This is a genomic window from Stenotrophomonas sp. Iso1 (assembly GCF_027497995.1).
Classification (GTDB): domain Bacteria; phylum Pseudomonadota; class Gammaproteobacteria; order Xanthomonadales; family Xanthomonadaceae; genus Stenotrophomonas.
Map to the genome: position 1 here is coordinate 460,257 of NZ_JAODBT010000002.1, position 230,686 is coordinate 690,942.

Annotated in this window: 194 protein-coding genes, 14 tRNA genes, 1 other RNA gene and 1 pseudogene (2 of these 210 only partly in view); 131 read left to right on the forward strand and 79 right to left on the reverse strand. The window is 61.1% G+C overall.

Annotation, left to right across the window (positions count from 1 at the left end; genetic code table 11):
• Nucleotides 1-790, reverse strand: partial view of a LysR family transcriptional regulator gene (locus PAN08_RS10995; protein ID WP_269791553.1) — the 5' portion only. Its footprint begins 101 nt before the window's first position; only the first 790 of its 891 coding nucleotides appear in the window; it begins with the start codon at nt 788-790; the stop codon falls past the left edge of the window.
• A gap of 94 nt (nt 791-884) precedes the next feature.
• On the opposite strand from PAN08_RS10995, the gene trpB reads away from it, so the two are divergent.
• From trpB to PAN08_RS11265, 54 genes are all read left to right on the forward strand, one after another.
• Nucleotides 885-2,102: a tryptophan synthase subunit beta gene (gene trpB, locus PAN08_RS11000; protein WP_269791554.1), complete on the forward strand. Its 1,218-nt coding sequence runs from the start codon at nt 885-887 to the stop codon at nt 2,100-2,102.
• A complete protein-coding gene (locus PAN08_RS11005; RefSeq protein ID WP_269791555.1) occupies nt 2,099-2,725 on the forward strand; it encodes a hypothetical protein in 627 nt (208 codons plus the stop codon). Before trpB ends, PAN08_RS11005 begins: the two co-directional genes overlap by 4 nt.
• A 7-nt stretch (nt 2,726-2,732) precedes the next feature.
• Nucleotides 2,733-3,536 carry a tryptophan synthase subunit alpha gene (trpA, locus tag PAN08_RS11010; protein ID WP_269791556.1) on the forward strand — a complete coding sequence of 268 codons (804 nt, stop codon included), beginning with the start codon at nt 2,733-2,735 and terminating at the stop codon, nt 3,534-3,536.
• Nucleotides 3,537-3,999: 463 nt separating this feature from the next.
• Nucleotides 4,000-4,881: an acetyl-CoA carboxylase, carboxyltransferase subunit beta gene (gene accD / locus PAN08_RS11015; RefSeq protein WP_269791557.1), complete on the forward strand. Its 882-nt coding sequence runs from the start codon at nt 4,000-4,002 to the stop codon at nt 4,879-4,881.
• Complete coding sequence (gene glmM / locus PAN08_RS11020) at nt 4,881-6,236, forward strand: phosphoglucosamine mutase (protein WP_269791558.1); 1,356 nt, start codon at nt 4,881-4,883, stop codon at nt 6,234-6,236. Before accD ends, glmM begins: the two co-directional genes overlap by 1 nt.
• A gap of 70 nt (nt 6,237-6,306) precedes the next feature.
• Nucleotides 6,307-7,245 (forward strand): 2-oxoglutarate and iron-dependent oxygenase domain-containing protein, encoded by a 939-nt coding sequence (locus tag PAN08_RS11025; protein WP_269791559.1) that lies wholly within the window; start codon nt 6,307-6,309, stop codon nt 7,243-7,245.
• Nucleotides 7,246-7,413: 168 nt separating this feature from the next.
• Nucleotides 7,414-8,169 (forward strand): triose-phosphate isomerase, encoded by a 756-nt coding sequence (gene tpiA / locus PAN08_RS11030; protein ID WP_269791560.1) that lies wholly within the window; start codon nt 7,414-7,416, stop codon nt 8,167-8,169.
• 27 nt (nt 8,170-8,196) lie between these two features.
• On the forward strand, nt 8,197-8,628 hold the full coding sequence (secG, locus tag PAN08_RS11035; protein ID WP_269791561.1) for a preprotein translocase subunit SecG: 432 nt from the start codon (nt 8,197-8,199) through the stop codon (nt 8,626-8,628).
• A 48-nt stretch (nt 8,629-8,676) separates the two neighbouring features.
• Nucleotides 8,677-8,761: transfer RNA gene (locus tag PAN08_RS11040), tRNA-Leu, on the forward strand.
• A gap of 111 nt (nt 8,762-8,872) precedes the next feature.
• Nucleotides 8,873-9,229 (forward strand): NADH-quinone oxidoreductase subunit A, encoded by a 357-nt coding sequence (locus tag PAN08_RS11045; RefSeq protein ID WP_057633772.1) that lies wholly within the window; start codon nt 8,873-8,875, stop codon nt 9,227-9,229.
• Nucleotides 9,220-9,774: an NADH-quinone oxidoreductase subunit B gene (locus PAN08_RS11050; RefSeq protein WP_269791562.1), complete on the forward strand. Its 555-nt coding sequence runs from the start codon at nt 9,220-9,222 to the stop codon at nt 9,772-9,774. The genes PAN08_RS11045 and PAN08_RS11050 overlap by 10 nt, the downstream gene beginning before the upstream one ends.
• 33 nt (nt 9,775-9,807) lie before the next feature.
• Entirely contained in the window at nt 9,808-10,560 is a 753-nt protein-coding gene (locus tag PAN08_RS11055) for an NADH-quinone oxidoreductase subunit C (RefSeq protein WP_269791563.1), read from the forward strand.
• 89 nt (nt 10,561-10,649) lie between these two features.
• Entirely contained in the window at nt 10,650-11,879 is a 1,230-nt protein-coding gene (locus tag PAN08_RS11060; protein ID WP_269791906.1) for an NADH-quinone oxidoreductase subunit D, read from the forward strand.
• 91 nt (nt 11,880-11,970) lie between these two features.
• Nucleotides 11,971-12,498, forward strand: a complete 528-nt coding sequence (nuoE, locus tag PAN08_RS11065; RefSeq protein WP_269791564.1) for an NADH-quinone oxidoreductase subunit NuoE — start codon at nt 11,971-11,973, stop codon at nt 12,496-12,498.
• A 3-nt stretch (nt 12,499-12,501) separates the two neighbouring features.
• Entirely contained in the window at nt 12,502-13,839 is a 1,338-nt protein-coding gene (gene nuoF, locus PAN08_RS11070) for an NADH-quinone oxidoreductase subunit NuoF (protein ID WP_269791565.1), read from the forward strand.
• Nucleotides 13,836-16,082, forward strand: a complete 2,247-nt coding sequence (gene nuoG / locus PAN08_RS11075) for an NADH-quinone oxidoreductase subunit NuoG (RefSeq protein WP_269791566.1) — start codon at nt 13,836-13,838, stop codon at nt 16,080-16,082. Before nuoF ends, nuoG begins: the two co-directional genes overlap by 4 nt.
• Complete coding sequence (gene nuoH, locus PAN08_RS11080; protein WP_269791567.1) at nt 16,079-17,173, forward strand: NADH-quinone oxidoreductase subunit NuoH; 1,095 nt, start codon at nt 16,079-16,081, stop codon at nt 17,171-17,173. The genes nuoG and nuoH overlap by 4 nt, the downstream gene beginning before the upstream one ends.
• A 3-nt stretch (nt 17,174-17,176) precedes the next feature.
• Nucleotides 17,177-17,665: an NADH-quinone oxidoreductase subunit NuoI gene (nuoI, locus tag PAN08_RS11085; protein WP_057633763.1), complete on the forward strand. Its 489-nt coding sequence runs from the start codon at nt 17,177-17,179 to the stop codon at nt 17,663-17,665.
• A gap of 9 nt (nt 17,666-17,674) precedes the next feature.
• On the forward strand, nt 17,675-18,328 hold the full coding sequence (locus PAN08_RS11090) for an NADH-quinone oxidoreductase subunit J (RefSeq protein WP_269791568.1): 654 nt from the start codon (nt 17,675-17,677) through the stop codon (nt 18,326-18,328).
• A complete protein-coding gene (gene nuoK, locus PAN08_RS11095; protein WP_057633757.1) occupies nt 18,325-18,630 on the forward strand; it encodes an NADH-quinone oxidoreductase subunit NuoK in 306 nt (101 codons plus the stop codon). Before PAN08_RS11090 ends, nuoK begins: the two co-directional genes overlap by 4 nt.
• Nucleotides 18,631-18,636: 6 nt before the next feature.
• Nucleotides 18,637-20,742 (forward strand): NADH-quinone oxidoreductase subunit L, encoded by a 2,106-nt coding sequence (gene nuoL / locus PAN08_RS11100; protein WP_269791569.1) that lies wholly within the window; start codon nt 18,637-18,639, stop codon nt 20,740-20,742.
• Nucleotides 20,743-20,761: 19 nt separating this feature from the next.
• Entirely contained in the window at nt 20,762-22,273 is a 1,512-nt protein-coding gene (locus PAN08_RS11105) for an NADH-quinone oxidoreductase subunit M (protein WP_269791570.1), read from the forward strand.
• Between the two features lie 36 nt (nt 22,274-22,309).
• Entirely contained in the window at nt 22,310-23,770 is a 1,461-nt protein-coding gene (nuoN, locus tag PAN08_RS11110; RefSeq protein WP_269791571.1) for an NADH-quinone oxidoreductase subunit NuoN, read from the forward strand.
• 200 nt (nt 23,771-23,970) lie between these two features.
• Nucleotides 23,971-24,047 (forward strand) — tRNA-Met (locus tag PAN08_RS11115).
• A 201-nt stretch (nt 24,048-24,248) separates the two neighbouring features.
• Nucleotides 24,249-24,839, forward strand: coding sequence for a ribosome maturation factor RimP (gene rimP / locus PAN08_RS11120; RefSeq protein WP_269791572.1), 591 nt, complete (start codon nt 24,249-24,251; stop codon nt 24,837-24,839).
• Nucleotides 24,840-24,843: 4 nt separating this feature from the next.
• On the forward strand, nt 24,844-26,355 hold the full coding sequence (gene nusA / locus PAN08_RS11125; RefSeq protein ID WP_269791573.1) for a transcription termination factor NusA: 1,512 nt from the start codon (nt 24,844-24,846) through the stop codon (nt 26,353-26,355).
• Nucleotides 26,356-26,450: 95 nt separating this feature from the next.
• Nucleotides 26,451-29,102, forward strand: coding sequence for a translation initiation factor IF-2 (gene infB / locus PAN08_RS11130; protein ID WP_269791574.1), 2,652 nt, complete (start codon nt 26,451-26,453; stop codon nt 29,100-29,102).
• A 75-nt stretch (nt 29,103-29,177) separates the two neighbouring features.
• Entirely contained in the window at nt 29,178-29,555 is a 378-nt protein-coding gene (rbfA, locus tag PAN08_RS11135; RefSeq protein WP_269791575.1) for a 30S ribosome-binding factor RbfA, read from the forward strand.
• Nucleotides 29,556-29,670: 115 nt separating this feature from the next.
• Nucleotides 29,671-30,582: a tRNA pseudouridine(55) synthase TruB gene (gene truB / locus PAN08_RS11140; RefSeq protein ID WP_269791576.1), complete on the forward strand. Its 912-nt coding sequence runs from the start codon at nt 29,671-29,673 to the stop codon at nt 30,580-30,582.
• Nucleotides 30,583-30,757: 175 nt separating this feature from the next.
• Nucleotides 30,758-31,018 (forward strand): 30S ribosomal protein S15, encoded by a 261-nt coding sequence (rpsO, locus tag PAN08_RS11145; protein WP_057633743.1) that lies wholly within the window; start codon nt 30,758-30,760, stop codon nt 31,016-31,018.
• A gap of 147 nt (nt 31,019-31,165) precedes the next feature.
• Nucleotides 31,166-33,274, forward strand: a complete 2,109-nt coding sequence (pnp, locus tag PAN08_RS11150) for a polyribonucleotide nucleotidyltransferase (RefSeq protein ID WP_269791577.1) — start codon at nt 31,166-31,168, stop codon at nt 33,272-33,274.
• Between the two features lie 286 nt (nt 33,275-33,560).
• Nucleotides 33,561-36,086 carry a DNA internalization-related competence protein ComEC/Rec2 gene (locus PAN08_RS11155; protein ID WP_269791578.1) on the forward strand — a complete coding sequence of 842 codons (2,526 nt, stop codon included), beginning with the start codon at nt 33,561-33,563 and terminating at the stop codon, nt 36,084-36,086.
• Nucleotides 35,980-36,645, forward strand: a complete 666-nt coding sequence (locus tag PAN08_RS11160) for a MotA/TolQ/ExbB proton channel family protein (protein ID WP_269791579.1) — start codon at nt 35,980-35,982, stop codon at nt 36,643-36,645. The genes PAN08_RS11155 and PAN08_RS11160 overlap by 107 nt, the downstream gene beginning before the upstream one ends.
• A 6-nt stretch (nt 36,646-36,651) precedes the next feature.
• On the forward strand, nt 36,652-37,074 hold the full coding sequence (locus PAN08_RS11165; RefSeq protein WP_269791580.1) for a biopolymer transporter ExbD: 423 nt from the start codon (nt 36,652-36,654) through the stop codon (nt 37,072-37,074).
• Complete coding sequence (msbA, locus tag PAN08_RS11170; protein ID WP_269791581.1) at nt 37,071-38,819, forward strand: lipid A export permease/ATP-binding protein MsbA; 1,749 nt, start codon at nt 37,071-37,073, stop codon at nt 38,817-38,819. The genes PAN08_RS11165 and msbA overlap by 4 nt, the downstream gene beginning before the upstream one ends.
• Nucleotides 38,819-39,841: a tetraacyldisaccharide 4'-kinase gene (gene lpxK, locus PAN08_RS11175; RefSeq protein ID WP_269791582.1), complete on the forward strand. Its 1,023-nt coding sequence runs from the start codon at nt 38,819-38,821 to the stop codon at nt 39,839-39,841. Before msbA ends, lpxK begins: the two co-directional genes overlap by 1 nt.
• 69 nt (nt 39,842-39,910) lie before the next feature.
• On the forward strand, nt 39,911-40,675 hold the full coding sequence (gene kdsB / locus PAN08_RS11180) for a 3-deoxy-manno-octulosonate cytidylyltransferase (protein ID WP_269791907.1): 765 nt from the start codon (nt 39,911-39,913) through the stop codon (nt 40,673-40,675).
• Nucleotides 40,672-41,160 carry a low molecular weight protein-tyrosine-phosphatase gene (locus tag PAN08_RS11185; RefSeq protein WP_269791583.1) on the forward strand — a complete coding sequence of 163 codons (489 nt, stop codon included), beginning with the start codon at nt 40,672-40,674 and terminating at the stop codon, nt 41,158-41,160. Before kdsB ends, PAN08_RS11185 begins: the two co-directional genes overlap by 4 nt.
• On the forward strand, nt 41,157-42,572 hold the full coding sequence (locus tag PAN08_RS11190; protein WP_269791584.1) for a hypothetical protein: 1,416 nt from the start codon (nt 41,157-41,159) through the stop codon (nt 42,570-42,572). The genes PAN08_RS11185 and PAN08_RS11190 overlap by 4 nt, the downstream gene beginning before the upstream one ends.
• On the forward strand, nt 42,569-44,416 hold the full coding sequence (gene uvrC / locus PAN08_RS11195) for an excinuclease ABC subunit UvrC (RefSeq protein ID WP_269791585.1): 1,848 nt from the start codon (nt 42,569-42,571) through the stop codon (nt 44,414-44,416). The genes PAN08_RS11190 and uvrC overlap by 4 nt, the downstream gene beginning before the upstream one ends.
• A gap of 7 nt (nt 44,417-44,423) precedes the next feature.
• A complete protein-coding gene (pgsA, locus tag PAN08_RS11200; protein WP_269791586.1) occupies nt 44,424-45,038 on the forward strand; it encodes a CDP-diacylglycerol--glycerol-3-phosphate 3-phosphatidyltransferase in 615 nt (204 codons plus the stop codon).
• 48 nt (nt 45,039-45,086) lie between these two features.
• Nucleotides 45,087-45,162: transfer RNA gene (locus PAN08_RS11205), tRNA-Gly, on the forward strand.
• Nucleotides 45,163-45,189: 27 nt separating this feature from the next.
• Nucleotides 45,190-45,265: transfer RNA gene (locus tag PAN08_RS11210), tRNA-Gly, on the forward strand.
• A gap of 178 nt (nt 45,266-45,443) precedes the next feature.
• A tRNA-Gly gene (locus PAN08_RS11215) sits at nt 45,444-45,519 on the forward strand.
• A gap of 77 nt (nt 45,520-45,596) precedes the next feature.
• Nucleotides 45,597-45,670 (forward strand) — tRNA-Cys (locus PAN08_RS11220).
• Nucleotides 45,671-45,976: 306 nt separating this feature from the next.
• The gene (gene thrS, locus PAN08_RS11225) at nt 45,977-47,881 is read left to right on the forward strand and encodes a threonine--tRNA ligase (protein ID WP_269791587.1); all 1,905 of its coding nucleotides are present in this window, start codon (nt 45,977-45,979) and stop codon (nt 47,879-47,881) included.
• 64 nt (nt 47,882-47,945) lie between these two features.
• Nucleotides 47,946-48,470, forward strand: coding sequence for a translation initiation factor IF-3 (gene infC / locus PAN08_RS11230; RefSeq protein WP_332809981.1), 525 nt, complete (start codon nt 47,946-47,948; stop codon nt 48,468-48,470).
• A 287-nt stretch (nt 48,471-48,757) separates the two neighbouring features.
• Nucleotides 48,758-48,955 carry a 50S ribosomal protein L35 gene (rpmI, locus tag PAN08_RS11235; protein ID WP_002811096.1) on the forward strand — a complete coding sequence of 66 codons (198 nt, stop codon included), beginning with the start codon at nt 48,758-48,760 and terminating at the stop codon, nt 48,953-48,955.
• A gap of 10 nt (nt 48,956-48,965) precedes the next feature.
• Complete coding sequence (gene rplT, locus PAN08_RS11240) at nt 48,966-49,325, forward strand: 50S ribosomal protein L20 (protein WP_057633722.1); 360 nt, start codon at nt 48,966-48,968, stop codon at nt 49,323-49,325.
• 200 nt (nt 49,326-49,525) lie between these two features.
• The gene (gene pheS / locus PAN08_RS11245; protein WP_269791588.1) at nt 49,526-50,521 is read left to right on the forward strand and encodes a phenylalanine--tRNA ligase subunit alpha; all 996 of its coding nucleotides are present in this window, start codon (nt 49,526-49,528) and stop codon (nt 50,519-50,521) included.
• 86 nt (nt 50,522-50,607) lie between these two features.
• Complete coding sequence (pheT, locus tag PAN08_RS11250) at nt 50,608-52,989, forward strand: phenylalanine--tRNA ligase subunit beta (protein ID WP_269791589.1); 2,382 nt, start codon at nt 50,608-50,610, stop codon at nt 52,987-52,989.
• Nucleotides 52,990-53,010: 21 nt separating this feature from the next.
• Nucleotides 53,011-53,310 carry an integration host factor subunit alpha gene (locus PAN08_RS11255; protein WP_054657702.1) on the forward strand — a complete coding sequence of 100 codons (300 nt, stop codon included), beginning with the start codon at nt 53,011-53,013 and terminating at the stop codon, nt 53,308-53,310.
• On the forward strand, nt 53,291-53,647 hold the full coding sequence (locus PAN08_RS11260; protein ID WP_057633715.1) for a MerR family transcriptional regulator: 357 nt from the start codon (nt 53,291-53,293) through the stop codon (nt 53,645-53,647). The genes PAN08_RS11255 and PAN08_RS11260 overlap by 20 nt, the downstream gene beginning before the upstream one ends.
• Nucleotides 53,648-53,708: 61 nt before the next feature.
• A tRNA-Pro gene (locus tag PAN08_RS11265) sits at nt 53,709-53,785 on the forward strand.
• Nucleotides 53,786-53,856: 71 nt separating this feature from the next.
• Here PAN08_RS11265 and PAN08_RS11270 read toward each other — a convergent pair.
• Together PAN08_RS11270 and PAN08_RS11275 are read right to left on the reverse strand one after the other, a co-directional pair.
• Nucleotides 53,857-54,105: a tyrosine-type recombinase/integrase gene (locus PAN08_RS11270; protein WP_269791590.1), complete on the reverse strand. Its 249-nt coding sequence runs from the start codon at nt 54,103-54,105 to the stop codon at nt 53,857-53,859.
• A gap of 541 nt (nt 54,106-54,646) precedes the next feature.
• A complete protein-coding gene (locus PAN08_RS11275; RefSeq protein ID WP_269791591.1) occupies nt 54,647-55,618 on the reverse strand; it encodes a hypothetical protein in 972 nt (323 codons plus the stop codon).
• 879 nt (nt 55,619-56,497) lie between these two features.
• On the opposite strand from PAN08_RS11275, the gene PAN08_RS11280 reads away from it, so the two are divergent.
• Complete coding sequence (locus PAN08_RS11280; RefSeq protein ID WP_269791592.1) at nt 56,498-57,070, forward strand: DUF333 domain-containing protein; 573 nt, start codon at nt 56,498-56,500, stop codon at nt 57,068-57,070.
• A gap of 209 nt (nt 57,071-57,279) precedes the next feature.
• Here the strand turns inward: PAN08_RS11280 and PAN08_RS11285 are convergent, their stop codons facing one another.
• The 6 genes from PAN08_RS11285 to PAN08_RS11310 all read right to left on the reverse strand — a co-directional run bounded on the left by PAN08_RS11285 (nt 57,280) and on the right by PAN08_RS11310 (nt 62,992).
• Nucleotides 57,280-58,179 carry a DMT family transporter gene (locus PAN08_RS11285; RefSeq protein ID WP_269791593.1) on the reverse strand — a complete coding sequence of 300 codons (900 nt, stop codon included), beginning with the start codon at nt 58,177-58,179 and terminating at the stop codon, nt 57,280-57,282.
• A 23-nt stretch (nt 58,180-58,202) separates the two neighbouring features.
• The gene (murB, locus tag PAN08_RS11290) at nt 58,203-59,249 is read right to left on the reverse strand and encodes a UDP-N-acetylmuramate dehydrogenase (protein WP_269791594.1); all 1,047 of its coding nucleotides are present in this window, start codon (nt 59,247-59,249) and stop codon (nt 58,203-58,205) included.
• Nucleotides 59,246-60,301 carry a quinone-dependent dihydroorotate dehydrogenase gene (locus PAN08_RS11295; RefSeq protein ID WP_269791595.1) on the reverse strand — a complete coding sequence of 352 codons (1,056 nt, stop codon included), beginning with the start codon at nt 60,299-60,301 and terminating at the stop codon, nt 59,246-59,248. The genes murB and PAN08_RS11295 overlap by 4 nt, the downstream gene beginning before the upstream one ends.
• A 4-nt stretch (nt 60,302-60,305) precedes the next feature.
• The gene (locus PAN08_RS11300) at nt 60,306-61,076 is read right to left on the reverse strand and encodes a class I SAM-dependent methyltransferase (RefSeq protein WP_269791596.1); all 771 of its coding nucleotides are present in this window, start codon (nt 61,074-61,076) and stop codon (nt 60,306-60,308) included.
• 7 nt (nt 61,077-61,083) lie between these two features.
• Nucleotides 61,084-61,371 (reverse strand): DUF4190 domain-containing protein, encoded by a 288-nt coding sequence (locus PAN08_RS11305; RefSeq protein WP_269791597.1) that lies wholly within the window; start codon nt 61,369-61,371, stop codon nt 61,084-61,086.
• Between the two features lie 88 nt (nt 61,372-61,459).
• Nucleotides 61,460-62,992 carry an aldehyde dehydrogenase family protein gene (locus PAN08_RS11310; protein ID WP_269791598.1) on the reverse strand — a complete coding sequence of 511 codons (1,533 nt, stop codon included), beginning with the start codon at nt 62,990-62,992 and terminating at the stop codon, nt 61,460-61,462.
• 259 nt (nt 62,993-63,251) lie between these two features.
• On the opposite strand from PAN08_RS11310, the gene kdsA reads away from it, so the two are divergent.
• A complete protein-coding gene (gene kdsA / locus PAN08_RS11315; RefSeq protein ID WP_269791599.1) occupies nt 63,252-64,097 on the forward strand; it encodes a 3-deoxy-8-phosphooctulonate synthase in 846 nt (281 codons plus the stop codon).
• Between the two features lie 255 nt (nt 64,098-64,352).
• Here the strand turns inward: kdsA and galE are convergent, their stop codons facing one another.
• The 8 genes from galE to PAN08_RS11355 all read right to left on the reverse strand — a co-directional run bounded on the left by galE (nt 64,353) and on the right by PAN08_RS11355 (nt 73,881).
• Nucleotides 64,353-65,348: a UDP-glucose 4-epimerase GalE gene (gene galE, locus PAN08_RS11320; protein WP_269791600.1), complete on the reverse strand. Its 996-nt coding sequence runs from the start codon at nt 65,346-65,348 to the stop codon at nt 64,353-64,355.
• Nucleotides 65,349-65,424: 76 nt separating this feature from the next.
• Nucleotides 65,425-66,387: an acyltransferase family protein gene (locus PAN08_RS11325; protein WP_269791601.1), complete on the reverse strand. Its 963-nt coding sequence runs from the start codon at nt 66,385-66,387 to the stop codon at nt 65,425-65,427.
• The gene (locus tag PAN08_RS11330; protein ID WP_269791602.1) at nt 66,368-67,546 is read right to left on the reverse strand and encodes a glycosyltransferase family 4 protein; all 1,179 of its coding nucleotides are present in this window, start codon (nt 67,544-67,546) and stop codon (nt 66,368-66,370) included. The genes PAN08_RS11325 and PAN08_RS11330 overlap by 20 nt, the downstream gene beginning before the upstream one ends.
• Nucleotides 67,533-68,588: an O-antigen ligase family protein gene (locus PAN08_RS11335; RefSeq protein WP_269791603.1), complete on the reverse strand. Its 1,056-nt coding sequence runs from the start codon at nt 68,586-68,588 to the stop codon at nt 67,533-67,535. The genes PAN08_RS11330 and PAN08_RS11335 overlap by 14 nt, the downstream gene beginning before the upstream one ends.
• Before the next feature lie 221 nt (nt 68,589-68,809).
• Nucleotides 68,810-70,069: a hypothetical protein gene (locus PAN08_RS11340; protein WP_269791604.1), complete on the reverse strand. Its 1,260-nt coding sequence runs from the start codon at nt 70,067-70,069 to the stop codon at nt 68,810-68,812.
• Nucleotides 70,069-71,088 (reverse strand): glycosyltransferase, encoded by a 1,020-nt coding sequence (locus tag PAN08_RS11345; RefSeq protein WP_269791605.1) that lies wholly within the window; start codon nt 71,086-71,088, stop codon nt 70,069-70,071. The genes PAN08_RS11340 and PAN08_RS11345 overlap by 1 nt, the downstream gene beginning before the upstream one ends.
• 153 nt (nt 71,089-71,241) lie before the next feature.
• The gene (locus tag PAN08_RS11350; RefSeq protein WP_269791909.1) at nt 71,242-72,408 is read right to left on the reverse strand and encodes a nucleotide sugar dehydrogenase; all 1,167 of its coding nucleotides are present in this window, start codon (nt 72,406-72,408) and stop codon (nt 71,242-71,244) included.
• Nucleotides 72,409-72,459: 51 nt separating this feature from the next.
• On the reverse strand, nt 72,460-73,881 hold the full coding sequence (locus tag PAN08_RS11355) for an undecaprenyl-phosphate glucose phosphotransferase (protein ID WP_269791606.1): 1,422 nt from the start codon (nt 73,879-73,881) through the stop codon (nt 72,460-72,462).
• 274 nt (nt 73,882-74,155) lie between these two features.
• Here PAN08_RS11355 and PAN08_RS11360 point away from each other — a divergent pair, with 274 nt between their 5' ends.
• Nucleotides 74,156-74,593 carry a low molecular weight protein-tyrosine-phosphatase gene (locus tag PAN08_RS11360; protein WP_269791910.1) on the forward strand — a complete coding sequence of 146 codons (438 nt, stop codon included), beginning with the start codon at nt 74,156-74,158 and terminating at the stop codon, nt 74,591-74,593.
• 37 nt (nt 74,594-74,630) lie between these two features.
• On the forward strand, nt 74,631-76,859 hold the full coding sequence (locus tag PAN08_RS11365) for a polysaccharide biosynthesis tyrosine autokinase (RefSeq protein WP_269791607.1): 2,229 nt from the start codon (nt 74,631-74,633) through the stop codon (nt 76,857-76,859).
• Nucleotides 76,860-76,949: 90 nt separating this feature from the next.
• Here PAN08_RS11365 and PAN08_RS11370 read toward each other — a convergent pair whose 3' ends face one another.
• From PAN08_RS11370 to PAN08_RS11390, 5 genes are all read right to left on the reverse strand, one after another.
• Nucleotides 76,950-79,085, reverse strand: a complete 2,136-nt coding sequence (locus PAN08_RS11370; protein WP_269791608.1) for a YjbH domain-containing protein — start codon at nt 79,083-79,085, stop codon at nt 76,950-76,952.
• A 2-nt stretch (nt 79,086-79,087) separates the two neighbouring features.
• Complete coding sequence (locus PAN08_RS11375; protein ID WP_332840102.1) at nt 79,088-79,660, reverse strand: capsule biosynthesis GfcC family protein; 573 nt, start codon at nt 79,658-79,660, stop codon at nt 79,088-79,090.
• A gap of 176 nt (nt 79,661-79,836) precedes the next feature.
• Nucleotides 79,837-80,475, reverse strand: coding sequence for a YjbF family lipoprotein (locus tag PAN08_RS11380; RefSeq protein ID WP_269791609.1), 639 nt, complete (start codon nt 80,473-80,475; stop codon nt 79,837-79,839).
• A 54-nt stretch (nt 80,476-80,529) separates the two neighbouring features.
• On the reverse strand, nt 80,530-81,636 hold the full coding sequence (locus PAN08_RS11385) for a polysaccharide biosynthesis/export family protein (RefSeq protein WP_269791610.1): 1,107 nt from the start codon (nt 81,634-81,636) through the stop codon (nt 80,530-80,532).
• Between the two features lie 87 nt (nt 81,637-81,723).
• Complete coding sequence (locus PAN08_RS11390) at nt 81,724-82,227, reverse strand: hypothetical protein (protein WP_269791611.1); 504 nt, start codon at nt 82,225-82,227, stop codon at nt 81,724-81,726.
• A gap of 370 nt (nt 82,228-82,597) precedes the next feature.
• On the opposite strand from PAN08_RS11390, the gene PAN08_RS11395 reads away from it, so the two are divergent.
• The 6 genes from PAN08_RS11395 (at nt 82,598) to thrC (ending at nt 89,826) form a co-directional block, all read left to right on the forward strand.
• A tRNA-Arg gene (locus PAN08_RS11395) sits at nt 82,598-82,674 on the forward strand.
• Between the two features lie 142 nt (nt 82,675-82,816).
• Nucleotides 82,817-83,548: an AraC family transcriptional regulator gene (locus PAN08_RS11400; RefSeq protein ID WP_269791612.1), complete on the forward strand. Its 732-nt coding sequence runs from the start codon at nt 82,817-82,819 to the stop codon at nt 83,546-83,548.
• Nucleotides 83,549-83,580: 32 nt separating this feature from the next.
• Nucleotides 83,581-84,525, forward strand: coding sequence for a DMT family transporter (locus PAN08_RS11405; protein WP_269791613.1), 945 nt, complete (start codon nt 83,581-83,583; stop codon nt 84,523-84,525).
• A gap of 489 nt (nt 84,526-85,014) precedes the next feature.
• A complete protein-coding gene (thrA, locus tag PAN08_RS11410) occupies nt 85,015-87,510 on the forward strand; it encodes a bifunctional aspartate kinase/homoserine dehydrogenase I (RefSeq protein WP_269791614.1) in 2,496 nt (831 codons plus the stop codon).
• 8 nt (nt 87,511-87,518) lie between these two features.
• On the forward strand, nt 87,519-88,457 hold the full coding sequence (locus PAN08_RS11415) for a homoserine kinase (protein WP_269791615.1): 939 nt from the start codon (nt 87,519-87,521) through the stop codon (nt 88,455-88,457).
• 67 nt (nt 88,458-88,524) lie between these two features.
• The gene (gene thrC / locus PAN08_RS11420; protein WP_269791616.1) at nt 88,525-89,826 is read left to right on the forward strand and encodes a threonine synthase; all 1,302 of its coding nucleotides are present in this window, start codon (nt 88,525-88,527) and stop codon (nt 89,824-89,826) included.
• 365 nt (nt 89,827-90,191) lie between these two features.
• Here the strand turns inward: thrC and PAN08_RS11425 are convergent, their stop codons facing one another.
• Complete coding sequence (locus PAN08_RS11425; protein ID WP_269791617.1) at nt 90,192-90,950, reverse strand: helix-turn-helix domain-containing protein; 759 nt, start codon at nt 90,948-90,950, stop codon at nt 90,192-90,194.
• Nucleotides 90,951-91,061: 111 nt separating this feature from the next.
• Between PAN08_RS11425 and hisS the strand changes: the two genes are divergently transcribed.
• The 11 genes from hisS (at nt 91,062) to PAN08_RS11480 (ending at nt 101,867) form a co-directional block, all read left to right on the forward strand.
• Nucleotides 91,062-92,468 (forward strand): histidine--tRNA ligase, encoded by a 1,407-nt coding sequence (hisS, locus tag PAN08_RS11430; RefSeq protein ID WP_269791618.1) that lies wholly within the window; start codon nt 91,062-91,064, stop codon nt 92,466-92,468.
• A gap of 192 nt (nt 92,469-92,660) precedes the next feature.
• Nucleotides 92,661-92,987: a YerC/YecD family TrpR-related protein gene (locus PAN08_RS11435; RefSeq protein WP_269791619.1), complete on the forward strand. Its 327-nt coding sequence runs from the start codon at nt 92,661-92,663 to the stop codon at nt 92,985-92,987.
• A 9-nt stretch (nt 92,988-92,996) separates the two neighbouring features.
• Entirely contained in the window at nt 92,997-93,908 is a 912-nt protein-coding gene (gene hisG / locus PAN08_RS11440) for an ATP phosphoribosyltransferase (protein WP_269791620.1), read from the forward strand.
• Nucleotides 93,905-95,200 carry a histidinol dehydrogenase gene (hisD, locus tag PAN08_RS11445; protein WP_269791621.1) on the forward strand — a complete coding sequence of 432 codons (1,296 nt, stop codon included), beginning with the start codon at nt 93,905-93,907 and terminating at the stop codon, nt 95,198-95,200. The genes hisG and hisD overlap by 4 nt, the downstream gene beginning before the upstream one ends.
• Nucleotides 95,197-96,279 carry a histidinol-phosphate transaminase gene (gene hisC / locus PAN08_RS11450; RefSeq protein WP_269791622.1) on the forward strand — a complete coding sequence of 361 codons (1,083 nt, stop codon included), beginning with the start codon at nt 95,197-95,199 and terminating at the stop codon, nt 96,277-96,279. The genes hisD and hisC overlap by 4 nt, the downstream gene beginning before the upstream one ends.
• Nucleotides 96,276-97,349 carry a bifunctional histidinol-phosphatase/imidazoleglycerol-phosphate dehydratase HisB gene (hisB, locus tag PAN08_RS11455; protein WP_269791623.1) on the forward strand — a complete coding sequence of 358 codons (1,074 nt, stop codon included), beginning with the start codon at nt 96,276-96,278 and terminating at the stop codon, nt 97,347-97,349. The genes hisC and hisB overlap by 4 nt, the downstream gene beginning before the upstream one ends.
• On the forward strand, nt 97,346-97,948 hold the full coding sequence (gene hisH / locus PAN08_RS11460) for an imidazole glycerol phosphate synthase subunit HisH (RefSeq protein ID WP_269791624.1): 603 nt from the start codon (nt 97,346-97,348) through the stop codon (nt 97,946-97,948). Before hisB ends, hisH begins: the two co-directional genes overlap by 4 nt.
• Complete coding sequence (gene hisA, locus PAN08_RS11465; RefSeq protein ID WP_269791625.1) at nt 97,945-98,679, forward strand: 1-(5-phosphoribosyl)-5-[(5-phosphoribosylamino)methylideneamino]imidazole-4-carboxamide isomerase; 735 nt, start codon at nt 97,945-97,947, stop codon at nt 98,677-98,679. Before hisH ends, hisA begins: the two co-directional genes overlap by 4 nt.
• Nucleotides 98,673-99,449 (forward strand): imidazole glycerol phosphate synthase subunit HisF, encoded by a 777-nt coding sequence (gene hisF / locus PAN08_RS11470; RefSeq protein WP_269791626.1) that lies wholly within the window; start codon nt 98,673-98,675, stop codon nt 99,447-99,449. Before hisA ends, hisF begins: the two co-directional genes overlap by 7 nt.
• Nucleotides 99,439-100,077, forward strand: a complete 639-nt coding sequence (gene hisIE, locus PAN08_RS11475; RefSeq protein WP_269791627.1) for a bifunctional phosphoribosyl-AMP cyclohydrolase/phosphoribosyl-ATP diphosphatase HisIE — start codon at nt 99,439-99,441, stop codon at nt 100,075-100,077. Before hisF ends, hisIE begins: the two co-directional genes overlap by 11 nt.
• Nucleotides 100,078-100,340: 263 nt before the next feature.
• A complete protein-coding gene (locus tag PAN08_RS11480) occupies nt 100,341-101,867 on the forward strand; it encodes a calcineurin-like phosphoesterase C-terminal domain-containing protein (protein WP_269791628.1) in 1,527 nt (508 codons plus the stop codon).
• Between the two features lie 107 nt (nt 101,868-101,974).
• On the opposite strand, the gene PAN08_RS11485 is transcribed toward PAN08_RS11480, so the two are convergent.
• Together PAN08_RS11485 and PAN08_RS11490 are read right to left on the reverse strand one after the other, a co-directional pair.
• The gene (locus PAN08_RS11485) at nt 101,975-102,967 is read right to left on the reverse strand and encodes a C13 family peptidase (protein ID WP_269791629.1); all 993 of its coding nucleotides are present in this window, start codon (nt 102,965-102,967) and stop codon (nt 101,975-101,977) included.
• A gap of 107 nt (nt 102,968-103,074) precedes the next feature.
• The gene (locus PAN08_RS11490) at nt 103,075-103,470 is read right to left on the reverse strand and encodes a hypothetical protein (protein WP_269791630.1); all 396 of its coding nucleotides are present in this window, start codon (nt 103,468-103,470) and stop codon (nt 103,075-103,077) included.
• A gap of 221 nt (nt 103,471-103,691) precedes the next feature.
• On the opposite strand from PAN08_RS11490, the gene PAN08_RS11495 reads away from it, so the two are divergent.
• From PAN08_RS11495 to PAN08_RS11510, 4 genes are all read left to right on the forward strand, one after another.
• Nucleotides 103,692-103,767, forward strand: a tRNA-Ala gene (locus PAN08_RS11495).
• A gap of 54 nt (nt 103,768-103,821) precedes the next feature.
• Nucleotides 103,822-103,897: transfer RNA gene (locus tag PAN08_RS11500), tRNA-Glu, on the forward strand.
• A 130-nt stretch (nt 103,898-104,027) separates the two neighbouring features.
• A tRNA-Ala gene (locus tag PAN08_RS11505) sits at nt 104,028-104,103 on the forward strand.
• Nucleotides 104,104-104,154: 51 nt separating this feature from the next.
• Nucleotides 104,155-104,230, forward strand: a tRNA-Glu gene (locus tag PAN08_RS11510).
• 361 nt (nt 104,231-104,591) lie between these two features.
• On the opposite strand, the gene PAN08_RS11515 is transcribed toward PAN08_RS11510, so the two are convergent.
• The 3 genes from PAN08_RS11515 to PAN08_RS11525 all read right to left on the reverse strand — a co-directional run bounded on the left by PAN08_RS11515 (nt 104,592) and on the right by PAN08_RS11525 (nt 109,024).
• Nucleotides 104,592-105,800: an acetyl-CoA C-acyltransferase gene (locus PAN08_RS11515; RefSeq protein ID WP_269791631.1), complete on the reverse strand. Its 1,209-nt coding sequence runs from the start codon at nt 105,798-105,800 to the stop codon at nt 104,592-104,594.
• Nucleotides 105,801-105,963: 163 nt separating this feature from the next.
• Nucleotides 105,964-108,336: a 3-hydroxyacyl-CoA dehydrogenase/enoyl-CoA hydratase family protein gene (locus PAN08_RS11520; RefSeq protein ID WP_269791632.1), complete on the reverse strand. Its 2,373-nt coding sequence runs from the start codon at nt 108,334-108,336 to the stop codon at nt 105,964-105,966.
• Nucleotides 108,337-108,370: 34 nt separating this feature from the next.
• Nucleotides 108,371-109,024, reverse strand: a complete 654-nt coding sequence (locus PAN08_RS11525) for a TetR/AcrR family transcriptional regulator (protein ID WP_269791633.1) — start codon at nt 109,022-109,024, stop codon at nt 108,371-108,373.
• 209 nt (nt 109,025-109,233) lie between these two features.
• Between PAN08_RS11525 and ndk the strand changes: the two genes are divergently transcribed.
• Genes ndk through der form a run of 7 tightly spaced genes read left to right on the forward strand, consistent with a single transcriptional unit; the run spans nt 109,234 to nt 115,841 of the window.
• On the forward strand, nt 109,234-109,659 hold the full coding sequence (gene ndk, locus PAN08_RS11530) for a nucleoside-diphosphate kinase (RefSeq protein WP_057628193.1): 426 nt from the start codon (nt 109,234-109,236) through the stop codon (nt 109,657-109,659).
• Nucleotides 109,660-109,684: 25 nt separating this feature from the next.
• Nucleotides 109,685-110,890 (forward strand): 23S rRNA (adenine(2503)-C(2))-methyltransferase RlmN, encoded by a 1,206-nt coding sequence (rlmN, locus tag PAN08_RS11535; protein WP_269791912.1) that lies wholly within the window; start codon nt 109,685-109,687, stop codon nt 110,888-110,890.
• Entirely contained in the window at nt 110,877-111,680 is an 804-nt protein-coding gene (gene pilW, locus PAN08_RS11540; protein WP_269791634.1) for a type IV pilus biogenesis/stability protein PilW, read from the forward strand. The genes rlmN and pilW overlap by 14 nt, the downstream gene beginning before the upstream one ends.
• Before the next feature lie 6 nt (nt 111,681-111,686).
• A complete protein-coding gene (locus PAN08_RS11545; RefSeq protein WP_269791635.1) occupies nt 111,687-112,535 on the forward strand; it encodes a RodZ domain-containing protein in 849 nt (282 codons plus the stop codon).
• Nucleotides 112,536-112,590: 55 nt separating this feature from the next.
• Nucleotides 112,591-113,232, forward strand: a complete 642-nt coding sequence (locus PAN08_RS11550; RefSeq protein ID WP_269791636.1) for a tetratricopeptide repeat protein — start codon at nt 112,591-112,593, stop codon at nt 113,230-113,232.
• Nucleotides 113,232-114,428, forward strand: a complete 1,197-nt coding sequence (gene bamB, locus PAN08_RS11555) for an outer membrane protein assembly factor BamB (RefSeq protein ID WP_269791637.1) — start codon at nt 113,232-113,234, stop codon at nt 114,426-114,428. Before PAN08_RS11550 ends, bamB begins: the two co-directional genes overlap by 1 nt.
• A gap of 12 nt (nt 114,429-114,440) precedes the next feature.
• Nucleotides 114,441-115,841 carry a ribosome biogenesis GTPase Der gene (gene der, locus PAN08_RS11560; RefSeq protein WP_269791638.1) on the forward strand — a complete coding sequence of 467 codons (1,401 nt, stop codon included), beginning with the start codon at nt 114,441-114,443 and terminating at the stop codon, nt 115,839-115,841.
• A 150-nt stretch (nt 115,842-115,991) separates the two neighbouring features.
• Here the strand turns inward: der and PAN08_RS11565 are convergent, their stop codons facing one another.
• Nucleotides 115,992-116,120, reverse strand: a complete 129-nt coding sequence (locus tag PAN08_RS11565; RefSeq protein ID WP_269791639.1) for a hypothetical protein — start codon at nt 116,118-116,120, stop codon at nt 115,992-115,994.
• A gap of 21 nt (nt 116,121-116,141) precedes the next feature.
• Here PAN08_RS11565 and moeB point away from each other — a divergent pair, with 21 nt between their 5' ends.
• The 8 genes from moeB to PAN08_RS11605 all read left to right on the forward strand — a co-directional run bounded on the left by moeB (nt 116,142) and on the right by PAN08_RS11605 (nt 126,198).
• Nucleotides 116,142-117,281, forward strand: a complete 1,140-nt coding sequence (gene moeB / locus PAN08_RS11570) for a molybdopterin-synthase adenylyltransferase MoeB (RefSeq protein ID WP_269791640.1) — start codon at nt 116,142-116,144, stop codon at nt 117,279-117,281.
• 101 nt (nt 117,282-117,382) lie between these two features.
• Entirely contained in the window at nt 117,383-119,227 is a 1,845-nt protein-coding gene (locus tag PAN08_RS11575) for a monovalent cation:proton antiporter-2 (CPA2) family protein (protein WP_269791641.1), read from the forward strand.
• 86 nt (nt 119,228-119,313) lie between these two features.
• A complete protein-coding gene (gene folD, locus PAN08_RS11580) occupies nt 119,314-120,198 on the forward strand; it encodes a bifunctional methylenetetrahydrofolate dehydrogenase/methenyltetrahydrofolate cyclohydrolase FolD (RefSeq protein ID WP_269791642.1) in 885 nt (294 codons plus the stop codon).
• Nucleotides 120,199-120,463: 265 nt separating this feature from the next.
• Nucleotides 120,464-121,921 (forward strand): IMP dehydrogenase, encoded by a 1,458-nt coding sequence (gene guaB, locus PAN08_RS11585; RefSeq protein ID WP_269791643.1) that lies wholly within the window; start codon nt 120,464-120,466, stop codon nt 121,919-121,921.
• A 13-nt stretch (nt 121,922-121,934) separates the two neighbouring features.
• Nucleotides 121,935-122,552: a hypothetical protein gene (locus PAN08_RS11590; protein WP_269791644.1), complete on the forward strand. Its 618-nt coding sequence runs from the start codon at nt 121,935-121,937 to the stop codon at nt 122,550-122,552.
• Nucleotides 122,536-124,101 carry a glutamine-hydrolyzing GMP synthase gene (gene guaA, locus PAN08_RS11595; RefSeq protein WP_269791645.1) on the forward strand — a complete coding sequence of 522 codons (1,566 nt, stop codon included), beginning with the start codon at nt 122,536-122,538 and terminating at the stop codon, nt 124,099-124,101. Before PAN08_RS11590 ends, guaA begins: the two co-directional genes overlap by 17 nt.
• Nucleotides 124,102-124,340: 239 nt before the next feature.
• On the forward strand, nt 124,341-124,943 hold the full coding sequence (locus PAN08_RS11600; protein ID WP_269791646.1) for a TetR/AcrR family transcriptional regulator: 603 nt from the start codon (nt 124,341-124,343) through the stop codon (nt 124,941-124,943).
• 82 nt (nt 124,944-125,025) lie between these two features.
• Nucleotides 125,026-126,198 carry an MFS transporter gene (locus PAN08_RS11605; protein ID WP_269791647.1) on the forward strand — a complete coding sequence of 391 codons (1,173 nt, stop codon included), beginning with the start codon at nt 125,026-125,028 and terminating at the stop codon, nt 126,196-126,198.
• Between the two features lie 337 nt (nt 126,199-126,535).
• On the opposite strand, the gene dxs is transcribed toward PAN08_RS11605, so the two are convergent.
• From dxs to PAN08_RS11625, 4 genes are all read right to left on the reverse strand, one after another.
• Nucleotides 126,536-128,443: a 1-deoxy-D-xylulose-5-phosphate synthase gene (dxs, locus tag PAN08_RS11610; protein WP_269791648.1), complete on the reverse strand. Its 1,908-nt coding sequence runs from the start codon at nt 128,441-128,443 to the stop codon at nt 126,536-126,538.
• 187 nt (nt 128,444-128,630) lie between these two features.
• Nucleotides 128,631-129,296 carry an HNH endonuclease gene (locus PAN08_RS11615; RefSeq protein ID WP_269791649.1) on the reverse strand — a complete coding sequence of 222 codons (666 nt, stop codon included), beginning with the start codon at nt 129,294-129,296 and terminating at the stop codon, nt 128,631-128,633.
• Nucleotides 129,297-129,547: 251 nt separating this feature from the next.
• Nucleotides 129,548-131,338 carry an acyl-CoA dehydrogenase C-terminal domain-containing protein gene (locus PAN08_RS11620; RefSeq protein ID WP_269791650.1) on the reverse strand — a complete coding sequence of 597 codons (1,791 nt, stop codon included), beginning with the start codon at nt 131,336-131,338 and terminating at the stop codon, nt 129,548-129,550.
• 40 nt (nt 131,339-131,378) lie between these two features.
• On the reverse strand, nt 131,379-131,855 hold the full coding sequence (locus PAN08_RS11625) for an LEA type 2 family protein (RefSeq protein WP_269791651.1): 477 nt from the start codon (nt 131,853-131,855) through the stop codon (nt 131,379-131,381).
• 191 nt (nt 131,856-132,046) lie between these two features.
• Between PAN08_RS11625 and PAN08_RS11630 the strand changes: the two genes are divergently transcribed.
• The 8 genes from PAN08_RS11630 to PAN08_RS11665 all read left to right on the forward strand — a co-directional run bounded on the left by PAN08_RS11630 (nt 132,047) and on the right by PAN08_RS11665 (nt 144,346).
• The gene (locus PAN08_RS11630) at nt 132,047-135,403 is read left to right on the forward strand and encodes a TonB-dependent receptor (protein ID WP_269791652.1); all 3,357 of its coding nucleotides are present in this window, start codon (nt 132,047-132,049) and stop codon (nt 135,401-135,403) included.
• A gap of 61 nt (nt 135,404-135,464) precedes the next feature.
• Nucleotides 135,465-136,052: an RNA polymerase sigma factor gene (locus tag PAN08_RS11635; protein WP_269791653.1), complete on the forward strand. Its 588-nt coding sequence runs from the start codon at nt 135,465-135,467 to the stop codon at nt 136,050-136,052.
• The gene (locus PAN08_RS11640; protein ID WP_269791654.1) at nt 136,036-137,043 is read left to right on the forward strand and encodes a FecR domain-containing protein; all 1,008 of its coding nucleotides are present in this window, start codon (nt 136,036-136,038) and stop codon (nt 137,041-137,043) included. Before PAN08_RS11635 ends, PAN08_RS11640 begins: the two co-directional genes overlap by 17 nt.
• A 14-nt stretch (nt 137,044-137,057) precedes the next feature.
• On the forward strand, nt 137,058-138,872 hold the full coding sequence (locus PAN08_RS11645; RefSeq protein WP_269791655.1) for an amidohydrolase family protein: 1,815 nt from the start codon (nt 137,058-137,060) through the stop codon (nt 138,870-138,872).
• A gap of 17 nt (nt 138,873-138,889) precedes the next feature.
• Entirely contained in the window at nt 138,890-140,335 is a 1,446-nt protein-coding gene (locus PAN08_RS11650) for an amidohydrolase (protein ID WP_269791656.1), read from the forward strand.
• Nucleotides 140,336-140,851: 516 nt separating this feature from the next.
• Nucleotides 140,852-142,027: a serine hydrolase domain-containing protein gene (locus tag PAN08_RS11655; protein ID WP_269791657.1), complete on the forward strand. Its 1,176-nt coding sequence runs from the start codon at nt 140,852-140,854 to the stop codon at nt 142,025-142,027.
• A 379-nt stretch (nt 142,028-142,406) separates the two neighbouring features.
• Nucleotides 142,407-143,660, forward strand: a complete 1,254-nt coding sequence (locus PAN08_RS11660; RefSeq protein WP_269791658.1) for a DNA cytosine methyltransferase — start codon at nt 142,407-142,409, stop codon at nt 143,658-143,660.
• Nucleotides 143,609-144,346 (forward strand): GIY-YIG nuclease family protein, encoded by a 738-nt coding sequence (locus PAN08_RS11665; protein WP_269791659.1) that lies wholly within the window; start codon nt 143,609-143,611, stop codon nt 144,344-144,346. Before PAN08_RS11660 ends, PAN08_RS11665 begins: the two co-directional genes overlap by 52 nt.
• Nucleotides 144,347-145,177: 831 nt before the next feature.
• Here the strand turns inward: PAN08_RS11665 and PAN08_RS11670 are convergent.
• Complete coding sequence (locus PAN08_RS11670; protein ID WP_269791660.1) at nt 145,178-149,563, reverse strand: RHS repeat-associated core domain-containing protein; 4,386 nt, start codon at nt 149,561-149,563, stop codon at nt 145,178-145,180.
• Between the two features lie 474 nt (nt 149,564-150,037).
• Nucleotides 150,038-150,376 carry a hypothetical protein gene (locus PAN08_RS11675; RefSeq protein WP_269791661.1) on the reverse strand — a complete coding sequence of 113 codons (339 nt, stop codon included), beginning with the start codon at nt 150,374-150,376 and terminating at the stop codon, nt 150,038-150,040.
• Between the two features lie 732 nt (nt 150,377-151,108).
• On the opposite strand from PAN08_RS11675, the gene PAN08_RS11680 reads away from it, so the two are divergent.
• Entirely contained in the window at nt 151,109-152,725 is a 1,617-nt protein-coding gene (locus PAN08_RS11680) for a TIGR04141 family sporadically distributed protein (protein WP_269791662.1), read from the forward strand.
• Between the two features lie 1,288 nt (nt 152,726-154,013).
• On the opposite strand, the gene PAN08_RS11685 is transcribed toward PAN08_RS11680, so the two are convergent.
• Both PAN08_RS11685 and PAN08_RS11690 read right to left on the reverse strand, forming a co-directional pair.
• Entirely contained in the window at nt 154,014-154,574 is a 561-nt protein-coding gene (locus tag PAN08_RS11685; RefSeq protein ID WP_269791663.1) for a hypothetical protein, read from the reverse strand.
• 53 nt (nt 154,575-154,627) lie between these two features.
• The gene (locus PAN08_RS11690) at nt 154,628-155,149 is read right to left on the reverse strand and encodes a hypothetical protein (RefSeq protein WP_269791664.1); all 522 of its coding nucleotides are present in this window, start codon (nt 155,147-155,149) and stop codon (nt 154,628-154,630) included.
• A gap of 173 nt (nt 155,150-155,322) precedes the next feature.
• Here PAN08_RS11690 and PAN08_RS11695 point away from each other — a divergent pair, with 173 nt between their 5' ends.
• The gene (locus tag PAN08_RS11695) at nt 155,323-155,664 is read left to right on the forward strand and encodes a helix-turn-helix transcriptional regulator (protein WP_269791665.1); all 342 of its coding nucleotides are present in this window, start codon (nt 155,323-155,325) and stop codon (nt 155,662-155,664) included.
• Nucleotides 155,665-155,667: 3 nt separating this feature from the next.
• Here PAN08_RS11695 and PAN08_RS11700 read toward each other — a convergent pair whose 3' ends face one another.
• On the reverse strand, nt 155,668-156,885 hold the full coding sequence (locus PAN08_RS11700; RefSeq protein WP_269791666.1) for a site-specific integrase: 1,218 nt from the start codon (nt 156,883-156,885) through the stop codon (nt 155,668-155,670).
• A gap of 284 nt (nt 156,886-157,169) precedes the next feature.
• Between PAN08_RS11700 and PAN08_RS11705 the strand changes: the two genes are divergently transcribed.
• The 3 genes from PAN08_RS11705 (at nt 157,170) to PAN08_RS11715 (ending at nt 158,252) form a co-directional block, all read left to right on the forward strand.
• Nucleotides 157,170-157,245: transfer RNA gene (locus tag PAN08_RS11705), tRNA-Ala, on the forward strand.
• Between the two features lie 245 nt (nt 157,246-157,490).
• A tRNA-Phe gene (locus PAN08_RS11710) sits at nt 157,491-157,566 on the forward strand.
• A 329-nt stretch (nt 157,567-157,895) separates the two neighbouring features.
• Nucleotides 157,896-158,252 carry a YkgJ family cysteine cluster protein gene (locus tag PAN08_RS11715; protein WP_269791913.1) on the forward strand — a complete coding sequence of 119 codons (357 nt, stop codon included), beginning with the start codon at nt 157,896-157,898 and terminating at the stop codon, nt 158,250-158,252.
• A 294-nt stretch (nt 158,253-158,546) separates the two neighbouring features.
• Here the strand turns inward: PAN08_RS11715 and ssrA are convergent.
• Nucleotides 158,547-158,900: a transfer-messenger RNA gene (gene ssrA / locus PAN08_RS11720) on the reverse strand.
• 216 nt (nt 158,901-159,116) lie between these two features.
• On the opposite strand from ssrA, the gene PAN08_RS11725 reads away from it, so the two are divergent.
• The 3 genes from PAN08_RS11725 to PAN08_RS11735 all read left to right on the forward strand — a co-directional run bounded on the left by PAN08_RS11725 (nt 159,117) and on the right by PAN08_RS11735 (nt 161,567).
• Nucleotides 159,117-159,815, forward strand: a complete 699-nt coding sequence (locus PAN08_RS11725; protein ID WP_269791667.1) for a hypothetical protein — start codon at nt 159,117-159,119, stop codon at nt 159,813-159,815.
• Nucleotides 159,778-160,848, forward strand: a complete 1,071-nt coding sequence (locus PAN08_RS11730) for an XRE family transcriptional regulator (RefSeq protein ID WP_269791668.1) — start codon at nt 159,778-159,780, stop codon at nt 160,846-160,848. The genes PAN08_RS11725 and PAN08_RS11730 overlap by 38 nt, the downstream gene beginning before the upstream one ends.
• Nucleotides 160,849-161,000: 152 nt before the next feature.
• A complete protein-coding gene (locus PAN08_RS11735) occupies nt 161,001-161,567 on the forward strand; it encodes a hypothetical protein (RefSeq protein WP_269791669.1) in 567 nt (188 codons plus the stop codon).
• Nucleotides 161,568-161,609: 42 nt separating this feature from the next.
• Here the strand turns inward: PAN08_RS11735 and PAN08_RS11740 are convergent, their stop codons facing one another.
• Entirely contained in the window at nt 161,610-162,776 is a 1,167-nt protein-coding gene (locus tag PAN08_RS11740) for a site-specific integrase (RefSeq protein ID WP_269791670.1), read from the reverse strand.
• Between the two features lie 238 nt (nt 162,777-163,014).
• Nucleotides 163,015-163,269 (reverse strand): hypothetical protein, encoded by a 255-nt coding sequence (locus PAN08_RS11745; protein WP_269791671.1) that lies wholly within the window; start codon nt 163,267-163,269, stop codon nt 163,015-163,017.
• Nucleotides 163,270-163,389: 120 nt separating this feature from the next.
• Between PAN08_RS11745 and PAN08_RS11750 the strand changes: the two genes are divergently transcribed.
• Entirely contained in the window at nt 163,390-164,628 is a 1,239-nt protein-coding gene (locus PAN08_RS11750; protein ID WP_269791672.1) for a PLxRFG domain-containing protein, read from the forward strand.
• Between the two features lie 63 nt (nt 164,629-164,691).
• Nucleotides 164,692-165,087, forward strand: coding sequence for a hypothetical protein (locus tag PAN08_RS11755; protein WP_269791673.1), 396 nt, complete (start codon nt 164,692-164,694; stop codon nt 165,085-165,087).
• Between the two features lie 689 nt (nt 165,088-165,776).
• Here PAN08_RS11755 and PAN08_RS11760 read toward each other — a convergent pair.
• Nucleotides 165,777-166,526, reverse strand: a complete 750-nt coding sequence (locus PAN08_RS11760) for a hypothetical protein (RefSeq protein WP_269791674.1) — start codon at nt 166,524-166,526, stop codon at nt 165,777-165,779.
• A gap of 289 nt (nt 166,527-166,815) precedes the next feature.
• A complete protein-coding gene (locus tag PAN08_RS11765; RefSeq protein WP_269791675.1) occupies nt 166,816-167,109 on the reverse strand; it encodes a hypothetical protein in 294 nt (97 codons plus the stop codon).
• A gap of 179 nt (nt 167,110-167,288) precedes the next feature.
• Here PAN08_RS11765 and PAN08_RS11770 point away from each other — a divergent pair, with 179 nt between their 5' ends.
• Nucleotides 167,289-167,750, forward strand: a complete 462-nt coding sequence (locus PAN08_RS11770) for a hypothetical protein (protein ID WP_269791676.1) — start codon at nt 167,289-167,291, stop codon at nt 167,748-167,750.
• Between the two features lie 69 nt (nt 167,751-167,819).
• Here PAN08_RS11770 and chrA read toward each other — a convergent pair whose 3' ends face one another.
• The 3 genes from chrA to PAN08_RS11785 form a co-directional block, all read right to left on the reverse strand.
• The gene (gene chrA, locus PAN08_RS11775; protein WP_269791914.1) at nt 167,820-168,986 is read right to left on the reverse strand and encodes a chromate efflux transporter; all 1,167 of its coding nucleotides are present in this window, start codon (nt 168,984-168,986) and stop codon (nt 167,820-167,822) included.
• A gap of 554 nt (nt 168,987-169,540) precedes the next feature.
• Entirely contained in the window at nt 169,541-170,326 is a 786-nt protein-coding gene (locus tag PAN08_RS11780; protein WP_269791677.1) for a hypothetical protein, read from the reverse strand.
• Between the two features lie 308 nt (nt 170,327-170,634).
• On the reverse strand, nt 170,635-171,237 hold the full coding sequence (locus tag PAN08_RS11785) for a hypothetical protein (RefSeq protein ID WP_269791678.1): 603 nt from the start codon (nt 171,235-171,237) through the stop codon (nt 170,635-170,637).
• Between the two features lie 584 nt (nt 171,238-171,821).
• On the opposite strand from PAN08_RS11785, the gene PAN08_RS11790 reads away from it, so the two are divergent.
• Nucleotides 171,822-172,316, forward strand: coding sequence for a hypothetical protein (locus PAN08_RS11790; protein ID WP_269791679.1), 495 nt, complete (start codon nt 171,822-171,824; stop codon nt 172,314-172,316).
• Nucleotides 172,317-172,358: 42 nt separating this feature from the next.
• Here the strand turns inward: PAN08_RS11790 and PAN08_RS11795 are convergent, their stop codons facing one another.
• Entirely contained in the window at nt 172,359-172,802 is a 444-nt protein-coding gene (locus tag PAN08_RS11795; protein WP_269791680.1) for a GNAT family N-acetyltransferase, read from the reverse strand.
• Nucleotides 172,802-173,305 carry an SsrA-binding protein SmpB gene (smpB, locus tag PAN08_RS11800; protein WP_269791681.1) on the reverse strand — a complete coding sequence of 168 codons (504 nt, stop codon included), beginning with the start codon at nt 173,303-173,305 and terminating at the stop codon, nt 172,802-172,804. The genes PAN08_RS11795 and smpB overlap by 1 nt, the downstream gene beginning before the upstream one ends.
• 51 nt (nt 173,306-173,356) lie before the next feature.
• Here smpB and PAN08_RS11805 point away from each other — a divergent pair, with 51 nt between their 5' ends.
• Nucleotides 173,357-173,785: a type II toxin-antitoxin system RatA family toxin gene (locus PAN08_RS11805; protein ID WP_269791682.1), complete on the forward strand. Its 429-nt coding sequence runs from the start codon at nt 173,357-173,359 to the stop codon at nt 173,783-173,785.
• A gap of 2 nt (nt 173,786-173,787) precedes the next feature.
• Complete coding sequence (locus tag PAN08_RS11810) at nt 173,788-174,045, forward strand: RnfH family protein (protein WP_269791683.1); 258 nt, start codon at nt 173,788-173,790, stop codon at nt 174,043-174,045.
• A gap of 21 nt (nt 174,046-174,066) precedes the next feature.
• Here PAN08_RS11810 and bamE read toward each other — a convergent pair whose 3' ends face one another.
• Complete coding sequence (bamE, locus tag PAN08_RS11815; RefSeq protein ID WP_057636039.1) at nt 174,067-174,462, reverse strand: outer membrane protein assembly factor BamE; 396 nt, start codon at nt 174,460-174,462, stop codon at nt 174,067-174,069.
• Nucleotides 174,463-174,567: 105 nt separating this feature from the next.
• Here bamE and fur point away from each other — a divergent pair, with 105 nt between their 5' ends.
• Nucleotides 174,568-174,975, forward strand: a complete 408-nt coding sequence (gene fur / locus PAN08_RS11820) for a ferric iron uptake transcriptional regulator (protein WP_269791915.1) — start codon at nt 174,568-174,570, stop codon at nt 174,973-174,975.
• A 182-nt stretch (nt 174,976-175,157) separates the two neighbouring features.
• Here fur and recN read toward each other — a convergent pair whose 3' ends face one another.
• Complete coding sequence (gene recN, locus PAN08_RS11825; protein ID WP_269791684.1) at nt 175,158-176,822, reverse strand: DNA repair protein RecN; 1,665 nt, start codon at nt 176,820-176,822, stop codon at nt 175,158-175,160.
• 183 nt (nt 176,823-177,005) lie between these two features.
• Between recN and grpE the strand changes: the two genes are divergently transcribed.
• The 5 genes from grpE (at nt 177,006) to PAN08_RS11850 (ending at nt 183,102) form a co-directional block, all read left to right on the forward strand.
• On the forward strand, nt 177,006-177,521 hold the full coding sequence (grpE, locus tag PAN08_RS11830) for a nucleotide exchange factor GrpE (RefSeq protein WP_269791685.1): 516 nt from the start codon (nt 177,006-177,008) through the stop codon (nt 177,519-177,521).
• 141 nt (nt 177,522-177,662) lie between these two features.
• Nucleotides 177,663-179,585, forward strand: coding sequence for a molecular chaperone DnaK (gene dnaK, locus PAN08_RS11835; RefSeq protein ID WP_269791686.1), 1,923 nt, complete (start codon nt 177,663-177,665; stop codon nt 179,583-179,585).
• A 167-nt stretch (nt 179,586-179,752) separates the two neighbouring features.
• On the forward strand, nt 179,753-180,883 hold the full coding sequence (dnaJ, locus tag PAN08_RS11840) for a molecular chaperone DnaJ (RefSeq protein ID WP_269791687.1): 1,131 nt from the start codon (nt 179,753-179,755) through the stop codon (nt 180,881-180,883).
• A 186-nt stretch (nt 180,884-181,069) separates the two neighbouring features.
• Nucleotides 181,070-181,978: a pyridoxal kinase gene (gene pdxY, locus PAN08_RS11845; RefSeq protein WP_269791688.1), complete on the forward strand. Its 909-nt coding sequence runs from the start codon at nt 181,070-181,072 to the stop codon at nt 181,976-181,978.
• Nucleotides 181,975-183,102, forward strand: coding sequence for a prephenate dehydrogenase (locus tag PAN08_RS11850; protein ID WP_269791689.1), 1,128 nt, complete (start codon nt 181,975-181,977; stop codon nt 183,100-183,102). The genes pdxY and PAN08_RS11850 overlap by 4 nt, the downstream gene beginning before the upstream one ends.
• 440 nt (nt 183,103-183,542) lie before the next feature.
• Here the strand turns inward: PAN08_RS11850 and PAN08_RS11855 are convergent, their stop codons facing one another.
• The 5 genes from PAN08_RS11855 to PAN08_RS11875 form a co-directional block, all read right to left on the reverse strand.
• The gene (locus PAN08_RS11855; RefSeq protein ID WP_269791690.1) at nt 183,543-183,743 is read right to left on the reverse strand and encodes a hypothetical protein; all 201 of its coding nucleotides are present in this window, start codon (nt 183,741-183,743) and stop codon (nt 183,543-183,545) included.
• Between the two features lie 94 nt (nt 183,744-183,837).
• The gene (locus tag PAN08_RS11860) at nt 183,838-185,613 is read right to left on the reverse strand and encodes an ABC transporter transmembrane domain-containing protein (protein ID WP_269791691.1); all 1,776 of its coding nucleotides are present in this window, start codon (nt 185,611-185,613) and stop codon (nt 183,838-183,840) included.
• Nucleotides 185,606-186,202 (reverse strand): YigZ family protein, encoded by a 597-nt coding sequence (locus tag PAN08_RS11865; RefSeq protein ID WP_269791692.1) that lies wholly within the window; start codon nt 186,200-186,202, stop codon nt 185,606-185,608. Before PAN08_RS11865 ends, PAN08_RS11860 begins: the two co-directional genes overlap by 8 nt.
• A 247-nt stretch (nt 186,203-186,449) precedes the next feature.
• Nucleotides 186,450-187,412, reverse strand: coding sequence for a hypothetical protein (locus tag PAN08_RS11870; protein WP_269791693.1), 963 nt, complete (start codon nt 187,410-187,412; stop codon nt 186,450-186,452).
• Nucleotides 187,409-187,966 (reverse strand): RNA polymerase sigma factor, encoded by a 558-nt coding sequence (locus PAN08_RS11875; RefSeq protein WP_269791694.1) that lies wholly within the window; start codon nt 187,964-187,966, stop codon nt 187,409-187,411. The genes PAN08_RS11870 and PAN08_RS11875 overlap by 4 nt, the downstream gene beginning before the upstream one ends.
• Nucleotides 187,967-188,254: 288 nt before the next feature.
• Here PAN08_RS11875 and PAN08_RS11880 point away from each other — a divergent pair, with 288 nt between their 5' ends.
• Nucleotides 188,255-191,047 (forward strand): EAL domain-containing protein, encoded by a 2,793-nt coding sequence (locus PAN08_RS11880; RefSeq protein ID WP_269791695.1) that lies wholly within the window; start codon nt 188,255-188,257, stop codon nt 191,045-191,047.
• A gap of 190 nt (nt 191,048-191,237) precedes the next feature.
• Here PAN08_RS11880 and PAN08_RS11885 read toward each other — a convergent pair whose 3' ends face one another.
• The 7 genes from PAN08_RS11885 to purB form a co-directional block, all read right to left on the reverse strand.
• Nucleotides 191,238-191,831 (reverse strand): TIGR00730 family Rossman fold protein, encoded by a 594-nt coding sequence (locus tag PAN08_RS11885; protein WP_269791696.1) that lies wholly within the window; start codon nt 191,829-191,831, stop codon nt 191,238-191,240.
• Between the two features lie 123 nt (nt 191,832-191,954).
• Nucleotides 191,955-193,388 (reverse strand): dihydrolipoyl dehydrogenase, encoded by a 1,434-nt coding sequence (lpdA, locus tag PAN08_RS11890; RefSeq protein WP_269791697.1) that lies wholly within the window; start codon nt 193,386-193,388, stop codon nt 191,955-191,957.
• 128 nt (nt 193,389-193,516) lie between these two features.
• Nucleotides 193,517-194,719: a dihydrolipoyllysine-residue succinyltransferase gene (gene sucB / locus PAN08_RS11895; protein WP_269791698.1), complete on the reverse strand. Its 1,203-nt coding sequence runs from the start codon at nt 194,717-194,719 to the stop codon at nt 193,517-193,519.
• A gap of 42 nt (nt 194,720-194,761) precedes the next feature.
• Nucleotides 194,762-197,593, reverse strand: coding sequence for a 2-oxoglutarate dehydrogenase E1 component (locus tag PAN08_RS11900; RefSeq protein ID WP_269791699.1), 2,832 nt, complete (start codon nt 197,591-197,593; stop codon nt 194,762-194,764).
• Between the two features lie 175 nt (nt 197,594-197,768).
• Entirely contained in the window at nt 197,769-198,674 is a 906-nt protein-coding gene (locus PAN08_RS11905) for a GNAT family N-acetyltransferase (protein WP_269791700.1), read from the reverse strand.
• On the reverse strand, nt 198,671-200,143 hold the full coding sequence (locus tag PAN08_RS11910; protein WP_269791701.1) for a cupin domain-containing protein: 1,473 nt from the start codon (nt 200,141-200,143) through the stop codon (nt 198,671-198,673). The genes PAN08_RS11905 and PAN08_RS11910 overlap by 4 nt, the downstream gene beginning before the upstream one ends.
• A gap of 201 nt (nt 200,144-200,344) precedes the next feature.
• Nucleotides 200,345-201,712, reverse strand: coding sequence for an adenylosuccinate lyase (gene purB / locus PAN08_RS11915; protein WP_269791702.1), 1,368 nt, complete (start codon nt 201,710-201,712; stop codon nt 200,345-200,347).
• 203 nt (nt 201,713-201,915) lie between these two features.
• Here purB and PAN08_RS11920 point away from each other — a divergent pair, with 203 nt between their 5' ends.
• Nucleotides 201,916-203,325, forward strand: coding sequence for a class II fumarate hydratase (locus tag PAN08_RS11920; protein ID WP_269791703.1), 1,410 nt, complete (start codon nt 201,916-201,918; stop codon nt 203,323-203,325).
• Between the two features lie 342 nt (nt 203,326-203,667).
• Here PAN08_RS11920 and PAN08_RS11925 read toward each other — a convergent pair whose 3' ends face one another.
• From PAN08_RS11925 to PAN08_RS11960, 8 genes are all read right to left on the reverse strand, one after another.
• On the reverse strand, nt 203,668-204,105 hold the full coding sequence (locus PAN08_RS11925; RefSeq protein ID WP_269791704.1) for a hypothetical protein: 438 nt from the start codon (nt 204,103-204,105) through the stop codon (nt 203,668-203,670).
• Nucleotides 204,106-204,201: 96 nt separating this feature from the next.
• Entirely contained in the window at nt 204,202-204,786 is a 585-nt protein-coding gene (locus PAN08_RS11930) for a DUF2884 family protein (protein ID WP_269791705.1), read from the reverse strand.
• A 29-nt stretch (nt 204,787-204,815) separates the two neighbouring features.
• Nucleotides 204,816-205,472: a hypothetical protein gene (locus tag PAN08_RS11935; protein ID WP_269791706.1), complete on the reverse strand. Its 657-nt coding sequence runs from the start codon at nt 205,470-205,472 to the stop codon at nt 204,816-204,818.
• Nucleotides 205,473-205,508: 36 nt separating this feature from the next.
• A complete protein-coding gene (locus PAN08_RS11940; RefSeq protein WP_269791707.1) occupies nt 205,509-206,339 on the reverse strand; it encodes a DUF4097 family beta strand repeat-containing protein in 831 nt (276 codons plus the stop codon).
• 28 nt (nt 206,340-206,367) lie between these two features.
• Nucleotides 206,368-207,381 carry a hypothetical protein gene (locus PAN08_RS11945; RefSeq protein WP_269791708.1) on the reverse strand — a complete coding sequence of 338 codons (1,014 nt, stop codon included), beginning with the start codon at nt 207,379-207,381 and terminating at the stop codon, nt 206,368-206,370.
• On the reverse strand, nt 207,378-208,250 hold the full coding sequence (locus tag PAN08_RS11950; protein WP_269791709.1) for an ABC transporter ATP-binding protein: 873 nt from the start codon (nt 208,248-208,250) through the stop codon (nt 207,378-207,380). The genes PAN08_RS11945 and PAN08_RS11950 overlap by 4 nt, the downstream gene beginning before the upstream one ends.
• Nucleotides 208,247-208,609 (reverse strand): GntR family transcriptional regulator, encoded by a 363-nt coding sequence (locus PAN08_RS11955; protein WP_057635283.1) that lies wholly within the window; start codon nt 208,607-208,609, stop codon nt 208,247-208,249. Before PAN08_RS11955 ends, PAN08_RS11950 begins: the two co-directional genes overlap by 4 nt.
• 3 nt (nt 208,610-208,612) lie before the next feature.
• Nucleotides 208,613-208,858 (reverse strand): hypothetical protein, encoded by a 246-nt coding sequence (locus tag PAN08_RS11960; RefSeq protein WP_269791710.1) that lies wholly within the window; start codon nt 208,856-208,858, stop codon nt 208,613-208,615.
• A 157-nt stretch (nt 208,859-209,015) separates the two neighbouring features.
• Here PAN08_RS11960 and PAN08_RS11965 point away from each other — a divergent pair, with 157 nt between their 5' ends.
• From PAN08_RS11965 to PAN08_RS11985, 5 genes are all read left to right on the forward strand, one after another.
• A complete protein-coding gene (locus PAN08_RS11965) occupies nt 209,016-209,555 on the forward strand; it encodes a glutathione peroxidase (RefSeq protein WP_269791916.1) in 540 nt (179 codons plus the stop codon).
• Between the two features lie 84 nt (nt 209,556-209,639).
• Nucleotides 209,640-210,620, forward strand: coding sequence for an FKBP-type peptidyl-prolyl cis-trans isomerase (locus tag PAN08_RS11970; RefSeq protein WP_269791711.1), 981 nt, complete (start codon nt 209,640-209,642; stop codon nt 210,618-210,620).
• A 21-nt stretch (nt 210,621-210,641) separates the two neighbouring features.
• Nucleotides 210,642-211,991 carry a UDP-glucose/GDP-mannose dehydrogenase family protein gene (locus PAN08_RS11975; protein ID WP_269791712.1) on the forward strand — a complete coding sequence of 450 codons (1,350 nt, stop codon included), beginning with the start codon at nt 210,642-210,644 and terminating at the stop codon, nt 211,989-211,991.
• Nucleotides 211,984-212,226: a SlyX family protein gene (locus tag PAN08_RS11980; RefSeq protein WP_269791713.1), complete on the forward strand. Its 243-nt coding sequence runs from the start codon at nt 211,984-211,986 to the stop codon at nt 212,224-212,226. The genes PAN08_RS11975 and PAN08_RS11980 overlap by 8 nt, the downstream gene beginning before the upstream one ends.
• A 19-nt stretch (nt 212,227-212,245) precedes the next feature.
• Entirely contained in the window at nt 212,246-212,917 is a 672-nt protein-coding gene (locus PAN08_RS11985; RefSeq protein WP_269791714.1) for a DUF2058 family protein, read from the forward strand.
• Nucleotides 212,918-212,980: 63 nt separating this feature from the next.
• On the opposite strand, the gene PAN08_RS11990 is transcribed toward PAN08_RS11985, so the two are convergent.
• The 6 genes from PAN08_RS11990 to PAN08_RS12015 are packed head-to-tail and all read right to left on the reverse strand — an operon-like array spanning nt 212,981 to nt 220,293.
• Nucleotides 212,981-214,162, reverse strand: a complete 1,182-nt coding sequence (locus PAN08_RS11990; protein WP_269791715.1) for an MFS transporter — start codon at nt 214,160-214,162, stop codon at nt 212,981-212,983.
• A gap of 4 nt (nt 214,163-214,166) precedes the next feature.
• Nucleotides 214,167-214,850, reverse strand: coding sequence for a hypothetical protein (locus PAN08_RS11995; protein ID WP_269791716.1), 684 nt, complete (start codon nt 214,848-214,850; stop codon nt 214,167-214,169).
• A 42-nt stretch (nt 214,851-214,892) separates the two neighbouring features.
• On the reverse strand, nt 214,893-217,634 hold the full coding sequence (gene metH, locus PAN08_RS12000; RefSeq protein WP_269791917.1) for a methionine synthase: 2,742 nt from the start codon (nt 217,632-217,634) through the stop codon (nt 214,893-214,895).
• Nucleotides 217,635-217,648: 14 nt separating this feature from the next.
• Nucleotides 217,649-218,251 (reverse strand): short chain dehydrogenase, encoded by a 603-nt coding sequence (locus tag PAN08_RS12005; RefSeq protein WP_269791717.1) that lies wholly within the window; start codon nt 218,249-218,251, stop codon nt 217,649-217,651.
• 10 nt (nt 218,252-218,261) lie between these two features.
• Nucleotides 218,262-219,341 carry a homocysteine S-methyltransferase family protein gene (locus PAN08_RS12010; protein ID WP_269791718.1) on the reverse strand — a complete coding sequence of 360 codons (1,080 nt, stop codon included), beginning with the start codon at nt 219,339-219,341 and terminating at the stop codon, nt 218,262-218,264.
• Between the two features lie 22 nt (nt 219,342-219,363).
• Nucleotides 219,364-220,293, reverse strand: coding sequence for a metalloregulator ArsR/SmtB family transcription factor (locus PAN08_RS12015; RefSeq protein ID WP_269791719.1), 930 nt, complete (start codon nt 220,291-220,293; stop codon nt 219,364-219,366).
• Between the two features lie 126 nt (nt 220,294-220,419).
• Here PAN08_RS12015 and PAN08_RS12020 point away from each other — a divergent pair, with 126 nt between their 5' ends.
• Nucleotides 220,420-221,568, forward strand: coding sequence for an acyl-CoA dehydrogenase family protein (locus PAN08_RS12020; RefSeq protein ID WP_269791720.1), 1,149 nt, complete (start codon nt 220,420-220,422; stop codon nt 221,566-221,568).
• Between the two features lie 200 nt (nt 221,569-221,768).
• On the opposite strand, the gene PAN08_RS12025 is transcribed toward PAN08_RS12020, so the two are convergent.
• The 3 genes and pseudogenes from PAN08_RS12025 to PAN08_RS12035 all read right to left on the reverse strand — a co-directional run bounded on the left by PAN08_RS12025 (nt 221,769) and on the right by PAN08_RS12035 (nt 226,699).
• On the reverse strand, nt 221,769-224,933 hold the full coding sequence (locus tag PAN08_RS12025) for an efflux RND transporter permease subunit (RefSeq protein ID WP_269791721.1): 3,165 nt from the start codon (nt 224,931-224,933) through the stop codon (nt 221,769-221,771).
• Nucleotides 224,934-224,999: 66 nt separating this feature from the next.
• Nucleotides 225,000-226,124: pseudogene (locus tag PAN08_RS12030) on the reverse strand (efflux RND transporter periplasmic adaptor subunit); the annotation flags it as partial.
• A complete protein-coding gene (locus PAN08_RS12035; protein ID WP_269791918.1) occupies nt 226,124-226,699 on the reverse strand; it encodes a TetR/AcrR family transcriptional regulator C-terminal domain-containing protein in 576 nt (191 codons plus the stop codon). The gene PAN08_RS12035 and the pseudogene PAN08_RS12030, both read right to left, overlap by 1 nt.
• Before the next feature lie 419 nt (nt 226,700-227,118).
• On the opposite strand from PAN08_RS12035, the gene PAN08_RS12040 reads away from it, so the two are divergent.
• A protein-coding gene (locus tag PAN08_RS12040; RefSeq protein ID WP_269791722.1) for an NAD-glutamate dehydrogenase domain-containing protein crosses the window boundary here: on the forward strand, nt 227,119-230,686 show its 5' portion. It continues 1,418 nt past the right edge of the window; only the first 3,568 of its 4,986 coding nucleotides appear in the window; the start codon lies at nt 227,119-227,121; its stop codon lies beyond the right edge, outside the window.

The following is a 230,686-nucleotide window of genomic DNA, read 5'->3' on the forward strand; positions in this document are numbered from 1 at the left end:
ACCCCCATGGCGCGATCAAACGCCCATTGACCAAGTCATCGGCCACCAGTGGCTCCGGTGCGATGGCAATACCGAGCCCCGCCACAGCAGCTTCCAACTGGTAGTACAGATGTTCGAAACCGGTGCCGTAACGCAGGCGCTCGCTGTCGATACCGTTCAGCGTCGCCCACGTCGGCCACGCCTGTGGGCGCGAGTGGGTATGCAGTAATTCGTGTGACAACAGCGCTTCGATCGGCTGATGCACAAGTAGATTTGCGCCAGGGATCGACGGGCTGAATACCGGGCCGATGCGCTCTGGTGCGAGCGTATGTACATTCCAGCCTGCCGGCCACGGCGCTTGGCCCAGCAGCAGGGCGGCGTCCAGGCCGTCCAGGTGGGGAGCGAAGTCGCCATCCTGTGCGGCCAGATGCAGGGTCAATCCGGGTAGGTCGCGCTGCAGATTCTGCAGGCGCGGGATCATCCATCGCGCGAGCAGGCTACCGGGGCATCCCAGGACAAAGGCATCACCGCGCTGCGGGCGACGCAATGCGGTGATGCAATCGCGCAGCTGCGAGAACGCCCCCGATGTTGCCTCCAACAGACGATTGCCGGCGGCTGTCGGGCGGATACCGCGACCGTCGCGCTCGAACAAGGCGAGCCCCAGTTCTTCCTCCAATGCGCGCAGCTGGCGGCTTACCGCGCCGTGGGTGACATGCAGCTCGGCCGCTGCCCGGCTCACGCTGCGCAGGCGTGCCGCGGCTTCAAAAGCGCGCAGGGCATTGAGTGAGGGTAGAGGGTGGCTGGTTTTCATGTGAGTTTTTCTAACATATGACCGCCAAATTATAGATTTTTATGTCATTAAGACTGCGTTAGAGTGCATGCCTGTTCCTCGTAACGCTGATGCCATGACTGATCCGTCAATCTCCGATTTTCATGCTTTCCCCGATGCCCGTGGACATTTCGGCCGCTATGGCGGCAGTTTCGTAGCGGAGACGCTGGTCGGACCGTTGCAGGAGCTGGCTGCCGCCTACGACGTAGCGCGGGTAGATCCGTCCTTCATTGCGGCCTACGACAAGGACCTGAAGCACTACGTCGGCCGGCCCAGCCCGATCTACCACGCCGAACGCCTGAGCAAGGACGTGGGCGGTGCGCAGATCCTGCTCAAGCGCGAGGACCTGAACCACACCGGCGCGCACAAGGTGAACAACACCATCGGCCAGGCGTTGCTGGCTAGTCGGATGGGCAAGACCCGCATCATTGCCGAGACCGGTGCCGGTCAGCATGGCGTGGCCACCGCCACGGTAGCCGCACGGCTGGGCATCGAATGCGTGGTGTACATGGGCGCCACCGATATCGAGCGGCAGAAAATCAACGTTTACCGCATGAAGCTGCTCGGTGCGACGGTAGTGCCGGTAACCAGCGGCTCGGCCACGCTCAAGGATGCGCTCAATGAAGCGATGCGCGACTGGGTGACCAATGTGCGCGACACCTTCTACATCATCGGTACCGTGGCTGGCCCGGATCCGTATCCGCGGATGGTGCGTGATTTCAACGCAATTGTTGGGCGCGAAGCGCGCGCGCAGATGCTGGAAGACTACGGCCGTTTGCCCGATGCCATCACCGCCTGCGTTGGCGGCGGGTCCAATGCCATTGGCCTGTTCCATGCCTTCCTCAACGACCGTGATGTGAAGATATACGGCGCCGAAGCGGCAGGTGATGGCATCCACACGGGTCGCCATGCCGCTTCCATTTCGGCCGGTCGCCCGGGCGTGCTGCACGGCAACCGCACCTATGTGCTTTGCGATGATGATGGGCAGATCACCGAAACCCACTCGATTTCCGCTGGCCTGGATTACCCCGGGGTTGGCCCGGAGCATGCATTCCTGTCCGATACCGGTCGAGCCGAGTACGTCGGCATCACCGACGAAGAGGCGCTGGCCGCGTTCCATCGCCTGACCCGCATCGAAGGCATCCTGCCGGCGCTGGAATCCAGCCACGCGGTGGCGCATGCCATCAAGTTGGCGCGCGAGTTGCCCAAGGATGCGCTGGTGCTGTGCAACCTGTCCGGCCGTGGTGACAAAGACGTGCACACCATCGCTGCACGCGAAGGGCTGGTGCTATGAGCGGCTCGATCATGCGGGGAGCGTTGCTGTGCGTGGTGGCCACGTTGGCTGCCTGTAAGCCTGCCGAGCAGGAGGTCGTGCCGGCCGATGCGTCTGCCTCGGAAGTGGCACCGGTAGCGCCGACCGCCGCACCGACTGCGGCCGCACCATCCGACCTTGGGCAACTGGGCGAACTACGCATCAACGCGCCGTTCGGCAAGGCGCCCGCAGACAAGGCATTTGTCTCTGCGGGAATGCGCGAGTTGATGGAAGGTGATTGCGAGTACTACGACGGCGGCACCTTGCCCAAGGGGGTGTCGATGATGGTGATTGCCGACAAGATCGCCCGCTTTGAAGTGGACGTGGCCGACGATCCCAGCATTCAGGTGGATATGGCCCCCGTCGATGCTCCTGCATTGCCCTATGGGTTGTGGGTGGGCATGACTGCCATTGAGGCCAAGCGGCGCCTTCCGGCCGGCGTGGTGACCAGCCCGCATGCCTACGCCTCGCCCGATGGCGACTACCTGACCTGGACCGACAAGACCAAGTCGTTGGCCCTGCGTCTGGAAACACTCAATGGGTTGGTGACCTCGATCTACTGGGGTCAGCCCGAAGCAGTTGAACTGATTGAAGGATGTGCCTGAGATGCCTATGACCCGAATCGATGAGTGTTTCGCCCGTCTGCGGGCCTCAGGCCGCAAGGCACTGATTCCCTTCATTACGGCGGGCGATCCGTCGTTGGAAGCCACCGTGCCGGTCATGCATGCCCTCGTTGAGGCCGGCGCCGATGTGATCGAGCTGGGGGTGCCGTTTTCTGACCCGATGGCTGACGGCCCCACCATCCAGCGCAGCTCCGAGCACGCGTTGGCCCGAGGCGCGAGCCTGCGCTACATATTCGACAGCGTGGCGGCGTTCCGTCAGCGCGATGCGAGCACCCCGGTGGTGCTGATGGGTTACCTCAATCCCGTCGAAATCCGTGGCGCTGCCAATTTCGCCAAAGAGGCCATCGCCGCCGGTGTGGATGGCGTGCTGCTGGTGGATTTGCCTCCGGAAGAAGCCGAAGAGACCCGGGCTGCGTTCACTGCTGCTGGCTTGGCGTTGATTTTGCTGGCTTCCCCGACCAGTAGCGATGCGCGTCTCGACCTGCTTTGCGATGCTGCACAAGGCTATCTCTATTACGTCAGCTTTGCGGGCGTCACCGGCGCCTCCGAGCGGCTGGACAGTGTTGCGGCGGGTGACCGCTTGCGTCTGTTGCGTAGCCGCTCCAATGCACCGGTGGTTGCCGGTTTTGGCATCAAGGATGCGGCCAGCGCTGCTGCCATGGCGGTGGATGCTGATGGTGTAGTGGTCGGCAGTGCCTTGGTCTCGGCTATCGCCGAAGCAGCGGATCCGGCCGCCGCCGCCGAGGCTGCCAGCCGCTTCCTCAAACCGCTGCGCGAGGCATTGGGTAGCTGAAGCACCCGCGTGAAAGGCGGCCAGTGGCGAAGCTGGCCCGCCTGGATCTCCTTCTCCCAGTGGGTGGGGGAGGGCGCGCTAAGCGCCGGATAAGGCGATAGTCCCGTGCACTACGTCGGCCTACAACGTCCAGCAAACACGTAGTTCTGGGTACTTGCGAACAGGGTTCAGGCAGCTCTCGTACCTGTCGAGACACGCGCTTTCCGGGTGCGTGCGCCTGCCCGGCTTGGGGAGAATCCCGGGCACGCCGCCGGCAGTACGTTTGCGGCTGGGCCTGAAGGCTTCTCATCCTGGTGGCAGGCGGAGGGGCCGGGCGGGACTTCCGGCGGCCATCGCTCCCGCCCAAACGTACGCAGCAGTAGGGATTCAGGCATCTCGTGGATGCGCCGTGGTCGCAGGGGTGAGCTAGACTGTCGCCCCTGTCGCGGCCTTTGGGCCGCCCTGAATGGAACCATCATTCCGCATGAGTTGGCTCAGCAAGTTGATGCCGTCTGGCATCCGCACCGACAACACGCCGTCCAAGAAGCGCAGCGTCCCAGAAGGCCTTTGGGAAAAATGCAGCAGCTGCGGCGCGGCCCTGTACCGCCCCGAATTGGAAGAAAACCTCGAGGTCTGCCCCAAGTGCGGGCATCACATGGCCATTCGCGCACGCGCGCGTCTGGCTGCGCTCTTTGACGCTGACAGCACCACCGAAATCGCCGCCCGTCTCGGGCCGACCGACGTGCTCAAGTTCAAGGATCAGAAAAAGTACGGCGAGCGCATCAAGGCCAGCCAGAAGAACACTGGCGAGTACGACGCGCTGATCGCCATGCGCGGCCTGATGAAGGGGCGTCCGCTGGTGGCGTCTTCGTTCGACTTCGCCTTCATGGGCGGCTCGATGGGTTCGGTGGTGGGCGAGCGCTTCGCGCTTGCTGCTGAAGCAGCGCTGGAAATGGGGGCGCCCTATGTGTGCTTCTCCGCGAGTGGCGGCGCGCGCATGCAGGAAGGTCTGTTCTCGCTGATGCAGATGGCCAAGACCTCGGCCGCGCTAGCCAAGCTGCGCGAAGCTGGCCTGCCGTACATCTCGGTGCTGACCCATCCGACCACCGGTGGCGTTTCGGCCTCGTTTGCGATGCTGGGCGATATCAACATCGCTGAGCCGCAGGCGCTGATCGGCTTCGCTGGCCCGCGCGTGATCGAGCAGACCGTTCGCGAAAAGCTGCCGGAAGGCTTCCAGCGCTCGGAGTTCCTGCTGGAGCACGGCGCCATCGACCAGATCTGTGATCGTCGCGAAATGCGCGATCGCCTGGCTGATCTGTTGGCGATGATGATGCGCCAGCCGCAGCACGAAGAGGTCGTTGTCTGATGGGTGTGCGCAAGTATTTTGGTACCGACGGCATTCGCGGCCGGGTCGGGCAGGGGGTTATTTCCGCCGATTTCGTGATGCGTCTGGGCAATGCGCTCGGCCGCGTGCTGGCCGAGCGCAATGGCCATCAGCCAACCGTGGTGATTGGCAAGGACACGCGCATCTCCGGCTATATGTTCGAATCGGCACTGGAAGCGGGCTTGGTCGCCGCCGGCGCCAACGTGCAGTTGATCGGGCCGATACCGACGCCGGCCGTGGCATTCCTGGCGCATACATTGGGCGCCGATGCGGGCATCGTCATCAGTGCCTCGCACAATCCGCATCACGACAACGGCATCAAGTTCTTCTCCAGTGAGGGCGAGAAGCTCGACGATGCCACCGAGTTGGCGTTGGAAGCCGCGTTGGACCAGCCGTTCGCCACGGTGGAATCCGAGCACCTCGGCAAGGCAGTGCGCGCCCGTGACGCTGTTGGCCGTTACATCGAATTCTGCAAGGCGAGCGTGCCGCGCGATTTCTATCTGCGCGGCCTCAAGGTCGTGCTCGATTGCGCACATGGCGCCACGTATCACGTTGCTCCGCTGCTGTTTCGCGAGATGGGCGCTGAGGTGATTGCCATTGGTGCCGAGCCGAATGGCATCAACATCAATGATGGCGTGGGCTCGATGCATATCGACAACCTGTCGCGCAAAGTCGTCGAAACCGGCGCCCACATGGGTATCGCTTTCGATGGCGACGGCGACCGCGTGCTGATGGTCGACAACACCGGCGCAGCCGTGGACGGCGATGGCCTGCTCTACATCCTGGCAAAGGCATGGCAAGCCAATGGCCGCCTGCGTGGCCCGGTGGTCGGCACGTTGATGACCAACTACGGGCTGGAGCAAGCGCTGGAGCGCCTGGGTATTCCGTTTATTCGCTCCAATGTCGGTGACCGTTACGTGCACCAGGCGCTGGTCGAGGGCAATGGGACGCTGGGCGGCGAAGCCTCGGGTCACATTCTGTGCCTGGACCGCGCCACCACTGGCGACGCCATCGTCAGTGCGCTGCAGGTGCTCGAAGTGCTGGGCCGGGCAGATATCAGCCTGCATCAGGCCATGGCCGGGCTGTCCGCGGTGCCGCAGAAGACCATCAATGTGCGACTGGAATCGGGCGCGCGTGAAGTGGTCAAGAGTGGTCCGGTGCAGGCCGCTTTGGTAGCGGCGCAGGCAGCGGTGGCCGGGCGGGGCAGGGCATTCCTGCGTCCTTCGGGTACCGAACCGGTGGTGCGGGTCACGGTTGAGGCTGACGAGGCCGGGCTGATGACGTCCACGCTTGAGGCTCTGGCTGATGCGGTGCGTTCGGCTGCCGCACAGGTTTGAGTAGGGTCATGGTGTTTCCTCGGGGTGCCGGTTCCAATGTCGGCGCCTCGTTACCTTTTGGAGTAGTTCAATGAGTTCCCGCATTCCCACCCTCGACATCACCCGCTTTGAGAGTGATCGGGAGGCCTTCGTCGCCGAGCTTGGTGCTGCCTACCGGCAGTGGGGCTTTGCCGGCATTCGCAACCACGGCATCTCCCAGTCCGACATTGACGCCGCCTATGGCGTGTTCAAGGCGTTCTTTGCACTGCCGGAAGAGGTGAAGAAGCAGTACCACGTCGCTGGCGGTGGTGGCGCGCGCGGCTACACGCCGTTCGGTGTGGAAACCGCCAAGGGCTCCAAGCACTTCGATCTGAAAGAGTTCTGGCACATCGGCCGGGAGATTCCTGACGACTCCAAGTACCGCGAGGTGATGCCGCCGAACCTGTGGCCGAACGAAGTGCCGGGTTTCCATGAGCACGGTTACACGCTGTACCAGAAGCTCGACGCGCTGGGTTCGCGCGTGCTGTCGGCGCTGGCGTTGCATATCGGCTTGCCGGAGCAGTATTTCGCCGACAAGACGAACAACGGCAACTCGATCCTGCGGCCGATCCACTACCCGCCGATCACCACTGACGACATCCCCAATGTCCGCGCTGGTGCCCATGGCGACATCAACTTCATCACCCTGCTGGTTGGCGCTAGCGCCGCTGGCCTGGAAGTGCAGTCGCATGAAGGTGAGTGGGTGCCGTTCACCTCGGATGCGGACACCATCGTGGTCAATATCGGCGACATGCTGCAGCGCCTGACCAATCACGTGTACCCGTCCACCATCCATCGCGTGGTCAATCCCCCGGGTGATCTGGCGCGCAAGCCGCGTTATTCGGTGCCGTTTTTCCTGCACCCGAACCCGGACTTCCTGATCGACGTGCTGCCTTCGTGCATCACGCCGGAAAACCCGAGTCGCTATCCGGAGGCGATCACCGCCCACGGCTTCCTTGAAGAGCGCCTGCGCGAAATCAAGCTGAAGTAAGCGCCGCCCGCCTGCCGGTAGTAGTCGGCCGGGATGTAAATGACGCCGCCGCGGCCTTTGGTCCGGCGGCGTTTTTGCGTTTTGTCCTGTGATGTCCGTCGATTGTCCTGCTGGTGTCGCTATTTCAGCTATCCTTCGCCCACATTTTCTATAGGGAGTGGCTCCTGAATGCGCCGCAAGATCGTTGCTGGTAACTGGAAGCTGCATGGCAGCCGTCAATTCGCCGCCGAACTGGTGGGGCAGGTGGCAGCCGGGCTGCCGTTGGAGGGAGTGGAGTTGGTGATCCTGCCGCCGCTGCCGTATCTGGGTGATCTGGCGGAGGACTTCGAGGAGACCTCGCTGGCTTTTGGCGCGCAGGATGTCAGCTGCAATGAGAAGGGTGCGTACACCGGTGAGGTGTCGGCGGCGATGCTGGTGGAGGTCGGTGCGGCTTACGGTTTGGTAGGCCATTCCGAGCGGCGCCAGTATCACCACGAAAGCAGTGAGTTGGTGGCGCGGAAGTTTGTTGCGGCCATTCACGCCGGCCTGGTGCCAGTCTTGTGTGTTGGTGAGACGCTGGAGCAGCGCGAGGCAGGCCAGACCGAGCAGGTGATCGCTTCACAGCTGACGCCGGTGCTGGAGCTGGCAGGGGTCGAGGCCTTCGCCAAGGCTGTGGTGGCCTATGAGCCGGTCTGGGCGATTGGTACGGGCCGGACTGCCAGTCCGGAGCAGGTGCAGGCGGTGCATGCGTTCATTCGTGGCGTAGTCGCTGAGCGCGATGTTAGAATCGCTGATTCGTTGTCGCTCCTCTATGGCGGCAGCGTCAAGCCCGACAATGCAGCAGAGCTGTTCTCACAGCCTGACGTGGATGGCGGGCTGGTAGGTGGCGCTTCACTGGTGGCGGCTGATTTTCTGGCCATCGCAAGGGCAGCCGCCGGTCGCTAACTGGAATTGTCCGGGACGGATTTCAAAATGCTGATGTTGATCCTCAATGTGGTCTATGTGCTGGTGGCGATCTCGATGATCGCGCTGATCCTGATGCAGCGTGGCTCTGGTGCCGCTGCGGGCTCCGGCTTTGGTGCCGGTGCCTCGGGTACAGTGTTCGGTGCGCGTGGCGCATCCAACTTCCTGTCCAAGTCCACCAAGTGGCTGGCCGTGGTGTTCTTCGGCATCAGTCTGTTCATGGCGTGGTACGCCACTCACGGTGCTCGCCCGACGGGCGAAAACCTGGGTGTGATGTCGCAGGTTGCCACTCCGGTGGTCGCTCCGGCGGTGCCGGCAGGTGAGCTGCAGGCTGCGCCGTCGGCAGCTGCTGTGGGCGAAGTGCCGCAGGCAACTGCCCCGGCGGAAAATATTCCCTCGGGAAATGAAGAAAAGCCCGTCGAAAGCTCACATAAAGACTGAAGACGGTTACAATACGCGGCGCACTGCAGACCAGTAGTGCTGACGTAGGCCCAGGTGGCGGAATTGGTAGACGCACTACCTTGAGGTGGTAGCGACGAGAGTCGTAGGGGTTCGAGTCCCCTCTTGGGCACCATAGTTTGTAAGCGGGTTCGCGGGTGCAGTAGCACCCGTGGTGGCAAGTCCCGTCAATCCCCCATGCCCGGTCACCGTCAGGTGTTCAGGGCAGAGGCAAGAGAGAATCGCTGTGCTGGCCGAATATTTGCCGTCCCTGCTGTTTCTGATCGTCGCCACCGGCATCGGCGTGACGCTGATGCTCATCGGTCGGTTCCTCGCTCCCCGTTCGCCGGACAACGAGAAACTCTCCGCATACGAGTGTGGCTTCGAGGCGTTCGAAAACGCGCGCATGAAGTTCGACGTGCGTTACTACCTGATCGCCATCCAGTTCATTGTCTTTGACCTGGAAATCATCTTCATCGTGCCTTGGACTCAGGTCTTCATGGAGCTGGGTGCCCGTTCGTTGGTCACCATGGGTCTGTTCGTGGGCATGTTGTTCCTCGGCTTTATCTACGTGTGGAAGAAGGGAGCGCTGGAATGGGAGTGATTCAGACTCTCGACGGCCTGATGAACAATCCGACCCCGGAAGGGCGGGTTGATGACATTCTCCGTCCCGAAGGCGACAACCCTCTGCTCGAGAAGGGCTATGTGACCACCAGCGTTGACGCACTGTTGAACTGGGCACGTACCGGCTCGATGTGGCCCATGACCTTCGGTCTGGCCTGCTGCGCGGTGGAAATGATGCACGCCGGTGCGGCGCGCCTGGATCTTGACCGCTACGGTGTGGTGTTCCGCCCGTCGCCGCGTCAGTCCGACGTGATGATCGTTGCTGGCACGCTGGTCAATAAAATGGCCCCGGCGTTGCGCAAGGTTTACGACCAGATGCCTGACCCGAAATGGGTCATCTCGATGGGCAGTTGTGCCAATGGTGGCGGCTATTACCACTACTCCTATGCAGTGGTGCGTGGCTGTGATCGTGTGGTGCCGGTGGACATTTATGTCCCAGGCTGCCCGCCGACTGCCGAGGCGCTGGTGTACGGCATTCTTCAGCTACAGAAGAAGATCTGGCGCACCCAGACCATCGCCCGCTGATCCCCTTTTCAAATCAAGAGCACGCCAGCCCCCATGGCCCAGCAAGCATCTTCACTCATTGACCGACTTCGCGCGCGTTTCGCCGGTGCGCAGGTCTCTGTGGTTGAACCGCGCGGCGAAGTGACGCTGGAGGTTCCGTCGGCTGATTGGCATGGAGTCGCTTTGGCGCTGCGTGACGAATTCGGCTTCGAGCACGCTACCGACCTGTGTGGTGTCGATTACCTCGGCTACGGCAGCGACGAGTGGGATACCTCCGATGTCTCTGCGCACGGCTTCAGTCGTGGCGTGGAAGGCACCGGTGCAGGCCGTTTCGCCTGGGGTGAATTCCCCAGTCACGAAACCGCCGATGGCGCCCAGTTCGACGCAATGCCCAAGCAGCGCTTCGCGGTCGTTGTCCAGCTGCGCTCCTATCAGCACAACCAGGCGCTGCGCATCCGTTGCTTCGCTCCGGCTGAGGCGCTGCCGGTGGTTGCTTCGCTGGTTGATGTCTGGCCGGGTCTGAACTGGTTCGAGCGCGAAGCGTTCGACCTGTATGGCGTGATCTTTGAAGGTCACCCGGATCTGCGTCGCATCCTGACCGACTACGGTTTCGTGGGCCATCCGTTCCGCAAGGATTTCCCGCTGATCGGCAACGTCGAAGTGCGTTACGACGAAGAAAAGAAGCGTGTGGTGTACGAGCCGGTGACTTCGGTCGAGCCGCGTGTCGGCGTACCGCGCGTGATCCGCGATGACGCTCGCTTCCAGACAGCGGAAGGCGAGCGCGCGCAGACGGAGGCAAGCAAGTGAGCGCGGCAGCAAACAAAGAATTCCATCAGGCCTCGCAGGCCTTTGCCAGTAATCCCGCCGAATCCCGGCAGGAGATCCGCAACTACACGATGAACTTCGGCCCGCAGCATCCGGCCGCGCATGGTGTGTTGCGCCTGATTCTGGAAATGGATGGCGAAACCATCGTTCGTGCCGATCCGCATATTGGCTTGCTGCATCGCGCGACCGAGAAGTTGGCCGAATCCAAGCCGTACAACCAGTCGATCGGTTACATGGATCGCCTGGATTACTGCTCGATGATGTGCAACGAGCATGCTTACGTACGCGCTATCGAAACCCTGGTGGGAGTCGAAGCGCCGGAGCGTGCGCAGTACATTCGCACGATGTTCGACGAAGTCACGCGCGTCCTGAATCACTTGATGTGGCTGGGCTCCAACGGGCTCGATCTGGGTGCGATGGCGGTGATGCTTTACGCCTTCCGCGAACGCGAAGAGCTGATGGACTGCTACGAAGCCGTTTCCGGCGCACGTATGCATGCCGCGTACTACCGTCCGGGCGGCGTCTATCGCGACCTGCCGGACACGATGCCGAAGTACAAGGAATCGCGTTGGCACAAGGGCAATGCGCTGAAGCGTCTGAACGCTTCGCGTGAAGGCTCGCTGCTCGACTTCCTGGAGAACTTCACCAATGAGTTCCCCTCGCGCGTTGACGAATACGAGACCCTGCTGACCGATAACCGTATCTGGAAGCAGCGTACGGTCGGTATCGGTGTGATCACGCCGGAGCATGCGCTGGCTTGGGGCATGACCGGTGTGATGCTGCGCGGTTCGGGCATTGCCTGGGATCTGCGCAAGAAGCAGCCGTACGCCAAATACGATGCGGTCGACTTCGATATCCCGCTGGGCACCAATGGTGACTGCTACGACCGTTACCTGGTCCGCGTTGCCGAAATGCGTGAATCCAATCGCATCATCAAGCAGTGCGTGCAGTGGCTGAAGGCCAACCCCGGCCCGGTGATGGTCAAGAACTTCAAGGTCGCTCCTCCCGCGCGTGCGGAGATGAAGGACGACATGGAAGCGTTGATTCACCACTTCAAGCTGTTCAGCGAAGGCTATTGCGTCCCGGCTGGTGAAACCTATGCCGCAGTGGAAGCGCCCAAGGGCGAGTTCGGCTGCTACCTGGTTTCCGACGGTGCCAACAAGCCGTTCCGTGCGCATCTGCGTGCACCGGGCTTTGCTCACCTGTCCTCGATCGATTCGATCGTGCGCGGCCATATGCTGGCTGACGTGGTGGCGATGATCGGTACCTACGATCTCGTGTTTGGTGAGGTCGACCGGTAATGCCGGCTAACAACACAACGTCCGTTGCCTGCGCGGCTTGTCTGCTGCGGGCATCGGTTCTTCATGATCTGGTATTCGTTGAGGTCGGCCGATGAAGGCGACAGGTAATTTCGAGGCGGCGCGTGACGTCGACCCGGTGGTGGTGTTGAGCGACAAGACTCGTGCTCATATTGATCACTGGCTGGCCAAGTTCCCACCGGAGCGCAAGCGTTCGGCGGTGCTGCAGGGTCTGCACGCGGCACAGGAGCAGAACCAAGGCTGGCTTAGCGATGAGCTGATTGCTGCCGTGGCCAAGTACCTGGACCTGCCGTTTGTGTGGGCCTACGAGGTCGCTACCTTCTACTCGATGTTCGAGACCGAGAAGGTCGGCCGCAACAACGTCGCCATCTGCACCAATATCAGCTGCTGGCTCAACGGCGCCGACGATATCGTCCGCCATTGCGAAAAGAAGCTGGGTATCAAGCACGGTGAATCCACTGCTGATGGCCGCGTCTACCTCAAGCGTGAGGAAGAGTGCCTGGCAGGTTGTGCTGGCGCACCGATGATGGTCATCAACGGTCACTACCATGAGCGCCTGACGCTGGACCAGGTCGACGCGCTGCTGGACGGGCTGGAGTAAGACATGGCACACCACGAATCAAAGGGCCCGGTCGGACCGGCGCCGCTTCCGCATAACGTGGTTTACACCACGTTGCATTACGACACTCCGTGGTCGTACGAAAACTATCTGAAGACCGGTGGCTACGCCGCGCTGCGCAAGATTCTCGAAGAGAAGATTTCGCCGGCCGACGTCATCGAGATGGTCAAGCAATCCGGCCTGCGCGGTCGCGGCGGTGCGGGTTTCCCGACCGGCCTGAAGTGGTCCTTCATGCCGAAGGGTGACATGCAGAAGTACATCCTCTGCAACTCGGATGAATCCGAGCCCGGCACCTGCAAGGACCGGGATATCCTACGTTACAACCCGCACTCGGTCGTGGAGGGCATGGCTATTGCCTGCTACGCGACCGGTTCCACCGTGGGTTACAACTACCTGCGCGGCGAGTTCCATCACGAGCCGTTCGAGCATTTCGAGCAGGCCTTGGCTGATGCCTACAAGCACGGCTGGCTGGGCAAGAACGTGCTGGGCAGCGGTGCGGATATCGATATCTATGGTGCGTTGGGCGCTGGCGCCTACATCTGCGGCGAAGAAACCGCGTTGATGGAGTCGCTGGAAGGCAAGAAGGGTCAGCCGCGTTACAAGCCGCCGTTCCCGGCGAATTTCGGCCTGTACGGCAAGCCGTCGACGATCAACAACACCGAAACCTACGGCTCGGTGCCGGCGATCATCCGCAACGGCCCGGAATGGTTCAAGAACCTGAGCCTGACCAATAACGGTGGTCCGAAGTGCTTCTCGGTCTCCGGCTGCGTGCAGGCCGGCGGCAACTTCGAAGTGCCATTGGGCACCACCTTCGACGCACTGCTGGAAATGGCCGGTGGCCTGCGTCCGGGTCGTACGTTGAAAGCGGCCATCCCGGGTGGCGTATCGATGCCGGTATTGACGGCCGAGCAGCTCGCGGGTTTGCCGATGGATTACGACACCATCCGTGCACTGGGCTCGGGCCTGGGGTCGGGTGCCATCGTGGTGTTGGATGACAGCGTGTGCTGCGTGAAGTTCGCTTGCCGCATCAGCCAGTTCTTCCACAAGGAATCCTGCGGTCAGTGCACCCCGTGCCGTGAAGGTACCGGCTGGATGCACCGCGTGCTGGAGCGCATCGTTGCCGGTCAGGCCACGATGGAAGACCTGCACCAGCTCAAGACGGTGGCCGGCCAGATTGAAGGCCACACCATCTGCGCATTCGGTGAAGCGGCCGCATGGCCGATCCAGGGTTTCCTGCGCCAGTTCTGGGATGAATTCGAGTACTACATCGTCAACGGTCATTCGATGGTTGACGGCAAGAAGGTGGAGGCTGCTGCCGCATGAGCGCGCAACCGGTAAATCCCAATGTGACGCCAGTCGTGCCGGAAGGGCACGTCGCCATCGAGATCGATGGTCAGGCGTTGGTCGTGCCCAAGGGCTCGATGATCATCCAGGCCGCTGACAAGGCAGGCATTCCGATCCCGCGCTTCTGCTACCACGAGAAGCTGCCGATCGCGGCCAACTGCCGCATGTGCCTGGTCGACGTTGAAAAGTCGCCCAAGCCGTCGCCGGCCTGCGCCACGCCGGTCATGGATGGCATGAAGATCCAGACCCGCAATGAAAAGGCGCTCAAGTACCAGCGTTCGGTGATGGAGTTCCTGCTCATCAACCACCCGCTGGATTGCCCGATTTGCGATCAGGGTGGCGAGTGCGAATTGCAGGACGTTTCGCTGGGCTATGGCCGTTCGGTCAGCCGCTTCAACGAGCGTAAGCGCGTTGTGGTCGACGAGGACATGGGGCCACTGGTCGCCACCGAAATGACCCGCTGCATCCAGTGCACGCGTTGCGTTCGCTTCACCGCTGAAGTGGCGGGCACCTATGAACTGGGTGGTATGTACCGCGGTGAGAACCTGCAGATTGGCACTTACGACGGCAAGCCGCTGACCACTGAGCTGTCCGGCAACGTCATCGACGTGTGCCCGGTTGGCGCGCTGACCAACAAGGTGTTCCAGTTCAAGGCACGCCCGTGGGAGCTGACCGCTCGCGAATCGCTGGGTTACCACGACGCGATGGGTTCGAACCTGTTCCTGCACGTGCGTCGCGGCGAAGTGCTGCGCGCGGTGCCGCGTGACAACGAGCTGGTCAACGAATGCTGGCTGTCCGACCGCGACCGTTACTCGCATCAGGGTCTGTACGCGGCAGACCGCGCGACCAAGCCGATGCAGAAGGTCAATGGTGAGTGGAAGGAAGTAAGTTGGGCTGAAGGCTTGGCCGCTGCCCGCGAGATTCTTGAAGCCAACCGTGGCGATGACCTCGGCGTGCTGGTGCACCCGTCCACCTCGAACGAGGAGGGCGCACTGCTGTCGCGTCTGGCGGCTGCTCTGGGTTCCAACAATATCGACCACCGCATCAACAACCGCGACTTCTCTGATGCGCCGGTTGCTGAAGTGTTTGGTACCTCGCTGGCCGAGATCGAAACCGCTGACCGCATTGTGGTGCTGGGTAGCAATATCCGCCACGAGCTGCCGCTGCTGCACGCCCGTCTGCGCAAGGCGCAAACGGCGAATGGCGCGCAGATCTTCGCGGTCAACCCGGTTGATTTCGACTTCGCATTTAAGTTGACTGGCAAGCAGATCGTTGCGCCGTCGCGCTTCGTCGAAGCGCTGAGCAATGCACAACTAGTGGACGCGGTGAAGGGTGGCAGCAAGACCGTCATCATCGTCGGCGCCATTGCTGAGAATCATCCGCAGGCTGCGGCGATCCGTTCGGCTGCCAGCGCGTTTGCAGCTGCGACCGGCGCAAAGCTGTGTCGCATTCCTCAGGGTGCCAATGCAGTGGGTCTGTCACGCGCAGGCGTGCTGCCGGCCGGCAAGGACGTCAACGCAATGCTGGCGCAGCCACGCAAGGCTTACGTGCTGTATGGCATCGAACCGGGTCTGGACTTCGCCGATACCGCAACCGCCCGCAAGACGCTGTCCGGTTCCAAGGTTGTCGCGTTCAGCCAGTTCGCCTGCACTTCGACCCGCGATGTGGCTGACGTGATCCTGCCGATTGGCGCGCTGCCGGAAGTCGACGCGACGCTGACCAATCTCGATGGTCGTGAGCAGACCACCCGCGCCGGCGGCAAGTTGCAAGGCGAGGCCCGCGAGGGTTGGCGTGTGCTGCGTGCTTTGGGCGGCGATATGCAGCTGGCTGGCTTCGGTTTTACCGATCTGGCAGGCCTGCGCGCTGGTTTGCAGCCCATCACGGTGAAAGTTGCCGCTTCGGCCCAGCCGCAGCTGGCAGGCGAGGGCCTGGAAGTGGCTTCGACCCCGGCGATCTACCGTACCGACGCTGTGGTGCGTCGTGCGCAGGCGCTGCAGTCGCACCCGCTGAACAACGATCCGCGCATCGTGCTCAACAATGAAGACGCCGTGCGTCTGCAGCTGAGTGAAGGCCAGATGGCCAAGGTCGGTACCGATGCCGGTCGCGCTACTTTGTCGGTAGTGGTCGATGCGCGCGTCGCGGCCGGTACGGTTTGGATTGAATCGGGCCACGGCGCAACCGCGCCGCTGGGTGCCGCTCGGGTAACGGTGGTGGCTGCATGAACGAGTTGCTGTTGAACGCGGTCGACCCGCTGCACCAGTGGTTCCTCTCGCTGGGCGATATCGGCATCGTGCTGTGGACGGTGCTGAAAATTCTGACCATCGCCATGCCGGTGATCATTTCCGTTGCGTTCTACGTGTTGTGGGAGCGCAAGTTGATTGGCTGGATGCACGTCCGTCACGGGCCGATGTATGTCGGTCTGGGTGGTCTGCTGCAGGCATTTGCCGACGTCACCAAGCTGCTGTTCAAGGAAATCATTGCTCCGGCCAGCGCGCACAAGGCGATGTACATCATCGCGCCGCTGATCGTGCTGGCACCGTCGTTCGCGGCGTGGGCGGTGGTTCCGTTTGACTACAAGCTGGTGCTGTCCAACGCCAACGTCGGCCTGCTGTACCTGCTGGCGATGACGTCGCTGGGTGTGTATGGCGTGATCCTGGCCGGTTGGGCGTCCAACTCCAAGTACGCTTTCCTTGGTGCGATGCGTTCTGCCGCGCAGGTGGTCAGCTACGAAATCGCGATGGGTTTTGCTCTGGTCGGTGTGATGATCGCCGCCGGCAGCTTGAACCTGACCGACATCGTGCTGGCGCAGCAGGGTAGTTCGGGGCTGTTTGATTGGTTCTTCCTGCCGCTGTTCCCATTGTTCATCGTGTACTGGGTCTCCGGTGTCGCCGAAACCAATCGTGCACCGTTCGACGTGGTGGAAGGTGAGTCGGAAATCGTGGCCGGCCACATGGTGGAGTACTCCGGCGGTGCGTTCGCACTGTTCTTCCTGGCTGAGTACGCCAACATGATCCTGGTCAGCTTCTTGATTGCGATCTTCTTCATGGGCGGCTGGCTGAGCCCGCTCCAGGGTTGGGTCAATGGCGATGTGTCGCCGTGGATCAACTGGATCTGGACCGGTGGCTGGCCGTGGTTGCTGCTCAAGGTGCTGTTCTTTGCCAGTGCATACATCTGGTTCCGTGCCAGCTTCCCGCGCTTCCGTTACGACCAGATCATGCGTCTGGGCTGGAAGGTATTCATCCCGTTGACCATTTTCTGGATCGCGGTGACGGCACTGATGGTGTTTTACGGCGTGATCCAGAAGGGCGTTTGATTCATGAATAAGATCACCCACTATTTCAAAAGCCTGCTGCTCCTGGAGTTGCTAGGTGGCTTGTGGCTGACGCTGAAGTACGCGTTCAAGCCGAAGTACACCGTGCTGTATCCGATGGAGAAGTTCCCGCAGTCGCCGCGTTTCCGTGGCCTGCACGCCCTGCGCCGTTATCCCAACGGTGAAGAACGCTGCATTGCCTGCAAGCTATGCGAAGCGGTGTGCCCGGCACTGGCCATCACCATCGACTCGGCCAAGCGCGAAGACGGTACTCGCCGTACCACGCGTTACGAGATTGATCTGTTCAAGTGCATCTTCTGCGGCTTCTGTGAAGAAAGCTGCCCGGTGGACTCGATCGTCGAGACCCACATTCTTGAGTATCACTTCGAGAAGCGTGGCGAGAACATCATCACCAAGCCGCAGCTGCTGGCCATTGGCGACCGGCTTGAAGCCGAAATCGCCGAGCGCCGCGCCGCCGACGCTGCCTTCCGCTGAGGTCTTGAGATGGATTGGGTAAATATTGCTTTCTGGTTCTTCTCGGTCATCGCGGGCATTTCTGCCGCGTCCGTGATCAGTGTGCGCAACCCGGTGTACGCCGTGTTGTGTCTGATCCTGACCTTCTTTTCGGTGGCCTGCGTGTGGCTGCTGGTGGGGGCCGAGTTCCTGGGCGTCACGCTGGTGCTGGTGTACGTCGGTGCCGTGATGGTGTTGTTCCTGTTCGTGGTGATGATGCTGGACATCGACACCAGCGACCTGCGTGAGGGCTGGGTGCGTTACCTGCCGGTCGGCCTGGTGGTCGCGGTGGTGATGCTGGTGCAGATGCTGACCCTGATCGGTATCAAGGCCCGCACCGCGCCGTTCCCGGTAGACAACGCTGCCGCGATCGCGGCTGACACCTCTAACGTCACCTGGCTGGCGCGTAGCCTGTTCACTGAATACCTGCTGCCGTTCGAGTTCGCGGCCGTGATCCTGACCGTCGCCGTGGTGGCAGCTGTGATGCTGACCCTGCGTCGTCGACAGGGTCTGAAGACGCAGAACCCGACCGAACAGACCATGGTCAAGGCAAAAGACCGCCTGCGCATCGTCAAGATGGCCGCCGAGAAACCGGTGGTGCAGTCGGAAACGCATAACGATGGTGGCGAGGAGGCCAAGCCATGATTTCTTTGGGCCATATGCTCGCGTTGGGCGCGGTGATGTTCTGCATCTCCGTTGCCGGCATCTTCCTTAATCGGAAGAACATCATCGTGCTGTTGATGTCGATCGAACTGATGCTGCTATCGGTGAACATCAACTTCATAGCCTTCTCGCGTCAGCTCGGCGATACCGCCGGACAGCTGTTCGTGTTCTTCATCCTGACCGTGGCCGCAGCGGAAGCTGCTATTGGCCTTGCGATCCTGGTGACCTTGTTCCGCACCCGCCACACCATCAACGTGGGCGAAGTCGATTCGTTGAAGGGCTGATCCGAGATGGAAATCACTCTCTCCCAGAGTCTGTTGATCGTAGCGGTGCTTGCACCGTTGCTCGGCAGCATCATCGCCGGCCTCTTCGGACGCCAGGTCGGGCGCAAGGGCGCCCAGTACGTCACCATCCTTGGTGTGGTTGTCAGCTTTGCGCTTTCTGCGTACACGCTGTACCAACTGCTGTGGGGTGGGGCACAACCGTTTAACGAAAATCTCTACACCTTCTTCGAGGTCGGTCAGTATTCGGCCCACGTCGGCTTCATGATCGACCGCATGACGGCGATGATGATGGTGGTGGTGACCTTCGTGTCGCTGCTGGTACACATCTACTCCATCGGCTACATGTCCGAGGATGACGGTTACCAGCGCTTCTTCAGCTACATCTCGTTGTTCACCTTCTCCATGCTCACGCTGGTGATGAGCAACAACTTCCTGCAGTTGTTCTTCGGCTGGGAAGCGGTGGGCTTGGTGTCTTACCTGTTGATCGGTTTCTACTTCAAGAAGCCCAGCGCCATCTTCGCCAACATGAAGGCCTTTCTAGTCAATCGCGTCGGCGACCTGGGCTTCCTGCTGGGTATCGGCGGCATCCTGTGGGCTTTCGGCTCGCTGGATTACGCCACCGTGTTCGCCAACGCCCACAGCGTGTTGGGTTCGGACGCGACCGGCCATGCCATGGTGCAGCTGATCGGCGATCACCAGTGGAGCATCGCCACCGTCATCTGCATCTGCCTGTTCATCGGTGCGATGGGCAAGTCGGCACAGGTGCCATTGCATGTGTGGCTGCCGGACTCGATGGAAGGCCCGACCCCGATCTCGGCACTGATCCACGCCGCGACGATGGTGACCGCCGGTATCTTCATGGTCACCCGCATGTCGCCGCTGTTCGAGCTGTCGCAGGCGTCGCTGAATTTCATCCTGTTCATTGGTGCCACCACAGCCTTCTTCACCGGCCTGATCGGCATCGTGCAGAGCGATATCAAGCGCGTGGTGGCTTACTCGACGCTGTCCCAGCTGGGCTACATGACCGTTGCACTGGGTGTGTCAGCTTACTCGGGTGCCGTGTTTCACCTGATGACCCACGCCTTCTTCAAGGCGCTGCTGTTCCTCGGTGCCGGCTCGGTGATCATCGGCATGCACCACGAACAGAACATGTTGAAGATGGGCGGACTGCGCAAGTACATGCCGATTACCCACATCACCATGTGGATCGGTACGCTGGCCCTGGTAGGCACGCCGTTCTTCTCGGGTTTCTACTCGAAGGACACCATCATCGAAGCTGCCGCGCATCACGCGCACGCACCTGACGCCAGCTGGGTCGCCACTTACGGTTACTGGGCTGTGTTGGGGGGCGTTATCGTCACCAGCTTCTACAGCTTCCGCCTGCTGTTCCTGACCTTCTTCGGCAAGGAGCGCTTCCGTGATGCGCATGATGACCACGGTCATCACGGCCACGATGACCACCACGGTCATGGTGCGCATGAGCCACACGAGTCGCCGTGGGTTGTGACGGTGCCGTTGATCCTGCTGGCCATTCCGTCGGTGTTGATCGGCTTCTTCACCATCGGTCCGATGCTGTTCGGTACCGGTTGGGATGGTCACGCTGTTGCAGCGGGCGTGCCGGGGCAGACCCTGTCGTTCTTTACCGGCATCGTGGATTTCTACGATCCGGCGCGTAACACCATTGCTGCCGTGGGTGCCGAGTTCTGGCACGGTTCGGTGAAGTACGCAGTGCATGGCATGACCATGCCGGCGTTCTGGCTGACAGTTGCAGGTTTCGTGCTGGCCTGGGCGTTCTACGTCTGGAAGCCGGAGCTGGCAGGCAAGGCCCGCAAAACTCTGGCGCCGGTGGTTTCGGTGCTGGAAAACAAGTACGGCTTCGACAAGCTCTGGATCGACGGCTTTGCCGGCGGCGGTGTGCAGCTCGGCAAGGCCGCCCGTGCCGTGGACAGCACGGTCGTTGACGGTGTGGTGGTCAATGGCACGGCCCGCGTGGTCGAGCTGGCTGCCAACCTGCTGCGCCGCACCCAATCCGGTTTCCTCTACCACTACGCTTTCGTGATGATCATCGGCCTGATTGCCCTGTTGGGCCTGCTGATGCATTTCTGGCGTTGACTTGTACGGAATAGAAGACGTGTCGAACTGGCCACTACTTAGTATTCTCATTTGGCTGCCGATCCTCGGCGGTGCATTGATCCTCGCCTTGCGCAACGCCCAGGCCGCCCGTTGGGCGTCCCTGGCGGTGGCATTGCTCACCTTCCTGTTGAGTCTCGGTCTACTCAGCGGCTACGACCGCAGTGCGGCCGACATCATGCAGTTTGTCGAGCAGCATCCGTGGATCCCGGCCTTCGGTATCGGCTACAACCTGGCCGTTGATGGCATCGCCATCGCCCTGATCCTGCTGACCACGCTGATCGGCGTGCTCGCATTGATCGGTGCCTGGGGCGTGGTCGATAAGCGCGTCAATCAGTACGTTGCCGCCTTCCTGGTTCTGGAAGGCGTCACGGTCGGCATTTTTGCTGCGACCGACGCGATGCTGTTTTACGTGTTCTTTGAAGCCATGCTGATCCCGATGTTCCTGATCATCGGTGTCTGGGGCGGTCCGCGTCGTATCTATGCGGCGATGAAGTTCTTCCTGTACACCTTCCTCGGCTCGGTGTTGATGCTGGTGGCGCTGGTCTACCTGTACATGAAGGGCGGCAGCTTTCAGCTGGCCGACCTGTATCAGCTCCAGCTGTCGGCTAAGGAACAGACTTGGATATTTTTCGCATTCCTGATCGCCTTCGCAGTCAAGGTGCCGATGTTCCCGGTGCACACCTGGCTGCCGGACGCACACGTTGAGGCGCCGACCGCCGGTTCGGTGATTCTGGCGGCCATCGCGCTGAAGATTGGTGGTTACGGCTTCCTGCGCTTCAACCTGCCGATCGTTCCCGATGCTAGCCACGAGTGGGCTTGGCTGGTGATTGCGTTGTCGCTGGTGGCGGTGATCTACGTTGGCCTGGTTGCTATGGTCCAGGACGACATGAAAAAGCTGATTGCTTATTCGTCGGTCGCACACATGGGCTTTGTCACTCTCGGTACCTTCACCGCACTGTGGCTGGTCCGCGAAGCCGGCAACGCCGACGCTGCGCGTCTGGGCCTGCAGGGCGCGATGGTGCAGATGATTTCGCACGGTTTCGTGTCTGGCGCCATGTTCTCCTGCGTCGGTGTGCTGTACGACCGCATGCACAGTCGCCGTATCGCCGATTACGGCGGCGTGGCCAACGTGATGCCGTGGTTTGCTGCCTTCGCACTGCTGTTCTTCATGGCCAACTCGGGTCTGCCGGGTACCAGTGGTTTCGTCGGCGAGTTCATGATCGTGCTGGCTGCATTCCAGTGGAATCCGCTGGTTGCACTGGGCGCGGCCACCACGCTGATCATCAGCGCGGCGTATTCGCTGTGGCTGTACAAGCGCGTGTTCTTTGGTGAGGTGGGCAATGCCCATGTTGCCGAGCTGAAGGACATGAATGGTCGTGAGTGGTTGGTGTTGGGTGTGTTCGCCGTCGGTACGCTGGCGCTGGGCCTGTATCCCAAGCCGCTGACTGACCTGATGGAGCCGTCCATCGCCAAGCTGGCGATGCAGATCGCATCGAGCAAGCTGCTGTAAGCGGCCCGTCGAGAGTATTGATTCCAGGATTTGATGATGACCACGCCGACGCTTCTGCCGTTGACCACTGCTGACCTCCCGCCGTTGCTGCCAGAAATGGTGGTGATCGGTGGTGCCTTCGCCCTGCTGATCCTTGATCTGTTCATCAGCGATCGACACAAGGTCTGGACCCATTTCATCTCGGTAGCCATCCTCGCTGTCGCCTTTGTGATGCTGCTTGGCGGCGTGGGCGGGCAGGGCGAGGTGTTCCACGGCATGTTCATCCGTGACAACGCCGCCGACATCATGAAGACGGTGGTCGTGCTGGTTAGCGGTTTGAGCCTTGTCTATGGCTGGAGCTACCTGCGCGAGCGCAATCTGTTCCAGGGAGAGATCCCGGTACTGATCCTGTTTGCCACCGCCGGCATGATGATTCTGGTGTCGGCAGGCAGCCTGTTGATGGTCTACCTCGGTTTGGAACTGCTGGCGCTATGCTCCTATGCGCTGGTTGCCAGCAATCGTGAGAACAAGCTGGCCGCAGAAGCCGGTATGAAGTACATCGTGCTGGGTTCGTTGGCTTCGGGCCTGCTGCTGTATGGCATGTCGCTGATCTACGGTGCTACGGGTTCTCTGCATCTGGATGTGATTCACGCGGCCATCGCCCATTCCGATGAACGACTGCTGCTGTTGACCGGTGCCGTGTTCATGATTGCCGGTGTGGCCTTCAAGCTGGGCGCTGCGCCGTTCCATATGTGGCTGCCGGACGTGTATCAAGGTGCTCCGGCACCGATCGCATTGTTCATCAGCTCGGCACCGAAGCTGGCTGCTTTCGGCATGGCTTACCGTCTGTTGGAAGTTGGCGTTGGCCCGCTGTCGACCGAACTGCAGTATGTGTTGGCCGGTCTGGCGGCACTGTCGTTGATCATCGGTAACCTGATGGCCATTGCGCAGACCAACCTCAAGCGCATGCTGGCGTATTCGACCGTTTCGCACATCGGCTTCCTGCTGATGGGCATTGCCGGTGGTGGCGAGCAGGGCTATTCGGCCGCGATGTTTTACGCGGTGGCTTACGCCATCATGTCGACCGCAGCATTCGGGGCGATCATCGCCTTGTCGCGTGCCGGCTTTGAAGCGGAGAACATTGAAGACTTCAAGGGTCTCAATGCCCGCAGCCCTTGGATGGCAGGCCTGGTGCTGTGCATCATGGCGTCCCTAGCGGGTATCCCGCCGTTCCTGGGCTTCTGGACCAAGTTGTCGGTGCTGGGCGCAGCGATCAACGGCGGACTGCTGTGGCTGGCCCTGTTGGGTGTGCTTTGTGCGGTGATCGGTTGCTTCTATTACCTGCGCGTCATCAAGGTCATGTACTTCGATGAGCCGGTGGGAGAGCCACTGCCACGCAACAATGACCGCATCCTCGGTATCGTGCTGGGCGTGAATTCCATTGTGCTGCTGGTGCTGCCGCTGGGTTTGGGGCCGATTCTCGAGTGGATGCGCAATGCTTTTGCACATTTGTCATAAAAAACGATACAAACTCTCGTGAATCGTGTAATATTCATCTCCTGAGTTGACGACGGCGCCGGTTCACCGGCGAGGTCGGAACCACTGAAAGGTGGTTCACCCGGAAGAGGTTTTCCGGTGATTTCTCCCGAAATGGGGAAATCGGTGAAGTAAATAAAGCTTGCAGTTTTCGCTTACTTACTTCACAATTCCGCTTCTGCTGCGGGGTGGAGCAGTCTGGCAGCTCGTCGGGCTCATAACCCGAAGGTCGCAGGTTCAAATCCTGCCCCCGCTACCAGCTTCGGCCTTTATCATCAGTCATGCTGATAAAGGCCAGAGTCTGGGCTCGCAAGAACGTTTGCTTCCGTTCTTGTAACCGGAATCCAGATCACCGGATTCATGCCGGACAAAGGGCCCTGATGGGCCCTTTGTTGTTTCCGCAATACGGAAAGTCCCGACTGGGTAACGCCGGTCCTCATTTATCGAAACAAGGCAGGCTGTGAGCGACAAAGCTACTGAAATCGCGAATCTGCTGGGCCCCACCGTGGAAGCGCTGGGGCTCGATTTGTTGGGTGCCGAATATTTGCCGGCGCCCGGCGGCGCCACGCTGCGCCTTTATATTGATGTGCCGCTGGCCGAACAGCCTGAGCGCATGGTCAATGTTGACGACTGCGAGCGGGTGAGCCGCGAAGTGTCGGCGCAGCTGGATGTGGAAGATCCGATCAGCGGTAATTACACGCTGGAAGTTTCTTCCCCGGGTGTGGATCGCCCGCTGTTCACGCTGGAGCATTTCGAGCAGCACCTGGGCCAGTCGGCCAAGGTGGCCTTGAAGCTGCCGCAGGAGAATCGCCGCCGTCTGCAGGGTGAGATCGCCGAAGTGGACCTCGCCAAGGGCAGTGTGACGTTTGTTGTTGATGGGAAGCCATTCGTGGCTTCATTCGACAATATCGACAAGGCTCGCATTATTCCGGACTGGGCTGCTTTGGGCCTTGCTCCGACCAAACCGACTGGCCCGGCACCCAAACAGGGTGACAAGGCCAAGAATAAATCCAACAACGAAACGGCGGCCAAAAAGCCGCGCGCGGAGTGAGCCGATGAGCAAGGAACTGTTGCTGGTAGTTGACGCAGTCGCCAACGAAAAAGGCGTGCCGCGTGAAGTGATCTTTGATGCGATCGAAGCGGCACTCGCCTCTGCGGCGAAGAAGCGCTATCCCGATCAGGACGTGCTTGCGCGCGTGTCGATCAACCAGAAAGACGGTCATTACGAAACTTTCCGTCGCTGGGAAGTGGTCGCCGATGACGTGGTGATGGAATCGCCGGATCGTCAGATCCGCATGATGGATGCGATCGACGAAGCCGACGGTGTCGAGCTGGGCGATTACATCGAAGAGCAGATCGAAAATCCGGATTTCGGCCGCATCGCCGCACAGGCCGCCAAGCAGGTGATCGTGCAGCGTGTGCGTGAAGCCGAGCGTCAGCAGGTTGTCGACGCGTGGAAGGATCGCGTGGGCGAGCTGGTGACCGGTGTCGTCAAGCGCGCTGAGCGCGGCAACATTTATGTAGACCTCGGTGGCAACGCCGAAGCATTCATTCCGAAAGACAAAGGCATTCCGCGCGACGTACTGCGCGCCGGTGACCGCGTGCGCGGTTACCTGGCCGAAGTTCGGTCGGAACCGCGTGGGCCGCAGCTGTTCATCAGCCGTGCCGCGCCGGAATTCATGATCGAACTGTTCAAGCTTGAGGTGCCGGAAGTCGGCCAGGGCCTGGTCGAGATCAAGGCCTGTGCACGTGACCCGGGCGACCGCGCCAAGATCGCCGTGCTGGCTCACGACACCCGCACTGATCCCATTGGCGCCTGCATTGGTATGCGTGGTTCGCGTGTCCAGGCCGTGTCCAATGAGCTCAATGGTGAGCGCGTGGATATCGTGCTGTGGAACGAGAGCCCGGCCAATTTCGTCATCAATGCGATGGCGCCGGCCGAAGTGCAGTCGATCATTGTTGATGAAGACCGTCACTCGATGGATCTGGCCGTGGCGGAAGACCGTCTGGCGCAGGCCATCGGCAAGGGCGGCCAGAACGTGCGTCTGGCCAGCCGCCTGACCGGTTGGCAGCTGAATGTGATGACGCAGGATCAGGTCACGGCAAAGTCCGAGGCTGAACAGACCATTGCCCGCCAGTTGTTCATGGACAAGCTGGAAGTGGACGAGGAAATCGCAGGCATCCTGGTGACCGAAGGTTTCGGCACTGTGGAAGAAATTGCCTACGTGCCGGTCGGTGAGTTGCTGGCGGTGGAGGGCTTTGACGAAGATATCGTTGAAGAACTGCGCGCTCGTGCTCGCGATGCGCTGCTGAATGAAGCGCTGGCGGTGGAGGAGGTGGCTGAGAATGGCTTGCCGTCCGACGACCTGCTGGCATTGAAGGGCATGGATGAAGCAACTGCGTATGTACTGGCCGGTCACGGCGTGCGTACGAGCGAGGATCTGTCGGATCTGGCTGCCGACGAGGTTCTGGAGTTCGGCATCGAGGGTATGGATCTTGAACGCGCCGCGGCGCTGGTCCTGGCAGCCCGCGCCGAGGAGATCGCCCGCCTGGAGCGTGGCGAATGAGCCAGCGATGAACATTGCCCTGAGCCGTTCAGGGCGTAGACTCCGCGCTGCCTTCGTCTGTCTCGAGGGGGCGCCAACAAGATCATAGGATCCGAATGTCGCAGCAAACCACCATCCGCAAGCTCGCCGAACTGGTAAACACGCCGGTCGAGAAACTGCTGGAACAGCTGGCTCAGGCCGGCATGAAATTCAGCGGTCCCGATCAGATCGTGACCAGTACCGAGAAAGTGAAGCTGCTGGGTTTCCTTCGCCGTTCCCACGGCAAGGAAGAGCAGCCCGCCGACGAGGCTGAGGCCGCGCCGAAAAAAATCACCTTGGCGCGTCGCAAGCACCAGGAAGTGACGGTCAATGCTGGTCGCAGCAAGACCACGGTCAATGTCGAAGTGCGCCAGAAGCGTACCTACGTCAAGCCGGAGGGTGGCAAGGCTGCGATGACGCCGGACGAAGAGCGCGCAGACATCCTGCGCAAGCTCGAAGAATCCCGTCAGCGCAATCTGGACGAGCAGCGCATGCTGGCCGAGAAGGACCGTGCGCGCGATGAGGAAATCGTCGCTCGCCAGAAGGCGGTCGAAGATGCCGAACGTCAGCGCGAAGAAGCCGAGCGCAAGGCTGCTGAAGATGCCGTCAAGGCTGCCGAGGCTGCCAAGGCCCCTCCTGTCAAGCAGGAAGCGGCAGCAGCGCCGGCCAAGAGCGCACGTCCTGCGCCTGGCGCGGCACGTGCTCCCACGTCGGCACCCGCTCCGGCGCGTGATGACCGTGGCGGCGCGAATGCCAAGCCCGGCAACAAGTCGCGTTCCGATGGTGATGGTGGCAACCGTTTCGGTGGTCAGCTGCACCTGTCGGCATCCGACCGTGCGCGCCGTGGCAACAGCAACAACAATAATTCCCGTGGTCGTCCAGGTGCGCGTGCACCGCAGGGCCGCCGCGGCAATGATCAGTCGCGTGGCAGCAGTGGCAGCCATGGCTTTGAACGTCCGACGGCACCGGTGGTGCGCGAGATCGCCATTGGCGAGACCGTCACCGTCGCCGATCTGGCCCAGAAGCTGGCCCTGAAGGGCGGCGAAGTGGTCAAGGCGCTGTTCAAGATGGGCGTGATGGCAACCATCACCCAGTCCATCGACCATGACACCGCCGTGCTGGTGACCGAAGAACTCGGCCACAAGGCGGTGCGTGCCGGTAACAACGACGCTGAAGATGCGCTGTTGGCCATCAATGATGTGGACCAGAGCGATGCCATTGCGCGTCCGCCGGTGGTCACCATCATGGGCCACGTCGATCACGGCAAGACCTCGCTGCTGGATTACATCCGCCGCACCAAGGTCGCCACTGGCGAAGCCGGCGGCATTACCCAGCACATCGGTGCGTATCACGTTGAAACGCCGAAGGGCGTGATCAGCTTCCTGGATACCCCGGGCCATGCCGCGTTCACCTCGATGCGTGCCCGTGGCGCGCAGCTGACCGACGTCGTGGTGGTGGTAGTTGCCGCTGACGATGGCGTGATGCCGCAGACCAAGGAAGCCATCAAGCACGCTCGCGCCGCCAACGCGCCGATCGTGGTTGCGATCAACAAGATGGATAAGTCCTCGGCCGACCCGATGCGGGTCAAGAACGAGCTGCTCGCCGAGCAGGTCGTTGCCGAAGACTTTGGTGGTGACACGCAGATGGTGGAAATCTCCGCCAAGACCGGTGCGGGCATCGACAACCTGCTGGATGCGATTTCGATCCAGGCGGAGTTGCTTGAACTGAAGGCCGTGTCTGAAGGCCGCGCCTCCGGTGTGGTCATCGAATCCTCGCTGGACAAGGGCCGTGGCCCGGTCGCAACGGTGCTGGTGCAGCAGGGCATGCTCAAGAAGGGCGATTACCTGGTGTGCGGCATTCAGTACGGCCGCGTGCGTGCCCTGTTCGACGAAGCCGGTCGTCAGGTGGCTGAAGCTGGCCCGTCGATTCCGGTGCAGGTGCTGGGTCTGTCCGGCGTGCCGGAAGCTGGCGATGACTTTGTTGTCGTTGAAGACGAGCGTCTGGCCAAGGACGTTGCACAGGTACGCGAAACCAAGCGTCGCGAATCGCGCCTGGTGGCCACTGCGGGCAGCCGCATGGAAGACATCATGGCGCAGCTGGGCAAGGGCGAAGGCCAGCAGGTGTTGAACCTGTTGATCAAGGCCGACGTCCAGGGTTCGGTGCAGGCACTGAGCCAGTCGCTGGTTGGCTTGTCCAACGACGACATCCGCATCAACGTGATCCACTCCGGCGTGGGCGGTATCACCGAGTCGGACGCCAATTCGGCAGTTGCTTCCAAGGCGACCGTGATCGGCTTCAACGTGCGTGCGGACGCTTCGGCACGCCGCATCATTGAATCCAACGGTGTGGACCTGCGTTACTTCTCGATCATCTATGACGTGATCGACCAGGTGAAGCAGGTGGCTTCCGGTCTGCTGGGTGTGGAGATCCGCGAAGAGATCATCGGTATCGCCGAGGTCCGCGACGTCTTCCGCAGCTCGAAGTTCGGCGCTGTGGCGGGCTGCATGATCGTGGAAGGCGTGGTTAAGCGGAACAAGCCGATCCGCGTGCTGCGCGACAGCGTGGTGGTGTTCGAGGGCGAGCTGGAATCGCTGCGCCGCTTCAAGGAAAACGTGGAAGAGGTTCGCAACGGTACCGAGTGCGGTATCGGCGTGAAGGCCTACAACGACGTGAAGCCGGGCGACCAGATCGAGTGCTTCGAGCGTATCGAAGTGCCGCGCACCCTGTAATTGCAGTATCGGCCGGTCCGCATAGCGCGGGCCGGCCTTGCTTTATCAACGCAACAATCAAGTGAGCTAGACAACGTGCCGAAGACTTTCCACCGTACTGACCGTGTTTCCGCGCAGATCCGCCGTGATCTGGGCACGCTGGTGCATGCCGCCGTGCGTGAGCATGGGCTGCCCTCGGTCAGCGTGTCGGACGTGGAAGTCACCCGTGACATGGCCCACGCCAAGATATTCGTTACCGCATTGATGCCGGAGCGTTCGGCTGAGGCGATGAAGGGCCTGCGCGAGATTGCGTATGAGCTGCGCATGTCGCTGGCGAAGGCGATGAAGCTTCGTCATGTGCCGGAGCTGCATTTCCATTACGACGATTCGGTGGACCGCGGTGAGCGCATCGACAACCTGCTGCGCGATCTGATCCCGCCGCCGGAAACGAAGCCTGACTCCGACGAAGAATAAAAGCAGCAGCCCGCAAGGGCTGTTGTCATATCTGGCCTGTGCTCAATGCTTCAGGTTGTTTTCCAGTTTCCGCCGGGCGTGAAGTTGTCCCGAGCCGGCCCGAGAATGGTGTTTCATGCGCCCCCGTATTCAATTTCGCCGTTTGGACGGCATTGTTCTGCTCGACAAGCCTGCGGGTATGAGCTCCAACACCGCATTGCAGGTGGCCCGTCGTTTGTTCCGTGCGGAAAAGGGCGGCCATACCGGCAGCCTGGATCCTCTGGCAACTGGTTTGTTGCCGCTGTGTTTCGGCGAGGCGACCAAAATCGCCGGCTTGCTGCTTGGTTCGGGCAAGGCATATGACGCGGAAATTGCGCTGGGCAGAACCACAGACACCGATGACGCCGATGGCATCGTGCTACGTGAACGTGATGTGCCGGCGATCAGTCGTGAGCAGTTGCAAGCGGCCTTGGCGGGTTTGACAGGCCGCATCCTGCAGCGGGCGCCGATCTATTCGGCACTCAAGCAAGGGGGCGAGCCGCTATATGTGAAGGCGCGCCGCGGCGAGGCCATCGAGGCGCCGGAGCGTGAGGTGCATGTTCAGGACATCGAAATCCTGGCCCACGAGGACGAGCGCTTGTCGCTGCGTGTGACGTGCGGGTCGGGTACCTACATCCGCAGCATCGCCCGCGACCTTGGCGAGGTGCTGGGCTGCGGAGCGCACATCACCGCGCTGCGTCGCCTGTGGGTGGAGCCTTTCATGACGCCGCACATGATCGGCCTGGATGCCCTGCGCGAAGTGGCCGAGCGTGGTGATGAAGCGGCCCTGCTGGAATGGCTGTTGCCGATCAGTGAAGGGCTGAGGAATTTTGGCCGGGTGGAGCTGGATCCGGGCCAGGCGATCCGTTTCTGTCTGGGCCAGCGCTTGCGGAATCCCGAGTGGCCGGAAGGATTGGTTGGTGTCTACGGCCTGGACGGCCTGCCGCTGGGCCTGGGGCAGGTTGAGGCGGACGGGCGGCTGAGCCCGCAGCGTCGCTTCAATCTCTGAACGGGCAAGCGTCTAATACCATCCGCGCCTTGTGGCAAATGGTTGAGGTCGTTACAATTTTGCGGCCCTTGAACGGGCACCGTCCTGCCGTCGGCAGGCGGTTACTTTTAAAACGGCGAGCTGCGCGGTGCGTCATTGCACGTTCCTGCCGGCCACGCATCCATGAGAAAAAACAATGTCGATCGACACCCAGAAAGTTATTGAAGACAACGCACGCGGCACCAACGACACCGGTTCCCCGGAAGTCCAGGTGGCCCTGCTGACCGCCCGCATTGAACTGCTGAGCGGCCACTTCAAGGAACACAAGAAGGATCACCACAGCCGCCGCGGCCTGCTCCAGATGGTCAACCGTCGTCGTAGCCTGCTCGACTACCTGAAGAAAAAGGATGTCGTGCGCTACAAGGCACTGATCGAAAAGCTCGGCCTGCGCCGCTAATCGAGATACCGCCGCGGCGCAGCGATGCGCCGCGGCTTTGTTTTTACAGTTTCAAATCGTAGTAAGAGCGGCCGGAACCGCCCGGCCACCCGGTAGCGGCATGGGTCGTTGCCGGTCCATCTGAAGAAAGCATTCCAAGGAACTCCCGTGGCAAAAATCACCAAAACCTTCCAGTACGGCAAACACACCGTCACGCTTGAAACCGGCGAAGTCGCCCGTCAGGCCGGCGGCGCTGTCATCGTCAAGATGGACGACACCGTGTTGCTGGTCACTGCCGTCGCCGCCAAGAGCGCGCGCGAAGGCCAGGACTTCTTCCCGCTGACCGTTGATTATCAGGAGAGGTTCTACGCCGGTGGCCGTATCCCGGGTGGCTTCTTCAAGCGCGAAGGCCGTGCGACCGAGAAGGAAACGCTGATCTCGCGTCTGATCGATCGTCCGATCCGCCCGCTGTTCCCGGAAGACTACAAGAACGAAGTGCAGATCATCGCCACGGTGATGTCGATGAACCCGGACGTGGACGGCGATATCGCCGCGCTGATCGGTGCGTCGGCCGCCCTGTCGCTGGCCGGCACCCCGTTCAAGGGCCCGATCGCTGCTGCCAAGGTGGGTTACAAGGACGGTGAGTACATCCTCAACCCGACCGTGTCGGAGCTGAAGGAATCGCAGCTGGAGCTGGTGGTTGCTGGTACCGCCAATGCCGTGCTGATGGTGGAATCCGAAGCCGCGCTGCTGTCCGAAGAAGTGATGCTGGGTGCAGTGACCTTTGGTCACCGCGAAATGCAGAAGGTCATCAACATCATCAATGAGATGACCGTTGAAGCTGGCACCAAGCCGAGCGACTGGGTTGCTCCGGCCAAGAACACCGCGCTGATCGGCGCACTGCAGGAAGCCGTCGGCGGCAAGCTCGGCGAAGCCTTCCAGGTGCGTGACAAGCTGCAGCGTCGTGACGCCATCTCGGCGATCAAGAAGGACACGGTTGAAGCCCTGGCTGGCCGCGTTGCCGCTGAAGGCTGGAACCCGGCTGAAGTGTCGAAGGAATTCGGCGAGCTGGAATACAGCACCATGCGTAACTCGGTGTTGGACACCAAGGTCCGCATCGACGGTCGTGCGCTGGACACCGTTCGCCCGATCGCCGTGAAGACCGGCGTGCTGCCGCGTACCCACGGTTCCTCGCTGTTCACCCGCGGTGAAACGCAGGCCATCGTGACCATCACCCTGGGCACTGCCCGTGATGGTCAGGTGATCGATGCGGTCGCTGGTGAGTACAAGGAAAACTTCCTGTTCCATTACAACTTCCCCCCCTATTCGGTGGGTGAGTGCGGCCGCATGATGGGCCCGAAGCGTCGCGAAATCGGCCACGGCCGTCTCGCCAAGCGCGGCGTGCTGGCAGTGATGCCGTCGCTGGAAGCCTTCCCGTACACCATCCGTGTTGTGTCGGAAATCACCGAGTCGAACGGTTCTTCGTCGATGGCCTCGGTCTGCGGTTCGTCGCTGGCTCTGATGGACGCCGGCGTGCCGGTCAAGTCGCCGGTTGCCGGTATCGCCATGGGTCTGGTCAAGGAAGGCGAGCGTTTCGTCGTCCTGTCCGACATCCTGGGTGATGAAGATCACCTGGGCGACATGGACTTCAAGGTTGCCGGTACTTCTGAGGGCATCTCCGCCCTGCAGATGGACATCAAGATCGAAGGCATCACCGAAGAGATCATGAAGCAGGCACTGCAGCAGGCCAAGGCTGGCCGTCTGCACATCCTGGGCGAAATGGCTCACGGCCTGACCGCACCGCGTTCGGAGCTGTCCGATTACGCGCCGCGTCTGCTGACCATCAAGATCCACCCGGACAAGATCCGCGAAGTGATCGGTAAGGGTGGTTCGACCATCCAGGCCATCACCAAGGAAACCGGCACCCAGATCGATATCCAGGACGACGGCACCATCACCATCGCCTCGGTGAACAATGCCGCTGCGCAGGCCGCCAAGGCCCGCATCGAGCAGATCACCTCGGACGTTGAGCCGGGCCGCATCTACGAAGGCAAGGTCGCCAAGATCATGGACTTCGGTGCGTTCGTCACGATCCTGCCGGGCAAGGATGGTCTGGTGCACGTGTCGCAGATCTCCAGCGACCGCGTCGAGAAGGTTGGCGACGTGCTGAAGGAAGGCGATGTGGTCAAGGTTAAGGTGCTGGAAGTTGACAAGCAGGGCCGTATTCGCCTGTCGATGAAGGCAGTGGAAGAAGGCGAGGGCGCCTCGGCCGAATAAGGCTGCGGTGTTTCGCTGAAAAGAAAGCGGGCCTTTGGGCCCGCTTTTTTTTGTTTCTTTTCAGCGCTGGAGAAATCGTTGCTGAGCATGGTTCCGCATCACGTCGGAAGGTGCTTTCTTGGAGTGCGGAAATGCTGCGCTGAAGTTTTTCAGTCGGGCTTGCTGCTGAGCATGGTTCAAATTGGCGATTGAGAACGGCATTGCCCCACTCGCACGGGCCTTTGTCGGCGATGGTGCAGGAGCACCATGTTGATCAAGCATCTTCCGGGTACAGGAGATGCATGACATGGACAGTAATCAAACGGTAGGAGCGCGCGAGTGGCCCGCCCGTTTCGTAGCGGATGTGCCGATCTTCGGTAAGGCAGTGGTGGCGTGCTTTCTGTTGGGGATCTGCGCGGGGCTTTGGGCGCCCGTCCTGCTGCCGTTGCCGGTATGCGGATTGCTCGCGATGTCCGGCATGTTTCTGTGGTGGCGAGGCCGGTCACTGCGCTTTGTGGGTGCCGCATTGGCGGGATTTGGCTGGGTTGGCTTGCATGCTGGTTGGGCATTGGCTGCGCAGCTGCCATTCGCCTGGGAGGGGCGTGATTTCACGGTCAATGGCACGGTGAGCAATCTGCCGGAGCATGAGGCGCGACGCACGCGCTTCCAGTTGCAGGTGAATGGCGATGACGCCAATCAGCATTTGCGAGGGCGGCGCTTGCAACTGTCGTGGTACGACGAATTTGGTGCGGCACTGGCCGGTCCGCGGATGCAGGTGCACGCAGGACAGCGTTGGCAGATGACGGTGCGGTTGCGGGTGCCGCGAGGGCTGTCCAATCCGGGCGGCTTCGATGCCGAGCGCCACGCACTTGCGCAGCGAATCAGCGCCACAGGTTCCGTGCGGGCGCCACGCACGGCGCGTTTGCTTGCGCCGCCTTCGGGGTTGGCAGCCTGGCGGCAGAACATGGCCGCGCGTATCGCAGTGCACGTGTCGTCCACGTCGTCGCGTTATGTGCAGGCGTTGGCATTAGGCGACACGCGGGGCCTCACCGATGAGGACTGGCAACTGCTGCGGGCCACCGGGCTGACGCATCTGATTGCGATCTCCGGCTTTCATGTAGGCATGGTCGCGGTCTGTGGTGCCTGGTTGATCGGCGGTATCTGGCGATTGCTGCCATGGCTGGGGCGACGCTTCCCGCGACCGCAGGCCGCTGCAGTCGGGGCGTTCATTGCAGCCTTGGTGTATGCGGCGGTCGCAGGCTTCGCGTTGCCGACGGTGCGCACGGTGCTGATGGTGGCGGTCATCGTGCTGGCACGGTTGTGGCGACGGCCGGTCGATGTGCTGGGATCGCTGGGCTTGGCTGCGTTGGCGGTGCTGCTGGTCGATCCGCTCTCGGTGCTGAGTGCGGGCTTTTGGTTGAGTTTTGCCGGCGTTGCATGGCTGGCATGGTGCTTGCCGGAGCGCACGCATTGGCTGCGAGGTTTTCTGTCCGCTCAGCGGGTGGCGACATTGGGCTTGTTGCCCTTGAGTGCGATGTTGTTTGGGCAGGCATCGGCTATCGGGCCATTGGCCAACCTGGTGGCCATACCGTGGTGGAGTTTGGTGGTGGTGCCGTTGGCGGTCCTGGGTACCGCGCTGGAGGTGGTCTGGTCAGGGGGCGGAGCGTTTGTGTGGCGAGCATCAGCCTGGTGTTTTGATCTCAGTTGGCCGCTGTTCGAATTTCTTGCGGGCAGCCGATTTTCGTTGTGGTGGCTGCCAGAGCCTGCATGGTTTGCGCTGCCGTTGGCATTGCTGGGGGCACTATGGATGTTGCTGCCAGCTGGCGTGCCGGGCAAGTCGCTCGCGTCGCTGTTATGGCTGCCGCTGTTGATGCCCTGGCGTGAACTGCCGGCGAAAGGGGAGTTCGAGCTGGTGATGATGGATGTTGGCCAGGGCTTGGCGGTGCTGGTACGTACGCAGCACCACACCTTGCTGTACGACGCGGGGCCAGCGGTACGGGATGGGTTTGATGCGGGTGAGCGTGTGGTAGTGCCGGCGATGCGCGCATTGGGTGTGAATCGACTGGATAGATTGGTGATCAGTCATGGTGATAGCGATCACGCCGGTGGTGTGCCCGCGGTGCAGGCAACAATGCCAGTGACTGGGTTGCGCGCGCCGCCAGGATTGACCTGGAAGGGAGCGGCCGATTGTGTGGCCGGTCATGCCTGGGAGTGGGATGGCGTGCGCTTTGAGTTCCTGCATCCAGCCAGCAGCTTTCCTTATCTGGGCAACGAATCCAGTTGCGTGCTGAAAGTGGGAAGCACGCACGGTTCGGCACTGTTGACCGGCGACATCGGCGAGGTGATTGAACGCGGGCTGGTAAAGCGTGTGCGATCCAAGTTGAAGGCGGACGTGGTCTTGCTGGCGCACCACGGCAGTGGCAATTCTTCCAGTCCCGGTTTTGTGGAAGCGACTGGTGCCCGCTTGGCGCTGGTATCGGCGGGGCATGGCAACCGGTTTGCGCATCCGCGGCGTGAGGTGGTCGCGCGTTGGCAGAACGCTGGTGCGGAAGTGCTGGGTACCGCAGGTAGTGGCGCGGTGCGGGTCTGGCTGGGCCGCAGCGGGCTGCAGCTGCGTGAACGACGGATAGCGCGTTCACGCTGGTGGGATGCCGCGGAGCGGGCGCGGGCGGCTGCTATCCTATCGGGGATCGAACAGACGGCCATGGTGCCGGAGGGGTTGGAACGTGTGGGAACTGGTCAAGGCCGGCGGTTGGCCGATGCTGCCGTTGTTGCTGTTGGGGGTGCTGGCTTTGGCGATCGTCCTGGAGCGTTTCTGGAGCCTGCGCCGTAACGAGGTGCTGCCGCCCGGGCTGGGGCAGGAAGTCCGCAACTGGGCCGCACGCGGCAAGTTGGATGCCTCGCATATTGAATCCTTGCGCGCCAACTCGCCGCTAGGCGCGCTGCTGGCTGCCGCACTGGAAGCCCGCAATCGCCCGCGTGACCAGATCCGCGAGCGCATCGAGGACACCGGGCGTCATCTGGTGCACCGGATGGGCCGCTTCCTCAATGCGCTGGGCACCATTGCCTCTGCTGGTCCGTTGCTTGGCCTGCTGGGTACGGTGGTCGGCATGATTCAGATGTTCATGGGCATCCTCGACCACGGCGTGGGCGATGTGAACCAGCTGGCCGGTGGTATCGGCAAGGCGCTGGTTTGTACCGCTACCGGCATGATCGTGGCGATCCCGGCGTTGATGTTCCACCGCCACTTTCGCAGCCGCATTGACGGCTATGTGATCGAGATGGAGCAGGAAGCCTCAGCGCTGCTGGATTCACTGGATGGCCGCGCTGCAGTGCTGGCAACAAACGCCGCACCGGTCGCATCGCGCCCGGCAGCTACCGCGAAGGTCTGAGTCACGATGCGCATCCGCGATAGCCGCAGTCAGGACGAGCCACATATCGATCTTGTGCCATTGATCGATGTGATTCTGGTGCTGATCATCTTCTTCGTCGTCACCACCACATTTGATGCACGCTCAACCCTGCAGATTCAGTTGCCAACTGCCAGCGACCAGAAGAACACCTCGCCACCACGCTCGTTGAGTGTGTTGGTCAATGCTGACGGCCGCTACTTCATCAATGACCAGGAAGTGCTGCGCACCGACGTGGAGGCACTCAAGCAGACCATTGCGCAGGTAGCCGGTGACGACCGTGAGCAGACGGTGCTGTTGCGCGCCGACGCACGCACGCCGTACCAGGCCGTGGTGACCGCACAGGATGCGTTGGGTCAGCTGGGCTTCCGTCGCATCGCCATCGCTACCGCGCCCGAGGCAAAGTCATGAGCAGTACAACGGAGACAGCCTGGCAGACCTACAAGCGGCTTCTGGCTTTTGCAAAGCCGTATCGGGCTCTGCTGTTGGTGGCGCTGTTGGGCATGCTGATCGAGGCGGCTGCCGGCATGGGTTTCCTGGCGTTGATGAGCCCAATCACCAACAACCTGGTGAATCCGGAAGACATCAATCCGTGGATGCCGCTGGCGGTCGTTGGTCTGTTCCTGGTGCGGGGTGTTGCCGGTTACCTGACCGATATCGGCATGGGCAAGGCTGCACGCAGCATTGCCCGCGACCTGCGCGTGCGCGTGCTTGGCAAATACCTGCGCCTGCCGGGGCAGCGTTTTGACAATGAGCCGGTTCCGTCGATGCTGGTGCGACTGGGCTCGGACAGTGATCAGGTGGCGCAGGCGGCCGTCGATGCGATGAAAGTGGTGCTGCAGCAATCGCTGCAGGCGCTGGGGTCGCTGGCAATGATGTTCTATTACAGCTGGCAGGTGACGTTGGCCATCTTCGTGTTGGCTCCGCCGCTGGCGTGGGTGATGAACAAGGTGGCCAAGCGCTATCGCCGCATCAGCCATCGCATCCAGGAGAGTGGTGCGGAACTATTGCAGGCCGCAGACCAGACGCTGTCCAGTCAGCAGGAAGTGAAAATCTACGGTGCCCAGCCCCGAGAGCTGGAGCGCTATTCAAGCCTCGCAAACAACAACCTTCGGTTGGCGATGAAAGTGGAGGCTACCCGCAGTATTTCCTCGGGAATGGTGCAGCTGATTGGTTCGGTAGGCCTAGCCACGCTGTTGTTCATCGCCGGTCACGAGGCGGCTGCCGGGCGCCTGACGGTGGGTGATTTCGTTGCCATGCTGATGGCGATGTTGACCATCATTCCGGCACTCAAGCAGCTGACGAATGTGCAGAACATGACGCAACGCGGCATCGCCTCGGCGCAGCGCTTGTTTGTGGTGCTGGATTCGCCTGATGAACCCGATACCGGCACCGTGCCGCTGGCACGGGCCAAGGGTGAGTTGGAATTCCGGAATGTCACCGCGCGCTACCCTGGGCAGCCCAAACCTGCATTGCAGGACATCAGCTTCGTCGCGCAACCCGGCACGGTTACAGCCATCGTCGGGCGCTCCGGCAGCGGCAAGTCGACGCTGATCAAACTGATCCCCCGCTTCTACGACGTGGAAAGCGGGCAGATTCTGCTCGACGGTCACCCGCTGCAGGACTACAAGCTGGCCGATTTGCGGCGGCAGATCGCGCTGGTGGGCCAGCAGATCACGCTGTTCAATGGCAGCGTCGCCGAGAACGTTGCGTATGGCGAGCTGCGCGAGCGCAGTCCGGAGCAGTTGGATCGAGCCATCGCCGGCGCCAACGCGCTGGAGTTTGTCGAACAGATGCCGGATGGCATGCACGCGCAGGTTGGGGCGAAGGGTAGCCGCCTTTCCGGTGGTCAGCGCCAGCGTTTGGCGATTGCCCGCGCGATGCTGAAAGATGCGCCGATCTTGATTCTGGACGAAGCCACTGCCGCACTGGACAACGAATCCGAACGCCTGGTGCAGGACGCGCTGCAGAAGCTCATGCCCGACCGCACCACGCTGGTCATCGCGCACCGCTTGTCCACCATTGAACATGCTGATCAAGTGTTGGTGATGGACCAGGGTCGCATCGTCGAACGCGGCAACCACCAGCAATTGCTGGCGCTGGGGGGCTTGTACGAGCACCTGTACCGCATGCAGTTCCGGGAGAGCCAGGACTGATGGACAAGCGTGGTCCGCAGACGCCGGCCTATTGGTACGACGACGCGCCCGTGCCGTTGTTCGCCCGGGTGTTGGCGCCGGTGTATGCCGGTATTTCCGGCCTGCGGCGGCAGCTGTACCGGCGTGGCTGGCTGCGTAAGCGGCAAGTGGCGGTGCCGGTGATCGTAGTCGGCAACATCACAGCAGGTGGCACCGGCAAAACGCCATTGACGATCGAACTGGTCAACCGCCTGCACGAAGCGGGCTGGAAGCCGGGTGTCGCCAGCCGTGGTTATGGTCGCGACGAAGCGCGTACGGCGCGCTGGGTCACCCCCGATCTTGCGGTCGAGCTGGGAGGCGACGAGCCGGCCTTGATTGCCTGGAAGACAGGTGCGCCGGTGCGCGTAGACGCCGATCGCGTCGCCGCCGCCAAGGCTTTGATCGAGGCTGGTTGCGACGTGGTGGTCTGCGACGACGGTCTGCAGCATTACCGGTTGGCGCGGGACATCGAAATTGAAGTAGTTGACGCGGTGCGCCGTTACGGCAATGGCCGGATGATCCCGGCCGGTCCCTTGCGAGAGCCGGTGGAGCGGGCGCGCGAGTGCGACTTCCGGGTGGTCAATCTGGGGCAGACCAGCGACGCAGCGGGGGAGGCGGCCGGTGCAGGTTTTGGAGAGTGGTCCATGCGCCTAAGCATCGCCACGGCGCGCCCATTGAATGGTGGCCGCGAACAATCGCTGCAGTCATTTGCTGGGCAGCGCGTGCATGCGGTGGCGGGGATTGCCAATCCACAACGTTTTTTTCAGATGCTGCGTACACGTGGTATTGGTGTGGTACCGCATGCTTTCGCTGACCACCACCGTTATGTGGCGTCGGACTTGTTATTCGGTAGCGAATTGCCAGTGCTGATGACCGAGAAAGATGCAGTGAAATGCCGCAGCTTTGCCAACCGCTGGCATTACGCCGTGCCGTTGCAGGCCGAACTGCCGGCAGCCTTCTGGATTGCGTTGCTTGACCGGCTGGGTAAGCTGGCGCGTGCTTGACGCCGCCAGCAACGGGTTGTTGATTGATCGGCGGTTCGGCCGTTGGTGAAGGGAGTTGAGATGAGCGTGATTCCAGAATTCGTCGTGGCCATTCCTGCCCGTTATGCCTCCACGCGTCTGCCGGGCAAACCGCTGGCATTGCTGGCCGGAGAGCCGATGGTGTTGCACGTGGCGCGTCGTGCGTTGGCCGCCGGGGCAACCGAGGTCTGGGTGGCGACCGATGACGCACGCATCGCCGATGCGGTGGCCGGCCTTGACGGTATTCAGGTTGCGATAACCGATCCTGCACATGCTTCTGGCACCGACCGCTTGGCCGAGTGTGCCCGTCATGCGGGCTGGGCCGACGATGTGATCGTGGTAAACCTGCAGGGTGATGAGCCGTTTGCGCCTGCAGCGGGTATTCGCGCCGTTGCCAGCGCATTGGCGGACAGTGGTGCACCGATGTCCACGCTGGCGATTTCCGTGGAAGACGCGGCCACCTTGTTCGATCCCAATGTGGTCAAGCTCGTACGCAATGCACGGGGCGATGCACTTTATTTCAGCCGCGCGCCGATTCCGTGGCACCGCGACGCCTTCGCCCGTTCGCGTGATGCATTGCCCGCAGCGCATTGGCTGCGCCATATCGGCATCTACGGCTATCGCGCGGGTTTCCTGCAGCAGTTTGCAGCGATGCCGCCGGGCACGTTGGAGCAGATTGAGTCGCTGGAGCAGCTGCGGGTGCTGGAGGCCGGGCATCGCATCGCAGTGGCCTTGTCACCGGCGCCGTTTCCGCCGGGCATCGACACGCCGGAGGATCTGGAGCGGGCCGAAGTACTGATGAAGGATGCGCATTGAAGCTGTTGGTCATCTGTCTGGGCAACATCTGTCGCTCGCCGATGGGCGAGGGCGCATTGCGGGCGAGGCTTGCCGAAGCCGGGCTGGCCGACCGGGTTCAGGTGGATTCGGCGGGTACTTCCGGCTGGCATGCCGGTGACCCACCAGATCGCCGTGCCGTGGCCTGCGCCAAGCGGCACGGGGTGGATATCTCCGGGCTTCGCGCGCGCCCGTTGATAGTCGAGGACTTCCTACATTTCGACCATGTTTTCTGCGCCGACCGCGACAATCTTGCCGAGGCCCTGAAGCTTGCCCCGGCTTCGGCCCGCGACCGGGCCACGCTTTGGCTGCCCTGGGCCGGTATTGGGGAGAGTGTGGTGGTGCCCGATCCCTATTACGGTGGCGAGGCGGACTTCGAGCACAGCTGGGCGCTGGTGGATGCCGCCGCCCGCGCTACCGTGCGGCGCCTGTTCCAACGAGATGACTCCGGCATAATCCCGACATGAACGAAAAACGCGCGATGGAATTGCCTAAGTCCGGCATCTGGCTCAACGCGGCTCCTGCCACCTTGCAGGAACTGCGCGGTCGACCGGTGGTGCTGGCTTTCGTCAACGGTACGTCGGTCTGGAGCATGCAGCGTGTCGCCGAGGTGATGCGCTGGCAGGCCCGTAATCCCGGGCGCCTGCATCTGATTGTGGTACAGACGCCGCGCTTCGAGTTTGAGCGTGAACCGCAGCAGGCGCTGAAGTTGTTGCGCCGGCAGGGCGTGAGCGCGCCTATCGTGTTGGATGCGCACTGGGATGCGTGGCGGCAGTTCGACGTGCAATCGTGGCCGACACTGGTCTTGCTGGACGCCCAGGGCGTTGAGCAGGAGCGGCTGGTGGGCGCAACTGGCGAGTTGGAGCGCGCGCTCAATGGGCTTTGCGAGAGCCAGCAGCGCCCATTGGACGAGGAGGGCTTCGGCAGCCGTGAAATCAACGCCGAGCCACGCCTGCCACTGCTGTTTCCGGGTGGCTTGGTAGTTACCGCTGAGCGTCTGTATGTGGCCGACACCGGCCATCACCGCATTCTTGAGTGCAACCATTCTGGCCGCGTGCTGCGGCAGTTTGGGCTGGGCAGCGCGGACCTCATTAACGGTGGTTTGGGTGAGGCAGCCTTCAATCGCCCGCAAGGGCTGACGCTGGTGCGTGATGTGCTGTACGTCGCCGATACCGGCAACCACGCGCTGCGCCGCATCCATTTGCAGAGTGGCCAGGTGGACACCTTGTGCGGCAACGGCCGCGCCGGGGATCCGCAGGCCGGCGTGCTGAATCAGCCTTGGGACAGCGCGCTCAATTACCCCGCCGACGTGGCGGTGGCCGACAATCAAATTCTGATCGCCATGGCTGGCGACAACCACATCTGGAGCTATGACCTGGGCAGCCGCGAACTGCGCTGGCGCTCGGGTGCTGGCGCGGTGGAAGTGCGCGACGGCAGCGGGCACCTGGCGGCATTCGCTCAGCCGACCAGTCTGGTCGCGGTGCAGCAGACCCTGTACGTCTGCGATTCGCTAGGTTCAGCGATTCGCTCGGTACAGCTTCGCGGCGACCTCGTGCAGACCTTGGTGGGGCAGGGACCATGGGAGTCGGGCAATGTCGATGGCCCGCGCCTGCATGCGCGCCTGCAGTACCCGCTGGCCATTGCAATGGGCCCGGATTCACCGATGCTGTGGATCGCCGATGCCGGCAATGGCTCGTTGCGTACGCTGCGTCTGGGCGGTGGCGACCTTTCCACCGTCAACCTGCCGCGCCGCCTGCATGGCCCGAGTGCGCTGTCGGTTGCCGCTGGGGCGATCTGGATCGCCGAAACCGACGCGCACGCCGTGCTGCGGTTTGATCCGCTCAGTGGCGAGCTGAGTGATGTGCCAATTGAAGGATGAACGAGAAAACACCCCGCACATTTGACGGCAAGGCATTTGCTGCAGCATTGAGCACCGCGCCCGGTGTTTACCGGATGTATGCAGCCGACGACACGTTGCTCTACGTCGGCAAGGCCGGTGCACTGCGCAAGCGCGTGGGCAGCTACTTCAATGGCTCGCCCAAAAGCACGCGCATCATGATGATGCTGTCGCAGGTGGCGCGGATGGATGCCACCGTCACCCGTACCGAGGCCGAAGCGCTACTGCTGGAAAACCAGCTGATCAAATCGCTGACGCCCCGCTACAACGTCTCGCTGCGTGACGATAAAACCTATCCGCAGGTGCTGCTGACTCGCGAACAATGGCCGCGTATCGCACTGCATCGCGGCCCACGCGCTATTCCCGGGCGTTACTACGGGCCGTATCCGGGTGTCGGTGCGGTGCGCGAAACGCTGAACCTGATGCACAAGCTGTTCAAGCTGCGTAGTTGCGAAGACAGTGTGTTCCGCAATCGCTCGCGGCCCTGTCTGCAATATCAGATCGGCCGCTGCAGTGCGCCGTGCGTGGAGCTAGTGGCGCAGGCCGACTACGACGAATCGGTGCGCTTGGCGGCAATGTTCCTGGAAGGCAAGAGTGACCAGCTTGCCGACGAATTGATGCAGTCGATGCAGGCAGCCAGCGACGCGCTGGAATTCGAACGTGCCGCGCGATTGCGTGACTTGGTGGCCTCGCTGCGTAGCATGCAGAACCGCCAGTATGTGGATGGGCGTGCTGCCGACCTGGATGTGCTTGCCTGCGCGATGCAGGGCGCCAGTGCCTGCGTGATGCTGTTGGCATTCCGTGATGGTCGCAATCTGGGTACTCGTGCGTTTTTCCCGCGTACCAACGGCGAAGACAGCGCCGAGGAAGTGCTGGCCGCATTCGTGTCGCAGTACTACGTTGAGCATGCGCCGCCGGCAGAAGTGTTGTTGGACCGCCAGATTCCCGATGCGGAGATGATCGAAGCGGCATTGAGTGCCTCGGCTGAGCGAAAAGTGGTGCTGAAGTGGAACGTGCGCGGCGAGCGTGCCGGCTACATCGACCTGGCCAGCCGCAACGCGCAGATCACGCTGGTCACAGAGATGGACAGCCAGGGCGCGCAGCGTGCACGTAGCGAAGCATTGCGTGAGATGCTCGGCTTGGCCGAGCCGGTGAAGCGCGTGGAATGTTTCGATATCAGCCACACCATGGGCGAAGCCACGGTTGCTTCCTGCGTGGTGTTCGACGCGGCCGGGCCGGTGCGCGCGCAGTACCGGCGTTACAACATCAGCGGCATTGAACCAGGGGACGACTACGCGGCCATGCATCAGGCCATTGATCGCCGCTTCCGGCGTGCAGTGGAAGAGGGCGGTGTGCTGCCCGACGTGCTGTTGATTGACGGCGGTGCGGGGCAGTTGTCACAGGCACAAGCGGCGTTGGCCGACTTGGGTGTGGAAGGCGTAGTGCTGGTGGGGGTTGCCAAGGGTGTGGAGCGTCGGGCGGGGCACGAGGCACTGGTACTGCCGGATGGGCGCGAGATTCGGCCGGGTGCTGCCTCGCCGGCCCTGCAGTTCATCCAGCAGGTTCGCGACGAAGCACACCGGTTCGCTATCACCGGCCATCGTGGCCGCCGCCAGAAAACGCGTATGACCAGCAAGCTGGAGGACATTCCAGGTATTGGCCCGCGCCGGCGTGCGAGCCTGCTCAAGCATTTCGGCGGCATCGCCGGGCTCAAGGCGGCCGGCGAAGCGGAAATCGCCCGGGTGGAAGGGATCAATGACGCCCTGGCTGCGCGCATCTACGCTAACCTTCATGGTCTGTCGGTGCCCGATCCGGCAGCGGAGTAGCGTTTCAATGAAATTGACTGTCCCCACCTGGCTGACGTTGTTGCGGATCGTGATGATCCCGGTGCTGGTGCTGGTGTTTTACCTGCCCTATGCCTGGACCAACTTCGCTTCAGCGGCAATCTTCGGCCTGGCAGCGATCACCGATTGGCTGGATGGTTGGGTGGCGCGGCGCTATGAACAGCATTCGGCGTTCGGCGCGTTTCTTGATCCAGTGGCGGACAAATTGATGGTTGCAGTGGCGCTGTTCCTGATCGTGCAGGGGCACCCCACGCCCTGGATGGCATTCTGGGCTGCGGTGATCGTGGGCCGTGAGATCGCGGTATCGGCATTGCGCGAATGGATGGCTGAGATCGGGCAACGCGCGAAGGTGCGCGTGGCAATGATCGGCAAGGTCAAAACCACGGCGCAGATGGTTGCGCTGTTGTGCCTGCTGTATTCGGTGTCGCCCAAAGTGCCGTACACGGATATCTGGATGGGTGCGCCGGTTTTCCATATCGGTGACTGGATGTTGGCGATTGCCGCAATGCTGACGCTGATCTCTGGCGTGCAGTACATGGTGGCTGCATGGCCGAGTTTGCGCGAAGAAGAAAAAACCGCCCGGGAACGCGCTAGAAAAAGTTAAAAGGGCTGTTGACAGGTAGGCGATTGCCTGTAGAATTTCGCCTCCCAAGCGGGAATAGCTCAGTTGGTAGAGCGCAACCTTGCCAAGGTTGAGGTCGCGAGTTCGAGTCTCGTTTCCCGCTCCAGTTTGGGATTGAATTGGTACCCGTCATGCGGGAATAGCTCAGTTGGTAGAGCGCAACCTTGCCAAGGTTGAGGTCGCGAGTTCGAGTCTCGTTTCCCGCTCCAATTCAAGTTCAAAGGCTGCCGTCGTATAGGCGCCTGGACGGGCTGGGTAGTTCGTTGTCATGGCTGGCTGCGAATTCTCCCTGAAGGAAGTTGGAAGCAGCTTCCAGGTGATGTGAAGAAAATTGTTAAAAATGCTGGCGCGTTGATTCTGAAGTCTGTAGAATGCGCCGCAGCACAAGCGGGAATAGCTCAGTTGGTAGAGCGCAACCTTGCCAAGGTTGAGGTCGCGAGTTCGAGTCTCGTTTCCCGCTCCAGATTCTGAAAAGGCCCCGTAAAACGGGGTTTTTTCATATCGGGAAGAATTTTCCCGGTGATTCAAGATTCAAAGTTTGGCCTGGTAGCAGAGTGGTTATGCAGCGGATTGCAAATCCGCGTACGCCGGTTCGATTCCGACCCAGGCCTCCATTTGAAGCCCTGAGAAATCAGGGCTTTCTTTTGCCCGGATTTTGACCCTGATGACCTTGTGCCCGCCAAGCTTGGCTGGCTGCGAAGGCCGCCACTGCGCGCTGATTGCGCTAGAATCCAGCCAATCCCCTGCTGATAGGTGGCCCGCGCAAAACGCCGGTCGAGTGTGCGACATGAGCACTACTGCTACCCACTGCTGATGTCCCGCCACAGCCCTGTTGCAGGCGCCGTTGTGGCGCTTTTTTATTGCCCCGAACTTCCTGTCAAGCCGTGCCGAAAGCCGGCCATGACTTCTGGTGAATCCCCATGATCAACATCACTCTCCCAGACGGCAGCGTCCGTCAGTTCGAAAATCCGGTCAGCGTCATGGACGTGGCCCAATCCATCGGTGCCGGTCTGGCCAAGGCCACCATCGCCGGTGTCGTGGATGGCGTGCAGGTCGATGCCAGCGACCTGATTGATCGTGATGCGTCGCTGCGCATCATCACCGCCAAGGACGAAGAGGGCGTGGAGATCATCCGCCACTCTTGCGCGCACTTGGTGGGTCATGCGGTGAAGCAGTTGTACCCGGACGCCAAGATGGTGATCGGCCCGGTCATCGCCGAAGGTTTTTACTACGACATCTACAGCGAGCGCCCGTTCACGCCGGAAGACATGGTGGCGATCGAGAAGCGCATGGCTGAGCTGATTGCGACGGATTATGACGTCATCAAGAAGATGACGCCTCGTGCGGAAGTGGTCGAAATCTTCAAGGCGCGTGGCGAAGATTACAAGCTGCGTTTGATCGAGGACATGCCCGAAGACATCACGGCGATGGGTATGTATTACCACCAGGAATACGTGGACATGTGCCGCGGCCCGCACGTGCCGAACACGCGTTTCCTGAAGTCTTTCAAGCTGACGCGCATCTCTGGCGCGTACTGGCGTGGCGATGCCAAGAATGAGCAGCTGCAGCGCGTTTATGGCACTGCTTGGGCCGACAAAAAGCAGCTTGAGGCCTACATCAAGCGCATTGAAGAAGCCGAAATGCGCGATCACCGCCGCATCGGCAAGCAGCAGGATCTTTTCCACCTGCAGGAAGAAGCGCCGGGCTTGGTGTTCTGGCATCCGAAGGGCTGGTCGATCTGGCAGGTTGTCGAGCAGTACATGCGCAAGGTCTATCGCGACAGCGGTTACGGCGAAGTGCGTTGCCCGCAGATCCTGGACGTGAGCCTGTGGAAGAAATCCGGTCACTGGGATAACTACCAGGACAACATGTTCTTCACCGAATCGGAGAAGCGTACCTATGCGCTGAAGCCGATGAACTGCCCGGGCCATGTGCAGGTGTTCAACCAGGGCCTGCACAGCTATCGCGACCTGCCGATCCGTTACGGCGAGTTTGGTTCATGCCACCGCAACGAGCCGTCCGGTGCGTTGCACGGCATTCTGCGCGTGCGTGGTTTCACTCAGGACGATGGCCACATCTTCTGTACGGAAAGCCAGGTTGAAGCGGAAGTGACTGCCTTCCATCAGCAGGCGCTGGCGGTGTATGAAGCGTTCGGCTTCGATGACATCCAGATCAAGATCGCGCTGCGCCCCGAATCGCGCCTGGGCGACGATGCCACCTGGGACAAGGCCGAAGGTGCATTGCGCACGGCGTTGTCGAGTTGCGGTGTCGAGTGGCAGGAGCTGCCGGGCGAAGGTGCCTTCTACGGCCCGAAGATCGAGTACCACCTGAAAGATGCCATCGGTCGTACTTGGCAGTTGGGCACCATGCAGGTCGACTTCATGATGCCGGGCCGTCTGGGTGCCGAGTATGTGGATGAAAACAGCCAGAAAAAGCACCCGGTCATGCTGCATCGCGCTATCGTCGGCTCGATGGAGCGTTTCATCGGTATCCTGATCGAGAACCACGCCGGCTCGTTCCCGGCTTGGCTGGCGCCTGTTCAGGTGGTGGTGGCAAACATTACCGACGCGCAGGCCGAGTACGTTGAACAGGTTCGCAAAACCCTTGCGAATCAAGGCTTCCGGGTGGAGGCCGATTTGCGCAACGAAAAGATCGGCTATAAGATTCGCGAGCACACCCTGCAGCGGGTGCCGTATTTGCTGGTCGTGGGCGACCGCGAGAGAGACAATGGCGCCGTGGCAGTGCGTACGCTGTCGGGCGAGGATCTGGGCTCAATGTCTGTCCAGGCCTTTGTCGAGCGACTGCAGGCCGAATTGAAGCAGTAAGCTAGAGCCCCGGCCCCAACGGATATCCGTCGGGGCCGGTTCGATTCCACTGGGAGATTGCAATATCAGTACCCCTGACAACAAACAGAACCGCAAGAATCAGGAAATCCGGGTGCCGCGCGTCCGCGTGATCGGCAGTGACGGAGAAATGATTGGCGTGTTGACGCGTGATGAAGCGCTGTCGATGGCTGAAGATGAAGGTCTCGACCTGGTCGAAATCCAGCCGCAGGCCGATCCGCCTGTGTGCAAGATCATGGACTTCGGCAAGTTTAAGTTCGAGGCGCAGAAGAAGGCCAACGAGGCCAAGAAGAAGACCAAGCAGGTCGAGATCAAGGAAGTGAAGTTCCGTCCGGTCACGGATGAGGGCGACTACCAGATCAAGCTGCGCAAGATGCGCGGTTTTCTGGAAGAAGGCGACAAGATCAAGGTCAACATCCGCTTCCGTGGCCGTGAAATGAGCCATCAGGAACTGGGTCGCGAAATGGCCAACCGGATCGAGACCGATCTGGGTGAGGACATCGTGATCGAGTCCCGTCCGCGCCTGGAAGGCCGGCAGATGGTCATGATGATCGCGCCGAAGAAGAAGTAACCGGCAAGGTGGCGTGAAGTCGCCTGCCAGCTGAACAGGGAGGGGCGAAGGCCAGCCTCCCTGTTTGTATGCCCAGCCTGCCTGTTGCAGCCAGTGCTGCTTGCGATTGCAAGTGGCTGGCTCCATGGGCATAATGGGCGGCCCGGTTCGCCGGGATTGTTGTTTGTGTTACCCAGGACCTGCCTGCCTCCAATGGGAGTGTGGGCTTTAAACAGACAAGGGCACGGACGGAAAGTGTGGCGTAGCCACCGCCCAGTCAGTGAAAAGAGACCATCAAGGACATAGCAATGCCCAAGATCAAGACCAACCGGGCGGCGGCCAAGCGTTTCCGCAAGACCGCCTCCGGCAAGTACAAGTGCGGCCACGCAAACCGTAGCCACATCCTCACGAAGAAAGCGACCAAGCGTAAGCGGAACCTGCGTCAGACGAATCACGTCCGTGCAGAAGACGCAGGCCGTCTTGACCGTATGCTTCCCTATCTCTGAGGACTGAACCATGGCACGAGTAAAACGTGGTGTGCAGGCGCGCCGCCGCCACAAGAAAGTATTGGATCTCGCCAAGGGCTATTACAACGCCCGTCGCAAGGTTTTCCGCGTTGCCAAGCAGGCCGTCATCAAGGCACAGCAGTACGCCTACATCGGCCGTAAGCAGAAGAAGCGCAATTTCCGTTCGCTGTGGATCACCCGCATCAATGCGGCTGCTCGCATCAACGGCTTGAGCTACAGCCGTTTCATGAATGGCATGCTCAAGGCTGGCATCACCCTGGACCGTAAGGTTCTGGCAGACATCGCCGTGCACGACGCGGCTGGTTTCGCCGCACTGGCTGAAAAGGCCAAGGGCGCGCTGGCGGCATAAGTTCTTTCCATGGCGGTTGTGGCGTTCACGCGCAACGGCCTAAGTGAGACAATGCATGGGGAAGGGCGCGAGTCCTTCCCCATTCTTTTTTGTGTTGGTTGCTGCTGCCGATGGCTGCGCGGCGACCAGGCAATGGTGGCGACGGGGGTCGGCCCGGCGCTTACCGCGTAGGCACGCCGGCCAGAGGTTTCGTCGATCCCATGAGTGACATCCAATCCTTGACCGCGCAGGCGCTGGCCGATGTGGCTGCGGCGCAGAGCCCGGAAACGCTGGAAAACCTGCGTGTTTCGTTGTTGGGCAAGAGCGGCAGCATCACTGTCCAGCTCAAGCAACTCGGCGCACTGCCGGCCGACGAGCGCAAGGTGGCAGGTGAGGCGATCAATCGCGCGCGCGATGCGGTTTCCACCGCGCTGAGCGAGCGCAAGGTGCTGCTGGAAGACGCGGCACTGGATGCACGGCTGGCTTCGGAAAGCATTGATGTCACGCTGCCTGGTCGCAATGGCGAGCGTGGTGGCCTGCACCCGGTCACGCGTACCTTGGAGCGCATCACCGAGATTTTCGGTCGCTTGGGTTACGAGTTGTCGGAAGGCCCGGAAATCGAGGATGACTGGCACAACTTCGAGGCACTGAACTTCCCGCCGCATCATCCGGCGCGCGCCATGCATGACACTTTCTATTTCGGTGATGGCCGCCTGCTGCGCACGCATACTTCCGGTGTGCAGGTGCGTTACATGGGTGACCACGCACCGCCGCTGCGGATGATTGCAGCAGGTAAGGTCTATCGCAGTGACAGTGACCAGACCCACTCGCCGATGTTCCATCAGGTTGAAGGCCTGCTGGTCGACGAGCATTCCACCTTTGCCGACCTCAAGGGCACGTTGTCCGAGTTCGTGCGTGCGTTCTTTGAGCGCGATTTTGAAATGCGTTTCCGCCCGAGTTACTTCCCGTTCGTGGAGCCGGGTGCGGAAGTGGATATCGCCTGGCAGCAGCCGGACGGCAGCACCCGTTGGCTGGAAGTGCTCGGCTGCGGCATGGTTCACCCGAACGTGCTGCGCAACGTAGGCATCGATCCAGAGCGCTACACGGGCTTTGCCTTTGGCTTGGGCGTAGAGCGCTTCGCGATGCTGCGCTATGGCGTGAATGATCTGCGTGCGTTCTTTGAGAACGATGTGCGGTTCCTGCGTCAGTTCGCCTGAGCACCGAAGGTAACGCCGAGTAGTGCTCGGCTGCGGTATCTCCACACAGGCCAGGCGCATGCGCCGGCCCACCAGGATCGAAAACGATGAAATTCTCCGAAAGCTGGCTGCGTAGCCATGTTCCCACCAACGTCTCGCGCGATGAATTGAGCGCGGTGTTGACCGCCATTGGCCTGGAGGTCGAGGAAGTCACGGCACTGGGTGCTGGCTTGGACCACGTTGTGGTTGCGCGCATTGTCGAAGCTGAGCGCCATCCGGAGGCGGACCGTTTGCAGGTATGCAAGGTCGATGCAGGGGAGGGCGAGTTGCTGCAGATTGTCTGCGGCGCACCGAATGCACGTGTTGGATTGGTCGCGCCGCTGGCGATGGTCGGTGCGCAGATCGGTGAGTTGAAGATCAAACCGGCCAAGCTGCGTGGCGTGGAGTCCAATGGCATGTTGTGCTCGGCCAAGGAGCTTGGCTTGGACAACGATGCGTCCGGCCTGTTGGAACTGCCGGACGACGCAACCGTTGGCATGTCATTGGTCGACTATCTCGACCTGCCCGATGCGAGCATCGAAATCAAATTGACCCCCAATCGTGCGGATTGCTTCAGCGTGCGCGGCATTGCGTTCGATGTGGCCGCAGCCACTCACAGCGAAGTGCTGCCATTTGCTGCGGAGGCCGTGGCGGCTCAGGGTTCTCGCGAACTGACGATCCAGCTGGATGCCGGTGCCGAAGCGCCTCGCTACCTCGGCCGTGTGATTGAAGGTGTGAACACAGCCGCCCGCACGCCGTTATGGATGGCTGAGCGGCTCCGTCGCAGTGGTGTGCGTCCTGTGTCGCTGCTGGTGGATATCACTCAGTACGTGATGTTGGAACTTGGCCAGCCGATGCACGCCTACGACCTGGACACGCTCAAGGGCAGCGTCGCGGTACGCCATTCGCGCGCAGGTGAAACGCTCAAGCTGCTGGATGGTCGTGAGGCCGCGTTGGATGACAGTTTCCTTGTGGTGACTGACGCGGATCGACCGGTTGGCCTTGCAGGCCTGATGGGTGGTTTTGACACCCGCGTGACCGACGAAACCAAGAACGTATTTCTGGAGGCTGCGCATTTCGCGCCAGCCGCCATCATGGGCCGTGGTCGCAAGCTGGGCCTGCATACCGACGCGGGCCATCGTTTTGAACGCGGTGTTGATCCGCAGTTGCCACGTACCGCCATTGAATACGCGACCCGTTTGGTGCTGGAGTTGGCAGGCGGTACGCCTGCGCCGGTTACTGAGGCCGTGCGCGAAGCCGATCTGCCAGTGGCTGCTGCCATCACGCTGCGTCGTGCACGCATCCAGCGCGTACTGGGCATCCAGATTGAAGATGGCGAAGTCGAGCGCATTCTGCGCGCGCTTGGTATGAAGGTGGACGCAGTTGCCGATGGCTGGACGGTGACCGGCCCGAGCAGCCGCTTCGACATCGCCATCGAAGAGGATCTGATCGAGGAGCTGGCTCGCATTCACGGCTACGACACGATCCCGACCACACTTCCAGGCGGCGCTGCGCGTATCGCCATGCCGAGCGAAACGCGCCTGGATGATTTGTCCGTGCGCCGCCAATTGGTGGCGCGTGAAATGCTGGAAACCATCAACTTCGCTTTCGTTGACGCGCAACTGCTCTCGCAGTGGAGTCAGGACGAAGGTCTGGTGCCGCTGGCCAATCCACTGTCAGCGGAATTGGCAGTGATGCGTCCGTTGTTGCTGCCGGGTTTGGTTGCCACCTTGGGTCGCAATGTGGCCCGTCAGGCCGGGCGTGTGCGTTTGTTCGAGGTTGGCCGCGTGTTCGCACGGACCGCTGGCGACGACAAGCCGGCACCCCGGGAGACGGTGCGCATCGCTGCTGCCGTATGCGGTGATGCTGCTGCGCTGCAGTGGGGCGAGAAGGTCCGCAAGGTGGATTTCCACGATTTGAAGGGCGACCTGGAATCGTTGGCTGCCGCTAGCGGCGCCGCGCTGGAATTCCGCGCCTCGCAGCGCCCATATGCGCACCCGGCCCGTTCGGCCGATATCTGGCGCGACGGCCAGTGCATTGGCTGGATCGGTCAGGTGCATCCGCGCGTGGCCAAGGCGATGGAAATCGACGTGGACGTGCTGGGCTTCGAGCTGGATATGGAACCGCTGACGACTCGTGCGTTACCGCGTTCGGCTGAGCTTTCACGGTTCCCGGCGGTGCGCCGTGATCTAGCGGTTGCGGTGGCTGAATCGGTCAGCTGGGCCGACCTAGCCGCGACCATTCGCCAGGCGGCTGGCGAGCTGTTGCGCGAGGTGGTGCTGTTTGATCGCTACGTCGGACAGGGCGTGGAACCGGGTTTCAAGAGTTTGGCTATGGGCTTGATTCTGCAGGACAAATCGCGCACTCTCACGGATCGCGACATCGAGGCCGTGGTCACCGAGGTGGTGGCTGCCATTGATCGCGGGCACGGCGCAAAGATCCGTGGTTGAGGCGGCACACAGGGAGCTTGTATGGCATTGACAAAGGCGGAGATGGCGGATCGTCTGTTCGACGAAGTCGGTTTGAACAAACGTGAGGCCAAGGAGTTTGTCGACGCATTCTTCGATGTGCTGCGTGACGCATTGGAACAAGGACGGCAGGTGAAGCTGTCCGGTTTTGGTAATTTCGACCTGCGGCGCAAGAATCAGCGCCCCGGCCGCAACCCCAAAACCGGCGAGGAAATTCCGATTTCCGCTCGTACGGTAGTGACCTTCCGTCCGGGCCAGAAGCTCAAGGAAAGGGTAGAGGCATATGCTGGATCCGGGCAGTAACCGCGAACTTCCGCCGATTCCGGCCAAGCGCTATTTCACCATTGGTGAGGTCAGCGAATTGTGCGACGTCAAGCCGCATGTGCTGCGTTATTGGGAAACCGAGTTTCCCAGCCTGGAGCCGGGCAAGCGCCGTGGCAATCGCCGTTACTACCAGCGCCATGACGTGCTGATGGTGCGGCAGATCCGGGGGCTGCTGTACGAGCAGGGCTACACCATTGGTGGCGCGCGCCTGCGCCTGGAAGGCGATGGTGCCAAGCAGGAATCGGCACTGAGCAACCAGATCATCAAGCAAGTACGGATGGAGCTGGAAGAAGTGCTTCAATTGCTGCGTCGCTGAACCATTTTTGATTCAAAGCCGGTATAATCGCTGGCTCGCCGCAAGGCGAAGCAGTAACGATCGGGGCGTAGCGCAGCCTGGTAGCGCATCTGCCTGGGGGGCAGAGGGTCGTCGGTTCAAATCCGGCCGTCCCGACCAATTACTGATTAAGATCAAGGGCTTGCGGCTCACGTCGTGAGCCTTTTTTCGTTATGCACCCTATTCGCACCCTATCGCGGTAAGGCGATACCCGTGTTGACGGACTGCCATGGTGCTTCATGGCCGTCCAAATATTGCTCCGTCATCGCCACATGGCTGTGACCCATGAGCGCCCGAATCTGTTCGTTCGTCCAGACGGCGTCCTTCAACAGCGAGCTCCCCCAACTGCGGATCTCGTGGAATGTCGGCGGGTTGTCTGTGTCGATGCCGGCGGCATCGCGGGCTGTGGCGAATGCGCGCGACAGCTGCTCCGGTAGCACCTGCGTGTGTTGCTCTCAATCCTTCGCACGCATATTGCTGGAGCGAGCCTTCTCCGGCAGACGATGAATCAGAAACGGAGAAACTACCGAGTCTCGGCATGGCGCGAGCGGCTCGGCACGCGGTCCGGCTAGTGTGATTTTCAATCGCACGTTCGTGGAGCCCTCCGTCTTGGAGGGGGTTACGCATAGCGAACCATCGCGCGTCTGAGAATCTGGCGCTGACCACGTTCTCAAGGCCTAGCAGGGTTAGCAGAGACCTACGGTTGAGGTTCTTGCAAACGGGCATGACGCGGCGTTGGATCGCCTTCGTCTTCGGCTGCAAATTCGCAACGACTGGATCAAGCCAAGCGTGCTTCCATTTCTTTCGTTTGCGACAGAGCGAGCGGGTACCCGATGCAGTTTGTAAACGCAGCGTAGGCGCCTTTGGGTTGGCCATCGAGTCACCAGGCACCCGCCCGAAGGCGGGGCCAAGCCAGTAGGGATACCAGAAACCCATCTGGCCAGCTCGTACGTCAGCACGATTTGCTGATCAGTGGCTGGATCAGTCGTCGGCGCTGCCACCGCCGGCGGGCAGGCGCGCGCGGGTTGCGTCCCACCATTGCTTCAGCATGCCTTTTCCTTCTTCGGTTATCTGCCCGAGCTTGCCGTTCTGCTGGTCAACGAAACCTACCAGCCGCTGCAGACTTTCCGGCCCATGCGCGCGCAGTTCCCGCCAGATGATCATGGCGAATACGCGAGTGGTCCACAGCGAAGAATCAACGTCGCCGGTTTGGGATTCGATCTGGCCGATGATTTCCTGCAGGTAGCCACGCACGTCGGCGGGAACCTTGGGATTGTTGGACAGGCCCTTGAGGGCAACCAGTCCCTGGCGCACGTCACCCTGCTGGATCGCTAGGCCGGCTCTTCCCAGCTCGCCCATCCATGGCTGTTCCAGCACCAGCGCGATCGCGTCGATATGTATCTGCGCGCGGGCGGGATTCTTGTCGGCAAGCGCTGCGTAGCCCAGCACGACATGGATAACCAATGCCTGGGTCAGTGCTTGCTGGACATTGGTGGAATCGCTCTTTGCACCGCCATAGGTTGCTAGCTCGCTTTCTTCGCGAGCCAGCTGTGGCCATTCGAGGCGCTGGAACGCCACCGAACGCAGTGCGGCGCTGGCCTGGGCCAAGTCGTGGCAGGCAGGCAGAGCGGTGACGATATCGGCCTCGGCGATCGCCAGGGTGCCGCGGTTGGCGGTAAGCGCGCTGTAGCCGAGCAATGCATGCGCCAGACATTCGGTCTCGGGGGTAAAGGGCGGCACCAAGCCCGTTTCGGCCCATTCGCTGCTGACCGACCAGGCCGCATAGGCAGCAGGCAGGCCTTTCTCTGAAACCTGTCGGTACCGTTTGTAGGTAAATCCATCGCGCAGTTCGGCGAGCTGTTCTTGTTCGGTTTTCTCGGCGCAGCCGGCCAACAATAGGCAAGTGATAAGGCAGCTCAGCAGGCTGCGGTGTCCTGGGAAGGGTGCGGGCATTCCGTTGCGGCTCCAGTAGGGAGGGTTGATGCGGCTGTTCAGTTTGCCATGTTCTTCTTGGCCGCTGCTTGGTCCCGACCATCAACAAAATGGGTTGAATAGTGCGGTCTAACAATTCGTTCCAGCCGACGCTGTCTCGCGCTGAGTCGGCGTCTCACCTAGGGCAAGTCCGTCATGCAGCTCCGCGATCTCCTGGCACCACTTCGCTGCTCAGGCATTAAGGAAGCGATTGCGGACCTCCAGGCTGACGTGGGAAGTGGGCGTTAGTCTTGACGTGTCAACACAGCGAGAAGTCGCGTTGCCCGGCCGTCGGCCGCCGGCCAGGGGGCTGACTGGGGAGGCGATTTTCCCGCGAAATGCGAGGCCTTCGCCGTCGGCATGCGGGTGCCAAGCGAACTGATCGGGGGAGGTGAGAGCGGTCATGCGTGCAGGCTATGACTGGAAAGGTTTATAGCCTGAGGCGGCAGTGGCGACCTCGTTCTGACAATGGGTATCTGCGGATATGGCCCAGAGCGTGGACTAACTCTGGAATGGAAATTACTCCTGCCATATGCTCGGGCTGCCTGAATGATCAGGCCAACAAGGAGAGTGGCATGAAGAAGTGGATCAAGCGCGTTGTCGCCTGTAGCTTCCTATCGGTGGCTGTCTTTGGTGGTGCGGCTTCGGCCTCGTGGTGTGGAACGCCTTGCATTACTTCGTATAACGCCTGTATCGCGAACGGCAGCTCTCAGGCCGTCTGCGAGATCAAGTTGGAAACCTGCTTGGCGGGATTGTGTCCCAACGGTTAATGCCTGTGTAGGAAAAGGAACCCCGCCAAGTGCGGGGTTTTGTTTTTGCAGGCAGCGAGGTTTGAGGCCATGACCGCTAGATGGGAGGCAGATGAAGCGCATGAACTGCACCCTGTCGCTGCGTAAGTCATTGATACTCATAAGCCCATTCCGGCCTTTTTCGCGCGCGATATCCGCCTCATTTCCCCAACGATTCCAGCAGGTTGGTCTGGTCAGTGCCGATGCCTGGGGCAGAGGGGCGTCGGTTCAAATCCCGCTGTCCCGACCAACTGCTGCAAGCCCAACACGGGCAAGCACCTTTATTGCGCAAGCCTTCGTTCTTTCACCGGCTTTCAGCCTGCTCTTTGCTAGCTTTGCTGCCGTTGTCTGTCATCCGATACGTTCGGGGAGCTGGAACATGAAGTCTTTCGCACGCTGTTTTGTGATGATTGCTGCCGCTGGAGTTTTGGCGGGTTGCGCGCCCAGGGAGGCAAAGATTGAAGCGAGGCCGCAGCGGATTGGTATGGCTAATCCTGCTTCAGAGCATTGCATCAGCAAGGGCGGCAAGTTGGAGATCAGGAAGAACAAGGACGGGGGTGAGTTCGGGGTGTGCCACTTACCTGATGGGTCACAGGTTGAGGAGTGGGAGTTGTTTCATCGCGATACTCCGAAGCCCGCGAGCTGATCGACGGGGTTTTCAGCGCAGGTATTTTGCTGTGCGGCTTGCGCCACTTCTGTGAGAGAGACAGGGTGGGGCACGGACACAGCGTGGTGGTGACGCGGCGTTCGCGTGCTGCGCTAGAAAATTGTCCGGCAATGGCCTCTTCCAAGCATGGCGCGACACTACCTGCGAGGGGCATCTACGCGCTCAGTGACCCGTTGTGTCAGCCGGCGTTACTCGCCGGGCTTGGCGGCGGCCGTAGGCTGTTGGGTGGCAGACTTGCGTGCCAGCACGGCTTCGCGATGGGCGATGTAAGCGTTGGAGCCGAGGATGATCAGTGCACCGAGTACCGTCCAGCGATCGAGTGTCTCGTCGAACAGGAGCCAGCCCATGACGACCACCAAGGGCAGCTGGGTGAAACTGATCGGCGTCAGCGCGGAGACCTCACCCAGCTTCAACGCACGCGTCCACAGCAACTGACCGGCGGTGCCCATCACGCCAGTGAGCAGCAGCCACAACCAAGCGATGCCGGCGGGCCAGACCCAGACAAACAGGGCCGGGATCAACGACAGCGGCACCCAGAACACATACGTGTAGAAGACCACGGTGTCTGGTCCGTCGACGCGGGTGAGTTGCTTGATCTGTATCGCCACCAGTGCGCTGAGCAAGGCGGCGAGCACCGCGATCAGGCTTCCTACCTCGAAGCCGTGAGAGCCCGGGCGCACGATCACCAGCACGCCGATGAAGCCAGCGATCACTGCCGCCCATCGACGGATGCGCACCTTCTCGCCCAGCCAGAACACAGCGGCGATGGTCACGAACAAGGGCGTCGAATACGACAGCGAAATGGCCTGCGATAGCGGCAGATGGCCAATTGCCCAGAAGCCGCACAGCATTGAGGCCAAGCCGATCGCGCTGCGCAGAAAATAGCGCGGCAACTGCTGGGTGCGAAGTGACCCGTGGCCAGGTCGCAGCAGCATCGGCAACAGCGCCAGCAGGCCGAAAGCATTGCGGAAGAACGCGACTTCCTGGGTCGGCACGTAGCGGGTGGCGTAACGGATCGCGATGGCCATCAGGCCAAATGCCATCGCGCTGCCAAACATCAACAGCGCTGCGCGTACCGGAATGGACATGGCCGAAGGGGCCGCTGCATTGCTCACCACTGTGCGCCGACCAACCGTGGTTCCGGTTCGATGGGAACGCCAAATTTCTCAAGCACGGTTGCTGAGACACGGCGGGCGAGTGCCAGCAATTCCGCGCCCGTTGCCGTGCCGTGGTTGACCAGTACCAGTGCGTGGTTGGGCGAGATACCGGCATCGCCGACGCGTTGCCCCTTCCAGCCACTGGCCTCGATCATCCAGGCGGCGGAGATCTTGCGGCTGCTTTCGTCATTGCCCGGGAACACTGGCAACTCTGGATAGTGCTGCAGAAGCACGTCTACCTGGTCCAGTGGCAGTACCGGGTTTTTGAAGAAGCTACCGGCGTTGCCGAGCACGTCGGGATCGGGCAACTTGCGGCGACGAATGGCAATGACGGCGTTGGCGACATCGGCAGCGGCGGGCAGATCAATGCCCATGGCTTTGAGTTCGTCGCGGATGCCGGCGTAATCCAGTCGCAGTTCATGCAGCAGCGGCAGGCGGAACTCGACGGCCGTAATCAGGTAACGATCGGCTTCGTGTTTGAACAGGCTGTCGCGGTAACTGAAGCGGCAGGCTTCCTGGTCCAGCCGAGCCCAGGTTTGTTCCTGCGTGTCCCAGGCCTCGACGGTCTGGATGAAGTCGCCAACTTGCGCGCCATAGGCACCGATGTTCTGGATGGGGGCGGCGCCGACCGAGCCGGGAATCAAGGCCAGGTTTTCCAGGCCGGACAGGCCTTCGCCCAGTGACCACACCACCAGTTCGTGCCAATTGACGCCGGCACCGGCGCGCACGATGGTGTGGTCGGCACGGTGCTCAAGGATGGTGATATCGCGATTGGTGAAGGTCAGTACGGTGCCTTCGGGGTCGGCCGCCAGCAGCACGTTGCTGCCGCTGCCCAGTACCAGCAGCGGACTGTTGCCGACGATGGTGGCCAACACTTCCGGAAGCGAGGCGGGGTCGTTCACCTGCAACAGGCATGGCGCATGCGCGGTGACATGGAAGGTATTGAGGTGCTGCAGCGAAGCGTTTTCGATGAGCGACCAAGCGGGGGGAGTGGTCGTCATAGCGGTGCGACGGCGCCTCCGGAGGGGGATTCGCGACGGCGACGAATCGCCTCGACGCAGTCACCGATCAAGCCGGCGCCCTGGAAAATCAACCCGCTATAGCACTGCACCAGTGAGGCGCCAGCGGCCATCTTGGCCACTGCGTCGGCACCGGAACTGATACCGCCGACGCCGATCAACGGCACCGATTCCGGTAGGCGTGCGCGCAAACGACGCAGCACCAGCGTGGACTGACCCAGTAGCGGAACACCCGACAAACCACCGGCTTCCTTGGCCAGCGGATCGGCTTCAACCGCCTCACGGCTGATGGTGGTGTTGGTGGCGATGACGCCATCCACCCCGAGCTCGCCCAGCACGCGTGCGGCGGCGTCGATATCGCGGTCGTTCAAATCCGGTGCGACTTTGACCAGCATCGGCACGCGACGTCCATGCTGGCTGGCCAGCCGTTCCTGTGCCTCACGCAGTCCACCGACGAGTCGACGCAGCGCTTGTTCTTCCTGCAACTCGCGCAGACCGGCCGTGTTGGGTGAGGAAATGTTGACCGTGATGTAGTCGGCCAGCGGGTAAACCTTTTCCATGCAGATCAGGTAATCGGACAGCGCATCTTCATTGGCGGTGTCCTTGTTCTTGCCGATGTTGATGCCAAGCGGCCCGGGACGATGACGCGCGCGCTCGACATTCTTCACCAGCACATCCACGCCCTGGTTGTTGAAGCCCATGCGGTTGATGATGGCGCCATGTTTTGGCAGCCGGAACAAGCGCGGTTTGGGATTGCCGTCCTGCGGGCGCGGGGTGATGGTGCCAATTTCGACAAAGCCAAAACCCAGCGCGAACAGCGCATCGATGTGCTCGCCGTTTTTGTCCAGGCCAGCGGCCAGGCCAACGGGATTGGGAAAATTCAAACCATAGACGCTGGTCGGCATCGGTTTGGCGCGGCTTGCGACCAGTGGTGTGGTGCCGGTGCGCCAAGCCAGGTCCAGCGCGGACAGGGCCAGACCGTGTGCACGTTCGGCGTCGAAAGCAAACAAAAAGGGGCGGGCAATGGAATACATAAGCTCAGTTCAACGTGCCGATGAAGGCACGGGTTTGGTACTCGAAGGCGACCTGGCCGTTGATGGCACAGGCGTCGAACAACTGCTGCAGGGCAGCCAGCATGGGAAGGTGGCGCGGATGCCCGGCTTGCGGTGCATACGAGGAGGACAGGAGGCGGCCACGCAGACTTTGCAGGTCCAGGTGCTGCACGTTCGGGAAGCGCGCGATGCCGCGCAGGCCGTCGCCGAACCAGGCGCGCATTTCGTCATCACTCTGGTACCGCTCGGCGACCTCGGTGTAGTCGGTGCCGTAGTCGATCAACAAGCGTTCGTAGCTGACCAGAAACGGTGAGGCATCCAGCAGGCGTGAGTTCCAGAACACCAGCGCCATGCCTCCGGGCTGCAGAATGCGCGCCCATTCGCGGCGCACTGCAGCGGTATCAAACCAATGGAAGGCCTGCGCTGCGGCGACCAGACCGACACTGGCATCTGCCAACGTGGTGGCTTCGGCAGTGCCGTCGACCACAGTAAGCCGCGGGTAATCTGCAGTGAGCCACTGCGCTGCGGCATCGCGCATGGGGCCGTTGGGCTCTACGGCGATCACTGGGTGGCCGGCAGATAGAAAAAGCTGGGTAGAAATACCAGTGCCGGCGCCGATGTCGGCGACCTGGGTTTCGGCAGGCACGCCGATGTCACGATGCAACCATTCCAGCAGTGCAGGCGGGTAGCCGGGCCGATAGCGGACGTAGTCGGCCACACGGCTGCTGAAGCGTTCGGTTGAATCGGAGTGACTCATGCGGACCTCACGAATTCAGGGCCGCGATCCAGGCCAAGCCGCCGAAGAAGACGATGAAGAGCGAAATGCCGATGACCCACAGCGCCACGGACAGCCAGCCGAGGATCAGGCCAGCAATTGCCAGCCCGTCGCCTTCCATCTGACCGTTGCTACGGCGGATTTCACCGCGGCCAAGGTGGCCGAAGATGATGGCGCCAATGCTGCCCAGAAACGGTAGCAAGGTCCAACCGAGGATGCCGGCAACCAAGCTGATCACGGCATAGCTGCTGGTCTGGCGGGGGGCGGGGATGCTCATCGTTGGACCTCCTTGTAGATGCGGAAAAGCGGACGGAAAACCCGTCCGCATTATGCAAAGGCTCCCGCCGGGGCGGGAGCCGTTCCCATCACAGGTCGAACTTGATGCCCTGGGCCAGCGGCAGCGAGTCGGAGTAGTTGATGGTGTTGGTCTGACGGCGCATATACACCTTCCAGGCATCGGACCCGGACTCACGGCCACCGCCGGTGTCTTTCTCGCCACCGAAGGCGCCACCGATCTCGGCGCCGGAGGTGCCGATGTTGATATTGGCGATACCGCAATCGCTGCCGGCTGCCGACAGGAACTTCTCGGCAGTCTTCAGATTGGTGGTGAAGATGGACGAGGACAGGCCCTGCGGCACGCCATTCTGCATGTCGATGGCTTCGTCCAGGGTGCTGTACTTCATCACGTACAGGATCGGGGCGAAGGTCTCGTGCTGGACGATTTCATCGCTGTTCTTCAGCCCGGTGACGATAGCCGGCAAGACAAAGTTGCCCGGACGATCGATGGCGGTACCGCCAATCTCGACGGTGCCACCTGCGGCCTTGGCCTTCTCGATGGAAGCCAGAAACTGCTGCACGGCTTCCGGGCTGTTCAGCGGGCCCATCAGATTGGCGGCATCGGTCGGGTCGCCGATCTTGCCTTCCACCTGCTTGTACGCCTTGACCAGCGTGGCCAGCACGTTGTCGTAGATGGATTCATGCACGATCAGGCGGCGCGTGGTGGTGCAGCGCTGGCCGGCAGTGCCGACGGCACCGAACACAATGCCCGGCACGGCCAGTTTCTGGTCGGCGGACTCATCCATGATGATGGCGTTGTTGCCACCCAGTTCCAGCAGGCAACGGCCCAGACGCTGGGCAACCTTCTGGTTGACGGTGCGGCCCACCTGGGTGGAACCGGTGAAGGAGATCAGCGGCACGCGGCGGTCTTCGACCATCTTTTCCGACAGCGCGGTGCCAGCATCGTTGATCAGGAAGAACAGATTCGGGAAGCCGCCGTCCTTCAGCGCGTCATTGCAGATCTTCATCGTGGCAATGGCGGTCAGAGGCGTCTTGTTGGATGGCTTCCAGATGCAGATGTCACCGCAGATGGCGGCCAGGAATGCATTCCAGCTCCACACTGCGACCGGGAAATTGAAGGCCGAGATGATGCCGACCAGACCCAGCGGATGGTACTGCTCGTACATGCGATGGCCGGGGCGCTCGGAGTGCATGGTGTAGCCGTACAGCATGCGGCTCTGGCCCAGCGCGAAGTCGGCGATGTCGATCATCTCCTGTACTTCGCCGTCACCTTCCGGCTTGGACTTGCCCATTTCCAGTGCGACCAGCGACCCCAGTGCGTCCTTGTGCTTGCGCAGTGCTTCGCCGCATAGGCGTACGGCTTCACCGCGGCGTGGGGCCGGTGTGGTGCGCCACACCTTGTAGGCTTCCTGCGCACGGGCGATCACGGTTTCGTAATCGGCCTCGGTCGTCGCCTGGACTTCTGCGATCACCTCGCCGGTGGTCGGGTTCTGCGGCTTGAGGACGCCCGCGCCGGAGGCGGACGACCACTCTCCGTTACCCAGATACGTGCCAGCGTTGGTGGCATCCAAGGCCAAAGCCTTGAGTAGCTCAGAAGACATGCAAACTCCTGTTTCTTAACGTTATTTTGGCGCCGTCGTGGGTGCAGTGGGGGCGACGGGGTGAGCGCCACATAGTATCAGAGTGAACCGATAGCCCCGCGCGGGTGGATACGGCCGAGGCGATGTCGGCGCGTGGCCGTGCATGGAGGCGTTGCGACAATGCTGCGTTGCGACGCATGGCGCTGTCGCTCGGCGCCGTTTTCGGCGATATTCGCCGACCTTGGTAGGGGCTTCCCCCGATGTTGAACAGGAAGGACAAATGAACGTAACGATTTCGGATGGAGTAGTGGTCGGCAACAGCCTGCCGTTCGTGCTTTTCGGTGGCCTCAACGTGCTGGAGGATCTGGACTCCACCCTGTACGCCGCCGAGCGTTACGTGGAGGTCACTCGCCGGCTGGAGATTCCTTACGTATTCAAGGCCTCTTTCGACAAGGCCAATCGTTCCTCCATCACCTCCTTCCGTGGCGTAGGCCTGGAGGAAGGGCTGCGTATTTTCGAGCAGGTGAAGCAGCGCTTTGGTGTCCCGGTGATCACCGACGTACACGAAGTGGCACAAGCTGCACCGGTTGCGGAAGTGGTGGACGTGTTGCAGATTCCTGCATTCCTGGCCCGGCAGACTGATCTTGTCACGGCCATCGCCCGCACCGGTCGCGCGGTCAACGTCAAGAAGCCGCAGTTTCTCAGCCCTACGCAGATCAAGCACATCACCAGCAAGATCCGTGAGGCTGGCAACGAGCGCATCATTCTGTGTGAGCGTGGCGCGCAGTTCGGTTACGACAATCTGGTGGTGGATATGCTCGGCTTCCGCGAAATGATCGAAGCTACCGGCGGGCTGCCAGCGATCTTCGACGTCACCCACAGCTTGCAGCGTCGCGATGCGGGCAGTGAAGCGTCGGGCGGACGCCGTCGTCAGGTGGTCGAGCTGGCTCGCGCGGGCATGGCCGTAGGTATCGCAGGCCTGTTTCTTGAGGCACATCCGGATCCGGACAATGCGCGCTGCGACGGCCCCAGTGCGTTGCCACTCGATGTGCTGGAGCCGTTCCTGACACAGATCAAGGCGTTGGATGAGTTGGTGAAGTCATTCCCGGTGCTGGATATCGCCTGACCCGCGGGCATCAGAGCGCGCGGCCGGTATGTCGACGTGACAGCCGGCCCGCGTGATTTCCGAGTGGGAATCGTCGTCCTTATGCGCAACGCGCCGGACGCCAAAAATTCGATCAACGGCTGTTGATCTGCGGACTGGTTTTGCGGAGTACGAACCAGTCAATCAATGCGTCAAATGCCGATCAGACAGAAGCAGCGCTCCCGTGAGGCGGAAGCGCCGTGTTTGTTTATCAAGTCGAAAATCGGCGATGGCCGATCAGGCGTGGCGGGGGAACCAACTCGGCGGGTCACGATGCCAACGCCAGGCGCTTTCAACGATGGGCGCCAACTCCGTCCAGCGCGGCTGCCAGCCCAATTGCTCTCGTGCCTTCTGGCTGGAGGCAACCAACGTTGCCGGATCACCCTCGCGACGCGATGCGACCTCATAAGGAATCGCATGGCCGGAGATGACACGCGCGCAGTCGATCACCTCGCGCACTGAGAAGCCGCGGCCATTGCCGAGATTGAAGGCATGGGCACCTTCGTTGTTGTCCATGTAAGCGAGCGCCAGCGAATGCGCCTGCGCCAGATCCTGCACATGCACGTAGTCACGCACGCAGGTGCCATCGGCGGTTGAATAGTCATCGCCGAACACCTTCAGTGCGGGTCCGTTGCCGAGTGCGGCGCGCAGCACGTTCGGAATCAAATGCGTCTCGCAGGCATGTGCTTCGCCAATGCCGTGATCGGGCAGGGCGCCTGCGGCATTGAAGTAGCGGAGTGCGACTGAGCGCAGGCCATAGGCTGTTGCTGCGTCGGCCAGAATGCGTTCGGCCATCAATTTACTGGCGCCGTAAGGGTTGATGGGGTTCTTGGGGTGGTCTTCATCAATCCGTTCGTTGATGGGATTGCCGAACACCGCTGCGGTCGAAGAGAAAACGATGCGATCAACGTCGTGCCGACGCATGGCATCGAGCAGATTCAACGTGCCGGTGACGTTATTGGTGTAGTACGCGTTGGGATGGCTGACTGATTCGCCGACCAGCGAGCGGGCGCAGAAATGCATGACCGCATCGAAGCATCGGCCTTGGAAGGCCTTGTCCAACGAAGCAGGATTCAGCAGATCGGCCTCGACAAACTCGCCCCAACGCACAGCGTCGCGATGCCCGGTGGAGAGGTTGTCCAGCACGGTGACGTTGTGGCCGTGTTCGCTCAGCCACTGGGCCATGTGGCTGCCGATGTAGCCGGCGCCGCCGCAGATGAGGAGTCCGCTCATTGTCTATTTCCTGAAGATTTACGCTATTCATTATGGGGCGAAATCATCAAAGAGATCCGCCGTGACCATGACGGAACTACAGTAGATACGGGAATTGCCGATTGATTCGGGTGAGCAGAAGTGCCGCGAGCACGGAGATAGCTGACGTCACCAGGAACAGTGAGACACTGCTGAAAAGGGTGGGGGCTAGTAAATAAATTACAGCCGGGTGCGTGAAATAAATGCCAGAGGATAATGCGGAAAATGACTTTCCAGAATATTTTCTAGTTGAGCGGAGTGCGAGCAACACAATGGCGGGGCAGATCAATGCGAGTAACAGAAGGTTGTCAAACCCGTCCGTTCCGACGTTGAAATGAAGGTTGATCGTGCACTCTATTGATAGGCCAATGAGGCCGAACGCGCAGGCGAGCAAGGTGGTGCGCTTTGAAATCGCGTTGGCTAGATTGAACTTTCTTATGCACATGCCTGCATACATGAATGGAAATGCGAGCAGCAGGAAATTTCGATGCGACCAGTTATAGCTAAGGAACGTGTCGGCCGGAGGGCTGAAAATGTCATATGCGCCAATATATTGAATCATCACGCCGACACTAAATGCTGCTATGGCGATTCCTGTTCCAACTGCTGAATTCACGCCGGATATCATATATAGGCACAGGCCGCCACCGATCATTCCGGCGATATACCATAGATGATGAAAGCCAAAGATCAGGCGGTGGACGAGTACAGCGGCTCTTGCGTTTTGATCGAAAGCCCAGAGTGGTAAGTATGCGGTCATCCAGAATGCATATAGCAAAAGAATGCGCTTCAGCCATGGAGTGAATAGCCCGCGTTCCAGTATGTCGAATAGGTAGTAGCCATTAATAATGAGGAAGACTGGGACGGCAATCCGGAAGATGCCGTTTACAAGGATGTACCCGATGCTGTGGTCAAGATCCTGCAGGAAGTGCGCATGGATTGCGACAACGAAGAAGGCAAGCGCGAATTTCAGAAGGTCGACAGACAGGCTTCGGCTTCCCTTAGTGGTCATCTGTTGCATGTGCAGAGCAAGCGTGACGACTAGGGGGTATCGAGCTCATGATCTGGTCTACATGGGCATCCCAAGAGAGCTTGGTTATCGCATAGGCCTGTCCGCATTCCGAAAGGCGCTCGCGGAGATCTGGTTTGTTTATCAGATCAATGATGGCCGACTTCAAATCACTCCCGTTCAATCCGTCGACAAGAATTCCATTTGAATTATTCTGGATGAAGTCTCTAGGGCCTCCCGCTTCTCCTGCCACCACCGCACAGCCAAACGACATGGCATCTGCGATCACCAGTCCAAAGCCCTCGAAATCATTACCCTCGCCAACGTTGGTTTGCGGATGCAGAAATACATCAGCGTTCTGGTAGAGGCTGGTCAGTTCGTTCGTTGGCACATAACCCAGGAAGCGGACGTGTTCTTGGAGGCCGAGGTCAAGGACTGCGGCGCGTAATTCCTGCTCCATCGGGCCGGTTCCAGCGACCCAGTATTCGAAACCGTTGATGCCCTCTGCGTGGAGCTCCCCGAGCGCCGAGATACAGCCCTGAATATTCTTTCGCGGGACGAGGCGTGCGAGTGATAGCAATCGAACAGGGCGATCCGTCGCCGTGGGTTCACGGATGTGGTGCTTTGCCTCGTCGGGATAGCTGATCCCGTTGAACGCGACGATCCAGCGACCGAGGACGCTTCGACCATGGAGTGCGGTGCGTGCGATTTCCATGGTCGCGTGAGAGACGGTGATGACCATGTCGGCACGTCTCAGTAACTCAATCATCGGACGCTTGAGTATCCACGGATAGTTCATCACTTCGCGACCATGGACGGTAATGAGCATCAGGGTGTTACGGGTGAACGGCAAAATCGCCAATGCAGGGCGCCAGGTCGTCGCATGCATGAACGCGAATCGTCTTTTAGTGTGCAGGCGAGCCATCGCTGCCATGAAACGGCAGAAAACCCAAGCCTGATTGCCTGCACCGGTGTTGAAAACGTCGATGCTGCCTTCTGGATACTCCACTTTGTGCCAGCCGGCGCGTCCTGTGGTCTGAGTGAGTACAGTGGGTTCCAGGCCTCGGCGCATATACGCGCGGACGAGAGCCTCGGAGTAGGTTTCGACGCCACCTACGATGGGCGGGTAGGCCTTCGCAACGACAAGGATCTGTGGTTTAGATTGATTCATCGGATTGCGTTGCCTCACGGATACTGGAAGATGTTGCAATGAAGAAGATTATCCAAGCAGGAATTGCGACGCGTAGAGCATTCTGGAACATGATCACCTCTGACGCGTTGTGCAGAACGAAGATGATCAATGTGGCGATCGCGAATATCAGTGAGGATGCTTTCCGTTTCGCTTTGAAAAGTTCGCGCCAAATCCTATAAACGCATGTGAGCGCTAGAGTCAGGCCGATCAATCCCACCTGCAAAGTGACTTGAAGATAGTAGTTATGCGCGCTGAAATCGGTGTCGATGATGTCCGACGGCAACGTGCCGGCGCCAAGCCCAATCCATGGGTTTTCTGATATTGCGCTGGCAATGGCCGGCCAAAGGATCTGGCGCCCGGATAGGGCAGGGCGATCCGTGGTCCTGATAAAGAAGTCGTTTATTTCGGTGAGGTAAAGTGAATTTTCGATGTTCATATAAAAGAACATCGTCGCGCCGATCGTGGTAATTAGTAGTAAAAATGAACTGCGATACAGTCGTGTAAGTCCGGGGCGCCAGGAAAGCAGCAGGTAACAGAGCGCGAGCAGCATGCCGTAGGTTATCAGCATGCGGAAATCTATCAGATACCCATAGATGGACGTTGCTGCGCCGAACGCTATGGCGATGGTTATGGCGATTGAACTGTTCGGGGGGCGGTTTCCCATGAACAAAAATACGATGACGCACATGCCGTAGAAGGCCATGCCGCCGTCAAAATTCTTCATGTTCAACCCGAGAAGGGATGGCATCAGGAAAGCAATGCTTGCCATAGTGGCGCCGATCAGGAAAATCGGATTTCTTCTTATGGTAGATCCGTTCTGAACATAGAAGAAGAAAAACAACGTAATTGATAGGACAGCCAGCGAATGCTTGAGAGCTGTAAACGAGGGATGCACCGCGAGTGACGCTGTGTAGCAAAGGCAAAGTGCAATCAATGGCCAGCCCAACTGAAGTATCTCGCCGATGCGCTCTTTCTTGATCAAGAAAATCAAGCCGCAGAGGGCGGCGGAAATCGAGATCAACGCACTGCCTATTGGACCTGTATCAGAGAAGAAGGCAGACAGCGGGCAGATATACAATGGAAGCAGGCCGATGACTGACTCTACGGCGTGGGATCGGGTGAGCGGTGTAATTTTATTGGCCTTGTGCTTGGTTGTGCGTTCTTGCGGTGTCTTGAATGGTCACGAGGCGCATCGGTATCGCAATTCCACGCGGCATGCAGATCAGTTCGCGGAGTGGAAATTCATGGCTTTCTATGCGGGATCTTTGGAAGCACAATGATCCCGTAGAGTCTAAAAAGCCCCAAAATCTGAATTCCATACATGACGATAAAGGCCACCACCGAAGCGAACGCCGCGCCAGGAGCGCCATAACGGCTGGCGAGTACGACGCCGAGTACGACTACTAGCGCAAGGGCAGTAACTTGCGATGCCAGAGCGACGGCAGAGTGCATGCTCATTTTCAGAGCTTCGTCGACTGTCCCGCTGAGGCTTTCGGCCAAGATGGCACCAAGCATGATAAGTAGTAATGCCGTAACTGCGCTGTAGTCTTGCCCGTATACTAATGCGATCGCGTCTTCGCCAAAAAGCCAGGTCGCGCCCATTGCGGTGAGCGTAAATGTGCTGGCAACGAAAGCGACTTCGCCGGATATTTTTTCCACTGCCTGCCAATCTTTTTTGACTGCGAGAAATGCCAGGGTAGGTCTAACGGAAAAACGGATTGCGGCTAGCAGCGCACCGACGATAGACAGCAAGCGCCCTGCCAAACCCAGTTCAGCTGCGTCACTATGGGTCAGGAGCACGCTTGCGATCCAAACGGGGGTCCAGAGAATCGCGGCCTGCACTACTCTTCCCGCCGATATCAGAACTCCATTCTTCCAAAGAGCAGTGAGGCTCGCGGGGCTCGGACTTCTTTCCAGTTTGCTTGCCTGGGATACCGTGAGTACGAGTGCGGCGGTACCAGCAAAAAGTGCGGCAAATGCATTGATTGCCAATGCGCTCTGCAGGTTTGGCGACGCCGCGAATAATAAGTAGGGGATCGTGCTGAAGCAAATGCAGGCGTTGATCGCGGAATAGAATATGAACGACCCCCATTGCACCTTCTTCATGGCAACAAGTGTTTGTGATGCGATGAAAGTCAGGCTGTAGCCTGCAGACCAGATGGCTGCATGGAATGCGCTATCGGCCTCTTTGAGAAAGGTTAGAACTATGATGAAGGTGCAGATTGGAACAATGATCGATAATGCGCAGGAGTATGCCAATCCCTTTATGACCATGCCTCGGATGGTATCGCTCCTCCCGACCGCTGCGGCGCTGGGGCAGGCTGCGACGAGTCCGTCTGGAATGCCGAGGCCTGCGATAAAGTAGATGGATAGAACCACGCCGGAGATTGCGAAATAAGCCCCGGCATCGTGTGAAGGCAACGTTCGAGCGATCAGTGTGATCAGTATGAATTGGACAAGAATAGAGCTGTATCGGGAAATTATTGGGATCAGGAATTTCATCAGATTCGGGACTTGGCTGGATTCCAAGTGGCAAAAGTCTGGCCTCTGATAGCCCTGAATACACCAGTCAATGTCGCGATCATGGCGATTACAATCTCGACGATTGAAGAAAGAGTGCCTGCCTGGAAGCGCAGCCCAATGTAGAAGGCAGCAGCGAGCACGGTTAGCGTGCCGATTCCCAGTGCGGGATTAAGCAATGTAATAGCTCCAATGCCCGTCACGGCGCCTATCACCAAGAACCCGCCCCCGAACCATCGCAACGTCTTGTGTGAGAAGTATCGAAACTTATTCGCCAAGGTGAGGTTCTTTCGCTTGTGTGAGCAGGTCATGTGTGTGTGGAACGCTCTTGCCGCAATTCTGATTTTGCGTGCGTACTCGTCCGAGCGCGACGAGACCAGCTGTTCGAATGCGCGAACATTATTCGACTTGATCAGCCGCTTGTCGCGGAAAACGACCTCCATTGATGTCGTGAAGTCATCGAGTACAGTGTCGGGAAAATCAGGGTAGAGCTCCGCTCTTATCGAGAAAATGGAGCCGTCGGCTCCCATTACGCTCCCGCTAACGGATTCAAGATCCTTGATGCGCTCTTCCAGCCGCCAATACAGTCCTCCGATTTTCGCAGTTACGGTTCCTTCTGCGGCCAGGTAATGCAGAGAACCACATACTCCGCCGACGGAAGGATCCGCATAGCATGCATCCAGCGACGTCAGAGCATCGGTGTCCAGCAGTACGTTGGCATCGGTGAAGATCAGAAACCTGCCTCGGGCTCTCTTGGCCAAGAGTTTCATGCCGTGGGCTTTGCCGTTGCGCCCATCACCTTTGACCAGCGTTACAAGGGTGGCGTCTTGCGCGATCAGTGCAGCTGTGCCATCGACCGAGCCGTCATCGAAGGCAAGTATTTCAAGCGCGGGATAGCGGGACTTCAGCGCCCTGAGATTGCCCAGCTTGGTCGGCATGGATGCCGCCTCGTTGTATGCACAGAAGAGCAAGCTGAAGTTCGCGCCATCAACGGCTTTCACCGGGTGACATGCAAGCGGCTTTCGAGGGAGGCAGCTCAATATTGCGGGGTAGCCCACATAGGGATAGACCACGGCTAGAGCGCAGAGCACAGTGATGGCGCACAGTAGTATCAGGAACACTTTTTTAGACCCCTCAGATTGACTTGGTTGGCATCAGTCACTACCGAACAGGTCGCGTGTATAAACTTTTCCAAGCACATCAGACAGGTCGCTCGTCGCGCGATTGGCCAGGATGACGTCAGCTTGTGTCTTGAACTCAGCGAGGTCATTGACAACCCGAGAGTTGAAAAAAACGGATTCCTTCAGCACAGGCTCGTAGATGATTACTTTCAAGCCTTTGGCTTTCAAACGCTTCATGATTCCCTGGATGCTGGACGCACGGAAATTGTCCGATCCTGATTTCATGATCAGTCGATAGATGCCGACGATTCTCGGATTAGAGCGTGTGATTTCATCCGCAATGAAATCCTTGCGGGTTGTATTGGAATCCACGATCGCCCGAATCAGGTTCTGCGGGACGTCTCTATAATTTGCGAGGAGCTGTTTAGTGTCTTTCGGTAGGCAGTATCCGCCGTAGCCGAAAGACGGATTGTTATAGTGGTTGCCAATTCGCGGATCCAGACTCACGCCTTCGATGATCTGGCGGGTGTCCAGCTCATGGCTTGCCGCATAGGTATCCAGCTCGTTGAAGAATGCAACACGCATTGCCAAGTATGTATTGGCAAAGAGCTTGATCGCTTCGGCTTCGGTTGAATCGGTAAAGATCACCGGTGCATGTTTTCGAATCGCTCCCTGCAGGAGCAGGGCCGCAAATAGTCGGGCGCGATCAGAGCGCTCACCGATGACGATTCGGTTGGGATGCAGGTTGTCGTGCAGGGCACGTCCTTCCCGAAGGAATTCAGGGGAGAACAGAATGTTCTCGCTGCCGATCTTTTTCCGAACGCGTGCGGTGTAACCGACAGGCACAGTCGACTTGATCACCATCGTTGCGGTTGGATTGATTGCCATCACGTCGGCAATCACGGCTTCGACGGTGGTTGTGTCGAAGTAGTTGCTGGATGGGTCGTAGTCAGTCGGCGTTGCGATGATGACAAACGTCGCGTCGGTGTAGGCGTGCGCTTTGTCCAGTGTTGCCTTTAGATTGAGATTTTCTTGTGCAAGATACTGCTCAATCTCAGCATCTTCGATGGGGCTTTGGCCGCGGTTGATGGCATCGACCCGGTTGAGGTCAATGTCCAGTGCGGTCACGTGGTGATGCTGGGAAAGTAGGACAGCATTGGACAGGCCGACATAGCCGGTTCCCACCACTGCAATTTTCATCGGCGCGAGCGCTTCGATCGGGATGTTTGCTAAGTACTGCATCTGCTCGGCCTAGTACGCGTTCTTATGAACAAAGCCCTTGAAGAGCGTCGCGAAAATGATCCGAAGGTCAAACCACAATGACCAATTTTCGATATAGAAGAGGTCGCACTCAATGCGCTTCTGCAGGTCGGTCGAACCACGCCAGCCGTTGATCTGCGCCCAGCCGGTAATGCCAGCTTTAGCCATGTGTTTTTTCATGTAGGCCGGGACGTCGTGCTTGAACTGGTGCACGAACACCGGTCGCTCGGGGCGAGGGCCGACAATGGACATGTCACCAAGCAGGACATTCAAGAACTGTGGCAGTTCGTCGAGACTGGTCCTGCGCAGGAACGCGCCTACCCGGGTGGCACGGCATTCACCGGCCTTGGCCCAAACCGCGCCGGTGCCGCTTTCAGCGTCTACCGGCATCGAACGGAATTTGAGCATCTGGAAGGTTTTGTTGTTCCAGCTCATGCGCTCCTGACGGTAGAAGACCGGTCCCGGTGAGCTCAGTTTCACGGCGATGGAAATGCCGAGCATGGCGGGTGAGATGAAGAGCAGAATCAGCCCGGCCAGGATCCGGTCTTCCAGCGCTTTGAGCAGCCGTGCGTTCCCGCTGAACGGGGTTTGCTGGAGATTGATTACGGGCAGGCCCGCGACCTGCTCAACGGATTGATTAAGCAGATGCATACCGAACATATCAGGCACGAATTTGATGTCGGCCGTCGAATGTTGCAGCTGGGTAAGCACCAATGCGATCTGCGCTTCCTCGCGCATCGGCAGCGCAATCCATACCTGTTCGATGGCGTTGCTTTCGACATAGGCGCGAAGTGATTCAAGGTTACCCAGCATCTGTGGGCCATCAATCCGGCAACGGTCCGCGTCGGTGGAGAACCAGCCGTTGATGGTGATGCCCGCCCAGGTGTTGTCCTGAAGCGTGTCAACGATGAGCTGCGCATCAGGACTCGCGCCAACGATGACCGCGCTGCGTAGATCAAAGCCTTGGGAACGCACCCACGCTGCGCTATTGCGCACCACGAAGCGAAGAGCCAGGGCGCCTGTAAGGCTCAGGCCGAACCATGAGGCCAGCCATAGACGAGAGCGTTCGTCTGCCGCCTCGATGGCAACCATATAGGCGAGCAGCGAACCAAAGATGATTAGCCACCGCAGTATCAAGCTGCCGGCTTCGGCGCTCAGGCTGCGCCCGCGCCAGCTGCGATAAATTGGCGAGGCGCCGAGCACCAGCAGGGCGAGCAGAAGGGTGATGGCGATCAGGCGCCAGCAGTTGACGGGTAGCAGAAAATCTTCAAATCGCCACCGGTACGCGGCAATCGCGGTGCCAGCCAACAACAGTGGATCTCCGACTCTCAGTATCAGGCCGAGGCAGGCCGAGATTCGGTTGCTGGAAAGTTTCCAAAGCCCGCTGCCGGGCTGTTGCGGTGCGATCCACATGACGTTCTTCCCTGATGACATCGACGCCCAGTGGTGCCGATTTCTGCGCGCAACAAAACTTGCACTTACTCACATATAATATCATTCAATCTCGAGTGGTCCAGTTGGTTGCGGTGCGCTTTGGCCTTAAAAAGCGGCAGAAAACAAGGCGTTTGGTCCTAAGTTGATGGGTTGGCTGATGCAGGGTTTGTCCGTTCTCAGGCCCCAATGCCAGCGTGTTGCACCTCTCAACGACGACGCAAAAAAAGACGAGTGGAGAAGGAGAAAGACCTACGTGTTCAAAAAGTTGTTGTTCGTCTGTGTCGGCAACATCTGCCGCAGTCCCACTGCAGAGATCCTGATGCGGCAACAAATGCGTGGTCGCGTGGGAGTAGAAGTGTCTTCCGCAGGGCTGCAGGCGCTGGTTGGAAAGCCGATTGACTCAATGGCCGCCGCGCTGCTGCGCGAACGTGGCCATGAGTCCGCGAGTCATCGCGGGTGCCAGGCGTCGCCGTCCGTACTGGCTGCAGCGGATTTGATCCTGGTGATGGAACGTGTGCACGTCGCTCGCATCACCCGGGATGTCCCGCAGGTCAGCGGCAAAACCTTTTTGCTGGGTCATTGGGACGGTGTGGAAGTGCCAGATCCCTATCGCCAGCAACGGATTGCTTTCGAGCATGTGTATGCGCTGATTGAGCAGGGCGTCAGCCGTTGGTCCACCTACATCAAATAACGTCCGCTCAATGCGGCGTACTCAACGAATGGAAGTCATGACAAAGGAAGCCGGTACGCGGGTAGCCCGCGACGAAGAAGAGATTGACCTGCGCGAGCTGCTCGGCGTTGTGCTTGATCGCAAGTGGTGGATCATTGGCACCACGCTGCTTTTCTGTGTTGTCGGTGCGGCCTATGCATTATTGGTCACGCCCGTCTATCAGGCGCAGGCAATGGTGCAGGTTGAATCCCGAATGCCTTCGATTCCAGGGTTGGCGGATCTGACATCGCTGACGGGCGGTGGCAGCAGTGCCTCGACCACGGAGGTGGCTTTGCTCACCTCGCGTACGGTGGTTGGTACGGCGGTGGATCAGATGCAGTTGGATATCAAGGCCGAGCCGAAACGCTTTCCGTTGTTGGGTGGCTTCTTTGCACGACGCTTTGAGGCCAGCACGGTCGATGCTATTGCCAGCCCGATTCCGGGCTTTGCACGCTATGGATGGGGCGGCGAATCGCTGCTGATTCATCGGCTTGAAGTTCCAACGTCGCTGCTGGATGAACCGCTTACCCTGGTTGCCGGCGAGGCTCCCGGTAGCTATGTGCTGTTGGGTGAAGGCAACGAGACGTTGTTAAGAGGCACGGTGGGTGCGCCTTCAGAAGGAAATGGCGCCGTAGTTGAGGTGGCGGTGCTCCGGGCCAATCCGGGTGCGCATTTCGAGGTATCCAAGCGGCGTCGACTGGATGTGATCGCCGGCTTGCAGGAAGAAATCAAGGCGTCCGAGCAAGGCAAGGAGTCGGGGATACTGCGTATCACTTATGAGGACACCGATGCGCTGCGTGCGGAGACGCTGGTGCAGAAGGTGGCCGAAACCTACGTTCGGCAGAATGTGGACCGTAGTTCAGCTGAGGCTGCTTCACAGCTGCAGTTCGTGAAGGATCAGTTGCCAGCTGTGCGCAAACAGGTGGAAAGCGCGCAGGCAGCAATGGCCAGCTATCAATCTCGCGCGAACTCGGTGGACATCACGTTGCAGACGAAGGGGTTGCTGGAGCAGGAGGTATCGGTTGAAGCCAGCATCCAACAGCTGCATATGAAACAGGCCGAAATGGATCGAAGCTTCACGCGGGAGCACCCGGCCTACCGCGCACTCATGAATCAGATTGCGGGGTTGCAGGCGCGCAAGGACAGTTTCCGACGGGACGTGAGTGCCTTGCCCGATACGCAGCAGGAGTTGCTGCGGCTGACGCGCGATCTGCAGGTGAGCAACGAGTTGTACACGGCATTGTTGAACCAGGCACAGCAGCTGGATGTGGCGCGCGCGGGTACTGTCGGTAATGTACGCATTGTCGATCCCGCAGTCGTAGATATGAGCAGTCCGGTCAAGCCGCGCAAGTTGCTGGTGGTGCTGGCGGCAACGTTGCTGGGGGGCTTTCTGTCCATTGGTGCTGTGTTCGTATTGCGTATGTTGAACCCCGGCATTGAAGACCCTGCCCAGATTGAAGAGCTGGGGTTGCCGGTGTATGCCGCCATTCCTTTGAGTAACTCCCGCAGCCTGTTACAGGCTCAGAAGCGCAAAGGGCGGCATAAGCACGACGATGCAGCAGGCCAATCGCATCTGTTGGCGAAGGTGGAGCCCGCTGACCTCGCGGTGGAAGCTCTACGGAGCCTGCGTACCAGCCTGCATTTCGCGATGATGGAGGCAAAGAACAACGTCCTGGCCATTTCTGGTCCACGTCCTGGCGTGGGTAAAACGTTTGTCGCTGCCAACCTTGCGGCTGTGATCGCACAGGGTGGCCAGCGCGTGCTGATTATCGACGTGGATATGCGTAAAGGCACCGTCCACAAGGTGCTGGGGGTGGGGTTGGCGAAGGGACTGTCCGACGTCCTGGCAGGGAGCACTCTGGCCGAAGACGTTATCGCGGTGGTGCGGGGGCTTGCGAACATGCATTACATGACGCGTGGTGATACTCCCCCCAATCCAGCCGAGTTGTTGATGCATCCGCGCTTTGAACAGATGCTGGGGCAACTGGCGGCAGCTTACGATCTTGTGATCGTGGATACGCCGCCGATACTCGCGGTCACCGACGCCGTAGTCGTCGCCAAGCATGCGGGTTCGACCTTGATGGTCACTCGCTTCGGGGTCAACCAGCCCAAGGAGATTCTGCTCTCGATGAAATGCTTTGAGCGCAACGGCGTGCAAGTGAAGGGTGCCATCTTCAATGCGGTGGAAAAGCGTGCCACGGGCTACTACAGCTACGGTTACTACGACTACGCCGCCGACAAGGCGTGAGGCGGAGCGCTTCTTGATTGAGAAAATGAAAGGGGCCGGCAGCGAAAGCAGTCGGCCCCTTATTCTTTACGCAGATGCGTTTGTTGGTCGCTATTCCAGAATCGCGGGGAGGTTGTTCATTAGCGCGCCGGGCTCACGCTCCGCTGTGATCTGGTAGAGATTGTACGTGCGCGAAAGTCGCGCGCCGCCATCGCGATACAGCGGGTTCCAGTTGAAGCTGGCGCGCGATCGGGTGGAGCGGGGAAGCATCAGGTCGAACGGCACCGAGACGAAGATGCCTTTGTCGAAGCTGCCTTCGCCAAAATCCTCGGAAGACACATTGGTCTTGGTCGCGTACGCACCCATGCCGACGCCATTCTCGAACATGCGCGTAACCGACAACGTGGCGCCCCAGTCCTTGGCCAAGTAACGTCCGGCGCTGAGTACGCCGACCATCGTTCGCTGCGTTCCCCACGTGTAATAGAGGCTGGCATGGCCGGTGGTGACACGGTAGTCACGCAGGGAGAAGCGTTGATCGAACCCGCGTTGTCGGACCAGATTCAGATCCCAGCCCAGCGCCCACGGTTGATTGAATGGCCGATAGAGCAGCTCGGCGCCAACACCTGCATACATGGTCTCCAGCAAGCCTGCGTACGCCATGCCGTACCAGTCACGACCCAGCTGAGCGGTGGTTGTCAGCTGAAAATTGGGGAGTGTCAGATTTTCGGTAGTTAGGTATTGACGAATATGTGTGCGCACGCGCGGCAGTTTGCTCGGCGCGTCATAGCGGAACTTGTCGTAGTTGTTGTAAGCGTTGTAGCTCAGCATCCCATGCAGCCAGATGCCCTGAGAGAACTGCATATCCGCCGTGTACAGGCCGGTCAACTGGAACAGGATAAAGCCATCTGGGCCGCCCAGTGATTGGCGGTAGCCGACGTTGAATTCACCATTGAAGCGGGGTTGTGGCGCTTCGTAGATCGTATGCCGGTAGTGATTGCTGGGGGCTGCAACCTCGATGTTGTGGGCCAACTGTGAAAGCGTTACGCGGCTATCCGTATAGGCGTTGAAAGCACGGCGCTCGATGCTTGTTTCAATTACAGGCAAACCGAAGCGGGTATTGCGGACCGTGAGCCACTCAATGTCGACAGGTGCCGAGGCATCTACTATGCGTGCAGTGCGGCCTAGCGCTTTCGCCGGTTCGATGAATCGCTGCTGCTCGCCGGTGACGACCAGCTCCGGGCCCTTCCTGGAAATTCGCGAAACACGAAGGCCTGCGTTTTCTTCGAGTTGTTCTACAACTGCAGACCAATTTCCGGCTGTCTGCTGTGCTTGCGAATGGGAGTCGACGGCGATGGGGAGGGGATCCAGCGGTTTGGGGGACTGGCGGGCCCGACCGAGGTTGCCGTGGATACTGATCCCGACCACGGCTTCATCGCCACGCTCCCAGCCGAGCAGCAGTTGCACGTTACGATGCGGCATGTAGGTGGCGGCGAGGTTGAGCGGTGAACGCTGACGCTGGTGGTTCTGCTGCGGTTCGTGCGTGTAGTCGTTGCCCTCGTACTCGAGCTTCAACTGCAGCGACTTCCAAGGCGTTTGGTAGGTGAGACCACCAAACAGGCCGACAGGGCCGCGGAGCATGCTGCTGGTGTTCAAGCTCCCCGCGGTGGAGGTGCCGTTGTCGTTGCCAGGGCGTGTCGCGAATCGATCATCGATGTGGCGCAATGGATTGCCGAAATCACCGCGGTTGCCAATGTAGCCGGTAGCCAATCCCAGGCTTGCATCTACTTGCCCCCAGCGTTTGTTGGCGACCAGGTACTCACTGGAAAACAGGCCGGTGCCACCAACGTCGCGTACGCCTGCTGCAATTTCCGGCAACCAGCGGCGTTCGCGCAGCAAACGCACTTTGAAATCGATGGATTTGTCTTTGTAGTTCTGCGCGCCGCTCAACGATTCCAGGCCGTAACGCCGGTTGGCCACGGAAATGTAGCGAAACGAGCCCTCTAGCCATGGTAGCGGCTGCAAGCTCATGGTGTAACGGCTGTAGGGCGATGTGTGGCTGGCGGTGAAGCTCAGTTCGCCTTCTTCCGCCATGCGTGCAGTAGGTGTCTGCAACAGGCCGATGCCGCCCCAGTCGCTGGCAGTTGGCGCCGGCCTCTCCTGCGCTTGCAGTACGTTGCAGATGCCGAGCGTAAGTAGTGCAAGGCCGGCGCTTGCCAATGATGGAGACGGGGGAACTTTTGCTTTCATGCTCAGCGTGCATCCAATACCTGGGTAGCGAGGAAGGCGGCTGCTTCCTCATTGAGGGTGGGCGCGATATCGCGCACGAGGTGTTCCGCCAATGGCACGTACAGGACCGCGCCGGGCGCAAGTGATACCGCTGGGTCACGGTTCCACAATGCAAAGCCGATCTTGCGATGGCTTCCATCCGGCTGGATGACGTAGAGATCGTCACTGCTCGCAACAGGAAGAACCGGGCATTGCGTGCGGTAGTTCGCAGCGGCTGTCAGCGCGTCATGGCGCAACCTGCAAGGCTTTATTACCGCGCCTACGACGGTGATGGTGTCGGGTCGCTTTGGATAGATGAGGCGGTCACCGCTCTGCGCGGGCAGGTCCTGCGCGCGGGTCGCCTCAAGAGGGCGTGGGTCCAATACCTGCGGAACGCGGCCCGTCACCGGCATGCGCTGGAATTCTGCGCGCATGCGCGTCGCGGTGTCGGTAAATTGCGGCTGGGCCGCGAGCAACTCAAGGTCGAACAGCAGCCCGGCTTTCAGTCTGGATTGCGCAGGAATGGCCTGTGCCCGTAGCAACGCGGCACCCAGCATGTACGCGTCATTGTCGGGACGGGCCGCAAGTGCGGCGGCACTTAGACGTGCGTCCAAAGGCAAGGCGTGCATACCGGGATGGCGAACGCTGCCACGGGCTTCAACACTGATCGCTGAGGCCGCTTGTGCCGACGTTGTCAGCATCATTCCGAGCATCACGACGGACGCAAGCGGCTTCATCGCGTTCTTAGATCTGGGGCGTAGGGTTTGAATTGGATGAGTTCCAGACTGGTGTCAGGGCCAATGGCTTGCACGCTTTTCCAGATGAAGCCGTTGGCAGGGTCGACCCAGTAGTGGTTGTCACGCTTCCAGCCGTGACCGTTCAACCGTTCGCGCACATGCTCCAACTCGCGCGTGCGTCCCAGAATCTGTACTGGCTCACGGCCTTGCTTCTGCAAGTGCCCGGTGACGCGCATGCCATAACGATGGCCGGGCATCACGTCATAGCGACGTTCCACGCGTGTGCCCGGCTTCAGTTGGCGCAGGTCATGAAATGGATTGGCGCCGATGATCGCCATCTGCCGCAGCTCCGGGATGCCGCCGTGGGTGGCGACAATCACGCCATCGCGTAGGAACACGATGCTGCGTTCGCTGCTGTACCAGGCTTGGCGGCCGTCATCGAGGTTTCCGAGCACCAGGATGGCGCCGCCGTTCGGACCGGTCACTTTGATCTGCGGAAAGCGATTGGCCGCGACCTCTCTCGCCGTGGCCTGCACATCTGGCGTGCCCTGGATTGCCAAACGAACCGCCTTGATGCTTGATTGCCCAATGGCGCCACAACCGCTCATCGTGATGGCCACAAGCAGCATGGACATGGCGCGCATTGTCGGCCGACTGATCGGAGCGTTCCTGCTCATCATTCGGCGACGTCAGTTGCTATCGAGATCGCTGCGCGTGCTGGCCGCGTTGCTGATGATCGCCGAGAACGGCAACAGCTGATTCACGAAGCGGCTCCAGCGGGTAACGCCTGCAGCGCCGACAAACACCACATCGCCTGGCAGCAGCTCAAATTGGCTGGCTACCGCGAAAGCCGCCGGTGAGCGGGCTTCCAGATGAAAGACTTGCGCGGGCGCTTGCTGCAGAGCGCTGGTGCCACGGATGACATAGATGGCGTTGCCATTGGAGGTTGTCTGCAACAGGCCGCGTGCGCGGCCCAGCGCTTGGCTGAGCGAAATGTCACCGGTACGGAAGCTCAATGCACCGGGTTGACCTACTTCACCCACGACGATCACTTCCTTGCGATCAAGGTAAGGGACGTAAATCTGATCGGCGGCCTTCAGGTAAATGTTTGCGCCGCCCAGGTCCTGGCTTATGCGATCCAGATCGATGATGTGGGTGATGCCATCGCGGGTCAGGCGGATGCCGGAAAGGTCAGCCTGCGTGGAATCCAAACCGGATTGACTGATGGCATCGGCCAGCGTCAGCGGGGTAACGGTGAGCGGCACGGCTGCCGGTTGGCGCGACGCGCCGGTAACCCAGACACGCTGGCTGGCGTAGGTGAGCATGGAGACATCGACCTGCGGCGCTTCGATGTAGCGTGCCAGCTTGGTCGTGATGTCCTCACGCAACTGCCCTGGCGTTTTGCCTGCGGCGGGAATCTTGCCGATATACGGGTAGAACAACGTGCCGTCGGATTGGACCAGACGCCCAGCAGCATTGAGCTGCTGCTGCGGACCTGCCGGCACGGTCAATTCGGGGTGATCCCAAACGGTGATGTACAGAATGTCGCCGGCGCCGATGCGGTAGGGCTCGGGTTGATAGCGGGAAAGCGCTGGGGGAAAAGAGAAGGCATCACGCTCAGCTCTCTCCATTGCGATCAGTTTCGGCGTGATCGGGATCAGCGCGATCTGGTCATGCCCCTGCGCTCGGCCGTCGCTCACCAAGGCGCCATGGCGCATATGTTGTCCCGGCGCCCAAAGACAGCCAGTCAGGAGGAACGCGGACGCCAGAAGGGTGGCGAGGTGCTTGCAATGCATCGGATTCTTCCTGGCCATCAGGGCAAAACGATGCCCACGCCGACGTGGTGTCCGGCATGGGCATTGCTGCGATTACGGCTTGATTGTTTAGCGGGTGCCGGTGGTGCCGCCCGAGTTGGGGGAGGTGCTGTTATCGCTGCTGTCTGCGGCCACGCTGTAGATCGCGGCGGCGGCAGCGATGCCAAACCCTACGGTGGCGGCCGTAGTCAGGGTGCCGGTGGCGGCAACCTGGGCACCTTGGGCGCCTGCCGCGATGCCGTCGCTTGCCCATTCGCCAGAGATCTCGGCAGCCGTGTTTTCTGCAGCGGCCGATTCAGCCGTGGCGACATCGTGAGAAAGGCTGTCGTGTGCGAAGGGTTCCTGGGACACGTCTCCCGGTACTTCCGAGGCTTCGGCCCACTGATTCTGAGCATCTGCATCCAGTGCGGCCGCTTCAGATGCAGTTGCGATATCCATGGCGTCGGTGGGCTCAGTGGCCGACACAAAAATCTGGGACGGAGCGATTTCTTGGCGGGGGACGGGCGATGTGTCCTGAGCGGCAACGGGCAGGGAAAGCCCCATGAGAACCAGGACAGCGGACATCTTCTTCATTTGATGGGGCTCCTATTCCATTAGCTTTAAAAAACTCACCGATTGTTTCTATTAATCACCATTAATGTCAATCGGACGAAGAGAAGTCGCGCTGGGGGAAAGCGGCATTGAAAAGTCGGATAGGAGGGCGGGGCGGGCGCTGGAGTCAGCCAATGCCGTCCACCGCGTGAGAAGAGGAGGGCGGTATTGCTGCCTTGCAGAAACAGCATTGGCCGGCGGATTGGCGGACACGATGAGGACTGAGTTGCAGCGTCTTGGGCCGTTCAACCGCCAGCGGTTTGCTCACGCCGACAACGTAATGTTTGTAAGGAACAAGGCGCCCGGCGCTGGCTCGAACAAGCCGTTGCCTGTACTCTTGCCACCGCGTTTAGGCCCCGTAGCTCAGCTGGATAGAGCGGTCCCCTCCTAAGGGACAGGTCGCCCGTTCAAATCGGGCCGGGGTCACCATGTTTGCTGCGAGATGGCCTATACGAAGCGCCGGTGCCAGCAATAGCGCCGCGTTTTGATAGCCGCGAACCGTCCGGCCTCTCCCTGATTCTGCTCCGGCGCCACGTTGCTAGGTGAGCCGTCGCGCAGGCAGACTGCGCCCATGCCAACCACCGCCCGCCATCTGCGCCGTTATCTCCAGCCGACCGGCCTGGAGTGTCACGACTATGCGCAATGGGTGCTGCCGATATGCGGAGACCTGCAATTGGAAGTAGGTGGGTCCGGCGGTCGTGTGGATCGGCTACAAGGAGCATTCGTTGCTCCACGCGAGGCGCATGATATGGAGGGGCAGGGCGACAATTACTGTCTGATCATCGATTGTCCCGCCGGTGTGCTGGACGACGACACGCTTGAGCATCTGTGCCGGCAACGCTGGCTGGCCTTGCCAAAGGGCATTCGCTACCAGTTGCAGAGCATCCAGGCCGACGGCATGGAGAACGATCTGCTGCCGCAATTGCTGCGCTATTTCGGCCGCGACGGCAGTGGCGCACGATTGCAATCCTTATGCATGTCCATTGCGAAATCACCCGGAGACGATTGGTCGGTGGCGCGGATGGCTTTGGAAGTCGGTGTCGGTGGCAGTCGCCTGCATGCGCTATTTGCCCGGGAATTTGCGTTGTCCCCGCAAGCCTGGGTGAGTGCCGCGCGGCTGCGTTGGGCCAAGCAGCAATTGTTGGGCAGCCACGCCGGCATCAGCGATATCGCGCAACGGGCTGGCTATTCCGAGCAGAGTGCGTTGACCCGTGCGTTGCGTCGGGAAAGTGGGCTGACCCCGGGTCAATGGCGCGAAGCGGGCAGTAGTCTCGGTCAAGACACTTCGCAGGGTACGGCCTAGACTGCGCGGCCCAATCAGATGCGTGGCGTGAGATGAATCGTTCAATGGGCGTCGGTATCGCCAATGGCGTGGCTTCTGGCGCGCTGTGGGGGTTGGTGTTTCTTGCGCCAGCGGTGTTGTCCGGCTTCTCACCGTTGCAGCTTGCTGCTGCGCGCTACCTTGTTTATGGCTTTGTCGCGGTGGTGTTGCTGGTGCCGCGATGGCCCGCGCTGCGTGCAACCATCGGCAAGGTCGAATGGACGGCGCTGACCTGGCTGAGCTTGTTGGGCAACCTGGTTTACTTCGTGCTGCTATCGATTTCCGTGCAATGGAGCGGCGGTGCGTCAGCGGCCTTGATCGTGGGCATGGTGCCGGTATTGGTCGCGGTGGTCGGCTCCCGCGAGCCCGGTGCGTTGCCGTTGTCACGCTTGGCACCAGCGTTGGCCTTGTGCGTGGCCGGGGTTACGCTGATGGGATACGAAGCAATGAACTCGACGCATGTACAGACCAATGCAGCGCAACGTCTGATTGGTTTGCTGTGTGGCGTGGGTGCGCTCGTGTCTTGGACGGCGTATTCGGTTGGCAACACGCGCTGGTTGGCACGGGTGCCGACAGTGTCCGGTCACGACTGGTCGTTGCTGACCGGCGTGGCGACCGGCGGATTGGCATTGCTGTTGGCGCCGGTAGCATTCATGGGCGATACCAAGGTGCATTCGAGTAGCGAATGGGGGGGCTTCTGGGCGATGGCCGCAGCGGTTGCCGTGTTCGCTTCGATCCTTGGCAATGCTTGCTGGAATCGCGCCAGTCGGGCCCTGCCATTGACCCTTGGTGGGCAGATGATCGTGTTTGAGACCTTGTTTGGCCTGGTCTACGGTTTCCTGTGGCAGCAACGTTGGCCGGTGCCGGCGGAGATGCTCGCCGCCGCATGTCTGGTGGCCGGAGTGGTTTGGAGTGCCGCTGCGCACCGTTCGACGGCGCCAGCTGTCGGTTCTGCGTGAGTCATTCTGCGCAGACCGCTGCGAAAGTTGCCTGCACTGGTTTCTTTCGAAGTGTCTTGGTTGGCCATGGAGGTGACGCTCGGCCAGCAGTGTATTGATCGTTCGTCCGCGCTATTGAGGGTTGCTTGCGAGTTAAATGCGCGACGTTTGCGTTTGATGACAATTGCAACTTTTAAAAGCAGCTTCGGCGAAGTTCGGCTTTATTGGCATTTTGCATCGCAGCACTTGACAGCCTGATCCTTGCTGTAGTCCTCTTGACCGCATGAGCGCCAACCAGCCCAACGCCACGTACCTGCAGCCCCTTCCGGGTGAGCAGGGCAGTGTGCCTGGCTCGGCAGCCTCCATTACCACCACTATTACCGCCACCACTCGCTTGGTGCGGCCCGTCGTCTTCGCGTAATTTCCGAAAACCACGGCCCCGCACCCGGATCAGGATGCGGGGGAACTCCATCCAGATGCGTGTCGGGGCCTCCAGCAGAGGTTCATCCGATGTCGTCAGTTGCCGTTCCACTCGCCGATCCCACCGCCGTCCGTACCGTCGTCCATAAATTTGGCGGCACATCGGTGGCCGATGCGGATCGCTACCGCCATGTGGCGCAGTTGCTGCTGGCGCGCGAGGAGCAGACCCAGGTCACCGTGGTCTCGGCGATGAAAGGGGTAACCGATGCGTTGATCGACTTGGCGCGCCTTTCTGCCGCAGGTGAGGGTGCTTGGGACGACCGCTGGCACGAACTGCGGGCGCGTCACCGTGCGGCAGCGGTGTCGCTGCTGGGTGAGCATTCCGGCCCGACCATCGAATGGTTTGATGCCCGCTTCGAACGGCTGCGTGAAGTCCTGGCTGCCTTGGCGGTGATCGGTGAGTTGCCGCAGGAAGTGCTGGATCGGGTGCAAGGCCTGGGTGAAGTGTTCTCCGCACACCTGCTGGGCCATCACTTACAGGCGCTGGGTGAAGACTGTGATGTGCTAGATGCGCGCGACGTACTGGTGGTCAACCATGGCGAACTTGGCGTGGACGTGGATTGGAAATCGAGCGCGGCCAAACTGGCATTGTGGCGGGAGTCGCACCTGGCGCACCGGGTGGTGGTCACAGGCTTCGTTGCCCGGGATCGAAAGGGCAATATCACCACGCTTGGCCGCAATGGCAGTGATTTTTCCGGTGCCATCTTTGCCGCCCTGTTTGAGGCTGACGAGCTGCACATCTGGACCGATGTGGACGGCGTGCTCTCCGCCGACCCGCGCGTGGTGCCCGAAGCCGTACAGCTGGATGCACTCAGCTACGACGAAGCCTGCGAATTAGCGTATTTCGGCGCAAAAGTGGTACATCCGCAAACGATGTCCCCGGCCATCGAACGTGGCTTGCCGATCATCATCCGCAATACGTTCCAGCCTGATCACCCCGGCACCCGCATCACCGCAGAAAGCTCCAGCCGTGGTCCGATCAAGGGTTTGACGCTCAGTCCGGATCTGGCCGTGCTGAATCTGGAAGGTACCGGTTTGATCGGTGTGCCGGGTACGGCTGAGCGCGTGTTCGCTGCACTTCGCAATGCGCACGTTTCGGTGGTGATGATCTCGCAGGGTTCATCGGAACACTCGATCTGCTGCGTGGTGAAACAGGCCGAATCCGAGCGGGCGCGTGATGCCTTGCTGCAGGGCTTTTCGCACGAATTGGCCGCCGGCCAAGTGCAGCGTGTGCAGTTGACCACCGGTGTGAGCGTGCTGGCTGCGGTGGGCGATGGTATGGCAGGGCAGCCTGGTGTTGCCGCGCGCTTGTTTGAGTCGTTGGGGCGGGCACAGGTCAATATTCTGGCCATTGCGCAGGGTTCGTCCGAGCGCAATATCTCCGTCGCCATCGAAAGCTGTGATGCGACCAAGGCACTGCGCGCGGCGCATGCCGGATTTTGGCTGTCGCCGCAGACCTTCTCCGTGGGTGTGATCGGCCCGGGCAACGTTGGTGCGGCGTTGCTGGATCAACTCAATGCCGCTCAGCCGCAACTGTTGGCCAAGGCCAAGCTTGATTTGCGCCTGCGTGCGATCACCTCGCGCAGCACCATGCTGCTGGACCAGCGCGGCCTGCACGGCGAGTGGAAACAAGCATTTGAAGCGGCCAAGGTGCCCGCCGACCTGGATCAGTTCACCGACCACCTGCTGTCCGCGCGTCTGCCGCACACCTTGATTGTCGATTGCAGTGGCAGCTCGGACGTGGCTGAGCGTTACGCCGGCTGGTTGGCAGCCGGCATCCATGTGGTCACGCCGAACAAGCAAGCGGGTGCCGGTCCACTGGTGCGTTACCACGCCATCCGCGTTGCGGCTGAAACCAGCGGCGCGCGCTTCCGCTACGAGGCCACGGTGGGCGCAGGCTTGCCGGTGATCACCACGCTGCGTGATCTGGTCGATACCGGCGATGAAGTCACCGCCATTGCGGGCATCTTCTCGGGCACGCTGGCCTGGTTGTTCAACAAGTACGACGGCAGTGTGCCGTTCTCCGAGTTGGTCACGCAGGCACGCGGGATGGGCTACACCGAGCCGGATCCACGCGACGATCTGTCCGGCGTAGACGTGGCGCGCAAGCTGGTGATTCTGGCGCGTGAAGCTGGCAACGACATCAGTCTGGAAGATGTGGCGGTGGAAAGCCTGGTGCCTGAATCCCTCCAGGGCGCAAGCGTCGAGGATTTCATGGCGCGTCTGTCAGAGGTCGATGTGGTGTTCACGCAGCGTCTGAGTGAGGCGCGGGCGCGCGGCAATGTGCTGCGCTATGTCGCCCAGTTCAAACCGGGCCAACAGCCGAGTGTCGGGCTGGTTGAACTGCCGGCAGACCATGCATTCGCCAATCTGCGCCTGACCGATAACGTGGTGCAGTTCACCACCGGTCGTTATTGCGATAACCCGTTGGTAGTGCAGGGCCCAGGTGCTGGGCCGGAGGTCACCGCAGCCGGCGTGTTTGCGGATGTGCTGCGTGTGGCGGCGGGCGAAGGGGCGCGCTTGTGAGCGATGCATTGAGAAATTCTGGTCTGCGTGAAGCACGTGCATTCGCGCCTGCATCGGTAGCGAACGTGGCGGTGGGTTTTGATCTGTTGGGCTACGCCGTGGCGGGTGTTGGCGACACGGTGACGGTGCGGCGAATCGATGCGCCCGAAGTCCGCATCGCCGCCATTCGTGGTGCCGCCATAGCGCTGCCGCGTGAGGCACCGGATAACACTGCTGGCGCGGCGTTGATCGCATTGCGTGAAGCCTTGGGGCTGTCGTTCGGGTTCGAGATTGAAATCGACAAAGGCATCCCGCTCAGTTCAGGGATGGGTGGTTCGGCCGCTTCGTGCGTGGCGGCACTGGTGGCGGCCAATGCACTGCTCGATGCGCCACTGACTCGTGAGCAGTTATATGTGTATTCACTGGAGGGTGAAGCCGTCGCCAGTGGCAGTCGTCACGGTGACAATCTCGGGCCGATGTTCCTCGGCGGATTGGTGCTGTCCACGCTGGAGCGCTTGGTGCCGGTGCCGGTGCCGGCTGCCTGGCACAGTCTGCTGGTGCATCCGGATGCGCTGCTGGAGACGCGCCGCGCGCGCGCTGCTTTGCAAGGGACATACGAACTCAAGGAATTCGTCGCCCAGAGCACCAATCTGGCGCTGGTTCTGGCGGGTTGCCATGCCGGCGACGCAGGGCTGGTGCGGGCAGGGCTGGCGGATGTCTTGATCGAGCCGCGCCGTGCGTCGTTGATTATCGGTTTTGATGCCGCCAAGCAGGCAGCTCTGAATGCAGGCGCGATGGGTGCCAGCATTTCAGGCGCTGGCCCCAGCATCTTTGCCTGGTTTGAGACGCGCGAAGCCGCCGAAGCCGCCGTACAGGACGTACAGGTCGCATTCGCCACCGCTGGCTTCGGTAGCCAGGCTTGGGTGACGCCGCTGAACAGTCCCGGCGCAACGTTGCTCTCGTCCTGAGGCCCTCTCCCGTGCGCAAGCGAGGGCAAGCGTCCTCGCAACGCCACCACCTATTCCGGAAGCCGCAATGAACTTCATTTCCACCCGTAACGCTTCTCCCGTTGCAAGCCTCAGCCAAGCCGTCGCCGCCGGTCTGGCGCCTGATGGCGGTTTGTATGTTCCGCAGCAGATGCCTGAAGCGCGCGGCTTGCAGGCCGGCGATTCGCTGGCAGCGACCGCTACGGACCTGCTGTCGCCGTTCTTTGCCAACGACGGGCTCGAGACCGAGCTGCCCGGTATCTGCCAGCAGGCCTTTGACTTTCCCGCGCCGCTGCTGCCGTTGGCGACACGCAACGACCATGTCCTGGAGCTGTTCCATGGACCTACTGCGGCGTTCAAAGATTTCGGTGCGCGTTTTCTTGCTGCCAGCCTCTCGCGTTTACGCGCATGGCAGGACCAGCCGCTGACCATCGTGGTGGCAACCTCTGGTGATACCGGCGCCGCGGTTGCCGCCGCATTTCACAATCAGCCCAATCTCAAGGTTGTGGTGCTTTACCCCGATGGACGCGTATCGCCGCGCCAGGCACATCAGTTGGGGTGTTTGGGAGGCAACATCCGCGCGTTGCGCGTGGCTGGCTCATTTGACGATTGCCAGGCCATGGCCAAGCAGGCGCTCAATGACGGTGAATTGCAGGCGCGGGTGCCGCTCAGTTCGGCCAACAGCATCAGCCTCGGGCGTTTGTTGCCGCAGATGAGCTACTACGCGCACGCGGCGCTCAGTCATCAGGCCGTGCACGACTCGCCGCTGAACTTCGTCATCCCCACCGGCAACCTCGGCAACGCGATGGCCGCCGTCATGGCGCGCGCGTTGGGTGTACCGCTGGGGCGCATTGTGTTGGCGACCAATGCCAATCGCGTGTTGCCGGATTACTTCACGGGGGGCGACTACACGCCCAAGGCCAGTGTCGCCACCTTGGCCAATGCCATGGATGTCGGCGCTCCCAGCAATTTCGAGCGTCTGCGTTGGCTGTACAACGGTGATGATGCGGCCTTGCGCGACGCCTTTGTTTCCCGCGCGGTCGGCGATGCGAGCATTCGCGAGACCATCGCCCGTCGCTATCACCAGCATGGCGAGGTGTTCTGCCCGCATACGGCTACCGCCGTGCAGGTACTGGAGCAACTGCGGGCCAGTGGCGACGCGCCGCCGGACCAGCACTGGGCGGTCGCGGCGACCGCGCATCCGGCCAAGTTCGAGTCGGTGGTCGAGCCGCTGATCGGCCGGGAAGTGCCGGTGCCGGCTGCATTGGCCGAGTTGCTCAAGCGTCCAGCTCATGCCGAACCCTGCGCACCGGAGTACGCGGCACTGCGTAAAACTTTGCTGGAAGGCTGAAGGACTTTTGCGGGGGCGACGCATGTCGCGAAGCCTTCAGGCGCCGCTGATCAATGCGGGCGTGCAATGTCGAGATTCGCCGTGGCCCGGCTGGGCGGCTGCGCAGTCGGGGAATAGTCAAGGGTTAGCGTCACGCACGCTTGCCTGTGGTCGCAATTGAAGGGCATGCAACTCGCGTTGTATGCCGCGGACGGGCAACGCTTGCCCCGTTGCACGTGGCGTTCTACAACCATGGCGTGAGCCGCCAAGCCAAAAGGCCAACGACGTTGGCGAACGACGGCAGTCTTGCCGGCGTTACTGCCTGGTTTCTGCTTCTGTCGAGCGGTGACCTTTTCAGCCTAGCGGCGGACGCCACTCTCGCAGCGTCAGAGCTCGTCGTTGGCGAGTTTCTGTAGTGCGGCGGAATCCAGAATCTCCACCACGTTCAGGTGGGGAAGGGCGATCAGCCCTTGCTGGCGCAGCTTGGTGAACGTGCGACTCACCGTTTCCATGGTCAGGCCGAGGTGGTCGGCGATGTCGCCGCGGCCCATCGGTAGCGACACGCGGTTGCTGCTACGGCCCAGTAGGGCGGTCTCGCGGGCGGCGAGGCGCAGCAGGAAGTCGGCCAGCCGTTCCGGCGGCTGCAGACGCGCCAAGGCAAGGGCATTGTCCTGCGCAGCATCCAGTTCCTGGCAAGCGCGCTGCAGCAACTTGCGCTCCAAGTGCGGGTAGCGCTGGCGGAGGTCGCGCATCTGCGGCATCGGCACCCGGCAGACGCGGCTCTCGGCGATGGCCTCAATGTCGTAGCGGTGCTGGTCAGCGCCGCTGAGGCCCATATAGTCACCGGGCAGCACGAAACCGTTCACCTGGCGCCGGCCGTCGGTCAATGTCCGCACCAGGCGCAGCGCGCCCTCGGTTACGGTATAGACATAAGTGCGTGGCTCGCCGGTACGGGCCAGCGTGGCGCCCAGCGGGACGGGTATCGAGGTGGTGATCTGCTCCAGTGCCTGCACTTCGTCACAGGACAACGCCGAGCACACCGAGAGGTGTCGGACCGAGCAATGCAGGCATTCACGCGCACTATTGCCGTCTGCAGTAGCAGACGATGCAAATGATTGCTCGAGGCCAGGGGCGGGCCGGGACATGGCTTCAATACGGACGGGGGCAGGGGTAAATGATACTTCATGCCGCCAGTGAGGCGGCCTGGCGCTAGAATTGCAGGTCAACCACCCCACTGAGTTGCAGGAGTTTCGCCCGTGATCAAGCCCCGTACCCCGCCCGGCATCATGGAATTGCTGCCGCGCGAGCAGATCGCGTTCCAGCGCATGCTGGACGTCATCCGGCGCAACTACGAGCGTTTCGGGTTCCTGCCGGTAGAGACCCCGGTATTTGAACTGTCCGACGTGCTGCTGACTAAATCTGGCGGCGAAACCGAACGCCAGGTGTATTTCGTGCAGTCCACGGGGGCGCTGGCCAATGCTGCCGAGTCCGGCGCTACCGGCCTGCCGGAAATGGCGCTGCGCTTCGATCTAACCGTGCCGCTGGCCCGCTATGTGGCCGAGCACGAGCACGACCTGACCTTCCCGTTCCGCCGCTACCAGATGCAGCGCGTCTACCGTGGCGAGCGTGCCCAGCGCGGCCGCTTCCGCGAGTTCTACCAGTGCGATGTGGACGTGATCGGCAAAGACGCGCTGAGCATCCGTTATGACGCTGAGGTGCTGGCGGTCATCCACGCGGTGTTCTCCGAGCTGCGCATCGGCAAATTTGCCGTGCAGCTGAACAACCGCAAGCTGATGCGTGGCTTCTTCGAGGCCCAGGGCGTTGCCGACCCGCAGCAGCAGGCGCTGGTGTTGCGCGAGGTCGACAAACTGGACAAGCGCGGCGCCGACTACGTGCGTGAAACCCTGGTCGGCCCGGATTTCAACCTGCCGGCTGAAGCGGTCGAGCGCATTCTGGCTTTCGTCGAAGTGCGTTCGGCCTCGCATGCCGATGCGTTGGGCAAACTGGATGCGGTGCTGGCCGAGGCCGGCGATTCGGCTGGTGAGTCGCTGCGTACCGGTGCCGCAGAGCTGCGCGAGGTGCTGGAGCTGGTGAAGGGGTTGGGGGTGCCGGAGACGGCGTACTGCCTGAATTTCTCCATTGCCCGTGGTCTGGACTACTACACCGGCACCGTCTACGAGACCACGCTCAGCGACCATCCGCAGATCGGCTCGATCTGCTCCGGCGGTCGGTACGAAGACCTGGCCAGCCACTACACCAAGTCCCGGCTGCCGGGCGTGGGTATTTCCATTGGCCTGACCCGCCTGTTCTGGCAGTTGCGTGAGGCCAATCTGATTGACGGCATTGCTGAAAGCAGCGTACATGCCATGGTGGCGCTGATGGACGAGGCGTCCATGCCGCAATCGTTGGATATCGCCCGTCGCCTGCGCGCTGGTGGCATCAATACCGAGGTGCAGATGGAGCCGAAGAAGATCGGCAAGCAGTTCCAGTACGCAGCCAAGGCGGGTATCCGCTTCGTGGTACTGGCCGGTGAAGACGAGCTGGCGCGTGGCGTGGTGGCGGTCAAGGATCTGCTGCGCGAGCAACAGTTTGAGGTTGCCCGCGACGAGCTGGCATCCACACTGCAGGTGGAGCTGGAGCAGGCGCGCGCCATGGCGCGCTGAGCAGTCATCACACGCTGAACAAAGGGCCCCGCAGTGCGGGGCCTTTTTTGTGGCCGATTTCCCTGCAGAGCGAAGTCGCGACCGCTGGGCGGTGCTCAGGAACCCCGCTCAACCGCAATGTGCTGCATCAAGCGGGTTTGACCCATCCAAAGTTTTGTACTAACGTACTAGCACGCTAATACGTTGATACAAATGAAACCGCGCATCGATTCCGAACGTGAAAAGGCTTCTGACGCCCCTTTGAAGGCGCTGTCTCGGGCGCTGGCTGCGCTGGACAAGCCGCAGGACGTGCAGGCATTCCTGCGTGATCTCTGCACCCCCGCCGAGCTGGAGGCCATGGCCGACCGCTGGCGCGTGGTGCCGCTGTTGCGCAAGGGCGTGCCTTACCGCGAGATCTACGACCTGACCGGGGTGAGCGTCACCACCATTGGCCGGGTCGCGCGCTCGCTCGAACACGGCGCCGGGGGCTATACCGCCGCCATCGAGCGGCTCGCCGCGCGTAAAACCGAATCCAACTGAGAAACGAACATGAGTGCTTCAACCACGGCCCCGGCGCGTGACCGGTTGCGTATTGCCATCCAGAAGAGCGGCCGCCTGGCTGACCCCGCGCGTAGCCTGTTGGCTGCATGCGGCCTGAGCTGGCGCCAAAGCCGCGACAAGCTGTTCTGTTTTGGTGAGTCGTTGCCGGTGGACCTGCTGCTGGTGCGCGATGACGACATCCCCGGTCTGATCGCCGATGGCGTGTGTGACCTGGGCGTAGTCGGCCTGAATGAATTGGACGAACAGGCGAAGGCGCGCCGTCAGATCGGCCTGCCCGATGCCTATCAGCCGCTGCGTGGGTTGGGCTTCGGGTCGTGCCGTTTGATGATTGCTGTTCCTGAAGAATGGGACTGGCAGGGTGTGCAGATGCTGCAGGGCAAGCGCATCGCCACAAGCTATCCGGCCATTCTTGCGGCGTGGCTGAAGGAAAAGGGTGTGGACGCGCAGGTGGTGGAGTTGTCCGGCTCAGTGGAAATTGCACCGAAACTGGGCACGGCGGAATTGATCTGCGACCTGGTTTCCAGCGGCGCCACGCTGGCGGCCAATCAGCTCAAGCCAGTGGAAGTGCTGCTGGAAAGCGAGGCGGTGCTGGCCGGGCCGGTGAACGAGCTGGACGATGCACGCGCCGGTCTGATGGCCATGCTGCTGCGTCGTCTGGATGGTCTAAGCAAGACGCAGGACCAGAAGCTGTTGATGTTCAGCGCCGCCGAGGAAAGCGTGGACGCGCTGTCGCGGTTGCTTCCCGATGCCGAGCCGCTGCTGCGGCTACCCGGCGAAGGTGGAGCGGTACGCCTGCAGACCATGTGCAATGGCGCATTGAGTTGGCAGCGCCTGGAAGAACTGGAGCGCGCTGGCGCGCAGGGATTGATGGTGCTGGCGGTGGAGAAGTCGCTGGTATGAACATCCTGGATTGGAGCGCATTGGATACGAACGGGCAGGCGCGTGCGCTTACCCGCCCCGTGCAGGCGGTTGCGACACAGACGCGCGAGTCGGTTGCCGCCCTCATCGCACAGGTGCGTGCAGACGGGGATGAGGCGCTGCGTGAGATCAGTGCCCGCTTTGATGGCGTCGCGCCGGAGCACTTTGAAGTCAGCGAAGCCGAATTCGCGGCTGCCGAACTGGCCGTTCCGGCGGAACTGCGCATTGCCATGCAGCAGGCGCTGGATCGCATCAATGTTTACCACCACGCAGGCATGGCGCAGCCGTACTCGGTGGAAACCGCGCCAGGCGTGGTTTGCGAGAAAATGATTCGCCCGATCGGACGTGTTGGCCTGTACGTACCGGCGGGCAGCGCGCCGCTGCCGTCCACCGCGTTGATGCTGGGGGTGCCGGCGCGTCTGGCCGGGTGCCGTGAAGTGGTGTTGTGTACACCGCCGCGCAAGGACGGCACGGCCGATCCTGCGGTGCTGGTTGCGGCACGGCTGACCGGCGTGCACCGCGTGTACAAGATTGGCGGTGCTCAGGCTATCGCGGCCATGGCCTACGGCACGGCGACGGTGCCGTCCTGCGACAAATTGTTTGGGCCGGGCAACAGCTTCGTGACCGAGGCCAAGCAGCAGCTGGCGCAGGCCGGTGCGGCGGCCATCGACATGCCGGCAGGTCCATCCGAAGTGTTGGTAATTGCGGACGCCGGCGCCAATCCAGCGTTCGTCGCTGCCGACTTGCTGTCGCAGGCCGAGCACGGCCCGGATTCGCAGGTGCTGCTGCTCTGCGACGATGCGGCGCTGATCGTCGCAGTGCAGGATGAAGTTGAGAAGCAGGTAGCGTTGCTGGCGCGCGAGGACATTGCACGCAAGGCGCTCGGTGCTTCGCTACTGATCAAGGTTGAGTCGATTGAACAAGCCTTCGTCATTTCCAATCGCTACGCACCTGAGCACTTGATTCTGGCGCTGCGCGAACCGCGTAATTGGTTGCTACAGGTTGAGGCTGCAGGCTCGGTATTTCTGGGTGACTACACGCCAGAAGCGCTGGGTGACTACTGCTCCGGCACCAACCATGTGCTGCCGACCGCGGGTGCTGCGCGTGCGTACAGCGGTGTCAGTGTGGCCAGTTTCCAGAATCAGATCAGCGTGCAGGCCGCCACCCGCGAGGGCATCGCCAATATCGGTCCTTGCGCATTGACACTTGCGCGAGCCGAAGGCCTGGGTGCACATGCCAACGCGGTCGCTGTGCGCCTTGGAGCTGCGCCGTGAGCGGCGTGCTGGATCTCGTGCGTGACGATCTGCGTGGGTTTGCGGGTTACTCATCTGCCCGCAGCGCCAAGCTGGAAGGCGATATCTGGCTCAACGCCAACGAATCAGCTTGGGCGAACCCGGGTGATGTGCAGGCCAGCTGCCGTCGCTATCCGGACCCACAACCACAGGCCCTGCGTGAGCGGTTGGCCGGCTTGTACGGCTGTTCGGCGGAACAACTGCTGATCGGTCGCGGCAGCGATGAAGCCATCGACCTGCTGGTCCGCGCGCTATGCGTGCCGGGGCGGGACGCCGTGTTGTACACGCCGCCGGTGTTTGGCATGTATGCGGTTAGCGCACGCTTGCAGAACGCAACTGCGCTGGAAGTGCCACTGCGCGACACGAATGCCGGTTTCGTGCCGGATATCGACACCATCATCGCCACCGCAAGACAGGGCAACGCCAAGCTGGTCTTCCTGTGTTCGCCATCGAATCCTGGTGGTTTGAGTATCCCGCTGCAGGAGGTTGAAGCAGTCGCCTCTGCGCTGCGTGGGCAGGCGTTGGTGGTGGTGGATGAGGCTTATGCCGAGTTTGCTGACGAGCCGTCCGCGGTGAGCTTGCTGGCGCGTTACGACAATGTCGCGGTGTTGCGGACCTTGTCCAAAGCGCACGCGTTGGCGGCAGCACGCATCGGCACTGTCATAGCCGATGCGGATCTGATCACGGTACTGCGTCGTTGTCAGGCACCGTATCCCATCCCGACACCGTGCTCGACGCTGGCACTGGAAGGCTTGAGCAGTAGTGCGCTGGAACTGACCCATGGCCGGATTGCCACGGTGCGCGCTGAACGTGACCGCCTGCGCTTTGCATTGGCCAGCCGTGCATGTGTGCGCCATGTCTACGCCTCGGATGCGAACTTCCTGCTGGTGCGCTTCGTCAATGCCGAGGCTGCATTCCAAACGTTGTTGGCAGCCGGTGTGGTGGTGCGCGATCAGCGTGCTGCGCCACAACTGCAGGACGCCCTGCGTATCACCCTCGGAACCCCTGAACAGAACGACCGCGTCCTTGACGCGCTCACCACGCTGGAGCCTGCTGCATGACCCCCATTCTGTTCGTCGATCGTGACGGCACTCTGATCGAGGAGCCGGCGGACTTCCAGATCGACGCTTACGAAAAACTGCGTCTGGTGAAGAACGTCATCCCGGCCATGCTCAAGCTACGCGATGCCGGCTACCAGTTCGTCATCGTCACCAACCAGGATGGTCTGGGCAGCGAAGACTACCCGCAGGAAAGCTTCGACGGCCCCAACGATCTGATGCTGCAGATATTCGCCAGCCAGGGCATCGTCTTCCGCGATGTGCTGGTGGACCCGAGTTGGCCACAGGACAACAGCCCCAATCGCAAACCGGGCATTGGCATGATGCTGTCGTATCTGCAGGATCGCACCATCGACTGGGCGCGCTCAGGCATGGTGGGGGACCGGCCCACCGATATCCAGTTTGCCGACAACATGAAGATCCGTGGCTTCCAGCTGCGTACCGAACAATTCGGTGGCGAGTGGGATTGGGACGCCATTGCGCACGAACTGGCAGATGCACCGCGCCGGGCCACTGTGCAGCGCGACACGAAAGAAACCCAGATTCGTGTGTTCGTTGATCTGGACAAAGTAGCAGGCGCGAAGATCGCCACCGGTCTGCCGTTCTTCGACCACATGCTTGACCAGATTGGTCGCCATGGCGGTTTCGCGTTGGAAGTTGAAGCCAAGGGCGATCTGCATATCGATGAGCACCACACCATCGAGGACACCGGGCTGGCACTTGGCCAGGCGCTGCGTGAAGCGCTGGGTGACAAACGTGGCATCGGTCGCTACGGCTTCACCCTGCCGATGGACGAAACGCTGGCCAGCGCCGCGTTGGATTTCAGCGGCCGGCCGTACTTCGTGTTTGAAGGGGAGTTCAAGCGTGAGCGGGTAGGCGACATGCCGACCGAACTGGTGCCGCACTTTTTCCGTTCGCTGTGTGATTCGGCAGGTTTGAATCTCAACCTGAAGGTGGAAGGCGACAACGACCACCACAAAGTCGAAGCCTGCTTCAAAGCACTGGCGCGCGCGTTGCGCCAAGCCATTCGCCGAGAAGGTACTGAGTTGCCTTCGACCAAGGGTGCGTTGTGAGCATCGTCGGCCTGGTTGATGCCGGCGGCGCCAACCTTGGCTCGGTGCGTTATGCATTGGAGCGCCTGGACGTTGACGTGCGCATGGTGCGTGAAGCCCAGGAATTTGACGGCGTTGACCGGGTGATCTTGCCTGGTGTTGGTGCAGCAGCTGAAGGTATGCGGCGGCTGCACGCACAGGGCTTGGTTGAGCCGCTGCGACAGCTGCAGGTGCCATTGATCGGCATTTGCCTGGGCATGCAGCTGCTGTTTGAGGGTTCGGAAGAGGGCAATGTCGAATGTCTGGGGCTGCTGCCCGGTATCGTCCGCCGCCTGCATCCAGGCGTGGGCGTGCGGGTGCCGCACATGGGCTGGAACAAGTTGTTGGCGCTGCGTGAATCGTCGCTGCTGGATGGCGTTCCGGTGGGTTCCAGCGCCTACTTCGTGCACAGCTACGCCGCACCGGTGACCTCCGACACCGTGGCAGCCTGCCACCACGGCGGCTTGTTCACAGCAGTGGTGCAGCGAGGGCGCCTGTGTGGTGCGCAGTTCCACCCTGAGCGTTCTGCGGGCCCAGGCGCGCGCATCCTTCGCAATTTTCTTGAGATCACAACGCAATGAGTTTCATCGTCTATCCCGCGCTGGACATCCGCGAAGGCCGCGTCGTTCGCCTGTTGCAGGGCGATTACGCCAAGCAGACCACTTATGGCGACGACCCGCTGCCACGTGCGCAGGCGTTTGCGGCCATCGGTGCGAATTGGATGCATCTGGTCGACCTGGACGCCGCCAAGGCAGGCGGCTACACGCTGGCGCCGTTGCTGGCCCAGATTGCGTCGAACACGGCGCTGAAAGTGCAGACCGGTGGCGGCGTGCGTGGCCGCGATGATGTCGCTCGTATCCTCGACGCTGGCGCCAGTCGCGTGGTGATTGGCTCGTTGGCGGTGCGTGAGCCCGACAACGTGCAGGTTTGGCTGCAGGAGTTCGGCGCCGAGCATCTGACCATCGCGCTGGACACTCGGCAGGGCGACGACGGCGTGTGGCGCCTGCCGGTGCATGGCTGGACCGAGACCGCCGACATTACGCTGGACGAGCTTTCACAACGTTACGCACAGGCTGGCATGAAGCACCTGCTGTGCACCGATATTTCGCGCGATGGCATGCTCTCCGGGCCCAATATCGACCTCTACGCCCATCTGTCGCGAATGCTTCCTGGCGTCGCGGTGCAGGCATCCGGTGGCGTGCGGGACGTGGCCGACATCCGTGCGTCGAAGGCCGCAGGCTGCGGCGGCGCGGTACTTGGCAAGGCCTTGCTGGAAGGTCACCTGAAACTCGACGAGGCCCTGACATGTTGAGTCGCCGCATCATTCCGTGCCTGGACGTGCGCGAAGGTCGCGTGGTTAAAGGTGTCAAGTTCCGCGATCACGTCGACATGGGCGACATCAGTGAGTTGGCATTGCGGTATCGCGATGAAGGCGCGGACGAACTGGTTTTTTACGACATCTCGGCAAGCCCGGAGGGGCGTTCTGTGGATCGCGAATGGATAGAACGGGTTGCGCGCCTGATCGACATTCCGTTCTGCGTGGCTGGTGGCATCCGCGATGTCGAGACCGCCCGCGCAGTGCTCAATGCCGGTGCTGACAAGATTTCGATCAATACACCGGCGCTGGAAAATCCCGTGCTGATCGAAGAACTGGCCGAGGCATTTGGCCAGCAATGTGTGGTGGTCGGCATCGACTCCATCCGCGAGCCCGACGGGCAGTGGCGGGTGCGTTCTTACACGGGCGACCCCGCCAAGACCCGCAGTGAAGCACGGCTCACCCTGGACTGGCTGCGTGAAATACAACAGCGCGGCGCGGGGGAAATAGTGCTGAACTGCATGGACAGTGATGGCGTCCGCAAAGGGTATGACATCGCCCAGCTGCGGCAGGCCCGGGCGTTGTGCACGGTTCCGTTGGTTGCCTCCGGCGGCGCGGGCATGCCCCAGCATTTTGCCGATGTATTCGAACAGGCCGACGTTGACGGCGCGCTGGCCGCCAGCGTGTTCCACTCAGGTGCCATTGCTATTCCGGAACTCAAACAGTTCCTGCGCAAACAACAGATCGAGGTAAGGGATGTCTACTGAATTCAAGGCGCTTGATCCGGCAGCACTGGACTGGGCCAAGGTCGATGGGCTGATGCCGGTCATCGTGCAGGACGTCGCAACGTTGCGGGTGCTGATGCTCGGCTACATGGACCGCGAAGCGTTTGAGAAGACACGCGACAGTGGCAAGGTCACGTTCTTCAGCCGCACAAAAAAACGCCTTTGGACCAAGGGCGAGACTTCTGGCAATCATCTGGAATTGGTGGATATCGGTGTTGATTGCGACGCCGACACCCTGCTGGTCACTGCCATCCCGCACGGCCCCACTTGCCACACTGGCAGTGCGAGTTGCTTCACCGCCGCACCAGGTAACTTCCTCGGCGCGCTGGATGCGTTGATCAAGCAGCGCGAACATGATCGCCCGCTCAACAGCTACACCACCAAACTGTTCGAGAAGGGTGCGCGCCACATTGCTCAGAAGGTGGGCGAGGAAGGCGTAGAAACCGCGTTGGCCGGTGTCGTGCAACGCGACGAAGAGCTGCTCGGCGAATCAGCCGACCTGTTATTCCATTTGATCGTGCTGCTGCGCATGCGCGGCCTGTCGCTCGACGATGCCGTGGCGGTGCTCGAAAGCCGGCATGCGAAGGCAGCCGCGAAGGTGGCGAGCTAAGCCTGCTGCCGCAAGCGGGGGGCGGGGATAGACGTCCATCTGGCCGCAGCTGGGGCACTCGAAGCCCCAGTCCCGGTTGCGAAAGTGGGGTGGGGGAGAGGTCAAGCCTTTGGTCTTGCATCGTGCGCGCTAGGTAGGCATCAATCCGCTTCTCATTCCCACCAACGGACCTCTTCCACCACTCCCGGCAAAGTTAGCCGCCACGCAGCTGTCGCAGAGCAGGGCGATAATGCGCACTTGCTCATTCACCTGCCGAGGACCCCATGCGTCAAACTCTGCTGACTGGCCTGTTGCTGGCCTGCGCCCCGTTCGTGGCCACGGCGTCCTGTGTCGAAGGCGCGGTGTTCAATGACGTCAACGGCAACGGCGTGCAGGACGCGGGCGAAAAGCCACTGGCCGGTATCAAAGTGTCCGACGGCGAGCACATCGTCATTACGGGCAGCGACGGTCGCTATCAACTGCCGGCGTCAACCCAGCCCAATACCTTTGTCATCAAACCCGCCGGCTATAGCGCCGCCGCACGTAGCGATGGTTTGCCAGACATCTGGCGTGCGAGCACGGGTGAAGACGGTACAGCGCAGTGCCGGCCTTTCGCGCTGGTGCCGCAGCCGGACGCTCCGAACAGCTTCCAGGCATTGGTGCTGGCCGACAGCCAAACCGGCAACGCGCAGGATGTGAGTTACTTCGAGCGGGACATCATCGCGCCGCTGCGCGGAAAGCATCAGGCCCGCCTGGGCATGACCCTGGGTGACATCACCAACGACGACCCATCGCTGTACCCGGCTCTGACCGCAGCGGTGACCTCACTCGGCGTGCCATGGCTGCATGTGCCTGGCAATCACGACATGGATATTGGCGCGCAGAGCGATGCCGCGTCACTGGCCAGCTACCACCGCTACCTCGGTCCGGACACCTACGCATGGGAGGAGCCGTCTATGGTGTTCATTGGTATGGACGACATCATTGCCCAGCCTGGCCAGAAGCCGGCGTACGTCGGTGGCCTGCGCGACGACCAGTTTGCCTTCCTTGAGCGTTATCTCCCCACCGTCGCCAAAGACAAACTGGTGGTACTAGGCTTCCACATTCCGCTGTTTGATCACGCCTATCGCGCTGAAGACCGCGCCCGCCTGTTTGCATTGCTGGAGAAGGTGGAGCATCCGCTGATCTTCAGCGGTCATACTCACAATCAGAGCCAAGTGTTCTGGGCGGCTGAACAGGGCTGGAAGGGCGCGCGACCGTTGCATGAGTACAACGTTGGCGCGGCCTGCGGTGCCTTCTGGTCCGGCGTGAAGGATGTACAGGGCATTCCTGATACCACCATGGCCGATGGCACGCCCAATGGCTACGGACTGCTCAACGTGCAGCCGCAAGGGCGTTACAGCGTCGAGTACCGCGTCGCGCGTGCCGCACAGGACCAGCAGATCGCATTACACGCGCCCAAGGTGCTGCGGCAGGGCGCTTACCCGGCATGGGGCGTTTACGCCAACGTGTTCATGGGCTACGAAGGCCTGCCGGTTGAATTCCGGGTTGATAGTGGTCAGTGGCAGCCGATGAAACAGGTTAAGCAGGCTGATCCGCGACTGCTGGTGGAGAACATCGCCGACGACATGGCCGACAGCCTGCGTGGTTACGACCGCTCGCCCGAAGCCGTGCCATCCACGCATCTGTGGCGTGCAGCGCTACCCACCCAGCTGGCCGAAGGCGAGCACACCGTCGAAGTACGCACCACCTTGAACGGAAAGCAGTACAGCAGTCACACGCGCTACCAGTTGCAATCGGCAACGCCCTGATCGTCGTGCGGCGGCTATGGTGTTGGCTAGGAAGGCTGAGTCGGGCGGATGACTCAGTCTCTACGGGTATTCGTCGGTCAACGGATACGCGCTGATCAACGACGAATTCAGGGCCCCTTCCTGGTGCCGGACTGCCGCGCTGCCTTATCTGCGCGGATCGGCACGGCGCGCTTGGGCTGATACACGAATGGGTAGGGCACGGCAGCGCTCACGGGCAGGCTGCCGCGCCATTTCGCCAGGACGTCCGTGATCGCTTGACCGGCCAGGAACTGCGGCTCGGAAGGGCGCTCACCTTCCTCCTTCTCGCGTCGCCGCACCGTCATCTTCGTCAGCGAATAAGCGGTGTTGAAGTCGTTCGTGGTATTCATCGCTTCGACCAGAAATGCGCGTCCGAACCACGTTGCGCTGTCGGTATTGCCGCAGCCGAACGAGGGGCGGTCCTTGCGTGCTGCGGTGATGATCATGCGGTTGGGTGCCTGCAGCGCTGGGATGAAGCCGCCTGCAAAACAGGCAGAAACCACAATTACCGCATTGCCGATCTTCGCGTGGTCCAGCAGCTGCGCCAGATCACCCGGTGCCAGATAGTCTTCTTCGTTTCTGCCCGTATGCAGGTAGAAGCTGTTGTCGCTCAGGCCATGGCTGCTGAGGTACAGGAACAACACATCTTCCTCGGGATCGAGAGTCTTGCCGAGCGTATCCAGCGCGTAGCCGAGGCTCTCATAAGTAGCCAATGGCATAGCGTTTTCGCCGGTGCGCGTTTGTGGATGGTTGATCAGGCTGACCATCCGTCCCGCAGCATCCCAGCGTTGTGATGAAAGTTGCTGCAGGTAGACGACCTCATTGCGGAAGACATCTTCATCGCTGTCACCGGCGACGCCCAGGACATACATGTCGGTCACGCCTGGGCGCTGCGGTGCCAGTCTAGCCAGCGCGGAGTCGAGCAATGCCTGCTGGGTACCTTCCAACTTCGGCGTCGTGGCTTGTCGTACATCAACTGCCGGCGGGGTCGCCATGACCGGCCACACACAGGCAACCAGTGCACTGGCAAGGCATGCGGTGCGCAGGCGGACGAGCAGCTGACGGGTAGGGCGATTGTGCATGGGCAGGAAGGCGCATGAATGGTTGCGCGATTCTATCCATTCGGCGTGATGATCAAGGCGTTGGTATGAGAAGCAATGGGCGGATCACCGGCCAGGTGAGTCGCCTGTTACCAACAGGCATCGTGGACACGGTTGTCCCAGTGGCTGGAAAGCGCGAAGTCACGTTTCAACCCTGCCTTTGCATAAGCTTCGGCGCGGCCCTTTCTGGCCCGCTCGCAGGCTGTGGCTGCGGGTGCTTTCCGTGAGCGACCGGAGCGGTAGCGTCCGCTGGCCCGCCTCTCAGGACGCGCTTCACGGCGCAACGACGCTATCCGCGTCTGCATGGAGGGGGCGACGGCGTCGGGCGTTGCGTCCCAGCTTCGCAGCGTCGCGCCTTCGCACGGCAAGGATTGATAGGACACAGTACCTGCCTCGCTGCACTTGAAGACCGGTTGGCTGTGAGCAGTCATGGCGAAAAAGCAGGTGAGCAGGGTGATGACGGTCAAGCGGGTGACGTAGCGCATCGCGCCATCCTTGTGCGATCAGGTGTGTACTACCTTGTCGCGTCCCATGCAGGCAGGCATCGGGAATTGGGGTGGCGGTGATGTAAGGCTTCCGCTGTGGTGTGTTGAGTGCTTGTCTTGCTGCAATAACGTTCGGTGCGCCGCGTCATGTGAAGAAAAAATTTCACAAATGTCTTGCGGGCCTAAAAAAGGCCCGCTATTATTTCGTTCTCGGCAACGTCGGGGCCATAGCTCAGCTGGGAGAGCGCCTGCATGGCATGCAGGAGGTCAGCGGTTCGATCCCGCTTGGCTCCACCACATCCGGACATTAGGCCGTCCGGATTGTCGAATAAAATTTGATGAAGTTTACGCGTCCCCATCGTCTAGAGGCCTAGGACATCACCCTTTCACGGTGGCGACCGGGGTTCGAATCCCCGTGGGGACGCCATTCATCACGTTGTACCGGGTTCCAAATTTTGGAGCTTTGTTGGAGGGGCGCCAAGTGCCAGGCGCGATGGAAGAAAAAGCTTCCATTTCCAACAAAACCCCGTCATAATGGCGGGCTAGCAACAAGACGTGGGGCCATAGCTCAGCTGGGAGAGCGCCTGCATGGCATGCAGGAGGTCAGCGGTTCGATCCCGCTTGGCTCCACCAAATTCGGATATTAGGCCATCCGAATCACAACTTGAGATTTGAAGAATACGCGTCCCCATCGTCTAGAGGCCTAGGACATCACCCTTTCACGGTGGCGACCGGGGTTCGAATCCCCGTGGGGACGCCATTTCATAAAAAGCTCCGGGAAACCGGGGCTTTTTTCTTGCGTGTTGTTTGCCGGGACGGTTGTCGTCGTAGTTTGCCTTCAGGCTGCGGGTCTCCCTCAATGCTGTGGCAGCCGATCTGGTGGGCAGGACTGGCCTTCCGGTTTCTTGGCTTTCTGGAAATTCATCCCAGTCTGTGGATGTTTCGCTGGCCGATATGTGGCTCATCGCATGATTGCGAAAGATCGGTAGCGGCGGATGTGGTTGTAGCATCGTCACCCGCCCTGCTCCTGGGGGCCGTGGGCCGCGTTGATCTGCTGCTGTGACGCATAGAAAAGGGCAGCCTTGCAGCTGCCCTTCTTCACTGTTACGTGCCGTGTTGGATTACAGCGACTCGAAGATGCCCGCTGCGCCCATGCCGGTGCCGATGCACATGGTGACCATGCCGTACTTCTGCTGGCGACGGCGCATGCCGTGCAGCAGTGTTGCGGTGCGGATCGCGCCGGTCGCGCCCAGTGGGTGACCCAGGGCAATGGCGCCGCCCAGTGGATTGATCTTGGACGGGTCCAGGCCGCAATCGCGGATGACGGCCAATGACTGTGCGGCAAAGGCTTCGTTCAGTTCGATCCAATCCAGCTGATCCTGGCTCAGGCCGGCCTGCTTGAGCGCCTTGGGGATTGCGGCGATCGGGCCGATGCCCATTACTTCCGGGCGCACGCCGGCGACCGAGAAGCTGACAAAACGCGCCAGCGGAGTCAGGCCGTAATCCTTGATGGCCTGTTCCGACGCCAGCAGCACTGCGCCAGCACCATCGCTCATCTGCGAGGAATTGCCTGCGGTGACGGTGCCGCCGAACTGGCCGTTGCGGAATACCGGGCGCAGCTTGGCCAAGCCTTCGGCAGACGAATCTACGCGCGGACCTTCGTCGGTGTCTGCGAGTTTGTTGCGGGTGATGATGCGCTTGCCGTCAGCGAGGTCAGGCAGGTGCGAGACGATGTCGTACGGGCTGATTTCGTCTTTGAACTCGCCGTTCTGGATCGCAGTGATGGCCTTCTGATGCGACGCCAGCGCGAATGCATCCTGCTCATCGCGGGAGACCTTCCATTCCTCGGCGACCTTCTCGGCAGTGATGCCCATGCCGTAGGCGATGGCGACGTGGTCGTTGTCGAACACGCTCGGTGCCATGGCGATCTTATTGCCCATCATCGGCACCATCGACATTGATTCAGTGCCGCCGGCCAGCATCAGATCGCTGTTGCCCAGACGGATCTGGTCAGCGGCCATTGCCACAGCCTGCAGGCCGGAGGAGCAGAAGCGGTTCACCGTCTGCGCGGCGATGGTGTTCGGCAGGCCGGCCAGCAGCACGCCGATGCGCGCCACGTTCATGCCTTGCTCGGCTTCAGGCATGGCGCAGCCGATGATGGCGTCGTCGATGCGGTTGACGTCCACGCCCGGGGCCTGGGCGACCACGGAGCGGAGCACGTGGGCGAGCATGTCGTCCGGGCGAGTGTTGCGGAACATGCCCTTGGGCGCCTTGCCGACCGGAGTACGGGTGGCGGCGACGATGTAGGCGTCCTGGATTTGCTTGGTCATTGTGGTGATCTCGAAAAGCGGAAACGGGGAACAGGGAGCCGTGAATGAAGCGCGACACACGTTGTCTGGTGCGGATTCTTCGGCAACGTTCCAGTTGGAATTTCGATGGGAAGCGGGGCAGGGAGTCGTCATCCGACTCCCTGTTCCTGCGCTTCCCCCTGCATTAGTTCCGCAGCGGCTTGCCGGTCTTGAGCATGTGCGCGATGCGAGCCTGGGTTTTTTCCTGCTGGGCCAGTTCGACGAAGTGCTTGCGCTCCAGAGTAAGCAGCCACTCTTCGTCAACCAGTGTGTTGCGGTCGACGTTGCCGCCGCACAGCACGGTGGCGATGCGCTCGGCGATTTCGTAGTCGTATGGGCTGATGAAGCGGCCTTCCAGCATGTTGACCAGCATCATCTTGAAGGTAGCAATGCCAACGTCACCGGCCACGCGGACACGGCGTGCCGGCATCGGCGGACGGTAACCACCTTCGGCCAATACGGTGACTTCAGCCTTGGCGATGTGCAGCAGCTCGAAGCTGTTGAACACGACCTTGTCGGTGGCGCGCATCAGGCCCAGTTCCTTGGCGTTGACCGCCGAGTTGGACACCTTGGCCATGGCGACGGTTTCAAAGGTCTTTTTCAGCTCGGCGAATACATCGCCGTCGGCACCTGCGGCCTGCGAGGCACGTACTGCCAGTTCCTTCAACCCACCGCCGGCCGGCAGAAGGCCGACGCCGGCTTCGACCAGGCCGATGTAGCTTTCCAGTGCGGCAACCGACTTGGCCGCGTGCATCTGGAATTCGCAGCCGCCACCCAATGCCAGGCCGCGCACGGCGGTCACCACCGGCACGGTGGCGTACTTGATGCGCTGGCTGGTGCGCTGGAAGTTGGCGACCATCGCCTCGAACTCAGCAATCTTGCCGGCCTGCAATGCAGCAAGTGCACCGGACAGGTCGGCACCGGCCGAGAACGGCTCTTTGTTCTGCCAGATCACCACGCCCTTGAACTGCTTCTCCGACAGGCCGATGGCGTGCTGGATGCCATCCAGCACTTGGTCGGAGACAGTGTTCATCTTGGTCTTGAAGCTGATGACACCGATGCCGTCGCCGTCGGTCCACAGGCGGATGCCATCGTTTTCGAACACGGTTTCGCCCTGTGCGAACTTCTCGCCCAGCAATGCGTCGGGGAAGCGCTGGCGCTGGTACACCGGCAGCGACGAGCGCGGCACCAGTGCGTTCTGCGACGGACTGTAGCTGCCTTCGGCGGCGTGCACGCCGTCACGGCCGTCCAATACCCAAGCTGGCAGCGGGGCGCTGCTCATGCTCTTGCCGGCGGCGATGTCGTCGGCGATCCACTGTGCCACTTGCTTCCAGCCCGCTGCCTGCCAGGTTTCGAACGGGCCCAGTGACCAGCCGTAGCCCCAGCGGATGGCCAGGTCCACGTCACGCGCGGTTTCGGCGATGTCGGCCAAGTGGTAAGCGCTGTAATGGAACAGGTCGCGGAAGCTCGCCCACAAGAACTGCGCGTGCGGGTGCTGGCTTTCGCGCAGCTTGGCGAACTTCTCGGCGGGGTTCTTGATCTTCAGGATCTCGACCACTTCCGGCGCGGCGGTACGATCAGCCGGGCGGTAGTCCTGCTTCTGCAGGTCGATCACCACGATGTCCTTGCCGACCTTGCGGAAGATGCCGGCGCCGGTCTTCTGGCCCAGGGCACCCTTGGCGATCAGCGCCTCCAGCCACACGGGCGACTTGAAGTATTGGTGCCACGGGTCGTCAGGCAGGGTGTCGCCCATGGTCTTGATGACGTGCGCCATGGTGTCCAAGCCGACCACGTCCGAGGTGCGGTAGGTCGCCGACTTCGGGCGGCCAACCAGAGGGCCGGTCAGGCCGTCCACTTCGTCAAAGCCCAGGCCAAACTGCTGGGTGTGATGGATGGTGGACAGGATCGAGAACACGCCGATGCGGTTGCCGATGAAATTCGGGGTGTCCTTGGCGTACACCACGCCCTTGCCGAGGTTGGTGGTCAGGAAGGTTTCCAGACCTTCCAGCACCGACTTATCGGTGGTCTTGGCCGGGATCAGCTCAGCAAGGTGCATGTAGCGCGGCGGATTGAAGAAATGCACGCCACTGAAACGGTGGCGCAGCTCTTCGGGCAGCACATCGGCGAGCTTGTTGATGCCCAGGCCCGAGGTGTTGGAGGCCAGCACCGCGTGTTCGTTCACGAACGGCGCGATCTTCTTGTACAGGTCCTGCTTCCAGTCCATCCGTTCAGCGATGGCTTCGATGATCAGGTCGCAGTCGCGCAGTTGCTCAAGGCCGGAGTCGTAGTTGGCCGGGGTAATGGCTTCGGCCAGCGACTTGCTGGCCAACGGCGCGGGGCTCAGTTTGCCTAGGTTTGCGATGGCCTTGAGCACGATGCCGTCGGCCGGGCCTTCTTTGGCGGCCAGGTCGAACAGGACGGTGTCGATGCCGGCATTGGTCAGGTGGGCGGCGATCTGCGCACCCATGACGCCTGCGCCAAGGACGGCGGCGCGGCGGACAAGCAGGGAATTGGACATATCGATAAACCTTTGGTCTGCGATGACGGGTGGATCAGGTGAGAGAGGAAGAGTCCGGAGTACGTGCGCTGGCACGGAACCCGGCTTCGGCGAAATGAATCAGTTCCTGCGCGGCCTTGCTGCGATGCGCGGCCTCGCTGATGTTGTGCGGGCGCTTGATCAGCCCAAAGTCGGCCATGGCGTAGGTCAGGGCGCCGGCCAGGAAGTCCAGGCGCCAGTACAGGTCTTCCTTGGTCAGGCCTGGCACGCAGGCGCCGATGGCCTTGCCGAATTCACGCAGCACGTGGCCGTAGTGGTCGGACAGGAACTTGCGCAGGCTGTCGTTCTTCTCGGCGTAGGCGCGGGCAATGACGCGGACGAAGGCGCCGCCGCTCTGGCGGTCCTGGGCCATGGCAAGCGCCGGCTCGACAAAAGCTGCCAACACGGCGCGCAGGTCGCCGGGACGGGCGCTGCGGGCCTGTTCCAGCTGGCTCAGGCGGGCGCTGGTCATCTCGTCCATGCGTCGGCGGAACACTTCATTGACCAGGTTTTCCTTGGACCCGAAGTGGTAGTTGACCGCGGCGATGTTTACATCCGCGTGACTGGTTACCTGCCGCAGCGAGGTGCCGGCGAAGCCGTACTGGGCGAACAGTTCTTCGGCTGCGCCGAGGATCCGGTCTTTGGTGGAAAAGCTGGCGGGTTTGCCCATGGTCACGAAATCAATCAAACGATTGTTTGGATCCTACGCCCGGCGCCGGCCTTGGGTCATGCTGCGATGCAGCATCATTCATGTACCGCTGTGCAAAGGCCGGGAGCAACCGGTAGAATCAGCCACCGCAATTCAGGCTAAGCCCGCGTCCGCACGCGGGTTTTTTTCATGTACCCTCGGGCCAGCCGGCCCAGACACCGGAGATTCCCATGGCGCTCGAGCGCACTCTTTCCATCATCAAGCCCGACGCCGTTGCCAAGAACGTGATCGGCGAAATCTACGCCCGCTTCGAAAAGGCCGGCCTGAAGGTTGTGGCCGCCAAGTACAAGCAGCTGTCGCGTCGTGAGGCAGAAGGCTTCTACGCCGTGCACCGCGAGCGTCCGTTCTTCAACGCGCTGGTTGAGTTCATGATCTCCGGCCCGGTGATGATCCAGGCGCTGGAAGGCGAGAACGCTGTGCTGGCACACCGCGACCTGCTGGGCGCCACCAATCCGAAGGACGCAGCGCCGGGCACCATCCGCGCTGATTTCGCCGATTCCATCGACGCCAACGCCGCACACGGTTCGGATTCGGTCGAGAATGCAGCCAATGAAGTGGCTTACTTCTTCGCCGCCACCGAAGTGGTTTCGCGCTAAGTAGCAAGTAATGAAGGTTGAAGCCGTGAACGAGGTCGTACAGACACCCGCCATCCAGCCGCTGCCGAAAACGGCCCCGACTGCTGGCAAGCAGAACCTGCTCGACCTCGATCGCGCGGGGCTGGAACACTTTTTCGTCGATATGCTCGGCGAGCAGAAGTTCCGTGCCCATCAAGTGATGAAGTGGATTCACCATCGCTACGTCACCGATTTCGACCAGATGACTGACCTCGGCAAGGCGCTGCGCGCCAAGCTGCATGCGCATGCCGAGGTCATCGTCCCGAACATCGTGTTCGACAAGCCCTCCGTCGATGGCACTCACAAGTGGCTGCTGGCGATGGGCGTGGATGGCAAGAACGCCATCGAAACGGTGTACATCCCCGATAAAACCCGCGGCACGCTGTGCGTGTCCTCGCAGGTCGGTTGCGCGTTGAACTGCACGTTCTGTTCAACCGCCACCCAGGGCTTCAACCGCAACCTGAGCACTGCTGAAATCATCGGCCAGGTGTGGGTTGCGGCGCGCCATCTGGGTAACGTGCCGCATCAGATGCGCCGCCTCACCAACGTGGTGATGATGGGCATGGGCGAGCCGTTGATGAATTTCGACAACGTCGTGCGCGCCATGAGCATCATGCGCGACGACCTGGGTTACGGCCTGGCCAACAAGCGCGTGACGTTGTCCACCTCGGGCTTGGTGCCGATGATCGACCGTTTGTCGGTCGAGAGCGACGTGTCGCTGGCAGTGTCGCTGCACGCCGCCAACGATGAGTTGCGTGAATCGCTGGTGCCGCTCAACAAGAAGTACCCGATTGCCGAGTTGATGGCTTCTTGCGCGCGTTATCTGCGCGGCAACAAGAAGCGCGATTCGGTGACGTTCGAGTACACGCTGATGAAGGGCATCAACGACCAGCCCGAGCATGCGCGTCAGCTGGCGCGGCTGATGCGTCAGTTCGACAACGCCGTGCAGGCGAAGGATTCGGGTAAGGTCAATTTGATTCCATTCAATCCGTTCCCCGGTACGCGCTATGAGCGTTCGGACGAGGAGCAGATTCGCGCCTTCCAGAAGATCCTGCTCGATTCGCAGGTACTCACGATGGTGCGACGTACCCGCGGCGATGACATCGATGCGGCTTGTGGCCAGCTGAAAGGGCAGGTCATGGATCGCACCCGCCGTCAGGCCGAATTCAACCGTCTGCTGCAAGCGCAGGAGAACGGGGATGCCATTGCCTGATCGTCTGCTCCTGCTGTTGATCGCCGCGATGCTGCTTGCCGGCTGCGGAAGCAATCACGGCATGAAGATCGGCAAGATCAAGGGCGAACAATGGGCCGAGCCGGGCTACGACGTTGGTGATGATCGTAAGGCGCGCAATCGCGTGAAGTACGAGGAGCTGATGACCGTAGTTGGTGATCGCTTCAAGCGCGGTGAGCTGGATGATGCGATGAAATTCGCCCGCGCCGCGCAGAAACTCGATCCCAAGGCACCCGATCCTCATACCGCGCAGGCGGTCATCGAAAGCCGTCGCGGCCAGGTCGTCGCGGCGGGCGAGGCTTATCGCAAGGCTGCGGAGCTGGCGCCCAGGCGCGGGGACGTGCTCAATAATTACGGCACTTGGCTGTGCGGCAACGGGCATCCGGCCGAAGCCTTGGTCTGGTTCGATCGCGCAATGGCGGACCCTGAATACGATTCACGGGCCGAGGCACTCGCCAATGCTGGCGGTTGTGCACTGGATGCGGGGCAGTCCGAGCGCGCGCAGGCAGATCTGCGCCAAGCATTGGCACTGGCCCCGAACAACCCCTATGCGTTGGAGTCGATGGCGCGCAACGAAGTGTTACACGGTCGATATTTTGAGGCGAGAGCCTTCTACCAGCGGCGTCTCGCGGCTGCGCCGGCAACGGTTTCCGTGTTACAACTTGCCATTCAGGTAGAAGAGCGGCTGGGCGACAGGACTGCTGCCGGTCGGTTTCAACAGCGGTTGCGCGAAGAGTTTCCTTCAGACGCGGCCTCGAATCCCCAAGGCTGATGCATTGTGATCAATGATCCGGGTGTGAACGCTCTAGAAGGTGTGATGGGATGTGGCGAGCAGCTCCGCAAGGCCCGTGAGGCCGCGGGATTGTCGCTGGAAGAAGTTGCCAGTCAGTTGCATATGCCGGTCCAGGTTGTGGGCTCGCTGGAAGCCGAACGCTGGGATCGCCTTGGTGCGCCGGTGTTCGTGCGGGGTCAGTTGCGCAGCTATGCGCGCTTGCTCAAAGTCGATCTACAGGGTCTGTTGCAGCAGGCGCAGATCGCGCCGATAGTGCCGCCCACGCTGATTAGTCACACGCATACACCGCCCATCCGGCGGATGGCTGAAAACATCGGGCGCCGCGCGGTGTATGTGGTGATTACCGCCGTGCTGGCGGTGCCGGTGTGGTACGTGATCAGTGGCAGCACCAGCAAGGCGCCGCCAAGCACGGCCTCGTTGGATGTCGTGCCGCCTGCTGAGGCGTCGGCTCGTGGGCAGGCATCGGTTCTGTCGCCGAATGCTTCTGTGCAACCGGCTGCGGTCAAACAGAATGACCCTTACATTGCCTCCATGGCGCCGATTTCCCGGCCAGCGGTCGCTGCCCCGGCAGCTGCCCTGGTGCTGCGCTTCAAGGGTGACAGTTGGGTGGAAATTTCCGCGCCGGACGGTTCATCAGTCGAAAAGGCTCTGATCCGTGCGGGCGAGACGCGTAGCTTTGGTGCCGGTCAGGTAGGCCGCATGGTGCTGGGTAACGCGGCGGATGTGGAGGTTCAGCAGGCCTCCGGTAACGTCGATCTGGCGCCGTACAAGCGCGGCAATGTGGCCCGCTTTACGGTATCCTCTGACGGCTTCGTGGCGCCGGTTTCGCACTGAAACAAGGCGTTGATCAATACAACAAGGCTCCCCGTCAGGGCGAGCGAGAGTACGCATGGCGATTGACGACCTGCTCGACGAGCACGAACAAAGTGAACGCGTCCGCACTTGGCTGCGCAAAAATGGCGCCGGAATCCTCAGCGGAGTAATTCTTGGCGTTGGCGCCATTGCCGGCTGGCAGTGGTGGCAGAAGGAACAGGTAGGCAAGTTGGCCGAGGCCAATGTCCGCTACGAAGCGGTGTCACGCAGCCTGCAATCCAAGAAGCTGGATGACGCCGCCAAGGAAGTTGCTGCCCTGGGAAGTGGCAAGGCTGGCATCTATGCCGACCTGGCTTCGTTGGAGTTGGCCAAGGCGCAGGTCGAGGCGGGCAAGAACGAAGACGCCATCAAGACCTTGCGCGCGCTGAAGACCGAGGGCGAATTCAAGGCGCTGATCGACCAGCGCGTGGCGCGCCTGCTGATTGAAACCGGCAAGGCGGATGAAGCGGTCAAGTTGATTGGCGCAGCCGATGACAGCGCCAGCCTGGAAATTCGCGGCGATGCCCTGATCGCGCAGAACAAGCGCGACGAGGCCCGCGAGCTGTATACGCAAGCGTTGGCCAAGCTCGATGTGGCTGCGCCGCAGCGCCGTCTGCTCGAAACCAAATTGATGGATGCTGGCGGTACCGTGGCCGATCCTGCAGCGGAGAAGATTTGATGAAGCTCAAGCATGTTGCAGGTCTGGCGCTGGTAGCGATGACGCTGACCGGTTGCTCCACGGTCAAGGGCTGGTTCGCCGGTAAGGACGCTGAAGCCAAGAAGGCATTGGAACCGGCGGAGCTGGTGAAGTTTGAGCCGACCCTCAAGGTCAGCAAGATCTGGTCCACCAGTGTCGGTAAGGGCGAGGGCCGCATTGGCCTGCGTCAAGTGCCGATGGTGGCTGATGGCCGCGTTTATGCGGCAGCGGTGGAAGGCGGCGTGCATGCGCTGGACCTGCAGACCGGTAGGGAAGTATGGGAATACAAGCCGGCCAAGGAAAAGAAGAAGCCCAAGCTGCGTCTTTCCGGTGGCCCGGGTGTTGGTGAAGGCCTGGTCGTGATCGGTACGCTGGACGGGCAGGTGATCGCTCTGGATGCCAGCAACGGTACCGAGAAGTGGAAGTCCAGGGTGCCAGGGGAAGTGATCGCTGCCCCGGCAATTGCCCAAGGCCTTGTGTTCGTGCGCAGCAATGACGGTCGCACCACCGCGCTGGATGCCGCTACCGGCGAGCAGCGCTGGTTCAACACCCAGGAGCTTCCGTCGCTTACCGTGCGTGGCAACGCGCCGGTGGTGGCTGGCCCGGGTGCGCTGTTCATCGGCAACGACGACGGCACCTTGAGCGCGCTGGCCATGCAGGACGGCCGTCCGCTGTGGGAACAATCAGTAGGTACGCCGGAAGGCCGTACCGAGCTGGAGCGCATGGCCGATATTGACGGCGCGCCGGTGCTGGAAGGTAATACGCTGTACGTGAGCAGCTTCAAGAACGAGACGATGGCCATTGAAGGGCCTACTGGTCGTCCGTTGTGGTCGCGCGATCATGGTGGTGGCGGTGGCGTTGCGGTGACTTCCGGCAACGTCGTCGTGACCGATGGTAAGGGTACGGTTTACGGGCTGGACAAAACGTCCGGTTCGGCGATGTGGTCCCAGCAAGCGCTGGCCCGTCGTTCGGTTACAGGTGCCGCCGTCCAGGGCGACTACGCCGTGGTGGGGGATTACAAGGGTTATCTGCATTGGCTGCGGTTGAGCGATGGCGAGCTGGCCGCGCGTGCGAAGAGTGGCGGTGACGCTCTCCTGGCCGCGCCGGTAGTCGCCGACGGCATCGCGGTGGTGCAGAACGTAGATGGGAAACTGACCGCATTCCGGTTGGCCCAATAAGGAGTACAAGCGATGCTGCCTTTGGTCGCCCTGGTTGGACGGCCGAACGTCGGCAAGTCCACGATTTTCAATGCGCTTACCCGTACGCGCGATGCGCTGGTCCATGATCAGCCCGGGGTTACCCGTGATCGCAACTACGGTGTTTGCCGTCTGAACGAGGACAATCCCTTCCTGCTCGTTGATACCGGCGGTATTGCCGGTGAAGAGGAAGGGCTGGCTGGCGCCACTGCGCGCCAGGCCCGAGCCGCCGCCGGTGAGGCGGATCTGATCGTATTTGTGGTCGACGCGCGTGATGGCACGTCGGCGCTGGATGACGAGATCCTGTCGTGGCTGCGCAAACTTGCGCGGCCGACGTTGCTGTTGATCAATAAGATCGACGGTACGGACGAGAATGCCGTGCGTGCGGAGTTCGCGCGTTACGGTTTCAGTGAAATGCTGATGGTTTCTGCCGCGCACCGGCAGGGGCTGGATGATCTGCTGGACGAGATCGTCGAGCGCCTACCTGAAGAAGGCACGACCGAGACGCTGGACAACGATCCCGCCCGTGTACGCATTGCCTTTGTTGGCCGCCCGAATGTGGGCAAGTCGACCTTGGTGAATCGTGTGCTCGGTGAGGAGCGAATGATTGCATCCGAGGTGCCGGGCACCACGCGCGATTCCATTTCCGTGGACATGGAGCGTGATGGCCAGCTGTACCGGCTGATCGACACCGCTGGCTTGCGTCGCAAGGCGCGCGTGGAAGAAGTCATCGAGAAGTTCAGCGTGGTCAAGACGCTGCGCGCCATTGAGCAGGCCCAGGTTGCGGTGTTGATGTTGGATGCCAATGAGGGCGTGACCGACCAAGACGCAAGCGTGCTGGGGGCGGTGCTTGATGCTGGGCGTGCGTTGGTGATTGCCATCAATAAGTGGGATGGCCTGACCGACTATCAGCGTGAGCAGGCTGAGGCTTTGGTGTCGCGGAAGCTCGGCTTCGTGCCGTGGGCTGAAGTGGTGCGTATCTCGGCCAAGCACGGTTCGGGCCTCAAAGAGTTGTTCCGTGCGGTGCACCGGGCGCATGACTCGGCGACGCATGAGTTCAGTACCAGCGAGGTGAACAAGGCGCTGGAAGTCGCGTACGAAACGAATCCGCCGCCGAGCATTCGTGGCCACGTTTCCAAGTTGCGTTATGTGCATCCGGGCGGCACCAATCCGCCGACATTCATCGTCCACGGTACGCGCCTGAAGGAACTGCCCGATTCGTACAAGCGGTATCTGGAGAACTTCTTCCGCAAGCGCTTCAAGCTGGTCGGTACGCCGGTGAGCTTCCTGTTCCGCGAGGGTGCCAACCCTTACGAGGGTAAGAAGAACCCGCTGACTGATCGGCAGGTCAAGGCCAAACGGCGCTTGATGAAGCACGTGAAGGGCAAGAGGTAATCAAGCAGGGGCGGCCGAAAGGTCGCCCTTTTGCTTTACCTCATAAGTGTCGAGTTTCAGCGGGGTTCCCCTACATGCGGCCGGCAAATTGGGAGGAGGGCGCCGGGCTCAGGCCAAATGAATGCGTCGCACGCAACTCCGAAGTGGACGTCAAACTTCTGAAAACGGCGAAAGCGCTGCTTCACTCACCTCGCGCCCTTCCACGTGCAGCGCGTGCGGCGTCCAGTCATGGATGGGCGACGGCTGGTTAGCCGCACCGCTTTTCAGCAGGAACGGCATGCTTGGTCGATAATCGCGTCCATGAGCATTCGTGAGCTGACCCCGGAGCAAGCCCGCGCCAAGCAGGTGGAAGGCGTGTTGTTGATCGATGTCCGTGAGGCGCATGAGCGCGCTGGCGGCATGGCCGAGGGTGCGCTGGGCATCGCCAAGGGCGATCTGCTTGCCGATCCGGCGCGTTATCTGCCAAGCGCTGATCGCGAGGTCATGTTGATCTGCCAGAGCGGCAAGCGCTCGGGCGATGCCGCTGGGGTGTTAGCCGAAGCCGGCTATACGCGGTTGGAATCGGTGACGGGCGGTACGGTGGCCTGGCGGGTCGAGGGCCTGCCATTGGTGCAACCATTGCTTGATGCGCAGGATCGCGATTTCTACGACCGCTATTCACGACACCTGTTGTTGCCGCAAGTTGGCGAGGCAGGGCAGCGTCGGCTGCAGCAATCGCGCGTACTGGTGCTGGGGGCGGGCGGCCTCGGCGCACCAGCAAGCTTCTATCTGGCAGCCGCCGGGGTAGGGCATCTGCGTATCGTCGATGACGATGTGGTCGAACGCAGCAACCTGCATCGGCAGATCATCCACACCGAGGCGGGTGTCGGGATGCCCAAGGTCGATTCGGCGCGTGACCGATTGCAAGCGCTGAATCCGCAGATCGGGGTGGAGGCCATCCGCGAGCGGGTGACCTCCGACAACATCGACAAGCTGATGCTGGGCGTTGATGTGGTGCTGGATGGCTCGGACAACTTCCCGCTGCGTTACCTGCTCAACGATGCTTGCATCAAGCACGCCAAGCCTCTCGTGTACGCCGCCATCGAGCGCTTCGACGGGCAGGTGAGTGTGTTCGATGCGGGTCGTCAGCGTGGCCTGGCGCCGTGTTACCGCTGTCTGTTCCCCGAGCCGCCGCCGCCAGAGTTTGCGCCGAACTGCTCGGAAGCGGGCGTACTGGGCGTGCTGCCGGGTCTGGCCGGGGTGATGCAGGCGACCGAGGTGCTGAAGCTGCTGTTGGATATCGGGGAGCCGTTGACCGGGCGACTGCTGCGCTTTGACGCGCTGCAGATGCGCTTCCGTGAAACCCGGGTCACTGCCGATCCGGCGTGCCCTGTCTGCGCGCCGGGCGCAGTATTTCCAGGCTATATCGACTACGCTGCGTTCTGCTCGCAGCGGACATGAGTTGATCCGTTCCGGCGCTCGCGCTGGTTGAGTGTGCCCTCGCACTCGAATTGCACACGTTGTGCTTTATCGTGCGCACATTGGATGAGTAGGGTGCGGACATGTCAGCGGAATCCTCAACGGAACTGGTGAAAGTGGTGGCGCTGCTCGGCGCCGCAGTGGTGGCGGTGCCGTTGTTCCGGCGCCTGGGCCTGGGCTCGGTGCTGGGCTATTTCGTTGCCGGCCTGGCGATTGGGCCATTTGGGTTTGGCTGGTTCGCTGAGCCGCAGGCCATCCTGCATGTGGCCGAGTTGGGCGTGGTGATGTTCCTGTTTGTGATTGGGCTGGAGATGCGCCCGTCACACCTGTGGAGCCTGCGCAACGAAATTTTCGGCCTTGGCACGGCACAGATCGTTACCTGTGGTGTGGTGCTGACCGGCATAGCGATGCTGTTCGGCTATCGCCCGCAGGTGGCGTTCATTGCCGCTGCGGGTTTTGTGCTGACGTCCACGGCCGTGGTGATGCAGTTGCTGGCCGAGCGCGGCGATGTCGCGCTGCCATCGGGGCAGAAGATTGTCTCCATCCTGTTGTTCGAGGACCTGCTGATTGTGCCTTTGCTGGCACTGGTGGCATGGATGGCGCCGGTGGATGCAGGCGCGCAGGTGGGCTCGCGTTGGGCGAGCGTTGCCATCGGTGTCGGCGCGATTGTGGGCTTGGTGGTGGTCGGTCGTTACTTGCTCAATCCATTGTTCCGCATTCTGGCCGAATCAAAGGCGCGCGAGGTGATGACCGCCGCTGCGCTTCTGGTGGTATTGGGTGCCGCGTTATTGATGCAGTTGGGCGGGTTGTCGATGGCGATGGGGGCGTTCCTGGCGGGTGTGCTGCTGTCCGAATCCACTTTCCGCCACCAGATTGAAGCTGACATCGAACCGTTCCGGGGAATCCTGCTGGGTCTGTTTTTTCTCAGCGTGGGCATGGCGCTGGATCTGTCTGTGGTCGCTTCGAACTGGAAGCTGATTGCTCTGTTGGTGCCGGCGATGATGCTTGCCAAGGGGTTATGCATTTACGGTGTGGCGCGGGTGATGGGCAGTGACCACCGGCAGGCGTTGGACCGTGGCGTGTTGATGGCGCAGGGCGGCGAGTTTGCCTTTGTGTTGTTCGCTGCGGCAGCCAGCGCCGGGGTAATCGATACCGCGGTCAATGCCAACCTCACGGCCGTGGTGGTGTTGTCGATGGCATTGACGCCGCTGTGCATGCTGGTCTACCGCCTGTTGGTCAAGGAGGGGCTGGTTTCAACCGAGGGCGTAGAGGCAGCGGATGGCCTCAGTGGGAGTGTGTTGGTGATTGGCTTTGGTCGTTTCGGCCAGGTGTCCAGTCAGTCATTGCTGGCGCGCGATGTGGACGTGACCATCATCGACAACGACATCGCGATGATCCGTAGTGCCGCCGATTTCGGTTTCAAGATTTATTACGGCGACGGCACACGGTTGGACGTGCTGCGTGCATCGGGCGCGGAAACGGCGCGCGCCATCGCGGTATGCGTGAACGACCGTGCCGCCGCAGACCGCATCGTCGAGCTCGCCGCGCATGAGTTTCCGCAGGCCAAACTGCTGGTGCGCTCGTATGACCGTGAGCATTCGTTGTCACTGATACACGCTGGCGTGGATTTCCAGATCCGCGAGACCTTCGAGTCGGCGGTGGAATTCGGGCGAGCCGCCTTGTTGCAGCTAGGCGCAGAGGAAGATGAGGCCGACCTGGTGGCGCGTGAGATCCGGCGCCGTGATGCCGAACGATTTGAGCTGGAAATTGCCGGCGGCGGGCTCAAAGCGGGCGTCGGCTTGTTGTACGGCAATGCGACTGTGGCGCCGAAACCCACGCCGACCCCATTCACTCCGCCGCGTCGTGAATCGCGCACGTTGAACCCTGACGCGGTGACTGGCGTGGCGCCGGATACGGAGGCGCGCTAAGTGTCGCAGGCCGGCCGGGCGGCTGCGGGATGTGGCAGCAGGCGTAATCAGGGACAATAGCCGCCCCCGCATTCGCCCCACACCTCATGACTGTCCCAGCCGACACCGCCGTGCAGACCTCCCGCATTCTTGATGGCCGCCGTATCGCCGAGGAACTCCTCGACGACCTGAAGGTGCGCGTGGATGCCCGCTTGGCGGCAGGCCGGTCGCGTCCGGGCTTGGCCGTGGTACTGGTCGGTGGCGACCCGGCGTCGGCTGTGTACGTGCGCAACAAGCGCCGTGCTGCTGAAAAAGTGGGTATCGAGGCGTTCGATTACGACCTGCCAGCCGGTACCAGCGAAGCTCAGCTGCTGGAGCTGATTGATGCACTCAATGCTGACCCGAAAATCCACGGCATCCTGATCCAGCTGCCGCTGCCGGGCATTCCGGACGCGAACCGGCTGATCCAGCGGATTGACCCGCGTAAAGATGTGGACGGCTTCCATCCGCAGAACGTCGGCCACCTGGTGCTGCGTGAATTCGGGCTGCGTCCGTGTACGCCGCGTGGCATCACCACGCTGCTGGGCCACACCGACCAGCCGGTGCGCGGACGCAACGCGACCATCGTTGGCGTCAGCAATCACGTGGGTCGCCCCATGGGCCTGGAGCTGCTGATTGCGGGTTGCACGGTCACCAGCTGCCACAAATTCACCCCGCGCGCGGAGTTGGAGCGTGCGGTGCGCAACGCCGACATCCTCGTGGTGGCGGTGGGCATTCCGCAGTTGATTCCGGGTGAGTGGGTGAAGCCGGGTGCGGTGGTGATCGATGTGGGCATCAACCGCTTGGAGGACGGCCGTCTGGTGGGTGACGTGGGCTTTGAGGCTGCTGCCCAGCGCGCCAGCTGGATTACTCCTGTGCCGGGCGGTGTTGGCCCGATGACGGTGGCGACGCTGATGCAGAACACGATTGAAGCGGCTGAGGCTGCTGGCTGAAAACCTGCTGCTTCGCCGTCTTCTTGCTGGCATTTATGCCCAAGATAGGCGGAGGGCGGAAATCGGTTGCCTGTGCGCCGAACGCTCGCGTAATCCACTCCCTCCCTTTTTGGTCGGCCAAGGGGAGGGCGGGGAGGGATGAGGGGCTTCTTCCCCCAGTAGCTGAATTACATTTCCCCGCGCGACACTGCATCGCACCTGCCCCCTGCCATCGGCGGGAAATTAAGGGTAAAATGTCGCGCTTCCCCACATCTCGGGTATGCCGATGCTGCGCATCCAGGCTGAAGCACTCACGTACGACGACGTTTCCCTCGTCCCCGCACATTCCACGATCCTGCCCAAGGATGTCGACCTCGGAACGCGCCTGACGCGCGACCTGCGGTTGAAGTTGCCGATTATCTCGGCCGCCATGGATACCGTCACCGAAGCCCGATTGGCTATTGCCATGGCACAGCTCGGTGGCATCGGCATCGTCCACAAGAACCTGACCGTCGAGCAGCAAGCTGCCGAAGTGGCCAAGGTCAAGAAGTTCGAGTCCGGTGTCATCCGCGACCCGATCACGGTCGGTCCGGAAACCACCATCCGCGACGTACTGGCACTCACCCAGGCGCACAACATCTCCGGCGTGCCGGTGGTGGGCAGCGACGGCATGTTGGCCGGCATCGTCACGCACCGTGACATGCGCTTTGAAACCGAGTTGGATGATCCGGTCCGTCACATCATGACCAAGAAGGATCGCCTGATCACGGTGAAGGAAGGCGCTGCATCGGACGAAGTCTTGTCGCTGCTGCACCGTAACCGCATCGAAAAGGTGCTGGTGGTCAACGACGCGTTTGAACTGCGCGGCCTGATCACCGTCAAGGACATCCAGAAGAAGACCGACAACCCCAATGCTGCCAAGGATGCTGCAACGCGTCTGTTGGTGGGCGCTGCGGTGGGTGTCGGTGGCGATACCGATCGTCGCGTCGAAGCGCTGGTCGCTGCCGGTGTTGACGTGCTGGTGGTCGACACCGCGCACGGCCATTCGCAGGGCGTGCTGGACCGCGTGCGCTGGGTGAAGAAGAACTTCCCGCATGTGCAGGTGGTCGGCGGCAATATCTGCACCGGCGAAGCGGCACTGGCGCTGCTTGATTGCGGCGCGGATGCGGTCAAGGTGGGTATCGGCCCGGGCTCGATCTGCACCACGCGCGTGGTCGCCGGTGTCGGCGTGCCGCAGATCACCGCCATCGACCTGGTTGCCGAAGCCCTGCAGGAGCGCATCCCGCTGATCGCTGACGGTGGCATCCGTTATTCCGGCGACATCGGCAAGGCATTGGCTGCTGGCGCATCGACGGTAATGATCGGCGGCCTGCTGGCCGGTACCGAGGAGTCGCCGGGCGAGAGCGAGCTGTTCCAGGGCCGGTCGTACAAGAGCTACCGTGGCATGGGCTCGTTGGCTGCGATGGAGAAGGGGTCCAAGGACCGCTACTTCCAGGACGCTACGACCGCCGACAAGCTGGTGCCGGAAGGTATCGAAGGCCGCGTGCCGTACCGTGGACAGGTGGGTGGCATCATCCATCAGCTCATCGGTGGCCTGCGCGCGACCATGGGCTACGTCGGTTGCGCCACCATCGAAGACATGCGCACCCAGCCCAAATTCGTGAAGATCAGTGGCGCTGGGCAACGTGAGAGCCACGTCCACGACGTGCAGATCACCAAAGAGCCGCCGAACTACCGCGCTTGATACGGTGGCGCCGATGACGACGCCGGTGTATCTGCGGGTGCTTCTGGTGGCGGGCCTGGGGATGGTGTCTGTTGGCTGTGCTGCCGGGGTGGAAGCCCCGGTAGCGGCTACTGCAGCTGTTCCGGAAGGGCGCGCCCTGTGCAGCAACCTCCAGCTCGACATTCCGAAGGGATGGACGCTGGAGTCGGTAGGACAAGCCCGTTGGCGGCTGCTACCGCCGCAGGCGTCCAGCTACGAAGGATGGCTTGTCTGCACGAAGCGCGACGGGCCGGATCTGACCACTGACGCGATCGTAAGTGAGAACGCGCAGCACCTGGGCTGGTCGGCGACCGTCCTTCCCGAAGCTGGCGCCGCGATCAAGCATGTTGCATTCACTGATGGACCCATCGCAGGCATGGGCTCGTTCAACATCTACTGCAAGCAGTACGCGCTGGACGATGAGCGGTTCGAAACCTGTTGGTGGACTGACCCTTACCCGCGTCGCCAGCAGCGTGCAGATGGGTACATCGGTGAACGCTGGTCCGCGCTGGACGAGGTGGCGGTGGCTCAGCGCAATGAGTTGGCCGCCAGCGTGACGCGATCTTTCTACATTCATCCCACTCCCGAGCGGCCGCATGACCAACATCCATAACGACAAGATCCTCATCCTCGATTTCGGCGCTCAGTACACGCAGCTGATCGCGCGTCGCATCCGTGAATTTGGCGTGTACTGCGAAATCTGGGCGTGGGACCACGATCCGGCCGAGATCGCCGCTTTTGGTGCCAAGGGCATCATTCTGTCTGGCGGCCCGGAAACCACTACGTTGCCGGGCGCGCCGGCCGCACCGCAGGAAGTGTTCGACAGCGGCTTGCCGTTGCTGGGCATTTGCTACGGCCTGCAGACCATGGCCAAGCAGTTGGGGGGTGGCACTGAAGCTGCTGACCAGCGCGAGTTCGGTCATGCCGAGGTGAAGCTGCAGGGCAATGATGCGCTGCTGGGTGGGCTGTCCGACCACGGCGGCGAGCCGCGTCTGGATGTGTGGATGAGCCATGGCGACCACGTCACGCACGTGCCACCGGGCTTCGCCATCACCGCCGTGACCGATCGCATTCCGGTGGCTGCCATGGCCAACGAAGAGAAGCGTTGGTATGGCGTGCAGTTCCACCCGGAAGTGACCCACACCAAGCAGGGATCGGCGCTGCTCAAGCGTTTCGTTACCGACATCTGCGGTTGCGCCACGTTGTGGACCGCAGCCAACATCATCGACGACCAGATCGCCCGCGTGCGCGAGCAGGTTGGCAGTGATGATGTGATCCTGGGTCTGTCCGGCGGTGTTGATTCGTCGGTGGTCGCGGCACTGCTGCACAAGGCCATCGGCACGCAGTTGACCTGCGTGTTCGTCGACACCGGCCTGTTGCGCTTCCAGGAAGGCGACCAGGTCATGAAGATGATGGCCGACAACATGGGCGTGAAGGTTGTGCGTGTGAATGCAGCCGACCGCTATTTCAAGGCACTGGAAGGCGTCAGCGATCCGGAAGCCAAGCGTAAGACCATCGGCAACCTGTTCATTGACATCTTCGATGAAGAGTCGAACAAGCTCAGCAACGCCAAGTGGCTGGCGCAGGGCACGATCTATCCGGACGTGATTGAGTCGGCCGGTAGCAAGACCGGCAAGGCGCACGTCATCAAGAGTCACCACAATGTGGGTGGCCTGCCGGAGAACATGAAGCTCAAGTTGGTAGAGCCGCTGCGCGAGTTGTTCAAGGACGAAGTGCGTCGCCTTGGCGTCGAGCTCGGCCTGCCGCGTGCGATGGTCTACCGCCATCCGTTCCCAGGCCCGGGTCTGGGCGTGCGCATTCTTGGCGAAGTGAAGCGTGAGTACGCTGAATTGCTGGCCAAGGCTGATGCCATCTTCATTGAAGAGTTGCGCGCCGCTGATCTGTACGACAAGACCAGCCAGGCATTCGCGGTGTTCCTGCCGGTGAAGTCGGTCGGTGTGGTCGGCGATGCGCGTGCATATGAGTGGGTGATCGCACTGCGTGCGGTGGAAACCATCGACTTCATGACCGCGCACTGGGCGCACCTGCCGTACGACTTCCTCGGCCGCGTGTCCAACCGCATCATCAACGAACTGCGTGGCGTTTCGCGCGTGGTCTACGACATCTCTGGCAAGCCGCCAGCGACGATTGAGTGGGAATGAGTTGAATAACAAAGGCGCCGAAAGGCGCCTTTGTTTTTGAGGCACGGCGCGGGGTGAATCGCGAGATCGAGGCGGGCATGGTTCCGCAGGACTGGGCGACAAAACGCGGCGGCGTGGCTGCGGAAGCTGGGCGTTTCCTGTTTGGTTTTGCTCTGCCTTGGTCGTCATGCTAGGATATTGGAATGACCATTCCACAATAGAGCGAGCAGGAGCCATTCCCGTTCCTCTCGAGCGCCGCCATGAGCACTGAAAAACCGTCCTATCCGGGTCGCCCGCGGCAGTTTGAAGACGAGGACGTCATTGATGCCGCCGTGGCGGTATTCAGTGCCAATGGTTTTGCCGGTACGTCGGCGCAGGATCTCTGTGACGGCACCGGGCTGGGGCGTGGCAGCCTGTACAACGCCTTTGGCAGCAAGCAGGGCCTGTACGAACAGGCTTTGCTGCGCAGCCATGAGCAGACGATGGCTGCGCAGCTGGCCATTCTCATGCAGCCGGGCCCGGTAAAAGCCAGGTTGCACACTCTGCTGCTGTGGGGCATGGACGAAGACTTCTCCCAGCCGGGACAGCACGATGCAATGGTGCTTTTCTCCGCGCTGGAGCGTGGCAGCAAGGATGAAGCCGTCGCCACGCTGAATCACGAGTACCGACAGCGACTGGAGCAGACGCTGGTTTCAGTGTTTGCCGAAGGCCAGCGAAACGGCGAGGTTGGCGACCGGGCTTCGGCGCTGCAGATGGCCCGTGGTTTTCTGGCGGGTTACTACGGCCTGCGCGTACTGAGCCGGAACGTCCCGGACAGGGCGGTTCTCGAAGATGTCGTCGCTGGCCTGTTGATCAATCTCTAGGCCACGACGGCCGGCATTCTGTTCGCCGCGTTTTGCCTATTTTTGTAACGTTAATTCCATTATTAGAAGAAGATCCATAAGTATGTCGTCGTCAAAGAGTTTGCCGATTTCAGTCTACGTGCTGGGTTTGGCCATATTTTCCCTGGGCACTGCCGAGCTGATGGTCGCCGGCATGATGTCCACCTTGTCCGATGCGTTCGGCGTCACGGTGGGTGAGGTCGGCCACCTGATCTCGTATTACGCCTTCGGCGTGATGTTGGGCGGCCCGATCCTGACCTATGCCTTCTTGAAGCTGAAAGTCCCGTACCGGTCTACGTTGCTGTGGCTGTTGGCCCTGTATGTGGTTGCGCAGGGCCTGAGCGCGTTCAACTCGGACTACCACGTGCTGGTGGCCATTCGTCTCATTACCGGCGTGCTGTGCGCAGGTTGTCTGAGCCTTTCACTGGCGACCAGCATGGCGCTGGTTTCCACGGAAAACCGCCCGCTCGCCGCCTCGGTGGTGATTGGCGGCTTCATGGTCTCCAACGTGTTTGGCGTTCCCCTTGCCACCATCGTCGACCAGTACTGGGGTTGGCGTGTCGCCTTTGGCCTGGTGGCGGTGCTGGTTCTGGTCTGCTTGTTCGCTCTGGTCCGTCTGCTCCCGCACCTGGCCGGCGGCGGCACGCTCAAGATGGAAGAAGAGCTCAAGGCTTTCCGGAACAAGGCCTATTGGAAAGCCTGTGCCACCAGTTGCCTGATCCTCGGTGCCAGCTTTGCCGCTTTCAGCTACTTCGTGCCGGTGCTGGTGGATGTGACAGGTTTCAGCATGACGGTGGTGCCGTTCATCCTGATGGTCTACGGCCTCTCCAACATTGTGGGCAACGTGATCACCGGTCGCCTTGCCTACCGCCACAGCCTGGCCATCATGGTTATCGGGCTGAGCGTGCTCACTGTGTCGTTGTTCGGCATGGCGATGTTCGCTGAGTACAAATGGGTGGCGATCCTGGCTGTGGTCCTGATCGGCCTGTCCGGCGTCCCGATGAACCCGGCAATGATGGCGCGCATCGTCAGCGTCGCCCATCCCGGCCCGATGGTGAATGCCGTGCACACCTCGGTGATCAATATCGGCCTGGGGGGCGGTTCCTATCTGGGTGGCATGGCGATTTCCGCTGGTTACGGTCTGCGCTCGGCGCTGTGGATCGGTTTGGTGCTCGCCGTACTGGCGCTGCTGTCGGTGCTGCCGTACTTACGGGCTGGCCGGAAGGGCTGGGATTGAGGGCGAGCAGGTCTGCTGCAGCTCGCCCACGATATCTTCGGCAAGCCGCCGGCGACGAGAGTGAGTGCGAGTGAGTTGAACGACAAAGGCGCCGTAAGGCGCCTTTGTGTATGTGGTCTTGTGTACATCTAAAGCACCGTCGGGCCGGGCTCGATAGCGAAACTGCGGTTGGTGCCCTGGAAGTGCTGCCCACCATTGCCGAAAACCTATGCGTTCGAGGCAGGATGGTTTCGCGAGCGAGGCCGCTTCTACAGTGCAAGGACAATGAAGAGCGGTGGCAGCGCTATGTAGTGGTGGCAACGCAATAAAGAAGGCCCCACATTGCGGGGCCTATCGATCAACTGGCTGCGCTCAAGGGCGCGGCGCTGTCCTTGAGCTTCGGCCAGCGCTTGAGGATGGCGTCGCGAATTCCGGCGGCGTCGATGCCGGCTTCGGCCAGCAGATCTTCGCGGCTGGCATGGTGCTGGAAGCTGTCCGGCAGGCCGAGGTGCAGCACCTGCATCAACACTGCTTCGGCATTGAGTAGTTCGGACACGCCGGAACCTGCGCCGCCTGCGACCACGTTGTCCTCGACAGTGACGAAACCTTCGTGGGTGCGGGCCAGTTCCAGCAGCATCGTCTTGTCCAGCGGCTTGATGAAACGCATGTTGACCACGCTCAGGCCGAGTTCGCGACCCACCTGTTCGGCAGCGGTGAGGGTCGAGCCGAAGGCGAGGATGGCGATACGGCTGCCTTGATGCCGCAACTGCGCCTTGCCGATTTCCAGTGTGGACAGATCCGTGCCGACGGCTGCACCCGGGCCGGTACCGCGCGGGTAGCGCACTGCGGCGGGGCCGTCGTACTGCAGGCCGGTGCTGAGCATCTGGCGGCATTCGGCTTCGTCGCCCGGTGCCATCACCACCATGTGCGGCACGCAGCGAAGGAAGCTCAGGTCGAGGTTGCCGGCGTGGGTCGCGCCGTCCGGGCCGACCACGCCCGCGCGGTCAATGGCAAACAGCACATCCAGCTTCTGCACGGCGACGTCATGCACCAGCTGGTCGTAGGCGCGCTGCAGGAACGTGGAGTAGATGGCGACGACCGGCTTGGAGCCCTGGGTTGCCATGCCGGCGGCCAGCGTCACTGCGTGCTGCTCGGCGATAGCCACGTCGAAGTAGCGTTCCGGGTATTCCTTGCTGAAGCGCACCAGGCCGGAGCCTTCGCGCATGGCCGGTGTGATGGCCAGCAGTTGCGGTTCGGCAGCGGCGGCGTCGCACAGCCAGTCACCGAAGATGTCGGTGTAGGTCGGCTTCTTCGGTGCGCTTTTGGTTGGCAGGCCTTTGCTTGGGTCGAATGGACCGACGGCGTGGTAGCCGATCTGGTCGTCTTCGGCCGGCTCGTAGCCTTTGCCCTTGGTGGTCATGATGTGCAGCAGCTGCGGGCCCTTGGTGTCCTTCAGACGCTTGAGGGTGGACAGCAACAGCGGCAGGTCATGGCCGTCGATGGGGCCGGTGTAATGGAAGCCCATCTGCTCGAAGGCGGTGGAGGGCACGAACATGCCTTTCCACTGTTCTTCCCAACGCTTGACGAAGCGTGCTGGCGGGCTGTGCTTGTCGCCGAGAATCTTCTTGCCACCTTCGCGCAACGCATTGAGCGTACGACTGGCGGTGGCGCGGCCGAGCATCTTGGTCAGCCCACCTACCGCTTCGGAGATGGACATGTTGTTGTCGTTGAGCACGACCAGCACGTTCGGCTCGTCGTCCATGCCGCCGGCGTGTGCCAGCGCTTCGAACGCCATGCCGGCGGTCATCGCGCCGTCGCCGATCACCGCGACCACCTTGCGGTCATCGCCCTGGCGTTGACGGGCAATGGCCATGCCCAGTGCGGCGGAAATGGAGGTCGAGGAATGGCCGACCCCAAACGTGTCGTACTCGCTTTCCTCGCGCTTGGGGAAGGGCGCAACGCCATCCTTCTGCTTGACCGTGTGGATGCTGTCGCGACGGCCGGTGAGGATCTTGTGTGGGTAGGTCTGGTGGCCTACGTCCCACACCAGCTGATCAATTGGTGTGTTGAACAGGTAATGCAAGGCGACAGTAAGTTCGATCACCCCCAGACCGGCTGCGAAGTGACCGCCGCTCTTGCCGACTGATTCGATCAGGTAGGCACGCAGCTCGCCCGCTACCGCGCCCAGTTCGGTTTCATCGAACGTGCGCAGGTCGTCGGGATTCTGGACGCGCGAGAGGCGCGGATAGCAGGCAGAGTCGATCATTTTCTTCGTGTTTCAAGCGAATCGGTATTTTGGCCGCCAACCGGGGGTGGGGCAAGCAAAGCGCGGCCTTTGTGAGGAGTAGATGACGGAGATTGGAGCCAATCTGAAGTGTCAGTTCAGGTTGGCATCTGCGGTGACGTGTTTTTGGCGTTTGCACGCGAATGAAACAGGCAGTGACGGGCGCTTCTCAGGCGCTGCGGCGCAACGCGTTCTTGGGCAGCTGCGCCTTCAGGAACGCCATCTGGTCGGCCAGGATATTGCGATTGGACAGGATCAGATGTTCGATCCAGCTGGGCCGGTAGGGCACGGCGAGCAGTGGCATGTTGGCCTGCTGCGGGGTGCGGTTGCTTTTGCGTGAATTGCAGTGGAAGCAGGCGCTGACCACGTTCTCCCAAGTGTCCAGCCCACCTTTGGAGATAGGCATGACGTGGTCGCGGGTGAGGTGCGGGCGGCTGAACTGGTGCCCGCAGTACAGGCAGAGCTGCGCGTCGCGGGCAAACAGCGCGGTATTGGTCAGGTTGGGCGTGGGCGCAATGGCGCGCGAACGGGCAAAGCCACGCGAGGCGATGATCGGATGCAGGTCGAGGCCGCTGCGTAGGCCGCTGTCGCGATTGGTGGCGCCGTGGATGTGCAGACAGGGGTCGCCCAGCGTCCAGGCCACTGCGTCACGCACGTAAAGGCAGGCGGCATCCTGCCAGTTGATCCAGTCCAGCACCCGGCCATGCGCGTCCAGTGACAGCAGTCGCACGGAACCCAGGCGGTGAAGTGGCGGCGGAAGCGAAAACCCGGCCAGCGGAGCAGTGGTGTCGGCTCCGGTATCGATCAGACTACGCGGTGTAGTGTCTGTCTCCATCGGGAAAACAGCTTATACACGAAGCGTGACAATTTGTGTAAATGCGAAGCAGTTGGGGGAGTGGGCGACGTGGGCGGCGCCGCAAAAGTTGCCGACTGAAGTGAAGAAGCAGTCCTCGCCTGAATCCCCGTGTCGAGCCCGGGCCCTTGCGCTGGCGCAAGGGCATTTGACGGGCAGCGAACGTGCCGTTCGCAATCTGCCCCTGCTGCCCGGTTTGCGGGAGAGGGGCTTGGGATTGCTGCTGCGTGGGTTTAGTCGCCGAAGCGGACCGAATCCATTGCCATCAGCGACTCGGCGCCGCTTTCCATGCTGGCGGCGTGGGTGAGGGTGCGCGGCAGCACGCGGGCGAAGTAGAAACGCGCGGTTTCCAGCTTGGCCTGTTTAAAGCTGTCGGTATGACCGGAGGTCTGCGTGGCGACCACGGCGCGAGCCCACCAGTAAGCCAGGGCCACGTAGCCGCTGTAGAACAGGTAGTCCCAGCTGGCTGCGCCCAATTCTTCCGGATTGGCGGCAGCGCGCTGCAGTACGTTCACCGTCAGCTTGCCCCATTCCTTGGACTTGGCGCCCAGCACTGGCAGGAACTCCGCCACGGCCGGGTTGTTGGCGTTGTCGGCGATGAACTGCTCAACCTCGGCCAGGAACAACTTCAGCCCCGCACCTTGCGAGGCTGCGGTCTTGCGCCCGATCAGGTCCAGTGCCTGGATGCCGGTGGTGCCTTCGTACAAAGTGGTGATGCGTGCATCGCGGGCGAACTGCTCCATGCCGTGCTCGGCGATGTAGCCATGGCCGCCAAAAACCTGCTGGCCGTTGTAGGTGGCTTCAATGCTCCACTCGGTGAGGCAGGCCTTGACGATCGGGGTCAGGAAGCTGACCAGCGTGTCGGCGTCGGCGCGGGCCTTTTCGTCGCTGGCATGCTGCGCGGCATCAAGCTGGGTGTAAGCGTGGGCGGCGAGCAGGCGGCCGCCTTCGGTCAGTGCCTTGGTGGTCAGCAGCATGCGACGCACGTCCGGCTGGACGATGATCGGGTCGGCCGGCTTGTCCGGCAGTGCCGGGCCCTTGGGTGAGCGCGACTGCAGGCGGTCACGCGCATACGCCAGTGCACCCTGATAAGCGCGCTCGGATTGCGCCAGGCCTTGCACGCCAACGCCGAGGCGGGCGGAGTTCATCATCACGAACATCGCCATCAGGCCCTTGTGCGGCTGGCCGACGAGGTAACCTTCGGCGCCGTCGAAATTCATCACGCAGGTGGACGAGCCGTGGATGCCCATCTTGTGCTCAAGCGCGCCGCAGCGCAGCGCGTTGCGTTCGCCCTGTGAGCCATCGCGGGCCACCTTGAACTTGGGAGTGACGAACAGCGAGATGCCCTTCGGACCGGCTGGGGCATCAGGCAGCTTGGCCAGCACCAGATGCACGATGTTGTCGCTGAGGTCGTGCTCGCCGGCAGTGATGAAAATCTTGGTGCCGGTGATCGAATAACTACCGTCTGCATTCGGCTCAGCGCGGGTCTTGAGCAGGCCAAGGTCGGTGCCGGCGTGCGGTTCGGTCAGGCACATGGTGCCGGTCCAGTTGCCGGCTACCAGCGGCTTGAGGAAAGCTTCCTTCTGCCAGTCCTCGCCGTAATGCTTGAGTGCTTCCACCGCGCCGTGCGACAGCATTGGGAACAGGCTCCAGGCCAGGTTGGCCGACGACACCATTTCGCTCAGTGCCATGCCCAGTGTGCCCGGCATGCCCTGGCCGCCGAACTCCGGCGATGCGGTCAGGCCGGTCCAGCCGCCGTCAACGAACTGTGCATAGGCTTCCTTGAAGCCCGGTGCGGTGGTGACGTCGCCGGTGGCCTTGTCGAGCTTGCAGCCAGTTTCATCGCCAATGGCGTTCAGCGGCGCCAGCACGGCGGTGCTGAAACGGGCGGCTTCTTCCAGTACGGCGTCGATGACATCGGCGCTGGCGTCTTCAAGACCCATCGCGGCAAACAGGGATTCAGCCTTGAGCACGTCGTGCAGGGCGAAGCGGAGGTCGGTAACGGGGGCTTTGTAGTTGCTCATCAGAACGATCTCGAACGATGCGGGAAACGGGGTTGGCAGCTCAGCGCAGCACGCCGGGTAGACCCGGTGCCTGGTTGAGACTGTTGCGGGATTTGACCTCGAAGCTGCGCTGCTTCTTCTCTTCCGGTGTGGCACTGATGGTGCCTTCCAGTTCGTAGAACAGCGAGCGGCCGCCGGCCAGGGAATCGGCCATCACGATGCGGGCCGAGGACGCCGGCTGCAGGTGGACCTTGATGACATCGGCCGATTCTGGGCCGATCGACAGGGCCGGCGTGGCGCTGAGCGTGCCGGCGCTTTCATCGCCGACCTTGACTGTCAGCGAGACCGTGTCAAAGCGCATCGGCATGGAGCTGTAATTGCGCAGGCGCAGCTCGACATCCCAGCTGCCGTCATTGCCGACGGTGAGCTGCTGGATGCTGGCGGCTGGTTCCGACACGCGCTTGACCGCTCCACCGCCACAGGCAGCAAGGGCAAGCGTGAGCGCGGTGATCAGGACGTACTTGGGGCGAAAGCGCATGTGGCGCGGACCTCCGATCCGGGTAAGTTGTCGCCGAAGGATACTACGGCGTATGGCGGGCTGCGCGAGCGCAGGTATGCAAACCTGGGAAACAATGTGCGCGTCGCATGGCGGAACCTGCGCGCCCGTGCATCAAAGCATGCAAGGGGCAGTAGTTGCCGCTTTTCGCGACATTTTCTGGGGATACATCAATGCGTTCATTCAAGTTGTTGCCGCTTGCAAGCGCTATCCGCGGCGGTTTGGCAGTCGTGGCCCTGTGTACCGCCGTTCCGGCGCTGGCAGCGCCACCGCAGTTCGATATCGATGCGGGCAACATCGAGGATGTACTTCCTGAATTCGCCCGCCAGGCGGGCATTCAGATCATTGCACCGGCACATTCGGGCGCACAGGGGCGCATGGCGGTGGCCCAGCTTAAAGGCCAGATGGACGCACGCCAGGCGCTGAGCCGGCTGCTGGACGGCACCGGCTTGACCGTGGCCTCGGACGATGGCCGCACCATCACCCTGCGCGCGGCCTCGCCGATGCTTGCGTCGCTGGGTGGGCTGGGCGGGCTGGGCCTGACCCAGGCGGCTCAGACCGAGCCGGTGGCCGCCGAACCGGCAGCGCCGGCCAATCCGAACGTAAGCACGCTGGACCAGATCACCGTGGTCGGCAGCCAGATCAAGGGCAGCAAGTCGGCCGCGATCCTGCCGGTGACCACATTGCAGGCCGAGCAGATCGAAGCCACCGGCGCGGTGTCCGGTGATGACCTGTACCGCTCGATCCCGCAGATGGGCGACGTGTCCTTCAGCGGCACCAATGGCGGCAACAGCTCCAATTACGCGCGTGGCGACATTGCCTCGGTCAACCTGCGTGGCCTGGGCGTGGGCAATACCCTGCTGCTGATCAACGGCCGCCGTACCGTCGTGCATCCGATGAGCCAGGCCGACGGCAATCTGGTGCCGGTGCTGACCTACAACGCCAACGCGGTGCCAGTGTCCAACTTGCGCCGAGTGGAAGTGCTGCTCGATGGCGCTGCGGCGATCTACGGCACCGATGCGGTGGCCGGCGTGGTCAACAACGTGCTGCGCGACGACATGGACGGCGGCACCATCAGTGTGCAGAAGGGCTTCGGTGAAGGGACCGACCTGAGCGATGTCGGCGTCAATGGCATGTGGGGCAAGAACTCCGAAGACCTGCGCTCCAACATCACCATTGCGTTCAATTACTACAACACCACTGGCTTGAACTCGCTGGACCAGGATTGGACGCGCGATGGCAACCGTGCCGCCGATTTCATGGGTACGCCGTTTGAAGGCTTGCCCGGCGTGGACAACCGCAACACCAACAGTCCCTGGGGCAATTTCACTGCCAATGGCCCACGGGTTTCGCGCAACGGCACCTGGCTGACCACCGCCGCCGGTGCCTTCCATGTGCAGCCGACCACCAATAGCGGCTGCGGCGCGACCATCGCCGATGGCGTATGCGTGCAGTCCGGCAGCAAGGCCACCTCGGGCGTCGACGCCAACCTGCGTGACAACCAGCAGTCGCAGCACCCGCTGTCGATCACCCCGGATGTGCGCCGCCTCAACCTGTTTGTCACCGGCAAGCACGACTTTGACAACGGCATTTCGTTCTTCAGCGAAGCCGGCCTGTACAACTCGCGTGCCTACAGCCTGCAGAACGGCGTCAACACCATCACCGCGCTGCCGATGACAGTGGCTGCGAGCAATTACTGGAACCCGTTTGGTGCGATGTACCTGCCGGACGGCTCGCTCAACCCGAACCGCCTGCAGGGCTTGAACGTCGGCCAGGATGGCGTGCCAGTCACCATCACCAGCTATCGCTTCGAGCGCCCGACCCGTATCGAGGTCAACAACACCCAGGTCCGTGCCTTGGCTGGCCTGCGTGGTTTCCACTACGGCTTTGACTGGGAAAGCGCCGCGCTGTACTCCAAGGCCAAGGTCAAGGACACGCAGGATGCGGTGAGCATGTCGTTGTTCCAGCAGGCATTGGCTAACCCGACTGCGAGTGCTTACAACCCGTTCTGCGGTGGCTGCAACGACTGGGACAAGCTGGACCAGTTTTTCTACAAGGCCAAGCGTACGGCCCAAACCGAGCTGTTCCTGTGGGACTTCAAGGTCTCGCGTCCGGACCTGTTCAAGACCTGGGCCGGTGAGGTGGGCATGGCAGCCGGTTTCGAGATCCGTCACGAAACCCAGAGCGATGATCGCGACTCACGCGTCGACGGCTCGGTGACCTTCACCGACGCCATCACCGGTGTGGCATACCCCAGCGACATGTACGGCGTGAGCCCGACCCCGGACACCTACGGTTCGCGTACGGTTGCCGGTTTGTTCGCCGAGTTCTCGGTGCCGTTGGTGTCGCCGGAAATGAATGTGCCGCTGGTGCGTTCGCTGGACCTGCAGTTGGCCGGCCGTGCCGAGCGCTACAACGACTTCGGCAATGTCGCCAAGCCGAAGGTGGCGCTGGGTTGGCAGATCTTCGACGGCCTGACGCTGCGCTCGTCATGGGCAAAGGGTTTCCGTGCACCGAACCTGGAGCAGATCAACGCCACGGTGGTGAGCCGTTCCAACAACCGCACCGATTACATCCAGTGCGAGGCCGATGCGCGTAGCGGTGCGCAGGCGTCGGTTGCCGGTTGCGGCGGCTACACGTATTCGACCACCGCGCGTCGCTCTGGCAACCCGGACCTGAAGCCAGAAACCTCCACCAATACCAGCGCCGGTCTGGTGTTCCAGCCGCGCTTCATCCCGGAGAACTACGGCCGTTTCACCTTCGCGGTGGATTACTACAAGTATGAGCAGGAAGGCATCATCGGCCTGTTCGGCGAAGGCAACGCGCTGATCCTGGATTACATCCTGCGCCAGCAGGGCGGCAGCAACGCCGCCGTCGTGCGTGCCGATGCCACTGCCGACGAGATTGCACGCTTCGCCGGGACTGGACTCAGCCCGGCTGGCAAGGTGCTTTACGTCACTGACCAGTACGTCAATCTGGAGCCGCAGACGCTGCGTGGCGTGGATTACAACTTCAGCTGGAATTCGCCGGAAACCCGCATCGGCCGTTTTGATGTGTCGGTTACCGGTACGCACCTGATCGAGTTCTATCGCCAGCGTTCACCGGCGCTGCAGGCGTTGGAGGATGCCAAGGCCAGCGGCTTGGTGGATCCGTCCATCCGCATCACCGGCGGTGGTGATCTGATTGGCAACGGCGGCAACCCGGAATGGAAGTGGGCCAGTACGTTGACGTGGCGTTACCAGCAACTGTCGGTGGGCGCCACCGCGCGTTACGCCAGCTCCTATGTTGAGAATGGTCTGACATTGGCCGACGGCACGCCGTGGACGGTCAAGTCGCAGACGCTGGCCAATGCGTTCGTGAAGTACGACTTCGAACGCGAAGGCTGGCTCCAGGGTGTGTCGCTGAAGGTGGGTGCCAATAACCTCGCCAACAAGCGCCCGCCGGTGTCGGATGACGTGTTTGGATATCCGTCCGGCGTGTACCAGGCGTATCCGCGCTATTGGTACGTCAACGTCAGCAAGGCGTTCTGATGACGTTGCGTGCCGCAAGCAACATGGCCCGGCAGTTGCCGGGCATCGGCCAGGCGCTGTCATGACGGCAGCGCAGGCGAAAGAGCGGGCGTTGTGGCTGGCCGAGCACGTGCTGCCCTGCGAGCCGGCGCTGCGCAATTGGTTGCAGCGCCGGTTGTCGGTGCGTCAGGACGCCGATGACGTGGTCCAAGAGACCTACGCGATCCTGGCGGGGATGCCGGATGTGTCGCACGTTCGCCAGCCGCGTGCCTACGTCTACTCGGTAGCGCAATCGGTGGTTCTGCAACAGTTGAGACGCGCGCAGGTGGTGTCGATCGAGGCTGTGGCCGAGATCGACCACGTCGCCATCAGCGGCGATGAGGTATGCCCGGAGCGCACCGCATCCTCTCGGCAGGAACTGGCGCGTATCGGTGCATTGATTGACGGCCTGCCCGACAAATGCCGTGAAGCCTTCGTGCTGCGGCGAGTGGAGGGTTACTCGCAGCGCGAGATCGCGCAGCGCATGCAGATAAGCGAGAACACCGTGGAGAAACACATCTGCAAAGGCATTCGGGTATTGATGGAAGCGATGAAGCGCGATGACAACGGGACGAAGCAGGGCAAGGATCAGCCTGATGCAGGAGAAACATGGCATGCGCGCAAACGCTGATAACGGGATTGATGACATTGCCGCGGCTTGGGTGGCGCGCGAGGACCGCGCACCGCTGACGCCAGCGGCCGTCGCAGAGCGCGATGTCTGGCTGCAGGCCGACAGTCGCCATTTCGGTGCATACGCCCGCGCCCACGCGGTGCTGGCACGGACCGATCGTGCGCGCGCGCTGTCGGCCGGCGATATGGACCGTGCGTTTACCGCGCGGGTACCCGTGCGGCGTGCACGGCGGCTGTTCAAATGGGCGGCGGGCATTGCGGCAATGGTCAGCCTGCTGGCGATCGGTGTGCATCGCCAGGATGACGGCGCCGAGTACTACGCCACACGCAAGGGAGAGATCCTGCGCGTGCCGCTGCAGGATGGGTCAGCGATCACGCTGGATTCGGATTCGCAGGTACGGGTGAGCTATAGCGACAAGCGTCGCGATATCCGCCTGCTGCAAGGTGAGGCGTTGTTTGATGTCGCCAAGAACCCGGGGCGGCCGTTCGTGGTGCGCGCCGAGGAGACCGATGTCACCGCCGTGGGTACCAGTTTCGCGGTGAGTCTCACTGAGCGCCGCAGTGGTGGCGTGGAAGTGCTGGTGCGCGAAGGCGTGGTGGATGTGGCTGACGTGCAGGGTGCGGTGGCGCCGACACGGCTGGTGGCCAACTACCGTGCGCTGGCCAATCGCAGCCACGGCATCCGTATCGAGCCGGTACTCAGCGAAGACCTGCAGCAGCAGTTGGCTTGGCGCGAAGGGATGCTGTCCTTCAATGGAGACACCTTGTCAGTGGCGGCCGCACAGTTCCTGCGCTACAGCGACACGCGCATCATCATTGACGACCCATTGGTGGGGAGCCGCCGCATCGTTGGGTTGTACTCGGCCAGCGATCCGCTCGGCTTTGCCCGCAGCGTTGGGTTGAGCCTGGGATTGGTGGTGGAGCAGCGCGGCAATGAAGTCCGCCTGCGCTCACCGGAAGCCGCGCCGCACGTGGCGGGGTCCTTGCAATGAATTCGGGATTGAACATGCACAACAACAACCGACGCATCCGTCGACTGGCGCTGATCACCGCACTGCTGCTGGGAGCAGGGCAGGTCAGTGTGGTGGCGATAGCCAGTGACACGCAGACGCTTCTGATCCGTGATGCGATGGTGTTCGACGGAACCGGCCGCGCCGCGTACCCGGCCAGCGTTTTGGTCGAGGGCGGCAAGATTGCAGCCATCGGCGAAGGCCTTGTCGCACCAAAGGGCGCTCGCGTGGCGAATGCGCGCGGTCAGGCGTTGTTGCCGGGCCTGTTCGACCTGCATACGCATTGGACGCCGAACGCGGTGCCGTCGGCACTGCCGCAGGTAGCGAATCTGTACATGGCCGCCGGTGTGACCACGGTCAGCGATTTCCACGAACCGCCGGAAGCCTACGCGCCGCGCCGGCAGTGGTTGGCGTCCATTGCCGCGCCGGACGTGAAGTTCGCCGCCCGCATGAGCACGCCGTTGGGCCACGGTGCCGACTGGGGCGACGAAAACACCACTCGCTGGGTCAATACATCTGAGTCCGCGCGTGCAGGCGTGCAGGCCGTGGCCGCGTACAAGCCAGATTTCATCAAGGCCTTCACCGATGGCTGGCGTTACTCCAACGCCGCCGATAACAGCAGCATGGACGAGGAAACCCTCACCGCGCTGGTTGATGAGGCGCACAAGCACGGGTTGAAGGTGTTCACGCACACCGTGATGGTCAAGCGCGGCAAGGCTGCTGCACGCGCCGGTGTGGATGTCATCGCCCACAGCGTGCAGGACGGCCCGGTCGACGCGGAGCTGATCGAACTGATGCGCACGCATGGCACGGCCTATGCGCCGTCGCTGGCGGTGTACCTGCCGGAGCGGGTGGATGGCAGTGGCCGTACTGGCACCAAGCCGGATGTACTGCGCCAGCGCGAGCACAACTTCGCCAACGCCTTGGGCAACGTCAAGGCGCTGCACGATGCCGGCATTCCGGTAGTGGTGGGTACCGATGCCGGCATGACCGGTACGCCGCATGGCAGCTCCACGCTGCGTGAGCTTGAGCTGCTGGTGGACGCCGGGCTCACGCCGGCTGAAGCGCTGCTCGCCGGCACCGCGCACAGCGCCAAGGCGCTGGGCGTGGACGATCGCGGCACCATCGAAATCGGCAAGCGCGCTGACCTGTTGCTGGTGAAGGGGCAGCCGTGGACGCACATCGGCGATATTCGCAACACGCAGCTGGTGTATGTGGCGGGACGTCAGGTACATGGCAAGGGCACCGTGCTGCCAGCCGGCAACCGCGCGCTTGCCTTGCCAGCGCAGCCGGTGGCGGCATTGGTGGATGACTTCGAGCGCGGCGACGGGCGGACGGCGCTGGATACCCTGCGCATCGACGAGGCCGATGGTGGCAACGACCGCACCGTGCAGGTGACCGAAGTGGTTGCCCGCGAGACCGGCGGTAATGCACTGGCCACGCAGGCCAAGCTGTCGAGCAAGGACAGCGCCTTTGCGGCGGCGATCCTGCCGCTGAGCCGAGGTTCGGTGGCACCGGTGGACGCACGGGCGCATCACGGCATCCGTTTCGAACTGCGTGGCAGTTCGCCGGAACTGCGGCTGGAAGTGCGCGCGCTGGGCAATCGTCGCTTCATCGCGCCGCTGCAGGCGCAACCGCAATGGCGCACCGTGGAAGTGCCGTTCACCGCCCTACAGGGCCAGCCGCCGTTTCGCGCCAAGGCACCGGTTGCCGAATGGAAAGGCGATGACCTGCAGCAGTTGGTGTTCTCCGCAGGCGGCGAGCCCGGCAGCAAGGTCTGGTTCGAGATCGACAACGTCACCTTCTATTGAGCTGTGGGAACCCGGCCATGAAACCTACTCTGTTGCGTGCGGCGTTACTGGGGTGCCTGCTATCTGCCAGCAACGCATGGGGCGCGCCGGTGGATGTGACGGCGGTTCTGGATGCATATGCGCCGCGTCAGGCCGAAGTCGGCAAGGCGTTGTGGCAGCACCCAGAGTTGGGCTACCTGGAAACGGAGTCGTCGGCGCTGCTGCAGCGGGAGTTGCGCGACGCCGGTTTCCGCATCCAGGCCGGTGTCGCCGGCATGCCAACCGCATTTGTAGCGACGTTCGGCACACGCGGCAACGGCCCGGTTATCGGCCTGCTCGCGGAGATGGACGCATTGCCGGGCATGGCACAAGCGGCCGAGCCAGCGCGCATGGAAATCCCGGGGCAGGAAGCTGGACAGGCCTGCGGTCATAATCTGTTCGGTGCAGCCTCGGTAGGTGCGGCACGCGCTGTCGCGCAGTGGCTGAAGGACACCGGTAATGAGGGCGAGGTACGCCTGTATGGCACGCCGGCCGAGGAGGGTGGCTCGGGCAAGGTCTATATGACCAAGGCGGGCTTGTTCAATGACGTAGACGTTGTGCTGCATTGGCATCCGTCCGCCGACAACTCTGCCGCGCAGGGCACCACACTGGCCAACACCAGCGGCAAGTTTCGTTTCCACGGCCGCGCTGCACATGCGGCCATCGCACCAGAGCGTGGCCGCTCCGCGCTGGACGGCGTAGAAGCCTTCAACTACATGGCCAACCTGATGCGTGAGCATGTGCCCGATGGCACTCGCATCCATTACGTCATCAGCAACGGCGGCGCTGCACCCAACGTGGTGCCGGATGCCGCCGAGGCTTACTACTATGTGCGCCACACCGATCCGGCCGTAGTGCGCGATGTGTTCGAGCGTCTGCACAAGGCTGCTGAAGGCGCAGCGATGGGAACGGGCACTTCGGTCGAGTTCGAACAGACCGGCGGCGTGTTCTCGCTGCTGCCGAATGACACATTGGGGCAGGTGATGCAGGCCGCGTTGCAGCAGGTGGGTGGTGTGCGTTACGACGCCGCCGAGCAGGCCTTTGCCCAACGCATGCAGCAGACACTGGAAAAACGCCCCAAGCTGGACACCGCGCTGCTGCTGCAGCCGTATCGCGCCGACGCTGCCGGTAGTGCGTCAACCGACGTCGGCGACGTCAGCTGGAATGTCCCCACTGTCGGCCTAAGTACCGCCACTTGGGTGCCTGGTACCCCGGCCCACAGCTGGCAGGCGGTGGCTGCATCGGGCATGAGCATCGGCGACAAGGGCGCGTTGAACGCCGCCAAGGTGATGGCATTGGCGGCAGTGCAATTGCTGCAGTCACCGGATACCGTGCGCAAGGCCCGGCAGGAGTTCGACGAACGACGCGGCAAGGACTTCCGTTATCAGCCGCTGTTGCAGCGGGATACGCCGCCGCTGGATTACCGCCGCAAAGCGGGCCAGTGACTTCATCGAGCGCAGACAGGTGTAGTCAATTGTCAGTCGTGCGCAGTGCACATGAAGGAGCGGCGTAAGCCGCGAAGCGGGAACTCTCCCTGAAGCCAAGAAGGCCCGCAATCGCAGCATGCGCGATTGCAGGCTTTCTACATGCAGGTACAGTTTCGCTGGACCTCTCTTCCTGCTGCGCATGCCGTTCGTACACCAGTAGGGGCTTCATCTTTCGGTCTCGCCCCGCGTCGACTCGGTCAGGCTGCTTATCCATTCTTCGGGGATGCGTTTGCTCCGACAAATAACGCGACGAGCATGCGGAATATGCAGGAGGCGTGTTGCTGCGATCGGCATTCGCACAGTGTCGAATGTTGTGATGCAGCTGCTGTCATATCCCCTGCCGTTGTGACGTATGCCGGATGGCACTAGTGACCTCATGGCGCGCCTCCGCAGTATGAATTGCCGTCTACTCACAACGGCCGCAGTGACGCTGTTGCGACGTTGCGCCCTCATCGTTTCTGCTCAGGAGGCACCATGGCGACTACCGCACGTTGCAGTTCACGTTGGACGCGCCAAGCTTCAGGCGCATCTCGTCTTTTTTTCGGGCTGTCGTTGGTGCTCGGCGCCACGCTGAGTGCGAATGCGTCGGCAGATAACAGCCTGGACCCCATCCTTACAGCCGCGATGGAGGGCACGCAGACGCCCGCGGTTGCGATGCTGGTTATCCGCGACGACAAGGTGGAGCGGCAGTCGGTCCGTGGCGTGCGTCGCAACGACAGTACGGTGGCTGCCCAGACCGATGACGTGTGGCTGATCGGCTCTACCGGGAAGCCCATGACCGTTGCTTTGATTGCGCGCTTGGCGGAGCAGGGGCTGCTGGATTGGGAGGCGCCGTTGTCGAAGATGCTGCCAGACCTCACCACGATCAACCCGGTGTACAGCAACATCACCCTGACCCAGTTGCTGTCGCACCGCGCGGGATTGCCGGAGAATTTGCAGGATGCTGCTGCCCTGGATGCCTTCTTCACCGATACCCGTGCGTTGCCGGTACAGCGTGAGGCGTACATTCGTGCAGCACTGCAGGAGGCGCCGGTCAATGTGCCGGGTAATGAGTTTGCCTACAGCAACAGCGGCTTTTTGATTGCCGCCGTGATAGCCGAGCGCGTCACCGGCACCGATTTCGAAACATTGATGCGGCGCGAAGTATTCGAGCCGCTGGGAATGGATAGCGCTGGATTCGGCCCGACGTCCGCGGATCAGCCGCAAGGTCATCGCGCCGGTAAGCCGGTGACCACCGCGCCGCAGAAGTCAGACGATGGCGTTCCGCCGATGTACACGCCGGCCGGCAACGTGCACATGCGGCTGCAGGACATGGCCAAGTTTGCCATTGATCAGATGGCCGGCAGTCGCGGTAAGGGCAAGCTGCTGACCCCGGCGTCCTACCGTTTGATGCAGACCCCGCAGAGCGGTAGTCCGTCTGCCATGGACTGGGGCGTGCAGCCATCCATTGCCGGGCGCAGGGGTCCGGTGCTCACGCACGGTGGCTCGGACGGCAATTGGCTGGCGTGGGTGGCACTGTTCCCCGAAAGCGGCAACGGCCTGATCGCCATTGCCAATGCGGCGGAAGACATGGGCGCAGACAAGGCAACGATGGGCGCCATGGGCCCGGTCTTCGCAGAGCTGGCACCACCGGCCGCTGCGAAGCCGTGATTGTGGGGTACAGGCCCATGACGAAGCGTGGGATCAGCGGCCTTGTCAGCCAGCTGGTCCCATGCGCAAGGAGCCTGTTGGCGAACGTCGAAGACGCGCGCTAGAATCCAGACACCGCGTGGGGCGGTAGCTCAGCTGGGAGAGCGTCGCGTTCGCAAGCTGGCCGGTAAAAGCCGGAATCGCCTCACCTATCAATGACTCAACCAACGCCCGCTCATCAGCGGGCGTTTTGCGTAAGGCGGGTCCTGCAGCCAACGGGGAAATATCTCACTCGGTGAGACTTCTTGCCCTTATGCTTGAGCGGCTTGATGCTCGACTGAAATCTAGCGCTGCCAATAGGTTAAATACACCTTGACAACGCCCCTAAAGAATGAAATCCATGGCTAAGAACACCTCCCCGCTGACTTCGATTGAGCTTTTTACAGGCGCCGGTGGGCTCGCTTTGGCTACGCATATGGCGGGCTTCAAGCATGCCGGGTTGTTTGAGTGGAATGCAGACGCTTGCGACACGTTGCGTGCAAACGCCGAGGCAAAGGCTGTTCCCGGTCTTCATGGTTGGAAGGGGAGGGTGTCCCAGGGGGACGTGAGTCACGTTGCTTTTAGAGAGTTCGAAGGCGTTGATTTGGTCGCCGGAGGCCCACCGTGCCAACCGTTTTCCCTTGGGGGAAAGCACGGAGGAATGGAGGATCGTCGCGACATGATCCCGCAGTTCATACGTGCAGTGCGGGAGACAAAGCCTCGAGCATTCATCATGGAGAACGTTCGCGGCTTGGCTCGGAAGTCATTCGCTACTTACCTTGAGTACTCGAAGTTGCAGCTGACTTATCCTGAGATCATCCGGAAAAGCGCTGAAAGCTGGGAGTGTCATTTGCGGAGGCTTCAACAGCATCACACGTCAAGTCCTCGGCAGGATGGTTTGGCCTATAACGTTTTGTTCTCCGAAGTGCGCAACGCTGCGGACTATGGGGTGCCGCAATGTCGCGAACGCATTTTTATTGTTGGCTTTCGATCTGATGTGAACGCGAATTGGGCATTTCCGGCGCCAACGCATTCGCAGGAAAGGCTGTTGCATGATCAGTGGGTCACAGGGGCGTATTGGGAGCGCGCAGGTATCAAGCGCCCCAAAATTCCTTCTAACATGCTGCGCAAAGTAGAGCAGCTTTCAAAGGGGAATGCGTCTGCCCAGCTTCCGTGGAAGACAATTCGCGAAGCTGTTTCTGATTTGCCTTCTCCGTTCGCTGATCGGAATCATCGCGGTGATGTCTTCAACCACCGATTCCAGCCGGGTGCGAAGCCATACGTAGGGCATACGGGCAGTCCGTTCGATGCGCCGTCCAAGACCTTGAAGGCCGGTGGTCATGGAGTGCCAGGCGGTGAGAACATGATTGCGTTTCCTGATGGCAGTTACCGCTATTTGACTGTGCGAGAAGCTGCGCGGGTACAAACGTTTCCCGATAGCTGGCATTTCAAAGGAGCTTGGGGCGAAGCAATGAGGCAGCTCGGGAATGCTGTGCCAGTGGACCTTGTGCGCGTTGTCGCCGATAGTGTTGCTCGGACCCTTGGACAGAGCCGCACGAAAGCATGCACGCCGCATACAACTTCAACTTCCTCGAAACGATCTCGCAGCAGCTGAAAAGTTCGCTGGATGCGCTAACGATAACCCCGTTGAATGCGGGAAGCTTAGCTGTGCTTTTGGCTGATCAAGTACGGTTGAACGCTCGTCAAGGCGTCTACCAACTCTATCTTGGGAATGATCTGGTTTACCTCGGAAAGGCCGATGATGTTGCAAATCGGCTCGATGAGCATTTGACTAAGCTATCGGGCCGTAATGGTGTGCATCTTCCCAGCGTGGGCTACAAGGCTCTATTGCTGGATCGAAGCATGAGCACCGCAGCCAATGAGAACGTGCTGATTGGGTTGTTTCTGCCCACAAATCCACAAATGTGGAACGGCAAAGGGTTCGGTCCGAAGGACCCGGGAAAGGAGCGGGACACGACCCGTCCGAACTATTTTGATACCAAGTATCCAATTCGGTCCGACTACCCTGTTCCCGGCGTAGAAGACCATGAAAGTATCGGGAGCCTTCTCGGAAAGTTGAAGGCAGCACTCCCTTTCGTTTTTCGCTATGGGTTGGATGGAAAATCCCCTGTGAGCGCGTTGGTCGTTGATCTGACAGGTGTGCCGCGAACGGCAGAGGATCTGTTGCAGGCCGCGTTGCGTGCTCTTGGGGCAGGTTGGAAGGGCGCAATTCTTGCCTTTGGGATGGTGCTCTACGAAACCACTAAGGACTATCCCTACGGAAAGACGCTTTTGCCCTGAGTTTCCGTTCTCGATTTGGCTTCCTACATCGAAGACTCGCTGCGAGTGCGAACCAGATCGGACCTCGTCCGCATTGGCATGTACTGGCCTGTTATCGCTCTGAACCTCAGAGCGTCGCATCAGTCATGCGTTTGGCGAATCAGTGGGGATCCTTGCGGATCAGTAGGTTAGCAAATACTAGGAGAAGAGGAAGCCGGTGGTAAGCCGGTCTCCTCTTTCGTCATTTCCCTTCGCGATTTAACTGAAAGGCAACCATGAACCGACTTGCGATCCAGCTTGAGAGGGGGGGGGGGGCTCCCTCAGTTGCAACCCGAATTCCGTTTACACAAAAATCTGCACATGTTCCACGGTTAGCGACGATCACCAGGCGCATTGCTCGTGGTGCCATTTCAGGGCAGCAAGGCTTACGACGTGCTGCGACCCGCTAGGATTACGCAGGGGAGCGTCCTGGAGTTCGGCATATTCGTCCCAGCTAACTTGGGTGCAATGCAGACAGTGCGCGTCTCGGGGGCGATCCCAGCTACTTGTTCGCCAAAGACCTCAGCTCATCATCCGCATGTGCACTTGCAAGAATGTGGCGCCTGACATCAGTCGCCATGATTTGATCTGGATCCACAAGCGACAATCTAATGAGCTTGGCTAGAACGCCCCTGTCAGGCGACTGCTCGAGCCACCAATGAAATACCCCATTTCGATCGTGCTCAGACGCCATCTCGTTTCCTGGCACATAACCCGCAATAAGCTGATCAATAAGATCAACCGGAAGCATCCCCAAGGAAATCCACTCTTCCGGAAATTCCATAAGCTCGAGGTACTCATCTCTTGTCATCACTAATCCCACCCTTCCGGAAGGCCGACTGCCTCGATGAGCTGCGCGCATGCAATTGGATCTGAGCGGCAGGCGTTCGTGAGGGAGTCAGCACCGACCAAGGGCATAGACATCGCCCTTAGTATGTATTTTCCATATTTAAAAACAGCCGCCTGCCGTCCTCGGACCAATGCCTTCTGACTATCGCTCAATGAATCACATATCCGCATTTGTTCTCGAGTCATCCTCCGAGCATCTTTATCAGACAGCGGCTTAAAGTTCTCCGTACTGATCCTTGGCCCGTCATTACTTCCCAAGTGAACATGTGGCGGATCATGCTCTGCGCGAAATGCTGTCACCTCCGGGCCTGGATTAGCATGAATGGAGACAGAAATTCCAGGGATCTTCAGGTCTATCAGCCCCGACGGATCAATCGCGCCCATCGGATTCCCACCCACATACCCATACGTGCTGATTCCACCACCCAACCCAATCGGATCGGATTGCACATATCGTCCCGAGCTCGGGTCGTAGTCGCGATAGTAGTTGTAGTTCAAGCCACTGACCGCATCGTAGCGTTGGCCGGGGAAGCGCATATCGAAGACGAAATCTTGGTCGTCGATATCGGGATCTTGGTTTGGCACGCTGTTGCCGAAAGCTTCTCCCTTGATGTCCCACGTCCACACCGGCACGTTACGCAAGGGGTTGAACACCAAGCGGGGTGTGCCTAGGTGATCCGGCTCGACGTAATGCAGCACGCCATCTGCCAGCAGTCCTACTGGCATGTCATCCATCCAGATGACCTGTTGCTTCGGATTGCCGAGCGAATTGTAGTCACCCAGCCAGCGCCCAGCCTCGTCATAGGCGGAGTAAACGATGCTTGCCGCATCCAACCCGCGTTGCACGCGCTCACCGCGAGCGTTGTAAGCATAGCTTTGCGCGGCAACGCCCCCCATTAGCACCTTTGATAACCGATTGGCTTGGTTGTGGTCGAAGGTCTTGACGCCACTCAACGTGCCTATGGTGTTGCCCGCCGCGTCATAGCTGCGGGTAACGCCATCCACCGAGGTCAAGCGATGACTGGTTGTCTCATAGGTGTACGGTGTCGTGATCCCTGCATTACCGAAGCTCAGCCGGTTGCCAGTGGCGTCATAGCTGTATTGCTCAATCGCCACATTGGCCGTCGTGTCCCGGAAGGCTTTCAGGCGGCCTAGGGCGTCGTAATCAAAACCAGCGGTGTAGTTGTCTGACTCAAGTGCGACAATTTTGCTCGTCGTGTCATAGCCCAGCCCGATCTTGAGCTGGCTCGCACTGTCCACCACGGCGGTGGGCCGGTAGTCCGTGTCGAAGCTGCGCACCAGTGCCCGGCCGTTGCCATATTGCCAGCCGGTACTGGGTCCAAAGGGCAAGTAGCTCGCCCCGGTCAGCAGCACCTGGTGTCCACTGCTGCCGCTTGTGACGCCAATTTCGGTGATGCGGCCCTGACCATCACGTACGTAGTCCGCCACCGCGCCGTCGGGATAGATCACCGAGGCCAAGTTGCCCCCGGTGGTGTAGGTGTAGCGCACCACGAAGGTCTTGCCGTTGGTTAGCTGTGCCTTGCGGACAACATCGCCAAAACGGTTGTAACAATAGTCCGTGCGTCCACTGCCATCCGCCATTGAACTGAGCCGCCCAACCGCAAAGCCTTCCCCTGATGCACACACGGTCGGCACGGTGTCGTACGTATAGGCAACATCCTCACCTTGGCTGGGGTAGCTCTTCGACGTCATCCGATTGAGCGCGTCATAGGTATAGGACGTGGTGACGCCACGAGCATCGGTGCTGGTCTTGACGTTGCCAGCTTCGTCGTAAGTGCGCTGGGTGCTGCCGGTATCCGGGCTTGTGGTGGTTCGCAGCTGACCCAAGCCATCGTAGGTGTAGGTGGTCTTGAGCCCCTTGGGGTCGGTGACTTGAGTCAGGTTGTCCAGTGCGTCGTATTCGAACTGCGTGCTGGCCGCTATGCCGCCTACGTCCTGTAGTGATTGCGTGAGGCGGTTCAAGGAGTCGTAGGTCGCAGTGCTACTGACGCCTTGAGCATCGGTGGTACTGAGAGCGTTGCCGCTCGGGCCGTAGCTATAACTGGGGCCATTGCCATCGGCGCCCCGCTCTTTGGTCATGCGTCCCAAGACATCGTAGACCCGCGATAGGCTGCGCTTAAGGGTATTGCTTGCCCCGAAGGTTTCTTCCTTGATCCGCTTGCCAGCGCCATCCAAGGTGTAATGGATGCGGTTACCATCGCCATCCAAGACATCAGTGAGGCGATGTGCCGCGTCGTAGACGTAACCCGTATAGCCGCCGTCCGGCAGGGTGATGCCAGAGATCAACCCGGTTGGCCAGTATTCGAATTCCGTCACCCGGTCGGTCGCGCCACCGCCGTTTACGCGATGTGACAGCAGCCACCCACGCGGGCCGTATTCGTATTCGTTCAAGACGCCATTGGCATCCTTGGCCATGATGGCTCTGCCGGCACCGTCATAGGCCAGCGTCTCAGTGACTTGGCCTTTGGCGTTGGTGACTTTCCACAAATCACCTTTGCGGAACAAACAGTCATTGGCTGCAGGCGTGCAGGCCGGATCGTCGACAAGATAGTAGGAATACGTCAGTGCATCGCTGATGTCGGTCCGGGGGCCATCAATCTGCAGCGGCAAGCCCACCAGGCCGCAAACTGAAGCATCTTCGCAGTAGGTAGTTGTGGTGGAGATCACTGAAGAGGTAACAGGGTCCGTCTTGGAAACCGAAATGACCTGGCCTCGAGCGTTGTACGACCAGTTGTCTTTGGATGCTAATAATCCAGTTGCATTCTTGACGCGAAGTTCACTGATGCGGTTGAGCGAATCCTCCCAGCCTTCCTCAATGGTCCGTTTGCTGCCATCGGTAGAATTTGCGCCAATTACCTGAATTGACCTTCTGCCGGAAGCCTCATGCGTGACTTGTGTAACTACACCGTTGGTATCCGTCGACGACTGCACTCGACCGTAATAGTCATACGTGGCCGCGCTCGATCGTTCGGTACTCACAATGGAAGTTGGCTTGCGATGTCGGTCGTTGTTGGTCGTATATGTGGTGACTTCCCCGGTCATGGATTGCACAGCCGCGCTATTCTGGCTCGGATAGCTCAGCTGAGTTGCCTCCGTCAATCCGGCATCATCATGCAACGCGCTCGAGATGACTCGGCTATACGCGTCGTACCCGAATGATCCATAGCGCCTTCCATCTTCAGAGACGATGCCGGTCAGCAGTCCTTGATCACCATTCGGCGCGAGTCCCTGCTCTCCGTAGACGTACTGCTTGATCTGCCCATTTCCATAGTCAACCGACACCAAATTTGAATCTTGATAGCCGTATAGAACTGACAGTCCATCAGGAAGGCCAATTCGCACGAGCAGCCCATCTTCATCGTAGTCAAACAACAATCGCCGTCCTGCAACGTCGGTCGCCGTTTTTAGCTGCACCCTTCCGGCAACCGTTTGATAGCTCAGCACGACATCCTTGCGAGGATCATCCAGATCGCGCATCTCCAACAACTGGCCACCGCTGGAATAGATCTCAACCTCCCCAGCGATAGAACGCAATTCGTATCGTCCATCAGCAAGGATGCGGAACCGTGCCTTCCGCGTGGGCAATTGATAGTTTCCACTGCCGACAGTAAGGAAGCGTTCAAAGGTTCCGTTCGCGGTTACAACGCCGCCCAGGTTTGAGGGATGCATGGTCCATGCGGCAAAGCTGTGCGTCCAACCCAAGCCCATTGGCATGGCGCTTGGCACTAGTTCTCGCAGCGAATGGTAGTGGCGGACAAACGGACGGCCCGCGAAGATAAAGTCTTGCTCAGCTCTGGATTTGTCACCGGTCATTGGATGACAAGGATGTCCAACCGGACACGATGAGACCTGCATGCGCCGCTCAAGTTTTATTTGATCAAATTGATTCGATGCACACAGCTTGGACGCCAACGCAGGATCATTCGTCCAATTCAGAGGCGTGAGGCCGTTGGGGCAGGTGTACGTCTGCACGCGTATGAGTCCAGCAAAATCCTCCGCTGAGGTGGACTTTCCCTGATAGGTACATGTTGTCGTCCAGACAATTTTTTTCTCTTCTGGCGTTACATGCTTTGATTGGCGCAACAAGGTGTGCTCGGCTGATACATAAGGCAGAAAATAGTCACCTACGACGCGGGGATTGGTATTGACGCAATCATTGACCCCAACTGTACTCATTACGCCGGGCTTAACCCAGCGATCAATGAAATTTTGGATCATCTCTTGTTCGGAGTAACAGTACTTGCCGCCACCAATATTAGGGCCATCACGCGCAACGGAATTTGGACACCAGCCTTCGCCACCGGAAGCAACTGAACGAATCGCATACATAGGAACCGAATAAGATGCGGGCGGCTGAGGTTTTACGCTGTAATTCAAGGAGGATCGGACAGAGCTGTATGCGCTGTTAGAGCTTAATCGCAGCCAGGGTGCAATCAACGGATGCCCCGCCCGCATCGCGGCCTCTGCCTCCACTAGCGTCCGGAAACAGCTAGTGCCCCAGCAATAATCTGCGCTTGGAACGTAGCTCTGAGGAAAGTTGGCAGGAGGTAGGACTGCTTGCGCGCTCGCATTCGATACGATCACAAGCCCCAAAACCGTCAGCACTTGAAGCCAGTGCGACGGTTGCAAAAGCGTCTTATTCAAAATACACCGTCCGAATCCTTGACCTGAGTGGAATTCCTTTCAAGCAGAATAGAACCCAATCTTTTCTATCAGTCAACTCGGCAAGCAGGTTCGGGGTGGGGAACTTGGGGTCTTTCCATCATCCTCTCCATGGGATGGACACAAGCGTGATGCTAATCATCAACGCCAATGCCGCTCGTTGATGTTCCGAGTGCATGCCAGGCACTTTCGATACGCGCCATATCGGCCATCACGCTCTCGGCCCAACAGTCCGCCGCATTCGCATACATCGGTGCTTTCGCCGCGATTCCAGCGCCATAGCCGGAAGCTGGTGATCAGCATCCACAGCGCTCCAACACCGAAGCCAATTAGCGGTAACCATTGAGCCGCTTGGTACACGCCTGCAAGCAATGCGGACTGCCGAATGCCTTCGATGGCGAAAGTTGCCAGCATTGATCCTGCGAGCAGTCCAAACGCCGGTGCATACATCCGTATTGCCATCCAAGTCCAACGATCCATCGTCTTTCTCCTGTGGTTGATGCTGTGATCGTCCGTGGTGGTTGTCGCACTGGATGAGACCGAGTGACCGCATGGCAAACTTCGTCGCAGGTACAAAGCCAAACCCACGCCAGCACTTCATACCTAGCCCCAAAAGCACGCCACAGCAGGTATCGGCCAGACTGCCGCCGCCAACATATCGCGTGTTTCAGTGTCAGAGCATGCGATTGGATTGAGCTTTGCATGGGGGCGGCGCACAGACGAGGGACTGATGCGTTGATTTGATGCAGGCAAATCAATAGATGTCGTGACTACGGTCCTTTGCATGTGGCATTTGGAGCCTAAACATAGCGCCAGCTAGCAAGTCCGTATGCATCATGCAGCGACTGTTTGAATAGAACGTGCTGATTGCGCATGGCGTGGGCAGAATTTCATTGCTGATCGAGCTGTTCGGCTTTAGGAAAGCATCGAAGCATGCAGTGGCCGTGTATGTGTAACAAGATGCGACGGAATCGCTTCATAGTAGGACTGTTAGATGCCGAAATGCCGAAATGCCGAGATGCCAGTAGCTTTGTTGTGGTCACTGGTTGCGCGGTGATCGTAAGAGGAGCTGTTGCTGCTGGACTAATTTCCTTCAAACATCAAATGCATTTCTGTTACGGATGCCAGTGCGTTCCCTGTTTGTTATGCTCCGAACAGGTGGCAGCCTGTATCGCTGAGCTGTCGTTAGGGTCTTGCACAGGGGGATGTGGAATGGCGAAGGGATACCGCCGGTTAAATCTTTTTATGGCCAAACCTTTGGTCGATGGGCAGACATTTGCGAAACTGCTCGCCGATGCACCGACGGTGAGCTATCCATTGGCAGCTGATTTGGATATCGATGGAGTCCTCTTCGTAAAGCAAAGTGCGGAAAAGAGACCGGGCTGGGGGGCAGTGCTCGACGAAGCAACTGGCGTGAACGTGGAGGGGCTTGCGAACCGTTCTAGTTCGGCGGTGCTCTTGCTTCGAGTTGATGGTGACATCTTTGCCTTCACCTTCGGGTACGGCCGGTATCTCCTTGAGCAATCGCTATTCGTGCAGGACTTTGGGCTGCGCACTGCACTGAATACGCTCGACGAAAAGTCATTACGCAGCGTTGACTTGCATACCCTTGAGGATCAGCCGGTCCAGAAGAAATCACAGGCCGCTCGTGACTCGGAGGTGGGCGTGTTTGGGATTGACATCCTGCGCGACGTGCTTCGTGCCGTAACGGGCGTCCCCAAGCAGGGAATTGACCTCGAACATATCTCTGGCGGCGACGCTGCCTTCTCGTTCGGTATCGAAATGGAAGTTGCAGATATTCCTGGGCTGGCGCGCCGTATCAAGGGCTACTATGCCAATGAAGACTACAAGAAGTCATTTTCATGGGTAGACAACGTCCGCAAGATCAAGGACGAAACTTTGATTGATCAGCTGAACTTGAAGTTGATCAAAGCTGTCGCTGAACGTGATCCTAGTCTTATGATCACGTTGCCGGAGATCGGTGCGTGGGACAAGATCTTGGGTTTTAGCTTCACGCGGAACAAGGGTGGCCTGCGGCCTGTCATCGATGCCGCAGACTACATCGACAACATCCATGATCTCGCCGCTCTGACTGTGGATGGAATTAAGCGGGATAAGCTTTTTGTTCACGACGTCGATGGCGAAATCACTGAGCACTCGGTGTATCGCTGCATCTACTTCGAGATCATCGACGGCGATAAAACAAAGATCGTTTTTGATGGGAAATGGTATGAGGTCGATGCGTCATTCATCGGGCGAATCACCGAGATTTTGAAGTTGATTCCGGTGTCAGCTCTTCCATTTCCAGCAGTGGAGGTTTGGGAAGATGATGGGAAGAACAAAATTGAGTCGGAGGGTGAGTACAACAGTCGTGCAGCCGAAGCACATGGCTATTTCCTGTTGGACAAGCAGCTGGTTAAAACCAATCGCACCACGACAGCTATTGAGCTTTGCGATCTTCTGACCCCAACCAAACAGCTGGTCCATGTGAAGCATCGCAAGGGCGGATCAGCCGGACTTAGCCACCTTTTTGCTCAGGGAGGCGTGGCTGCCGAGATCATGCTTGGCGACAAGGAGTTCCGGAAGAAGGCGCGGACCGTGTTGCGTAAAGTGGATGCTGCTGCTGGTGATCTTGTACCCTTGGGTAACATCAAGAGCGCAGACTATGAAATTGTGTTTTTGATTCTCGGTGAAGACAGTGCAACGCTGAAGCAGAACCTGCCATTCTTCAGCAAGGTGAACTTGTCGAAGACGTTTGAGAACCTCAGTCAACGTGGATTCCGGATTTCGGTAGCTGGTGTTGCTACTACGCCGCGTCCGATTGTTTGACCAGGAGCAGCCCTTCATTCGATTGCTAGGTGCTGGAAAGCAAAAAGCCCAAGGCGATGACCTCGGGCTCTGGGACTAACGTATCGATGTGTACTGTTACCGTCTAGGTTCTTGCTTCTTGCTTCTTGGCTCTTGCTCTTTGCTTTAAGCTGTTGCTCTGTACTTGAAACTTCTCTTTCAGGAGGCATACCACCCCCATCCCCACATAGAGCAGGGATTGGGGCAGCCTACTGGAAGGGAAGCAACTTCTCTTTCAGATACTCGATCTTTGCGACACTAATCTGTAGCCATGTTCCGTCTGATCGTCAGGCAACGGTACTGGCATCACCGACACGGCTGTCGCGACCCCATGACAGGGAACCGCACCGCTCACTCCTAGGTCGGAAATCTTCTGGAGCATGCTGATCTGATCAGCTGAAACGCCATCCCGAACGTAGGTGTCCCGGTAAAGATGACGAGTGGAGGCGCAGCTGCGCTTCGTATTTGCGATTATCGGCAATTGTTCTAATTATGTCAATAGTTAATCTTTTTTCTATCGATTGTTCTGATTTTGCCAGTGGCGAGGGCTGGAACCAGTCATAGCACTGGGTTGCTGGCTGTATGGAGTTCACCGACCCCGCGTTCCACTTCGCCTGCACCGGGCAACGTTTTCGGTGCACCGTCTAGGACTTCCATCGTGGATGCGGATCGTTCGCGTTCGCGCGCTGCAAACACGCATCGCACTAAACAGCACCAGTGCGTACCTAGGGTGCGACGTAACGCGCAGCTACATGCGTAGCAGTGAGGCTGCAGGCGACGCGCCACGAGCTGCGCAGCCAGTCAGGTGCGCATTGAATAGTGGTGGTGTGTGCGATTGCAATTGGCGCTATCAAAACACGCATGCAATGCCGGATCATCCGCATTCGAACAACGCAAATTACACATCGCATTGAGGCGCAGCAGCGTGCATGCGGGGCGCATTGCAGTGCAGGGCTATGGTGGTTCGTGCGTAGTGCTGGGCGGCGCTCGATGAGCGTCACAAGTGCTCTGGTGTGCATCCAGATGCTGGGATGCGAACCGATGTGATTAGTCGATCAGAACCCATCATCCAACAACGCAAAAGGCGCGCTGACATCGCTGCCAACGCGCCCTTGTATGCAGTGGTTTGAAGATCAGCGCGGGCGAATGCCGAAGCCCAGCAGTACCGCGCCCGCAACAGTGAATGCTTGCCCCAGCGCAAGTGCATGCATGTTAGCGATGTCGCGATCCCGGTAAGCGCTAGTAGCAGATCGCCCGGATCTAAGCGCACTCACCTTGAGCAGCCATCAAATGCAGCTTGATAAGCCTCCTCCTCAGTACTGAGCGAGCTATCACCGTAGATGGCGACCACAGTTCCGATACCCATTCGCTGCCTCACCGGATCATGAGCTAATCCTTGCAATACGTTTTCGGTGACAAGGGTCATCGGTATCCCTTGCTCCTTAAGCTTGAATGCTTCGCGAGCAATAACTGCGAGCTTTGAGCAATAGTCTCGCGATCCGATGCCGTCATCCTTACGCTCTACTACTACCTGCGTGCTTTGCTGTGCTATCTGTGCATCTACTCTCGCTATCGCTTCTTGTGCTGCCTTTTCACCAGCCTTGACAGCCTCATCTGCTGCTGCTGCTTGCGCCAACGCCATTGCTTCTGCATGAGTCTGTGCTGGTGCTTCGGTATTTCCCGTGGATGATCCTGACGATCGATCTGCGCCATCATTTTTGGAGCAGCTGCTGGCAAGAATGACTGCACATCCTATGGCCACCAGCTGAGCAAGCCAAGCTGCTCGATTCCCCTGATTGCTCTTGTTGCCGCCGCCGCTTGCATGTTTCATTGGAAATCCCCCTTGTTTTCAGATGTTTCGTTCAATGCATTCCGCCAACATGCTCAATCGGCGGTGGTCGGCGGTGACTGCTGTATCGAATCCATGAAATCCAATAAGTGCAGCATTTGATCATCACCAAGCGTGTAGACAGTGCTGCATGTGCGAATTTCCACAAGCTTGGCTTTGCTGAACGCCACGGCTTCGGTATAGGTCAATTTCTTGCTGAACGAAATGACCGCGAATTCGTTGCGAAAGAACGGTGGCATATCAGTTGTCATCGACGTTGGTTTGCCATCAATGAGTAGATCGACGCCCGTTCCGGCACAGCGGTTGTATCGCATGTCGTAGCTGACGATCGTGCCGATGGTGAAGGAGTCGTTCTTGTTCACTGCGCGATTGCCGACCACGATGTTGCCGAGATCAAACGTGACGCCCCTTCGGCCTGGCTCTTCGATACTCGACAGCTCGAACTTGATGGTGTTGCTGGAACGATCTTTGAAGCGGTCGTACTCGCGGGTGATGTTTTGCGACCACGCAACGGTGGGCAGTGCGGCGAGTAGCAACAGGGTAGGAACCAAGCGCATGACAGTCCTTTGGTTGGGGCATCCGTGAGTAATGAAGATCGAGGCTCGACGGTCTAGACGCCCCCTTGCGACCAATACGACCTCGTGTAACGCTATATACCGATACAGTAATGTATTCTACTGCTGAGGTATATGGGTCATGCTCTTCAAGGTTCAGTCACCGTTACCTCCTTGTGTCCTTGCCCGAAGCCATAACCGCCATCTTTGCCAAGCGCCTGAAAGAAGCCCGCGATCTGCGGGGGCTGTCACAGCGCGCGCTGGGGGCTCTCGTGGATAAGGACCAAGACAAAAACCGGGGCGCGGTGCGCATCAACCGGTATGAGCAACAGGTCAACCAAGCGGACATGACCAAAGCAGCAGAACTGGCCCAAGCGCTCGATGTCCCGTTGGCGTTCTTGTTCGCCGAGGACGACGATTTGGCTGCTGCGATCTTGGCCTTTGCCAAGCTGCCTGCTGAGCAACGTGCTCGGATGCGGGCGGAGCTAGAGCGAATGGCGGGCCAGCAGGGTTCCTAGGCATCACGCCGCCAACTTCGCAACGGCTGCTGCCAGCGTATCGGGTGCTAGGTGTGCATACCGCAGTGTCATCGTAATGTCGGCATGACCCAGCAGTTCCCGCACTGTGTTCAAGTCCACGCCCGCCCGCACCAAGCGCGACGCGAAGTGATGGCGCAGGTCATGGAACCGGAATTGTTCGATGCGGGCATCAGCCAACAGCTTCGTCCAGCCGGTTTTTACGTCATTGACGTTGAATACCCGTCCGATTCGTTGCCCGCCAATGCGGATCGACCAGCGTTGCAGTACATCCATGGCTTCGACGTTCAAGGGGATATGGCGCTGACGCCCTGATTTCGCGTTCTCCGCCCGGATCGTCAGCATCTTGGCTTCCAGATCGACATCGCCCCATGTCATCGAAAGCAGTTCGCCCCGACGCATGCCGGTGTTCATCGCAAGCAGCACTACCGGCGTCAGATGATCGCCGTATGTGTCAGCCGGGATATCGGGGTACAAATCTTCTTGTCGCAGCGCGCGCCAACGGTTGCCTGATACGCGGGCAGCAATCATGTGGCGATCCCTTGCAGCCATGACAGTACGCAGACGGGCTTCTTCGTCCAGTGACAAGTATCGAACGACCTTGCGGGACTGGCCGCCCTTGATGCGCATGCCCAACAGTGGATTGGTGGGTATCAGCCCCCAGCTGACGGCTTTGGACAGCGCAGCCCGCAGACACGCTAGATCGCGTGCCGCAGTCGAGCGGGTAGGCGGGGACTTGGTCTTGCCAGTCGGTGTAGACAAGCGTAGCTGCAGCCATTGATCGGCCCATGCTGTGTTGAAGCCGGTCAGTGGGTCGTCCAGATGATCGACGAAGACTTGCTCCAGCCGATTGGCATACATATGCCCGCGTTTGAGTTCCAGTGTCGCCCATGCCCGATATCGCTGATCGATGAAGTCTTGCAGGGTAGGGGCGTGGGACTTGCTTTGTCCGATGCGTGGCAAACCCGATTGCAGGTACTCCGCGATGGCGTGGGTGGCTTGAGCGCGAGCTAGATCCAACGGGATCGCAGTCGTCGGCCCGATGGTTCGGCGCTTCCCATGTGCCCACGACACGATCCATGCTTTGTGACCTGATGGCTGGACGCGCAGGATCAGTCCCCGCACTTGAGCATCCCGCACTTCATAGGGGCGCTCTTGGGGCTGATAGGTCTCGACCTGGCGTTTGGTCAGCTGGACACGCATTGAACCGGCTTCCGTAAGTTGGCTTACCGCCAAGATAGGACGCCGGCATGGACGGTGATTGGATGCGGATCGTCCGCGATTGATGCTTGAAAGGCCCGGCAACGATGGGCGCCATGGGCCCGGTCTTCGCCGAGCTGGCACCACCGGCCGCTGCGAAGCCGTGATTGTGGGGTACAGGCCCATGACGAAGCGTGGGATCAGCGGCCTTGTCAGCCAGCTGGTCCCATGCCCAGGGAGCCTGTTGGCGAACGTCGAAGACGCGCGCTAGAATCCGGACACCGCGTGGGGCGGTAGCTCAGCTGGGAGAGCGTCGCGTTCGCAATGCGAAGGTCGGGAGTTCGATCCTCCTCCGCTCCACCAAATCTTCAAGGAAAGAGCCGCATCGAGAGGTGCGGCTCTTTGCGTTCGTGCGTTGTCGATGAAGAGTGGAGGGCGCGGCGGCTGTCGTTGTGGTGGTCATCGCCGAGCCGATCAGCCTTGTCCGATCTGACGTTTCGGGCAAATTTCATCGGATGTGAAAATTTTTGTGAAATTCGCTTGCCCAAACTGCCACGGATGCGTAATATTCGCGTCCTCGCTGGCGACAACGCCAACGAAAAAAAAGTGGCCGAGTAGCTCAGTTGGTAGAGCAGGGGATTGAAAATCCCCGTGTCGGCGGTTCGATTCCGTCCTCGGCCACCATAAGATTCAGAGGGTCTGCAGAAATGCAGGCCCTTCTTGTTTTCAGCCTTGCACCGTTTTTGCACCACTTCCCAAAGTCGGAAGGCGGGCTGCATCAATCGTTCTCTTGTCGGTCGGTCGCCAGCGAGAGCGCAGATTGCGGGTCTCGTGGCCTGCAGGTATGAAATTTCTAAAGGGATTCTGGATGTGACCGGCAAGCATTTGCTTGCTCGCAACGCATGTCTTGACGCACGGTGCTTGTAGCGAACGGATCACTACAAGGAGCGGTTTGTTCTCGTTGTACTTGGCAGGTGGCCGGGATGTTCTTCTGGGCCATTACAATTGCAGCCATGCCTTACACGAACATCGACGTTATTGAATCGCTACGGGAGCGTATTCCTACTTTCCGCTGCATTGTCGGGTGCCATGACTGCTGTGGGCCGGTGACCGCATCGCCTGAAGAAGTGGCCAGGTTGCCGGTCAAGACCGACGAAGAGCATGAGCGGGCCTTGGCAGAACTCAGCTGTCCGTACTTGGGCGCCCATGGTTGCGAGGTATATGCGGAGCGACCATTGATATGCCGGCTTTTCGGTACTACTCCGACATTGCTGTGCCCAAACGGCAAGCGGCCTGTTTACATGGTCGATGACGCGACAGAGGCAGAGGTGCACAGCTTTTTGCGGAGAACTCGCCAAGTTCTGCTATGAACTCATATCGGCGGTTGGATTGGCCTGTCGCATGGGGCCGGCTGCCAATATGTGGTGTGCCGCAGTTGTCCGCAGCTTTTCGGATAAGCCCATCGCTTTGATTGTTAGCCGCGACGGCATCACGCATCACCTGCTTGTTTGGAAGGCATCTGCCCTGCGGTAGTCCCCGATGCTCGATGTCAGCTCTTCTGCTGCACCGACTGAAATGAACAACGGGCCATGGCGACGACAACAAAAAAGGCCGGAAACCTTTGCGGGTTTCCGGCCTTGTTCGGGCCTTGACGGCCACTTCATTGGTGGAGGTGGGCGGAATTGAACCGCCGTCCGAAGGCACTCCATCCCCGGTACTACATGCTTAGCTCACCGTTGGGTCTCGTCCTGTGGCAGCACGGTGTGCCAAGCGCACCCCAGGACCAGCCTGTTTTGGTTAAGCCATGACTGACAGGCAGCCGTCACAGCCGGTTCCGTGATAATGACCCTACATCCACGAGCACGGGCACAAGTGGGTTCGGGGCTTACGCCTTAAGCGGCGAGAGCGTAGTTGTCGTCGTTGGCAACTAGAGTTTTGCAGCTGGATTTACGAGGAAAGCTACCCCCTCGGCATGCACCAAGCGACTTCATAACCTCCGTCGAAACCAGTGCACCCCCGGTTAGACGTTGATCAGAAACGGTTTTTAGCCCCGGAATGACCAAAAGCTGACTAAAGACCTTCTTGATAGGGTGGATCCTACGGCAAAGAGCCTGAACAGTCACTAGAGCAGCTTCACTAGCAGCCAGAGCAGGTAGCGCCAGGCGGGAGTGCCTCGCTGCGGGAGAGCATTGATCCGGGCAGGAGGGCTTCCGTAGAAGGATGTGGTTAGTGAATTGAATCTGCATAAAATCATTGACAAAGGTAGTTCGTTGGAATCTACTGTGCTCATTGGCCTTGATGAGCTCGTCATGGAAATACATCAGTCGCAAGTACATCGTGCTCTGGAGAGCTATCTGCAGTCTCTGCGAGTGATGGTCGGGCAGGCCGTAGCGGACTACGGTGCGCTGTACAGTCCATTGCTGAGAAGTATTCATACGAGTAGAACCAAGGCATCGGCTGTCCACGATCACTTCTTCCATCACGCACGCAACTATGCTGAGAAGACCCCAGGGGTGCGATTTGAGCAGCTTCGGAAGTTGTGCATGCTGCACTTCTCTGAGGGCTTCATCATCCGCTTCAAGAAGATGGATAAGGATCTCCTGCCCTCTGGTCATTTGACGGATCAGGTCGTAAAGTTCCGCACCCAGCAGGCTCTTGAGGGCCTGCCAGAGTCTGTCCATCTGGACCTCGGATATGAAGAAGACATGCTGGGCAATCTGCAAAGCGTGTACCTGATTTGCCCGTCAGGACCGCGATCTAATATGTGGGTCTCAGAGCTCAACGACGAGGCACCCGCCACAACTACGGTTGTAAGCCTATTCGAGGCTAGCAACACCATCATCGAAGAGCCTGCCGGCGCGATCATCGCGACGAAGGCAAAGCAGGACAAGCGCAATGAAACCCAATCCGGAAATGGTGATTCTGGCGCGTGAATTTCGTGAGCTGACGCAGGCCGATCTTGCAGCGAAAGCTGGGATAACCCAGCCTCGCGTCGCAAGGATTGAAGCAGGAATAGGCGCTGATCTGAGCGTTGAAGAAATGAGCGCGCTTGCGCATGCTCTGGGATTTCCTGTCGGATTCTTTGGGTTGGTTGAGCAGAGATTTTCCTATGGAAGCAGTTCTGTCTTTACACGGAGCCGACAACTCAAAGCTGGGGAAAGGCGCAAGATCTCTGGCCTCGTGAATGTCCTGCGGATCCATGTCAAGCGCATGCTTGATCACGTGGACGTTCAAGCGGTACGGCCGCTGCCTCGATTCGGTATTGAAGACTATGGTTCCACTCGCGCGTGTGCTCGAGCTCTTCGAGTAGCGTGGAATTTGCCAAACGGTCCGATAAGGAATTTGACCAAGCTGCTAGAGGGCGCGGGCGTAGTCGTGATCGAGTGCGATTTTGGTGGCGTGCCAATGGACGCGACATGCATCCAGTTCGCAGACTTGCCACCGATGATCTTCATTGATAAGTCGGTGCCAGGTGACCGTTGGCGCTTTACGCTTGCACATGAACTCGCACACCTGGTGATGCATGATCTTCCGCATCCTTCTATGGAGGATGAGGCCGATGACTTTGCATCCGAGTTTCTGGTGCCGAGTGACGAAATTTCGCCAGAACTTTCACGCGCAAATGCCTCCAAATTGGCTACTTACATGCCGCTGAAAGAGTATTGGCAGGTATCGATTGCCATGTTGATACGGAAGGCTCTAAGCCTTGGCAAGATCGATGAAAATCAGCGGAAGTGGCTGGTGATTCAGATGAATAAGCTTGGCATCCGTAAAGTTGAACCTTTGCCAGTTCCAAAAGAGTCGACAGCGTTGTTTCCTTCTTTGATAAAGCACTTTCGCGAGCAGCTCGGATTCACGGATGAGGAGTTGGGAGCAGCTCTTATGTATTCATCTGACCGGCTTGATGAACTGTACGGCGATATAGGTAGAGAGAAGCCCAAGCCGCTTCTTCGAATTGTTCGTTGATGCTGCTATTGATGCTGCAAATATTTCTGCGTGTCGCAAAGTAATTAGACTTTCACTGCGCAAAGGGTAGGGTTTTCAGTGGCAGTTTAGTGGGTTGGGCACGAGTACATCACTAAGGATGCGAGCCGCACGTCTAACATGAAGGATTGCGCTTGAGCAGTGTTATTCAGACCTACCCGCATTGGACGTATTTCCTGTGCCTGGAGGACGACATAAGTACGCTCTCAAGATGGGTGGAGTTCTCAGAGCCGAATTACGGTTGCTACTCTGTAGAAATTGCACGCCTGTTGATGGCCGCGGCGGCAGAGGTGGACGTAGTTGCTAAGCTCGTGTGCAAAAGCATAAACGCCGGCTCAAAAGCGTCAAGCATAGGTAGTTATCAAGCGGAGTTGATGGCGGCATACCCAACGCTTCCGATGGCGCTCACCACAATTCCTAGATTTGGTATTGAACTGCGGCCATGGACCAGCTGGGCCACCCCCGCATCACCACCAGTGTGGTGGACAGCTACAAATAAGGTGAAACATCATCGCTCGGAGCACTTCGATAGAGCAACGCTCATTAGTGTTCTGGAGGCTATGGGCGCGCTTTTGATTCTACTCACTCTTTTGTACAAAGACCGTATGAACCAATTGGAGCCGCTGAGTCGTTTGTTTGTCCCAAAGTCATTTCTTTTAAATATGGGCGATAACCGAGTGCGATTTACGCATCACGCATAACGCTGAAACCGAATAGGTCTCCGCCTAGTGAGGGGGGGCGGTCTATGGAGAGCCGGATTTCTCCCACGCTGATGCCAGCTTGCTACCGGCATCTGGAACCATGGACGGGATCCACCGGGCGTATTTTTTGGCAGTGATCGTCCAGTCGCGATGTCCCATCTGCTTGGCCACCCACATGACGTTCTCACCGGCACTCAGGGCCTGCGAGGCAAAGGTGTGGCGCATCTGGTAGGGGTAGCGGTACCGGACGCCGGCCTTCTTGAGGGCCCGCTGCCAGCTGCCTGCGCGGATTGTTTGATCGGATCCCCAGCGGGCATTGGTCTTCGGGTCGTGGAAGACGAACTCGCCCGCCAGGAGGGTGTGCGCGCGCTGAGCCTTCAGGGCGGCAAGAGCCGGGGCGACCAGGGTGACCTCACGCAGGCCTGAGTCGGTCTTGGGTGCCTTCATTTTCCCCATGACCCATGCACGCCGGATCTTCACGGAGCCGCGCTTCCAGTCGATGTCTGACCAGCACAACCCGATCATTTCCGACGTGCGTAGGCCGCTCGCAAAATTGAAGTGGCAGTAGTTGCGCACCTGGGCCTCGTCGATCCCGGCCAGAATCGCTGCGACCTCTGCTGGGCTGAAGGGGTCGACTTCCTCCGTGGCGTTTATCTGCGCTCGCCGGCGGATCTTGAACCCGTCCAATGGGCTGACCTTGATCAGGTCGTCGTCGACGGCATCATCCAGGGCGCCACGGAGCGGCCCGAGGACGTTGTTGATCCGCTTGGCGGTTACCTCGGAACCAAACTTGGCCACCAGCTCCCTGACTTGTGTGCGGTCGAAGTCGCGCAGGGCGATGGCTCCGATTCGCGGGATCAGGATGTTCTCCACGATCCGGGTATAGCCAATGATCGTGCTGTGCTCGAGCTCCAAACCCTTTCGCACCAGCCACCGATCGAGGACGGTTTTCATGTCGTCCAGGGTGGCAGGCTTTTCGATGACCAGGCGGGCTCGCTTGCTGGTCGGGAAGTGCGCCGCATAGTCGAACAGGCCCTTCTCGATCTCGATCTTGATTTGGCCCAGAAGGTTCTCGCAGAAGCGGATATTGCGGGGGGTCGGGGGGAGCTTGATTCGCTCCCGGCACCTCGCGCCGCGGTAGTAGAAGTCTATTTCGATGCTGCCCGATGTAATTGGGCGGACACCGCTGCCCCGCTTTGAACCCACCATTCGTAACCCTCTATGTCCATCAAAATCCGGCCGTCTGGGGCCTTCGTGTAAACCGCCCCCTCCAGCCAGTCGCCGCGCTTGATCTTCGACCTGGTCGCGTCGGGGGTGTAACCGGTCAGTTCTTGGAACTTCTCGATAGTCACAAAGCGGGGAGGCCTTAGCAGTCCTCTAATAGAGGGTTGGGGCAGTTCTACGACGCCACCGCGGTGCTTGATGGCCAGCCCTAAATGGGACTTGCTCATGAGCGGCCTCCAGGAAGTGCGGGGGTGCGCGGCGGTGTATCCACTGCGACAGTGGTGCGGCCGACTTCGTGGTGGAGCTCAATTGCATCTAGCTCGACCTTGACCGCAGCGATGTAGGTGGTGGCCACCAACGACGTGGCCTTTGCGCGCTCGATGGTTTGAGCCATCTTTTCCGGCGACGCGCTGTCGTCGCCCAGGTTTTCAAGCATCAGGACTAGATGGTCGCGGACGTCACTGACTTTGTTCTTCATCGCGCTGCTCCTTCGTGCGGCGATTGATCTTTCGCGTAAGGCGGGCTTTGAGCATCACGAGCTCGGCCAGCTCCGGCGGGTATCTGGTGTGGTAGCTGTTGCGGCGCATACCGGTTGTCGGTGTTTCAGACCCGCATGCAGGGGTACCAGATCGAAGCGCAGGTTCTGCGCGATCGCATCCAAGCAGAGTTGGCCAAGGTGGAGCTGTTCCGGGCCCAGCTCGAGGGTGAGCGGGTACGCGGCGAAGTGAACGAGCAGCGCGTGCGGCTGTATGCCGAGCAGATCCGCTCGGTGAACCTGATGGCCGACTTTTACCGGACGCAGGTCGAGGCGGTGAAGGTCAAGGCAGACGCGCAGCGGATGGTGTTCGATCGCTACAAGACCGCGATGGATGGATTCGACACCCTTTGGCGGGCCCATGTGTCCGAGTGGAATGGCTTCACGGCGAGCGTCGAGGGCGAGTCGAAGCGTGCGGATCTCTTCCGCACCCTGGTCGATGCCCACTCCAAGCGGGTGGACGGCTGGGCAACCGGGGAGAGCCTGAAGCTGGATCGGGAGCGGTTGCGGACCCAGCAGCATGGGCAGTCTCTGGATTCGTGGCGCGCGCTGCTGGCCAAGCGCGAAAGTGAGCTGGACATCGAGCGCTCGAGGCTCGCGGTCGTGTCCACCTATGTCGACAGCCAGGCGCGTCTCTATTCCGCGTCGGCATCGGTAGAGCAGGCGGCGTCGGCTGCGTCCGATCGCAGCTTTGAACTGGGCCTTTCGCGATCACGTGCTCGCATGGAAGCCGGGAGCATCAATGCAAACCTCATGCTGCAGCAGGCCAAGCACCTGACCGACCAGCTTCTGTCGATTCGCGACACCAAGGCCAAGATCGCGGCCCAGCTGACAGCAAGCAGCTGGTCGGCTGTGAACTACAGCGCGGGTGTGTCTGCATCCACAGGCCAGAACCAGAGCTGCAACACAAGCTTCAACTTCAACGGGGATCCCGTGCTTGAGGACGTCAACCTCTGGCAGGTGCTGCTGCAGGGCGCGGGCTTCAGCCCGGCGAAAATTGCCGAGCGCTACGAGCGGAACCGCGCGCTGAAGAACTACGAAGAGCACATCACCGGCCGTCGCCAGAGCCTGATGAACGCTTATGCCATGGCCATCCGCAATGGCGACGCCGCGGACCGCGCGGCGGTGATGGAGAAGATCCTTTCCTTCAACAAAACCAACCCTGAGGTGGCGATTTCGTCGAGCAGCATCCGGACATCGATGAAGTCCCGCGCCCGCTACAGCGCGAATGCCGAGGGCGGAATCGTGCTGAACCCCAAGTTGTCGGCTCGCTTGAACGCAAGGGTGGGCACAGCGGAGTAGGGAGGCAGAGCGGGTGCAAGAAAGTGCGACTTTTGCGCGCCCCAATGTCAGGGGAGCGGATCAGTGCAAGTTCGGGTCGTCGGCAATCCGCCGGCGTTGTTACAGGGGTTAGTTTTGGACAAGGAAAAGCAAAGGAAGCGTGCCCTCGTTCTTTCGATGGACGGCAAGGACGTGCCGTCATCGGTGGTTTCGCGGCTGCAACCGGGTAAGCGGATGAATCGCGGCATTGCTCAAAGCGAGCACCAATGCCGCGCTACCGAAGACGGTCCAATGGAAAGGTTCTTGAACGAAGAACATGTCGTGCTCTACGCCGAGTTTCGGAAAAACGGATGCACCGCATCGCCGGGTGTAACCCAACAGTTCGACCAGATCACCAGGGACATGCTGGCCAATGCCCGCTCAACGCACGTGGTGGCCACGCTGATTCGCGCCCAACTGGGTCTCCCCGACCTGACCTGATGACGATTGCTCTGGCGGGCGCTGCCCGCCAGAGCCGGGTTAGGATCAGCCTCATGATGCCTTGGTGCAGGCTATGAGCGCCGAATCAGCATACCTCTATCGAATCATTCGCTGGCATCATCCCGTATGTTGGCTCGTAGCCAACGAGGACTTGCTGTGAACTAGTGCCACTAGGCGTGGACACTGACGCTGTCCTGTAAACAGGCTTGTAGCCGGTGACGCCCCATCCCATTTGCGTATTTCCAAACGGGGCGCCTCCGCACATCCCACCGCCACCGGCACCTCCGTTTTCGTCAGGCCTGATGGGTGTTCCCGACCAGGTGCTGAAGTACTTGCTTATAAGCAGCCATTGGCCCGAGAGCGCGACGTAACGGTATAAGGCACAGGTGGAGCCGTTGCAGAGCGTGACTGTGTTTGGGTTGTTGTTCGAGTCCATCCACGAATTCACATCCGGATTGACGTCTGAGCGTATGAACATGTAACCATCGCCGCTGAGTAGTGGCGTGTCGAACGTACAGGATGGTCCGCAGTAGTACTGTCCCACCCATTTGGCGATTGCAAAGCCTGATGCGCAAAGTCCAGCAACAAGAATTGAAAAGAGCAGTGCGTTACGCTTCTTTGTGTTCATGTCGACTCCATCGATTGATTTTTAACTTCCTTGCCGGCTTGACTGCAGTGGCTAGCCGGATCTACATGTCACGCGCCAGACGATGTGCTTGTGTGACCTCATCTGCCTTCAGTGGGGCAGAAAGTTGTTGAGCCAGTCGTTGTGCGATGTTGCTGCCGGAATGTCTCGCATACGCATAGGCATAAGCGTATGCAAGGACAGGGTTTGCTTCGGAGAAGCGTCCGGATGAGTAGCTTTCAGAAAGCCTGGAGAGTGCTTCGATCTTTCCGCTCTTTGAGGCTTGCTCAAGGTAGCTAAGTGACGACTTCTTGTAGTCATCAATCAATGCGGGATTCAGTGCTGCTTGCTCGTCGTCGAATGCACCCGCCGCTAGCGCGGGGAAATCAAGTTGTGCTTGAGGGTCGCCAGACTGAGCCGCAAACTTCGCGAGATCGTATACGGAGAACTCGCTCTTCATCTGATCGCAGTTCTTTTCAAGCTCCTTTTGTTCCGTTGTCACCGATCGCCCTTCAATGGCTTGTCCGGAGAATTGCACCACATTGCAATTAAGAATTGCGTTCGCAATGACGTGTGCCTCCTTCGGAGTCATTTGACTGCTTAATTTTGCATAGTCCACGTGAGCGCTTGGCTGCTTGACGGGCTCTTGCAGAGTAGGGGGCTGCGTTGAGGATTGGGGGCTGGCCGGTGTAGGCCGCGGCGCTGAAGCCATTTCTCCCTGATGCTCCGCACCAGGCTTGTCGCTCATGAGGTATGCGACCGAAGCCAAGCCGAGTGCCGTGATTGCTATACCAATTGCGAACTTCGACTTCATTGTCGTGTTCCTTGGGTTTGACGGCGAGGAGCTTGACCTCTCAACGATAGAAAACGATTGGAGGTGCTGAGCTAAGCCGCCATATAGTCAGTTTGATTTATCCGCATTTGAGAGATCGAATCCGGAACAATCCTCCTTGATCGTTTGGTGATTGCGGACGCAGCTTACTGGGGGCTTGTTAATGTTTCGTTTGAATTCGAATTGGAGTGCTCTGAGCGACTGACTGCGAGTCGAGACGGCCGACATTGCTCACCTTCGGCGGTTGAGCACGGTAGGATCAGTAGCCCCGTCATTTGACGGACGCGTAGAGGCTGCCTATGTAGTTGCGGGCAGTCTTCGCGCGGAGATCCTCGCACTGCTCAAGTGCGCTGATCAGGCTGTGTGCCCGATGCATGATTCCGTCCAGGCTGCAGAGGATCTTCACTTCGTCCTCTGAACCCTCAACCTCAAGCATGACCGTAGCGGCAAGAAGGCAGAGCTCCTGCATTTTGCTGCTGCGCTCGGTCGGGCTCAGTGCAAATCCTTGGACGACGATTTCATAGGCCAGGTTGTCGAAACTGGCACGCAGGCTTTCGTAGCTCATAGGCATCCACCTATGTGGCTGCACGGGAAGATATGGATCCTCGTGTCAGGGCTTCTCTGAGTCCATGGGGATTTTCCCTTAATGGCTGTAGGGAAAGTCTTACTCCCGGCTTGTTGGTCCGTACCTACTGAAATAGGATCGCTGAAGGGGGCGCTAAGGCGCTTAAAACGGGAATTCGGATGAATAGGTTCCGCATGTTTTCTACGCGGATGACAAAGTGCAAGCTTTCTGCACTTGCTCAGATGCTGGTGCAGCAACTTCCTGTTGTCGCAGAAGATGGATCTTCAGAGGTTCTATGTCTGGCGCACTTTAGCGAAGACGACGGGATCACTGAGTTCGAGCCGCGACCGGGTTGGCCAACTTGGACAACCTACTTTCCAACCGATGAGGAGGGGGTGCGAAAAATCACGTCGGAGCAAGGGGTGCACAACTACCGCTGCGTCTACTTGGCACGCGTCTGCATCGGGGAGGGGAATAGTGTTGCTCCCACACGCAAGCCTAAATCTGGAGGGGAGGAGGTGGCGTTAGCGATAGCTATCGGACGCGAGCAATTCATAAGAATAGACCTTCACTTTGATGAAAAAGAGAGGGTTTTCAGGCAGCGAGCTGCTTTATCCAGCAGAGTCGATGATGCAAGTTGATGCGGACCGAAGCACCCTTTTAGGCACTACTGAATCGGTGCTGGAAGTGGCAGAGCTCAGGTGCTACGACTATTCGATCAGGCTCACCACGATGGATGCTGTTACGCACCAGAGAACAATCCATAAAGCAGAAACCCGCTTGGATGCTAGTAGCGCAAACCCAATCGCAGCAATGGCGAAATCGACCGTGCCGTGCACACCTTCAGTCCAGACTGGGTCGTAGAACGCCGCAAGCAGCAATCCAACAACTGCAGCATTGATGCCGGCCATCGTGCTGGCGGCCCAAGGTCGCTGTGCCAAGCGCTCCCACATCGGCAACACCGCCAATAGAAGCAGGAAGCCTGGTAGAAACATGGCTAGCAAAGCGATTGTCGCGCCCGCCGCATCAGGCAAGCCCAAAGGTACTTCAGCGCCAAGGAATGCTGCCAGGGAGAACATCGGCCCTGGCATCGCCTGCGCCGCTCCGTAGCCGGAAAGGAACCTGTCTGGGCGCACCCAGCCGGTGTCGACTACCGCCTGCTGCAGCAGTGAAAGCACGACGTGACCGCCGCCGAACACCAATGCTCCGGCCTTGTAGAACGCGGCGGACAGTGCTCCGGTGGTGGGTGCATCCGTGGACGGCCACATCAGCGAGCCAGCCAGGCCAATCAGGAATATGGTCAGGAAAGCGAGTCCCCCGCGACGACCATAGCGCAGGGGAAAGCCTGCTGTTGCCGGTGCGGCCACGTGCCGACATAGGTGCGTTCCAAGCATCCCGCCAAGTGAAATCGCACTTAGTTGCGCCCAAGCTCCATCAGTCAACACGATCAGGCCGACCGAGCCCGCTGCGATCAGCGCACGAGGTGCGTCCGGTGTTAGTTGTCGCATCATGCCAACCAAGCCGTGTGCGACTACGACTACCGCGACCAGTTTCAAGCCATGTACGGCAGCCGCACCAAAGCCTTGCCCAAGCTGCGGTGCTACCGCAGCGAAGCCGAACATCAGCAGGGCCGACGGCAGCGTGAATGCCATGAAGGCTGCCAGCGCCCCAAGCCAGCCACCACGAAACAGGCCGATCGCGAAGCCCATCTGACTGCTGGCCGGTCCTGGCAGGAACTGGCACACGGACAGCAACTGCGCAAAGTGGGCATCATCCAACCAGCCGCGCCGCCTGACGAACTCGTCGCGGAAATAGGCCAGATGGGCAATGGGGCCGCCAAATGACGTCAACCCCAGGCGCAGGAAGACCAAGAACACTTCTCTTGCGCTACCCGGTGCCGGCGGAATCGGTGGAAGCATGCTGGACAGCGGCGACTCGCGTTGGCGGCTGAAGTTGCGTAATGCTACCAGCGCATTAGGGATGTAATCGCGCAGCGGTCAGGCGGGCTGCAGGCTCATGGCTTCCTATTGATGACGCCTTTCTTGAGTTTGATGCGGTCAAGCAGCGCAAGACGGAGTCCAGAGGTGCTGGCCTTGGTACCAGCTTCGGCGCAGACCTACTTCACCCACCACTGTCTCAACACCAAGATGGATGGGGACGGCGATGGCGTGCCGCGCGAGAGGCAGTGGTGTGGTCGATAGGGTCTGCGGTTGCGAAAAGCAGTTTGAGCCGATCGCTGAAACCCGCTGCTCGCGCGCCTGTTTTTCGTAGGTCGTGGCCCATAAGCGTGACTGCAGCAGCTTCGAGCAGCGGGGGACGGATCGAGATCCAGGCGACCAGGTACTAGACAGGCTGCGAGCCGAGACGGCCGACATTGCTTACCGGCGGGAGGCTGAGCGCGGCAGGATCAAGGATGCCGCTGGTAGATGAATCAGGATTTGCGTGAAATGAAATCCGCCAATTCGCGGCCGAATTCCGTGGGCCGCATCTCGTTGTAGTTGGTGGTTCGCCGCTTCGGGTCCATGTCACTAGTAGCTGACAGGCGATAGATCGGAGCTACTTCATCGGTGGGTTCGATGAGGCCGGAGGATTCGAGCTCGCAGCATGCCCTGTCCAAATATGCATCGCCCGGCCCCTCCTCAAACGTGGCTCGGCGAGCTTCGCGAAAATGGAATGGCAGCAAGTCCGCGAGAGTCTTGCCCTCGCGAGCCGGGCCATATGGGGCCTTCTCGTCCGTATGTTGGATGTAAAGCCGCAAGAGCTTTATGTGCACGGAAGTCATATCCCGCAATGCCGCAATTCGCATCTGATTGACCGCTTCATCTGGCGTAGCATCGAGGGCGACATTGAGCATGGCGGCTTTTAGGGCGTCGATCTTCGCTGGTTCTTGGGTAAGGAGTGCAATGTGCGTGCAGCTGATCAGAGCCGACGAATAGATAGCTGATTCGTAAAGCTGATCGGGAAGGCATCCAAGTTTGTCGCTCTGTGCCCGCACTTCGGAGTCTAATTCGGTGATGAAGGCCGTGACTCGGTTTTGCAGTGGCGTCTGAATGGCCATCTGAACCAGTGCACTGACCGCTGAGCCAACGAAAGGAATTAATTGCAGACCGGCGTTTGTCAGGGCCAGGGCGGCATCGCCCGCGCTCATGCGCATTAAATCCTTCGGATCCCTAGGTGGGCCCGACACTTTGACTGTGGTGGTCTTGTCGGCTTCCATTGCCATCTCCCAAGAGAATGAAAAGTTCGAGGGGATGCACTGTGTGAGATATTCAGGTTTGCTGCAAGGGGCCTCTAGCCTGTGGCTCACCTACCGCGGGCTATTGTCATCGGCGTGGCATCGCTGCCGTATCGCGACCACGGCAGGATGCGGTTTTCCGTGTCGCTGCGTGTCGCGCGCTGTCGCGCTTAGTGCATGATTTTCTTAATGTCCCTGCACCTTGACATGGTAGATCGCTGGAGCTGACAAAGGTTTGCTGGCTCGCGGCTTTCTCCAGTCCTGGATGTTAACCAACTTAGTCGCAAAATTTAGGTAGAACCGCTTCCCTGCGACTCGGCTTTGCGCAGTTCGATTGCTTCAATCTTGTCTTGGAAGATCTGTCGAGGATTCCACTCGTAGGTTTTTGGACGGGGCACGAGTTTCGCCGAACCACGAAGTCGTTCCAAGATGTCCAAACAATGCAGGCCCAGCCTTGCATACTGATACTGACGTTCCTGAAACCAGTCGCTGAAGTCCGGAGGCGAATCGTGTTCTCCGACAGCTCTTATCGCTCCGTTGGAAAAGCTGATTTGGTAGGGGAGGTCGTGGATGTCGAACATGATTTTTTCATGGATGGAGCGCCACTCAACATCATATTTTGACGGGTCGAAGGTAGGTGTGGCTGTCGTCTCTTCCCAGAAGCCAGTATCAGGATTGGTCTCGCCATCGTCCTGCACTACTTCATTGCATGCAGCAATAAACCCATCAAGCTCTCCGCCGATGACCGCGGCTAGAAGCGCGGCGTCTTTTATTTCTATTCGCTTTTCTGTGCTGCGCTCACGCCAAGTTGTCAAAGCACCACCGACGCCAACGCCGATCAGGCCGATGATTGCGGGGGTTACAGTTTGGATAAACGACGGGCCGTTAGCCATGGCGAAAACACTCCTTCACATACGTGCAGGTGTTATAGGCAGCGCGCGTCGCCTATTCAAGCATTGCTGGGTAGCTTGCCCGCGCCTTCTCGTGGGGTCTTGCTTGGTCCGTTTTAAAAGCTGACCAAAAAGCTGACCAAACGCTGCCAAAACATGCCCAATCAGGCCCGATTGGAGCAATACAACGAAAAAGCCCGCCGAACATAAGTGCTTGGCGGGCTTTAGTTTTATCGGAATTCGTTGCTGCTTGCGGGCGGTCTAAGGAGGACAGTGCACCCCCGGTTAGACGTAGAGCCATAAGCACTTTGGGTATCTGGCAAGCCAGATTAGTGACCAAAGCCTCGCTGAGCAGGGCCGATGGTACGGCAAACAAGCTGAATGGTCACGCATCATGTGTGGGCAGCCACGCGGGTTAACGCTGGGGCGACCTTTCTGCGACATCAAGGGCGTGAGCATTTGCCCGGCGGACCATTAAAGGCAAGGCATCCATGCAAGTGACGCAACTCTCCCGAAGCCTGACGGCGCTGGTGGGGCGCCCGGGGATCGTCTATCGGCGCAGGGCGTTGCCGCTGCCATCGGCTTATGTGCTGTTGATGGGCTTACTGGGTGCCGGGCTTGTGACCGGGGCGTCCCACCTGCCTCTGTTGGCAATTACCCTGTTGCTGCTTTGCGGCAGCATGGTTCAGCGAATGACGCGGGTGCGACGCCGCTTCGGTGGCTGGCAGTGGCTGGCTGCGTTGATGCTGCTGGTCTTTCAGCCGGAGTGGTCTGGCCTGGATGCTGCTGCGTTTGGGCGACTTGCCGTTGGCTGCGTGCTGGCTGCAATCGGGCAGGTGATGGTTGTTACCTGGAGCATCATGCGACTGTCGCGGCAGATTCAGTGTGTGGTGGACGCGATGAATGATGCTGACGTTCTTGCGTTGCTGCCGACTTCTGCGGCGGAAGATGCGCGTCTTTGGCTGGCGGGTGATGATCGCAAGCAGGTGGAGTTGGCGCAGGTGATCATGTTGTCAGTGTTGCATGCAGCCTTGACGTCTGTGCCGGCCCGAAAAGGGGAGCGGCGGGCGCTCTACGGTTAGGTGGCGTGGATATGGCACACGCGCACACTGCTGCCTGATTGATCAGGGGGTATTTGTACCCGGGCTGGCCTGAAGCGATTTGCGCAGATAGATGCGCTGATGGCCGGGCGGGTAGTCATCGAGCCGTCCGAACACGCTGTAGCCCTGCCGTAGATAAAAGCCTTCCGCTTGCCAGTCGAAAGTATCGAGCAGGACGCTGTGGGCGCCGGCGGTCCGGGCCTGTTGTTCCGCCTCGGCCAGTAATGCGGTGCCTAGGCTGCTGCCACGGTGCTCCGGGTCAACCCAAAGAACGTGGATGCTCAGCCAGCCGGCGCAGATGTCCGCCAGCAGGCCAGCACAAAGCTGGCCGTGCGTGTCATGGCAGGCCAGTTGCAAGGGGGTTTCATTGAAGTCGTGGCCGCTGGCCTTGCGATTGAAGGCCAGCAGACGTTCGCACAGCGTCGTGATGTCCTGCGCACTGGCTTGCTGCGGCGCGCAGGAGCGCATCAGGCGTTGCGGTTGTGATTACGCAGGGCGCGCTGTTTCTCAATGGCCCAGTCGCGATCCTTGGCGCTGTCACGCTTGTCGTGGGCCTGTTTGCCCTTGGCCAGCGCGATCTCGAGCTTGATTTTGTTCTTGCTCCAGTACATCGCGGTGGGCACCAGCGTGTAGCCATCGCGTTCGATGCGGCCGATCAGCTTGTCGATCTCGCGCCGGTGCAGCAGCAGCTTCCGCTGGCGACGGTCTTCGGGAACGGTGTGGGTGGAGGCCTGGATCAGCGGTGTGATCTGGGCGCCGATGAGGAATATCTCGCCATCCCTCACGTAGGCGTAGGCGTCGGTCATGTTGCCACGCCCAGCGCGGATGGCCTTGATCTCCCAGCCCTGCAGCACCAGACCGGCCTCGAAACGCTCTTCAAGGTGGTATTCGTGACGTGCACGCTTATTCAACGCGATGGTTTTGTCGGCCGTCGCGCTCTTTGCTTTATCCTTGCCGGTGTTCTTGCTCATTTACGTATTGTCTCCGATTCGGAGGCATTCCGGATATCCATCGTATTCCTCATGCCTACCATCCGCCGAAGCGCTCTGGTCGAACACTCTGCCGAACGCATGTTTGACCTGGTCAATGACGTCTCCGCCTATCCGCGCCGGTTCCGCTGGTGTGACAGAGCGGACATCCTCGAACAAGGGGATGGCAAGCTGGTTGCGCGGCTGGATCTGGGGCTGGGCGCGTTCCGCACCTGGTTCATGACCGAAAACACGTTGCAGCGCCCGCGCAGCATAGATATGCAGCTGCGCGATGGGCCGTTCAAGCGCCTGCACGGCCGCTGGGATTTCCAGCCGCTGGCGGACAACGCCTGCAAGGTGACCCTGGAGCTGGAGTTCGAGCCGACCTCGCGACTGTTAGGGCCGGCGCTGGCACTGGGTTTCCAAGGCCTTGCCGATCGGATGGTCAACGATTTCGTGCGTGTGGCCGACCAGGAGGAGTGAGCGTGCGCGTTGAGGTTGTACTGGCGTGGCCGGGCCGCTATCAACGGCAGGAGCTGGAGCTGCCTGATGGCTGCGTGGTGTCCGATGCGGTGGAGCTGGCCGCGCTGGATGTGAACGGTGAGGCCGTGGCCTATGCCGTCCACGGCCTGCTGGCACGGCCACAGCAGCTGCTGCAAGACGGAGATCGTGTGGAGTTGCTGCGGCCCTTGTTGGCCGACCCCAAAGAAAATCGCCGCCGGCGTGCGCGCGGCGGCGATTGAGTCTTCAAGCGGCGGTATTGCTTAGCGGCCGCCGCGCTTCTTCTTGTCCTTGGCCAGGTTGCGGCCGAACTGGCGCACGCTCTTGCGGGCGAGCTCAGCGTCCTGGGTCGGGAAGTAGTCACCTTCCCAGCGCGACACCTGATCGTTCTCGAAGAACACCGTGAAGTTCTTCACTTCAGTGCGGCCGAGGCGATCAACGCGCTGGCTGGCGGTGTAGTCCCAGCGCTGCGCGTGGAAGGGGTCGGGAATGGACGGCGTGCCAAGCAGCGCATTGACCTGCTGCTTGCTCTGGCCAGCCTGAAGCTGAGCCACGGATTGCTCGCGAATGAGGTTGCCTTGGTAAATGGGCTGCTTGTAGATGATGCCGCAGCCGGTGGTGGACAGAGCGACTACGGCGATCAACAGGAGGTTGCGCATTGGGTAGGGCGATTTAGGATATCGAGCCGATGATACACTCCCCGGCACCCAGCGCGATCTGACCGGAGATAACTGGCGGGAAAACCGCCAATGAACACGATGGCCATGGAATCCAATGACCTGCGCAAAGTCGGCTTGAAGGTGACGCATCCCCGGATGCGTATCCTTGCCCTGCTTGAGCAAAACACCCCACAACACCACCTCACCGCCGAAGACATCTATCGGAAGCTGCTTGATTGCGGCGATGAGATTGGCCTGGCCACGGTTTACCGTGTGCTCACCCAGTTTGAAGCAGCCGGACTGGTGCTCAAGCACAACTTCGAAGGCGGCCAGGCGGTTTATGAGCTGGACCGCGGCGCCCACCACGATCACATGGTGGATATGGACACTGGCAAGATCATCGAGTTCGAGAGCCACGAGATCGAGCAGTTGCAGCGCAAGATCGCAGCCGATCACGGCTACGAACTGGAAGAGCATTCGCTGGTGCTGTACGTGCGCAAGAAGCGGCGTTGAGCTCAGGTAGTGCTTCGGCGCGGATTTCGATGCGAACAAAAACACCGGCCTTGTGCCGGTGTTTTTCGTTTTGGGGTGAGGTTAGGGGGCTTGGTTCTGGCGGTTCCTTGCGAACTGCCTTGTCCTCACCCCAATCCCTCTCCCGTTTTACGGGAGAGGGGCTTTGAGCGGGCGGGGCTTTTTCAGGCTTCGGTCAGCAACTTGCGAGCGGCTGCGCGGGCTTCTTTGCTGACCTCGGCGCCGCCGAGCATGCGGGCCAGCTCTTCTTCGCGGCCCTTGGCGTCAAGCAGTTCCACGGCGCTTTGGGTCATGCCCTCCACCGGGGCCTTGCTGACCCGGTAGTGCGAGTGGCCCTTGGAGGCGACCTGCGGCAGGTGGGTGACGCAGAGCACCTGGCGGCGTTCACCGAGGGCGCGCAGCTTCTTGCCGACGATGTCGGCGATGGCGCCGCCGATGCCCGAATCCACTTCGTCGAACACCATGGTTGGCACCGCATCCAGCCCAAGGGCGGCTACTTCGATGGCCAGCGAGATGCGTGACAGCTCACCGCCCGAAGCAACCTTGCGCAGGGCGCGCGGCGGCTGGCCGGCATTGGCGGCAACCAGAAATTCGACCCGCTCGGCGCCATTGGGGTCCGGGCGCAGCTGTGCTTGCGGCTCCAGTGCGATCAGGAACTGGCCGCCGCCCATGCCCAGCTCGCCGATCAGCGCGGTGGTGGTTTCTGAAAGGGCTTTGGCGGCGGTTTCGCGACTTTGGCTCAGTTGGGCGGCCTGGGCCTGCCAGTGGCTGGCAGCCTTATCGATTTCGCCGGCCAGCTTGGCCAGTCGCTCGTCGGCGCCACGCAGCTGTTCCAGCTCGGTTTCGATACGGTCGCGGGCGCTGGCGAGCTCCTCCATCGGTACGCGGTGTTTGCGTGCCAGGTCATGCAGGCGGCCAAGGCGGCGCTCGATTTCCTCGAAGGCGTCCGGGTCGCTGTCCAGGTCGTCCTGTACGCGGTCCAACTGCGCCAGTGCTTCATCCAACTGAATGCTGGCAGCGTCGAGCATGTTGTCGACCTCGCCCAGACGGCTGTCGTGCTGGCTGACGCGCGCAAGTTCGTTGCGTACCTGCTGCAACAGGGAGAGCAGGGACGGGGAGTCGTCGCCATTGAGCAGGCCGCCCGCGCGCTGGCAGGCTTCGATCAAGGCAGTGGAATGGGCCTGGCGGCGGTGGCTGCTGGCGAGGTTGGCGATGGCGGCCGGCTCCAGTTCCTCGCGCTGCAGTTCACCTTGTTGATGTTCAAGGAAGCCGATGCGGTCCGAGACGTCACCTTGCTGGGACAGCGCGTCGCGCTCGTCCAGCAGGGCCTGCCACGTGACAGCCGCGGCGCGCACGGCAGCACGTTCGGCGTCGTTGCGGGCAAAGGCATCCAGTAGCGACAGCTGGCTAGGGCGTGAAAGCAACGCCTGCTGGTCGTGTTGGCCGTGGATTTCGACCAGGAAGGCTGCCAGCTCGGACAGCTGCGATACCGGCACCGGGCGGCCATTGATGAAGGCGCGTGAGCCACCGTCCGCTCGGATCACCCGGCGCAGCTGGCATTGGTCTTCATCGTCGAGCTCGTTGTCGCGCAGCCATTGACGGGCGGGCATGTCGGCCTCGAGGCTGAATTCGGCAGATAGCTCGGCGCGGCTGGCGCCGTGGCGGACCACACCTGAATCGGCACGCAAGCCGGACAGAAAGCCAAGCGCGTCAACCATGAGCGATTTACCCGCCCCGGTTTCACCCGAAACAACGGTCATGCCCGGCCCAAACTCCAGCTCGGTGGCACGGACAACGGCAAAATCCTTGATCGAAAGATGTTTGAGCATGGCTGGCAGCTAGTGGGGCCGGGCAAAGCTAGCATGTGCGCCGGGCAGGTCAATGCAGAAGGTGCTAGCCGGCGCAGGATAGCGACGCACTGTCTCAAAGGATGAGCCAAAACCTTGAAACCGGCGGCAACGCCCACATACGGGGCGGGGTAGGCGGGCAGAACCTCCGCCAGGGAACCGGAAATGAACCAAGATCACCTCGAAACCAATCTTGAAACCGGTGCTGATGGCGCGTTGCCCGATCAGCACGAAGCGCAGATCCAAGCCCTGCGCGCCGAGCTGGAGCAGGTCAAGGCGGACGCACTGCGCGAGCGCGCCGACCTGGAAAACCAGCGCCGTCGTGTGGCCCGTGATGTCGACCAGGCCCGCAAGTTCGCCAACGAGAAGCTGCTGGGCGAGCTGCTGCCGGTGTTCGACAGCCTGGATGCTGGCCTCGCTGCCGCTGGCACGGAGCCTAATCCGCTACGCGAAGGCATGGAGTTGACCTACAAACAGCTGCTGAAAGTGGCCGCCGACAACGGTTTGGTCCTGCTGAACCCGGTGGGCGAGGCCTTCAACCCGGAACACCACCAGGCCATCAGCCAGGTTGACGCCAATGGCGCGGCCCCCGGCAGCGTGGTCCAGGTGTTCCAGAAGGGCTACCTGCTCAACGAGCGCCTGCTACGGCCGGCGCTGGTAGTGGTGGCCCGGGTCGACTGACCCATCTGGCTGGCCGCTGGTTAAACGGCGCCGGCCAACAGCAATCAGTGTTCCGGGGATGGCTTGAATGTCACCGCGCCGCCCCCCACATCCCATTCATCCCCGGCAACTGCCGGCACCAAAATTCTTAGGAGTCCTCCCATGGGCAAGATCATTGGTATCGACCTCGGCACCACCAACTCGTGCGTGGCGATCATGGACGGCGGCAAAGCCCGCGTCATCGAAAACTCGGAGGGCGACCGCACCACGCCTTCCATCGTCGCCTACACCAAGGACGGCGAAGTGTTGGTGGGTGCCTCGGCCAAGCGCCAGGCAGTCACCAACCCGAAGAACACCTTCTACGCAGTGAAGCGCCTGATCGGCCGCAAGTTCACTGACGCCGAAGTGCAGAAAGACATCGCGCACGTGCCGTACGGCATCCTGGCCCATGACAACGGCGACGCCTGGGTACAGACCAGCGACGACAAGAAGATGGCGCCGCAGGAAATTTCCGCGCGCGTGCTGGAAAAGATGAAGAAGACCGCCGAAGATTTCCTCGGTGAGAAGGTCACCGAAGCGGTCATCACCGTGCCGGCCTACTTCAACGACAGTCAGCGCCAGGCGACCAAGGACGCTGGCCGCATTGCGGGCCTGGACGTCAAGCGCATCATCAACGAGCCGACCGCGGCTGCGCTGGCTTATGGCCTGGATAAGGGTGACAACAAGGATCGCAAGATCGTTGTGTACGACCTGGGCGGCGGTACCTTCGACGTGTCGATCATCGAGATCGCCAACGTTGACGGTGAGAAGCAGTTTGAAGTGCTGGCCACCAACGGCGACACCTTCCTGGGCGGCGAAGATTTCGACAACCGCGTCATCGAATACCTGGTTGATGAGTTCAACAAGGACCAGGGCATCGACCTGCGCAAGGATCCGTTGGCGCTGCAGCGCCTGAAGGATGCTGCTGAGCGCGCCAAGATCGAGTTGTCGACCGCACAGCAGACCGAAGTGAATCTGCCGTACGTCACCGCTGATGCGTCGGGCCCGAAGCACCTGAACATCAAGCTGACCCGCGCCAAGCTGGAAGCACTGGTGGAAGAGCTGATCAAGCGCTCGATCGAGCCGTGCCGCATTGCGTTGAACGACGCCGGTCTGCGCACCAGCGACATCAGCGAAGTGATCCTGGTCGGTGGCCAGACCCGCATGCCGAAGGTTCAGCAGGCCGTGACCGAGTTCTTCGGCAAGGAACCGCGCAAGGACGTCAACCCGGACGAAGCTGTGGCACTGGGTGCTGCGATCCAGGGCGGCGTGCTGGGCGGTGACGTCAAGGATGTGCTGCTGCTGGACGTGACCCCGCTGTCGCTGGGTATCGAAACCATGGGCGGTGTGTTCACCAAGATCATCGAGAAGAACACCACCATCCCGACCAAGGCGTCGCAGACGTTCTCGACCGCTGAAGACAACCAGTCGGCGGTGACCGTGCACGTGCTCCAGGGTGAGCGCGAGCAGGCCCGTTACAACAAGTCGCTGGCCAAGTTCGACCTGTCCGGCATCGAGCCGGCACCGCGCGGCATGCCGCAGGTTGAGGTGTCCTTCGACATCGACGCCAACGGCATCCTGCACGTGTCGGCCAAGGACAAGAAGACCAACAAGGAACAGAAGGTCGAGATCAAGGCCGGTTCGGGTCTGTCCGAGGAGGAGATCGCACGCATGGTCGCCGACGCGGAAGCCAACCGCGAAGAAGATAAGAAGTTCCAGGAGCTGGTGCAGACCCGCAACCAGGCCGATGGCTTGATCCACGCCACCCGCAGTGCCATCACTGAGCACGGCAGCAAGGTCGGTGGCGATGTGATCGGCAAGGTTGAAGCCGCGTTGGCAGACCTGGAAACGGCGATGAAGGGCGACGACAAGGCTCAGATCGAAGCCCGCGCCAAGGCGTTGGAAGAAGCCGGTCAGGCACTGTACGCCGCTGCTTCGGCAGGCGAGCAGGGCGGCGCGGCACCAGATGCCGCTGCTGCAAGCCAGGCAGCCGATGACGTGGTGGATGCCGAGTTCACCGAGGTCAAGGACGACAAGAAGTCCTGATCAAACAGGAAAACGGGGTGATGGTTTCGGCCATCGCCCCTTTCCTGTCCTGTAACACCTGGTCCTGACAAACGGGCAAGCCGACGTCGGGGCGCCCAGCAGAGGGGCGGAAGCGGTTCCGCTCCTTTGTTTTGACGAATCCCGAGCCACGGAACCCGATTCCCGAAATGAGCAAGCGCGACTATTACGAAGTACTGGGCGTAGCCCGCACCGCCACCGACGAGGAGCTGAAGAAGTCCTACCGTCGCTGCGCGATGAAGTTCCACCCGGATCGCAACCCGGGTGATGCTGGCGCCGAAGCCTCCTTCAAGGAGTGCAAGGAAGCCTACGAAACGCTGTCTGACGGCAACAAGCGGCGCATGTACGACGCCCACGGCCACGCTGCGTTCGAGCACGGCATGGGCGGCGGCGGTGGCGGCCCGGGCGGCCCGGACATGAACGATATCTTTGGCGATATCTTCGGCAACATTTTTGGCGGTGGTGGCGGCGGTCCGCGCCAGCCGCGTCGCGGTGCCGACATCGGCTACGTGATGGAGCTGGATCTGGAAGAAGCGGTGGCCGGCGTCGAGCGTCGCATCGAAATCCCGACCTTGGCCGAGTGTGGCGACTGCGATGGCAGTGGCTCGGAAGACGGCAAGGTGGACACCTGCAACGTCTGCGGTGGTCGCGGCCAGGTGCGTGTGCAGCGCGGCATCTTCGCCATGCAGCAGGCTTGCCACAACTGTGACGGTCGCGGCCAGATTATCGCCAAGCCCTGTCATACCTGCCACGGCAATGGCCGTGTCGAGGAAGACAAGGTGCTGTCGGTAAAAGTGCCGGCAGGCGTGGATACCGGTGATCGCATCCGTCTGCAGGGCGAGGGCGAAGCAGGCCCAGCGGGTACGCCCGCAGGTGATCTGTATGTGGAAGTGCGCGTGCGCGACCATCCCATCTTCACCCGTGATGGCGACGACCTGCACTGCGAAGTGCCGATCCGCATTTCACAGGCGGCATTGGGCGATGCGATACGCGTGGGCACACTGGGCGGCGAGGCGGAAATCCGTATCCCGGCCGAAACCCAGACAGGCAAGCTGTTCCGTCTGCGAGGCAAGGGCGTCAAGTCGGTGCGCAGCCGTACCGAGGGTGATCTGTATTGCCGCATCGTGGTGGAAACGCCGGTTAACCTCACTGCCGACCAGCGCAAGTTGCTGGAGCAGTTCGAGGCAAGCTTCAGTGGTGACGATGCGCGCAAGCACTCGCCGAAATCAGCGACCTTCCTTGACGGCGTGAAGGGCTTCTGGGAACGCATGAAGTCCTGAGTGAAACCGTAAGCGGAGCCGCGCTCCGTTGAGGCGTTATCGGCAGTGTTCCTGCCGCGCATGGCTCGGCATTGCACCGTCGTAAAAACCGCAGCTCGCTGCGGTTTTTGCGTTGTGGCGTTCGGCATTGGTTGCGCGCGCAATCGACTACAGCCGCAGGCCAGTACGCGGACGTAGAATGCAGCCATGAATGAAGTCGACCATAGCCATCTAGTGCACGGTCGCCGGCAACGCCCTGATGGGCCGCTGCCGGTAGACGTGATTTCCGTCCAATCGCAATTGGTTTACGGTCACGCCGGCAACAGTGCAGCGGTGCCTCCATTGCGCGCGCTGGGCCTACGCGTGGCGGAAATTCCCACCACCTTGTTGAGCAATGCGCCTTTCTACGCGACGTTGCGCGGGCGCGTGCTACCGGCAGATTGGTTTGCCGATCTGCTGTTAGGCACCCAAGAGCGCGGTCTACCGCAGCGCGCCAAAATGCTGGTGTCCGGCTACTTCGGTAGCGTTGAAAACGGCACCGCGTTCGCCGATTGGCTGGACGAGGTACTGCCGCAATCGCCGGGCCTGCGTTACTGCCTGGATCCGGTAATCGGTGACACGCACACCGGTCCCTATGTCGAGCCGGGTCTGGAGCGCGTGTTCGCCGAGCGTCTGCTGCCGCATGCGTGGTTGGTGACGCCCAATGCATTCGAGCTGGGCCGCCTCACCGGCATGCCGGCGCTGGAGCAGGAGGATGCCATCGCCGCTTCACGCAAGCTGCTTGAGCGCGGCCCGGAATGGGTGATTGCGCATTCGGTGTCCGGTGATCCGGGCGAGTTGGTGACGTTGGCGATTGGCCGTGAAGAAATCTGGCGCTGGACCTCGCCGCATCTGCCGGTGGATGTCGCCGGTACCGGTGATGTGCTGATGTCGCTGTTGGTGGCCTTCCTGATCAAAGGCCATACGTTCGAGGATTCAGTGGGGCGTGCCATTGCCGGTGTACACGCGGCGCTGGAGGTCACGCTCAGCGACGGCGTTGAAGAGTTCGATGTGCTGGCCGCAGTGCCGGCGGCGTTGGCGACGCCGCATCGCTTCCGCGCTGAGCGGTTGGCGTGAGCCCGCATCCTGCAACGCGCCCGCTGATCGGCATCGTGGGCAGTGGTGGTGCTTATGGGCGCTGGCTGCGTGCTTTTTTTGAGACACGCATGGGGTGGGAGGTCATCGGCCACGATCCGGTCGACCCTGAATCACAGACGCCGGAACAACTGCTTGAGCAGGCCGATGTACTGCTGTTCTCGGCCCCCATCCGCTGCACGCCGGCACTGATACGTGACTACGTGCGGCAGTCGGCAGGGCGCGAGCGTGGGCGGCTATGGCTGGATGTCACTTCAGTGAAGGCTGAGCCGGTGGCCGCGATGCTGGAATCGCAGGCATCGGTAGCGGGGCTGCACCCGATGACTGCGCCACCCAAGGCGCCAACGCTCAAGGGCCGGGTAATGGTGGTCTGCGAGGCGCGACTGGATGCGCATTGGCAGGTGTGGCTGGACGAACTGTGCATTGCCCTGCAGGCCGAGTGCGTGCGCGGCACTGCCGAGCACCACGACCGGGTAATGGCTTTGGTGCAGGCGATGGTGCACGCCACGCATCTGGCGCAGGCCGGCGTACTGCGTGAGTACGCGCCGTTGCTGGGCCAGTTGCAGGAGTTGATGCCGTACCGCTCGGCGGCGTTCGAACTGGATGCGGCCATCATCTCGCGCATCCTGACTTTGAACCCGGCCATCTACGAAGACATCCAGTTCGGTAACCCGCATGCGGGCGAGGTGCTGGATCACCTGTTGGATCAGTTGGGCCGGCTGCGTGCCTTGCTGGCCGAAGGTGATGACACCGCACGTGCAGCGTTCCGCCAGCAGTTCCTCAGTGACAACCGTGAGGCGCTGGGCGAACAGACATTGCGTGATGGCAACTACAGCTTTGAACGTGTGGGTTATCTGCTGGCCGATTTGACTGACCAACGCGCGATGAGCGTGCATCTGCCGGAAGATCGCCCGGGTTCATTGCGCGAGTTGCTGCACGTGTTCGAGCGCCACGGCATCAGCCTGGCTTCGATTCATTCCTCGCGCACGCCGACGGGTGAAGTGCATTTTCGCATGGGTTTCGTGCAGGCCTATGCGGCGGATGTGCTGGCGGCGGCTGCCGAAGAGATTGACCGCAGCGGTATTGGCCGCGTGCTGGGCCGCTGAAATTCCACGGCAGGGGTCACGCAAATGCGTGATCCTTGCGTCGTCTCGCAGAAGTAAAAACGCGTTCCAGCGTTTGTCGCACAGGAAGGCGAAGCGTATTCGGGAGGTGCAGGGTGTTGCGAACTTCATGCGCGTCCGGAATGCCGCAGTGAACCAGTGCGACGAGTGCTGAGCACATCTCCCACTTCCCGCTCCCGGGTGCGCTGTTGCTTGCCAGCGTGCGGGAATGGGCGCGGCGAGTTTCGATGTGAGCGCGGCCCGACCACATCTCTCAACCGTCTCAATCCGTGAGATGTCGGTGTGTACTAATCCACAGGGGGTGTGGATGAGATGTTCACAACTATGTGGATAATCGTCGGCAGGCCTTGGGGCACAAGGCTGTCAAGACAGTTGCCTAAATATTGACCAATACAGGGCCATATCGGCAAAGCCTATTCATCTCAGGCGCGATACGGCTGGCTCAGCGACAACGTCACTTCGCCGTCCGCCGTGGAAAGACGGCCGCCTTCGCGCACCAGTGCACGGCCATCGGCCAACTCATAGCGCGTTGAATGTGCGGCGCCGCCGTCTTCATCCTTGAACTCAATGACGATCCAGCTTTCGCCATCGTCGGTGGTTGCGGGGAACTGTCGAAACGCCATGGTTCTGCCTCCTGTACGGGAACGCGGTGCATGGCTGCGCACCGCTTGCCGAGCTTGCCGCCAGTGGCGTTATGCCGGTGTTACCAGCGCGTTCTCAATCAATGAATTGCAACCGCGCCAGTTCGGCATACAGGCCGTCCTGTGCCAGCAGTTCGGCGTGCGTGCCCTGGGCGACGATACGGCCGTGGTCCATCACCACGATGCGGTCGGCCTTGAGTACGGTGGCCAGGCGATGTGCGATGACCAATGTGGTGCGGCCGGTCATCAAGCGTTCCAGCGCCTGCTGCACTGCGCGCTCGCTCTGTGCATCCAATGCACTGGTGGCTTCGTCCAGCAGCAGCACCGGCGCGTCCTTGAGCAATGCACGGGCGATCGCGATGCGCTGCTGCTGGCCGCCAGACAAGCGCGCGCCGCGTTCACCCAGGTCGCTTGCGTAGCCTTCCGGCAGCTGGCTGAGGAATTCATCGGCCTCGGCCGAACGCGCGGCGGCGCGCACGTCTTCGTCGCTGGCCTCCAGCCGGCCATAGCGAATGTTGTCCATCGCACTGGCGCCGAACAATGCGGGCTGCTGCGGCACCAGCGCGATCTTTTGGCGGAGTTGTGACGGATCGAGCTGGCGCAGGTCCATGCCATCCAGGCGCACGCTGCCGGCATCCGGGTCATGGAAGCGCAGCAGCAAGGACAGCACCGTGCTCTTGCCCGCGCCGGAAGGGCCTACCAGTGCCACCGTTTCACCCGGCGCCACGACCAGATCAAAACTTTCCAGTGCCGGCCGGTCCGGCCGCTGCGGGTAGTGGAAAGACACCTGCTCGAAACGGATCTCGCCACGCAGCGGGCTAGGCAATGGCGCGGGATTGGCCGGCGTTGTGATGCCAGAGCTTTCTTCCAGCAATTCAGCGATACGGCCCATGCCGCCAGCGGCACGTTGCAGTTCGTTCCACACTTCGGCCAAGGCGCCGACCGAGCCGCCACCGATCAGGGCGTACAGCACGAACTGGCCGAGCGTGCCGGCACTCATGTTGCCGTCGACCACATCGTGCGCGCCGGACCACAGCACTGCGACGATGGCGCCAAACACCAATACGATGGCAATGGCGGTAACGAAGGCCTGAGTGCCGATGCGACGTCGTGCAGTGGCCACGGAGGTTTTCAGCGCGTCCTCGAAGCGGCCGCGTTCGTAAGGTTCACGGGCATGCGCCTGCACGGTGCGTACGGCGCCCAGGGTTTCGGCGGCCAAGGCATTGGCGTCGGCAACGCGATCCTGGCTGGCGCGGGATATCTTCTGCAGACGGCGCGAACCCAACACGATGGGCAGCACGGCCAGCGGGATGCCGATCAGCGAATACAACGCCAGCTGCGGGCTGGTGACGAACAACATCACCATGCTGCCGATGACGGTGACCATGCTGCGCAATGCAACCGACATGGTGGAGCCAATCACGCTGCGCAGTAGTTCGCTGTCGGCGGATAGGCGCGAGACCAACTCGCCGCTGCGGTTGCGGTCGTGGAAGCCTGCGTCCAGACCAATCAGGTGCGCGTACAACTGGCCGCGCAGGTCGGCGACGACTTTCTCGCCCAACAGCGAAACGAAGAAAAAGCGCGCTGCGGTGGCCAGCGCCAGCACCACGGCAACGATGAAGAGCAGGCTGAAGGCGCGATTGATTTCGCCACCGCCAGAGAATCCGTGGTCAATCATCTGCTTGACTGCCATCGGCAGACTCAACGTAGCGGTCGAGGACACCGCCAACGCGATCAACCAGGCGCTGAACAAACCGCCATGGCGGCGGACGAAGGGCCACAGGGTGCGCAGGCTGCCCAGCCTCTTCAGGCGTGGCGGCGAGGGAGTTTCAGCGTGCGGTGTGTCAGTCATTGCAGTCAGGCTCGCTCAGGCGCAGGCGGTCACGGGTGGCATCACGCAGGCGGATCGCCAGCGCGTCGAGGCGGTCAGTAGGAAGGCGTACATGCAGACGCAGACCTTCGGGCAGAAATTGTTCGTCCAGTTTTTCGGCACCAGCACTGTCCAGCAGGGTATGGGCAATGCCCATGTCCTCAAAGCCGCAATGCAGAATGCGTTCGACCATTGGTATCAAGGGGCTGCGCTGAGCTAGCCGCAGACATTCGGCAGCGGTGCCGCCATAGGCGCGGACCAAGCCACCGGCGCCGAGTTTGATGCCCCCGTACCAACGTGTCACCACCACCACGACGCGGTCGTATCCCTGGCCATCGATGGCGGCCAGGATCGGCCTGCCGGCAGTGCCCGAAGGTTCGCCGTCGTCGCTGGAACGGTACTCGTTGCCGTGTCGATACGCCCAGCAATTATGGGTGGCATCGGCCACGGATACCGCATCGACAAATGCCAGCGCGTCACCCGCATTGCTGATGGGAGCAGCGTGCGCGATGAAGCGGCTGTGTTTGATTTCCAACTCGTGGTTGGCGGGCGCGGCAAGGGTGTCGAGCATTGCCGCCATTCTAGTGGTTGGCGATGGGACTGTCCGGCGACTGGGCACGTGACGGGGTGGATCGTCGCCGTTCGAGCTCAGTCTCCGGCTTTTGTGACCAGGCAGGCACGAGCGAACGCTTGGCAGCTCAATCAGAGGCACGGACATGCACGACCCAATCGCTGGCTTCCCGAGTGAACCGGTGCTTATGTGGCGGTATCTCCGATCTTGCCGTGAAGGGGTGTGGCATCGGTCGCTGCGGCGGGCTTCAATCCTTGAGCAGGGGCCGAAGATCACGGGGAATGCGTGCTTCGGGATAGTCCTGCGTGAAACGACGCAGGCTGGCGCGCGCGCCCTCGATATCGCCGCTGTCGCGGCGTTCGCGGATCTTGCCCAGCCATTTGTGGCGCGGCAGCGAGGCGTCAGCGTCGATCGGGATCGTTGGTTGCAGCTGTGCGCGCTCGGTAACGATATTGCCGCTGGCCGCTGCCAGATCTGCCGGTGGCGCCGGCAACGCGCGGAACTGCATCGCGCGTTCGCGCGATTCAGCCGAAGACGTTGCTGCCTGCTTGGCTTGCTCGACGCTGATGGTCTTTGCCAGTGGCGCCGCAGCAACCGGCGCTGCGGGAGCCGGAGGAGCCGGTGCATAGACCGGAGCAGCTGCAGGCGGGTCTGCCGCGTAGGGTGCAACCGTTGCTTCTTGTCCGGCCGGGCTTGCGATGGAGTCTGCTGCCGCGGATGGGGGCGGCGTATCGCGCGCGATGGGCTGGGTTTCGGCCTTCGGCGCTGACTTGGCAGCAGGTATAGGTGCTGGCGGCACCATGGGCTGCATCGGGGCAGGCGCTACCGGATCGGGTTCGGCAACGACCTGCGCTTCATTTGAAGGTGCGGACACGGAATCGGCAGATGAGGCTTCATCGGCCGATTCCTGCTGCAGGGACGGCGGGGGAGGCGTCAAGGAGCGCAGCTGCCAGGCCAACCCGACCACCAGTACCAGCGAGGCGGCGGCCGCCAGCGATGAAAACACGCGGCGACGACGTCCCCAGCGCGTTGTCCGGAGGTGTTGTGGGGCTGCCGGCAATTGCGGGTCAGCCGCTGCCTGCGGCGCACGCGCCATCGCCAGGATGTCCGCATCGACACGGGCGCTCGGACCTGCAACAGGGTCTGGACGGCCGAGCAGGCGGGCCAGATCGCGTTCTTCCGGGGTCAGCATGTCGTCGGAGATGTTCATTCGCTTAACCTCGCGCGCAGCTTGTCCATCGCATAACGCAGCCTCGATTTGACAGTTTCCCGACCAACGCCGGTGATCTGCCCGATTTCTTCCAGGCTCAGTTCCTGCTCCAGCCGCAACAGAACCACTTCCTGCTGTTCGGGGGGCAGCTCGGCCAATGCCTGGCGGAGCTGTAAGCGCTGGGCTTGCTCGTCGGCCACTAATTCGGGGGTACAGGTATCGGCCAAGTGCGCCATGCGCTCATCCGCATCATCCGGTGCCGCCGGTCGATGACGCGACGCACGCCAATGGTCGTTGAGGCGATTGTGGGCAATGCGGAACAACCAGGTAGCGAATGCGGCGTCGGGTTTCCAGCCCGCGCGGGCATTGATCATCTTCTGCCAGATGTCCTGGAACAATTCCTCGGCCAGCGGCCGGTCGCGCAGTTGGCCCAAAAGGTAATGAAAAAGCCGTGCGCGATGGCGCGAATACAGCTGCGCAAACGCCTCGGTATCGCCGCCCGCGTAGGCCAGCATCAGCGTTTCGTCGGTTGGGGTGTGCACGGCGGTATCCACGGGGCGCAAGCCTAAGTGCTGTGGCGGTTTCTGCCTAGCGGTCAGTCAGGAGGGGGCCTTCACTCATTCATGTAGGTGAAGCGAAAATTCTAGGGCGGCAGGCCCTCCGTAAGGCAGCCGGGACGGTATGCTGCGTGGCAGGGGGAACTCCAAGTGATTGGGGTCCAGAGAGAGCGGATATAGATGTCGCATAGCGAGTTTGAGGCGCGTTCCGAAATACCGCGCGTAGATGCACGAACGCCCGTCACGGACGTGGTGGCGACATTGCAAGGGTTGCTTCCTGCAGGCATGTCAGTTGCACTGGCCTGGCAAGACATCACGCTGGGGCAGGGCAGTTGCTGCTTCCCGGTGGTTGCCGATGCGCTACGCGCGCAAGCCGACCAGGCGTTGCATGAAGGGCTGACTGATGCGGCGTTGGCAGCCGGTGCGTTTGAGTGGGAACACGAAAACGGCGCGCGCATGGTGCTGTTGTTGAAGGCCGAGAGCATGCAGGCTTCGGCTCCGTCAGCGGCGTGGCAAAGCGCCGCGCGGGTGCAGATTGGCTGCGCGCTGGAGTCGATGAGTCAGCGTCTGCAGATCGAGGAACTACAGCGTTCCAAGCAGTTGCAGAAGGCGCTGTTTGAGATCGCTGACCTGGCCGGTGCCGACCTGGCAATGCCGGAGATGCTGTCCTACTTCCACCGCATCCTGCGCTCGCTGATGTACGCGGAGAACTGCTACATCGTCATGTGCGACGAGCAGCAAAGCAGCTTGGAATTTCTCTACTTCGTCGATACGCAGGACAACTTCATCCCCGAACCCGACCGGAGTTATCGCTACGAGGAAATGCCCGGTAGCCTGACCTTCGCGGTACTGCGTCATGGGCGGGTGATCAGTGGGCCGTCACGCGATCTGGTGCAGTTTCTTGAGCACCCGGCCGAGCGGATGGAGGGCCTGGAAAGCGCGGATTGGCTGGGTGTCCCGATGTGGCGCGACAACCGGGTCTGCGGCGCCATTGTTGTGCAGAGCTATGTGGCAGAGGCCAGTTATGGCGCCGAGGAGCGCGCAGTGCTGAACTTCGTTGCCAAGCACATCCTGACTGCGATGGACCGCCTGCAAGCGCACCTGCAGCTGGAAGAGCGCGTATTGCAGCGCACGCGGGATCTGGAGCACATCAACGATCATCTGCAGGCCGAGATCATCGAACGCCGTCGCGCCGAACAGTTGCAGACGGCGTTGTTCAATATTTCCGAGCTGGCGATGTCCGGCCACGGCCTGGGCGAGTTCCACGCGCAGGTGCATGGGATCATCGGTGGCTTATTGGATGCCAGTAATTTTTACGTGGCGATGGTGACGCCGGACGCTGACGGTATTGAGTTTGTCTACTCGGTGGATCGCTTCAATCGTGAGCGTGCGCCGCGTCCCTTCAGTAATGGGCTTACCGAATACACGTTGCAGCGGCGAGAGCCGGTGCTTGCAACGCGTGCGGATATTGACGTGCTGATCGCTGCCGGCGAGCTGCATGAGTTCGGGGCGAAGTCGCAATGCTGGTTGGGTGTGCCGCTGTTCAATGATGACGAAGTGGCGGGTGTGATTGCAGTGCAGAGTTACAGCCCGAACGTGGTGTTCACCACGGACGATCAACGCTTGTTGGTGTTTGTGGCGCGCACCATCGGCAACGCGCTTGCGCGCCAGCGCGACCGGCAACGGTTGGTGCAGGCCCATGCCGACCTGGAGCAGCGGGTGAGCGAGCGCACCCAGGAGCTGGGTGAGTTGAATCGCAAATTGCGCGGTCAGATTGGCGAGCGCATGCGCGCCGAACAACGGTTGACCCATCTTGCGATGCATGACGTGTTGACCGGCTTGCCCAACCGTCTGCACCTGCAGGACCGGTTGGAGCGGGCCATTGCCAATGCGGAGCAGGGCATCGGCGCACATTTTGCGTTGATGTTCCTCGACCTGGATCGCTTCAAATGGGTCAACGACAGTATTGGCCATGCGGCGGGCGACCGGATGTTGGTGGAGGTTGCGCGTCGTCTGGTGAGCCTTGCTGCAACGGAAGACGTTGTTGCGCGCCTGGGCGGCGACGAATTCGCGCTGTTGGTCAATTGCGAGCGTGGCGGTGACACCGCGATGGAGCTGGGCCGTCTGCTGTTGAGGGCACTGGAAGCCCCGATGTGGGTGGATGGGCGCGAACTGTTTCCGTCCGGCAGCATCGGCATCGCGTTGTGGAACCCGCGCTATACCTCGGGTGCAGACCTGCTGCGCGATGCGGATGCAGCGATGTACCGCGCCAAGCTCAGGGGGCAGGACCGCTGCGTGATGTTCGACGGCGCGATGCACGAGGAGGCGATGCGTAGCCTGGAGCTGGAAGCGGACCTTCGGCGTGCGATCAAGAAGCAGGATTTCGTGCCGTTCTATCAGCCCATCGTTTCATTGGACGACAACCAGGTGGTCGGGCACGAAGCGCTGTTGCGCTGGAAACATGACCGGCGCGGCATGTTGTTGCCCGGTGATTTTCTTGAGCTGGGTGAAGAAAGCGGCCTGATTGAAGAAGTCGATTGGCTGATCTACGAGCAGGTGATGACGGACCTGGCGACATCCACGCACGGCTACATTTCCGTGAACGTATCGCCGCGACATTTCCGCTCGGCCGAGTTCTCTTCGCGTCTGCTCGGGTTGATGGATGCGGTGGGTGCTGAGCCCGACCGGCTGCGCGTGGAGATCACGGAGATGGCTCTGCTGGACGACGCGCCACGGACGTTGCGCACGCTGCACCAACTGCGCGAGCGCGGCATCGTCGTGCAGTTGGATGATTTCGGTACTGGCTACTCGGCGCTGTCGTATCTGCACCGTTTCCCGATCAGCGCATTGAAGGTAGACCGCAGCTTCGTCGCCGGTCTGCATGCCGAGGACGGGAAGAACACGCTGGCGCTGGTGGAAGGTGTGCTGTCGCTGGCACGCACGCTGGGCATCGAGACCATCGGCGAAGGCGTGGAAACCGAGCGCCAGTTGCGGACATTGCAGGGCCTGGGGTGCAGCTTCGGCCAGGGATACCTGCTGGGCTACCCGGCACCGCGCGAAGAAACCCTGCTGCGGTAGACGTGGCGCATAGGCAGAACGGAGTGGCGACGGATCCTCTGGATACGTCGCGTCCCGTGGTGCCACTGCATGGCATTCGCAACGCAGGAAAGCAGGTACATCCGGGAAGCGACCATTGCGATGTCTTCCCGGGCGCACTTCGCTTACTTGGGTTGTGCGAGTGGAAAGCATGTCGCTGTACATCAGTGCTTTAACGCAACGCGCTGCGCTTCTTTTCGTCGAACCACTTATCGGCCTGCGCTGGCGAATAACTCCGCATCCATTCCAGCATCTGCGTCGAATCCTCGCCGTACCACAGGTCATCGCGCTGTTCCGGGTGCAGAAAGCGCTCGCTGACCATGGTGTCGATCATGCCGATCAGCGGCTGATAGAAACCGTCGATATCGAGGAACGCGCACGGCTTCTTGCCGATGCCAAGCTGGCGCCAGGTCAGCATTTCGAAGATTTCTTCGGCGGTGCCGAAACCACCGGGCAGGGCGACGAAGGCATCTGACAGGTCGAACATGCGCGACTTGCGCTCGTGCATTGAGCCGACGATCTCCAGCGTGGTCACGCCTTTGTGGGCGACTTCCATATCGACGAGATGCTGCGGGATCACGCCGGTTACTTCGCCGCCGGCACTCAATACGCCGTCGGCAACCGCGCCCATCAGGCCGGTACGGCCGCCGCCATACACCAGACGCAGGCCTTCGTCGGCGATGCGCTTGCCCAGTTCGGTGGCGCGCTCGACATAGATGGGCTTGGCACCGGGGTTGGAGCCGCAATAGACGCAGATGGACTTCATTTGGATTTCCTGATGGATGGGAAAGGTGTACGGATCCCGCGCATGAACAGGCCCGGTTTCGGTGGAATACAAAAGCAAGAAGGCTCCGCCGGAGCGGAGCCTTCAGGTCACAGGCCGTGGTGCTTAGTTGGCCTTGTGGATGGCGCGCTTGCCAACCGCCATTGCCGCGTCGTGAATCACTTCCGACAGCGACGGGTGGGCGTGGCAGATACGGGCCAGGTCGTCAGCAGAACCGCTGAACTCCATGGTCAGTACGCCTTCGTGCACCAGCTCGGACACGTTCGCGCCTACCAGGTGCATGCCCAGCACGCGGTCGGTTTCGGCGTGAGCCAGCACCTTCACAAAGCCTGCCGGCTCGATCATGGCGACAGCACGACCGTTGGCGGCAAACGGGAAGCTGCCGGCTTTGTACGGAATGCCTTCGGCCTTGAGCTGAGCTTCGGTCTTGCCGACCCATGCCAGCTCCGGCTCGGTGTAGATGACCCACGGAATGGTGTCGAAGTTGACGTGGCCCGGCAGGCCGGCAATCAGCTCGGCCACGGCAACGCCTTCTTCGAAGCCCTTGTGCGCAAGCATCGGGCCACGCACGCAGTCACCGACTGCCCAGACACCATCGACGCCGGTGTGGCAGTGGTCGTCCACTTCGATCTGGCCACGCTCGTTGACCTTGACGCCGGTACCGTCGGCCAGCAGGCCCTTGGTTGCGGCGCGACGGCCCACGGCCACCAGCAGCTTGTCCACGGTCAGGGTCTTTTCGCCTTCACCGTCGGTGTAGGTGACAACCACTTCCTTGGTCTTCTTGCCGGTGATTTCGGTCTTGGAGACCTTGGCGCCGAGCTTGATTTCCAGGCCCTGCTTCTTGAACTCGCGGGCGGCGACCTTGGCCACTTCGGCGTCGGCGGCAGCGAGGAATTCCGGCAGTGCTTCCAGGATGGTGACTTCCGAACCCAGGCGCTTCCACACGCTGCCCAGTTCCAGGCCGATCACGCCGGCGCCGATCACGGCAAGGCGCTTCGGCACTTCGGTGAAGTCCAGGCCGCCGACGTTGTCGACGATGGCGTCGCCGTCGAACTTGGCGAACGGCAGCTCGATGGAATCCGAACCGGCCGCGATGATGACGTTGGTGCCCTTCAGCTCGACCTCGCTGCCGTCATGCTGCTTGACCGTGACGATGTTGCCAGCCTGCAACTGGCCGAAGCCGTAGTAAGCCGTGACCTTGTTGGCCTTGAACAACTGGGCGATGCCGCCCGTGAACTGCTTCACGATGGCGTCCTTGCGGCCGACCATCTTGCTCACATCCATCTTGGCGTCGTTGAAGCTGATGCCGTGCTGATCGAAGATGTGGCCCATGTTCCAGTACTGGCGCGAGGAGTCCAGCAGCGCCTTGGACGGGATGCAGCCCACACGCAGGCAGGTGCCGCCCAGAGCCGGCTTGCCGTCCTTGCCCAGCGCTGCGTCGATGCAGGCGGTCTTCAGGCCCAGCTGTGCGGCGCGGATGGCCGCGTGGTAGCCGGCCGGGCCAGCACCGATGACGACGACGTCGAATTGTTCAGCCATTAGAGATTCCTTGGTACCAATCCCTCCTCCCTGCGGGAGAAGGTGGCGCGAAGCGCCGGATGAGGGTGCGGGAGGGCCGTGGCCCTCACCCCAACCCCTCCCCCGGAGAGGGAGGGGCTACAGGCCTATTACAGACCGAACAGCATGCGGCCCGGGTTTTCCAACTGGTTCTTGATGTCCACCAGGAACTGCACCGAATCCTTGCCGTCGATGATGCGGTGGTCATAGGACATGGCCAGATACATCATCGGCGCGATTACGACCTGGCCGTTCTCGGCGATCGGACGATCCTTGATTGCATGCATGCCCAGGATGGCGCTCTGCGGCGGGTTGACAATCGGGGTCGACATCAGCGAGCCGAAGGTACCGCCGTTGGTCACGGTGAAGGTGCCGCCCTGCAGTTCTTCCAGCGACAGCTTGCCGTCACGGGCCTTCTTGGCGTAGTCGGCGATGGCCTTCTCGATCTCGTCGAAGGACATGCGCTCGACGTTGCGCAGCACCGGGGTCACCAGACCCTTTTCGGTGGACACGGCAATCGAGATGTCCGAGTAGCCGTGATAGATGATGTCGTCACCATCGATCGAGGCATTGACCAGCGGGAAGCGCTGCAGCGCATTGGCAGCGGCCTTCACGAAGAAGCTCATGAAGCCCAGCTTGATGCCGTGTGCCTTGACGAATTCTTCTTGCAGTTCCTTGCGCGCGGCCGACACCTTGGACAGGTTGACCTCGTTGAAGGTGGTCAGCATGGCGGTCGAGTTCTTCGACTGCATCAGGCGCTCGGCAATGCGCTTGCGCATGCGGGTCATCGGCACGCGTTCTTCCGGACGTGCGCCACCGGCCTTGCCGACGCCGCCGTTGCGGGCGAAGTTGACGATGTCTTCCTTTGTCACCGCGCCATGACGGCCGGTGCCAGCCACGTCTGCCGGATTCACGCCTTCGGTGATGGCCGAGAAGCGGGCGCCCGGGGGCAGGGTGTCGGCAGCAGCAGACTTGGCAGCCGGGGCCGGCGCAGCGGCAGCAGCCGGTGCGGCGGCGGCCGGGGCAGCAGCCTTCGGCGCCTCGGCAGCAGCAGCCGGAGCCGCAGCGGCGACAGCGCCTTCCTCGATGACAGCCAGAATCTGGTTGGAGGTGACGGTGTCGCCTTCCTGGAACTTGATTTCCTTCAGCACGCCATCAACGGGTGCCGGCACTTCCAACACGACCTTGTCGGTTTCCAGGTCGAGCAGGTTCTCGTCGCGCTTGACGGCCTCGCCCACCTTTTTATGCCAGGTGGCGATGGTGGCGTCGGAGACGGATTCGGGCAGTACCGGTACTTTGACTTCGGTGGCCATTTGGCTGATTTCCTGGTTTCGTTTTCTTGTGGAAAAGGGGGCTTATTCGGCGTAGTTGTCGTCGATCTTGTTGACCAGCGCGTCGGCGAGCAGCTGCGCCAGTTCGCGCAGGTGATCGGACATGTGGCCAACAGCAGGCGACGGGGAACGCGGACGACCGGCATAGTGCAGCGCCTGGCCATCGGCCACGCATGCCTGCAGGTGGTGCTTGATCTGGTACCACGCACCCTGGTTCATCGGCTCTTCCTGGCACCACACAACGTCGGTGGCCTTGCCGTACTTCTTCAGTTCGGCAGCCAACGCCGGGCGCGGGAACGGATACAGCTGTTCCACACGCACGATGGCGACGTCGTCCTGACCACGCTTGGTCTGGTCTTCCAGCAGGTCGTAGTAAACCTTGCCGGAGCACACCACCACGCGCTTGACCTTCTTCGCATCGGCCTTGGCATCGCCAATCAGATGCTGGAACTCGCCATTGGCCATTTCGTCCATGCTCGACACGGCCAGCTTGTGGCGCAGCAGCGACTTGGGCGACATCACCACCAGCGGCTTGCGGGTGTCCATGCGCATCTGGCGACGGAGCATGTGGAATGCCTGCGCCGGGGTCGACGGCACGCAGACCAGCATGTTCTCCAGCGCGCACAACTGCAGGAAGCGCTCAAGGCGCGCCGAGCTGTGTTCCGGGCCCTGGCCTTCATAGCCGTGCGGTAGCAGCAGGGTCAGGCCGGTAATGCGGCCCCACTTTGCTTCGCCGGAGGCGATGAACTGGTCGATCACCACCTGGGCGCCATTGGCGAAGTCGCCGAACTGGCCTTCCCAGATGCACAGGGTGTTGGGATCGGTGGTGGAGAAACCGTACTCGAAGGCCATGACCGCTTCTTCGCTGAGCAGCGAATCGATGATGGTGGCCTGTTCCGGCGACTCGACCAGCTGACGCAGCGGCAGGTAGTAGTTGTCGGTTTTCTGGTCGTGCAGGATCGCGTGGCGATGGGTGAAGGTGCCGCGGCCCACGTCCTGGCCCACCAGACGCAGCGCATTGCCTTCGTCCAGCAGTGTTGCGTAGGCCAGGTTTTCAGCAAAGCCCCAGTCGCCCAGGATTTCACCGGCGGCCATCTTGCGACGGTCGTCATATACCTTGGCAACGCGCGAGTGGACTTCCACGCCTTCCGGAATGGTGTTGATCATCGTGGCCAGCTGGGTCAGCTTGCCCATATCCACCTTGGTGCTGACCGGGTCGGACAACTTGCCGGACAGGTACTTGGACCAATCCACGTACATCTTGCTGGTGGCGGGGGTCTTTTCGACCTTGGCCAGCTCGGTGGTGACTTCACCGGAGTCCAGCTTGTTGCGGTAGCTGTCGACCATTTCCTTGCCGGCACCGGCGGCGATCACACCAGCGGCCTCCAGTTGCTCTGCGTAGAGCTCACGGGTGGTCTTGTGCTTGCGGATCACCTGGTACATCAGCGGCTGGGTGATGGCCGGCTCATCGGCCTCGTTGTGACCCCAGCGGCGGTAGCAGACCAGGTCGATCACGACGTCTTTGTGGAACTGCTGGCGGAAGTCATATGCCAGCTTCGCAGCGAACACCACGGCTTCGGGATCGTCGCCATTCACGTGCAGGACCGGGGCAGCGACCATCTTTGCGATGTCGGTGCAGTACAGGGTCGAACGCGAGTCGTCGCGATTGGAGGTGGTGAAACCCACCTGGTTGTTGATGACGATGTGCACGGTGCCGCCGACGGTGAAACCGCGGGCCTGCGACATCTGGAACAGCTCCATCACCACGCCCTGACCGGCAAATGCCGCGTCGCCGTGGATCAGGATCGGCATCACCTGCTTGCGCTCGGTGTCGTTGCGACGTTCCTGGCGCGAACGCACCGAACCGGCAACCACCGGATCAGCGATTTCCAGGTGCGACGGGTTGAACGCCAGTGCCAGATGCACCGGGCCGCCATCGCTGGCGACGTCGGCCGAGAAGCCCATGTGGTACTTCACGTCACCGGCAACGGCGCGATCGTCGTGCTCGAACTTGCCTTCGAACTCATCGAACAGCTTGCGCGGGTTCTTGCCCAGGGTGTTGACCAGTACGTTCAGGCGGCCACGGTGGGCCATGCCGACCACCACGTCCTTGACGCCTTCTTTGCCAGCGCCGCGGATGATGGTGTCCATCATCGGGATCAGCGAATCGCCGCCTTCCAGCGAGAAGCGCTTCTGGCCGACGTACTTGGTGTGCAGGTAACGCTCAAGGCCTTCAGCCGCGGTCAGGCGTTCCAGGGTGCGACGCTTGGTGTCGGCATCCAGGTTGTAGTTGCCACCGGCGGTTTCGAGGCGCTGGTACAGCCACTGGCGCTGCTCGACTTCGGCGATATACATGAATTCTGCGCCGATCGAGCCGGCATACGTCGCCTTCAGGTGCGCAAGCAGATCACGCAGCTTCATCCGCGGCTGGCCGCCAACACCGCCGGTGCTGAACTCGTCGTTGAGGTCGGCATCGCTGAGGTGATGGAAAGGCAGGCTCAAATCCGGCGGATTGACCGGCGGGGTCAGGCCCAACGGGTCGAGATTGGCACCGAGATGGCCGCGTGAACGGTAAGCGGTGATCAGGCGGCCGACATTGCGCTCGCGCTCATCGCCGGCACCGTTGCTGGCACCCACTTTTCCGGCATTTTTGGCGGCTTCGGTGATGTGGGCAATGGCGGCGGAGTGCGGCACATCGCCAGCTTCGCGGCCTTTGAAGCCGTCAAAGTAGGACTTCCACTTGGGGTCCACACTGTCCGGGGAGACGAGGTACTGTTCGTACAGATCCTCGACATAGGAGGCGTTGCCGCCGGCGAGCTGCGATGATTGCGCAAACTGCTTCAGTAGATTGTCCACGATGGAGAGTCGGATTCACTTGTGGGGTAGTTCTGGGAACCGGCGGACCTTGCTGCAGCGTCCTGCGCGGGCGTGTTCTAACCACTAAATTATACCCCTCACGGGACAGGAAGGGGCGTGGACTCTGTCCCCAGTATTAATACCTGTCCATACCGTGTCTTATACGGTCAACGGCTCAAATACCCAGCACGCGCAGGGCGCTGCAGGTGCGAGAACGCTGCCATATGCGCTGGAACAGTTCTTCCTGCACGCGAGTGCGTGCCGATGCGTCGAGCCAGAGCTCACCTTCAATGCGTGTACCCATTGGACGAAAGTAGCAGTCGCCGTTGTCGTTGCTGATGGCTGCGGAAACCACTTGGCAGTCTGTCGGGTCCATTGGCTCGCGCAACTGAAACACGCTGGGCAGGCGTTGGGCCAATGCAACCAGGGCTTCAGGCAGGGCGGGAAGATCGGCTTCGTGGACGAGCAGTTGTACGGACTTGTCGTGCCGGGCCGTGGCAAAGCGGCGTAATGCGGCCAATACCGGCGGTTGGGCCAGCAGGCCATCGCTTCCGCGAAGTTGCAGGCGCAGGCAGCGGCGGGCGTGGTGGATCACTGTCGAGGTGGCCGCGCTGGCCTGATCCGCGTCCTCGATGCGCATGGCGCCGTCCAGACGCCTGCGCATGGTCTGGTGACCAATGCCGGCTTCCTCGAAGGGCGCGCCTTCAGCCAGAAATCCATTGCGAGCGTAGAAGTCTCGGGCATGTAGCTGGGCGTGCAGGGTGACTTCACCCCAGCCGCGTCGCTTTGCCTCGGCAACCAATGCCTGTAGCAACGCATCGCCGACACCGCGGCCGCGCCAGTGTGCGTGGACGGCCATGCGCCCGATGCGCTGGTCGGGAGTCAGCCGGCCAGCGCCGATGGAATGGCCATCGGCATCCACGGCAAGCGCGTGGACGCTGAGCGGGTCCAATGCGTCGATTTCCAGTTCTGCCGGCACCCGTTGTTCGTCGACGAACACGGCATGGCGCACGCCGTGCAGCTGGTCGCGCTGCACGGCGTAGTCGGCGATTTCAACATGGAAGCCGACGGTTGGGATCATGCGGAAGGAGCGTTTTCGTCCTCGTAGATGACTACGACCTCTACGCCTTCCTCGCTCACCTGCACGGTGTCGATCTGAGCGATGGACGGCTCGCCTTCACCGGCCTGGGTGTATTCGAACACTTCGATTTCCACATCCGGGGAACCGTCGTCGTCCTCATCCTCATCCTCGAAGTCGACTTCTGCAGCCACGACGAGCGCACCTTCTTCGAGTTCTTCGAACTCTTCCCCGTCGGCCCAGGCGGCTTCGGCAGCCAGCATTTCCTGGTCCAGCAGCTGGTAGAAGCCACCGGCCATCAGTTCCAGCACGGCGTTGCGGCCTTTGGCCGAGAGTTTGCCGTAGGCCGCCGCATCCAAACGCTCGGTGCCAGCCAGCAGCTGGGCATCCTTGATCGACAGTGCGAAGGCGTGGCCGGAGCAATACAGTGAAGCACCCCGGGTGGCACGACGCCACGCGGTGCGAGCCCACGGGTGACGCTCAAGCAGGCCGCCATCGGCCAGTTCAGCTTCCACGTCTTCCGGTGAGCGCGGAGCCTGCGACGGCAAGATGTCACCGGCGGAACGGTAGGTGGTGATGAAGCGGCCGAACCAGTTGCCGAGGCGATCGGGGTCGTTCATGCGGATGGCGTTGAGCGCGGTGATCACGCGCTTCATGGCGGCATCGTCGATCTCGTTGACGTCGTCCTGCAGCTTCAGGTCCGGATCCTGGTAGCGGATGGACTCATCTGCGCCGGCGACCAAGTCGTCCAGGTAATCACTGATCAGCTCGGCCGAGGCCGGTGCGCGCATGCCGAAGGAGAAGGTCAGGCAGGGGTTTTCGGCCACGCCGTTGTGCGGCACGTTCGGGGGCAGGTAGAGCATGTCGCCCGGGCCCAGCACCCATTCGTGGGTCTTCTTGAACTTCTTGAGTAGCTTCAGTTCAACGTCCGGGCGGAAATCCAGCGACGGACGCTTGCCATTGATCGATTCGCTGGCGTCAATCTGCCAGCGGCGCTCGCCGTGGCCCTGCAGCAGGAACACATCGTATTGGTCGACATGGGCGCCAACCGAGCCGCCGGTGGCGGCAAAGCTGATCATCACGTCGTCCATGCGCCAGCGCGGCAGGAACGAGAAATTCGGCACCAGCGCACGCACGTCCGGGTCCCACTTGTCGACGTCCTGCACCAGCAGGGTCCAGTCGTGGTCGGGCATGCCCGGGAAGTCTTCTTCCTGGAACGGGCCGGTGCGCAGGGTCCAGCCATCGGTGGCGCGGTCGTGGATGACCATGCGTGCCAGCGCGCCTTCCTCGCAGGCCAAGCCGGCCAGGTCTTCGGGCATCAGCGGGGTTTCAAAGTCCGGGAACGCGCCGCGGATCAGCAGCGGGCGCTTCTGCCAGTAGTCGCGCAGGAAGGTTGCCGGGGCCATGCCCAGTGGCAGACCGGCGCGGGCCTGGACTTCGATCGGATAGGTCTTTTGCTTGCGTGCAGCCATGGGGGAGTCCTTGCAGCGGAAAACGGAATCAAGCGCTTGCGCGCGAGTAGACCGCCATTGTCCCCTTGTTGAGCGCAAACCGCACGGTGGAAGGCTGATCTGAATCAAATGGTGGTGTGGGGTCAAGTTTTGGTTGGCCCTGCCTCAAAACGCAGAAGAGCCGGCAATGCCGGCTCTTCTGGGGGACGCATTGCCCGGAACTTAGATGGCCTTGGCCAGTTCCGCCGCCAGGCCAACGTAGCCACCCGGGGTCAGCTCGCGCAAGCGCTGCTTGGCGTCGGCCGGCAGGTCCAGCGATTCAATGAACTCGCGCATCGAATCGGCGGTGATGCCGTGACCGCGGGTCAGGGCCTTGAGCTGCTCATACGGATTCGGCAGGCCATGACGACGCATCACCGTCTGCACGGCTTCTGCCAGCACTTCCCAGGCTGCGTCCAGATCGGCGTTGAGACGTTCTGGGTTCACGGTCAATTTGCCCAGGCCCTTGGCCAGCGATTCCAGGCCGACCTGGCCGTGGCCGAAGGCGGTGCCTACCGCGCGCAGCACGGTGGAGTCGGTGAGGTCACGCTGCCAGCGGCTGATGGGCAGCTTGGCGCTGAAATGCTCGAACAGGGCGTTGGCAATGCCGAAGTTGCCTTCGGCGTTCTCGAAGTCGATCGGGTTGACCTTGTGCGGCATGGTCGAGGAGCCGACTTCACCTTCCTTGAGCTTCTGCTTGAAGTAGCCCAGCGAGATGTAGCCCCAGACGTCACGGGACAGGTCAACCAGAATGGTATTGGCGCGACGCGCGGCATCGCCGATTTCAGCGATGTTGTCGTGCGGCTCGATCTGGGTGGTGTAGGGGTTGAACACCAGGCCCAGTGAGGTGACGAAACGCTCAGCGAAAGCGGGCCAATCCACTGCCGGATAGGACACAACGTGGGCGTTGTAGTTGCCGACGGCGCCGTTGATTTTGCCGGTCAGCTCGACCGCAGCGATCTGGCGGATCTGGCGTTCCAGCCGGGCGACGACATTGGCCAATTCCTTGCCCAGGGTGGTCGGCGAGGCGGTCTGGCCGTGGGTGCGCGACAGCATCGGCTGCTCGGCCTGCGCATGCGCCAGCTTGCGCAACGAGTCGGCGATGCCGGTGTAGGTGGGTAGCAGCACCTGGCTGCGTGCCTGGGCCAGCATCAGGCCGTAGGACAGGTTGTTGATGTCCTCGCTGGTGCAGGCGAAATGCACGAACTCCAGCGCCGGGGCCAGCTCGGCGTCGTCCTTGAGCTGCTCCTTGATGAAGTACTCCACAGCCTTGACGTCGTGGTTGGTGGTGCGCTCGATTTCCTTGACGCGTGCGGCGTTGTCAACCGAGAAACCCTCGGCCAGCGCGTGCAGCTTGGCTTTGCCTGCGGCAGTGAAGTCGGCCAGTTCGCTGATGCCCGGCTCGGCGGCCAGGGCCAGCAGCCATTCGACTTCCACCTTCACCCGGGCCTTGATCAGGCCGTACTCGGAGAAGATCGGGCGCAGGGCGTCGACCTTGCTGGCATAGCGGCCATCAAGCGGGGACAGGGCGAGCAGGGTGGATTCCGTCATGTCGGCGGGCATTGGGGCAGTGGCGGGGGGGCACATTCTACGCTGCCCGGCGAGGTCACCGCCCGTGGGCCGGTGAATCCCGGCCGCCGCAGGTGCCTTCGCTCGCCCCGGGGCGTATCGTGATGAGAGCCGCCAGCCGGGGAAGACTGCCCAAAGCCAGCCGCAGCTTCCCTTTCCCCAACGAAAGTAGTGCGGAGTTGATGATGAGCAAAGGTTCCAACAAAGAGTTCCGGACGGAACACGACAGCATGGGCGAACTGCAGGTGCCCGCCGATGCCCTATGGGGCGCCCAGACCCAACGTGCAGTCGAGAATTTCCCGGTGTCCGGGCAGCGCATGCCGCGGGCCTTCATCCGGGCGCTGGGCCTGATCAAAGGTGCCGCCGCTGAAGTGAATGCTGGGCTGGGTCTGCTGCCCAAGGGCGTGGGCAAGGCTATTCAGGCCGCCGCTCAGGAAGTAGCCGACGGCGTTCATGACGCGCATTTCCCGATCGACATCTACCAGACCGGTTCTGGTACCTCGTCCAACATGAATGCCAACGAGGTCATCGCCGCGCTGGCCAATCAGGGCGGCAAGGCCGGCAAAACGGCTGTGCATCCCAATGATCACGTCAACCTGGGGCAGAGTTCCAATGATGTGATCCCCACCGCCATCCGTGTTTCGGCACAGCTGGCCACGGTGGAAAACCTGCTGCCGGCGCTCAAACACCTGCGCAAGACCATCGACAAGCGTGCTCGCACACTCGGCAAGGTGGTCAAGACCGGCCGCACCCATTTGATGGATGCGATGCCGTTGACCTTCGCCCAGGAATTCGGTGCGTGGTCAGCCCAGCTGGAATCGGCCCAGGCCCGTATCGAGGACGCACTCAAGCGTTTGCGGCGCTTGCCGCTGGGTGGCACGGCGATTGGCACCGGCATCAATGCCGACCCGCGCTTCGGCGGCAAGGTGGCCAAGGTGCTGTCCACCACCACCGGGGTGAAGTTCGACAGTGCTGAGAATAAGTTCGAAGGTCTGGCGGCACAGGATGATGCGGTGGAGTTGTCAGGTCAGCTCAACGCCTTGGCGGTGGCGCTGATCAAGATCGCCAACGACCTGCGCTGGATGAACTCCGGGCCGCTGGCGGGCTTGGGCGAAGTGGAGCTGCCAGCGCTGCAGCCGGGCAGTTCGATCATGCCGGGCAAGGTCAATCCGGTGATTCCCGAGGCGACGGTGATGGTGGCGGCGCAGGTGATCGGCCACCACACCGCGATCACCGTCGCCGGGCAGACAGGCAACTTCCAGTTGAATGTGACGCTGCCGCTGATTGCCGCCAACCTGCTGGATTCGATTCAGTTGTTGTCCAACGTGATGAACCTGCTGGCCGACAAGGTGTTCGTCGGGTTGGTGGTCAGGCAGGACCGCGTTCGTGAGGCGCTGGCCCGCAACCCCATTCTGGTGACCGCGCTTAACCCGATCATTGGGTATGAGAAAGCCGCGGCTATCGCCAAACGCGCCTACAAGGAACAGCGCCCGGTGCTGGAAATAGCGTTAGAGGACAGCGGGCTGTCCGAGGCCGAATTGAAGCGGCTGCTGGATCCTGCGGCGCTGACGCTCGGTGGAATTCACGAACAATAAGCGCGGAAGCCGGCGAGGCTGCTGTTTTTAGCACCTCTCCCGTGCAGGAGCAGGCTGCGAACCACTGGTTCGCTGCTCCTCGAGCGTCCTTGCGCCAGCGCAAGGGCGCGGAGGGGGGGGGTGAGGGGAAACTTCTAGCACGTAGAGCAAAAAGCTCGCCTCATACGCCCCTTCGGGGTACCCCGCTCTGAGCCCCGGCCACGCACCGCGTGCGTGGCGTTCAGTCATGCACGAGCCGGTGGCTCGTAAGCCGCATGCCTTCACCCCGCAGGCGGGAGAAGGGAGTAGCGACTTGCTGCGCGTGCTCGTCAACGCAAGCACGCTCGCAGCGCATGCTTCTCGTCAATACAGCGCGCGCGGATTGGCCAGTGCTTCGTTGTATTCCTTGAACTCCGGAATGCGCTGCGCCAGATCCGCCGGGAACGGCTCATGCCCCGCAGGAATCGTGATCGGCAAGCTGCGCTCTTTCGCACCGCTGGGCGGCGCCGTGGCGGCATCGGTCAGCGTGTTCTGGCGCAGGATCTGCAGCTTGACGAAGCTGGTCTGCAGCAGCGCGCGCTGCTCGTCGTTCAGTGGGATCTCGATGTCGTCCACACGCAGCTGACCGCTGGGCAAGATGTCGAGGTTCGGATAGGGCGCGCGACGGATGGCGACGCGATCGGTTCCAACTTCGGTCTTGGGCTTGCTGCGTTCGCTGCGGTGGGCAGCGTACTTCTCACGGTCACATCCGGTAGCCAGTACTGCAAAGACGACCAAAACGAGCAGAAGCAGTTTTTTCATGACGGCACAGACATCAACGACGGAAGCGGCATTCTACCGCTCCCGCCTTGGAGACTGCTCTCGCTTTGGCCGCGCTGATGGGCCGCCTTCAGCGTATCAACGCTGAGTGACCTGCCCGTCGCGACAATCGTTGATATCGCCCTGGTCCATCTTCGCGTATGGCTTGAATTCTGGAATCGCGGCGGCCAACTGTTGCTGCGTGGCCAGCAGTGCAGGCAGCTGGTCACAGATTTTCGACGCGCTGGCTTCGATCTTGGCGGCCTCGGCGTTGATGCGTTCTTCGATTTGGTCGGTGTTGCCGGAAAAGATGCCCTTCACTGCTTCGCTGGCAGCGCGCACGCCCAGGTTGGCGCCCTGTACGCCGACTTCGATACCCGCCTGGGCCACGGTCAGCATCTGTTGACGGTACTGCAGCACCAGCGCGCGCTGACTGTCTTTCAGCGGCACTGGCGTGCTGTTGATCAGCAGATCCCCTTTGGGCGATATCTCTACCTTGGTGCCGTCGCTGCTGGAAACACTGAGGTTGCCTTCGGCCAATTGCTTGCGGGCTCCGTCGGTCGCCTCGCGTACCTTCTGGCCGAGCGTGGTGTCCGTGCTGGCACCGTTGGTTTGTGGGCGTTCGCCACAGGCCAGCAACGGCAGGCAGAGCAGGGCGGTCAACAAAGGTGTACGCAGGTTCATTGCAAGGATTCCTCTAGATCGGGATGGGCTCAGTGCTGCGCGATATCGTGGCGGAGCTCGCTGTCGCAGCGGTCGATATCTTCCTGGTCCAAATTGGCGTAAGGCTGGAATTGCGGGACGCTGGTTGCCAGCGCCTGTTGCGAGACGAGAACTTCAGGCAGACGCTGGCAGATCTGCGTCACCATCGGCTCAACGTGTTCCTTGACCAGCGTTTCGACGCGGCGCTCCAGACCGCCGGTCAACCCGCCGACGATCAGGCTGAACAGTGAGACGTCGGTAGCCTGCAGTGCAGCCATAGCGGCTTTCTCACCTACGTCGATGCCGGCCTTCGCCATGCTCAGGACCTTGCCGCGATAGTCCAGCAACAAACGACGCTGCTGGGCCGTGGTTGCGACGGTCTTGCCGTCGATGACAAGTTCACCGGCCGGCGTGATGTGTGCATCGGGCAAGTTGCTGTCCGACGACTTGGCGTGCGAGCGCTTGCCGATGTTGAAACTGTTGCCCAACGATAGGTTTTCCGTTTCCAGTTCGGCGCGGGCGGTGTCCATTTCAGTGCGCAGTTCAGCGCGACTGCTGGCCATCTCGCGCTTGATTTCGGCGCTGACACTTTCCGGCTGACTTGTAGCCTGTGCGGCCAGCGGCAAGCACAGCATCAGCGCGATGAGCGGAGTCTTGATCTTGTTCATGAGTAGCTTCCGTTGCAGATCAACAAGAATGGGAAATCAATGTTTCTTGGGCAGGCTGACGGCGCCGGTGATGCCGGAATGATTGACCGAACCGCTCCCCAGGCGCTCAACGTTGAGGCTCGCGGCGTTGCGTACGTTCAAGTCGCCCGAGCCCAGTTCGCCCAGCGTTACCGCACCGCGTGCATCGCTGATATCGACGTCGCCCGAACCGATGCTCTCCACGCTGACGGGGCCCTGCACGCCGCGCAGCTCCACGTCGCCGGAGCCGACGGTGCCGATGCGAGCATCGCCACGGACGTCATGTGCTTTGACATCGCCAGAGCCCACCGACACCACGTAGAGCGAGCCGATGTTGCGGAACTCCACATCGCCCGAGCCCACTGCAGCCGTTGCCAGGCCCTTGATGTCACTGGCCACTACATCGCCGGAGCCGACATCGGCGCTCATGGTGCGTGCACCAGTCAGGGAGGCATCGCCGGAGCCTACTTTCAGCTGTACCAGGATGTCGTCCGGCAAGGTGCCGGACAGATCAAGGTAGGAGTAGGTACTGCCACTGAAGTTGAAATTCAGCCCTTGGTTCTCGCGCTCCAGCTTCACGATCAGCTTGTCGCCGACTTTCTGCTGGGTGACCGTCAGGTTGGCAAGCAGATCCTGCGTGGAGGCACAGGCCCTGCCCGAAACCGCAGCTTTGGCGCCCGGCGTGGCCTGCAGACGCAGGTCGTGATTGTTCACCTCAAACACCACCGCCTTGGCGCCGGCGAGATCCAGATCCAATGCCCGGGGCTGGTTGAACTTGCAATGCTCTTCGGCGGCGAACGCGCTGACGGGGAGCAGGGTCAAGGCGAGCAGAAGGGGTTTGATATTCATCTCGTTTCCTTGCGATTACGGGAGAAGGTCAGATTTCGTCGCGGCGCTTGCGCAGCCAGATGGCGGCAACGATGAACACTACGCCGACCACGGCGCCAATCCACAACTGGGGATCGGCCAGCGCGGCGAACTGATCGGCCGGGGTCAGGCCGCTCAGTACCGATTGCAGTGACTCATTCTGCGGACTGTCGGCCTTGTAGGCCATCTCGATACCCGGTACGAAGCCCAGCAGCAGGCGGCCCACCACATTGGCCCAGAACCAGCTGCTATCGATGGCAGCAATTTTGGTGAACTGGAGAGAGCTGACGATGATGCCGGCAAACAGCGGCAGCATCACTGCCCACAGGAACGGTTTGGTCTTGGCCCAGGCAGAGCACATCAGCAACCAACCGGCAGTGGGCAGCGCCCACAAGGCATAGACCGGAATCCAGCAGATCAGGCCTGCGACGATGGTCAGTGGGCTGGCCGGGCCCCAGATCAACTGCATCGGGTTACCGCCGTGGGCCAGCAACACAAGGCTGATGATCACGGCAAAGGTGAACATCGCCAGGATGCCGATCACGACTGCGAACAGGGGAGCCACGATCAAGGCGCTGACCACCTTGGACAGCACGGTCTGTGCGTCGGACACCGGCATCGACTTCCAGAACAGCACGCTGCGGTCGCGACGGTCGTCATACAGCGCGCCGAGGCAGTAGAAGAACGCCACAAAGCCCAGTACCAGGAACGGCCATGCCGCGCTCACCACCAGGGTGAAATCCATGCCGTTGGCCCACTGCACCATGTCGTGGGGAGACATCTGTGCGGTCAACATCTTGACGTCCAGGCCATTGACGTTGACGCCATTGACGTGGAGATCACCGTTGGCGGCGGCACGGCGCATCGCAAACAGGCCTGCCACGATGGCCAACAGTGCCAGTGTCAACGAAATTGCACTGGCAATCAGCGGCGCCCAGAAAAAGCCGCCCTTGTTTTCCCAGTACTCGCGCTTGAGCAGCCACTTGAATTTGTTGAGGGGGGAGATGGGGTGGGCGGCGTTCATGCGTAGGTTCCCTTCATGATGGCCACGAACATATCGGCCAGGCCGGGGTTGCGGGTTTCGCCCAAGGCGACAAGGCGGTTGCGGTCGACGCCGTCATACAGCAGCACGGTTTTGCCGAACGGCAGGCTGCGCTCGTCGATGGGGCCCAATGCGCGCGCTGCTTCCAGCGTTTCGGCGGAGGCCAGCACTTCGGTGTAGCGCTCGGACATGGTTTCCATGTCGGCTGAAAGCACGATCTTGCCGTCGCGGATGAACAGCACGTCGGTAAGGATGTGCTCGATCTCTTCCACCTGGTGGGTGGTGACGATAATGGTCTTCTGCTCGTCGAAGTAGTCCTCCAGCAAGCGCTGGTAGAACTCCTTGCGGTAGAGGATGTCCAGGCCCAGCGTCGGCTCGTCCAGCACCAGTACCTTGGCATCGATGGCCATCACCAGCGCCAGATGCAGCTGCACCACCATGCCCTTGGACATCTCCCGCACGCGCTGCTTCGGATGCAGCTTGGTATTGGCCAGGAAACGCTCGCAACGAGCGCGATCGAAGCGCGGGTGCACCCCGGCCACGAAGTCGATGGCTTCCTTCACCCGGATCCAGCGCGGCAACACTGCCACGTCGGCGATGAAGCACACATCATTCATCAGTGCGTCGCGCTGGCTGCGTGGGTCCATGCCCAGCACCTGCAGGTCGCCCTCGAACGCGGTCAGGCCCAGCAGGGCTTTGAGCGCGGTGGTCTTGCCAGCGCCATTGGGGCCGATCAAGCCGACAATGCGACCCGGTTCGATGGTGAAATTGGTGTTGTCCAGCGCCGGCTTCTGCCGGTAGACCTTGCGCAGGCCCTTGGCGGAAATAACGGCTTCGACTGCGGCATTCATAGCGTGGTCCCCGGTGGCAGCAGATCTTTCATGGTCAAGCCCAGACGCTGGATGCGCTCCAGCACACCGGGCCACTCATCATTGAGAAAACGTTCGCGCTCGTTGCCGCGTAGTTTTAACGCAGCCTCCTCGGTCATGAACATGCCAAGGCCACGGCGCTTCTCGACCAGATTCTCGTCGGCCAGCTCTTGATAGGCACGCGAGACGGTGATCGGGTTGAGTTGATACTCGGCGGCAACCTGCCGGACCGAGGGCAGGGCGTCGCCCGGCTTGAGAATGCCGTCCAGCATCATCGCAATCACGCGATCCTTCAGCTGGCGGTAGATGGGAGCGCCATCGCTCCACTGGATATCGCTCATGGGTCAGCTCCGCGGGTTCAGCGACTGTGCGAACGAGAAGTACGGCATGGACAGACTTGTCCGCATCCGCCGTGCCGGTCGTTTCGCATTGGGTTGGGCGGTAGCATCCTGCTCAGTACCAGCCACCTCGGCGGCATAATTCCGCTCGCTGGCAGCACCGACTTGCGGCGATGCCGTGCAACCGAGCAGAAGCAGGGCGCCGGAGGCGACCATTGCCTGGAGAACGTGCTTGCCATGCTGTGTGCTCATGTAGGCTCCCTGCGTGGGGTGGCTGGTGTTGTATGCAACTATAACACCGACACGCCCACATGCAACTCCCAAGTTACCCAACTGATGGCCTATGCCCTGTTTGCGCGGAAAGCCTGTCCGGAGAATCAAAATGAATGTTCGCAAGATATTGATTGGAATGACGTTTGTGGCAGGTCTGGCGCTGGCGACGGGTACCATGGCAGGTCCGTTGCTGGATCGTGAGTTCCGCCCGTTGGCCGGAGCGGGTGACGTCAACCTGAATCAAACCTACGGCGGGAAGGTGCTGCTGGTCGTCAATACCGCCTCCAAATGTGGCTACACACCGCAATACGAAGGGTTGGAAGCGTTGAATCAGGAATTGTCCGGGCGCGGTTTCGCGGTGCTGGGCTTTCCGTCCAACGACTTCAAGGGACAAGAGCCGGGCAGCGAGGCGCAGATTCAGGAGTTCTGCACCCTGACGTACGGCGTGAAATTCCCGATGTTCCAGAAGGTGCATGTGATCGGCCCGGATACCACGCCGCTGTACCGCGATCTGACCAGTGCCACCGGCGTTGCGCCGGGCTGGAATTTCCACAAATACCTGATCGCGCGCGATGGTCGGGTGGTTGCGCAGTTCCCCAGCAAGGTGCGTCCGGATGACCCGGCGCTGCGTGCCGCCATCGAACGCGAGCTGGCTACACCTGCTCCACAGCGCTGATCGCCTCGACATATGCGGCTCGCGTGCGACAATGTCGCCCCTCGCGCCGACGGCGGCGTCTGTTCACTTCCAGGAATGCAGCGAATGAAGATGGGAACGCGCGGCGCAGCAGCGTCGCTTCTGATTCTGGCGATGGCGGCCCCCGGGGCCGTGTTTTCGCAACAACCTGCCGCGCCGGCAGCAAGCAAGGAGAAGTCTGTTTTGACCTCGGATCGTGAAAAGATTGGTTACGCCATCGGCGTCGATGTCGCCAGTTCGTTTGAGCCCATCGCTTCTGAAGTGGATGTGGCCGAAATGCGCCGCGCTGTTGAGAACGCATTTGCCGGCGGCCAGCCGCTGATGTCGCAGGAAGAAGCGCAGGCGACCGACCAGGCGCTGCGCACTGTGATGATGGCCCGTTCGGGCCAGCAGGTGCCGGGCATGGCGCCGGGCAGCCAGCCGCCTGCGGTTGACCGCAAGAAGGTCGGCCTGATGCTGGGCAGCTTCGCCGTGGGCCCGTCGCTGGCTCCGATCCAGAAGGAAATCGACCTGAACTCGGTGTTCCAGGCCATCACCACCGTGTTCGCCAAGGGCACGCCGTTGATGAATCGCGAGCAGTCGCAGGCCGTGCTGCAGGCATTCAGTGCCACCAAGCAGGCCGAGTCGCAGGCTCAGCAGGGCCAGGCCGCGCAGGCAAACCGCGAGCAGGGCAATGCCTTCCTGGCCAAGAACAAGACCGTGCCGGGCGTGGTAACCACCGCTTCTGGCCTGCAGTACCAGGTGCTGCGTGCCGGCGCCGGTGAGCGCCCGACTGCCACCAGCCGCGTTCGTGTGAACTACGAAGGCAAGCTGCTGGACGGCACCGTGTTCGACAGCAGCTACCAGCGTGGCGAGCCGATCGATTTCGGCCTGAACCAGGTGATCAAGGGCTGGACCGAAGGCGTGAGCCTGATGCCGGTCGGCGCCAAGTACCGCTTCTGGATTCCGGGCGAACTGGCCTATGGCGATGCTGGCACCCCCGGTGGTCCGATCGGCCCGAACGCCACGCTCACCTTTGATGTTGAGCTGTTGGGCGTCCTGCCGTAATAGAACGGAGTAATCGCAGTCATGCGTGTAGCGATTTTCGGTACAGGTTATGTGGGGCTCGTCACCGGGACCTGCTTGGCCGAAGTCGGTCACGACGTGGTCTGTGTGGATATCGACCAAGCCAAGGTCGATGGCCTTGGGCGCGGGATCATTCCGATCTACGAGCCCGGGCTTGAGCCGATGGTGAAGGCCAACCACGCCGCAGGACGCTTGGCCTTCACCACCGATGCCGCCGCCGGTATTGCGCATGGGCAGGTGGTTTTCATCGCCGTTGGTACGCCGCCGGATGAAGATGGCAGTGCTGATTTGCAGTACGTGCTGGCCGTTGCCCGCACCATCGGCCGTCATCTGACGCAGCCGATGGTGGTGGTCAACAAGTCGACGGTGCCGGTTGGCACCGCGGACAAAGTCCGTGCCGCCATTGCCGATGTGCTGGCGGCGCGTGGCGAGGAAATCACCTTCGACGTGGTTTCCAATCCCGAATTTCTGAAAGAAGGCGATGCGGTGGCTGACTGCATGCGACCGGATCGCATCGTCATTGGTGCGTCAAATCCGGAAGCCGTGACAGTGTTGCGTCGTCTGTATGCGCCGTTCAATCGCAACCGCGACCGCGTGGTGGAGATGGACGTACGCTCGGCCGAGCTGACCAAGTACGCGGCCAATGCGATGCTGGCAACCAAAATCAGTTTCATGAATGAGATCGCCAATATTGCCGAACGCGTCGGAGCCGATATCGAACAGGTGCGTCAGGGCATTGGTTCGGACCCGCGTATTGGTTGGCACTTCATCTATCCAGGCGCCGGTTATGGCGGCTCCTGCTTCCCCAAGGACGTACAGGCGCTGGCCCGCACCGCCCTGCAATACGGCCATTCGCCGCATTTGCTGGACGCGGTGGAGGCGGTCAACAAGGCGCAGCAGGGGCATTTGTTCGCATTGATCCAGCGCCACTACGACCGTGGTGAGGATGAAGGTGTGCGCGGCAAGACTTTCGCGGTGTGGGGTTTGGCATTCAAGCCCAACACTGACGACATGCGCGCTGCACCAAGCCGTCGACTACTGGAGCAACTATGGGACGGCGGCGCCATCGCGCGCGTGTTCGACCCGGAGGCCATGAGCGAGGCGCGGCGTATTTTCGGTGAGCGCGAGGACCTGGTGTTCTGCGATTCGGCCTATGAAGCGCTGGACGGCGCCGACGCGCTGGCCGTGGTCACCGAATGGAAACAATTCCGCAGCCCGGACTTTGAGCGGATGCGCAAAGCCCTGGGCGACGCGGTCGTCTTTGACGGTCGCAATATCTACGAGCCGCAGGAAATCGAGGCGGCTGGTTTGGCTTACTACGGCATTGGCCGGGGGCGTTCCCTGCATGCATGAATCAATTTCGAGCGAACGCGAACAGGCACTGGAAGCACGCCTGGTTGAGTTGGAAATGCGCGTTTCCTTCCAGGAACAGGCGCTGGCTGAACTGAGCGAAGCCTTGGCTGAAGCTCGCATGGAAGGTACGCGCAACAGCAACGTACTGCGCCATCTGTTGGATGATCTGGGTAAGGTGCGCACGGCGTTGTACGCCGCTGATCCAACCACCGAACCGCCACCCCCGCACTACTGATACAGAAGCACTGCACGCCATGAGTGACACTCTTCGTGACCAGCTCCTTGGGCTGGGTTTCAAAACATTGCCCAAGCCGGAGCGCAAGCCCGACGCCCGTCGTGATAGCCGCCCACAAGGCAAGCCAGGCCCCGCAGCGGCCAAACATGGCCATGGCGGCAAGCCATCGCAGGGCAAGCCGCACGCCGGCCGCCCTCAACAGCAGGGCAAGCCGCAACCGGGCAAGCCGCAGCAGAGCCAAGGCCAGCGCAAGCCACGCTCGCAGGAAGATATCGACCTGGCCAAGGCTTACGCCATCCGCGCCCAACGCGAGAAGGACGAGCGGCTGGAAGCGGAGCGAGTGAAGCAGGAAGAAGCACGCCTGCGTCGCGAAGCCCGTGCCAAGGTGGACGAGTTGATCAAGGACAAGGGGTTGAATGACCCCAACGCCGACATCGCACGGCATTTCGAGTACGGCGGCAAGATCAAGCGCATCTACGTCAATGCCGAACAGCTCAAGGGCCTCAACGCCGGTGAGTTGGGTGTGCTGCAGCAGAATGGCCGCTACTTGTTGGTTGCTGCCGCAGTGCTGGCCGAAGCCGAAGCGTTGTTCGCGCCGAGCGTTGCCTTGAAGGTGGACCCGAATGCGCCGGCCGCTGACGACCCGTATGCCGATCCGCAGTTCCAGGTGCCGGACGATCTGGTCTGGTGAGCGCGAAGCGTCACTGAATCGGATGGATGCAAGGAAACGACAGGCCGAAACGCCTGTCGTTTTTTATTGGGTGCGGGCCTGTCGCGATGGCGGTAGCCAATACCAGGCAATCAATGACCCGGCCAAGGCAAAGAAACCGCCGACGATAAAAGCCACCTTGCCGTCGCCGAATTGCCACAGCTGGCCGGCGATCAGTGCGCCCAGCACGCCGCCCAGACCGGACGAAAAGCCGTAGAACAACCCTTGCCCGTGTCCGTTGAGGTTGCCGGGAAAGTAACGCGCCAGTAGCTGCATGGCCGAGGCGAAGAAGGCCGCAAATCCCAGACAATGGGTGGTCTGTGCGACCAGCATCACCGGGATGTTTTCCGGCCACATGGCAGTTGCCCACCAGCGCAGCGCGGCGCTGGCCATGGAAATGATCAGCAGCCAGCTGGCATCCCAACGCCGGAAAAAGCGGGCAATGAAGAAGAACACTGCCACCTCGAAGATCACGCCCACCGTCCACATCAGGCCGAGCAGCGAGGTGCTGTAACCGTGGTGGTCCATGTACAGCGAGAAGAACGTGTAATACGGACCGAACGACAGCTGTTCGAGGAAAGCGGCAATGAAGAACGCGATCACCGGCTTCTGCCGCACGATGACCCAGAAACCACCCGTGTGATGACTATGTGTGCCGATAGTGCGTGCATAACGATTGAAGAACGCCGAGCCGGCCAACAGCACGAACAGCGGCAACATCATCCACGGCAACGTGCCGGCGCCATTGCGCTCGATCAACCAGCCGAACAGCGTAACCACCAGGATGAAGCCCAGTGAGCCCCACACGCGGATCATGCCGTAGCGGTGGCTGTCGCTACCCAGATGGGTGAGGGTGATGGATTCAAACTGCGGCATCACCGCGTTGTAGAAGAAGCAGAACGCAATCATCACCGCGTACAGCGTCCACTGCGGTGCAGGCACCAGAAAGCCCGCGAAGCTGATGATGGTCAGCACGCAACCGATGCGCAACCAGCGGATCGGCTTAGGCGATACGGCCGCAAGCGATGTCCAAGTGCTGGGCGCGACGACGCGGGTGGCGTACCACAGGCTCATCATCACGCTGATGGCAGTCACGGTCATGCCGCGCGACTGCAGGTACAGGCTCCAATACGGTGTGAATGCACCCAGTGCCGCGTAGTAGAAAAAGTAAAAGCTGGACAGCCGTGCGGTAGGCACGACGGCTGGCAGCGGGTTGGACGTGTTCATGGGATCAGAAAAAATCTTCGACCGGAGTAGTCAGCAGCTCGACCGTGCTGTGCTTGAGCCGACGCAGGCTGGAGATGCCGAGGTCGCGGATGATGGAATGGTTGCGGTGAGGCAGGGCCGAATCGTACAGGTCTTGGGGCGCGACATTCTTGCCGTGCACGCCGGGCATCAGGTCGATGCCGGCTGCGCCGTAGCAGTGCTGCACCATCGCTGAGCAATACAGCGCGCCTTCCTTTGAGAGGAGGTTGCCGCGGCGGCGCAGGCGGGTGCTGTGCATGGCGAACAGCGTGCCGACCAGTTCGCTCAGTGAGTAGCTGGACAAGCCGGCCAGCAGATCCAGTGCGGCAATCTGTACCTTGTGGGTCTGCTCAGCGTCCAGCCCGAAATTGAGAATGGCCAGATTGGGGAAGGCTTCATCGTCGAAGTAGCGGTCGGCACGGTTCTCCTGCGCGCCCAGCCGCAGCTGGCGATTGCGTAGGTCCAGGTCCGATTCCAATACCCACCAATGGCCGTCCAGACGTTGTTCGCTGAACAAAAACGCATGTGACCACAGACTGCGATGGCCGTCGTCGGTCAATGGCGCCTGCGCCTTGCGGATGGCTTTGCCGATCCAATCCGAAGTGCCGCACAGGCCGATGCAGCCGGGCGCAGCGTATTTGCGGATCAGTTCGGCGTTGCGGCTTTCCATGGCAGGTCGCGATATGAAGAGAGGGGACGGAGTGAGCCGGGCTCACTCCGGATCGTAATCCAGATTGGAGGCCAACCAGCGCTCCACCTGCGCCCGGTCCACGCCTTTGCGCTTGGCGTAGTCGGTCACTTGCTCACGCGAGACGCGGCCGACAACGAAGTACTGGCTCTGGGGGTGACTGAAGTAGTAGCCGGACACCGCTGCGGTTGGCAGCATCGCGAAGCTCTCGGTCAGCGACATGCCGATGCCTTCGGCGCCGAGCATCGCGAACAGTGCCTGCTTCTCGCTGTGCTCCGGGCAAGCCGGATAGCCGGGGGCGGGGCGGATGCCGCTGTATTTCTCCGCGATCAACGCTTCGTTGTCGAGCTGCTCATCGTGCGCATAACCCCAGAATTCGGTCCGCACGCGCTGATGCAGGCGCTCGGCCATGGCCTCGGCCAGGCGATCGGCCAGCGCCTTGAGCAGAATGGCATTGTAGTCGTCGTGGTCAGCTTCAAAGCGCGCGACGTGCGGCTCAATGCCAATGCCCGCAGTGACCGCGAAAGCGCCGATCCAATCCTGCTTGCCACTGTCTTCCGGTGCGATGAAATCGGCCAGGCAGAAGTCGGGGCGCTCGGCAGGCTTGTCAACCTGTTGGCGCAGGAAGTGGAGGGTGTGCTGCGAACCAAGCGGACTGAGCCCCTCGCCCGCAGGCGGGAGAGGGGAAGAAGCGGGGCCTTCTCCCTTTGCCAGGGACACCACAACATCATCGCCCCGGCCATTGGCCGGCCAGATCCCAAACACGGCCCTTGCCGTCAGCCACTTCTCATCGACGATTTGTTTCAACATCGCCTGCGCATCCTTGAACAGGTCGCTGGCCTGCGGGCCAACGATCTCGTCGGTCAGGATCGCCGGATACTTGCCCGCCAACTCCCAGGCCTGAAAAAACGGTGTCCAGTCGATGATTGGCAGCAGGTCCTGCAGTGGGTAATCGTCAAATACATGAAGCCCCGGCTGCGCTGGCGTCGGCGGTGTGTACTGGCTCCAATCGCAGGTAAAGCGCTGGCCGCGCGCATGTTCCAGCGACACCAGTCGCTTGGCGTCGCCACGGTTTTTGTGGCGCTTGCGGATGTCGGCGTAGTCGGCGTCATTGGCGGCGACGAAGGCGGCGCGCAGGTCGCGGGAAATCAGCGACTGGGCGACACCCACTGCACGCGAGGCATCCTTCACCCACACCGTCGGCGCGCTGTAGAACGGGTCGATCTTCAGCGCGGTGTGCGCGCGGGAGGTAGTTGCACCGCCAATCATCAGCGGCATGACAAAGCCCTGTCGCTGCATTTCCTTGGCGACATGGCTCATTTCTTCCAGCGACGGCGTGATCAACCCCGATAGGCCGATGATGTCGGCATTCTCGGCACGTGCGGCGTCCAGGATTTTCTGCGCCGACACCATCACGCCCAGATCCACCACTTCGAAGTTGTTGCAAGCCAGGACCACACCGACGATGTTCTTGCCGATGTCATGCACGTCGCCCTTGACCGTGGCCATGATGATCTTGCCGTTGGTTTTTCCAACCTCGCCCGTGCGTAACTTTTCTTCTTCGATGAAGGGCAGCAGATAAGCCACCGCCTTCTTCATTACGCGGGCCGATTTAACCACCTGCGGCAGGAACATCTTGCCGGCGCCGAATAGATCGCCGACTACGTTCATGCCGTCCATCAACGCGCCTTCAATCACATCCAGCGGACGTGAGGACTGCTGACGCGCTTCTTCGGTGTCTTCTTCCACCCATGCATCCAGCCCTTGCACCAGTGCATGCGCCAGACGCTCGCGCACCGGGCGCAAGCGCCAAGCCAGGTCTTCGACCTTCTTTTCGCCCTTCTTGCCCTTATAGCGCTCGGCAAGTTCCAGCAGACGTTCGGTGCTGTCGCGACGGCGGTTGAGGATCACATCCTCCACCGCTTCGCGCAGCTCTGGGTCGAGCTGGTCGTAGATCGGCATGGCACCGGCGTTGACGATGCCCATGTCCATGCCGGCTTGGATGGCGTGGTACAGGAACACCGAATGAATGGCCTGGCGCACAGTCTCGTTGCCGCGGAACGAGAACGACACGTTCGACACGCCGCCAGACACATGGCAGTGCGGCAGCGTGCGCTTGATGATGCGCGTGGCCTCGATGAAGTCCACCGCGTAGTTGTCGTGCTCCTCGATGCCGGTGGCAACAGCAAAGATGTTGGGGTCGAAAATGATGTCTTCCGGCGGGAAGCCGACTTGCTCGGTGAGGATGCGGTAGGCGCGGGTGCAGATTTCCACCTTGCGTGCGCAGGTATCCGCCTGGCCGTCTTCGTCGAATGCCATCACCACGGCGGCCGCACCATAGCGGCGCACCAGGCGGGCGTGCTCCAGGAACGCGGCTTCGCCTTCCTTCAGCGAGATCGAGTTGACCACGCTCTTGCCCTGCAGGCATTTCAGGCCGGCTTCGATCACGGTCCACTTGGACGAATCCACCATCACCGGGATGCGGGCGATGTCCGGCTCGGACATGATCAGGTTGAGGAAGCGGGTCATCGCTTTCTCGGAATCGATCAAGCCCTCGTCCATGTTGACGTCGAGGATCTGTGCGCCACTGGCCACCTGTTGGCGGGCCACGTCCACGGCTTCCTCGTAGCGTTCTTCCTTGACCAACTTGCGGAACTGCGCGCTGCCGGTGACGTTGGTCCGCTCGCCGATGTTGATGAACAACAGGTCCGGCGTGATGACCAGCGGTTCCAAGCCCGACAAACGGGTGTGGCGGATTTCAGTAATTGATTCGTTGCTCATCACCAGACCTTGAACACCTGACCATTGGCGATGCCGTCGATGCTGCGCTGGTAAGCCAGCGCGGCACGGGCAGCAGTCACCGCTTCAAAGCCGGGGAAGAAATCGGCGTAACTGTCCCAGGCTTCCAACAGCACGCTGGGGCTGACTGCATTGATGCGCAGGCCGCGCGGCAGTTCCAGCGCGGCGGCGCGGACAAAGCCTTCGATGGCCGCATTCACTGCCGTGGCGTTGGCGCCCTGCGCGATGGGTTGCTCGGTGAGGATGCCGGTGGTCAAGGTAATGGAGCCGCCTTCGTTGAGATGGTGCTGGCCCAGCAGCGCCAGCCGCACCTGGCCGAGCAGTTTGTCCTGCAGGCCGACGTTGAATTGCGCGGGCGTCATTACCGTAAGCGGGCCAAAATGCACAGCGCCGGTGGTGGCGACAATGGCATCTACCTTGCCGACGGACTGCAGCAGCGCGGCCACGCTGTCGTCGCTGCCCAGGTCAACCGGGTGTGCCGGGTCCGAGCGTGACGCGGTGATGACGTCATGCTGCTGTCGAAGGTGTGTGGCAACGGCCGAGCCCAGAGTGCCACCGGCACCCACCAGCAGAATCTTCTTCATGGCGTATTCCTCAGGCGGCGTTTGCGGTGGGCAGCGGCAGGGCGCGCGGCGGCAGCCCAGCGACCGCTTCGGCGATGGCGCGAATATGGTCGGGCGAGGTGCCGCAGCAGCCACCGACCAGATTGAGCAGGCCGGACTGCGCAAACTCCTTGAGCGTGGTCGCCATTTCCTCGGGCGTTTCGTCGTACTCGCCGAAGGCATTGGGAAGGCCGGCATTCGGATGCGCGCTGACGTAGCCGGTGGATATCTGCGACAGCGTTTCCACGTGGGGGCGCATGTCGGTAGCGCCGAGCGCGCAGTTGAAGCCAATCGACAACGGCTGGCTGTGCGAGACCGAGGCATAGAAGGCTTCGGCCGTCTGCCCGGACAGCGTGCGGCCGGAAGCGTCAGTGATGGTGCCGGAGATCATCACCGGCAAGCGCCCGCCACGCGCGTCGAAGACTTCCTCGATGGCAAACAGTGCGGCTTTGGCGTTGAGCGTGTCGAAGATGGTTTCGACCATCAATGTGTCGGCGCCGCCGTCGATCAAGCCTTCAATGGCTTCACGGTAAGTGCCGCGCAGTTCATCGAAGCTGGTGTTGCGGAAGCCGGGGTCGTTGACGTCTGGGCTGATCGACGCGGTGCGGCTGGTTGGGCCAAGCACGCCGATCACAAAGCGCGGCTTGTCTGGCGTCTGGGCCTGGACCGCATCACAGCACTGGCGTGCCACCTGCGCACCGGCCTTGTTGAGTTCGTAGACCAGATGTTCAAGGTGGTAGTCGGCCTGGCTCACCGACGTGGCATTGAACGTATTGGTCTCCAGCAGGTCCGCGCCGGCTTCGAGGTAGGCGGTATGGATGTCAGCGATCACGTCAGGGCGGCTCAACAACAGCAGGTCGTTGTTGCCCTTGAGGTCGTGCTCGCAGCCGGCGCCGTGCACATGCTGGCTGTCGAAACCGCCCGCGAAGCGTTCACCGCGGTAGTCGCCTTCTTCCAGACGATGGCGCTGAATCATGGTGCCCATGGCGCCATCGATGATCAGGATGCGGTGATCAAGCGCGCTGAGCAGCTTGGCGACGCGTTCGGGATGGAGCCAGGGCAGGGCTTGCATAAGGCGGGCCGGTTCTCGTGAATCAGGGGCGGTGGGCGATCAGCGAGATCACTTCAAAATGGGGCGGGCGCTTTTCGCGGGTCACGGTTTCCAGGCTGGACACTTCAAGCCCGGCCTTCTCCACGAACTTGCGCAGTTCCTTGCCGGTGAAGCCAAGGTTGACGTGGCCGTAGGCCTCTACCGCCGCCTTGTGCTCGTGGCGGGCCAGGCTGCACAACATCAACCGGCCGCCGGGGCGCACCACGCGGGCGCACTCGGCCACGGCCTTGGCCGGGTGGCTGGCGTAGGTGAGTGCGTGCATCAGCACGACCAGGTCGAAGCTGCCGTCGTCGAAGGGCAGCTTGTGCATGTCGCCCTCGCGCACCTCTACGTTGGGCAGCTTGCGCAGGCGCTCGCTGGCGGCCGCTACGACCCGGGCGCTGGTGTCAATGCAGACGTAACGCTGCGCATGCGGCGCCAACAGTTCGGCCAGTACACCGTCGCCGGAGGCAATGTCGAGCACGTCACCGGTTTCCAGCAGCGGCAGTGCGCTGCGTGCCAGGGCTTCCCAGGTGCGGCCCGGGGAATAATGGCGTTCCATGTCGCCGGCCACGCTGTCGGCCCAGTTCTGGTCGGCAGCACGCATGGCCAATACCGAGGGTACGCGCTCGGCGTCTTGACGCAGCAGTGGGTCGTCGCTGCCCGAGCTCAGTGCATGCCACAATGCGCGCTGTGCCGAGTCCAGTGCGGCATCGTCAAAGCGGTAATAGGCTGACACGCCTGCGCGGCGGTCGCGCACCAAACCGGCTTCTTTCAGCCGGGCCAGATGGGTGGACACGCGAGGCTGGGCCAGCGTGGTGATGGCCGAGAGTTCGGCCACGGTGAGTTCTTCCTGTTCCAACAGCGTCAGCAGGCGTACCCGTGTAGCGTCGGCGAACACTTTCAGACGGGTTGACCAGTCTTCCAGATCCATAAATATCTACCTATCGCGATATAGAGATATTTTCCCCTTGCCGCCACGCCGGGTCAAGGCGACACATAGGCTGAACCGGGTTGCGATGGTTACAATCGCAACTTGATTAACCCTGGGAGGGGTGCTGTGGATTTCAGTTTTTCCGACGAGCAGCTGATGCTGCAGGACGTCGCCCGCCGTATTGCCAAAGAAAAAATTGCCACCAGCGCTGGGCACTTCGACGCGACCGGTGAGTACCCGTTGGAGAACATCCAACTGCTGGGCGAGAACGGCCTGATGGCCATTGAAGTGCCGGTGGAGTACGGCGGCTCTGGCATGGACCCGATCTCCAGCGTGTTGGCGATCATTGAGGTTTCCGCTGCTGATGCGGCGCACGCGACCATCATGTCGGTCAACAATTCGTTGTTCTGCAACGCGGTGCTGGCCTATGGCAGCGAGGAACAGAAGCAGACGTACGTGCGCGCGATTGCTGAAGGCAGCGAGATTGGTGCCTTTGCGCTGACCGAGTCGCAGTCAGGCTCCGACGCCACGGCGATGCGCTGTCGCGCGGTGAAGCAGGACGATGGTTCGTATGTGATCAATGGCCAGAAGAGCTGGATCACCTCCGGCCCGGTGGCACGCTACGTAGTGCTGTTCGCGATGACCGACCCGTCCAAGGGGTCGCGCGGTATCACCGCTTTCATGATCGATGCCGACAAGCCCGGCTATGGTCGCGGCAAAACCGAGCCCAAGCTCGGCGTGCGCGCATCGGCCACCTGCGAGATTGAATTCCAGGACTATGTGGCCAGTGCCGAAGATGTGATCGGCAAAGAAGGCGAAGGCTTCAAGATTGCGATGAGCCTGCTGGATTCCGGGCGCATCGGTATCGCTTCGCAGGCTGTGGGCATTGCCCGCGCCGCGTATGAAGCATCGGTAGCTTATGTGAAGGAGCGCAAATCGTTCGGCGCACCGATCGGTACGTTCCAGATGATCCAGGCCAAGGTCGCCGATATGAAGTGCAAGTTGGACGCAGCGATGCTGCTGACCTTGCGCGCGGCGTGGCTGAAGTCACAGGGCAAGCGGTTCTCGACCGAAGCGGCCGTGGCCAAGCTGACGGCTTCAGAGGCGGCGATGTGGATCGCGCATCAAGCGGTACAGATTCACGGCGGCATGGGGTATTCCAAAGAAATGCCACTGGAGCGTTACTTCCGCGATGCCAAGATCACGGAAATCTACGAAGGCACCTCGGAGATTCAGCGCATGGTGATTGCGCGCAATGAGACGGGGCTGCGCTGAGTTCGTTGCGCTGAAGTTGATAAAGAACCCCGGCATTGCCGGGGTTTTTTGTTGGGCGAAGTAGGGCAGCGGCAGGGGCCGCGGGAAGTTGATCGGATCCTTTGCGTGCCCCGTTTGCGGGAGATGAGCAAAAAAAGCCCCGGCATTACCGGGGCTTTTTATCGCCGCAAAGGCGGGTATTGCTACCCGCCAATGTGGGCTCAACGATCCTGCTGCACCGTGCGCACCTGGTGTTGTGCCAAGTATTCCTTCGACGGCTCGTCCAACTTGTCGCCCAGCACGCGGCGCACACAGACGAAGAACAGCGGGATCAGCAACACGCCGATGACGGTGGCGAACAACATGCCGCCGATCACGCCTGTACCCAGCGAGTGACGGGCATTGGCGCCGGCACCGGTGGAGATCGCCATCGGCAGCACGCCGAGGATGAAGGCGAACGAGGTCATCAGGATCGGGCGGAAACGCAGATGCGCCGCTTCGATCGTGGCCTCGCGCAGGGTCTTGCCCAATGCCCGCTGCTCTACCGCGAATTCCACGATCAGAATCGCGTTCTTCGCCGCCAGGCCAATCACCGTCACCATGCCGATCTTGAAGTACAGATCGTTCGGCAGGCCACGCATCAGCGAGAACACCACCGCGCCGAGGATACCGATCGGCACCACCAGCAGCACCGATACCGGGATCGACCAGCTTTCGTACAGTGCGGCAAGGCACAGGAACACCACGACGATGGACAACACCATCAGCAAGGTTGCTGCGTTGCCGGCCAGGATTTCCTGGTAGGACATGCCGCTCCAGTCGAAGCCGAAGCCCACCGGCAGGTCGTCATGCACCAGTCGTTCCATGGTCGTCATGGCCTGGCCCGAGCTGCCACCCGGTGCCGGTGAGCCGACAATGTTGACCGCCGAATAGCCGTTGTAGCGGCTCAGTGCGGGAGGAGCGTAAATCCACTCGGACTTGACCACCGTGCTCAGCGGGATCATCGATGCCTGACCATCGGCGTCCTTGCTCAACGAGCTGGGGACGTAATAGCTGCGCAACGATTCAGGGCCGGTACGGTAGGCCGCGTCGGCCTGCATGTTCACTCGCTTGATGCGGCCCGCGTAGAAGAAGTCGTTGATGTACACCGGCGCCAGCATCATCTGGATTGAGGAGTACACATCATTGACCGACACGCCCATGGTCTGGGCCTGCACGCGGTCCACATGCAGCTGCAGCTGCGGTGAGTTTTCCAGCGTATTGGGGCGCACCGCCGTCAGCGACGTGTCCTGCGAGGCAGCGCCCAGCAGGGTGTTGCGGGCGTCCATCAGTGCATCCTGGCCAGCACCTGATCGGTCCTGCAGCCACATGTCAAAGCCGCCGAACTGGCCCAGACCCTGCACCGTGGGCAGGTTGACGAAGAAGATCTGCGCGTCCTTGATGCCATACGCCTTCTGGTTCATTTTTTGGATGAACTCAGGCGCCGTTTCATTGCGCGCACTCCAGTCCTTCAGGCGGACGAAGGCCATACCCACGTTTTCGCCGGAACCGATGAAGCTGAAGCCGGTGATCTGCATCAGCCCTTCAAACGCTTCTTCCTTCTGCAGGGTGCCCAGCAGTTGGTCGAACACGGCACTGGTGCGGCTCTTGGTCGCGCCGGGCGGCAACTGCACGATGGCCAGTGCGTAGCCCTGATCTTCTTCGGGCAGGAAGCTGCCCGGCAGTCGGGTGAACAGGAAGCCACACAGCACCAGCAACAGTGCGAACACCACCAACCAGCGCGGGCTGTGCTTGATCACGCCACCCACCGTACCGACATAGCTCTTTTCCAGCTTGCCGTAGTACTTGTTGAAGGTGCGGTAGATCCAGTTCGGGTGGTCGTTGTGGGTCGGCTTGAGGAATGCCGCGCACAGTGCGGGGGTGAAGGTCAGCGCCAGCAGGGCCGAGAAGCCCATCGCCATGGCGATGGTCAGTGCGAACTGCTTGTAGATTTCACCAGAGGCACCGGGCTGCATGGCACTGGGAATGAACACTGCCGCCAGTACCACGGTGATGGCCACCACGGCGCCGGTGATCTGGCCCATGGCCTTCTGTGTGGCGGGTTTGGGGTCGAGCTTTTCCTCGGTCATGATGCGTTCGACGTTTTCGATGACGACGATGGCGTCATCGACCACGATGCCGATTGCCAGCACCATCGCAAACAGCGTCAGCTGGTTGATGGTGAAGCCGATGGCCAGCATGCCCATGAAGGTGCCGAGCAGCGCCACCGGGATGACCAGGGTGGGGATGATCGTGGCGCGGAAGTTCTGCAGGAAAATCAGCATCACCAGGAACACCAGCACGATCGCCTCGATCAGGGTGTGGATCACTTCCTTGATCGAAATGGTGACGAAGGTGGTGCTGTCGTACGGGGTAAACCAGCTCACGCCCTGCGGGAAGCTGGGTGCCAGTTCGTCCATCTTGGAGCGTACTGCCTTGGACACGTCCAGGGCGTTGGCGCCGGGGAGCAACTGGATGGCAAACACGGCCACCGGCTTGCCGTTGTACTTGGTGTCAAAGCCGTAGTTGGTGGCGCCGAAAGCGACGCGGGCCACATCCTTCAGCTTGACCACGCTGCCGTCGGCATTGGCGCGCAGGATGACGTTCTCGAAATCTTCCGGCGAGCTGAAGCGGCCTTCGGCGGCGACGGTGGCGGTGAACGCCTGGCCGTCCGGGGTCGGATCGCCGCCCACCGAGCCGGCAGCGAACTGCAGGTTCTGGGTGCCAATGGCGTTGTACACATCCCGGGCAGAGAGGTGATAGCCCTGTAGCTTTTCCGGGTTCAACCAGATGCGCATGGCGTATTCGGAACCGAACTGCTGGGTGCTGCCGACGCCCGGTACACGGGAAATCTGCTCCAGCACACGGGCACCGACGATGTCGTTCAACGCATCGCGGTCGACGCTGCCGTCGTCCGAGCGCACGCCCAGGGCCATCAGGAAGCCGGCGTTGGCCTTGGCCACCACCACACCCTGCTGGGTTACTTCTGAGGGAAGACGCGGGGTCGCCAACGACACCTTGTTCTGCACCTGCACCTGCGCGATATCCGCGTCGGTGCCGCTGTCGAAGGTCAAGGTGATGGTGACGCGTCCATTGGACGAGGACGACGAGCTGAAATACATCAGGTTGTCGATGCCGGTCAGCTGTTGCTCGATCACCTGGGTGACCGATTTTTCAGCCGTGGAGGCACTGGCGCCCGGGTAATTGGCGGTGACGGTGACCTGTGGCGGTGCCACGCTGGGGTAGGACTCTACGCCCAGGTTGAGGATCGAGATCACGCCGCCAAGCGAGATCAGGATGGCCACCACCCAGGCAAATACCGGGTGATCAATAAAGAATTTAGGCATGACGGAGTTCCGTTATTCCTTCTTTTCCGGCGCCGGCGCAGCAGCACCGGGCTTGGTGGCGGCCTGCGGCTGCCACGGTGAGGGCTTGGCCGGGGCGCCGGCTTTGACCTTCTGGATGCCTGAGACGATGACCTTGTCGCCGCCTTCCAGACCCGAGGAGATCAACCAGTTGGGCCCCTGCTGGTTGCCCAGCACCACGTCCTTGCGCACCACGTTGCCGTCCGCGCCGACGACCAGCACATAACCGCCCTGCGTATCACGCTGCACAGCCTGCTGTGGCACCAGGAAAGCGTTGTGGCGCTGGCCCAGGTTGGCCTTGAAGCTGACGAAGGTGCCCGGCAGCAACAGGTGGTCCGGATTGGGCAACTGCGCGCGCAGGGACACTGCGCCGGTGGCCGGGTCAACCGTGGGAGCAGAGAAATCCAGCGTGCCTTCATGGGCGTACGGAGTGCCGTCAGGCAGGTTGACCTGCACCGTGGTCTTGCCGTCGCCAGCCAGTGCCAGCGCGCCCTTGTCCTGTGCGGCACGCAGCGCGCTCATTTCGTCGGCGGTCATCGAGAAGTTCACGTACAGCGGGTCGATCTGGTCGATGGTGGTGAGCAGGGTGACATCGCCCTGACCAACCAGTGCGCCTTCGGTTACCTGCTGCTTGCCGGCGAGGCCGGCGATGGGCGCGGTGACGCGGGCATAACCCAGGTTGATGCGGGCATTTGCCACGGCGGCCTCGGCCTGCTGGACGGAGGCTGCACCGCTGCGCTCGGCAGCGACGGCGTTGTCCAGGTCCGACTGCGACACATACTTCTGCGGTGCCAATGAGCGAGCGCGGGTGGCGGTGGCGCGGGCGTTGGCATACGTCGCACGGGCGGCGGCCAAGGCACCTTCGGCTTGGTTCAAGGCGGCCTGCAGCTGTGCCGGGTCGATCAGGAACAACACCTGGCCTTCCTTGACGTTGCTGCCTTCCTCATAGACCCGCTTCTGCAGTACGCCGGCCACACGGGCGCGGACGTCGGCCGAGCGGTAAGGCGACAGGCGGCCGACAAGCTCGCGCTGCAACGGTAGCGTCTGCGGTTTTGCGTCGATGACGCCCACGTCTGGCGGAGGCGGAGCGGCCTGTTCCTGCGGTTTCTTGCAGGCTGCCAGGGTGAGTGTCGCTGCGCAGGTAAGGGCGAGGAGACGGAGCGGGGCGGTCATCAGGAGAAACTCCGGGGGTTGTTTTTATTTTCTGGGGCCATGCCGGCCTCCGGCGCGTTGGCGAAAGCACGCAGGAAGGCGTCAATGGCGAAATCGGCCCACCGCTGACGCTGTTGAGCATCATCGCGGTGGGGGGCGTGAAAGCGCTGTCGTTCAAAGTCTTGGCCCGCAATCATGCTCAGTAGCAACTCGGCCATGAAATGCGGGTCGTCATGGGTGAGGCGTCCCCGCGCAATCTCGGTCTGCATCCATTCAGCTACTTGGTCGCGCAGCGCCTCGGCACTGCCGTGGTACATGAAGCGTGCTTCGTCACGGAACTCATGGGCGCTGGCACCGAGCAGCTGCGAGGTCTGCTGCACCTTGGGCTTGTTGCGATGGTCAAGGTAACCGATGGCGAAGTCAGCCAACGTCTGCCGCAAGGGTTTGCGGTCGCAGTTGGAGAGCCCGGAGGTCGCGCTACTCACATGCAGGCGCATGGCCTGGCGCAGCAGCTCGCGCTTGCAGCCATAGCGGCTGTACAGCGTCTGCTTTGAACAGCCTGCCAGTGTGGCCACGGCATCCATGCTCAGGCGCATTCCCTGGATTGCCAGCAATTCGCGTACAGCTTCAAACACGCGCTCGTCACGCGCGTCCAGGGGAGCGGGGCTGGGGGAGGGGGAGGTTTGCACAGGGGGTGGACTATACCGTCCAGTACAGAATCTCTGCAATGTAATTCTGATTTCGCTGCTGCCAAGCGTCTCCAGCAAGTGGCTGTGCACTAGTGGGACAGAAGACAGGCCAGCTAATGCAGGCCGCTAGCATCAAAACGAATAAACGGTGAGCGTTCGAGATTCAGGTGGCAGACATGCTATTGCGACGATCTGTGCCGCTTTCCGCGCAATACAGTGGTTTTTGGTGATCATGCGCTCGCGATATTGCGGCCCTGCAGCAAGGCACTTTTTGTTGCGAGGGATACAATCGCGTTTTCTCCAACGAGCAGCACCCCAGCTCTGTCATGAAATCGCAAAACAACGCTCCCAAGTCTGCAAAAACCAAATCCAAACCGGCTGTCGTAAAGCAGAACACCGTGGAGGCCGGCCTCTCGCTCGAACCGGTTTTTGCAGCCTTGCGGAAGCGTTATTCCGCAGCTGCGGCGCAGACGCAGGCGGTCGCATTCGCCACCGCGTTCTATAAGCGCATGGAAGCGGACGAGTTCAAACAGCACTCTGCTGACGATTGGGCTGTGCTGGCCGCTGGCATGCTGGAGTTCGCGCGTACCCGTAAGACGGGCAAGGCGAATGTGCGTGTTTTCAACCCGACCTTGAAGGCCGACGGTTGGGAGTCGGGCCACACGGTGCTGCAGATCGTCAACGATGACATGCCGTTCCTGGTGGACACGGTGACGCTGGCATTGGCCGAGCAGGGCATCGGCGTGCATGTGCTGGGCCACCCGGTGATCAGCATTGCGCGTGACAAGGCCGGCAAGCTGTCGGGCGTGGGCATTGGCACGTTGGAGTCGGTGATGCTGCTGGAGATTGACCGCCAGCCTGCCGCCAACCTGGACGCTGTTGCCAAGCGTGTCAGCGATGCGCTGGACGACGTGCGTGCCATCGTCAAGGACTGGCAGCCGATGACCGACAAGGCATTGGCGCTGGCCGAAGACCTCGGCAAGCGTGTGCTGCCGGTCAGCCAGGCATCGCGCGTTGAAGCACAGGAGTTCCTGCGCTGGGCGGCAGACAACCACTTCACCTTCTTCGGTTACCGCGAATACAAGGTGGAGAAGAAGGGTAAGGAAGAAGTGCTGGTCGCCCAGAACGGCACCGGCCTGGGCCTGATGCGTGGCAAGGACACCATGGTCTCGCGCCCGGTCAAAGGCCTGGCAGCAGAGGGCTTGAATGCCACCAGTAGCCTGCACGACGCACTGATCCTGACCAAGACCAATGCCCGCTCGCGTATCCACCGCAGTGGCTACATGGATTACATCGGCGTGCTGGAATTCGACGCCAAGGGCAAGATCATCGGTGAGCAGCGCTTCCTTGGTCTGTTCACCTCCAGCGCCTACAACCGCCGCCCGTGGGAAATCCCGCTGGTGCGCCAGCGCTATGAGAATGTGATGCAGCGTTCGGGCCTGAGCCTGTCCAGCCACAGCGGCAAGGCGCTGCGCCACATCCTGGAGTCGTTGCCGCGCGAGGAGTTGTTCCAGTCCAGCGAGGACGAGCTGTTCCGTACCGCCATGGGCGTGCTGGGCCTGCAGGAGCGCGTGCGCAGCCGTTTGTTCCTGCGCCGCGACAAGTTCAGCCGTTTCATCTCCGCGCTGGTGATCCTGCCGCGCGAACGTTTCAACACCGACGTGCGCCTGCGCGTTGAAAGCATGCTCAAGGATGCGCTGCAGGGCGAATACGTTGATTCCAGCGTGGTGCTGGGCGACTCGCCGCTGGCCCAAGTGCACCTGATTGTGCGTCCGAAGGCCGGGCAGAGCCTGGAGCTGGACATCGAAGGTCTGGAAAAGCGTCTGGCCAACGTGCTGCGCAATTGGCAGGACGATCTGCGCGAAGCGCTGGTCAACAGCCACGGTGAAAGCGAAGGCCTGCGTATTGCCTCGCGCATCGGCAAGGCATTGCCTGCCGGTTACATCGAAGACTCCAGTGCCGAAATCGCGGCGGCCGATGTGGCCCAGCTCGATGCACTCACCGGCCCGGACGACCTGCGCCTGAGCCTGCAGTCCACCAATCGTGATGGTGTCGAAGGCCTGCGCCTGAAGCTGTACCGCCAGCTGGACGACATTCCGCTGTCCGACGTGCTGCCGATGATGGAAAACATGGGCCTGCGCGTGGTCGCCGAGCGTCCGTATCGCCTGATGGTCGATGACGCGCCGGTGTACGTGCAGGACTTCGAGGTCGAATCCACCATTGGTGCGATCGACCCGTCCAGTGCCAACGCCGGTTTCAGCGAAGCCTTTGCCCACATCTGGCACGGCGACGCCGAGAACGACGGCTTCAACCGTCTGGTGCTCGGCGCCGGTCTGGATTGGCGCCAGGTGTCGATGCTGCGTGGCTACTGCAAGTACCTGCTGCAGATCGGCGTGCCGTTCTCGCAGGCCTACGTGGAAGGCACCTTCAACCGCTACCCGTTGCTGGCACGTTTGATCGTGGAGCTGTTCGAAGCCCGCTTCGATCCGAACCCGAGCGCCGACAAGGCGACGATGGATGCGCAGCTGGCCCAGTTCAGGGCGCTGGTCGGTGACGACGCTGCCACGCTCAAGGTGCTGGACGGTGTGGTCAAGGCCCGCAAGAACGCACGTGACACCCGTATGGCGGTTGTCCATGAGGCGCTGGTCAAGCTGCTGGACCGCGTGTCCAGCCTGGACGAAGACCGCATCCTGCGTGGCTTCATCGGCGTGATCGAAGCCACCCTGCGCACCAGCTATTACATGCAGCGCAAGGACGGCGTGCGTGCCGATGGCGGCCCGGCCGACTACATCAGCTTCAAGTTCGACGCCGCCAAGGTGCCGGATCTGCCCAAGCCGCGTCCCTATCGCGAAATCTTCGTGTGCGGCCCGCGCGTGGAAGGTACCCACCTGCGTTTCGGCCCGGTAGCCCGTGGCGGCCTGCGTTGGTCGGACCGTCGCGAAGACTTCCGTACCGAAGTGCTGGGCCTGGTCAAAGCACAGATGGTGAAGAACACCGTGATCGTGCCGGTCGGCTCAAAGGGCGGCTTCTTCGCCAAGCAGCTGCCCGACCCGGCGGTGGATCGCGATGCCTGGTTCGCCGAGGGCGTGGCCTGCTACAAGCGCTTCATCAACGGCCTGTTGGACATCACCGACAACATCGTCAACAACAAGATCGTGGCGCCGGTGGGTGTGGTGCGTCATGACCAGGACGATCCGTACCTGGTGGTGGCTGCCGACAAGGGCACTGCGACGTTCTCCGATACCGCCAACGGCATCGCCCGCGCACACGGTTTCTGGCTGGACGACGCATTCGCCTCGGGTGGCTCGGTTGGTTACGACCACAAGGGCATGGGCATCACCGCACGCGGTGCGTGGGAGTCGGTCAAGCGCCACTTCCGTGCGCTGGGCCAGGATTGCCAGAAGCAGGACTTCACTGTGGTCGGCGTCGGCGACATGTCCGGCGACGTGTTCGGCAACGGCATGCTGCTGTCCGAACACATCCGCCTGGTGTGCGCGTTCGATCACCGCCACATCTTCCTCGACCCGAATCCGGTGGCAGCGAGCTCGTTCAAGGAACGCGCGCGCATGTTCAAGGTGCCGCGTTCGAGCTGGGCCGATTACGATGCCAAGCTGATCAGCAAGGGCGGTGGCATCTATGCCCGTTCGCTGAAGTCGATCGAGATCACCCCGCAGGTGCGTGAGGCCCTGGGCATCGACGCCAGCATCAAGGCGATGACCCCGACCGATCTCATGAACGCCGCGCTGAAGGCGCCGGTGGACCTGCTGTGGAATGGCGGCATCGGTACCTACGTCAAGGCCTCCACCGAGACCCACGCCGATGTGGGCGATCGCGCCAACAACGCATTGCGCGTCAACGGCGGCGAGCTGCGCTGCAAGATCGTAGGTGAGGGCG

What these genes read in the sequence shown, in the direction of transcription:
- trpB (WP_269791554.1), top strand. Translation starts at nt 885, where the DNA reads ATGACTGATCCGTCAATCTCCGATTTTCATGCTTTCCCCGATGCCCGT.
- PAN08_RS11005 (WP_269791555.1), top strand. Translation starts at nt 2,099, where the DNA reads ATGAGCGGCTCGATCATGCGGGGAGCGTTGCTGTGCGTGGTGGCCACG.
- trpA (WP_269791556.1), top strand. Translation starts at nt 2,733, where the DNA reads ATGACCCGAATCGATGAGTGTTTCGCCCGTCTGCGGGCCTCAGGCCGC.
- accD (WP_269791557.1), top strand. Translation starts at nt 4,000, where the DNA reads ATGAGTTGGCTCAGCAAGTTGATGCCGTCTGGCATCCGCACCGACAAC.
- glmM (WP_269791558.1), top strand. Translation starts at nt 4,881, where the DNA reads ATGGGTGTGCGCAAGTATTTTGGTACCGACGGCATTCGCGGCCGGGTC.
- PAN08_RS11025 (WP_269791559.1), top strand. Translation starts at nt 6,307, where the DNA reads ATGAGTTCCCGCATTCCCACCCTCGACATCACCCGCTTTGAGAGTGAT.
- tpiA (WP_269791560.1), top strand. Translation starts at nt 7,414, where the DNA reads ATGCGCCGCAAGATCGTTGCTGGTAACTGGAAGCTGCATGGCAGCCGT.
- secG (WP_269791561.1), top strand. Translation starts at nt 8,197, where the DNA reads ATGCTGATGTTGATCCTCAATGTGGTCTATGTGCTGGTGGCGATCTCG.
- PAN08_RS11050 (WP_269791562.1), top strand. Translation starts at nt 9,220, where the DNA reads ATGGGAGTGATTCAGACTCTCGACGGCCTGATGAACAATCCGACCCCG.
- PAN08_RS11055 (WP_269791563.1), top strand. Translation starts at nt 9,808, where the DNA reads ATGGCCCAGCAAGCATCTTCACTCATTGACCGACTTCGCGCGCGTTTC.
- PAN08_RS11060 (WP_269791906.1), top strand. Translation starts at nt 10,650, where the DNA reads ATGAACTTCGGCCCGCAGCATCCGGCCGCGCATGGTGTGTTGCGCCTG.
- nuoE (WP_269791564.1), top strand. Translation starts at nt 11,971, where the DNA reads ATGAAGGCGACAGGTAATTTCGAGGCGGCGCGTGACGTCGACCCGGTG.
- nuoF (WP_269791565.1), top strand. Translation starts at nt 12,502, where the DNA reads ATGGCACACCACGAATCAAAGGGCCCGGTCGGACCGGCGCCGCTTCCG.
- nuoG (WP_269791566.1), top strand. Translation starts at nt 13,836, where the DNA reads ATGAGCGCGCAACCGGTAAATCCCAATGTGACGCCAGTCGTGCCGGAA.
- nuoH (WP_269791567.1), top strand. Translation starts at nt 16,079, where the DNA reads ATGAACGAGTTGCTGTTGAACGCGGTCGACCCGCTGCACCAGTGGTTC.
- nuoI (WP_057633763.1), top strand. Translation starts at nt 17,177, where the DNA reads ATGAATAAGATCACCCACTATTTCAAAAGCCTGCTGCTCCTGGAGTTG.
- PAN08_RS11090 (WP_269791568.1), top strand. Translation starts at nt 17,675, where the DNA reads ATGGATTGGGTAAATATTGCTTTCTGGTTCTTCTCGGTCATCGCGGGC.
- nuoK (WP_057633757.1), top strand. Translation starts at nt 18,325, where the DNA reads ATGATTTCTTTGGGCCATATGCTCGCGTTGGGCGCGGTGATGTTCTGC.
- nuoL (WP_269791569.1), top strand. Translation starts at nt 18,637, where the DNA reads ATGGAAATCACTCTCTCCCAGAGTCTGTTGATCGTAGCGGTGCTTGCA.
- nuoN (WP_269791571.1), top strand. Translation starts at nt 22,310, where the DNA reads ATGACCACGCCGACGCTTCTGCCGTTGACCACTGCTGACCTCCCGCCG.
- nusA (WP_269791573.1), top strand. Translation starts at nt 24,844, where the DNA reads ATGAGCAAGGAACTGTTGCTGGTAGTTGACGCAGTCGCCAACGAAAAA.
- infB (WP_269791574.1), top strand. Translation starts at nt 26,451, where the DNA reads ATGTCGCAGCAAACCACCATCCGCAAGCTCGCCGAACTGGTAAACACG.
- truB (WP_269791576.1), top strand. Translation starts at nt 29,671, where the DNA reads ATGCGCCCCCGTATTCAATTTCGCCGTTTGGACGGCATTGTTCTGCTC.
- rpsO (WP_057633743.1), top strand. Translation starts at nt 30,758, where the DNA reads ATGTCGATCGACACCCAGAAAGTTATTGAAGACAACGCACGCGGCACC.
- PAN08_RS11155 (WP_269791578.1), top strand. Translation starts at nt 33,561, where the DNA reads ATGGACAGTAATCAAACGGTAGGAGCGCGCGAGTGGCCCGCCCGTTTC.
- PAN08_RS11165 (WP_269791580.1), top strand. Translation starts at nt 36,652, where the DNA reads ATGCGCATCCGCGATAGCCGCAGTCAGGACGAGCCACATATCGATCTT.
- msbA (WP_269791581.1), top strand. Translation starts at nt 37,071, where the DNA reads ATGAGCAGTACAACGGAGACAGCCTGGCAGACCTACAAGCGGCTTCTG.
- lpxK (WP_269791582.1), top strand. Translation starts at nt 38,819, where the DNA reads ATGGACAAGCGTGGTCCGCAGACGCCGGCCTATTGGTACGACGACGCG.
- PAN08_RS11190 (WP_269791584.1), top strand. Translation starts at nt 41,157, where the DNA reads ATGAACGAAAAACGCGCGATGGAATTGCCTAAGTCCGGCATCTGGCTC.
- uvrC (WP_269791585.1), top strand. Translation starts at nt 42,569, where the DNA reads ATGAACGAGAAAACACCCCGCACATTTGACGGCAAGGCATTTGCTGCA.
- pgsA (WP_269791586.1), top strand. Translation starts at nt 44,424, where the DNA reads ATGAAATTGACTGTCCCCACCTGGCTGACGTTGTTGCGGATCGTGATG.
- thrS (WP_269791587.1), top strand. Translation starts at nt 45,977, where the DNA reads ATGATCAACATCACTCTCCCAGACGGCAGCGTCCGTCAGTTCGAAAAT.
- rpmI (WP_002811096.1), top strand. Translation starts at nt 48,758, where the DNA reads ATGCCCAAGATCAAGACCAACCGGGCGGCGGCCAAGCGTTTCCGCAAG.
- rplT (WP_057633722.1), top strand. Translation starts at nt 48,966, where the DNA reads ATGGCACGAGTAAAACGTGGTGTGCAGGCGCGCCGCCGCCACAAGAAA.
- pheS (WP_269791588.1), top strand. Translation starts at nt 49,526, where the DNA reads ATGAGTGACATCCAATCCTTGACCGCGCAGGCGCTGGCCGATGTGGCT.
- pheT (WP_269791589.1), top strand. Translation starts at nt 50,608, where the DNA reads ATGAAATTCTCCGAAAGCTGGCTGCGTAGCCATGTTCCCACCAACGTC.
- PAN08_RS11255 (WP_054657702.1), top strand. Translation starts at nt 53,011, where the DNA reads ATGGCATTGACAAAGGCGGAGATGGCGGATCGTCTGTTCGACGAAGTC.
- PAN08_RS11260 (WP_057633715.1), top strand. Translation starts at nt 53,291, where the DNA reads ATGCTGGATCCGGGCAGTAACCGCGAACTTCCGCCGATTCCGGCCAAG.
- PAN08_RS11275 (WP_269791591.1), bottom strand. Translation starts at nt 55,618, where the DNA reads ATGCCCGCACCCTTCCCAGGACACCGCAGCCTGCTGAGCTGCCTTATC.
- PAN08_RS11280 (WP_269791592.1), top strand. Translation starts at nt 56,498, where the DNA reads ATGAAGCGCATGAACTGCACCCTGTCGCTGCGTAAGTCATTGATACTC.
- PAN08_RS11285 (WP_269791593.1), bottom strand. Translation starts at nt 58,179, where the DNA reads ATGTCCATTCCGGTACGCGCAGCGCTGTTGATGTTTGGCAGCGCGATG.
- murB (WP_269791594.1), bottom strand. Translation starts at nt 59,249, where the DNA reads ATGACGACCACTCCCCCCGCTTGGTCGCTCATCGAAAACGCTTCGCTG.
- PAN08_RS11295 (WP_269791595.1), bottom strand. Translation starts at nt 60,301, where the DNA reads ATGTATTCCATTGCCCGCCCCTTTTTGTTTGCTTTCGACGCCGAACGT.
- PAN08_RS11300 (WP_269791596.1), bottom strand. Translation starts at nt 61,076, where the DNA reads ATGAGTCACTCCGATTCAACCGAACGCTTCAGCAGCCGTGTGGCCGAC.
- PAN08_RS11305 (WP_269791597.1), bottom strand. Translation starts at nt 61,371, where the DNA reads ATGAGCATCCCCGCCCCCCGCCAGACCAGCAGCTATGCCGTGATCAGC.
- PAN08_RS11310 (WP_269791598.1), bottom strand. Translation starts at nt 62,992, where the DNA reads ATGTCTTCTGAGCTACTCAAGGCTTTGGCCTTGGATGCCACCAACGCT.
- kdsA (WP_269791599.1), top strand. Translation starts at nt 63,252, where the DNA reads ATGAACGTAACGATTTCGGATGGAGTAGTGGTCGGCAACAGCCTGCCG.
- galE (WP_269791600.1), bottom strand. Translation starts at nt 65,348, where the DNA reads ATGAGCGGACTCCTCATCTGCGGCGGCGCCGGCTACATCGGCAGCCAC.
- PAN08_RS11325 (WP_269791601.1), bottom strand. Translation starts at nt 66,387, where the DNA reads ATGCAACAGATGACCACTAAGGGAAGCCGAAGCCTGTCTGTCGACCTT.
- PAN08_RS11330 (WP_269791602.1), bottom strand. Translation starts at nt 67,546, where the DNA reads ATGAATCAATCTAAACCACAGATCCTTGTCGTTGCGAAGGCCTACCCG.
- PAN08_RS11340 (WP_269791604.1), bottom strand. Translation starts at nt 70,069, where the DNA reads ATGAAATTCCTGATCCCAATAATTTCCCGATACAGCTCTATTCTTGTC.
- PAN08_RS11350 (WP_269791909.1), bottom strand. Translation starts at nt 72,408, where the DNA reads ATGAAAATTGCAGTGGTGGGAACCGGCTATGTCGGCCTGTCCAATGCT.
- PAN08_RS11355 (WP_269791606.1), bottom strand. Translation starts at nt 73,881, where the DNA reads ATGTGGATCGCACCGCAACAGCCCGGCAGCGGGCTTTGGAAACTTTCC.
- PAN08_RS11365 (WP_269791607.1), top strand. Translation starts at nt 74,631, where the DNA reads ATGACAAAGGAAGCCGGTACGCGGGTAGCCCGCGACGAAGAAGAGATT.
- PAN08_RS11370 (WP_269791608.1), bottom strand. Translation starts at nt 79,085, where the DNA reads ATGAAAGCAAAAGTTCCCCCGTCTCCATCATTGGCAAGCGCCGGCCTT.
- PAN08_RS11375 (WP_332840102.1), bottom strand. Translation starts at nt 79,660, where the DNA reads ATGCTGGGTGCCGCGTTGCTACGGGCACAGGCCATTCCTGCGCAATCC.
- PAN08_RS11380 (WP_269791609.1), bottom strand. Translation starts at nt 80,475, where the DNA reads ATGTCCATGCTGCTTGTGGCCATCACGATGAGCGGTTGTGGCGCCATT.
- PAN08_RS11385 (WP_269791610.1), bottom strand. Translation starts at nt 81,636, where the DNA reads ATGCATTGCAAGCACCTCGCCACCCTTCTGGCGTCCGCGTTCCTCCTG.
- PAN08_RS11390 (WP_269791611.1), bottom strand. Translation starts at nt 82,227, where the DNA reads ATGAAGAAGATGTCCGCTGTCCTGGTTCTCATGGGGCTTTCCCTGCCC.
- PAN08_RS11400 (WP_269791612.1), top strand. Translation starts at nt 82,817, where the DNA reads ATGCCAACCACCGCCCGCCATCTGCGCCGTTATCTCCAGCCGACCGGC.
- PAN08_RS11405 (WP_269791613.1), top strand. Translation starts at nt 83,581, where the DNA reads ATGAATCGTTCAATGGGCGTCGGTATCGCCAATGGCGTGGCTTCTGGC.
- thrA (WP_269791614.1), top strand. Translation starts at nt 85,015, where the DNA reads ATGTCGTCAGTTGCCGTTCCACTCGCCGATCCCACCGCCGTCCGTACC.
- thrC (WP_269791616.1), top strand. Translation starts at nt 88,525, where the DNA reads ATGAACTTCATTTCCACCCGTAACGCTTCTCCCGTTGCAAGCCTCAGC.
- PAN08_RS11425 (WP_269791617.1), bottom strand. Translation starts at nt 90,950, where the DNA reads ATGTCCCGGCCCGCCCCTGGCCTCGAGCAATCATTTGCATCGTCTGCT.
- PAN08_RS11435 (WP_269791619.1), top strand. Translation starts at nt 92,661, where the DNA reads ATGAAACCGCGCATCGATTCCGAACGTGAAAAGGCTTCTGACGCCCCT.
- hisG (WP_269791620.1), top strand. Translation starts at nt 92,997, where the DNA reads ATGAGTGCTTCAACCACGGCCCCGGCGCGTGACCGGTTGCGTATTGCC.
- hisD (WP_269791621.1), top strand. Translation starts at nt 93,905, where the DNA reads ATGAACATCCTGGATTGGAGCGCATTGGATACGAACGGGCAGGCGCGT.
- hisB (WP_269791623.1), top strand. Translation starts at nt 96,276, where the DNA reads ATGACCCCCATTCTGTTCGTCGATCGTGACGGCACTCTGATCGAGGAG.
- hisA (WP_269791625.1), top strand. Translation starts at nt 97,945, where the DNA reads ATGAGTTTCATCGTCTATCCCGCGCTGGACATCCGCGAAGGCCGCGTC.
- hisF (WP_269791626.1), top strand. Translation starts at nt 98,673, where the DNA reads ATGTTGAGTCGCCGCATCATTCCGTGCCTGGACGTGCGCGAAGGTCGC.
- hisIE (WP_269791627.1), top strand. Translation starts at nt 99,439, where the DNA reads ATGTCTACTGAATTCAAGGCGCTTGATCCGGCAGCACTGGACTGGGCC.
- PAN08_RS11480 (WP_269791628.1), top strand. Translation starts at nt 100,341, where the DNA reads ATGCGTCAAACTCTGCTGACTGGCCTGTTGCTGGCCTGCGCCCCGTTC.
- PAN08_RS11485 (WP_269791629.1), bottom strand. Translation starts at nt 102,967, where the DNA reads ATGCACAATCGCCCTACCCGTCAGCTGCTCGTCCGCCTGCGCACCGCA.
- PAN08_RS11490 (WP_269791630.1), bottom strand. Translation starts at nt 103,470, where the DNA reads ATGCGCTACGTCACCCGCTTGACCGTCATCACCCTGCTCACCTGCTTT.
- PAN08_RS11515 (WP_269791631.1), bottom strand. Translation starts at nt 105,800, where the DNA reads ATGACCAAGCAAATCCAGGACGCCTACATCGTCGCCGCCACCCGTACT.
- PAN08_RS11520 (WP_269791632.1), bottom strand. Translation starts at nt 108,336, where the DNA reads ATGTCCAATTCCCTGCTTGTCCGCCGCGCCGCCGTCCTTGGCGCAGGC.
- PAN08_RS11525 (WP_269791633.1), bottom strand. Translation starts at nt 109,024, where the DNA reads ATGGGCAAACCCGCCAGCTTTTCCACCAAAGACCGGATCCTCGGCGCA.
- ndk (WP_057628193.1), top strand. Translation starts at nt 109,234, where the DNA reads ATGGCGCTCGAGCGCACTCTTTCCATCATCAAGCCCGACGCCGTTGCC.
- pilW (WP_269791634.1), top strand. Translation starts at nt 110,877, where the DNA reads ATGCCATTGCCTGATCGTCTGCTCCTGCTGTTGATCGCCGCGATGCTG.
- PAN08_RS11550 (WP_269791636.1), top strand. Translation starts at nt 112,591, where the DNA reads ATGGCGATTGACGACCTGCTCGACGAGCACGAACAAAGTGAACGCGTC.
- bamB (WP_269791637.1), top strand. Translation starts at nt 113,232, where the DNA reads ATGAAGCTCAAGCATGTTGCAGGTCTGGCGCTGGTAGCGATGACGCTG.
- der (WP_269791638.1), top strand. Translation starts at nt 114,441, where the DNA reads ATGCTGCCTTTGGTCGCCCTGGTTGGACGGCCGAACGTCGGCAAGTCC.
- PAN08_RS11565 (WP_269791639.1), bottom strand. Translation starts at nt 116,120, where the DNA reads ATGCCGTTCCTGCTGAAAAGCGGTGCGGCTAACCAGCCGTCGCCCATC.
- moeB (WP_269791640.1), top strand. Translation starts at nt 116,142, where the DNA reads ATGAGCATTCGTGAGCTGACCCCGGAGCAAGCCCGCGCCAAGCAGGTG.
- PAN08_RS11575 (WP_269791641.1), top strand. Translation starts at nt 117,383, where the DNA reads ATGTCAGCGGAATCCTCAACGGAACTGGTGAAAGTGGTGGCGCTGCTC.
- folD (WP_269791642.1), top strand. Translation starts at nt 119,314, where the DNA reads ATGACTGTCCCAGCCGACACCGCCGTGCAGACCTCCCGCATTCTTGAT.
- guaB (WP_269791643.1), top strand. Translation starts at nt 120,464, where the DNA reads ATGCTGCGCATCCAGGCTGAAGCACTCACGTACGACGACGTTTCCCTC.
- PAN08_RS11590 (WP_269791644.1), top strand. Translation starts at nt 121,935, where the DNA reads ATGACGACGCCGGTGTATCTGCGGGTGCTTCTGGTGGCGGGCCTGGGG.
- guaA (WP_269791645.1), top strand. Translation starts at nt 122,536, where the DNA reads ATGACCAACATCCATAACGACAAGATCCTCATCCTCGATTTCGGCGCT.
- PAN08_RS11600 (WP_269791646.1), top strand. Translation starts at nt 124,341, where the DNA reads ATGAGCACTGAAAAACCGTCCTATCCGGGTCGCCCGCGGCAGTTTGAA.
- PAN08_RS11605 (WP_269791647.1), top strand. Translation starts at nt 125,026, where the DNA reads ATGTCGTCGTCAAAGAGTTTGCCGATTTCAGTCTACGTGCTGGGTTTG.
- dxs (WP_269791648.1), bottom strand. Translation starts at nt 128,443, where the DNA reads ATGATCGACTCTGCCTGCTATCCGCGCCTCTCGCGCGTCCAGAATCCC.
- PAN08_RS11615 (WP_269791649.1), bottom strand. Translation starts at nt 129,296, where the DNA reads ATGGAGACAGACACTACACCGCGTAGTCTGATCGATACCGGAGCCGAC.
- PAN08_RS11620 (WP_269791650.1), bottom strand. Translation starts at nt 131,338, where the DNA reads ATGAGCAACTACAAAGCCCCCGTTACCGACCTCCGCTTCGCCCTGCAC.
- PAN08_RS11625 (WP_269791651.1), bottom strand. Translation starts at nt 131,855, where the DNA reads ATGCGCTTTCGCCCCAAGTACGTCCTGATCACCGCGCTCACGCTTGCC.
- PAN08_RS11630 (WP_269791652.1), top strand. Translation starts at nt 132,047, where the DNA reads ATGCGTTCATTCAAGTTGTTGCCGCTTGCAAGCGCTATCCGCGGCGGT.
- PAN08_RS11635 (WP_269791653.1), top strand. Translation starts at nt 135,465, where the DNA reads ATGACGGCAGCGCAGGCGAAAGAGCGGGCGTTGTGGCTGGCCGAGCAC.
- PAN08_RS11640 (WP_269791654.1), top strand. Translation starts at nt 136,036, where the DNA reads ATGCGCGCAAACGCTGATAACGGGATTGATGACATTGCCGCGGCTTGG.
- PAN08_RS11645 (WP_269791655.1), top strand. Translation starts at nt 137,058, where the DNA reads ATGCACAACAACAACCGACGCATCCGTCGACTGGCGCTGATCACCGCA.
- PAN08_RS11650 (WP_269791656.1), top strand. Translation starts at nt 138,890, where the DNA reads ATGAAACCTACTCTGTTGCGTGCGGCGTTACTGGGGTGCCTGCTATCT.
- PAN08_RS11655 (WP_269791657.1), top strand. Translation starts at nt 140,852, where the DNA reads ATGGCGACTACCGCACGTTGCAGTTCACGTTGGACGCGCCAAGCTTCA.
- PAN08_RS11660 (WP_269791658.1), top strand. Translation starts at nt 142,407, where the DNA reads ATGGCTAAGAACACCTCCCCGCTGACTTCGATTGAGCTTTTTACAGGC.
- PAN08_RS11665 (WP_269791659.1), top strand. Translation starts at nt 143,609, where the DNA reads ATGCACGCCGCATACAACTTCAACTTCCTCGAAACGATCTCGCAGCAG.
- PAN08_RS11670 (WP_269791660.1), bottom strand. Translation starts at nt 149,563, where the DNA reads ATGTATGCGATTCGTTCAGTTGCTTCCGGTGGCGAAGGCTGGTGTCCA.
- PAN08_RS11675 (WP_269791661.1), bottom strand. Translation starts at nt 150,376, where the DNA reads ATGGATCGTTGGACTTGGATGGCAATACGGATGTATGCACCGGCGTTT.
- PAN08_RS11680 (WP_269791662.1), top strand. Translation starts at nt 151,109, where the DNA reads ATGGCGAAGGGATACCGCCGGTTAAATCTTTTTATGGCCAAACCTTTG.
- PAN08_RS11685 (WP_269791663.1), bottom strand. Translation starts at nt 154,574, where the DNA reads ATGAAACATGCAAGCGGCGGCGGCAACAAGAGCAATCAGGGGAATCGA.
- PAN08_RS11690 (WP_269791664.1), bottom strand. Translation starts at nt 155,149, where the DNA reads ATGCGCTTGGTTCCTACCCTGTTGCTACTCGCCGCACTGCCCACCGTT.
- PAN08_RS11700 (WP_269791666.1), bottom strand. Translation starts at nt 156,885, where the DNA reads ATGCGTGTCCAGCTGACCAAACGCCAGGTCGAGACCTATCAGCCCCAA.
- PAN08_RS11715 (WP_269791913.1), top strand. Translation starts at nt 157,896, where the DNA reads ATGCCTTACACGAACATCGACGTTATTGAATCGCTACGGGAGCGTATT.
- PAN08_RS11730 (WP_269791668.1), top strand. Translation starts at nt 159,778, where the DNA reads ATGAAACCCAATCCGGAAATGGTGATTCTGGCGCGTGAATTTCGTGAG.
- PAN08_RS11740 (WP_269791670.1), bottom strand. Translation starts at nt 162,776, where the DNA reads ATGGTGGGTTCAAAGCGGGGCAGCGGTGTCCGCCCAATTACATCGGGC.
- PAN08_RS11745 (WP_269791671.1), bottom strand. Translation starts at nt 163,269, where the DNA reads ATGAAGAACAAAGTCAGTGACGTCCGCGACCATCTAGTCCTGATGCTT.
- PAN08_RS11760 (WP_269791674.1), bottom strand. Translation starts at nt 166,526, where the DNA reads ATGAAGTCGAAGTTCGCAATTGGTATAGCAATCACGGCACTCGGCTTG.
- PAN08_RS11765 (WP_269791675.1), bottom strand. Translation starts at nt 167,109, where the DNA reads ATGAGCTACGAAAGCCTGCGTGCCAGTTTCGACAACCTGGCCTATGAA.
- PAN08_RS11770 (WP_269791676.1), top strand. Translation starts at nt 167,289, where the DNA reads ATGAATAGGTTCCGCATGTTTTCTACGCGGATGACAAAGTGCAAGCTT.
- PAN08_RS11780 (WP_269791677.1), bottom strand. Translation starts at nt 170,326, where the DNA reads ATGGAAGCCGACAAGACCACCACAGTCAAAGTGTCGGGCCCACCTAGG.
- PAN08_RS11785 (WP_269791678.1), bottom strand. Translation starts at nt 171,237, where the DNA reads ATGGCTAACGGCCCGTCGTTTATCCAAACTGTAACCCCCGCAATCATC.
- PAN08_RS11795 (WP_269791680.1), bottom strand. Translation starts at nt 172,802, where the DNA reads ATGCGCTCCTGCGCGCCGCAGCAAGCCAGTGCGCAGGACATCACGACG.
- smpB (WP_269791681.1), bottom strand. Translation starts at nt 173,305, where the DNA reads ATGAGCAAGAACACCGGCAAGGATAAAGCAAAGAGCGCGACGGCCGAC.
- PAN08_RS11805 (WP_269791682.1), top strand. Translation starts at nt 173,357, where the DNA reads ATGCCTACCATCCGCCGAAGCGCTCTGGTCGAACACTCTGCCGAACGC.
- bamE (WP_057636039.1), bottom strand. Translation starts at nt 174,462, where the DNA reads ATGCGCAACCTCCTGTTGATCGCCGTAGTCGCTCTGTCCACCACCGGC.
- fur (WP_269791915.1), top strand. Translation starts at nt 174,568, where the DNA reads ATGGAATCCAATGACCTGCGCAAAGTCGGCTTGAAGGTGACGCATCCC.
- recN (WP_269791684.1), bottom strand. Translation starts at nt 176,822, where the DNA reads ATGCTCAAACATCTTTCGATCAAGGATTTTGCCGTTGTCCGTGCCACC.
- grpE (WP_269791685.1), top strand. Translation starts at nt 177,006, where the DNA reads ATGAACCAAGATCACCTCGAAACCAATCTTGAAACCGGTGCTGATGGC.
- dnaK (WP_269791686.1), top strand. Translation starts at nt 177,663, where the DNA reads ATGGGCAAGATCATTGGTATCGACCTCGGCACCACCAACTCGTGCGTG.
- dnaJ (WP_269791687.1), top strand. Translation starts at nt 179,753, where the DNA reads ATGAGCAAGCGCGACTATTACGAAGTACTGGGCGTAGCCCGCACCGCC.
- pdxY (WP_269791688.1), top strand. Translation starts at nt 181,070, where the DNA reads ATGAATGAAGTCGACCATAGCCATCTAGTGCACGGTCGCCGGCAACGC.
- PAN08_RS11855 (WP_269791690.1), bottom strand. Translation starts at nt 183,743, where the DNA reads ATGGCGTTTCGACAGTTCCCCGCAACCACCGACGATGGCGAAAGCTGG.
- PAN08_RS11860 (WP_269791691.1), bottom strand. Translation starts at nt 185,613, where the DNA reads ATGACTGACACACCGCACGCTGAAACTCCCTCGCCGCCACGCCTGAAG.
- PAN08_RS11865 (WP_269791692.1), bottom strand. Translation starts at nt 186,202, where the DNA reads ATGCTCGACACCCTTGCCGCGCCCGCCAACCACGAGTTGGAAATCAAA.
- PAN08_RS11870 (WP_269791693.1), bottom strand. Translation starts at nt 187,412, where the DNA reads ATGAACATCTCCGACGACATGCTGACCCCGGAAGAACGCGATCTGGCC.
- PAN08_RS11880 (WP_269791695.1), top strand. Translation starts at nt 188,255, where the DNA reads ATGTCAGTTGCACTGGCCTGGCAAGACATCACGCTGGGGCAGGGCAGT.
- PAN08_RS11885 (WP_269791696.1), bottom strand. Translation starts at nt 191,831, where the DNA reads ATGAAGTCCATCTGCGTCTATTGCGGCTCCAACCCCGGTGCCAAGCCC.
- lpdA (WP_269791697.1), bottom strand. Translation starts at nt 193,388, where the DNA reads ATGGCTGAACAATTCGACGTCGTCGTCATCGGTGCTGGCCCGGCCGGC.
- sucB (WP_269791698.1), bottom strand. Translation starts at nt 194,719, where the DNA reads ATGGCCACCGAAGTCAAAGTACCGGTACTGCCCGAATCCGTCTCCGAC.
- PAN08_RS11905 (WP_269791700.1), bottom strand. Translation starts at nt 198,674, where the DNA reads ATGATCCCAACCGTCGGCTTCCATGTTGAAATCGCCGACTACGCCGTG.
- PAN08_RS11910 (WP_269791701.1), bottom strand. Translation starts at nt 200,143, where the DNA reads ATGGCTGCACGCAAGCAAAAGACCTATCCGATCGAAGTCCAGGCCCGC.
- purB (WP_269791702.1), bottom strand. Translation starts at nt 201,712, where the DNA reads ATGACGGAATCCACCCTGCTCGCCCTGTCCCCGCTTGATGGCCGCTAT.
- PAN08_RS11920 (WP_269791703.1), top strand. Translation starts at nt 201,916, where the DNA reads ATGAGCAAAGGTTCCAACAAAGAGTTCCGGACGGAACACGACAGCATG.
- PAN08_RS11925 (WP_269791704.1), bottom strand. Translation starts at nt 204,105, where the DNA reads ATGAAAAAACTGCTTCTGCTCGTTTTGGTCGTCTTTGCAGTACTGGCT.
- PAN08_RS11930 (WP_269791705.1), bottom strand. Translation starts at nt 204,786, where the DNA reads ATGAACCTGCGTACACCTTTGTTGACCGCCCTGCTCTGCCTGCCGTTG.
- PAN08_RS11935 (WP_269791706.1), bottom strand. Translation starts at nt 205,472, where the DNA reads ATGAACAAGATCAAGACTCCGCTCATCGCGCTGATGCTGTGCTTGCCG.
- PAN08_RS11940 (WP_269791707.1), bottom strand. Translation starts at nt 206,339, where the DNA reads ATGAATATCAAACCCCTTCTGCTCGCCTTGACCCTGCTCCCCGTCAGC.
- PAN08_RS11945 (WP_269791708.1), bottom strand. Translation starts at nt 207,381, where the DNA reads ATGAACGCCGCCCACCCCATCTCCCCCCTCAACAAATTCAAGTGGCTG.
- PAN08_RS11950 (WP_269791709.1), bottom strand. Translation starts at nt 208,250, where the DNA reads ATGAATGCCGCAGTCGAAGCCGTTATTTCCGCCAAGGGCCTGCGCAAG.
- PAN08_RS11955 (WP_057635283.1), bottom strand. Translation starts at nt 208,609, where the DNA reads ATGAGCGATATCCAGTGGAGCGATGGCGCTCCCATCTACCGCCAGCTG.
- PAN08_RS11960 (WP_269791710.1), bottom strand. Translation starts at nt 208,858, where the DNA reads ATGAGCACACAGCATGGCAAGCACGTTCTCCAGGCAATGGTCGCCTCC.
- PAN08_RS11965 (WP_269791916.1), top strand. Translation starts at nt 209,016, where the DNA reads ATGACGTTTGTGGCAGGTCTGGCGCTGGCGACGGGTACCATGGCAGGT.
- PAN08_RS11970 (WP_269791711.1), top strand. Translation starts at nt 209,640, where the DNA reads ATGAAGATGGGAACGCGCGGCGCAGCAGCGTCGCTTCTGATTCTGGCG.
- PAN08_RS11975 (WP_269791712.1), top strand. Translation starts at nt 210,642, where the DNA reads ATGCGTGTAGCGATTTTCGGTACAGGTTATGTGGGGCTCGTCACCGGG.
- PAN08_RS11980 (WP_269791713.1), top strand. Translation starts at nt 211,984, where the DNA reads ATGCATGAATCAATTTCGAGCGAACGCGAACAGGCACTGGAAGCACGC.
- PAN08_RS11985 (WP_269791714.1), top strand. Translation starts at nt 212,246, where the DNA reads ATGAGTGACACTCTTCGTGACCAGCTCCTTGGGCTGGGTTTCAAAACA.
- PAN08_RS11990 (WP_269791715.1), bottom strand. Translation starts at nt 214,162, where the DNA reads ATGAACACGTCCAACCCGCTGCCAGCCGTCGTGCCTACCGCACGGCTG.
- PAN08_RS11995 (WP_269791716.1), bottom strand. Translation starts at nt 214,850, where the DNA reads ATGGAAAGCCGCAACGCCGAACTGATCCGCAAATACGCTGCGCCCGGC.
- PAN08_RS12005 (WP_269791717.1), bottom strand. Translation starts at nt 218,251, where the DNA reads ATGAAGAAGATTCTGCTGGTGGGTGCCGGTGGCACTCTGGGCTCGGCC.
- PAN08_RS12010 (WP_269791718.1), bottom strand. Translation starts at nt 219,341, where the DNA reads ATGCAAGCCCTGCCCTGGCTCCATCCCGAACGCGTCGCCAAGCTGCTC.
- PAN08_RS12015 (WP_269791719.1), bottom strand. Translation starts at nt 220,293, where the DNA reads ATGGATCTGGAAGACTGGTCAACCCGTCTGAAAGTGTTCGCCGACGCT.
- PAN08_RS12025 (WP_269791721.1), bottom strand. Translation starts at nt 224,933, where the DNA reads ATGCCTAAATTCTTTATTGATCACCCGGTATTTGCCTGGGTGGTGGCC.
- PAN08_RS12035 (WP_269791918.1), bottom strand. Translation starts at nt 226,699, where the DNA reads ATGCGCCTGAGCATGGATGCCGTGGCCACACTGGCAGGCTGTTCAAAG.